Source organism: Methylorubrum thiocyanatum, assembly GCA_014138645.1.
GTDB classification, from domain to species: domain Bacteria; phylum Pseudomonadota; class Alphaproteobacteria; order Rhizobiales; family Beijerinckiaceae; genus Methylobacterium; species Methylobacterium thiocyanatum.
In genome coordinates this window covers 1-226808 of the sequence record JACJIB010000005.1, presented here as the reverse complement: position 1 = coordinate 226808, position 226808 = coordinate 1, and the positions used below count along the sequence as shown (strand labels likewise).

Genomic DNA, 226808 nt, shown 5'->3' with positions numbered 1-226808 from the left:
AAATCGATGAGCGAGGCGCCCTACAACCCCGTCGCCGCCGCCTTGGCCAACGCGATCCGCGACGCCACCGGCGTGCGGCTGACCGCGACGCCGTTCGCCCCCGACCGGATTTTTCGGAAGGTCATGGCCGCGCAGAAGAGCCAGGAACGGGAAGCGGTGGACGCATGACGGCGGCACCGGCCCGGATCCGGGCGATCCGCGGACAGGCGGTGAGCCTGACCGGCAACCCCTTCCTGAGCGAGGGCTGCCTTCAGCACGTGGCCGACGCCCTGATCCTGATCGAGGACGGGCGTATTACCGCCTTCGGCGACTTTTCGGACTTGTCGGACAGGATCCCGGCGGGCGTGGAGGTCGTCGCCTACGAAAACGCCCTGATCCTGCCCGGCCTGATCGACACTCACGTCCATTATCCGCAGCTGCAGATGATCGCCTCCTACGGCGAGCAACTGCTGGCCTGGCTCGAGAAATACACCTTCCCCGCCGAGTTGCAGTTCGCCGACCAGGCCCATGCCGAGCGAGTGGCCAAGCTGTTCTTCCGCGAGATCCTGGGGGCGGGCACCACCACGGCGGTGGTCTACTGCACCGTCCATCCCGGCTCGGTCGAGGCGTTCTTCGCCGAGTCGGCCCGCTTCAACACTCGGATGATCGCCGGCAAGGTCCTGATGGACCGCAACGCCCCGGCCGGGCTCCTCGACACGGCGCAGCGCGGCAACGACGAGAGCCGCGCCCTGATCGAACGCTGGCACGGGCGCGGGCGCCAGCATTACTGCGTCACGCCGCGCTTCGCCCCCTCCTGCACGCAAGCCCAGCTCGATGCCGCCGGCACCCTGATGCGGGAGCACGACGCGCTCTTCCTCCAGACCCATCTGTGCGAGAACACCGACGAGATCGCCTGGGTGCGCGAACTGTTTCCCGATCGGGCGAGCTACCTCGACGTCTACGTCCAGTCCGGTCTCGTCGGCCCGCGCACGGTGCTCGGCCACGCGGTCCACATGTCGGAGGAGGATTTCTGCACCTGCCACGCGCGGGGCGCGGCGATCGCCCATTGCCCGACCTCGAACGGCTTTCTCGGCAGCGGCCTGTTCCGGCTGTTCGACGCGCTGGATCCGCGCCGGCCGGTGCGGGTCGGGCTCGGCACCGATGTCGGCGCCGGCACGACCCTGTCGCTGCTGAAGACGCTCGGCGAATCCTACAAGGTCGCGGCGTTGCGCGGGACCAAGCTCGACGCCGTGCGGGCGTTCTGGCTCGCGACGCTCGGCGGGGCGGAAGCGCTGCGGCTGGACGACCGGATCGGGCGGATCGCGCCGGGGCACGATGCGGATCTCTGCGTCCTCGACCTCGCGGCGACGCCGCTCCTGGGCTTCCGCACCGGCACCTGCTCCAGCATCGAGGAGTTGCTGTTCGTGCTGATGACGCTCGGCGACCACCGCACGGTGCGCGCGACCTGGGTCGCGGGCGAGGCCGTCTACGACAACCGGCGCGCGGGCGATCCGCTCGTCTATCCGGGGACGGACGGGGCCGTGGGCGCGGGCGCCTGAACCACTTCGACCGTCAAGCCGCCCGCGCGGCCGCCTCGCGCTCCGCCTGCTCGACGAAGCGGCGGATGAGCCAGCGCCCGGCCGGCCCCGGGGGATGGTCGGTGCGGTAGATCATCGTGAGCGGCAGCCGACGGCGCCGGACCTCCGGCAGGCTCAGCTCGACGAGGCGGCCCGCGGCGATGTCCGCCTCGACCATGTGCGCGGGCATGCTGCCCCAGCCGATTCCGGCGAGCAGCAGGGTGTGCTTGGTGCTGAGGTCCGACAGCCGCCACGTACGGTTGGCGACCACGCCGAACTCCTGGTCCTGCGACAGCGGCGAGCGGTCGGTGATGACGAGCTGGACATGCTCGCGCGCCGCCCCCGGCACCAGACCGTCCGCCCCGGCAAGCGGATGGTTCGGCGCGGCGACGGGCAGCATCTCGACCTCGCCCACGGAGATCAGTTCGAGCGGGTCGCTGTCGCGGGTCCACAACTCCACGGCGATCCCGAGATCGGCCCGGCCATCCGTAATGAGTTGCTGGGCCGCCCCGAGCGCCTCGACGTTGAGGCGCAGGGTGACGGTCGGGAAGGTGGACTGGAACGCGGTGAGCGCATCGACGAGCCGGTCTCCGGGCATCAGCACGCTCGACACGAAGCCGAGTTCGGCCTCCAGTCCGCCGAGCAGGCCGCTCACCTTGGCCCGCAGCGTGTCGATGCCGTGGGCGACGGTGCGGGCCTCCGCCAGCACGGCCCGGCCGCCTTCGGTGAGCTGGGGCCGGCGCGTCGCCTCGCGATCGAACAGGGCCAATCCAAGCTGAAGCTCCAGATTGGCGATCGTGTAGCTGATGACGGAGGTCGCGCGGTTGAGCCGGCGCCCGGCCGCGGCGAAGCTGCCGGTCTCGACCACGGTGAGGAACACCCGGAGCTGGTCGAGTGTCGGCGTCCCCGGTCCCTGCATGCGCTCTGCCCCCTCCGGCGCCCCGCCGCCGCGGCGAAAGCTCCGACAAGCAAGCGCGAAGCCGCGGCCGAACGCGGCGAAGCCGGCCCTCGAAAAAAGGGCCGGCTTCGGGCAGCGCCGATTCTGGATCGCTCCTGCGCCGGGTCTCCCGGCGATCGGGCGTTTCGCCCGAGGAGGCTCTTCAGCGCGCGTGATGCGTCCGCCGCACCGAGCCGGTGGTCAGGTTGGCGTCCGCCGGCAGGGTGCCGAGGCGGGCATCGCGCGCCGTGGGGCGCAACACGGCGCCGGCATCGTCGCTGAGGCTGCCCGGGGCGGCAGCGGTGGGGATACCGGCCGGGGCGTTGTAGCTCTGGGCCGAAGCGGCGGTGGTGAGGGCGAGGGCGAGAACGGAAGCGGTGAGGATGCGGGACATGGGACACTCCATCGGTGGGTCGCGGTGACGGCCGGTTCGTCCGTCATCTGATGGAGCGAAGATGGACCCGCATGAGCTTTCCGAAAACTGGAATAAGATCGAACGAAACGTTCGATAAAATCGAAAAGCTGGAGATGAGCGTCCGGCCGGGGATGCCATGAAAAAGGGCCGGCCGCGTCGATGCGCGACCGGCCCTTCGGACCGTCGAAACGGAGGCCGTCAGACCGTCGAGAGGCGTCAGTGCCCGCGAACGGCCTGGCTGCCGCGGACGGTGGAGCCGGTGGTGTAGACGCCATCAACGGACACGGTGCCGTGGCGGCCGTCACGGTCGAGGTAGCGCTCGACATTGCCCGGACCGGCGATGCCGACGAGGCCGCCCGGGGCGGTGACGGCGGGGATGCCGGCCGGGGCGTTGTAGCTCTGGGCCGAGGCGGCGGTGCTGAGGGCGAGGCCGAGGACCGCGCCGGCAACGATGCGTGAGATCATGTCGTCAATCTCCGAGACTGGCTTCGGCGTCGCGTTCAAACCCAGCGACGTCGGATGTCCCACAAACTGAGCATCGATGCCTTGTAAAACAACACGAACTGCTTTGGGCCTGTGCACATAGATACGGCACAGCCGAGATGCGGCTGCGGGGCCGCTCAGAGCCCGAACCTAAAAACATCAATTATCACTGGATATTAGCGGAAATTTGCAGGTTTTTTCGACAGAGTGGAGTCTCTGGCACGCCTCTTTCGCGGCGCGTGCTCTTGCGCACCCATCACCCCATCCCGAGGCCGCCTACCAGGGGGCGGCCTCGCCGCTCAGGGCTTCATAGGCTGGCCGACGCGCCGCGATCGCCCGGCCCGCGACCACGACGATTCGATCCGCATGCGGCCGCGCGACGACCTCGTTGAGGCTGCGCGCCGGCAGGAGAATCAGGTCGGCGGGGGCGCCCTCGCGGATCGTGCCGGCATGGGGAAGCCCCATCATCGCCCCCGGCACAGGCCCGGCGAGCGCGGGCGCCCCGGCCAGCGGGTGATCGAGATGGAGGATGCGCACCGACGCCCGGAACGTGTCGAGCATGTCGTGGTCGCCATAGGCGTAGAACGCATCGCGGCAATTGTCGCCCGCGACCATCACGGGCACGCCGGCCGCCATCAGTTCCTGGACCGGGGCGACGCCGCGCCAGCGCGGGGTGCGCCCCCGCTGCCGATCCTGGAGGTACATGTTGACCGTCGGCAGCGTCACGATGCGGATCCCCGCCTGCGCCACCCGCGCGATCGTGTCTGACGCCTGCGCGTCGGGCTGGAGCGCGAGACTGCAGCAATGCCCGCAGGTGACGCGGCCCTCGTAGCCGTGGCGCAGGGTCGCCCGCGCGACCGCGTCGAGGGACGCCGCGGCGGGATCGCCGGTCTCGTCGACATGGAGGTCCACATCGAGGTTGCGCTCCCGGGCGAGGCGGAACAGACGGTCGAGCAGGGCGTCGATCTCGGCCAGCGCCCCGCCGTGCAGACCGCCGGTCGGCCGGGTCACGCCGCCGATCAGCCCGTCCGACTCCGCGATCAGGTCGGCGAGACGGCGCCCGTACGCGGTGGCGTAGGCATCGATCGGGGTCAGGCCGACGCCCTGGAGCGCGATCCGCCCGGCCCAGGCCGCCCGCATCTCCCGGAACACCGCCCAGGTCGTCGCGGCCTGGTCGCGCAGCGCCCCCTCCCCTGCGCTGTCCTGGCTGTCGAGATGGGTGCGGATCGCGCCGGTGCCGTGGGCGAAGGCGCAGGCGAGACCGTAGGCCATGCGGCGGCGCAGATCCTCCGCATCCCAGTGGCGGGTGCGATCCGCCGTGGTGGCGTCGCGGGCGCCGGGGAAGTCGCCGTCCGGATTGGGCGTGCGGGCGACCGTATGGCCCTTGTCGAGATGGGTGTGCGCATCGACGAGGCGCGGCCAGGCCTGCCGCCCGGCAAGATCGGCGGCCGGCAACGTGTCCGGCGAGGCCCCCGCCGGCAGGAGGCCGGCGATGACGCCGTCCGCAACGACGATGTCGATGAGCGCGCAAGCATCCCCGTCGAGGATCGCGCCGGCGGGTACGCCGCCCGTCAGGAAGGCTCCGGGCACGCGCGCGTTGCGCAGGCGGTAGGCGCGGGCCTCGGGCAGGAACGAGGGTTCGGACATGGTTCAGCCCTTCGAAGGACGATCGGAGGAAGGCCCGGCCTGCAGGCTCAGTCCGGAACGCTCTGGCGCTCGAACTCCGCCTGGATCCGCACGGCGAGGAGGTGGGCGGGCCCGTCGAGGGCCGAGCGGGCGCGCTGCATCAGCGACGCCCGCTGGATGATCGCGCTGGCGTCGGACAGGGGCGTGAAGGCGAGGAGGCCGCGGCGGATCTCCTCGCCGACATCCGAGAGGTTGACGAAGGTGATGTGCGGGGCCGTCTGGGCGAGGCGCTTCATCAGCTCGATCGAGTTCGTCTCGACCACGGGGGTGAAGCTCGTGCCCTCGGGCACGAGGAGTTCGAGCACGTCGCGCAGGGTCATCGAGTGGTCGGCGACGACGAGGGGATATTCGAGACAGTCGGCCATCCGCACCTGATAGCGGCCGTTGAGGGGATGGTCGGGCGCCATCACCGCGCCGAGCCGGTGCTCGAACTCGGCGATGCAGCGCATGCGCGGGTCGGGCGGGAGCCGATAGGCCAAGGCGAGGTCGGCCTCGCCCGCGAGCAGGGCGGCGGCGATCTGGTCGACCGGCAGGACCAGAACCTTGACGACGATGCGGGGATGGGTCTCGCGGAAGGTGCCGATCACCCCTGGCAGCACCCCGGCGGCGATGCTCGCCATCGTCGCCACCGTCACCTCGCCGCGGGTCAGGCCCTTGAGCGAGGCGACCTGCGCCAGCATGCGCTCGTGGCCGTTCAGCGTGTCGCGCACGTGCCGCACCAGCACCTCGCCCGCCGCGGTGAGGCGCAGGCCCCGCGGCAGCCGCTCGAACAGCGGCGTGCCCATCTCCTCCTCGAGCGAGAGGATCTGGCGGTTCACGGCACTCGACGCGACGTTCAGGCGCGTCGCCGCCCGACGGATGGAGCCGCTGCGAGCCACCTCGTCGAGGTAGCCCAGCAGCCGATGATGCAGCATGGGAGTCGCGGTCTCCACCCCTGGGCCATCGCGCGCGCCCGGCGCGATGCGTCGCCGGCCTTGTGCAGGGAGCTTGCCAACTCCCCTCGTCAGCCCGCGTGCCGCCCACCTGCGGAGCGCACCCCGGGTAGGCCGGGACGCGGCGGCGCCGAAGGCTTCACCAAGCGCACAACCATACGGCAGCGCGCGCATTCTGCGAGCGCTGCGCACGGAAAACGATGCTTTTCGCGCAGCACTGCATCCGTTTCTCTGACACCGCACAACCCGAACGGATCCGGCGCGGCATGGTCCATGCCTCGGGACCGAACAGGAATCGCGGCGGGGGACCATCACCGATGCGGTCGATCCGATTCGATACGGGGGCCTCCACCCTTCTGGCGGCGACCCTGGCGCTGGCGATGGCCGGGCCTGCGCGGGCCGCGGACAAGATCGTCTTCCTGACGAGTTGGTACGCCCAGGCCGAACACGGCGGCTTCTATCAGGCCAAGGCCACCGGCCTCTACGAGAAGGCCGGGCTCGACGTCGAGATCCGCATGGGCGGGCCGCAGGTCAACGGCATGCAGCTCCTGCTCGCGGGCGAGGCCGACGCGATCATGGGCTACGACATCCAGGTGCTTCAGGCGGTCGAGAAGGGCCTGCCCGCCGTCACCGTGGCGGCCTCGTTCCAGTACGACCTCCAGGGGATGATGACCCACGACGACGTGACCTCGCTCGCGGGCGTCAAGGACAAGACGATCCTCGTCTCCTCGGCCGGCATGACGGCGTGGTGGCCCTGGCTGAAGAAGAAATACGCGCTCTCGGACGGTCAGGTGAGGGCCTACACCTTCAACCTGCAGCCCTTCTTCGCCGACAAGACCGTCGTGCAGCAGGCCTATCCCTCCTCGGAGCCGTTCCAGGCGCAGGAGAAGGGCGTCCCCGTCAACTTCTTCCTCTTCGCCAAGGACGGCTACCCGCCCTACGGGACCACGATCGTGACGACGCGCAAGCTGGCCGAGGGCAAGCCGGAGGCGATGCGCAAGTTCGTGGCCGCCTCCATGGAGGGCTGGAAGAGCTACATGGCGAACCCGGCCCCCGCCAACGCCCTGATCAAGGCGGCCAACCCGAAGATGAGCGACAACCAGATCGCCTTCGGCATCGCGCGGATGAAGGCGCTCAAGGTGCTCGGCGGCGAGGAGAACGTCGCCATCGGCACGATGACGGAGGCGCGCTGGAAGGCGTCCTACGACTACCTCGTCGAGGCCGGGCTGCTCAAAGCCTCCACGGACTGGAAGCGGGCCTTCACCCTCGATTTCATGCCCGTCCTCTCAGCGAAGGCTGAGTGAGCCACATGATGGCAGCCCTCGCACAGACGGCCTATCCGCGGGCGGCGCAGGCCGAGGCGGCCCCTCCGGCGCCGGAACGGGTGATGACCACGCGGCCCGCCGCGAACGCGGCGCCGGCCATCGAGATCCTCTCGGCCGAGAAGGTGTTCGCCGACGGCACCCGCGGGCTCGCCCCCGTTGACCTGACGGTGCGCGAGGGCGAGTTCCTGTCGCTGATCGGCCCCTCGGGCTGCGGCAAGAGCACCCTGCTCTCGCTCGTGGCCAATCTCAGCGAGCCCAGCGACGGGCGCCTGCTGTGGTGGCGCGGCGGGTTCGACGGCGTCGGTGCGGAGGGCCGGCGGATGTCGGTGGTGTTCCAGGACGCCACCTTGATGCCGTGGCTGCGCATCGCCAGCAACGTGCGCCTTCCGCTCGATCTGGCCGGCTTGCCGAAAGCGCAGGCTGCACCCCGCGTCCAGGCCGCGCTCGATCTCGTCGGTCTCGGCGAGAAGGGCCGGAGCTATCCGCGCCAGCTCTCCGGCGGCATGCGGATGCGCGCGGCCATTGCCCGCGGCCTCGTCACCGAGCCGAACCTCCTGCTCATGGACGAGCCCTTCGGCGCGCTCGACGAATTCACCCGCAACAAGCTCGATGCCGACCTCGTGGACCTGTGGTGGCGGCGCTCGCTCACCGTGCTGTTCGTGACCCACTCGATCTACGAGGCGGTGTTCCTCTCCACCCGCATCGTCGTGATGGCGGCCCGTCCCGGTCGCCTCTTCGCCGAGCTCAGCATCGACGAGCCGCATCCCCGCGGCGACGCGTTCCGGCGCTCCCCGCGCTTCGCCGAATACTGCCAGCGCCTCTCGGCGCTGCTGACCGAGGCGTCGCTGGCGAGCGATCCCGCCACCGCGGAGGCGCGGGCATGAAGCGGCCGCTGATCCAGGATCCTCGCGTCCAGGCGGCGCTGCCGCCCCTCCTCGTCGGGATCCTCGTGCTGGGCCTGTGGGAGGCCGCCTGCCGCGGCTTCGCCATCCCCGATTACCTGTTCCCGGCGCCGTCCGTGATCGCCGCCTCGCTCGTCCAGAACGGACCGGACCTGCTGCGGGCCCTGTGGAGCACGCTGCGGGTGACGCTGATCGCCTTCGCGCTCTCGACCGTGCTCGGCACGCTCGTCGCCTTCCTGTTCGTGCAGAGCCGCTTCATCGAGCGCGGCTTCTTCCCCTACGCGGTGATGCTGCAGGTGACGCCCGTGGTGGCGGTGGCCCCGCTCATCATCATCCTCGTGCGCGACACCCAGGTCGCGCTCGTCATCTGCGCCACGATCATCGCGATCTTCCCCGTGATCTCGAACACCACGGTCGGCCTGCGCAGCGTCGATCCGGGATTGTCCAACCTGATGCGGGTCTACCGCGCGAGCCGGATGCAGACGCTCCTGCGCCTGCGCATCCCGAGTGCGCTCGGCTACTTCTTCGCGGGGCTGCGCATCTCCTCGGGGCTCGCCCTGATCGGCGCGGTGGTGGCGGAGTTCGTCGCCGGCACCGGAGGCCGCAGCGCGGGCCTTGCCTACGAGATCCTTCAGGCCGGCTTCCAGCTCGACATCCCGCGGATGTTCGCCGCGCTCTCGCTGATCACGCTCGCCGGCATCCTGCTGTTCCTCGCCATGAGCGGCCTGAGCCGCCTCGCGCTCGGCTCCTGGGGCGATCCCGAGCGCGCCTGACCCACCCCGATCCCCTTGAAACCATGCCGGAGGGCTTCACGCCGGGCATCACCACGGAGAGCTTCCATGCTGACGACCCGACAGAAGCTGTGGCGCCACTACTGGTACGCGACGCTGCGCCTGTCCGACCTCGCGGACGGTCCCAAGCCTTTCACGCTGATGGGCGAGCGGATCGTGCTGTTCCTCGACGGCGAGGGCGAGCCCGCCGCGATGATGGACCGCTGCTGCCACCGCACCGCCCGGCTCTCCAAGGGCTGGTGTGAGGACGGCCTGATCGTGTGCGGCTATCACGGCTGGGCCTATGACCGGCACGGCGCGCTTGCCCGCATCCCGCAATTCAGCCCGGAGCAGGTCGTGCCGCGGCTCGCGGTGAAGAGCTACCACTGCACCGCGAAGTACGGCTACGCCTGGGTCTGCCTGGAGGAGCCCTACGCGGCGATCCCCGAGATCCCCGAGGACACGATGCCCGGCTACCGGCGCATCCAGCAATTCCACGACGTGTGGAAGACCTCGCCCCTGCGCCTGATGGAGAATTCCTTCGACAACGCGCACTTCGCCTTCGTGCACCAGAACACGTTCGGGCAGATCAGCCAGCCGATCCCGGAAAAGTACGAGATCATCGAGACCGAGGACGGCTTCGAGGCGGAGACGATCATCACCATCGCCAACCCGCCGATGGCCCACCGCATCACCGGCACCACCGAGCCGACCACCCGGCGCCACATGCGCAACAAGTGGTTCATGCCGTTCTGCCGCCGGCTCGACATCGAGTATCCGTCGGGCCTGCGGCACATCATCTTCAACTCGGCGACGCCCATCGACGACGGCACGATCCGGCTCGCGCAGATCCTCTACCGCAACGACCGCGAGGAGGATTGCTCGACGGACGCGCTGATCGCCTGGGACGCGGTGATCGTCGAGGAGGATCGCGACATCCTCGAATCGACCGACCCGGACGCCACGGTCGACATGAGCCGCAAGGTCGAGAGCCACATGCCCTCCGACCGTCCCGGCATGATCATGCGCCGCCGCCTGCTGGCAGCCCTGCAGGCGCACGGCGAGGAGGAGGTGTCCGAGGCGGTGCCGGCGGTCTCGGTGCCCGTGGCCCCGACGCTGATGCCGCACGAGAGGGTCGCATGATGGTTCGTCTCGCCGCATTCCTCGCGATGCTCGCCGCCCTCGCGGCCTCGCCGGCGCTCGCCCTCGACAAGGTCTCGTTCGGCCTCAACTGGGTGCCGGAGGCCGAGCATTGCGGCTTCTTCCAGGCCAGGGCGACGGGCCTCTACGAGCGGGCCGGGCTCGATGTCGAGCTGAGACCGGGCAACCCCAACGTCAACATGCCGCTGCTCGTCGCCTCGGGCGAACTCGACATGGGCATGGGGTCGAGCTTCACCACGCTCAACCTCGTCGCCAAGGGCATCAAGGCGCGCACCGTGGCGGCCTTCTTCCAGAAGGACCCGCAGACGCTGGTGGCCCATGCCGGCCAGGGCGTCGCCCGGCTGGAGGACCTGAAGGGCCGGCCGATCATGGTCGGCGGCTTCTCGCGCAACGAGTTCTGGCAGTTCCTCAAGGCACGCTACGGCTTCACCGACGACCAGCTCCGGCCGTTCGCCTATTCCGCCGCTCCCTTCCTTGCCGACAAGCGGGCGGTGCAGCAGGGCTACATCACCGAGGACGCGGCCCTGCTCGGCAAGGCGCTGCCCGAGCCGCCGGTCTCGATCCTGCTGGCCGATTACGGCTACGACAACTACGCCACCTCGATCTTCGCCACCGACGCCTTCATCGCCGCCAAGCCGAAGCTCGTCCGGGCCTTCGTCGAGGCGAGCCGGAAGGGCTGGGAGGCCTGCATGGCCGGCGATTACGAGCCCGCCATGCGGGCGGTGCTCGCCCTGGTTCCGACCGGCGGCGAAGAGCTGTTCCGCTTCAAGATGGACCAGATGAAGCGGCGCGGCCTCGTCGAGGGCGGCGACGCGGCCCGGCTCGGCCTGGGCGCGATGACGGAGGCGCGCTGGCGCTCGTTCTTCGAGGTCATGACCCAGGCCGGCCTCTACCCGGCCTCGCTCGACGTCCGCCAAGCCTACACGCTCGACTTCCTCGCCCAACCCTGACGGAGCGCATCCATGCGGCAGGCGGATCTTCCGATCGTCGACATCGCCCCGTTCATCCACGGCGATGCCGCCGCGCGGGCGGGTGTCGGGCGCGCCTTCGGGCATGCCCTCGAGACGACGGGCTTCGCCGTCGTCGTCGGCCACGGCATCCCCGAGCGTCTGGCGAACGACGTCTACGACACGATGAAGCGCTACTTCGCGCAGCCGCTCTCCGTGAAGAGCCGCGACGCGGCGCCGGAGAAGACCAAGGGCCGGGGCTACCTGCCGGTCGGCATCGAGAGCGTCGCCCGGACGCTTCAGGGCGAGACGCCGCCCGACCTGTGCGAGGCGCTGGTCTTCAACGCGCCGCACCGCGAGGGAGCCGCGGCGCGCCCCAACATCTGGCCCGCCGAGCCGCCCGAATTGCGCGGCCTCGTCGAGGCGTGGCGCGACGCGATCCTGCGGCTCACCGGGCAGCTCACCGAATTGTCGGCGCTCGCCCTCGACCTGCCGCAGGACTACTTCGCGCCCTGGTTCGCGGATCCGGCGCTGACCTTGCGCTTCGTCCACTATCCCGACCAGGCCGAGCCGCCGATGCCGGGGCAGCTCCGCTACGGCGTGCACCACGATTACGGCGGTCTGACGATCCTGCGGCAGGATGCGGCGCCGGGCGGCCTCCAAGTCGCCGACCGCGACGGCACCTGGTTCGAGGCCGGGGTGGTGCCGGATTCCTTCGTCATCAATGTCGGCGACCTCCTGGCCCGCTGGACCAACGAGCGCTGGCGCTCGACCCTGCACCGGGTGTCGAACCCCGACCGTGGGCTGACCGGCTCGTCCGCGCGGCTTTCGATGGTGGCCTTCACCGCCCCCAACGAAGGCTCCGAGGTCGCCTGCCTGCCGAGCTGCTGCGACGCCGCCAACCCGCCGCGCTACGAGCCGGTCAAGGCGGGCGAATACATCCTCTCGAAGCTGCGGGCTTCGATGGACCTGACGGCGCGGGCCTGAGATGGCGGCCCATCCCTCCCCCGACGCCCTCGCCGCGCTCAAGGCGGACCTGTCCGGCCGCGTCGTCCTGGTCGAGGAGCCGGCGCGGGTGCGCAAGCGCTCGCGCGACTTCTTCTGGTACTCCCCCGTTCTCGACGCCGAACTGAAGGGCCTGTCCGGCGACCTCGTCGCCGAGCCGGCGAGCGAGGCAGAAGTGATCGCGGTCGCCGCGGCCTGCGCCCGGCACCGGGTGCCGCTCACCGTCCGCGGCGGCGGCACCGGCAATTACGGGCAGGCGGTGCCGCTGCACGGGGGCGTGGTGCTCGACGTCTCCGGGCTCGACCGGGTCGAGTGGCAGCGCGACGGCGCGGTGCGCACCGGCCCCGGCCTCCGCATGAACCGCCTCGACGCCCTCCTCGCCGAGGGCGGCGAGGAGATCCGGATGCATCCCTCGACCAAGCGCACGGCGAGCATCGGCGGCTTCGTCGCCGGCGGTTCGGGCGGGATCGGCTCGGTGAATTACGGCCAGTTGCGCGAGCGCGGCAACATCCGCGCCGCCCGCGTGGTGACGCTGGAGCCGGAACCGCGGGTGCTCGAACTGACCGGCGACGCGGTCAACGGCGTGGCCCACGCCTACGGCACCACCGGCATCGTCACCGCTTTGGAGATGCCGCTGGCGCCGGTCCATCCCTGGATCGACGTCATCGTCGCCTTCGACGACTTTCTGACGGCCGCCGAGGTCGGGCTGGCGGTCGGCCGCGATCCTGCCATCACCAAGAAGCTCATCACGCCGATCGCTTGGCCGCTGCCGCAATGGTTCACGCCGCTGCGGGCGCAGTGCCCGCCGGGGCAGGCGATCCTGATCGCGATGGTGTCGGAGGCGAGCTTGCCCGCCTTCCGGGCGCGGGCGGCGCGCGCGGGCGGCACGATCACCCTGGAGACGCCGCTCGACGATTCACCGGGCCACACGCCGCTCTACGAGTATAGCTGGAACCACACCACGTTGCAGGTGCTCAAGACTGACCGGAGCTGGACCTATCTCCAGAGTCTCCACCCGGCCGACGGGCTGATGGAGAGCGTCGCCGAGATGGCGGCCTTGTTTCCCGACGAGATCGTGCCGCATCTCGAACTCATCGAGTTCGCCGGCCGGCTCACCTATGCCGGCATCCCGCTGCTGAAGTTCACCGACGCGGAGCGGCTGAACCACATCATCGAGGCGCACGAGGCGCGCGGCGTCTCGATCGCCAACCCGCACGTCTACACCCTGGAGGACGGCACCCGGCACAAGCGGGCGGAGACCGATCAGCTCGGCTTCAAGCGGCTCACCGATCCGATGGGCCTGATGAACCCGGGAAAGATGCGGACCTTCACGCCCGCCGCACAGGGGGCCTGACCGCCGTGGCCCGCATCCTCTACCTCTACTGCCACCCGCTTCCGGAGAGCTTTCACGGGGCGATCCGCGCGGCTGCCCTCGATGGGCTGGCGCGGGCCGGGCACGAGATCGACCTGCTCGACCTCTACGCCGAGGGCTTCGATCCGGTCCTGACCGCGGAGGGGCGGCGCCACTACCACGACGTGACGGTGAACCAGCGCGGGCTGGAGGATTACGTCGCGCGGCTGCGTGCGGCGCAGATGCTGGTGGTGCAGTTTCCGACCTGGTGCTTCGGACCGCCCGCCATGCTCAAGGGCTTCATCGACCGGCTGATGATGCCGGGCGTCGCCTTCGACCTCTCCGATCCGCGGCACGTCCGGCCGACCCTCGACTCGCTGGAACGGATCGTTGGCGTCGTCACCTACGGCCGCCCGCGCTGGATGGCGCTGGCGATGCAGGATCCGCCCCGCCGGATGGTGACGCGCTACCTCCGCTGGTTCGCCGCGCGCCGGGCCCGCGCCGAGTATCTCGCGCTCTACCACCTGAACGTCGCCCCCGAGGCCCGCCGCCGCGCCTTCATCGAGCGGGTGCGCACCCGGATGGAGCGGCTGTGAGGCCGACGATCACCCGCCTCCCCTGACCGGAGCCCCGCCATGCTGATGCATCGTCTCCTCACGCTCGGCGCCGAGCGCCATCCCGACCGGCCCGCCTTCCACTGGGTCGATCGCGACCGCGGCCTGACCTATGCCGGTGCGGTCGATGCCATGGAGCGCATGGCCGGCGCCCTGCACGATGCGGGCGTGGGCCGGGGCGAGCGCGTCACGATCTTCGCCCATAACGGGCTCGACTACATCGTGGCGATGCTGGGAGCCTGGCGGATCGGCGCCATCGCCGCCCTGGTGAACGTGAAATTCGCCGACGAACTCACCGATTACTTCGCCGACCACACGCCGAGCGCGGTGGTCTACACCCACGACATGGAGGCGCAGGTCGCCGCGGCCTGCGCCGCCACCGGCACGGTGCGCGCCCGCCTCTGCATGGATGGTGCGCAGGACGGCGCGCTCTCCCTGCCGGTGATGCTGGCGGCCGGCCTGCCGGCGCCGCCCGATCCCGGCGACGAGACCGCCATCGCCCATCTCTCCTATACCTCCGGCACTACGGGCAAGCCGAAGGGCGCCTGCCTGCGCCACGAGCCGACCGTCCGGGCCGCCCGCTGCATCGGCGAGCGGCTGCGGCTGCGGCCCGGCGACGTCTCGTTCGGTCCCTCGGCGCTCTCCAGCTCCTACCAGCTCGTCGCCAACCTGCTGCCGCCGCTCGCCGTCGGGGCCGCGATCAACGTGATGCGCTTCTGGACGCGGGAGGGCGGCTACGATGCACTCACCGCCCGCGGGGCGACCAGCCTCGTTGCCAACCCACCGATCCTCGACGACGTGCTGCAGGAGGCCCGCCGACGGGGCGGTCCCCCGCCGTCGCTGCGCCTGGGCATCTCCGGCGGCGGGCCGGTGCCGCCGACGCTCAAGGCGGCGTGGCGGGACGAACTCGGCCTGCCGCTGGTCGAGAGCTACGGCCAGAGCGAACTCGGCGGCTTCGTCGGCCTCGGCTACCCGGAACTGGAACCGGACGACGCCCGGCTCGGGCGGGTCGGGCCGCCGCTGCCCGACAAGGAGGTGTTCATCCTCGGGCCCGACGACCGGGTGCTGCCGCCGGGCGAGATCGGCGAGATCGCGCTGACGGGCGGGTTCATGGCCGGCTACTGGGGCAAGCCGGACAAGACCGCGGCGGCCACCCGCGGCGGCTACCTGCGTACCGGCGATCTCGGGCTCCTCGATGCCGAAGGCTGCGTGACCCTGCGCAGCCGCCGGGCGGAACTCGTCGAGGTGGCCGGGCGCCTCTGGTATCCGCGCGACGTCGAGGAGGCGCTCTCGGCGCAGCCCAACGTGGCCCAGGCGGCCCTGGTCGGCGTCCCCGACCCGGCGCTCGGCCAGCGGCCGGTGGCCTTCGCCCAGGCCCAGCCCGGCGCCGTGCTCGATGCGGCGGCGCTGAAGGCCGCGATCACCGGCCGGGTCGCCTACGACCTCGACCCACTCGTCCTTGTCGTCGTACCCGAGATGCCGATGACGCCGACCGGTAAGATCGCCAAGGCCGATCTCGCCCGCTCCGACCTCGCGCGGAAGGCCGCCGAGAGCGCCGCGAAGAGCGCGGCGGCGTGATGCGCCCCGCCTCGCGCTGGTGGTGGGACCTGACCACGGAGGCGTTCTCGCGCCTCGACTGGGACTCGCTCGTGGCGATCCTGCCCGTGGCGGCGGTCGAGCAGCACGGGCCGCATCTGCCGGTGCGGGTCGATGCGGCGATCAATGCCGGCATCCTCGCCCGCGCCGTGGCCCTGATGCCCGACGACCTGCCGGCGCTGGTCCTGCCGATGCTGCCGGTCGGCAAGTCGAACGAGCACCACGCCTTCCCCGGCACGCTCAGCCTCTCCCACGAGACCCTGGCGCGCCTGTGGATCGAGACCGCCGAGAGCGTGCACCGCGCCGGCTGCCGCCGCCTGCTCATCCTCAACAGCCATGGCGGGCAGCCGCAGGTGATGGAGATCGTCACCCGTGAACTGCGCGTGCGGCTCGGCATGCTCGCCGTCGGCTGTGGCTGGGGCGGGGTGACGGCGATGGACGACCTGTTCTCGGAGGCCGAGCGGCGCCACGGCATCCACGGCGGCGAGATCGAGACCAGCCTGATGCTGGCGCTCCACCCCCACCTCGTGCGGATGGAGCGGGCGGACGACTTCGTGCCGCTCACGGTCGCGCTGGAGCGGGCGGGCGGCCTGCTGACCGCGGAGGGGCGGGTCGGCTTCGGCTGGATGGCGCAGGATCTCCACCCCGCCGGCGTCAGCGGCAACGCGGCGGCGGCGGATGCCCGGCGCGGGGCCGAACTGGTGGAGCGCGCCGCCGCGGGCGTGGTGCGCCTTGTGCGCGAGATCGCGGATTTCCCGCTCGAACGACTGCGTTCGGAAACGGCCTTCGATGCCCGCTGAGCCCCTCCTGCCGGTTGCCGAGCCCGCCACCGCGACGCTGGCCCTTCCCGACGGGGTCAGCCTCGCCGCCGATGTCTGGCGCCCGGCCGGCCCCGGCCGCCATCCCGTCCTCCTCATGCGCCAGCCCTACGGCCGCGCCATCGCCTCGACCCTGACCCTGGCCCACCCCGCTTGGTACGCCGCCCGCGGCTACATCGTCGTGGTTCAGGACGTGCGCGGCCGCGGCGGCAGCGGCGGCGCGTTCCGCCTGTTCGAGCACGAGGCCGAGGACGGCGCGGCGACCCTGGCCTGGGCGGCGGATCTGCCGGGATCGGACGGCCGGGTCGCGACCTACGGCTTCAGCTATCAGGCGGTGACGCAGTTCCTGGCGCTGGCCGGGGCGCTGCGCGCGGGCACCAAGCGACCCGACGCGATCGTGCCCGCGATGGGCGGCTGGAGCCTGCGCGACGACTGGGCCTATACCGGCGGCGCCTTCGGCCTTGCCGGCAATATCGGCTGGGCCTGCCAGATGGGCGCCGAACGCGCCCGGCTCCGGGGCGACGCCGCCGCCTTCGCGGCGCTCGCCGCGGCGGCGCGCGGCACGCCCTGGAGCGGACCGGTCGCCGCCCGGCCCGAGGCGCTCGCGGCGCACGCCGCCGACCACCATTATTTCGACTGGCTCGACGACGATCCGGCCCACTGGGACCGGATCGCCCCGGCCCGCCGCCTCGCCGGAAGCGACCTCGCCGTGCCGGGCCTGCATGTCGGCGGCTGGCAGGATTTCCTGCTCGACGGCACGCTCGGCGCCTACGAGGCCTTCCGCGCCGGGCCGGCGCCGCAGCGTCTGCTGATCGGGCCCTGGACGCACGCGCCCTGGGGCCGCCGGGCCGGTAGCCTGGATCTCGGACCGGAGGCGGTCACGCCGGTCGATGCCGCGACGGTCGCCTTCCTCGATCACGTGCTGCGCGAGCGGGAGGATCCGGGTCCGCCCGTCCGGCTCTTCGACGTCGGGACGCGTGGGTGGGCCGGCTTCTCCGCTTGGCCGGCCCCCGAACCGACGGCGCTGTATCTCGCCTCCGACGGCCTCGCCGCGACCGCTGCCGGCGGCCGCCTCGTGGCGGCGCCGGGGGACGCCGGCGAGGATCGCGTCGTGCACGATCCCTGGCGCCCTGCGCCGGTCGTCGGCGGCCCCTGGGGGACGCCGCCGGGCTATCAGGACCGCGCCGCCCTGGACGACCGCAGCGACGTCGCGGTCTATGACGGCCCGGTCATCGCCGCGCCCCTCCAACTCGCCGGCCGCGTGGCGGCGGAGGTGTTCGTCGAGACCGCGGCGGCGAGCCACGACCTGCACGCCACGCTCTCCCTCGTGGAGCCGGACGGGCGCGCCGTCACTCTCACCGCCGGCCATCTCCGGGTGGCCGATACCGCGGCCGATGCAGCGGCCCCCCGGCGCATCGCCATGCGGGGCCTGTGCTGCACGCTCCGGCCCGGGCAGCGCCTGCGCCTGTCGCTCCAGGCCGCCGCCTGGCCGGCCTTCGCCGTCAATCCGGGAACCGGGAGCCGTCCGGAGGCGACCGCGGCAATGCAGGCGCAGGTGATCGGCCTCGCCCTGCGCCACGGTGCCGAGCGGCCGTCACGGCTGCTGCTGCCGGTGCTCGGGGGAGCCGCCTGATCGATCCCGGCGGCACAACCCTTGCTGACACCGAAAGTGCAAACGGTGGCCGCGACGGCCCCGCGGGAGCCTCCACAATGCGCGTGAAACGGGCCTTTCTCGGCCTCAGCCTACCCCTCTTCGTTTGGTTCGTCGCAGCCTTCTGCCTCGGCAGCGGCGTCGCCACGGCCCCCGGGGCCCGTGCGCAGGGCACGGTGACGCCGCCGGCCGGCCAATCGCGCGTCACCGCCCCGGGCGGGCGGCGCGGCAAGGCCGCCCGCTCCCACCGGAAGCGTCATCGGTGAGGCGCGACCCAGGATCCCTGCCGCCCGGCGACATCGCGCGCCCCCTCCTCCGCAACCGGAAAGTCCGTCACATGCGTACCATCACGACAGCCACGCTCGCCCTGGGCGTTCTCGCGGGCCTGGGCGGTGCCGCCTTGGCCCAAGGATCGACCGGCGCCCCGGCCGGCAGCCCGGGGGCGACCGCGCCGGGCGGCACGGAAGGGGCGGCCGCCCTCCCGAACGAGCGCGAAGCGATCCGCTCGGGCGACGCCATCCCGGCACCGCCCGGCACCGGCGTACCGGTGGAGACGGCCCCGCCCCCGGCCGAGGAGCGCCGCCTGCCGCCCCCGCCGCGTCCCTGACCGGCATCGAAACGAAAAGAGGCGCCGCCGGATCGCTCCGGCGGCGCCTTCCTTTTCAGCGGGCCCGACCCTACTGCGTCAGCCGGTCGTCGATCCCTTTCACGTACCAGTTCATGCCGAGGATCATCGGATCGGGGGCCTGCTCGCCCTCCTTCACCGCGACCGAGCCGTCCTGCTTGAGCACCGGCCCCTGGAACGGGTGGATCTTGCCCTCGACGATCCCCTTCTTGGTCTCCTCGGCCAGTGCCTTCACGTCGTCGGGCATGTTGGTGAAGGGCGCCAGCACGACCATGCCGTCCTTGATGCCGCCCCAGGTGTCATGGCTCTTCCACGTGCCGTCGAGGACGGCCTTGGCCTCTTGGATCACGTAGCCGTTCCAGTCGTCGACGATCGAGGTCAGCTGCGCCTTCGGGGCGAAGCGGTACTGGTCGGAGGACTGCCCGAAGGCGAGCTTGCCCGCCTTCTCGGCCTCCTGCAGCGGCGCGGCGGAATCGGTGTGCTGGGTGAGGATGTCGGCGCCCTGGGCCAGGAGCGCCTTGGCCGCCTCCGCCTCCTTGCCGGGGTCGAACCACGTGTTCACCCAGACGATCTTGATCTTGATGTCCGGGTTGACCGACTGCGCGCCGAGCATGAAGGCGTTGATGCCGCTCACGACTTCGGGGATCGGGAAGGAGGCGATGTAGCCGACGGTACCCGACTTCGACAGCTTGCCGGCAATCTTCCCGCAGATGTAGCGGCCCTCGTAGAAGCGGGCCGAATAGGTGGAGAGGTTGTCGGCGCGCTTGTAGCCGGTGGCGTGCTCGAACTTCACCTTGGGGAACTTCTTGGCGACCTTCAGGGTCGGCTCCATGAAGCCGAAGGAGGTCGTGAAGATCAGGCCGGCGCCCGAACGGGCGAGCTTCTCGATCGAGCGCTCGCTGTCGGCCTCGGGCACGTTCTCGAGGAAGGTCGTCTCGACCTTGTCGGGCAGCGCCTCGGCCAGCGCCTTGCGGCTGAGGTCGTGCTGGTAGGAATAGCCGTAATCGGCGACCGGGCCGACATAGACGAAGCCCACCTTGAGCTTGTCCGCCGCCCGTGCCGGAGCCGCCGCGACGGCCGCGCACAGCAGTGCTCCGGCCACACGCGTGACGATGCTGCCCATCATGATTGTCTGCCCCTTTTCGACGGCGTTGTCCGCCGCGGCTTGCCGGCGCCGCGCATGGACGCCCGGGGGAGTGTCAGAGCAAGACCAGGGCCAGGATCGGCCGAGGGGGCGGGATGCGCGCCTCCCTATTCCCGCATCGCGCAAAAGATGTCGCGCAGTGACGCGCCGCGCAGCGACAGTTTCGGCACGGCGGGCGGCGGGATCTCGCAAAGGTCGCGCGCATCACCAGCCCGGGCGCTTCGAAACGGCGCCGACGGTGCGTCGGCATCGGCCTGCCGATCCCGGCGGCACCGTGCGCAGCGCAGTGAAGCGCCGTGGTCCGTGCCAGAGTTCGCGGATCCTCCCGACGAGGAAGGATTCGAGTTGAGCGGACCGAACGGTCTGACCCGATCCAGCGTTAAGGATCCCCCAGGTCTGAGGATCCGAGGATTGATCGATGTGGAGCTGGCGGATCATGGATCGGGCGCCCCGCGATGGCCGCTGGATCATCGCCATCAACCGGCGCGAGCCGGACCGTCGAGCCGTCATTCGCTGGGATCCGGGCAGTTCCGATGACCGCGAGCCCTGGCGGGTCGCTTCGTGCGACCATGGCTACGCGTCGGACGCTTTCACGGACTGGATGCCCTTTCCCCCTTGGCCAGCCGAAGAAGCCGGCGCGGGCGAGGGCGAGACTCCGGCCGCGCTCGGCGGTCAGACGTTGCCGAACGGGTTGTGAGGCCTCGAAGGCGAAGCCCTACGCCCATGCGCCCGCCGCCTCCGCGGTCGATCCGGTCCCGTGGTCACCGGTTCGTCGAACGAAGGCGCGCCGGATCAACGCCGAGAGACGCGGGCCTGCTGCGATCGGGTCGGATACGGCGCCAGGGCAGGACCGGAGGCAGCTTCATCCGCCGCGCCGCCGTCGGGACGACCGCGTCGGCGGGATTTGGCTGAGCTCGCTTCGGGGCCGACAGCGTCAACGGCGGGGCGTTCCCGGCTCGGCTCTGAAGATGCCGCGGCTGGCTTTCGATCCGAACGGGAACGCGCGTCTGCCGATCCGAGCGAGGGGCGAGGCCGCGCGGCCAGTCAGCTTCGTATAGTGACCACGCAAATACAGGTATGTTCTCGCAGGCATTCGCTTGAGCAGGCGAGAGCGTCTCGCGAGGAGGAGCGTGAAGAAGGTCGGTGCGTTGTAGCGGATGTAGCGTGGAAGGTTCTCGAACCATTCCGCACTCAGGCGCGCATCGCGCTGCACGCGGGCAAGGGCGCGGTGGCGTCGACGCTCGAACGCGTAGAGGGCGCCGGGAAGGCTGTCGTGCTCGCTCAAGGCCGCGGCGAGCGCGATCGCGTCGTCGATGGCGAGACGCGTTCCCGAACCGATCGTGAAATGCGTCGTATGCGCGGCGTCGCCGATCAGCACCAGATTGTCCGCGTGCCAGGTTCGGTTGACCAAGGTGCGGAAGCTCAACCATGGCAGTCTGTTGTCATGGCCGTCGCGGCTGATCAGTTCGTGACCGTCGAGATGCTTGGCAAAGATGCTTTCCAGCGTCCGCAACTCGGCATCCGCGCGCATCGTGCCAAGACCGAGCCCCTCCCACGTCTCCGGCGCGCATTCCACGATGAATGTACTCACGCCCTCCTTGAAGGAGTAGGCGTGAAACCAGACCCATCCGGCGCTGGTCGGAACGAAACCGAAAGTGAAGGAAGGAAATCGCTGTGTCGTTGCGAGCCAGATGTATTTGTTGCGGCCGGCTTCGATCTGCGGCCGGAACCGATCCGCGCGGTGCCGACGCAACTGGCTCGCGACACCGTCTGCCGCCACGATGAGGTCGGCGTCGGCGACCTGACTCAGTTCGCTGATCTCGCTCTCGAACCGTACGTCGACGCCGAGTGCGCGCGCCCGCTCGATCAGGATCTGCAGGAGGCGACGACGGCATATGCCGTAGCCCCCGCCTCCGTTGTGGAGCGGCGGTTGCCCCTCGACGTCGACCACTTGCCCGGACCAGGGAACCGCCTCATCCGCGATCGCCTGCGCGCTGTCCGGATCGTTGTTCCGCAGGGTGGCAAGAAGATCGTCCCAGAAGACGACACCCCACCCATGTGTCGTTCCCGCCGGGTTCCGCTCGTGGACGACGATCTCATGGTTCGGGTTGCGCCGCTTCATCACGATCGCGAAATACAATCCGGCAGGTCCCGCACCGACACATGAGATCCTCATCAAGACTCTCCCCTTAGTCTGACGCCTCATGCATCCGACCTGAGATCAATCCACCGCTTCAGGACTTTGCATGAGTTGCGTCATGCCCCCGCGACATCGGCGACGATACCTAAGCGCAGGACAAAGACCGGTCGCCTTTCGAAGGATGCGGGCATGGCGATGAGCATCCCGCGTGACGGTTCAGCCGTGACAACGCAACGAAAGCCGGCCGTGAAACCTTGAGGTGAACCACCAGCGGGCGCAACGTCGATTGTGGAGGGTGGTCGTAACCCCAAAGAACCGCACCGGCCGCTTCGTCTACCCCGATGGGCCTGACACTCCCGCCGCAGCCCGATGGGGCGTCGGAGCCGCCTCCGGCCGGACGTCGGACCTGCAATCGTCGGTCGATGTCCGCTCCGGGGCGCGGCCGCCCGCGCCAGATCGCCCCTACGAACCCGGCGCCTCTCGGTCTTTGCTTCGACGCGCCTTCTTCCGACGAACCGGCGACCACTTCGTCGGAATGCGCTCTAATGGTGCCCGGCCATGTGGCGGCCGATCACGCCGGCCTCCGCCGCGGCGGCCGGGGTCTCGTAGACGAGGCGCCCGTCCGACATCACGACGATGCGGTCCGACAGTTCCAGGATCTCGTCCAGATCCTCGCTGATCAGCAGCACGGCTGCGCCGGCATTCCGCGCGGCGACGATGCGCGAGCGGATCTCGGCGACCGCCGCGAAATCGAGGCCGAAGCAGGGATTGACGACGATCAGGAGATCGACCGGATCGGTGAGTTCGCGCGCCAGCACGGCGCGCTGGACGTTGCCGCCCGAGAGCGTGGCGATCGGCGCCTCCGAGGAGGCGGTCTTCACCTTGAAGCGGGCGATCAGGTCCTTCGCCCGCCGGCTCATGGCGCGCCGATCGAGCCAGAGGGTCGGCGGACCGGCGGGATCGTCGCCGCGCCGGTCGAAGGCGCGGAAGGCGAGGTTCTCGGCCACCGACATCCGCGGTGCGCAGGCGTTGCGCAGGGGTTCTTCCGGGATGAAGCGCACCCGGTGGCGGCGGCTCTCGGCCCGCGTGCCGCGATAGGGCTCGCCCTGCACCGCAACGCGCCCGCCCGTCGCGCGGATCTGGCCGCCGAGCACGTCGGCGAGTTCCTTCTGCCCGTTGCCGGAGACCCCGGCGATGCCGACGATCTCGTGGGCGCGCACGCGCAGATCCGCGACATCGATCCGCCGCAGGCCGGAGACGTCGGTGGCGGTCAGGCCATCCACCCGCAGGATCTCGCGCGCCGGGTCGGGCTCGCCGATCCGCGCGGCGATCGTGCGGACGGTGCGCTCGCCCACCATCATCGCCGCCATGTCGTCCCGCGACAGCGCGCCGACCGCGCCGCCGCCGACGAGCCGGCCGCGGCGCAGGACGCTGAGGCTGCGGGCGAAGGCTTCGACCTCGCGGAACTTGTGGCTGATCATCAGCACCGTGAGCGCGCCCGCATCCGCCATGCCGCGCAGCAGGCCCAGCACCTCCTCGGCCTCGGCCGGCGTCAGCACCGAGGTGGGCTCGTCGAGGATCAGGAAGCGGGCCTTGAGGTAGAGCTGCTTGACGATTTCGAGCTTCTGCTTCTCGCCCGCCGCGAGTTCCGCCACCGGCCGGTCGAGGTTCAGCTGGAACGGCATCCGCGCCATGAAGTCGGCGAGCGCCGCGCGCTCGGCCGTCCAGTCGAGGATCGCGGGCGCGTCGGCCCGGCCGATGACGAGGTTCTCGGCGCCGGTCAGCGAAGGCACCAGGGTGAAGTGCTGGTAGACCATGCCGAGGCCGCGCGCCTGCGCGCCCTTCGGCCCGGTGATCTCGGCCTCGCGACCGTCGATGAGGACGGAGCCGGCGGTGGGCGCGTAGAAGCCCATCACGCATTTCACGAAGGTCGACTTGCCCGCCCCGTTCTCGCCGAGCAGGGCGTGGAAGCCGCCGGCCTCGATCTTCATCGAGACGTCGTCGAGGGCGGTGAAGCCGCCGAAGCGCTTCGTCATGCCGACGGTCTCGACGGCAAGGGCCCCGGAGTTCGCGCCGGCCGGGACGGGGTTTGCGGAAGCCGCCATGGTGGTCTCAGCCCATCGCTGCGAGGATCGCGTCGGCCGAGGCGACCGCGCCGAACACGCCGCCCTGCATCGTGACCATCTTCAGCGCCGCCTCGTGGTTGCCGCGGTCGGTGGCGGCGGTGCCGTCGGACACGATCACGCATTCGAAGCCGCGGTCGTTGGCCTCGCGCATCGTGGTGTGGACGCAGACATCCGTGGTGATGCCGGTCAGGATCAGGTTGCGGATGCCCCGCGTCGTCAGGATGAGTTCGAGATCGGTGGCGCAGAACGAGCCCTTGCCCGGCTTGTCGATCACCGGCTCGTCCGGCAGCGGCGCCAGTTCCGGAATGATCTCCCAGCCCGGCTCGCCCCGCACCAGCACCCGCCCGCAGGGTCCGGGATCGCCGATCCCCGCCCCGATCCGGCGCGAGCGCCAGCGCTTGTTGGCGGGAAGGTCGGCAAGGTCCGGCCGGTGGCCCTCGCGGGTGTGGATCACGTGGTAGCCATGCTCCCGCGCGGCGGCGAGAAGCCGCCTGATCGGCTCGATCGGCGCGCGGGTCAGGGCGAGGTCGTAGCCCATGGCATCGACGTAGCCGCCCCGGCCGCAGAAGTCGGTCTGCATGTCGATGATGACGAGCGCCGTGGTCTTCGGGTCGAGCGAGCCGTCATAGGGCCAGGGATAGGGCTCGGCGGCGACGAAGCGCCCCCCCTCGGAGGACCCGGCGGAGGGGAAGGGGATGACGCTCATGCGGCCTCCGGTCGGTGGTTTGTCAGACAATTTTGTTGTAACAATCTTGTCGTGACGATCCGATTCGAATGGGATCCGGCCAAGGCCGCCTCGAACCTGCGCAAGCATGGTGTCAGCTTCGAGACGGCCGTCCGCGTCTTCACCGATCCGTTCCTGCTCGCGAGTCCTGAGCGGGTGGAGGGCGGAGAGGTCCGTTGGCAGGCCCTCGGCTCCATCGGTGGTTTTGAGGTGCTGCTGGTCGTCCACACGATCCGTGAGAGTGACGAGGATGGCGCAGAAATCGAGATCATTCGCATCATCTCGGCCCGTAGAGCCGACCGTCCCGAGAGACGACGCTACGAGCGGGAATCTCGTTCGTTTTGACATCGATCTGGCGAACTCTCCGCCTCTGACCGAGGCGCAGAAGGCCGAACTCGAAGCGCTCGCGGCCATGCCCGACGAGGCGATCGATTATGGCGACATCCCGCCCCTTACTGAGGAGTTCTGGGCCAACGCCGTGCGCGGAAAATACTACCGGCCGACCAAGACTTCGACGACGGTTCGCATCGATTCCGACGTGCTGGCGTGGCTGCGCGGACAGGGCCGCGGCTACCAGACGCGCATCAACGCGATCCTGCGCCGCGAGATGCTCGCGGCGCTGAAGAAGCAGAGGTGAGGCCCGCCTCACTCCGCCGCCTCCCGCACCGCCGGCACTTGGCCCTCGCCGTAGCTCCGGGTCGGGGCGGGAAAGCCGCAACTCGTCCCGTCGGTCACCTTCACCGTGTCCTCCCACGGCACGCGGTAACGGCCCGCGGCGAGGTCGTGCATGTAGGTGTAGGGGCAGTCGCCCGCGCCCCCCTTCACCGCCGTGTAGCCGCGGTGGCCGAGCTGGTAGATGTTGTTCTCGACGCCCCAATGCGCCCGCGCCTCGCGCACGAGATCCGGCCGCACCTCGGCGGTGATGATCTCGTCGACGCGCCCCGTTGTGCCGTGGGCGAGCACCGCGCCGTCGAAGTTGACGATCATGCCCTCGCCCATCGAGTCGAAGGTGCCGTCCGAGCCGCATAGGCAGACATTGGCGGTCACCATCAGGTTGCAGAAGGCGTTCGACTGATTGGTGAAGCGCCAGGATTCGCGGATCGGCGCGGTGTAGCCGGCCGTGCGGATCATGATCTCGGCGCCCTTGTAGGCGCATTCGCGCGCCATCTCCGGGAACATGCCGTCGTGGCAGATGATGAGGCCGAGCTTGGCTCCCTTCGGGCCCTCGATCACCGGGATGCCGAGGTCGCCGGGCTCCCACGGCTCGACCGGGACCCAAGGGTGCATCTTGCGGTAATAGAGCTTGAGGTCGCCGGTATCGTCGATGATGAGGCCGGAATTGAACGGATTGCCGTTCGGGTTGGCCTCCATGATCGAGAAGCAGCCCCAGATCCGGTTGTCGCGGCAGGCCTGTTTGAACGCCGCGACCTCGGGGCCGTCGAGGGTGCACAGGATCTCGGGACGGGTGTCCATCGACAGGCCGTGCAGGGCGTATTCGGGAAAGACGACCAGATCCATGCTCGCCATGTTGGCGCGCGCCTTGGCGACCAGGGCGACGATGCGCTCGGCCTGCGCGGTCACGTCGGCCCGCGTGGCGATGGTCGGCAGTTGCAGTTGGACGAGGCCGATGACGACGCCGTTCGGGGATTTGTTCAGTCCACCGAGACCATTCATGAGGTGACCTTACTTGAGGGACAATTCGCCCGGCGCGCCGGTCAGCGCCCGGTCCGGCGAGGAGGTGGCGATCAGAAGCGCCAGGGTGAGGACGTAGGGGGCGGCGTAGAACAGGTAGTAGCCCTGCGAGATGCCGACCGATTGTAGCGCCGGTCCGAGCGCCCCGGCCCCCCCGAACAGCAGGGCCGCCCCGAAGCAGGCGAGCGGATTCCAGCGGGCGAAGATGACGAGCGCCACAGCCATCAGGCCCTGTCCGGACGAGATGCCCTCGTTCCACGAGCCGGGATAGTAGAGCGAGAGATAGGCGCCGCCGATCCCGGCGAGCACGCCGCCGACGGCGGTCGCGAGCAGCCGCACGCGGTCGACGTCGTAGCCCATGGCGCGCGCCGCATCCGCGCTGTCGCCGACCACGCGCACGATCAGGCCGGCCTTGGTGTTGCGGAACGCCCACCACAGGAACAGCGCCAGCGCGGCGCCGGCCAGGAACAGCACGTTGACCCGGAGCGCCGCCTGGACCTGCGGCAGGTCCGACCAGAAGCCGAAGGGGATCGCCGGCAGCGGCGGGGCCGAGGGCTGGATGAAGGGCTTTCCGAGGAAGAAGGCGAGGCCTGAGCCGAACAGCATCAGCGCGATGCCGATCGCCACGTCGTTGACCCGGGGAAAGCGGCAGATGAAGCCGTGCAGCCCGCCGAAGGCGCCGCCGGCCAGTCCGGCGACGGCCACGCCTGCCCAGGGACTGCCCGTCAGCACGGCGGTGGCGTAGGCCGCCATCGCGCCGAAGACGAGGGTGCCCTCCAACCCGAGATTGATCCGCCCCGAGCGCTCGGTGATGGTCTCGCCGAGGCTCACGAACAGGAACGGCGTCGAGACGCGGATCGCTCCGCCGACCACGGCGAGCAGAACGGTCGTCAGGCCGAGATCGTCGCTCATCCGGTGCGCCCCAACATCGCCGTCACGCGACCGCCCCGCGCTTCTCGGCCCAGAGATGCGGGCTGAACAGCTTGAAGCGCCCGTAGAGCGTCTCGCTGACGAGCACGACGAGGAACAGCAGACCTTCGAGCACGAGCACCGTGGCGTCGGGCAACTGCATCCGGCGCTGGATCAGGCCGCTCGACGCCTCGATGCCGCCGAGCAGGAAGGCCACCGGCAGGATCGCCAGGGGATTTTGACGGGCGAGGAAGGCGACGAGGATGCCGGTATAGCCGAAGCCCGCATTGAGCGAGGCGTTGGCGTTGCCGTGCACCGCCGCGACCTCGAAGAAGCCGGCAAGCGCGGCGCAGGCGCCGCCGAGCGCCGTGAAGCTCACGACGAGACGCCCGACCGGCAGGCCCTGGATCTGCGCCGCCCGCAGGTTGCCCCCGGCGATGCGGGCGGCGAAGCCGATCGTCGTCCGCTCCGTCAGCGCGTAGGCGGCCAAGCAGGCGAGAACGCCGATGCCGAGCCCCCAATGGACATCCAGGCCCGGCAGGGGGCCGACCATGAACGCCTCGCCGATCGGCCGGGTGGAGGGCTTGTTGAGGCTTTCCGGATCGCGCAACAGGCCCTCGATCAGGTGGTTCGAGAGCGCGAGCGCGATATAGGACATCAGCAGGCTGGCGATGGTTTCGTTGACCCCGCGATAGGCGCGCAGCGCGCCGACGGCGCCGATCCAGGCCGCTCCGGTCGCGGCGGCGGCGAGCGCCATCAGCGGCACGGCGAGCGGCGGGGGAAAGCCCTGGAGCGGCTGCGCCGCCGCCGCCGCGGCCACACCGCCGAGGACGATCGCGCCCTCGCCGCCGATCACCACGAGGCCGAGACGGGCCGGCAACGCGACGCAGAGCGCGGCGAACAGGAGGGGCGCGGCGCGCTGCAGACTGTTCTGGAGGGAGAAGGACGAGCCGAAACCGCCGCGCCAGACGAGATCGAGGAAGGCGAGCGGGCTTTTTCCCAGGGCGAGCAGGAAGAGGGAGAAGATCAGGAAGCCGGCGATCACGGCCCCGACCGGAATCGCGACGCCCTCGGCGCGGCGTGCGAGCCATGCCCGGATCTGGAGCGAGACCGGGGGCTGGTCCGGGCTGCTCTCGGTCAGCGGCAGGCTGGGGGCGGTGGTGTCAGCGGCCATGGGTGAGATCCATGGGGTCGGAGCGAAGGGGTCGGGTCTTCTTCCGCGAAACCGCAGAAACCATGCCAAGCCCTCCTGAGCCGTCCGGCCGGCGGACCGATCAGGCCGAGCCCTTCACGCCCTCGACGAGGTAGTTGGTCTTCTCGAGCGCGGCCGCGTTCTCGGCCAACGCCGTGCCGGCCCCGGCGATCTCGTTGCCCTTGTTGTCCTTGAGCGGCCCCTTGATGATGGCGAAGCCGCCCTTCATCATCTCGGCCTTGACGGCGTCGGCCTGCTTACGGGCTTCCTCGGAGACCGCGGGGCCGTAGGGGCTCATCTTCACGAAGCCGTCCGGCAGGCCGCCGCGCACGAAGTTCGGCGGCGCCTTGCCCGCCTGCATGTCGGCGACGAAGCCCTTGTAGATCGAGGCCCAGTTCCACTCCGCGCCGGTGAGGTACTTGTCCTTGGCCAGAGCCGACTGGTCGGCGTGGTAGCCGCAGACGAAGGCCCCGCGCCGCGCGGCGGTCTCGACCACGACCTTAGGGCTGTCGACGTGGCAGGTGATCACGTCGGCGCCGCCGTCGATCAGCGCGTTGGTCGCCTCCGCCTCTTTGACGGCCAGCGACCACTCGCCGGTGAAGATCACCTGAACCGTGATCGACGGATCGACGCTGCGCGCACCGAGCAGGAAGCCGTTGATGTTGTTGAGAACCTGAGGGATCGGCTTGGCGGCGACGAACCCGAGCCGCTTCGACTTCGAGGCGTGGGCGGCGACGATGCCGTTCAGGTACTGCCCCTGGGCGATGTAGCCGAAATACGAACCGGCGTTCTTCGGGTTCGCCTCGGTCCAGAGGCCGCCGCAATGGCGGAACTGCACCTTCGGGTTCTTCTTGGCCTCGATGAGGACGTGCGGATCGAAGTAGCCGAAGGAGGTCGGGAAGACGAGGGTCGCACCGTCCAGGTTGATCATGCTCTCCATGGTCTTCTGGACGTCGGTGGTCTCGCGGACGTTCTCCTCCTCGACCACCTGAACGCCGGGGATCGCCTTGAGGGCGGCGGCGCCTTGAGCATGGGCTTGGTTGTAGCCGTAATCGTCCTTCGGCCCGACATAGATGAAGCCGACGGTGAGCGGGCCGGCGGCCCGGGCGCGGCCGAAGGGCAGCGCACCGAGCGAGAGGGCGGCCGCACCGCCGAGCAGATGTCTGCGGGAGAAAGAATGGGCTGACACGAGGCGAAATCCGTCTTTCCGGGCCGGCGGCACAAGCTTGGCAAGCATTGACCCTGTTCCGGACGGAGAAAAGAGCAAAGTTTCAGCACCAGAATTGCCTGCGGCCGGCAGGGAAAATTAGAACCTTGCCGACGAGGCGCCTAAAATACCATCCGCATATGCATGCTTTCGCGCCACTCCTCCCCGGAGGCCCCGATCCTCAGCGGCTCGGAGCGAAGACGCGGCCGAGGGCCGCCGGTGCCAGCGAGCCGCCCCGGCGCCGGCCGAGCGACAGCAGGACGAGGGCCAGGATGGTGGCGAGGTAGGGCACCGCCGAGAGCAGCTGGCCCGGCAGGCCGAGACCCGCGGCCTGGGCGTGGAGCTGGAGCACGGTCGCCCCGCCGAAGAGCAGTGCCCCCGCGGCCACCCGGAGCGGCTGCCAGGAGGCGAAGACCACGAGCGCGAGCGCGATCCAGCCGCGTCCGGCGGTCATCGCCGGTGCCCAGAACGGCGTGTAGGCCAGCGACAGGTATGCCCCGGCCAGCCCCGCGCAGGCGCCGCCGAACAGCACGGCGAGGAAGCGGACCTTGCGCACCTTGAGCCCGAGGGCGTGGGTCGCGGTGTGATCGTCGCCGATGGCGCGCAGGGTCAATCCGGCGCGGGTGCGCCAGAGGAACCACCACACCCCCGCGACGAGGAGGAGGGCCGCGTAGACGAAGGCGTCGTGTCCGAACAGCAGCCGGCCGATCCCGGGCAGGTCGGTGAGGCCGGGCAGGTGAAGATGGGGGGCGGGATCGCGCTTCATCCCGACATAGCCGGCGCCGACGAGGCCGGAGAGCCCCAGCCCGAGGATCGTCAGCGCCAGTCCCGAGGCGACTTGGTTCGCCGCCAGACCCACCGTGAGGATGCCGAACAAGGCGGCGAGCAGCAGACCCGCGCCGGCCCCGCCGAGGGCGCCGAGCGCGGTCGATCCGGTCTGGGAGGCGACGGCGAAGCCGGCGGCCGCGCCGAGCACCATCATGCCCTCGACGCCGAGATTCAGCACGCCGGCGCGCTCCACGACGAGTTCGCCGATACCGGCCAGGATCAGCGGGGTGGCCGCCGTCAGCACCGTGACGAGCACCATCTGGACGATGTCGAGGGTCATGGCGTCACCCTTGTCCGACCCTTGCGCCCGCGCCGCCCGGTACGATCCGGACGTGGTAGCGCGTGAGCACGTCGGCCCCGAGCACGAGGCCGAGCAGCAGCCCCTGGAAGGCGCGGGTCAGGTCGAGCGGCAGCTTCAAGTCGATCTGAGCCCCCTCGCCGCCGATCGTCGTCAGGGCGATGACGAGGGCCGCCACCAGGATGCCGGGCGGGCTGAGGCGCCCGAGGAAGGCGACGATGATCGCGGTGAAGCCGTAGCCCGGCGAGATCTCCGGCTGGAGCTGGCCGATCCGTCCGCCCACCTCGCAGATGCCGGCCAAGCCCGCCGCGCCGCCGGAGATCGCGAAGACCGAGAGCGTCAGGCGCGCATCCGAGAAGCCGGCGAAGCGCGCCGCCCGCGGGCTCGCGCCGACGGCGCGCACCTCGAAGCCGAACAGGGTCCGCGCCAGGACCAGAGCCGCCAGCACGATGGCCAGAAGCCCGATCAGCACGCCCGCATGGAGCGACTCGCCCTCCATCAGCAGGGGCAGCCGGGCGGCGTCCTCGAAGCTGACGCTCTGGGGGAAGTTGTAGCCCTGCGGATCGCGCAAGGGGCCGCGCACCATGTAGTCGAGCAGCAATTGCGCGACGTAGACGAGCATCAGGCTGGTCAGGATCTCCGAGACCCCGAGCCTGACCCGCAGCAGCGCCGGGATCATCGCGTAGGCGATGCCGGCGAGCGTGCCGGCGAGCAGCATCGCGGGCAGGATCCAGACGGTGGGCCCCTGGAAACCGTGGGCGGCGACGGCGACCCAGCCGCCGGCGAGGCCGCCGGCCACGTACTGGCCCTCCGCGCCGATGTTCCACAGGTTGGCGCGGTAGCAGAAGGCGAGCCCGGTCGCGATCAGGGCGAGCGGCGCGGCCTTGAGTGCGACCTCCTGCAGCGACCAGACCTCGCTCAAGGGCGCGACGAAGTAGGTGACGAAGGCCTGTTCCGGCGGGACGCCGAGGGCCGCCACCGCGATCCCGCCGAGCAGGACCGCGGCGAGGAAGGCGAGCGCGGGCGCGAGCAGGTCGAGCCAGGGCGACCGGTGCGCGCGGGGGAGGAGATCAAGGCGCATCGCGCATCCCGTTCATTCCTGGCTGACGTCTCACGCTCGCGGGGCGGATCAGGGCGGGTTCAGGACACGGGCGCAACGACACGGGCCGCAGGCGCCACCGGCGTCTCGCCGGTCGGCGGTTCCGGCTCGCCCGCCCCGCCCATCAGCAGTCCCAGGGCCGCGCGGCTGGTCGCAGCGGTCCGGACCGGCTGCGAGAGCGCGCCGGCATGCAGGACAGCGATGGAATCCGCGATCTCGAACAGCTCGTCGAGATCCTGGCTGATCACGACCACCGCGGCACCGCGGCCGGCCAGATCGAGCACCGCCTGCCGGATATGGGCGGCGGCGGCGGCGTCGACGCCCCAGGTCGGCTGGTTGATGACGAGGATGCCCGGCTCGGCCAGGATCTCGCGCCCGACCACGAATTTCTGCAGGTTGCCGCCTGAGAGCGTGCCGGCCGCCGGGTCCGGGCCGGCGCCGCGGACGTCGAAGGCGTCGATCACCCGCCGGGCGAGCGCCCGCGCCGCCCCGAGCCGCAGCAGGCCCAGCCGCGTGAGCGGCGCGGTGGCGTGGCGGGAGAGCAGCGCGTTCTCCGACAGGGTCATGGACGGGACGGCGGCGTGGCCGTTGCGCTCCTCGGGCACGAAGGCGGCTCCGAGCCGGCGCCGGGCATTGATGCCGAGATGGCCCGCCGCCCGGCCGTCGAGGCGCAGTGCCCCGGCCGCCGGGGCCCGGCTCTCGCCCGACAGGGCGTCGAACAGCTCCGCCTGCCCGTTGCCGGCGATCCCGGCGATGCCGAGGATCTCCCCGCCCGCGACGGAGAGCACGATGTCCCGCAGCGGCGTCCCGTGCAGGCCGGGCGCGGGCAGCGACAGGCCGTCGAGCACGAGGCGCTCGGCGCAGGTCCCGCGGGCCGCCTTCGGCCGGACCTCGCTCACCCCCGTGCCGACCATCATCGCCGCGAGCGAGCGGGCGGTCTCCGCCTGCGGATTGCAGGTGCCGACGACCCGGCCGCCCCGCAGGATCGTGGCCCGGGTGCAGAGGCGGCGCACCTCGTCGAGCCGGTGGGAGATGTAGAGCAGGGCGCGGCCCTCGCTGCGCAGGCGCTCCAGCACCGAGAACAGCACCTCCGCCTCCCCCGGCGTCAGCACCGAGGTCGGCTCGTCGAGGATCACGAGTTTCGGGTTCTGGAGCAGGCAGCGCACGATCTCGATGCGCTGACGCTCGCCCGCCGAGAGCGACCAGACCGGCCGCGCGGGATCGAGATGCAGGCCGTAATCCTTGCCCAGCCGGGCGATCCGCTCCGCCAGCGCCCGGCCCGTCAGCGCCGCGGGCATGACGAGGGCGATGTTCTCGGCGACCGTCAGGTTCTCGCACAGCGAGAAGTGCTGGAACACCATGCCGATGCCGAGCGCCCGCGCGGCCTCGGGGTTGGCCAGCCGCACGATGTCGCCCTGATGCGTGACGACGCCCTCCGTCGGCTCCAGGAGGCCGTAGAGGATCTTCATCAGGGTCGATTTGCCGGCGCCGTTCTCGCCCAGCAGGGCGTGGATCTCGCCGGCGCGGATCTCCAGATCGACCCCGTCATTGGCGGTGAAGGCGCCGAAGCGCTTGACGATGCCGTAGGCTCCGAAGAGCGGGGTCGGACCCTCCCGGGGAGCCGGCACAGCGGATGCGGCCCCCATCACGCCGTTCCGAATAGGTGGCGCGCGAGCCGCGAATGCTCCTCGCGCAGGCGCCCGGTCTCGATGCCGAGCGGCTCCCCGTCGATCACCCGCCATGCGCCCGCGACCATCACCCGGTCCGCCCGGTGCGCGCCGCACAGCACCAAAGCCGCGAGCGGATCGTGGGCACCGGAGAAGCGCAGTTCGTCGAGGGTGAACAGCGCCAGATCCGCCTCGCGGCCGGGCGCGATCCGGCCGATATCGTCGCGCCCGAGGCAGGCGGCCGAGCCTTCTGTGGCCCAGCGCAGGGCGTCGAGATGGGTTACCGCCTCGGCGCCGTAGGTCAGGCGGTTGATCATCAGGGCGTGGCGCACGCCCTCCATCAGGTTCGAGCTGTCGCTCGACGCCGAGCCGTCGACGCCGAGGCCGACGGGAGAGCCCGCCGCCTCCAGTTCGCAGGTCCGGCACTGGCCGGAGGCCAGCACCATGTTCGAGGCCGGGCAGTGGCACACGCCGACGCCCGCCGCACCCAGGCGCCGCACCTCGTCGTCGTTGAAGTGGATGCCGTGGGCGAGCCAGGCCCGCCGCGTCATCCAGCCGACCTCTTCGAGATAGTCCACCGGGCGCTGCCCGAACGCCTCCAGGCAATAGGCGTTCTCGTCGAGCGTCTCGCCGAGATGGGTGTGCAGGCGGCAATCGAAGCGCTCGGCCAGCCCCGCGCTCTCGCGCATCAGCCGCTTGGTGACGGCAAAGGGCGAGCAGGGGGCGAGCCCGATCTGCACCATCGCCCCGGGCGCGGGATCGTGGAACAGCCGCAGCACCCGTTCGCTGTCGGTCAGGATGGCGTCGTCGTCCTGCACCAAAGTCTCGGGCGGCAGGCCGCCGTCCTTCTCCGACAGGCTCATCGAGCCGCGGGTCACGACGGCGCGGATGCCGAGGGAGCGCGCCTCCTCGACCTGGATGTCGACGGCGTTCTCGAGGCCCTTCGGAAACAGGTAGTGGTGGTCGCCCGCCGTGGTGCAGCCGGAGAGCAGCAATTCGGTGTAGGCGAGCCGGGTCGCCAGCCGGAAGGCGTCCGGCGTCAGCCTCGGCCAGATTCCGTAGAGCGCCATCAGCCAGGGGAAGAGCGGCTTGTTGATCGCCGCCGGATGGGCGCGGGTGAGCGTCTGGAAGAAGTGGTGATGCGTGTTGACGAGGCCGGGGATGACGACGTGGCGCGAGGCGTCGAACGTCGCGTCGACCGGGCGCGCGGGCCGGGCGCCCGCGGCCACCACCTCGGCGATGCGGCTGCCCTCCACCACGAGCCCGCCGCCGGCCCCGTCGGCCAGGATCGCCAGCGGATCGCGGAGCCAGAGACGGCGGGGGCGGGCGCTCGATTCCATCATCCGGCTTCGCGTTTCCTGTCGGGGATCAGAAGATGTGGAAGGCGACGCCCGCGAGGAAGCTCTTTTCCTCGGTGCCCTTGAAGGTCGCCGTCTCCTGGTTGCCGAACTTGTTCAGCCAGTACTGGAAACCGATGAAGACATCGACCTTGTTGGGCTGATCGTAGACGAGCTTGCCGAGATCGAGCACGAGGTTGGTGCGCGACAGGAATTCCAGCCCGCGCGGCGGATTGAACGCGAAGGCGGCGGGATTGTTGCTGATGCCGCGGCCCTTGGGCAGGACGATGTTGTTGAAGCCCGCCAGCGTCAGCGGCAGACCGGTGAAGGTCAACGGCAGGCTGTAGACGATCTCGAATTCGGGGACCGTGTTGAAGCTCTGGTCGCGGTCGGGCTGCGTGTTGAAGCCGTTGCGGTTCCATTCCTTGTAGGCGTGGACCGACAGGTTCAGGAAGCCGGCCGGCACGTCGAAGGCGAAGTTCAGGCCGCCGACGACGTCGCGCTTCTTCGAGCCGAAGGGGTCGTTCTGCGAATTGGCGTCGAAGCCGAAGGAGAGCGAGACTTCCTTGACGATGCCCGGAAAGGCGAAGGCCTTGGTGCCGGTCAGGGCGTTGAGGCTGAGCGTGCCGCGGTAGAGGCCGTAGGCTTCGGTGTTGCCGTAATCGTAGGTCAGCGGCACGCCGCCGGGCGTGTTGGTCGTGCCGGCCGGGAATTGCGACCCGGATTGCAGGATGTCGAGGGAGAAGAAGTTCGTGCCGTAGGCCCAGGCATCCGCGTGCGAGATGTTGAGGATGTGCTTGGGCGCCTCGCGCGAGCGGAAGCTGCCGTCGGGCCGCTGGATCTGGATGCCGGGCGTGACGGTCGGGAACTGGTAGCGATAGCTGATCTGCGTATCCGCGAAGAGGAAGAACGGCACTTCCTTGGGGACCTCCGCCTCGGGGGCCTTCTTATCCCTGAGATCCGCCGCAGCCGCCGTACCGACCGTAATTAATGACAGCGCAACCGCCGCAAGCCCCCGGACCGACATTCTTGTTCTCCCCAACCTTTCCGTGTGGCCCGATGGCAGCAACGGAGGTGCCAACACAGAGCAGGCGGGGTCCTGCGGCGCATGCACGGCAGCACAAGTCACAAATCCGCAACAGGTTTCGCGTGCTGCCGGGCGCGATCGTCCGTGCAGGGCTCGATCGGACCGCCCCGACGACCGACCGAATTGAGAGGACGCGCCCTCCCCGCGACGGGGCGAGCCACGAAAACGCTTCCGGGCCGCCCGCCTCCTGTTCATCCTGCGCACGGAATGGACGTGATGCCGACAGGACCCCGGAGCGGAAGACATTTGCGAGCACGGCCGTCCGCGTCGGGCGCCGCCGATGCCCTCGAGACCGGGCCGGAGGCATGTCACCGCCGGATCCACAGGCCGGCGCCAGCCTGGCGACACTTCGGGCATCGGCCAGCATGAACGGGCACGATTTTTGAGGGAGCGCCTTCATCATCGCTGCGGCCTGGACGCTCTTCCGGGCTCCGGCCCCTGCGTGCTCGCTCCGAGGTAGCCCATGCCCGCCCCGCAGCCCCTTCTCGACGCCGAACCTGCGCCCCTGCCGTTCGATCCGGCGAGGACGGCCCTCGTCGTCATCGACATGCAGCGCGACTTCCTCGAACCCGGCGGCTTCGGCGAGAGCCTGGGCAACGACGTCTCGCTGCTCGCCGCCGCGGTGCCGCCCGCCCGCGCCCTTCTCGCCGCCGCGCGCGCGGCCGGCCTCCTCGTGGTCCATACCCGCGAGGGACACGCGCCCGATCTCTCCGACGCCCCACAGGCCAAGCTGGAGCGCGGCGCGCCGACGGCGCGCATCGGCGCACCGGGTCCGATGGGCCGCATCCTGATCCGCGGCGAGCCCGGCCACGACATCGTCCCCGAACTCGCCCCCCTCGACGGCGAGCCGGTGATCGACAAGCCGGGCAAGGGTGCCTTCTACGCGACCGGGCTCGCGGCCCTGCTGGAGGCCCGCGCCATCGGGACCCTGATCGTCTGCGGCGTGACGACGGAGGTCTGCGTGCACACCACCGTGCGCGAGGCCAACGACCGCGGCTACCGCTGCGTCGTCGTCGCCGATGCCTGCGGCTCGTACATCCCGGCCTTCCACGAGGCGGGCCTTGCCATGATCAAGGCCCAGGGCGGCATCTTCGGCTGGGTCTCGCAATCCACCGCGGTGATCGCCGCCCTGGGCGAAAGGTAAGGCGCTCCTGAACGGCGGACCGCGCCGCGGGCCGTGGCGCGGCCATTGCACCAGACCGGCCGCGAAGTGCCCGATCCCATGGGGAGCCGATGACCGATCACGCCGCGGACACGCCGATGCCCGATCTCGATGCCTACGCCGCGGCGGCGGCGGCCCTGCTGGGCCTCACCCTCGATCCGGCCTGGACCGGACCGGTCGTCGCCAACCTGCGGGTGCTCCACGCGGCGGCGGCCCTCGTCGGCGGATTCCCGCTGCCCGACACCGCCGAGGCGGCCCCGGTCTACACGGCGTGAGTGCGACGACGGATTGGAGCCTCGCTCCGGCCTCCGAGATCGCCGGGGCGGTGTCGGCGGGGACTGTGGCGGCCCGCGAGGTGGTCGCCGCCGCGCTCGACCGCATCGCCCGCCTCGATCCGGCGGTGAACAGCTTCACCGACCGCTTGGTCGAGCGCGCCACCGCCCGCGCCGCCTCCCTTGATGCCGCGCGGGCGCGGGGTGATGCGCTCGGCCCCCTGGCCGGGGTGCCGTTCGCGGTCAAGAACCTGTTCGACGTCGCCGGGCTTCCGACGCGGGCGGGTTCGCGGATCAACCGCGAGCGGGCGGCGGCCACCCGCGACGCCGCCCTGATCGAGCGGCTGGAGGCGGCGGGCGCCGTCCTGGTCGGGACGCTCGGCATGGGCGAGTACGCCTTCGACTTCACCGGTGAGAACATCCACGACGGCAACACCCGCAACCCGCATGCGCGGGGCCACATGTCCGGCGGCTCATCCGGCGGCTCGGGCGCGGCGGTGGCGGCGGGTCTGGTGCCGATCGCTCTGGCCTCGGACACCAACGGCTCGATCCGCGTGCCCGCCGCCTTCTGCGGCTGCTTCGGGCTCAAGCCCACCTACGGGCGGCTCAGCCGGGCCGGAAGCTTTCCCTTCGTCGGCAGCCTCGACCATCTCGGCCCGATGGCGCGTTCGAGCCGCGATCTCGCCCTCGCCTACGACGCCATGCAGGGGCCCGACCCCGAGGATCCCGCCCTCGCGCCGCGCCCGGCCGAGCCCGCGGCTCCGGACCTCGACCGGGGCGTCGCGGACCTGCGCATCGCCGTGGCCGGAGAGTACTTCGCGCGAGGAGGCGATCCGGAGGCCTTCGCCGCCGTCGCGCACGTCGCCCGCGCGCTCGGCGCGCACCGCAGCGTCGCGATCCCGGAGGTGGCCCGGGCACGGGCGGCGGCCTACCTGATCACCGCGGCCGAGGGCGCCGCCCTGCATCTCGACCGGTTGCGCAGCCGGGCCGGCGACTTCGATCCGGCGGTGCGCGACCGGCTGATCGCCGGGGCGATGCTGCCCGCCCCCTTCGTCGAGCAGGCGCAGCGTTTCCGGCGCTGGTATCGCGACGCCGTGCTGGCGCTGTTCCGCGAGGTCGACGTGATCCTCGCGCCGAGTACGCCGGTCCGGGCTCTGCGCGCCGGCCAAACCACCTTTGTGCTGGACGGCGTCGAACTCCCGGTGCGGCCCAATATCGGCGTGTTCACGCAGCCGATCTCCTTCATCGGCCTGCCTGTCGCCGCGGTGCCGGTCTGGCTCGACGGCGGCCTGCCGCTCGGCGTGCAGGTCATCGCCGCGCCCTGGAACGAGGCGCTCTGCCTGCGGGTGGCGCGGCACCTCGAACGCGAGGGCGCGGTCCGGGCGCCGGTCGCGACCTTGGACGAGACGCGATGGTCATCGACGATCCCGCGGTGAAGGCCGAGGTCGAGCGGGTCTTCGCGACCTACGAGGCGGCGCTCGTGAGCAACGACGTCGCGACGCTCGAACGGCTGTTCCACGACGATCCCCGCACGATCCGCTACGGCGCGGCGGAGAACCTCTACGGCATGGACGCGATCCGCGCCTTCCGCCGGGCGCGGCCGGCGCAGGGCCTCGCCCGCGCGCTTGAGGGCACCGTCATCACCACCTTCGGCCGCGACTGCGCCGTGGCGATGACGCTGTTCCGGCGCGAGGGCGCCCCCGGCCGCGTCGGACGTCAGAGCCAGACTTGGCTGCGCTTCCCCGACGGCTGGAAGGTGGTGGCGGCCCATGTCAGCGTCATCGACGACGCCCCCGACGAGGGCGCGAGCCGCCCCTGACGCGCCCGCCCGGATGGCACGGGCCGGCCGCCGTTTCAGACCGCCCGATCCCTGCCGGCGACAGGCGGCTCGGCCCCTGCCGGGGCGACGTCAATGGGCCTGGGCGACCTCGGCCTGACGGATCGCCGCCTCGCGGGAGGCCGCGCGGTCGCCGAACCCGTTGAAGAACAGGTTCAGTCCCACCGCCGAGATCGCGGCGAGCAGGATGCCCGATTCCAGCAGGGGATGCAGCGCGTGCGGCATCTGCTTGAAGAAGTTCGGCGCGACGAGCGGGATCATGCCGAAGCCGACCGAGACCGCGACGACGAACAGGTTGTTGCGGTTGCGCGCGAAATCGACGCCGCCGAGGATGCGCGTGCCGGTGGCGCCGACCATGCCGAACATCACGAGGCCGGCCCCGCCGAGCACGCATTGCGGCACGGCCTCGACCAGGGCCGCGAGCTTCGGGACGAGCCCGAGGCCGAGCATGATGAAGCCCGCGGCCACCGTCACCCAGCGCGAGCGGACGCCGGTGACGCCGACGAGTCCGATATTCTGCGAGAACGAGGTGTAGGGAAACGTGTTGAAGACGCCGCCGATGACGGTGCCGAGCCCGTCCGCGCGCAGCCCCCGGGTCAGCCGCGTCTCGTCGACCGGGTCGGCGGTGATCTGCGACAGCGCCAGGAACATGCCGGTGGACTCGATCATCACGACGATCATCACGAGGCACAGGGTGACGATCGAGACCGGATCGAAGGTCGGCCAGCCGAAGGCGAAGGGGCGCACGATGTCGAACCAGGGCGCCGCAGCGACGCGGTCGAGCTCCACCAGCCCGGCCAAGCCGGCCAGGACCATGCCGAGCGCGATCCCGATCAGCACCGAGGCCGAGGCGACGAAGCCGGTGGCGTAGCGGGTGATGGCGAGGATCGCGCAGAGCACGAAGGCCGCGATGCCGAGATAGAGGGGCGCACCGTAGTTCGGGTTGCCGACGCCGCCGGCGGCCCAGTTCACGCCGACGCGCATCAGCGAGATGCCGATGACGAGGATGATGGTGCCGGTCACGACCGGCGGGAACAGCGGCAGGAGGCGTCCGATCAGCGGGGCCGCCAGGAGGCCGAACAGACCGGAGGCGATGACGGCGCCGTAGATGCCGGTGAGGCCGATCGCCGGGTTCACCCCCATGGAGAGCATCGGGCCGACGGCCGCGAAGGTCACGCCCATCATCACCGGCATACGGATGCCAATGCCGGGCAGGCCCCAGCTCTGGATCAGCGTGACGATGCCGCAGGCGAACAGATCGGCGCTGACCAGCATGGCGACCTGCTCGGGCGGCAGTTTGAGCGCCCGGCCGATGATGAGCGGGATCGCCACGGCGCCCGCATACATCACGAGCACGTGCTGCAGCCCGAGAAGGCCGAGGGCCGCGCGGGGAACCCGTCCCTCGGGCTCGGGCGGCCGACGCTCGATCTCGGCCGCACCGGCCGGCGGGGAAGACGCCATCGACACCATAGGGGACCTGCTCCGAACGTGCGCGCACGCTCCTCCGCCGGGGGAGGCGCGGGATGCCGGTTGCTGAGCAGGTCACGTGCCAGTCCCGGGCCGACCACCGCCTGATGCGTTCGGATTAAGTGAGGACAGGCCCTCCCCTTCCGACCGAGACAGGCATGGGCGCGGTCCCTGTCATCGAGCAACGACAGCGCCAGCCTCACGCGACCGGGTCGGAGACGGCTAAGAACGCCTAACAGAACAGGCACGGATCGCCTGGGCGTGCGTGGGTTGGGATGGCTCGACCGCTTCTGCCCGCCGATCTCTGGCGTGAGATCGCTCCGCTTCTGCCGACGCCTCAGCCTCGTCCGAAGGGCGGCCGGCCTTCGATCGACAATCGGGCGGCGCTGACCGGCATCCTGTTCGTGCTGCGGTCCGGCCTGCCCTGGGAGATGCTGCCGGCCGAGATGGGCTGCGGCTGCGAGATGAGTTGCTGGCGCCGCCTGCGCGATTGGCAGGCCGCCGGCGTGTGGGCACGGCTGCATCAGGTGCTGCTGAAGCGGATGCACGCGGCCGGCGAGATCGACTGGGGTCGTGCGAGCCGGGACAGTGCCTCTGTCCCGGCCAAGAAGGGGGCCTGCCCCTCGGCCTGTCCCCGAGCGAGGCTCCGTCGATCAGGCGACGGACGTTGACGACGAACCGGTTCGAGCCGAGGCGCGGCTCATCGGCCTTCGGGAGGCGCAGCGGGTCGGGCTGTGGGCCGGGCTGCGGATCCGTGAGATCGGCTGCCCGCACCCGGGCCGCGGCGGGTTCACGGCGCGTGCGGGCGACCCGGTCGCGACAGGACCGGGACCGGATCGGACGCGGGTGAGGAACGGGGCGCAAAGGCGGCCGGATCCACCGCCGCAGCGCAACGGTCGCGCGGGTGACGAAGGCCGCGGAGGCCGACGCCACCGGGGCGACCGCGCGAGGCTCAGTTGGTCTTCGGGTCGGTCACGGTGAAGGCGAGCGTCGCGCCGTAGCTGTCCGCATCGGCGAGCGTCGGCGTCTGCGAGGGGGTGACCCGGTGGCTGACGCCGAGCACCTGCGGACCCGCTCGGCGCAGCGGCACCACCGCCACGCCCTCCGCATCCGTCGTCGCCCGGGCCTGATCCGCCTCGCTCTTGAAGGTCACGCCGTCGGTGGCCACCACGCCCGCCCCGCCGAGCGGACGGCCCTCGAACAGCACCCGCACCCGGATCTGGCCCGCGGCCGCCGACGGCGCCTCCAGCGGGACGATCTCCAGCGGCTGGCCGACGACCTTGTCCCACGGCGCCGTCGGACCGGAGACGGCCTTGGCGAACTTGACCGACCACAGGCTCTTGTCGGCCTGCGGCAGCATCCGCTTGCTGGCGTTGCGGTAGCTGCCGTCGGGCAGGCGCACCCAGTAGCCGTTGTCGTAGGCCGCCGCGAACAGCGCATCGCCCTGATGCGCGGCCCTCAGGGCCGGTGCCGGGCCGGCGTCCAGCTTCGCCTTCAGCACCACCGCGCCGGCGGGCTCGTAGGCGGTCAGGCTCATCAGCTTGCCCGCGCTCGGCAGTTCCGGCTCGTGCGGGTGGCCGTAGAGGATCTGCACGCCGCTGCCCGTGGGATCGAGCCAGAGGTCGTGGGCGCCGGCCGGCGCGGCGAGGGCGAGGAAGGCGGCGAAGAGGGCGGTGCGTCTCATCGTGCGGGTACTCTCGTGGTGAAGCCGTCGGTGATGCCGGAAGGCCGCGTCGGGGGCGGCGACGCCGTCCGATGCCGGGCCCCAGGCCTCTTGATCGGCATCAGATCGCATGGCGTCGGTATGCACAAGCCGCGCCATTTGCATACCGGCCTCGCCGCGCAACCGCGCGCGGCACGATGGGTCATCGGGCACGGACGGCTTCGATCCGAGACCCGCCGCGCTCGGCCGAGCCTCGGGTCGGGCCGTTCATCCGCGGGATCGGGCCTGCCTTCAGGCGGCCTCGTCGCGCGGCTCCTGCATGGAGGCGAGGGGCGCTTCCAGGCGGCAGACGAGGCCCGTCGGCGCGTAGGTGAGCTTGACCTCGCCGCCGACCTCGGCGGCGAAGCTGCGCTCGATCAGGCGCGAGCCGAAGCCGCGGCGCGAGGGCTGGGTCAGGATCGGCGGACCACCCTGCTCCGACCATGTCAGGCAGAAGCGGGGCACGTCGCCCTCGTGGACGACGTGCCAGCGCAGGTCGATACTGCCCGCCTCGTTGGAAAGCGCGCCGTACTTGGCCGCGTTGGTCGCAAGTTCGTGCAGAGCCAGTGCGAGCGAGAGCGCCGCCTTGGCCCCGAGGAGCACGGCCGGTCCGCTCGCCCGGATGCGCGCCGTGGTGGCGCCGCGATGGACGGCCAGCGCCCCCTCCACGACTTCGAGGACGGGCGCCTCGGTCCAGCTCGACCGGGTGAGGATGTCGTGCGCCCGCCCGAGCGAGATCAGCCGCGCGGCAAACGCCTCGCGGGCCGCTTCCGGGTCCAGCGCATTGCGAAACGTCTGGCTGGCGATCGCCTGGACGAGGGCGAGCGTGTTCTTGACCCGGTGCTGCAGTTCGCCCGTGAGCAGGCGCTGATGCTCCTCGGCCCGCTTGCGCTCGCTGATGTCGAGCATGGCCCCGATCATCCGCACGGCCGCACCTTGCCCGTCGCGGATGACGTAGCCCCGGTCGAGGATGTCGGCATAGCGGCCGTCGGCGCGCCGGAAACGGTACTCGTCGCTCCAGGCGGTGCCGGTCCCGTCGATGACCGCGTGGATCGAAGCATCGATCCGCCCCCGGTCATCGGGATGGATATGGGCGATCCACCAGTCGCCGGTCGGCTCGACCGATTCCGGCGCGTAGCCGTAGGCGGCCGTGAGCGCCTCGTTCCACAGGACGTGGTTCGTCGCGAGGTTCCAGTCCCAGATCGCGTCGTTGGTGGCCCGCGCCGCGAGGCGGTAGCGCTCCTCGGTCTCGCGCAGGATCTGCTCGGCGCGCCGGCTCTGCGTGACGTCGCGCGCGGTGCCGATGAAGCGCACGGCGCGGCCGCCGGCGACGAAGGCCTGTCCCTTCGCGGCCACCCAGCGCTCGACGCCGTCCGCCAGCCCGACGGTGCGGTAGGCGATGTCGTAGGTGCCGCTGCCGGCCGGGTCGAGCGCGGCCTTGACCGCCGCATCGACCCAGGTCCGGTCGTCCGGGTGGAGACCGGCCAGGAACACATCGTAGCTGACCGGCGCCTCCGGCGGCAGGCCGAACAGGGCACGGGTTCGGACATCCCATTCGAGCCTGTCAGTGACGAGGTCGTAGTCGAAGATGCCGGTGCCCGTCGCCTCGACGGCCAGATGCAACTGCTCCCGCGCCTTGCGCAGATCCTCCTCGGCCTGACGCCGGTCGTGGATGTCGCTGTTGCTGCCGAGCCAGCCGACCACCGTGCCGCTCGCGTCCTTCAGCGGCTCGGCGCGGATCAGGAACCAGCGGTAGCGCCCGTCGTGGCGGCGCAGGCGCGCCTCGGTGTCGTAGACGATCTCGTGGACCCGCGCCGTCTCCCAGGCCACGAGCAGGCCGGGCAGGTCGTCCGGATGGATCACCTCGCCCCATCCAAGGGGCAGTGCCTGTTCCGGGGTCTGGCCGGTATAGGCGTACCAGCGGTCGTTCAGGTAGCTGAGGCTGCCGTCCGGATTGCCGAACCAGATGATGGCGGGCGCCAGTTCGGTGAGCGCCTCGAAGCGCTCCTCGGCCACCTTGCGCTCGTGGATGTCGAGGGTGGTGCCGATCCAGCTCGTGAGCCGACCCGCCTCGTCGCGCACGGGCCGGGCCCGCGATAGGAACCAGCGGTACTGCCCGTCGCCGCGGCGAAGCGGGAACTCGACCTCGTAGGCGCCCAGGCTCCGTGCCGCCGCGAGCCACGTGTCGCGGACGCGCTCGCGGTGGTCGGGATGGATCACCCCCATCCAGCTCGCCTCGCCGGTCTCGCCGGCGGGCAGGCCCGTATAGTCGTACCAATAGGCGTTGCAGTAGGTGATGTTGCCGGCCTCGTCGCCGAACCAGACCACCTGCGGACTGACCTCGACCAGGGAGCGGTAGCGCATCTCGCTCTCCCGCAGGGCCGCCTCGGACGCGCGCGACGCCGTGCGGTCGCGCAGGATCTTGAGGTAGCCCATCAGCGCGCCGTCTTCGGCGGTCAGCGGCATCATCTCGCCCGACGCCCAGAAGCGGGTTCCGTCCCGGCGCAGGTGCCAGCGCTCGTTCGGGGCGCTGCCATTCTCCCGGGCCAGACGCATCTCGACCTCGGGCCGGCCGCCGGCCCGATCCTCCGGCGTGAAGAAGGCGTCGATCGCCCGCCCCAGCATCTCGGCCTCGCTCCAGCCGAGGATACGCTCGGCGCCTGCGTTCCAGCGGGTGACGCGGCCCTGGGGATCGGTCGCCACGATCGCGTAATCGGTGGCGCTGTCGAGGATGCGCTCGTGCAGCAGGCGCTGCTCCGCCTGCTCCCGAACGGCGCGCCGCAATTCCATCTGCGCCATGGCCTGGCGGGCGAGCCGCGCCAGGCCGCGGCGCTGCCGCTCCGAGAGCTGGCGCGCGCGGGTGTCGAGAACGCAGACGGTCCCGATCGCCTGCCCCTCGGCGGTCCTCAGCAGGGCGCCGGCATAGAAGCGCAGGCCGGCGGCGCCGTGGACGAGGGGATTGCCGGCAAACCGCGGGTCGCTCGCGGCATCAGGCACGTAGAGGAAGTCGTCGTGCAGGAGGGCCTGCCGGCAGAAGGAGGTCTCCAGCGGCGTCTCGCGCACGCCGAGGCCGACCTCCGCCTTGAAGAACTGCCGCCCGTCGCCGACGAGGTTGACGACCGCGATCGGCGTCTCGCACAGCTCGGCGGCGGCCTCCGCGATCTCGTCGAAGTCCTGCTCGCGCGGCGTATCGAGCAACCCGTAGCGGTCCAAGGCGCGCAGGCGCGCCGCCTCTCGCTCGCTCGTCGTGGCGGGGTTCATTGTTCAGACAGGCTTGGGAGAACCAGAATGTTCCACCATGGCGATAGGGCAGAGGCGAAAGTGAGGCCGGTCGGATAGAGCTTCAAGGCCCACCCGCGACCTCAGCGAACGGCAACCGGCGGCCGTTCCCCCGGTTACAGTCCGTGGAACCTTGAAACGTGGCAGACCGAGAGACGTGGCGAATCGAATGCCCGCCCGCGACGAACCGACAGATGACACAGCCGCCACGCTTGATCGGCCCTCCCGGGGCTTGATGCGTTCGGCCGTCGCCTCCAGAGGAGCGGCGGGCAGACGAGCGGCGGGCCGGTCCGCGCGCGGAGACGACCGAGTGCCGGACGCCGCAGATCATGGATGACGCCTTCTCGTTCCTGCCGCCCGGAGGGCAGACCGGCGCCGAGATCCGCGCCCGCGACTGGTCGGGGACCTCCGTCGGGCCGCCGGAGCGCTGGCCGCAATCGCTGCGCAGCGCGCTCTCCCTGATGCTGTCCTGTCCCACGGCGATGTTCCTCGCCTGGGGCCCGGACCTGCTCTGCTTCTACAACGATGCCTATCGGCCGATCCTCGGCTACCGGCTGCCCACCGCCCTGGGGCACCCCTTCCGCGAGGTCTGGGCGAGCATCTGGGACGAGATCGGCCCGCTGGTGGACGCCACCCTCGCAGGGCAGAGCCAGACCCTCACCGACGTCATGCTCGACCTCTCGCGCGAGGGTCGGCCCGAGCAGGGCTGGTGGTCCTTCACCTACTCGCCCGCCTACGACGAGGCCGGCGCCATCAGCGGCCTGTTCTGCGTCACGGCGGAGACCACGGCCCGCGTCCTCGGCGAACGGCGCTTGCGGGAGAGCGAGGACCATTTCCGGCACACGGTCGAGCTCAATCCGCAGGTGCCCTGGACCTGCGACCCGGACGGCAACATCATCTCCTACTCGAACCGCTGGCTCGAACTGACCGGGCAGGCGCCCGGCGAGCCGGACGGGTCCGGCTGGGCCAAGTCGCTCCATCCCGACGACGTGCCCTGGACCATGACCGTGTTCGCGAGCTGCCTCGCCTCGGGCGAACCGGTGGACGTGAACTACCGCATCCGCATCGCGCATACCGGGGAGTATCGCTGGATGCGCGCCCGCGCCCGGGCGCGGCGCAACGAGGGCGGCGCGATCATCCGCTGGTACGGCGTCGTCGAGGACATCCACGACCGCAAGCTCGCCGAGGACCGGCTGCAGGAGATGAACGCGACGCTGGAGCGGCGCGTGGCGGATGCCCTCGCCCAGCGCAAGCTCTGGGCCGACGTGTTCGAGACCACCGACGCGCTCGTGGCCGCGCTCGACCCCGATTACCGCGTGCTCGCCGTGAACCGCGCCTATGCGGACGAGTTCGAGAGCATCTACGGCGTGCCGATCGCGGCCGGCGACAACCTGCTCGACCGGCTCGAGGCCCTTCCCGATCACCGCGAGGCGGCGCGGGCGGTCTGGTCGCGGGCCCTGGGGGGCGAGGAATTCACCCTGGTCGAGACGTTCGGCGACCCGGAGCGGAAGCGCCCGGCCTACGAGCTGCGGTTCACGACGCTGCGGGACGCGGAGGGCCGCCGGATCGGCGCGTTCCAGTACGCCCAGGACGTCACCGAGCGGCTGCGCAGCCAGGAGCAGCTCGCCCGGGCCGAGGAGGCGCTCCGCCACGCCCAGAAGATGGAGGCGGTGGGCCAGTTGACCGGCGGCGTGGCGCACGACTTCAACAATCTCCTGACCATCATCCGTTCCTCGGTCGAGTTCCTGCGCCGGCCGAACCTCCCGGAGGAACGGCGCAGCCGCTACCTGGAGGCGGTCTCGGACACCGTCGACCGCGCCGCCCGGCTGACGAGCCAGCTCCTGTCCTTCGCCCGCCGCCAGCCCCTCAAGCCGGAGGTGTTCGACCTCGGCGAGCGGCTCCGGGGCGTGGCCGACATGCTCAACGCGGTCACGGGCGCGCGCATCCGCATCGTCGCGGAATTGCCGGACACGCCCTGCCACGTGCGGGTCGATCCGAGCCAGTTCGAGACGGCGCTGGTCAATCTCGCCGTCAATGCCCGCGACGCGGTGGAGGGCGAGGGCACGCTGACCCTCCGGCTCACCTGCGGGGCGGCGATGCCCTCGATCCGCGGCCATGCCGGCGCCGCCGGGCCCTTCGCCGCGATCTCGGTCGCGGACGACGGTTCCGGCATCGCGCCGGAGCACCTGAGCCGCATCTTCGAGCCCTTCTACACCACGAAGGAGGTGGGCAAGGGGACGGGGCTGGGCCTGAGCCAGGTCATCGGCTTCGCCAAGCAGTCGGGGGGAGACATCGACGTGGCGAGCAGGGTGGGCCGCGGCACCACCTTCACGCTCTACCTCCCCCATGTCGATCCGCCGGAACCCGAGACCCGGCCGGAGGACGAGGCGAGCGAGGCTCCGGTCGAGGAGCGGGCGCTCTGCGTGCTCGTGGTCGAGGACAACCTCGATGTCGGGCGCTTCTGCACGCAGCTTCTGGAGGATCTCGGCCACTCGATCGTCTGGGCCCACAACGCCGAGGCGGCCCTGGCCGAGTTCGAGCGGGTGCCGTTCCGGTTCGACGCGGTCTTCTCCGACGTGGTGATGCCGGGGATGGGCGGGGTCGAGCTCGCGCGGCGGCTCAAGGCCGACCACCCGAACCTGCCGGTCATCCTGACCACCGGCTACAGTGACGTGCTGGCCCAGGACGATGCGCACGGCTTCGAACTCGTCCGCAAGCCCTACTCGGCCGAGCAGGTCGCGCGGGCCTTGCGCACCGTCCTGACCCGGCGGCGGCCCTCGGCCTCCATCCGCCGTGCTCCGGGCCTGTGAGGTTCTCCGACCGTCCTGCCAAGCTGCGCGCGGCAGCGGCCCGTTCGCCTCACGTCCCGGGCTCGGCCCGAACTCCGCTCCGGTTTTACCCCCGGCCGACCACGATCTCGCCCCAGAATCGCCGAGCGCCGCCGCGCAGATGGTTAACGAAAAGTTGACCGGCCGCGGAGGGGCACCTCGCATCGCGCCGGCGAGCGGTTCAGGGCCGGGGCGTGGGCCGCTCCGGGGCGGGCATTCGGGCGGCGCAGCATGGCACATCCTCTTCTCTCATGGGCTCTGCCCGCGACCGCCTATCTGAGCGCGGCGCTGATCCTGGCCTCCTCAGCGCCGTTCGGGCCGGCCGGCCTGCCGCCGCGGCAGGCGGCCGTGACGCCGGTCGCGGTCGAGCCGGTGCAGGAGGCAAACTTGGGGGCAGACTTGGGCGCAGACCTCGAGGCTGCCCCGGAAGCCGACCCGGAGGCTGTGGCCGGGATCGCGGAGCGGACACCCGAGCCTGCACCGGAGCCGGGCGAGCCGACGACGGCAGCGCTGGCCGCGTGGACGCCCTTGGCTCTGCCCGCGCCCGCCGAGGCGCGCTTCGGCATGGCGACCCTGTTCTGGCTTCCGGACGAAGCGCCGTCGACGGCGATGGCGCAGCTCGTGCCCCTGCCCGTGCGGCGGCCGGCCGAGCTGACGCGCCTCGGCGCGGCGGAGTCGCTGCGCAGGGCCGAACGGCTGGCCGCGCGCCGGTCGTCGATGGCGGCGGTGGCACCGGCCGAGAGGGAGGACACCCGCACCTTCTTCGAGAAGCTGCTCGGCGTCGAGAAGCCCGCCGCGCCGGCGCCCGCCCTGGCCTACGCGGCGCTGGAGAACGGCGCCGCCGAGTCGGCCGCGCGCCGGCCGCTCACCGCGCCTGCCCCAGCCCTGCCGCCGGCCGGTGACGGCGGGATCGCCGTCTACGACATCAGCGCCCAGAGCGTCGTCCTGCCGAGCGGCGAGCGGCTGGAGGCGCATTCCGGCCTCGGCGAGAGCATGGACGACCCGCGCTACGTCCATCTCAAGATGCGCGGCGCGACGCCGCCGGGCACCTACGACCTGACCGAGCGCGAGGCACCGTTCCACGGGGTCCGGGCCCTGCGCCTCGCCCCGGTCGGGGGCAGCGAGGCGATCCACGGCCGCGTCGGCCTGCTCGCCCACACCTATCTGCTGGGCCCGAGCGGCGCCTCGAACGGCTGCATCTCGTTCAAGGATTACGACCGGTTCCTGCAAGCCTACCTGCGGGGTGAGATCCGGCGCGTCGTCGTCGTCGCCGGCCGCGGGCGTGATATGGCTCCGCTGCTCGCCTCCCGATAAGCCCGTCCCGACGCTGCTTCTGCTTTCTTTCCGAGAAAAATAAATTCTCTTTACGCTCGATTCTGGCCTGATCCTCGCATAAGAGATCGAGGGGCGGCCCCGAACTCCTTCGCGGTTCGGCGGTCCGACGCAATCTCTCCGCCGAACGAGCGGGACGTCGTGTGCATCGGAGTCGTGGCGTATGCGTGTGATCCAACGCGTCCTGGGCAACCGGTCCGAGGCCGCAATGGCGAAACGCCTGCATCACCTCGAACATCACGGCGCGGTGGACGTCCTGCGGGTGGCGAGCGCCGACATCGCGCGGCGCCGCCTCAGGGCGACGACGCAAGGGGGCGAAGAGGTCGCCCTGGCCCTGCCGCGGGATCAGATCCTGTTCGACGGCGCCGTGCTCGTCCTCGAGGATCATCACGCGCTGATCGCCCGCGTCGGCGCCGAGCGCTGGCTGCGGCTGGTGCCCGCCTCGATCCCCGACGCGCTCGAACTCGGCTATCACGCCGGCAACCTGCACTGGCGGGTGCGCTTCGACGGCGGGGCGATCCTCGTCGCGCTGGAGGGGCCGGCGGAGGATTACCTCGTCCGCCTCGGCGCCCTGGTGACGGAGGGGCGCGTCGCCCACTCCGTCGATGCCGCCGAGGCGGGCTGATCGCCTTGCTCGCCGCCCTCACCGCGCTGCAACAGGCCGACACCGCCTTCCCGAGCGGCAGCTTCGCCTTTTCCAACGGCCTCGAAGGGCTGATCGCGGAACATCCCGCCTTCGACGAGGCCGCACTCGCCCGCACCCTCGCGGCCGCCCTCCGCTTCCGCTGGGCCGGCACGGACCGGGTCGCGCTGATCCTCGCCCACCGCGCAGGTCCCGCCATCGAGCGCCTCGCAGCCATCGACGCGGCGGTCGAGGCCGCCTCCCTGTCCGAGCCGATGCGCGTGGGCAGCCGCCGCAACGGCGCCTCGCTGCTCGCCTCGCATGCCCGCCTCGGCACGCCGGGTGCCGCCGAGCTGCGCGCGGCCGTGCGCGCGGGTCGAATCCTCGGGCACCTGCCCACCGTGCAGGGCGCCCTGTGGACGGGGCTCGGCCTCGACGAGCCCACCGCGTCGTCCGTCTCCGGCTATCTCTTCGCCAGCGGCCTGACCTCGGCCGCGGTGCGGCTCGGCGCCATCGGCGCGATCGAGGCGCAGCGCAGTTTGAGCGGCGCGCTGCCGCTGATCGCGGCGCTTCTGGAACACCCCGTCGCCGAGCCGGAGGGCGAGATCGTGCTCACCGGCTTCACCCCGCTGATCGAGATCGCCGCGATGCGCCAGGCCCAGGCCGAGCTGCGCCTGTTCGCGAACTGAGAGGAGCCGCCCGATGCTGCTGACGCCGACCGAGATGGAACGGCTCACGATCTTCACCGCCGCCGAACTCGCCCGCAAGCGGCGGGCACGGGGTCTGAAGCTCAACTACCCCGAGGCGGTGGCGATCATCACCGACGAGATCCTGGAGGGCGCCCGCGACGGGCGCTCGGTCGCCGACCTGATCGGCTGGGGCTCGACCATCCTCACCACCGGCGACGTGATGCCGGGCGTGGCCGCGATGATGCCGATCCTGCAGGTCGAGTGCGTCTTCCCCGACGGCACCAAGCTCGTCACCGTGCACGAGCCGATCCGGCCCGCGGAAGGGGCGGAGCCCGACACGCTGGAGCCCGGCGCGATCCTGCCGGCGGAGGGCGAGATCGAACTCGCCGCCGGGCGCCCGCGGGTCACGGTCGAGGTCGTCAATACCGGCGACCGGCCGGTGCAGATCGGCTCGCACTACCACTTCTTCGAGGTCAACCGGGCGCTCGATTTCGACCGCGCCAAGGCGCTGGGCTTCCGCCTCGACATCCCGGCGGGCACGGCGGTGCGGTTCGAACCGGGCCAGCGCAAGAGCGTGACGCTCACGGGCTTCGGCGGCGCCCGGGAACTCACCGGCCTCAACAACCTGACGCAGGGCAAGCTCGATTCCGACGCCGCCCGCGCCGACGCGCTGGCCCGCGCCAGGGCCCGCGGCTTCAAGGGCGCCTGAGGGAGACGCAACAGACATGGTCACGATTCCCCGGCGCGACTACGCCGCCCTCTACGGCCCCACCACCGGCGACGGCGTGCGGCTCGCCGATACCTCCCTCGTGGCGGTGGTCGAGCACGACCACGCGATCTACGGCGACGAGTGCCTGCACGGCGGCGGCAAGACTCTTCGGGATGGCATCGGGCTCGCGCCCGGCGTCACGGCGGCCGAAGGCGCCCTCGACTTCCTCCTATGCAACGTCCTCGTCATCGATCCCGTCATCGGCATCGTGAAGGGCGATCTCGGCATCAAGGACGGGCGCATCGTGGGCCTCGGCAAGGCCGGCAACCCGGCGATCATGGACGGCGTCGATCCGCGCCTGATCGTGTCGGCCGGCACCACGGTGCGCGACTGCGAGGGGCTGATCGCGACGCCCGGCGCCATCGACGTCCACGTCCACTTCGATTCCGCCGGCCTGCCCGACCACGCCATCGCCTCGGGCATCACGACGCTGCTCGGCGGCTCGCTCGGGCCGATCACCGTGGGCATCGATTCCGGCGGGCCGTTCAACACGGGAAAAATGCTCCAGGCGGCGGAAGCCTGGCCCGTCAATTTCGGGTTTCTGGGACGGGGCAACACCCACAAGCCGGCGGCCTTGAAGGAACAGCTCGAGACCGGTGTGCTGGGCCTGAAGATCCACGAGGATTGGGGGGCGATGCCGGCGGCGATCGATTCCTGCTTAGGCTTTGCCGACGAGCACGACTTCCAGGTCCAGCTCCACACCGACACGCTCAACGAATCCGGCTTCGTGGAGGACACGCTGGCGGCGATCGGCGGACGCACGATCCACATGTACCACACGGAAGGCGCCGGCGGCGGGCACGCACCCGACATCATCCGCGTGGCGGGGCTGCCCCATTGCCTGCCCTCCTCGACGAACCCGACCAACCCCTACACGGTCAACACGTTCGACGAACACCTCGACATGACGATGGTGTGCCACCACCTCAATCCGGCGCTGCCGGAGGACGTGGCGTTTGCCGAGAGCCGCATCCGCGCCCAGACCATCGCGGCCGAGGACGTGCTGCACGACATCGGCGCGATCTCGATGCTCGGCTCCGACAGCCAGGGCATGGGCCGCATCCACGAGGTGATCTGCCGGACATGGCAGCTCGCCTCCAAGATGAAGGACCAGCGCGGCGCCCTGCCGGAGGAGCGGCCGGGCTTCGGCGACAACGCCCGGATCAAGCGCTACATCGCCAAATACACCATCAACGCCGCGCGCACCTTCGGCATCCACGAGCACATCGGCTCGCTGGAGCCCGGCAAGATGGCCGACATCGTGATCTGGCGCCCGGCCTTCTTCGGCATCAAGCCGGAACTGGTGATCAAGGGCGGCTTCATCGCCTGGGGCGCCATGGGCGATTCCGCCGCCTCCCTGATGACCTGCGAGCCGATGCTGATGCGCCCGCAATGGGGCGCCTTCGGGCTCGCCAAGCAGGGCCTGTCGGCCTGCTTCGTCCACCCGCTCGCCATCGAGGGCGGGCTGCGCGAGAGCCTGGGTCTGCGCAAAAGCCTGCTGCCGGCCCGCGGCACCCGCACGCTGACCAAGGCCGACATGCTCTGGAACGACGCCTGCCCGGATATCCGGGTCGATCCGCAGACCTTCGAGGTCTTCGTGGACGGCCAGCTCGCCACCTGCGAGCCCGCGACCGTCCTGCCGCTCGCCCAACGGTACATGCTGCGATGAGTGCGTCCGCTCTCCCCTCCCCTGCCCTCCCTGAGACCGTCACCGCCGCCCGCATCGGCATCGGCGGCCCGGTCGGCTCCGGCAAGACGGCGCTGATCGAGCGGCTGATCCCGGCGCTTCAGGCCCGGGGCGTCGATCTCGCGGTCGTCACCAACGACCTCGTCACCAAGGAGGACGCCGAGCGCCTGCGCCGCTCCGGGCTGATCGACCCGGCCCGGGTCGAGGCGGTGGAAGCCGGCGCCTGCCCGCACACCGTCATCCGCGAAGACCCGACCCTCAACATCGCGGCGGGCGACGATCTGGAGGCGAAGTTTCCCGGCCTCCAGCTCCTGATCTTCGAATCGGGGGGCGACAACCTCGCCTCGACCTTCTCGCTCGATCTGGTCGATTGGTGGATCTTCGTCATCGACGTGGCGGGCGGCGACGACATCCCGCGAAAGCGCGGACCCGGCGTGCTGCGCTGCGACCTCCTCGTCATCAACAAGGTCGATCTCGCGCCCCATGTCGGCGTCGATCTCCCCGGCATGCTGGCCGAGGCCGCGCGGGTGCGGGGCGCGAAGCCCGTGGCCGCCACCAATGCCCGCTCCGGCGAGGGCGTCGAGGCGGTGGCCGACGCAATCTGCCGCGCCGTGCTGTTCGCACCCTGATGGCCCTGTCGCTGGACGACCTTCCCGAAAAACCCGCCCCGGCAGAGCCCGTCTCCGCTCCGGTCGGACGCCGGGTGCAGGCTTCCCTCGTCTTCGCCCGCGGCGGCGGCACCACCGTGCTGTCGCGGCAGGTCGTGCCCTACCCGTTCCACATCACCCGCGCCTTCCGGATGCATCCGGAGAGCCCGGACCTCGCCACGCTCTACCTGCAATCGGCCTCCGGCGGCCTCTACGCCGCCGACCACCTCACCCTCGACATCGCCGCGCGCCCCGGCGCGCGGGTCCATGTCACGACCCAGGCCGGCACCGTCGTGCATCGCGGCGGCCCCGAGCCCACGCGCCAGGACACGCGGCTGGCCATCGCGGCCGATGCCTTCCTCGCGCTCAATCCCGATCCGCTGATCCTGTTTCCCGGCGCCCATCTCGCCGTCTCCACCGACATCACCGCCGAGCCGGGCGCCCGCGCCATCGTCACCGAGAGCGTGGCCTGCCACGATCCCATCGGCCAGGACCGGCCGTTCGACCGGCTCGACCTCGGCCTGACGATCCGGACGCCCGAGGGCCGCGCTCTGGTGCGGGAGCGCAGCCGGATCGACGGGTCGGCCTTCGTAGGCCCGGCCTCGCCGATGGGCGGCCACCGCGCCTACGGCACGATGGTCGTCCTCGGCGCCCCCGAGGATGCGCGGCTCGCCGGCCCTCTCCTGCGGCAGGCCTCGGACACGGCCGGCTGCCTGACCGGCGTGAGTGTGCTGCCCAACGGGGCGGGCCTCGGCTTGCGCCTGCTCGCCCCGGACGGCGGCACCCTCTCGGCCGGCATGGAGGCGGTGTTCCGGATCGTGTTCGAAGCCCTGAGCGGATGTGGCCCAGGCCGGCGTCGCAAGTAGATATGATTCATATACGACCAGCCGGGGAGCACATCGCAAGAAATATGGGCAGAGCGCCCAGCAATTACTCTTGATGCAACTCGATTTCCTGAGACGAAATACCGGCCGGGGCACCGGCCTCGTCTGGCTGCCCGATGGCGTCATTCGAACCGGTCTGCCGGATGACGTTCGAAGGATTTCGAGACAACATGCGCTCGCGTGACCGAAACGATAGCCACTTCCATCTCCGCCGCCGCCTTCTCCTCGGGCTCGCCGCCTCTCCGCTTCTGGGCGCCCTGCCCGGCCGCGCCTTCGCGCAGGCCGGCGCGGGCGCGCTCGCCGTGACCGATAAGGAGGTGAGCGTCGGAATCCTCCACTCGATCAGCGGCACCATGGCGATGTCGGAGACGGGTGCGACCCAGGGTGAGAGGCTGGCCATCGAGCAGATCAACGCGGGCGGCGGCATCCTCGGCCGCCAGATCAAGATCATCCAGGAGGACGGGGCCTCCGATTGGCCGACCTTCGCCGAGAAGGCGCGCAAGCTGGTCGTCAACGACCATTGCGCCGCGGTGTTCGGCTGCGTGACCTCCGCCTCGCGCAAGGCGGTGCTTCCGGTGTTCGAGCAGTATAACGGCCTGCTCTACTATCCGACCTATTACGAGGGTCTGGAGCAGTCCAAGAACGTGATCTACACCGGCCAGGAGGCGACCCAGCAGACGCTGGTGGCCCTCGACTGGGTGACGAAGGAGAAGGGTGCGAAGACCTTCTTCATGGTCGGATCGGACTACATCTGGCCGCGCACGACCAACAAGATCGCCACGAAGCACATCGCCAACATGACCAAGGGCAGCATCGTCGGCGAGGAGTACTTCCCCCTCGGCCACACGCAGTTCAACTCGGTCATCAACAAGATCAAGCTGAAGAAGCCGGACGTGATCTTCGCCACCGTCGTCGGCGGTTCGAACGTGGCGTTCTACAAGCAGATCAAGGCGGCGGGCATCGACCTCAAGAAGCAGACGCTGATCACGGTCTCCGTCACTGAGGACGACGTGGACGGCATCGGCGGTGAGAACATCGCCGACGCCTATTCCTGCATGAAGTACTTCCAGTCGATCAAGACGCCGGCCAACGAGAAATTCGTCGCCGACTTCAAGAAGCGCTGGGGCGACAAGACCGTCATCGGCGACGTGACCCAGGCCGCCTATCTGAGCCCGTTCCTATGGAAGACGGCGGTGGAGAAGGCCGGCACCTTCGAGGTCGACAAGGTGATCGCGGCATCCCCCGGCATCGAGATGAAGGATGCGCCGGAGGGCTACGTGAAGATCCACGAGAACCATCACCTCTGGGCGAAGACCCGCGTGGCGCGGGCACGGGCGGACGGCCAGTTCGACGTGGTCTACGAAAGCCCCGAGCTGATCGAGCCCGATCCGTTCCCGAAGGGCTACCAGTAGGCCGCCGTGCCCCCTCTCCCCGCCTGCGGGGAGAGGGGAGCGGCTGAACCGGATCACCCGTCCGGGGAAGCGATCTCAAAGATAGCTCAGCCCCGGCCACCGGCTGCGCCGCTTCAGGCGCACCATCCCGAGACAGGCCGGATAGAGGGCGAGCGCGAAGGCCGCCGCGATGGGCCAGATCTGCCACGGCGCACCGGCCTCGACCCGGCCGGATGCGCCGGTAAGGCCGAGGGCGGCGAGGCCGTCGTGGCTCAGGCGCAGGGCCCAGAGATGGGCGAGGTAGAAGAACAGCGGCGCCCCGCCGAAGACGGTGAGCCAGCGCAGGTGCCGCTCCGGCAGGCGCTCGAACAGGGCGAGCAGCAGCAGGCCGGGTCCGAGGGTCGCGAGCAGGAAGTCGGCCGAGGGCGGGTATTTGGTGAGGTTGATGAAGGACAGAACCCCCGCAACCCCGTCCTTGCCCGCCTGCCAGGGGCTCGGATCGTCGTAGCCGTTCAGGCCGCGCAGGATCAGGAACGCCGTCAGGCTCGCAAGCCCGAGGGCAAGGAGGCGTCGGCGGCGCCGGACCGGATCGACCCCGGAGGCATAGAGCGGCCCGAGCGCGTAGCCCGCGGCGATGACGCCGATCCACGGCAGCACCGGATAGGAGGTGCGCGCCGCGCCCCAGGGCAGCGGGATCATCCCGCGCTGGTGCAGCACCGCCCACAGGGCGTAGCCCGGCTGATCGGGCGTCAGCACGATCCCGTCGAGGGTGTTGTGGCCGAGCATGATCGCCAGGCCTGCGCCGATCAGCGCCGGGCGCGGCAGCCAGAGCAGGGCGGCGAGCGCCAGCATGCTGACCCCGATCGCCCAGATCACCTGAAGGTAGAGGATCGGCGGCAGCAGGCTGCGGGTCCAGGCGAGGTTCACGAGCGTCACTTCGAGGACGATCAGGAACAGCCCGCGCTTGAGGAGGAAGGCGGAGGTCGCCGCCCGGCTGCCGTGCTTCTGGCCGTAGAGGCTCGCCGAAAGCCCCGTCAGCAACAGGAAGACCGGGGCGCAGAGATGCGAGGCGGCCCGCGTCAGGAACAGGTCCGGCGGCGTTGCCGCGAGGTTCACCGGGTCGCTCACCTGGGCGTGCAGGTAGAAGAACTCGCGCACGTGATCGACCAGCATCAGGAGCATCACGAGCCCGCGCAGGGCATCGATGGCGCCGATGCGGGTGCGCGGGGCGGCAGCCGTTGTGATGTCCGGCCGAAGCCGCATCAGAACCGCACCGTCAGCGTGCCGGTGAAGCGGCGCGGCGAGCCGGGATACACCCGGAAGCGGTTGAGCGAACTCTCGTAATACTCGGTGTCGAACACGTTCTCGACGTTCAGCCCGAAGCGGAAGTTCTCGTAGCGGTAATAGGCCAGCGCATCGACGGCGATGTAGGCCGGCAGCGAGAAGCTGTTGACCGCATCCGCCGGCCGCTCGCCGACGCCGCGCACGCCGCCGCCGAGCCCGAGCCCCTTCCACGGCCCGGCCTGCACCTCGTGGACCGCGAGCAGGCTGCCGGAATGGCGCGGCACGTTGATGAGCGGCGTGCCCACCGGCAGCACGTTGTCCTTGGTGATCGTTGCCTCGGCGAACACGTAGCCCGCCAGGAGCTTGATCTCCGGCGTGATCTGGCCGGCGGCGGTCAGCTCGATGCCCTGGCTCCGGACCCCGCCCGCAGCCAGCGAGAAGGCACTGTTGTTGGGGTCGGGCGTCAGCACGTTCTCCCGGTCGACCAGGAAGGCCGTGCCGGTGAGCGCCAGCGCGCCGCCGTAGAGGTCGAGCTTGGCCCCGACCTCGTAGCCGATGCCGGTCTCGGGCGCGAACGGGCCGTCGCGGGCCACGGCCGCCGCGTCGGGGCCGATATTCGGCCGGAAGCTCGTGCCGACATTGGTGAAGAGCGCGAGTTCCGGCGTCGGCTGGTAGACGAGGCCCGCCCGCGGTGTCGCGGCGAAATAGGTCTGATCGACCTGGGAGCGCGGAATGCGTTCGCGGAAGGATTGTTCGAAGAAGTCGAAGCGCACCCCCACCAGCGCCTTCCATTCCGGGCTGAGGCTGATCTGGTCCTGGGCGTAGAGGGCCGTGTTGGTGATCCGCTCGAGGTTGTTGCGCGGGATGGTGATCGGCGGCAGCGGCTGGCCGTAGCGCGGATCGTAGATGTCGATGGCGTAGGGGCTCGTGCGGAAGTTCGAGCGGTTGTAGACGACCCGGCTGTCGGTGCTCTCGCGCTCGAAGCCGAGCAGCATGGTGTGACCGATCCCGGCGGTGTCGAAGCGCCCGACCACCTCCGCCTGGCCGATCGCCACGTCCCAGCGATAGTCGCGGATGTTGCGGTCGCGCGAGACGGTGCGGTTGTCGGCGGCGATGGCGCGGATCTCGGCGGATTCGCCCTCCAGCGTGCCCGTATTGAAGTGGGTGGCGAGCCGCATCTGCCAGTCGGCGTTGAAGCGGTGATCGACCCGCACCTGCATGGTGTTGTTGGTCTGGTAGGTGCTCTGGCCCGGCTCGCCGAGGAAGCGCGAGATCGGCAGGAGCCCGAGCCGCCCGTTGAGGGCGATGACGCCGCGATCGAACACGATCCGATTGCGCAGGAACTCGGTCTCGACCGTGATCCGCGTATCCGGCGTGATCTGCCAGCTCAGGACCGGGGCCACCAGCAGCCGGTCGCCGTCCACGAAATCGCGAAAGCTGCCCTGGCGGCCGGCGGCGAGATTGAAGCGGTAGAGGAGCGTGCCCTCCTCGTTCAGCGCGCCGCCGGAATCGACCGTGCCGCGGAACTGCCCGAACGAGCCCCACAGCCCGCCCATCTCGACGAAGCGTTCCGCGGTCGGCTGCTTGGTGATGATGTTGACGAGCCCACCCGGATCGCTGCGCCCGAACAGGCCGCCGCCGGGGCCTTTCAGCACCTCGATCCGCTCGACGTTCTGCGTGTCCGGTGGGGGCGGCGTGCCCCGGTTCAAGGGAAAGCCGTTCTTGTAGATCTCGGAGGTGGTGACGCCGCGGATGGCGTAGCTGAACACCGAGAGGCCACCGAAATTGTTCTGCTGCGCCACACCCGGCGTGTAGTTGAAGACGCGGTCCACACGGGTGGCGGCGAGATCCGTGATGACCTCGCGCGGCGCTACGGTGACGATCTGGGGCACGTCGCGCTGGGGCGTGTCCGTCCGCGTCGCGCTCACCGCGCGCTCGGCGCGATAGCCCGGCGTCGGTCCGATCAGGCCGATCGTGCCGGCCGCCGCCGTCCGGCCATCCGGCACACCGTTGCCGACACCCTGGCCGCGGCCCTCTCCCTCGACCGCCAGTTCCTCCAGGGTGACCGATTCCTGCGCCCGCGCCTCCGGGCCGGGCAGGCCGGCGCAGAGCAGCGCGGCCAGCATCCAGCGCGGATGCCGGGCCGGCTTCATCGCGTCGTTGGCGTTCTGGCTCGTCCGAACTCTCACAGGGCGCGCTCTGGCTGTATCGGACGCGCGCCCGAGCGGAGGCCCGCGGCGAGCGCGCAAGAGGACGCACTCGCGCGATCAGGCACGCCGCCGGAGCACCCCGCCCGGGGGACATCGTCGTGCCAAGGCAGGTCTCCTGGCTCGCGGGTCAGCACCTCCGTCTCGGCCTTCCCGGTGCGTGGCACCAGTGACCCTCAATGACGGAGGCTCGCCGCTCACAGTTGCGGGGGCAGCTTCGGCTTCGCCCGCATGGGCTTACCGAATTCCCTCTTGGCCCCCGGACATGCCTCCGGAGGAACCTTGGCCGCAGCAACTTCGCTGCGATGCGGCACGCGGTCAACCTGCGAGCGCATGAAATGTAACAACATCACACAGCCTGTGGCCCGACGGGCACAACGGTCCGATGGCAAGCCTTGGGGTCGCGTGACCGCGCCGAGCCTTCGACATCGGCCTCAAGCGTTTTTCATCGAAGGCGATCGCGCTTTAGGCAAGATTAACCAAGATCCCGTTCAATGAGGAAAGGCTTAAGGTTGATCATTCCCTAATCGGCAAAGCCATCTCGATCGTCATTCTGGCACAGATAGCCAGGGATGACGGCGGGAGGCCGTGTGGGATCCGCGTTGTCGAGTACCGCCCGCATGGACATCGCCGAGCTCGTCCAGAGTCGCTCCGCCCGGCCCGTCGTCCGCCGTCGGCGCGGGCCGCCGCTCGCGGCCCTCGCGCTCACCGCCCTCGGAGGGCTCGCGCTCGCCGGGATGCTGCAACCGGAGGAGAGCCCCACCCCCGCCCCGGCGCCGTCCGCACGGATCGCGAGCGAGGCCGAGGCGCCGGAGACCGGGCAGGCCGTCCCGAACGCGCTGGCCTGGATGCTCGATCCGGCTCCCGTCCTCGACACGGCGTCCCGCGGCTTCGTCCGGCAGGCCCCCCAGGTCTCCGCCTTCCGGGCGCCGCCCGCGCCGGAGCGGGTCGCACAGATTCCAGTCGCGCAGAAGCCGGTCACGCAAGAGGCCGCCCCGACCCTCGCCGCCTTGCCCGTGCCGGCGGCCGACGCGGCGCTCTCCGTCAAGCCGTCCGCACCGGCCGCCCGCGTCGCGCTCACCGTGCCGTTGCCGGTGCGCCGCCCGGACGCGTTCCGCTACGAGCCGCGGATGCAGACCGCCCGTGCCGCGACCGGCCGGATCGCCACGGCGTCCACCGCCCGCGCCTCCGCCGAGCCGACCCGCAGCGTGTTCAGCGCGGCGGTCACCGACAACCGCAACTTTTTCGAGAAGATGTTCGACCTGCCCGGCTCCGGGCCGTCGCAGCCGGCCTCCTCCGAGCCGGCGATGGCCTATGCCGGCCTCGACAGCGGCGCGGTGGATTCGGCCGCCCGGCGGCGCGTCGTGCCCGGCCCGGTCTCCGAGCCGGGGGTCGCCGTCTACGACATCAGCGCCGCCACCGTGACCCTGCCGAGCGGCGAGGTGCTGGAGGCCCATTCCGGCCTCGGCGTCGCCCAGGACAACCCGGACTACGTCCATGTCCGGATGCGCGGCGCCACCCCGCCGGGGGTCTACGACCTGCGCGAGCGCGAGGCCCTGTTCCACGGCGTGCGGGCGATCCGCCTCACTCCGGTCGGCGGCTCCGCCGCCATCCACGGCCGCGACGGGATCCTCGCCCACACCTACATGCTGGGCCCGAGCGGCGCCTCCAACGGCTGCGTCGTGTTCCGGAACTACACCCGCTTCCTCCAGGCCTACCTGCGCGGCGAGGTCCGGCGCCTCGTCGTGGTGCCCGGCACCGCCCCCGGCGTCTTCGCCAGCCGGCGCGGGGCCCCGTCGCGGCGCTCGGCGTCCGCGGCGAATTAAGGGATCCCGAAGGGACCATCCCTTTGGCGGGGCGCCGGGGTGGAACCCCGGCACCCCTTCAACCAGGGCTCTGCCCTGGACCCGCGAAAGGACCCGTCCTTTCGAAACCTTCGGCTTCGGTCGGCGTGAGCCCGTCAGCCCTTGGCGACGGGCTTGATCTTGAGCTGGTCGATCGCCCAGCGCCACGTCCCGTCGGATTGCCGCCGGGCCGATTCCACCGAGATCGCCCCGTTCGGCAACCGGGCGAAGGTGAGCGCAAGGTCGCCGTTGCGGATCGCCGGCAGCGTCTCGGGCTCGGGGAAGTCCGACTTGCGGGCGAGCAGATCGGTGTAGAAGCGGCGGATCTCGTCGTGGCCGGTCGCCACGATCTCGCCCGCGGCGACCACGGCCTGGGGCTCGTAGAGGGCGACCAGTCCCTCGGCGTCGCCGGCATTGGCGCGCTCGTGGAACAGCCGGGCGAGATCTTCAGGCTCCCGCGCCACGTCCCGGTGCGTCTCGCTCATCGCTCGTTCCTCCCTGTCTGCTTCACGCGTCTCTATTTCAGGCGATTGCCCCGCCCGTCCCGCACCGCGACCGCCACCGGAACCCCGGCCTTGACGCTCTCGGACACGGTGCAGAACTGCTCGAACTGCGCGAGCACCCGGTCGATCCGGTCCATCGATTCGGCCGATGCGCCGAGCGCGATGTCGACCTCGATTCCGACGAGGCGCAGGCGGCCTTCCGCGTTGCGGGCCACGCGCCCGATCGCCTCCGCGCTCACGCCGCCCCCCTCCTGCCGGTACTTGCCCAGCGCGAAGGCGAGGCTCGCGCACAGGCAGTTGCTCACGGCGGCGATCAGCACCTGCTCCGGCGAGGGACCGGTACCGCCGCCGATCGGCTCCGGCTCGTCCGTCAGCAGCGGCACGAAGGCCTCGCCGAACTCGATCCGGAAGGCATAGGCCTCAATCTGCCGGATCGTGATGCTGTGCTTGCCCGACATCGCGGCCTCCTCGCCTCCCTGACAACCGCCCCGACGCGATCCCGTTCGGGCCGCGCGGTGCGCCTTGACCTGCCATTCGTATCTGGTATACCAGATGCCAATCGATGAGCCACCGGAAAGAGCGGCCTCGATCCGGACAGTCAGATCCGGGAAGCCAAGGAGGCAACGCCTGCCATGACCCTACGCGGCATCCTCGACGGACATCACGCCTTTCCGCTCGCGATGCGGCCCTAGGGCTCGGACGGCGGCAGAAAGGGAGGCGGCGGATGGCCCAATCGCAGACCTTCGACATATCCGGGCTCGTCGCGGCGATCGGCGACGGCGTGGTGATCTCCGACGCGGATGGACGGATCGTCACGTGGAATCCGGCCGCGGAGCGGATCTTCGGCTTCTCGGAGGCCGAGGCGCTGGGCGAGACCCTCGATCTCATCACCCCGGAGCGTCATCGCCGACGCCACTGGGACGGCTACGCCAAGACGATGCGCACGGGCGAGACCCGCTACGGCACGTCGCTGCTCAAGGTGCCCGCCCTGCACAAGGACGGACGGGCGCTCTCCATCGCCTTCACCGTCGCGCTGCTGCACGGGGCCGACGGTGAGGTCACCGGCATCGCCGCGGTGATCCGCGACGAGACCGAGCGCTTCCAAGAGGAGCGCTCTCTGCGCCGCCGCGTGGCGGAGCTGGAAGAGGCCCTGGGCACACTCGTCTGTGCCTGAGACGCGAAATCCAAGCCGTTCAGCAAGATTGCTGAAGTTTATATTGTCCGATTTTCCAACAACGACTGCTCACAACGAAGTCGAAAGAGGGAGAAAACCGAGATGACCCAGCCGCTCGACGGGATCAGAATCATCGATTTCACCCACGTCCAGGCCGGCCCCGCCTGCACGCAGCTCCTCGCGTGGTTCGGGGCGGACGTGATCAAGGTCGAGCGTCCGGGCTCCGGCGACGTGACGCGCAACCAGCTCCGCCACGTCGAGGACGCGGATGCGCTCTACTTCACGATGCTCAACTCCAACAAGCGTTCGCTGACGCTGGACACCAAGACCCCGCAGGGCAAGGAAGTCCTCGAAAAGCTTATCCGTGAATCCGACGTGATGGTCGAGAATTTCGGTCCCGGCGCCCTCGACCGCATGGGCTTCACCTGGGAGCACATCCAGTCCCTCAATCCGGGCATGATCCTCGCCTCGGTGAAGGGCTTCTCCGACGGCCACCACTACGAGGACCTGAAGGTCTACGAGAACGTGGCGCAGTGCGCGGGCGGTGCCGCCTCGACCACCGGCTTCTGGGACGGCCCCCCCACCGTGTCGGCCGCGGCGCTGGGCGATTCCAACACCGGCATGCACCTGGCCATCGGCATCCTCACGGCGCTCCACCAGAAGAACAAGACCGGCAAGGGCCAGAAGGTCGCCGTGTCGATGCAGGACTCGGTGATCAATCTCTGCCGCGTGAAGCTGCGCGACCAGCAGCGCCTCGACGCCATCGGCTACCTTGAGGAGTATCCGCAGTACCCGCACGGCGAATTCACCGACGTGGTGCCGCGCGGCGGCAACGCGGGCGGCGGCGGCCAGCCGGGCTGGGTGCTCAAGTGCAAGGGCTGGCAGACCGACCCGAACGCCTACATTTACTTCACGATCCAGGGTCACGCCTGGGCCCCGATCTGCAAGGCCCTCAACAAGCCCGAGTGGATCGACGATCCGGCCTACAACACCCCCCGCGCCCGCCAGGACAAGATCTTCGAGATCTTCGCCTTCATCGAGGATTGGCTGGCCGACAAGACCAAGTTCGAGGCGGTCGACATCCTGCGCAAGTTCGACATCCCCTGCTCGCCGGTCCTCTCCATGAAGGAGATCGCCGCCGATCCGTCGCTGCGCGCCAGCGGCACCATCGTCGAGGTGCCGCATCCGAAGCTCGGCTCGTACCTGACCGTCGGAAGCCCGATCAAGTTCTCGGACATGAAGGTCGACATCAAGGCTTCGCCGCTCCTGGGCGAGCACACCGACGAAGTTCTCGCCGGCCTCGGCTACAGCCCTGAGCAGATCGCCGCGATGCACGAGGCACGCGCGGTCTGACGGATGAACGCGGCAGCCCGGTCTCCGGGCTGCCGGCACGGAATGGCCGAACCCCTTCGGCCATGTATCTCCCGGGACGGGGCATCGCCCCGGGAGCGCTTGACCGGGCATGGTGCCCGGGTTTTTTCCTCCTCCGATGACTTTCCCGGGCCGACCCCGTCGGTCCGGTTTTTCCGTCTCGCGGGACCCGTTCGCGCCCTCCCGGACGCCCGCTCCCCTCGCCTCGAACCTGCGGTGCCCTGCCGGTGATGCGACTGGTGATGTCCTTCCTGCGCCGTCTCCTGCCGGAACACGCGCCCGTCAGCCCGCGCGAGCGGGTGCGCGCCGCCTGCGGAGCGCTGGCCGGCCTCCTCGGAACCGGGCTCGTGGCCCGCGCGGCCCTCGGCACGGGGGTCGAACTGCCGGCCCTGATCGCGCCGATGGGCGCCTCCGCGGTCCTGCTCTTCGCCGTCCCGTCGAGCCCGCTGGCCCAGCCCTGGTCGATCCTCGGCGGCAACCTCGTGGCCTCGGTGGTCGGCGTCACCGCCGGCCTGTTCATCCACGATCCCCTGGTGGCCGCGGCGCTCGCCGGCGCCGGCGCCATCGCGGTGATGATGGCGTTGCGCTGCCTGCATCCGCCCAGCGGCGCCGTGGCGCTGACCGCCGTGCTGGGCGGGCCGGCGATCCACGATCTCGGCTACGGCTTCGTGCTGTGGCCGGTGGGCGCGAACACGATCCTGATCCTCGGCATCGCGCTCCTGTTCAACAATCTCACCGGCCGCTCCTACCCGCATGTCGCGCATGCCGCGCCCGCCGCCCCGACCCCGGAGGGCCGCTTCGGCCTCAGCTCGGCCGACATCGACGCGGCGCTCGAAGATTACGATCAGGTGCTGGATATCGGCCGCGGCGACCTCGAAGCGCTGCTGCGGCGTGCCCAGCTCAGCGCCGTCATGCGCCGCTCCGGGCCGGCGACCTGCGCCTCGATCCTCACCCGCGACGTCGTCGGCATCGCTCCCGAGGCGCCCCTGCGGGAGGCGCTCGCCCTCCTGCGGCGCCATCACATCAAGATGCTGCCCGTCACCGACGAGAGCGCGCGGGTGATCGGCGTCCTCACCCAGACCGACCTGATGGACAAGGCGGAGTGGGATGGGCGCGGCCCCCGCCTCGGCCTTGCCCGGCGCTGGCAACTGACGCTGGGCCGGGGCCGCGCCCCGCATGGCTGCGCCGCCGACGTGATGACCACCGAGGTCGAGAGCCTGCGGCCGGAGATGTCGCTCGCTCAGGTCGCGGCGCGGATGGCTCAGAGCGGCCACCACCACCTGCCCGTGGTCGGGCCGGAGGGACGGCTGATGGGCGTCGTCTCGCAGAGCGACCTCGTGGCCGCCCTGCTGACCGAGGCCGCCACCCGCGACGCGGGCAACCGCGACACCGCGCCCGAGCGCGCGGAGCGCCTGCCTGCGGGCCTCGCCGCCGGGATCGCCTGAGGCTGACGCTCACGCATCGTCCCGACGGCCGGACGGTGACTGTTCGGGCGGGTGGCTCCGGTCAGGCGAAGAAATCGCCCAGGAAGAAATCGACGGCCTGGGCCACCACGTCCGGATTGTAGGCGTGCGGGCCGTCATACTCGACATAGGTCAGGTCGTAGCCCGCCCCCTTCAGCAGCCGGGCATGGGTGCGGGCGCTGCGGTCGATCCCGATCTGCTCGTCGCGGGTTCCGTGCGAGAGGAAGATCTTGGGCGCGCCCGCCTGCACCTGCACCGACATGAAGCCGGCCGAGGACACGATCAGGTGGCTGACCCGGTCGCCGTTGGTGAGCCCGAGCGACAGGGCGTAGCTGCCGCCATCCGAGTGCCCCGCGAAGGCGAGGTGCCGCGGGTCGATCAGGAAGCGGTCGGCGACCTCCGCCAGGGCCTGATCGAGCCGCTCCCGGTCCGGCCCGTTGCCGACGATGACGAGATCCCAGGTCGGATAGAGCGATTGTGGCGCGAGCAGCAGGAAGCCGCGTGCCTTCGCATGCCCCTCCAGCATCGGCAGGATCTTCTCCGCATGCCCGCCGCCGCCGTGGAACAGCACGACCAGCGGGGTCGGCAGGCGCGGATCGACATGGTCGGGCACGCAGAGAATGGCGTCGCGGGTCTCGAACAGCCCGAGCGCGTGGCGGCCCGGCGGCAGCGCCGGCTTCGTCGGCAGCCGCGGCAGGAAGGCGAGCCGGCCGGCGAGGCGGGGATCGAGGGGAGCGGTGGGGTCGATCGCGGAGGAGGCCATGGGAGATCCTTTTGATGGAACCCAGCCCAGGCCCGTCATGCCGAGGTGCCCGCGCCAGCGGGCCTCGAAGCACGGCTGATCGGTTTTCCGGGACGCCCCGGCTCGGGTGTCTCGGAGCAGCCTTCCTGCGTGCTTCGAGGCTCCGCTTGGCGTCGCACCTCAGCATGAGGACCGAGGGCGCTTGCCAGACAAAAAAGGATCGCGGCGCCCTCGGGCACCGCGATCCGGTTCAGGCGTCGGCTGGGGCCAAGCGGCCTTCGCCTCACTTCTTCTTTTTCAGCGTGCTCTGCGGGTTGAGGCTGCCGATATTGCCGCTCTCGCTGCCGGCGGCGGGGTCGATCACCGCGTTGATGAGGGTCGGCTTGCCGGAATCCATCGCCGCATCGACCGCCCGCTTCAGCTCGTCCGGCGTGGTGACGTTCACGCCGACGCCGCCGAAGGCCTCCATCATCTTGTCGTAGCGGCTATCCTTCACGAAGACCGTGGTGCCGGGGTCGCGCCCGGTCGGGTCGGTGTCGGTGCCGCGGTAGATGCCGTTGTTGTTGAAGATCACGATGCAGACCGGCAGGTCGTAGCGGCAGATGGTCTCCACCTCCATGCCGGAGAAGCCGAAGGCCGAGTCGCCCTCGACCGCCAGAACCGGCTTGCCGGTCTCGACGGCGGCCGCGACGGCGAAGCCCATGCCGATGCCCATCACGCCCCAGGTGCCGACGTCCAGGCGCTTGCGCGGCTGGTACATGTCGATGATGCCGCGGGCGAGATCGAGGGTGTTGGCGCCCTCGTTGACGAGGATCGCGTCGGGCCGCTCCTTGATGACGGTCCGCAGGGCGCCCAGCGCCGAGTGGAAGCACATCGGCGAGGTGTTCTTCATCAGCTTCGGGGCCATCTTGGCGATATTGGCCTCGCGCTTCGTGCGGATGGTCTGGAGCCAGTTCTCAGGCGCGCCCTTCCAGTCCTTGCGGATCCCTTCCAGCAGCGCCTCGACGCAGGAGCCGATGTCGCCCACCAGCGGGGCGGCGATCTCGACGTTCGAGTCCATCTCCCGCGGCTCGATGTCGATCTGGATGAAGCGCTTGGAGCCCGGCTCGCCCCAGGTCTTGCCCTTGCCGTGGGACAGCAGCCAGTTGAGGCGGGCGCCGACCAGCACGACGACATCGGAATCCTTGAGCGCGGTGGAGCGCGCCGCGCCGGCCGAGAGCGGGTGGGTGTCGGGCAGGAGGCCCTTGGCCATGCTCATCGGCACGTAGGGGATGCCGCTCTCCTCGACGAGCGCGCGGACCGCCTCGTCGGCCTGGGCGTAGGCGGCGCCCTTGCCGAGGATGATCAGCGGACGCTCGGCCCCCTTCAGCAGATCGAGGGCGCGGGCGACGGAGGCCGGAGCCGGGATCTGGGCCGGAGCCGGATCGATCACCTTCACCAGCGAGCGTGCGCCGAGATCGGCGTCGATGACCTGCGAGAACAGCTTGGCGGGCAGGTCGAGATAGACGCCGCCGGGCCGGCCGGAGACGGCGGCGCGGATCGCACGGGCCACGCCGATCCCGATATCGGCGGCGTGCAGGACGCGGAAGGCGGCCTTGCACAGCGGCTTGGCGATGGCGAGCTGGTCCATCTCCTCGTAGTCGCCCTGCTGCAGATCGACGATCTCGCGCTCGGACGAGCCGGAGATCAGGATCATCGGGAAGCAGTTGGTGGTGGCGTTCGCCAGCGCCGTCAGGCCGTTGAGGAAGCCCGGCGCCGAGACGGTGAGGCAGATGCCCGGCTTCTTGGTGAGGAAGCCGGCGATCGCCGCCGCGTTGCCCGCGTTCTGCTCGTGGCGGAAGGAGACGACCCGCAGGCCCTCGGCCTGGGCCAGACGGCCGAGATCGGTGATCGGGATGCCCGGCACGTTGTAGATCGTCTCGATGCCGTTGAGCTTGAGCGCGTCGATGACGAGGTGGAAGCCGTCGGTCAGCTCCGCCTCCTCGTGGGGCACGGCGCCCGCGGTGATCGCGTCGATGTTCTGGGCCTGGACGGTCATGCGGCGTTCTCCCTCTCGGTGCGGATGCTGTTGTCGGGCGCGGGACCCGATGGCGTCGGGGCCGGGCGCGTTTCGCGTCTCTCACGGCGCCTTCCGGCGCGCACGGGCCGTTCGGGGAACGGCCGGTCTTGCTGCGACGGATCTGGCATACCAAATACCAAATAGGCGGTCAAACGGAACTGGCACTTTTCTTCCGGCACGTCGCGAGCGTCGCGGTGCCGGTTCCGGAAGGACGATGAGGGACGGCGTGCGCCCGCTTCGTCCTCGACGATCGTGCGGCGGGATCGCTTCGCGCCGATCGATGCCGGCCGTCGGCGATAGGGTTCGGCAAACAGGCTCTCCACGAAGAAACGCGCCGGGCGTCATCCGCCGCGGCGCGTTTCTCGTCAGTCAGAACCGTGGGCCGCCCGCCCCCCTCAGGCGAGCTTGACCGACCGCGCCTCGGCCGCCTCGGCGATCTCGGCTTCCGACGCGAGATAGCGCCGCCGCATCGGCTTCAGCACGAACACCGCGAGCGCGGCGGCCAGGATGTTCAGCCCGATGATGAGGCCGAACACGGCCGACCAGCCGTAGCTCGCCGACAACACGCTGGCGAAGGGGACGAGGAAGGCCGCCGTACCCTTGGCAGTGTAGAGCAGGCCGGCATTGCTGGCCGCGTACTTCGAGCCGAAGGTATCGCCGCAGGTCGCCGGGAACAGCGAGTAGATCTCGCCGAACACCCCGAAATACATCGCCGTGCACAGCACGAAGACGATCGGGTTGCGTCCGTAGCCCAGCAGCAGGATGCAGGCGGTGGCGGCGATGACGAAGGCGATGAACATCGTGTTCTCGCGGCCGATATTGTCGGAGACCCAGCCGAAGAACGGCCGGCCGAACCCATCGAAGATCCGGTCGAGCGAGATCGCGAGGGTCAGCGCCGCCATTTGCAGGCCGAACAGGCTCATCGGCACGTCGGCGACCTTGAAGTCGTGGGCGATCGGGGCGATCTGCGCTGCCGCCATCAGGCCGCCAGAGGCGACCATCACGAACATCGCGTACATCGTCCAGAACACGGGCGTGCGCACCGCCTCCTTCGGGCTGCGGTCGATCTTGGTCTGGGGCAGGCGCAGGTTCTTGCGCCGGATCGGCACCGCCACGGAAGGCTTGCGCAGCAGGAACGACAGCAGGAGGACGACGGCGCCCTGGCCGAGCCCGAACACGAGGAAGGCCTTCTGATAGCCGCTCGCGGCGATCATGTTGGCGATCGGGATCACGGTGATCGCCGCGCCCGCGCCGAAGCCCGCCGCGGTCGCGCCCGCCGCGAGGCCGCGCCGGTCGGGGAACCACTTGAGGGCGTTGCCGACGCAGGTGCCGTAGACCGATCCCGCACCGATGCCGCCGATCACCGCCGCGGCGTAGAGCAGGAAGAGCGAGTCGGCGTAGGCATTGAGCGTCCAGGACAGGGCGATCATGACCCCGCCGAAACCGACCACGATGCTCGGGCCGTAGCGGTCGACGAACCACGTCTCGATCGGCACGAGCCAGGTTTCGGTGGCGACGAAGATCGTGAAGGCGAACTGGATCGCCGTTCGCCCCCATTGGTGCTGCGCGTCGATCGGATCGACGAACAGGGTCCAGCCGTACTGGAGGTTGGCGATCATGGCCATGCAGAGCACGCCGAAGGCGAGTTGCCACCACTTGGCGGAAGGCGCATCGGAAGGTGCCTCGCGATGCGCGTGTTGCTCTGCCGGTTGGTGAACCATCCGGGATCTCCCTAAAGCGTTTCTCGTGCTCCCCTGGCGCCACATCATGCACAATGATGCTAGGCATACAATATACCAGAGTGACAAAGATCCTCGGGTGCGGCTGCGGCAACCCGGCACACCGGCCGTAAGATGCCTCGACACGCATCGTTCGAAGCGACGTGCGGGGGCCTGCTGCAGACGCGACGACGCGCGCCGGGCGGTCTGGCCCGGCGCGCGCCGTCAATGGTTCGAAAGGCCGGCCGGCGGGGCCGGCCGGAGACGAGGCTCAGTGCGCCGCGGCGGGCTTCGGCTTGGTCTCGAGAGGCGCCGCGGCCCGCGTATAGGCGTGCCGCATCGGCTTGAGGACGAAGAGCGCCATGAAGGCCGCGATGATGTTGAGCGCGGCGGCCGCCAGGAACACCGCGTGCCAGCTTCCCGTCATCGTGGTAAGGATGCTGGTATAGGGCACGATCAGCGCCGCCGTGCCCTTGGCGGTGTAGAGCAGACCGGCATTGGTGGCCGCATACTTCGAGCCGAAGGTGTCGCCGCAGGTCGCCGGGAACAGCGAGTAGATCTCGCCCCAGGCAAAGAACACGAGTCCGGTCAGGATCACGAACATGATCGGGTCGTGGCCGAACTGGCTCAGGAGGTAGATGCCCACACCCTCGATGCCGAAGGAAAGGAACATCGTGTTCTCGCGGCCGATATGGTCGGAGATCCAGCCGAAGAGCGGGCGGGTCACGCCGTTGAGCACCCGGTCGATGGTCGCGGCGAAGGTCAGCGCCGGCAGGGTGATGCCAAACAGGCTCACAGGCACGTCGGCGATGTGAAAGTCCTTGGCGATGGGGCCGAGCTGGGCGGTCGCCATCAGGCCGCCGGCGGCCATCATCACGAACATCGCGTACATCACCCAGAAGATCGGGGTGCGCACCATCTCGCCGGGGGTGAAGTCACGCTTGCTCTGGCTGACGCGGGCGATCTCGGGCACCTGCCCCTTCTTCGGCGCCACCAGGAACAGGGCGATCAGCATCACCACCAGGCCCTGGCCGAGGCCGAACCAGAGGAAGGCCGACTCGTAGCTGTAATGGTGGATCACCGCCTGGATCGGCACCACGGTGAGCGCGGAGCCCGCACCGAAGCCCATGGCGGTGAGGCCGGCGGCGAGGCCGCGCCGGTCGGGGAACCATTTCAGCGAGTTGCCGACACAGGTGCCGTAGACCGCGCCCGCGCCGGTGCCGCCGATGATGGCGCCGAGATAGAGCAGGGTCAGCGAGTCGGCATAGGCGTTGACGACCCAGGCGAGGCCGCACATCAGGCCGCCGGCCAGCGTCACGACCCGCGGGCCGTACTTGTCGACGAACCAGCCCTCGATCGGCACCAGCCAGGTCTCGGTGACGACGAAGAGGGTGAAGGCGACCTGGATCGCGGCGCGGTCCCAGCCGTGCCGTTCCTGGATCGGATTGACGAAGAAGGTCCAGCCGTACTGCATGTTGGCGATCATGCACATGCAGACGATGCCGAAGATCAGTTGCAGCCACCGGTTCGTCGGCGGGGGTACAGGGGTCGCTCCGGGGTGGGCGATCGAAGGATCGGTGGTCGAAGGTTGGGTCATGGACGCATCTCCAGTGAATGCTCGATTTTTCCGAGCTTTTTGGTCGTGGTCTCAGGTCGTCAACGAGGTAAAAAATTGAATATAATCGGGCACTTAATCACGTTGAGAGAATTGCTTTGGTGATGAAATCGGCCGATCGAAGTCTCTAGAGCAACGGACGGCATCCCCGCCGCTCGGAGCTGTCTCTCTCGGAGCGATGTCGGCGACACGGAGGACGGGCGGGCTTGAGGCCGGCCCGGATCGTGAGCGAGGCGGGCCGCGGATCGTCCGCCCAGGCCCATGGCTGTTTGAAGACCGGCGGATCGATCTTGCCGATGGCGCGCGGACCACGGCACCATAATTCAAAATGCGGCATTGACAATAGGTATGTTGTATACCAGCCTGATCTCCAAGGCGGCCCCGGCTGAGAGGCATGCCGATGGAGGAGCGCCGTGTTTGGAACGATGCGCCGTGAGCCGGACGCCTCGCGCGTCCGCACCATTCACAGAGACCGGTCGGTGGCCGAGGCGGCGCAGCTCCTCGCCCAGCCGGGAACCGGCGCTCTCGTCGTCGTCGAGGGCGACGCCGATGCGACCGTGACCGGCCTCCTCACCCAGCGCGACATCTTCCGCGCCGTGGCGACCGAGGGGCCGGACGTCTACAATCGCAGCGTCTGGCTCATCACCGACCACGACTTTCCCGCCGTCGAGATCGGCACCTCGCCGCAGGACTGCCTGAAGACCTTCTGCGAGCGGAAGGTCGATCACATCGCCCTGATGGAATCCTGCCGCATCAGCGCGATCCTGAGCATCTGGGATTGCGCCGGAGAAGCGCGGGCGGCCGCGAGCCCGCAGGCCTTGCCACATACGTGAAGGCGCGCGGCCCCGCTTCGGGGCCATCGTCGGCCCTCGCGACGCGCGAAGGTCCTGGGCCGCCTCCAGCGGGAGCGGACACAGTGCACCGGGCGTTGTGCGAGGAAGATCCGGAAACGGTCGGAAGACAACTCCGAAAAAAGGCTCCGCCATGGAACATCCGAACAAGCATCTGACCGTCGTCGAGTGCCCGATCGTCTTCCCCGGCGAGAACGAATTCGGCACCTCCAGCATCGACATGCTGCCCCGCCTCGGCATCGCCGGCGGGCTGGAAAGCCGCCACATCCGGGTGCTGGACGAGCGCATCATCGCGGTGTGCATCTGGCGCAGCTCGTTCTGCGCCAAGCTGTTCTTCGACGCCGCTTGGCACGAGCGGGCGGCGACGCTGTGGGGCGAGGCCTACCAGATCCGGTTCGAGGCGATCGAGAACGCCTCGGCCGCCTGATCGGTGCCTGACGGGGCGGGCGCGATGGACACCGCCGCGCCGCCTCCCGCCGGGATCGCCTCGGCCGAACCGCTCTCCGCTGCGGCGGAGCCGTCCTTCCACGCCTGGAATCCCGGCCTCGAGCCGGGCCTGCCGCGGGCCATGCGCCCGCTCGCGACAGTGTTCCGGCCCGAGAACGTCTCCCTCAGTCTCCCCGAGATCCTCGAACTGTCCGATCTCAGCGGCCTGCCCGCGACGCAGCTCGCCCCGTTCCGGCCCGAGCGGCTCGCGGTGCATGAGGTGTTGATCCGGGTGATGGCCGACATCTCGGTCCCCGTGGGCGAGGTCTATGCCGATCTCGGCCTGAACTTCCGGCGCATCGTCTCGACGCTGCTGCGCGAGGGCGTGACGCACCGCCTCGACGCGGTCGCGGCCACGCTCGACGCCGTCCGCGCCGAGGCCGACGCGGCGTTGGAGCGCGAGCTGTCGGCCCTGTTCGAGGAGGCGTCCGCGGAAGCACCCGCTCCGTCCCCCGGCTGGGCCGGGTGGCTGCGCAGCCTTGCCCCGGGCGCGCGCGCCGCCTCTTCTCCCGCGTCTTCCCCCTCCCCTCCCCCCGCAGCGGACGGGCAGGCCCGGATCCTCGCGCGCCTCGACGCTCGCTGCGCCGCGGGTCACGAGGCCGACAGCCTGGAATGCGCCGTGCGCGAAGCGCTGCGCACGGTGTTCGGCCACGTCATCGCCCGCCAGGGCATGCTGATCCGCGACCGCGCGCTGCTGCGGCGGCTCGCCGGCATCCTCGTGACCAACCGCTGCGGCAGCGACCGGATCGGCGCGCTGATCGCGCCCTGGATCGAGGCGGTGGCGGAAGCCCAGGGCTATCATCGGCCCAGCCCCAAGGCGCAGCCGGTCGTGATGACCGTCAAGGGCGCCTCGGCCTCGGGAAAAAGCACGATCAGACCCTATCAGCGCGACCTCGCTGGACAGATCGGCGCGGCGTGGGCGGACTTTGCCGTCATCACCCCCGATGTCTGGCGCAAGTTCCTGCTCGATTACGACAGCCTGGGCGAGGCCCGCCGCTATGCCGGGCCGCTGACCGGTCACGAGGTCGAGATCGTCGATGCCAAGCTCGACCGCTACATCACGCGCAAAGCGGCGCAGGGCCGCCTTTCGCACCTGCTGATCGACCGTTTCCGCTTCGACAGCTTCTCGACGGAGGCCGGCAGCGACGGCGCCGGCCAGTTGCTGACCCGGTTCGGCCACCGGGTCTACCTGCAATTCATGGTCACCCCGCCGGAGGAGACCGTGGAACGGGCCTGGAAGCGGGGCGAGGAGTTCGGGCGCTACAAGGCGGTGGAGGATCTGCTCGCGCACAATGTCGAGGCCTATACCGGCATGCCGCGGCTGTTCTTCACCTGGGCGCTGCGGCAGGACCGGCCGGTCGCCTACGAGTTCCTCGACAACAGCGTGCCCAAGGGTGCGCGCCCGCGTACCATCGCCTTCGGCACCAACGACGCGATGACGATTCTCGATGCGAGCGCCCTGCTGGCGATCGAGCGCTACCGGCGGATCGACATCCGCGCCCGCGCGGCGAGCGAGGTCTATCGTGGCGTCACCGATGCGCCCGAGGCGGAGGCGCGCTTCCTGCGCGAGGCATTGCGGCGGCTGTCCGTGGTGCGCTTCGCCGAGCGGGAGACCGGGCGGGTCTTCGCGCGGTTCGAGCACGGCCGTCTGGTCGGCCTCGACGCGGCGGGTCTCGCCGCCGCCTGCCGGGACACCGGGACCGCGCGGGCGCTCGCCGCGGCGGGGCTGCCGGAGCGGGCCGACGGCGTTCCGCCGCTGGAAGAGGTGTTGCGTCCGGTCGAGACGTCGACGCTCGGCGCGTGGGGTCCAGCGGCGGATCGCACGGTCTCCTGACCGCACGCCTGTCGCGTCGCAACATCAACCGAGGCTTGTAACAGCGTCGCCGCCTGTCAGGATTGCCGGCTCACCCCGGCGCGCGCACAGACACGGAGCGGCATCACATGCGCGTGACGCATGTCCGCATCTGGTATTTTGTACTTCATATTCCAAAAAGTACGGACTATCTCGAGCTCATCGCACCGCAACATCCGTCCGCATACCCGGAGACCATCATGCTCGCCACTTGGCTCGCCGTTCTCCTGTTCCTATGCGCCCTCCAGGCGCTGTTCGTCGTCAAGCTGGCCGACCGCCTGACCGTGTCGGACGCCACGCAGGACGCTCCGACCGCCCGCGGCAGAGAAGCGGCCGAGACCGCCGAGCGTTACGCCCGCGCCGCCTGAATCGCGGCTGAGGTTTCGCGGAGAGCGGGGCTCGACGCACTCAGCCAATCGGGCATGACCGCACCGATGGGATAGGCCGCAATGCGCGGCTCCGTCGGCGTCGCGTCGAGGAAAGTCTGCAGCTCGGCCTCGGAGTAATGTCCGAAGGCCTCCACCAGATCGGCCAGAGCGTGGTCGAAAGCGGTCTGCGCCATCACCCTATCCTCCGGTTGCCGGCTCGTGGACGTATCGTCCGCCGTGCCGAAGCGCGAATGCCCTTTGGTATCTGGCATACCAACGAGCCGGAAATCAAGTTCAGAACGTCATGCGCTCGGAAAAATAATGCCCCGCGCTACTCCGCGGCGATCCGGTGGACAGCGCCGACCGCGCCCGAACCGAGGATGTCGCCGATCTCGGTATCGGAGCAGCCCAGCACCTCGCGCAGGATCTCGTCGGTATGCTCGCCGAGCAGCGGCGCGCGCGTGACCTCGGTCGGGCTCGCCGAGAGTTTGATCGGGTTCCCCACCGTCAGGTAGGCGCCACGGGTCGGGTGCTCGACCTCGACCACCGTGCCGTTCGCCCGCAGCATCGGATCCTCGGCGATCTCCCGCATCGACAGGATAGGCCCGCACGGGATCTCGTAGGCGTTGAGGATGTCCATCGCCTCGAACTTGTCGTGCTTCATCGTCCAGGCTTCGATCCGCGTGAAGATCTCGTTGAGATGCGGCAGGCGGGCCTTGGGCGTGGCGTAGGCCGGATCGGTCTTCCAATCGGGCTCGCCGATGATGTCGCAGATCGGGCCCCAGACCGCCCCTTGCGTGATGAAGTAGATGTAGGCGTTGGGATCCTGCTCCCAGCCCTTGCACTTGAGGATGCGGCCCGGCTGGCCGCCGCCGGAATCGTTGCCCGCCCGCGGCACCGCCTCGCCGAAGGGCACGCCCTCGCCATACTGGCTGTATTCCATTAGCGGACCGTGGGCGAGGCGCTGCTGGTCGCGCAGCTTCACCCGGCAGAGATTGAGCACCCCGTCCTGCATGGCGCAATCGACGCGCTGGCCCTGCCCGGTCTGGGTGCGCTGGTAAAGGGCGGTGACGATGCCGAGCGCCAGATGCAGGCCGGTGCCGGAATCGCCGATCTGTGCGCCGGAGACCATCGGCACGCCGTCGCGCCAGCCGGTGGTGGAGGCCGCCCCGCCGACGCATTGGGCGACGTTCTCGTAGACCTTGCAATCCTGGTAACGGCCGGGCCCGAACCCCTTCACCGAAGCCAGGATCAGCCCCGGATTGGCGGCCTGAAGCTTCTCCCAGGTCAGCCCCATCCGATCAAGCGCGCCGGGCGCGAAGTTCTCGACCAGCACGTCGCACTCGGCGATGAGCCGCCACAGGATGGCGCTGCCCTTCGGGTTCTTGGCGTCGAGCGTGATCGAGCGCTTGTTGTGGTTCAGCATCGTGAAATAGAGGCTGTCCACGCCGGGAAGGTCCTGCAATTGCTGGCGCGTGGCGTCGCCCGCGCCCGGCCGCTCGACCTTGATCACGTCGGCGCCGAACCACGCCAGCAATTGCGTGCAGGTCGGCCCCGACTGGACGTGAGTGAAGTCGAGGATGCGGACACCCTCGAGTGCCTTGCCCGATGCCTTGCTCATCGCAGGTCTCCTCCCCAGGAGAATGGCGTGTTGTCCGAGCGCTCCCGCGGCCGATGGCGTCGGCCCGAACGCCCTGTTGAGAAGCCGCTCCGGTCTTGAACAGGGCGCACACCGGGCTCATCCAAGGAAGGCTGCCCTGCGCCCAGCGAATGCCGGTCCTCTCGACTTCAAGGTTTCTTTCTGGCATACCAGATGCCAGACGTCAACGTTTTCGGGTTTCCGGCTCAAGATCCGCACGGGCTCGTGAGCAGAATCCGGAGGCATAAGCCCGGCGCATGGGTGCGGCCGGCTTGTCTTCCCAGAGGCGAGGCGCCATGCTCGAACGGCTCGATGCTCCATCCCCGGACCCACATTCCCATCGGCATCAAGGTCGATCCGCAGCGATGGAAAATTTCTCGATCAAGCCGATCGTTCCGGCGACGAGTCTTCGGACGCTCGCCTACGAGGCGCTGAAATCCGCCATCACCAACATGGACATCTACGGCCAGTCCGGGGATGTCCGGCTCGATGAGCGCGGCCTGTCGCAAACGCTCGGCGTGAGCCGCACGCCGATCCGCGAGGCACTGACGGTGCTGGAGCAGGAAGGCTTCGTGCGCAACGAGCCCCGGCGCGGCGTGTTCGTCGTCAAGAAGACGAAGCGCGAGATCGTCGGCATGATCCAGGCCTGGGCGGCGCTGGAGAGCATGGCGGCGCGGCTGGCCTGCACCGCCGCCTCCGACGAGGATCTGGCCTGCCTGCGCCGCTCCTTCCCCGAGTTCTTCGACGGCAAGCCCTACGAGCATCTCGGCGAATACTCGGAAGCCAATATCCGCTTCCACCAGAAGATCATCTCGCTCGGCCACAGCGAGGTGATCAAGGACCTGACCAGCAACCTGCTGATGCACGTGCGCGGCATCCGCAACACGGCGCTCCGTCAGGGTGACCGCGCCTCGAAATCGATCGAGGAGCACGTGCAGATCATCGAGGCGCTCGAGGCCCGCGACGCCGAGCGCGCCGAACGCCTCGTGCGCGATCACGGCCTCGGGCTCGCCGACCACGTCCAGCGCTACGGCGACCACCTCGACTGATCGCCGCCAACGGCCGCCCGTCCCGTGACGGGCCTGAGAACAGCGTCCCGAAGGCCTCGCCCTGGATACCGGATCCGGGACGAGGCCTTCGTCTTTTGTGCGGCACGTTCTCCTGAGAACCGGAAGCGGCCTGCCGGGATGAGGCTCTACCCTCCCGGGATCGCCAGCGGATTCTCGGTCAGAGCCGTCCGGTCCGGAGTGTCCGGGGCCGGCTTGCCGAGGAAGGCGTCCCAGATCCGTCGGACGAAGGCCGGATCGAGATCACGGACGATCAGCACCAGCCGCGAGCGGTGATCCGCATCGGGCCAAGCCGGCAGCGTCACCGGCGCGTGGACGACGTGCTGCACCCCGTGCACCACCACCGGATGCGCGGGGTCGTCGGCGAGCGCCACGAGGCCCTTGAGGCGCAGCAGCTTCGGCCCGTGCGCCGAGCGCAGGAGATCGAGGAACATCTCGAAGGCCGGGCGCGGCACGGGCTCGTCGCTGGTGAGATGGAAGGCGCGGATCGCCGCGTCGTGCCGGTTCACGTCGTGATGATGGTGGCCGTGGTGATGGCCGTGGTCATGGGCATGGTGATCATGTTCGTGCGCCTCGGCGCCGAGCCAGGCCCGCACGTCCTCGCCCTTGCTCGCTCCCCGGCCATCGAGGCCGAACAGGCCGCCGAGGAGGCGCTCGGCCGGCACGTCGGGGCCGTGGATCCGCGCGCCCGGATTGAGCGCCGTGAGCCGCCGGGTGAGCGCGTCCGCCTCGGCGCCAGGGAGGTCGGCCTTGGTCACGACGAGATGGTCGGCCACCGCCGCCTGCCGTAGGGCCTCGGGATGCGCGTCGAGAGTGCCGCCGCCGTTGACCGCATCGACCACGGTGACCACTCCCTGCAACTGGAAGCGGATCGCCAGATAGGGATGGTAGATCAGCGCGTGGAGGATCGGCGCCGGATCGGCAAGGCCGGTGGTCTCGATCACGACCCGGCGGAACGGGTTGATGCGGCCGTTGTCGCGGCGGCGCAGCAGGTCTTCGAGCGTCGAGATCAGGTCGCCGCGCACGGTGCAGCACAGGCAGCCCGCACCCAGCAGGATCATCCCCTCGTCTACCGTCTCGATCAGCAGGTGATCGAGCCCGACCTCGCCGAACTCGTTGACGATCACCACCGTGTCGGCGAGCGCCGGATCGCCGAGCAGGCGGTTGAGCAGCGTGGTCTTGCCCGCGCCAAGGAAGCCCGTGAGCACGGTGAGCGGGATCGGCTCGGGGCGGCCGGGTCGTTCGGAGTGGGACATCGTGGGACGGCTTTCGAAGTCTGATCGCCGGACATCCCCTCTCCCGCTGCGCGGGGAAAGGCCGGCCTGCCCCTGTCGTGCGGGCCGGGAGCGGAGCCGCAGCGAAGGAGCGGCTCAGGATGAGTCTCCTCCTGATACGCCCCCAATTCGGCTACTGCCCGCCCCGCGTCAGGCCCCGGCACGGGGCATGACGCCCCCTTGCCGCAGGCGGGGAGAGGGTCGCGGCAGATGTCGCAGCCTGTGTCTCGGCGCTGATATGACGATGCCGGGCGCCCGGGAAAACCCCTTACGACTCGTCGTTCTTCGCCTTCTTGTCCGCTTTCTTGGCGGCGGGCTTGGCCTCGGGCTTGGTCTCGGGTTTCTTGGCCGCCGGCTTGTGCGCCGGCTTCGCGGCGGGCTTGGCCGCAGCCTTCGGGGCGGCTTCGACCGAGGTGTAGGCGCTGGTCGCCGCCGGCACGCCCTTGTCGGCACCCTTGTCCTTGGCCGCCGTCTTCGCGGCGGGCTTCGGTGCCGTCACCGCGGCAGCCCGGGCCTTGGCGGCCTTTTCCGAGGCGGCCTGGCGGGCCGCATCCTTGGCCGCCTTGGCCTCGGCGCGCTTGCGCTGGGCCGCTTCGAGCGCGGCCTGCTTGGCCGCCTGCTTGGCGGCCTGCGCCTCTTGCTCCTCGCGGGCCAGCGCCATGGCGCCTTCCGTCGGGCTGCTGCCGATCCAGACCGGGATCGGCTGCAGCGGCCCCCGCGGCGGCAGGGTGCGGCCGCGGACATTGGCATTGCCGAGTGCGGCGAAGGCGAGATTGGTGGCATCCGGCGTCGCCGAGCCGAGGAGCTGCGTCGTGGCGCTGTCGGCACCGGGGCCGCTCGCGGTCAGGGCGCCGGGGCCCTCGTCCACCGGCATCGGCTTGCGCTTGTCGCAGATGTAGGGCCGCATGTCCGGCGGGGCGGCGACGTTCGACGGCGGCAGCGATTCCAGCGTCGGCGCGGTCCAGCCCGCCGACTGGCCGAAGCCGTAATCGAACAGGTCGGCGGCCTTGATGTCGCGCTCGCGGGCGCTCGGCTGGCCCATCACCACGGCGATGATCCGCCGACCCCCGCGGGTCGCGGTCGCCACCACGTTGAAGCCGCCCGAGCAGATGAAGCCGGTCTTCATGCCGTCGGCACCGGGATAGCGCCCGAGCAGGCCGTTGTGGTTGGCCATCACCGACTTGCCGAACTGGATCGCCGAGATCGAGAACAGGGCCTGCTGGTTGGGGAAGTCGCGCATCAGCGCCCGCGCCAGGATCGCCATGTCGCGGGCGCTCGTCCATTGCCGCGGCTCGGGCAGGCCGTTGGGGTTGTACCAGCGGCTCTCGCGCATGCCGATCCGGTGCGCGGTCTCGTTCATCATGTCGGCGAAGCCCTCGACGGAGCCGCCGAGCCCCTCGCCGATCGCCCAGGACACGTCGTTGGCCGACTTGACCATGATGATCTTGAGGGCGTTGTCGAGGGTGATCTGAGTGCCCGGCTTGAAGCCCATCTTCGAGGGCGGCTCGGCGGCGGCCGCCGGGGACACCGTGAGCAGCGTGTCGAGGGAGACCTTGCCCTGCCGCACCATGTCGAGGGCGACGTAGGTGGTCATCAGCTTGGTGATCGAGGCCGGATACCAGGGATCGGTCGCGCCCTGGCTGTAGAGCACCTTGCCGGATTCCGCGTCGACGACGAGGATCGGCGCGGTCACCGCCGCGGCCGCCCCGGCCATCAGGCCGAGGGCGGCGAGCGAACCGATCAGCCGTCCCCAAACACGCTTCACCATCGGGCCAATCTCGAAAGGGTGTGAGGGCGCGGGACGCCGCGGATCAGGAATGTCGTTGCCGTGGCCGGACGGTCCGTCAACGAAGCACCGGCCGGTTCGATCGTGGATCCTGCGTCATCAACGTGCCCTCCGTGGCGAGAGCATGGCAGAGGCGACGGGATCGGCGCTGCGACGGGAGGTTGCTCCCGGATAATCGCCCGCATTGGCGCTTCCGGACACATCGGGGTAAAGGCAAGGCACGGTACGCGAAACGAAATTCGATGTCCTACGCGGTCAAGGAACTCTTCCACACCCTTCAGGGCGAGGGCGCCCAGGCCGGGCGCGCGGCTGTGTTCTGCCGGTTTTCCGGCTGCAATCTCTGGTCGGGCCGCGAGGAGGACCGGGCGGAGGCCGCCTGCCGTTTCTGCGACACCGACTTCATCGGGATGGACGGCGAGGGCGGCGGGCGTTTTTCCGATGCCGAGGCGCTCGCCGAAGCGATCGCGGCGACCTGGGGCGGCGGCAAGGCCAACCGCTACGTCGTCTTCACCGGCGGCGAGCCGTTGCTCCAACTCGACGAGGCCCTGATCGCCGCCGTGCATGCCCGCGGCTTCGAGGTGGCGGTGGAAACCAACGGGACGCTTCCCGCCCCGCCCGGCATCGACTGGATCTGCGTGAGCCCCAAGGCCGGCAACCCGCTGGCCCAGACCTCCGGCGACGAGCTGAAGCTGGTCTTTCCCCAGGCCGAGGCCCTTCCCGAGCGTTTTGCGGACCTGCCCTTCCGGCACCGCTTCCTTCAGCCGATGGACGGGCCGGAGGCCGCCGCCAACACCGCCGCGGCGGTGGCCTATTGCCGCTCGGATGCCCGCTGGCGCCTCTCGCTCCAGACGCACAAGATCATCGGGATTCCATGATCCTGTCGCGCGAGCGTGCATTTTGCCCGCGGCGATGACATATCCGGCTCCGAGCCCCCCTTGCCGATCGTTTCGAGAGAGGTCCGCGTCCCGCGGACAATCGTCCATCCCATGAAGATCACCCAGGCCTTCACCTTCGAGGCGGCCCACCGCCTGCCGAACGTGCCCGAGACCCACCGCTGCCACCGCATGCACGGGCATTCCTACCGCGTGGAGCTGACGGTGGCGGGCGCGGTCGATCCGACCACGGGCTGGGTCGTCGATTTCTACGACATCGAGAGCGCCTTCGCGCCGCTGCTGGAGCAGCTCGACCACCATTGCCTCAACGAGATCGAGGGGCTCGAAAACCCCACCGCCGAACATATCGCGGCCTGGATCTGGCATCGCGCCAAGCCGGCGATCCCGGGGCTCGCGAGCGTGCGGATCTTCGAGACGCCCTATTCCTGGGCCGAGTACGAGGGCGCGTGACGATGGCGGGCGAGGCGGCGGAGGCGGGTGCGCTGGTGCTGTTCTCCGGCGGCCAGGATTCGGCGACCTGCCTCGCCTGGGCGCTCGACCGCTTCCCGCATGTGGAGACGCTCGGCTTCGATTACGGCCAGCGCCACCGGGTCGAGCTCGACCGGCGCGAGGCCCTGCGGCGGGGCGTGACCGCCCTCGATCCGGGCTGGCGCCGCCGGCTCGGGGAGGACCACACGCTGTCCCTGGCGGCCCTCGGCGCGATCTCCGACACGGCGCTGACCCGCGACAGCGCCATCGCCTTCGCCCGGGACGGGCTGCCCAACACCTTCGTGCCGGGGCGCAACCTCGCCTTCCTCACCTTCGCCGCCGCGCTCGCCTATCGCAGGGGCCTGCGCCACATCGTCGGCGGCATGTGCGAGACCGACTTTTCCGGCTATCCCGATTGCCGCGACGACACGATCAAGGCGCTGCAGGTCGCGCTCAACCTCGGGATGGAGCGCCGCTTCGTGCTGCACACGCCCCTGATGTGGATTGACAAGGCGCAGACCTGGGCGCTCGCGGAGGCGTTGGGCGGGCGGCCCCTCGTCGATCTGATCGTCGAGGAGAGCCACACCTGCTATCTCGGCGACCGGGGCGAGCGCCACGACTGGGGCTATGGCTGCGGCACCTGCCCGGCCTGCGACCTGCGCGCCAAGGGATTTGCACGCTATCTCGCCGCGAGAGCCGACTAGGACGAGAACCGATCAGGAGGAGCCATGCGCGCCGATGCCTTCCTCGAGGCCGTGAAGGGCCTGCCCGTCGCCCCGCTCGCCACCCTCGTGCCGGACGGGGGCGGCCTCGTCGTGGCCGCGCCGCATCCGGACGACGAGAGCCTCGGCTGCGGCGGACTGATCGTGCAGGCGCTTGCGGAGGGCCGCGCCGTGCGCGTCGTCATCGTCAGCGACGGCTGCGGCTCGCACCCGAACTCCAAAGCCTATCCCCACGACCGCCTGCGGGATCTTCGCGAATCCGAGACCGTGCGGGCCATGGCCGAACTCGGGCTCGGCGCCGAGCATGTCCATTTCCTGCGCCTGCCCGACGGCGGCGTGCCGAGCGAGGGCCCGCAGGCCGAGGCGGCGGCCGACGCGATCGCCGACATCGCCCGCGCGGCCGGGGCGAGCGCCCTGTTCGTGACGTGGCGGCACGATCCGCATTGCGACCACACCGCCTCGGCGGCCATCGTCGATCTCGCCCGCGCCCGGCTCCCCGGCATCGCGGCCTATGCCTACCCGGTCTGGGGCTGGACCCTGCCGCCGGAGCGCGAGGTCGGACCGGCGCCGGAGGGGTTTCGCCTCTCCGTGGAGGGCGAGCGCGCGGCCAAGCGCCGGGCGGTGGAGGCCCATGCCTCGCAGGTCTCCGGCCTGATCGAGGACGATCCCTCCGGCTTCCAGTTGGAGCCGGCGATGATCGACCGGCTCTGCAGCCCGCACGAATGGTACATCGCCCTGCGCTGAGGTCGCTTCGTCGGCCTCTTCGTCGGCCCCTTCATCCGGGTTTCAGGTTCAGGCTGTCAGGACGGGCATGACCTTCAAGCCTGGCCCGGACCGGAAACCCCCGTGAGCACCACCAGCGTCGTCACGCTCAACAAGGGGCGCGACGCCCACCTTGCGCGCCTGATCGAGGGGCTCGCCCGCGCGGCTGCCGCCGGCGAAGGCCCGGCCGAATGCGTCGTGGTCGAGATGGGGCCCGCCCCCGAACCGCTGCCGGAGACGCCGTTCCCGCTGCGGCGGGTCGATTTCCCGAGCGCCGGCCTGCCGCTCGCCGCCGCGCGCAATGCCGGTCGGGCGGCGGCCGCCGGCGACGTCCTCGTCTTCCTCGACGTCGATTGCATCCCCTCCGCCGGCCTCGTCCCGGCGCTGTCCGCGGCGGCGGCGGCGCACGATGCCCTGGTCTGCGGGCCGATCCGCTATCTGCCCGCGGGCGCGGTACGGGATGGCTGGCAGGAGGCGGATCTGCTGCGGGCCGGCCTCCTCCACCCGGCCCGGGATTTTCCGGCGAGCGGCGTGCGCGAGACGACGAATCCCGGTCTGTTCTGGTCGCTCGCCTTCGCGGTGCGGGCTGCGACCTACGACCGGCTCGGCGGCTTCGACGAGGGCTATGACGGCTACGGCGCCGAGGACACCGACCTCGCCTTCCGTGCCGCAGAGATCGGCGTGCCGGTGCTGCTGGCGGGTGCGCCGCCGGCCTTCCACCAGCACCACCTCTCCTGCGACCCGCCGCTCCAGCACTTCGTCGACATCGTCCGCAACGCCCGCCGCTTCCGCGCCCGGCACGGGCTCTGGCCGATGGACGGCTGGCTCGACGCCTTCGCCCGGCTCGGCCTGATCGACGCGAACCGCGAGCCCGACATCACCCTGCTGCGCGGCCCGAGCCCGGACGAGATCGCCGCCGCCCGCGTGCCGCCGGACCGGCCGTTCTGACGCAAGGCCCCCAGGGCCATCAGCCCTTCGAGGGCGGATCGCTCGCCTCGCGCTTCCCCGTTCCCTCGCGGCCCGGATCGGGCCGCGGTGAGGCTCCGCCCGTGAGGCTTCGGTGGCTCGGGCTGCGGTCGCCGGCCTCCGCGTGGTCGGGGCTGCTCAGGCTCGGAGCACCGGGGCGGCCGGCCACGCTCTCACCGGCGAACCCCTGCGCCCGGTCTTCGCCCTCTCGTGCCATGTCGTCATCTCCGCGATGGTTCGGCTCCGCGGCGAAACCGGCGCGGACGGGCGATGGTTCAAGCCGGGGCCATGACCGGGAATCGGATCGGTTCTGCGTAGACGAGACCTCATCCCAAGGCTGTTTGGCATGAGCGCTCCGTCCCACGCAGATCAAGGCCGTACCCTGATCAACATTGATGCGTCTTACGTGCATGAATGCCGCCCACAAGGCCGCGCTTATGCCCCACGATATCCTTGCTCCGCGGCGCGATGACCCGGCCTGTGCCGGAAAAGTTTTCGGCCCTCGATGCGAACTCTTCAAGATGCGGCTGGTTTTCCGGACATCTCACGCCGCCTGAGTCTTCAGGAGTTTCGATGACCACCAAGCCCCCACCCGTTCCGCCGGCCAACCGCTCCGACAAGGGCCCGGGAAGCGCGCCCGAGACCGCCACCGCCCAGGGCCGGTCCTCCTCCCAGACCAAGGACCCGGACAAGATCGGCCAAGCCGGCAACTCGAAGGTCAACACCACCCATCAGGGCTACCAGCAGGATCGCTGAATGAGCACATCCGCGAAGCACCCCAGCACCAACCGCCATCATGGCGGGCCGGGCAGCAGCCATCAGGACCGCTCGAAGCCTTTCGTCGAGCCCGATCACGGGCCGACCCCCGGTAGCCCGACGAACCATTCCAAGTCGGGCGTCTCCGGCGGTGGCGGTGAGCGCGACGCGCATCACACCCACAGCAGCACGGGCCGCGCCCCCGACCGCACCGACCGCTCCCACTGAGCACGGCCTCCGGGCCGAGCCGAGATCGAGCGGCCCGCGCCGCTCTCCGTCAGGAGGACAGCCATGGACGACACAGGAAACGAGGGCCGTAAGGCCGGTTCCGAGCACGAATCCCTGCGCGACTTCAATGCCTACGCCGACCGCAACGGGCAGGATTTCGGCCAGGACAGCCCCCTCGACGTCGCCCGCCCCGCCGACCTCCAGCGCGCCTTGCAGGAGGATCCGAGTTGGCAAGCCCAGACGGCGCGCACCGCCTCCGGCTTCGACCGCCGCGATTCCATCGCCGGCGGCAGCGTCGAGTCGGTCGAGGCCACCGAGGCGGAGACTCCGCCGGAGAACCTGCGCCGCATCAGCGATCCGAGCTTCAAGCCCGAGCGCTGAGGGCCGAGCCCGCAAAGAGAGACCGCGATGAACGGACGAAGGCTCGCCGCCACAATGCTCGGGGTCGCGGTCCTGGCGCCTCTGCCGGTCGCCGCTCAGGAGACGGGCGGCGGCGCGGGACGCGCCGGCAGCTTCGGCAATGCCGGCGTCAACGACCAGACCGGTACGGCCAAGAGCACCAACCCCAATCCGGGCAGCGGCGGCATCACGCGCGACGGCGCCGGCGTGCTGTCCGACAAGCCGCGCACGCACGGCGCGTCGGGTCCCGGAACCACGGGCCGGGAGACCGCCCCGGGCACGACGAACGAGCAGCGATAGGGGGTGCATGGCGGACGTCGCCCGCCGGATCGGGGTTAGGAAAGCCGGTCGAAGAGGGAAGATCGAAAGCGGGTTAGCCTTTCTGCTCCGCCAGAACATGCGCCACGATTGCGTTCGCATGCCCATGCCCCAGTCCATGCTCGGCCTTGAGCATCGCCACCAGTTCCATGTGCTTTGCCGGCAGTTTGCTCCGCACGATCTGCTGCCAATCGCCGATCGGCCTTCCGTACTTCTTTTCTATGGATGGGAAGTATGAGGCTGGACCCTTGATCGACTCGTCAGGCACCGCGACACAAGCCTCATGTGACGTTGAATAGTGGCAATCTGCCCGTCGAATGCCTGCATCGCAACGGCTGTTTACAAGTCGATTCGGTTCAGGCCTCAAGGTTCAGGCGGGCACGGATGGGGCTCCTCGCTGGTCGCGATGACCGCGTGTCCCCCTTCAAGGCTCGCGTTCCGAAGGGGTGCAACCCGCATCCCGACACAGAGCCTCGATCGCCGCCGCCGTGCGCGTCAGCGCATCGGGCTCGGCAAGGCGCCGGACGACGTCCGGATCGAGGGCGAGGCCGCGGGTGACGAGGTCGGCCCAGGCGCCCGTCTCCGGCCAGCCGCGATGCACCACCGCTGCGCCGAGCCGCTCCAGCGCCTGCGCCTTGGCCTCCTGCTCGTCATAGGCGCGGGGCTCGGGCAGGCACAGGAAGCGCTTGCCGAGGGCCGCCACCGCGGTGACGAGCCCGTCGCCCGCGCCCCCGACCACGAGGGCGGCGGGGGCGAGGTGCGGGCGCACATCCGTGACCCATCCATGCAGGTGGAGGTTTTGCGGGGCCGAGCCCGTTCCGACGACCGGGCCGAGCACATGCCACGCACGGTCCGGCACGGCTCCGGCGGCCTCGATCAGGGCGTCCAGGCGCCCGCCCTCGCCGCCGCGGCCGAACACCACGACGATGCGCCCATCCTCCTCCGGCGCCGCCCGCGCGGGCGCCCCCCCGAGGAAGCCGCCATAGAGGGTCTTTTCGCGCACCCAATCCGGCACGTCGCCGCCGTCCAGGGCTTCGGGGAAGGGGGCGAGCAGGCGCGAGGCGGCGCGGAACGCCTCTAAATGCGGCCGGTCGGTGCGGGTGCCGGACAAGCGCACCACGAGGCTCGGCACCGACAGCAGCCGGGCGAGCAGCGCCACCTCCGCCGAGACGTCAACGACGATCAGCGCCGGGTCGTTCTGCGCCGCCCAGGCGGCGATCCGCCCCATCCGCGCGCGGATGCCAGGATGGTTGAGCGGCACGTAGTGGAAGCATTCGGGGCGCTGCCCCGCACCGTCCCGCCCGTCGAAGCTGCGGTCGAGGCGGTCGTCGGGTAGGTCGAGAACGGGCCCCGGGGCGCCCGTGGTGTCGAGGCCGGCGAAGCTGCCCATCAGCGTGCAGGGCCGCCCCAGCGTCTCGAGGGCCCGCGACAGCGCGATCGCCCGCTGCAGATGCCCGGCCCCCTGATGATGGACGTAGTAGCCGAGCGGACGCGTCATGCACGCTCCGAAACGAGGCGGTGGGCGGCGGGGCGCATCTCAGGCCGCCCGGTCGCGCCGCAGGGCGGCGGCACGGTGTTCGAGCGCCGCCAACGCCTCGTCGAGGCCGCATTCCGGGGCGGCGCCGTCCCGCGCCTCCAGGCGGGCATGGGCGCGCTCGACGAAGGCGATGTCGTTGGGGCAGGCCGCGACGTCGATGGCGGCGAGGTCGTCGGCATCGAGCCCGAGCCCCCGCAGCACGGCGGGGTCGGCGCCCTCGCGATAGGCCCGGCGCAGGGCCGCCCGGCGCAGGATGACGGTTTCCCAATGCGCGGCCACCGGCAGGCGGTAGGCCTCGCCGTCGCGCACGACGCGGGCGCGGCGCAGCATCTCGGTGGCCATGCCGCCCTCGGCCCTTCCGGCGGTGCGGGCGGAGACGCGCACCGCCACGTCGGGGCAGTGGCGCAGGCGCCCGCCCGCCCGCTGCACGGCGGCGACGAGGGCGTTGTCCTCGCCGCGGGGCAGGACCGGCAGGCCGCCCACCGCGCGGTAGAGCGAGGCCCGCAGGGCAAGGCTGCCGCCGGTATGGTCGCCGTGGCGCGGCGCGGGATCATGGGGCGGCGGATCGAGGGCATCCTCGAGGGCGCGCACGCCCGACCAGTAGCGCTCGACCCGCGCGTGGAAGGCCGCGAGCGCGGGATCCGCCGCCCCCTCGTCGTCGATCACGAGGCGGCCACCGACGATCTCGGCCCTCTCCAGCGCGCGCAGGTTCGCTGCGACCCATCCGGGGGCGAGCCGCGCATCGGCATCGGTGGTGAGCAGCACGCCGTCCGGTGCGCCCTCGTCCTCCAGCCACGCGGCACCCGCATCGAGGGCGCGGCGCCGGGCGGTGCCGACATGGGCCTCGTCTGCGGCAAACGTCGCCTCGATCAGGCGCAGCGCCAGGCTGGCGAGCGCGCCCGAAGCGTCGAGGGCACGCACCGCCTCGGCCGTGCCGTCGGTGCAGTTGTTGACGACGACGACGACCCTGAGGGGCGCATCCGCCGCGTATCCGTGCTGCGCGGCGAGCGCCCGCAGCAGGCGCGGCAGGCGCTCGGCCTCGTTGCGGGCCGGGATGCAGACGACCGCCGGGCTGTTCGGATCGGATTTCGGCGCGGAGGTCGGGGTCGCCGTCGTCATGGCGTCAGGCCGCCGGGCGTTCGAAGACGGCGGCGCGGGAGCGGTTGGCGGGCGCGCCGGCCAGCACCTCGCGGTAGAGTTCCTCGTATCCGTCGGTCATCACCTGGGCGTCGTAGAGCGTCTCGGCCCGGCGGCGGCAGGCGCGGCGGTCGAGCCCGACGGCACGCTGGATCGCGCGGGCGAGCGCCGCCACGTCGTCGGCCGGGGCGAGTGCGCCGGAATGGCGATCGAGGATGTCGGGGATCGCGCCGCGGCCGAAGGCGGCGACCGGCGTGCCGCAGGCGAGCGCCTCGGCGACGACGAGACCGAACGGCTCCTCCCAGCGCGGCGAGACGATGGCCGCCCGCGCGCCGCCGAGCTGGCGCGCCAGCTCGCGATGGGAGAGATGACCGACATAGGTCACGTCCTCCCCGAGCCGGGGGGCGATCCACTCGTTCCAGTAGCGCGGGTTCGGCTGCGGACCGGCGAAGCGCAGGCGCATCCCGGCCCGGCGCGCCGCGTCGATGGCCAGATGCGTGCCCTTCTCCGGCACGATCCGCCCGCTCCAGAACACGTAGTCGGCCGGGTCCGCCGCCGGGCTGAAGGCGAAGGTCGAGAGGTCGATGCCGTTGCCGATGATGCGGGCATCCGGAACGAGGCTCTGCCATTCCTGCGCCAGCGAGGGCGAGACGGCGGCGAAGATCATGCCGGGCTTGGCCGCCCGCACGCCCTCGGCCAGGGACTCGAAGGGCGGGGTGTGGAGCGCGGTCGTCATCGGCACGGCGAGCGTGTTGCTCGCGCGCAGGGGCAGGTCGTGCAGGCTGTTGTTGTGCACGATGTCGAAGCCGCCGCGGGCGACCGCCTCCATGATGCGCTCATAGGCCACGAGCTCGGCCCGCTCGATCCGCTCGCAGGCCACCGGATCGCCCAGAGCGTCGCCGGTGGGCGGGCAGACGGGGTCGGGCACCAGCGCCGGATCGGAGCCTTCGGAAGCGAAGAGGGTGACCCGGTGGCCCCGCGCCCGCAGCGCGCCGGCCAAGTGATGCGTGTGCATCTCCAGGCCGCCCAGATAGGGCTGTCCGATCGGGAACTTGAGATGTGCGATGACGGCGATCTTCAAGGGCGTTGTCCGACGTCGGCGGCGCGGTGGACTCCGGAAGAAGTCCAATGGCCAGGCTTGAACCTGCACCATCGCTCAGGCTCTAGGAACGCCCGATGAACGAACCCTTCAGGAAAGGGCGGGCTAAAGGAATAAAAGTGACGCAGGCGGCCACGAAGCCCCGGCTGCCGATCGGAGCCAGGACCAGGGCTAGGTATGGCGCGGCGAGCCGGGGCGCGCCTTCCCGAAAAGGCCGCACAGCCTCGCAGGCTGATCGAGAGAGAGCTACTCGTCCTCGCCGAACTTGTCGGCGAGCAGCGCCGCGATCGCGTCGAGGGCATCGCCCGCGTCATCGCCCACGGCGACCACGGCGATGGTGGTGCCCTTGGCCGCCCCCAGGGTCAGCAGGCCCATGATCGAGCGCCCGCCGACGGTCTCGCCGGCGCGGGTCACGGTGACGGCGGCGGAAAAGCGCTCCACCGTCTGCACGAACTTCGCCGAGGCGCGGGCGTGCAGGCCACGGCGGTTGATGATCGGCAGGATCCGGACGAGGCCGCCCTCGGGCACCTCCGGCTGCGGCTCGACCTCGCCGTCCACGCTCTCGCTCATCGCCTCCGGCACTCCCTCCCCGCCGCCTCCTGCGGACCGGCAACGCGTCGGCGTGCCGTTTCCGGGTGCGGGACGACGTGGTTAAGCCGGGAGCGGGGCGAAGAAAAGGCCGTGCGGCGGGGAGATCGGGCGACTTGCCCGGCTACTTGCCCGCAAGAACCCGCGAGGCGACGTTGATGTACTTGCGGCCCGCCTCCTGCGCGTGGAGGACGGCGTCGCCGAGACTCTCGGCCTCGCGGACGCTGGCGAGCTTGATCAGCATCGGCAGATTGATTCCGGCGACCACCTCGACCTGGCCGCCGTTCATACACGACAGGGCGAGGTTCGACGGGGTGCCGCCGAACATGTCGGTAAGAACCACGACGCCCTGACCGGAATTGACCCGGCCGACGGCGGACATGATGTCGCCGCGGCGCAGCTCCATGTCGTCCTCCGGGCCGATCGTGATCGTCTCGACCTGCCGTTGGGGGCCGACGACATGCTCCAGGGCGGCCTTGAACTCGGTCGCCAACAGCCCGTGGGTGACGAGCACCATTCCAATCATCGAAGCGTGTTCCAACGCCCTGTGAGCGGAGACGCCATCTTGTGCAGCGCAAGGTGAAGCGCAAGCGGGTCGCGTCGTTTTGCGCGACACGACGGCCTCACCATGACATGGCCGCGGCAACCGCGCTACACATCGCGGGCGCCACCGGGCACGAGAGCGGCCGGGTGCGTCCGCATTGCCACGCCGGCCTGTAGCGCCTCCCGAATCAGGTATTCGCGGGGATGACGCGGTTCAAGGACGAGGCGCGGGAGTGCGACGCCGAGGATCAGGGCCGTCGCGGGCGCCTCGGGCAAGTCGTCAGGCATGCGCTCGGCCGGCGCCGACAGATCGACCACGAGGCGCAGCACCGCGGCCGGTGCGTGCGCCGCGAGACGGCGGATGCCGAGACCGCGGATCTCGATCAGCCCGGCGAGCGCCGGGTGGGGCCGGGCCACGAGGCGGCCGTGATGCGCCTCCAGCCGGATGCGGTCGTCGCCGACGAGGCGGGCATGGCGCCCCTCCAGGAAGGAGCGGTCGAGGAGCGCAAGGCAGAGCGCGGACTTGCCCGATCCGGACGGCCCGCGGATCAGCACCCCGGCCTCGTCGAGGAGCACGCAGCTCGCGTGCACCGTCTCTCCAAACCGCGCGTCCGCAGGCGCACCCGCCCCGCTCATGCGGCGAGGTCGTCCTCGCCGTAGCGGTCCGCCCGGGGGGCCACGGGCAGGCGGACGATGAAGCGGGCGCCGCGCACCGTCGGCTGTCCCTCCTCGTCGGCCGGGCCGGGGCGGTTCTCGGCGCGGATCGTGCCGTGATGGGCCTGGATGATCTGCCGTGAGATCGACAGGCCAAGGCCGGAATTCTGGCCGAAGCCCTGTTCCGGCCGGTCGGTATAGAAGCGCTCGAAGATCCGTTCGAGCGCGTGCTCGGGAATGCCCGGCCCCTCGTCCTCGACCACGAACTCGACCTCGTTCTTCAGGCGGCGCAGGGCCACCCGCACCTTGGCGCCGGGCGGCGAGAACGAGCGGGCGTTGTCGAGCAGGTTGTTGACGACCTGCCCGAGCCGGCTGTCGTGGCCGATGATGCGGAACGGGTCCTCGATCTCGGCGCCCGGCCGCTCGATGTCGAACTGGATCAGCGCCGCCTTTCCGCGCCGCCGCTCGTTGGCGACCGAGGTCACGGTGGTGAGGAGCTTGCCGAGATCAACCCGGCGCGCCTCGGCGCGGGCGAGTTCGGCATCGAGGCGGGAAGCGTCGGAGATGTCGGAGATCAGCCGGTCGAGGCGCTTCACGTCGTGCTGGATGATCTGCAGGAGCCGGCCGCGCGACTCGTCGGTCTTGGCCAGCGGCAGGGTCTCGACCGCGCTGCGCAGGGAGGTGAGCGGGTTCTTCAATTCGTGGCTGACATCCGCCGCGAAGCTCTCGATGGCGTCGAGCCGGCGGTAGAGCGCCTGGGTCATGTCGCGCAGCGCGCCGGAGAGATGGCCGATCTCGTCGGTGCGGTTGGTGAAGTCCGGGATCTCCTGGCGCGACTTGATGCCCCGGCGCACCCGCTCGGCGGCATCGGCCAGCCGCCGCACCGGCCCGGCGATGGCGCCCGCGAGCAGGATCGACAGGACCAGCATCACGGCGGCCGCGACGAGGAACACCTGGAGCAGGCCGAAGCGCTCGGAGGCGATCACCCGGTCGATGTCGCCGCCCTGCGTCGAGACCATCAGCACGCCGCGCACCGAGCCGGCCCGCTGGATCGGCACCGCCACCGAGACGATGGTCTCGCCGCGCTCGTTGCGGCGGGAGATGGTGCCGCGCGAGCCCTTCAAGGCCGCTTGCACCTCGCGGAAGGCACGCCCGTCCTGCGGACCCGCCTCCTCCTGGGCCGAGCGCTCGCTGACGACGAGGCCGAGGATGCGATTGCCGACGAAGTCCCAGATCCGCTCCAGGACGTTGGGCTTGGGCGGCTTCACCGCGGCGTCGCTGCGGGCGATGTCGCCGCGGGCGTAGAGCGAGCGGGTGTCGAACAGCAGGCTGCCTTCGCGGTCGTAGACCCGGGCGCGGTTGCCCGTCGGCGTCACGAGGCGGCGCAGGAGGGGGGCGACCTTCTCGGGGTTGAGCGAGAAGGCGAGCGAGGCGGGATCGTCCTCGAAGTCGCGGCCCTCGCCGGCCTGCTGCTGCAGCAGCTTGTCCGGATCGACCCGGATCGTGTCGGTGTCGACGGAGGCCTGCGCCGCGATGGCGCCGGCGATGATGTCGCCCTGGATCAGCAGGCTCTGCACGCGCGCCTGGATCAGCCCCTGGCGGAACTGGTTCAGGTAGAGGAAGCCGAACAGCAGGACGATGAGCCCGACGAGGTTGAGCACCACGATGCGGCGCGTCAGGCTCGACGAGGCGCGCTGGCCGACCGCGTTCCAGAGATCGCGCGGCCAAGTCAGCGGCGGGCGGGTGAGGGAGCCGACAAGCCGCGCGAGGACGCCGCGGGGAGCGCGGGTCTCATCGGAATCGGGCTGGCGGGACAGGGGGGCGAGCATCGACGGACGGGACCGCGGGAAAATCGCCTCAGCCCTCCTTGAAGCGGTAGCCGACGCCGTAGAGCGTCTCGATCATGTCGAAGCTCTGGTCCGTCACCTTGAACTTCTTGCGCAGCCGCTTGATGTGGCTGTCGATGGTGCGGTCGTCGACATAGACCTGATCGTCGTAGGCCGCGTCCATCAGGGCGTTGCGGCTCTTCACGACGCCGGGGCGCTGGGCCAGCGCCTGGAGGATCAGGAACTCGGTGACGGTGAGCGTCACCGGCTCGCCCTTCCAGGTGCAGGTGTGGCGCTCGGGGTCCATCATCAGCTGGCCGCGCTCGAGCGAGCGGGCGGCCGCATCCGCCTCCCGGGCGGCGGCGCCGGGCGTGGCGTCCTTCGGGGCGAAGCGGCGCAGCACCGCCTTGACCCGCTCCACCAGCAGGCGCTGCGAGAACGGCTTATGGATGAAGTCGTCCGCGCCCATCTTGAGGCCGAACAATTCGTCGATCTCCTCGTCCTTCGAGGTGAGGAAGATCACGGGAAGGTCCGATTTCTGCCGCAGGCGTCTGAGAAGCTCCATCCCGTCCATGCGCGGCATCTTGATGTCGAAGATGGCGAGATCGGGGGGCGAGTGACGCAACCCGTCGAGCGCCGAGGCGCCGTCGGTGTAGGTCTGAATGCGGTAGCCCTCGGTCTCCAGCGCGATCGAGACGGAGGTCAGGATGTTGCGGTCGTCATCGACGAGGGCGATCGTGGGCATGCAGTTTCCCTGACTTGACGCGGCGCGCGCGCCGCCCCGGGCGCGTCCTTGGCGGGCCCGCAACGGGGGTGCACGGCCGCCGCAAACCGGGGCCGCCCTCCGTCGCGGCGGGTCTCGTCCTTTACGACCATCGTTCGAAAAAAGCGAGCGGCAGTCTAAGCTTGGCCGTATCACGGCGCATGGCGAGGCGCCTGCAACGGCGCTTTTGAGGCTGCAGCTTCGGCAATCGCCTCGCTCCTCATGCCGAGGTGCCGAGCCAAGGCTCGGCCTCGAAGCACGCCTGAACGGCCGGTCCCACGGCACCCTTGCGCCAGACGAAGCGTCGGGCCGTGCTTCGAGGCGCGCTCTCGCGGGCGCCTCGGCATGAGGAGGGTCGTGGATGCCAGAGCCGGTCGGTTGAAACGGCTGTCGGGGCGAGCGGAGAGGACAACGCGCCGCGCCCACCCATGCCCCCCATCATGCAGCCAACTCTTCTGCACGCCCCCCGCGCCGCGCTATGCTTCTCCCGAAATCCGGGGAGGAACGCTTTCATGGCCAACGACGCGATGCCGCCCGCGCAGCAACGGCGCGGACCGGCCGAACCGCTGCCCGCCTCGGAGGCGCCGTTCGACGCGATCGGGCTTGCCCGGCACCTGCTGCGCAGCGTGCGCTCCGGGGCGCTCGCCACCATCGACGCCATCGACGGCACACCCTTCGCCTCCCTCGTCACCCTGGCCACCGACAGCGACGGCACGCCCCTGATGCTGCTCTCGCGGCTCTCGGCGCATACGCGCAACCTGGACAAGGATCCGCGCGCCTCGCTGCTGTTCTCGGTCGGCGGCAAGGGCGACCCGCTCGTCCATCCGCGCCTGACCGTGACGGGCCGCGCGGCGCGCTCCGAAGAGCCGCGCATCCGCGAGCGCTTCCTGGCGCGCCACCCGAAGGCCAAGCTCTACGCCGACTTCCCCGATTTCGGCTTCTTCACCCTCGCGCCCGCGGCCGGCCACCTCAACGGGGGCTTTGCCAAGGCGGCGACGCTGACGAGCGCGGAACTCCTGCTCGACCTCACCGGGGCCGAGGCTCTGGTGGCGGGCGAGCGCGGCGCGGTCGAGCACATGAACGCGGATCACGCCGACGCGCTCGCCCTCTACGCCGCGGGGGCCGGCGAGCCCGGCACCGGCTGGCGCCTCACCGGGCTCGACCCGGAAGGGCTCGACCTGATGGCCGGCGAGCGCACGGCGCGGGTGCTCTATCCCGAGCCGGTGCGCGACATGGGGAGCTTGCGCAAGAGCCTCGTGGCGATGGCGGCCGCGGCGCGGGCGGGGTCCGGAACGGACGCTCCGCCCCCTCATCCGGAGGCCTGAGGCCTCCATCTTGCCGGGAACCGCGCAATCCGCGGCCTCCGCCCGCCTTGGCGCGCGTGCCCGCCGCTGCTATTCCCGGCCCGGCCAATCCCGACAGACCTGCCGTGCGCCGCGCCAGCCCGCAACGGGTTCGCCGTGCCGGAGACCCTGATGACCACGCGCACCATCGACAACATCCGCAACTTCTCCATCGTCGCGCATATCGACCACGGCAAGTCGACGCTTGCCGACCGGCTGATCCAGCAGACCGGCACCGTGGCGCTGCGCGACATGAGCGAGCAGATGCTCGACTCGATGGACATCGAGCGCGAGCGCGGCATCACCATCAAGGCCAACACCGTCCGCCTCGAATACAAGGCGGAGGACGGCCAGGATTACGTCCTCAACCTGATGGACACGCCCGGCCACGTCGACTTCGCCTACGAGGTGTCGCGCTCGCTCGCGGCCTGCGAGGGCTCGCTGCTGGTGGTCGATGCCTCGCAGGGCGTCGAGGCGCAGACGCTCGCCAACGTCTATCAGGCGCTCGACGCCAACCACGAGATCGTGCCCGTCCTCAACAAGGTCGATCTGCCGGCTGCCGAGCCCGACCGGGTGAAGGAGCAGATCGAGGAGGTGATCGGCCTCGACGCCTCCGAGGCGGTGCCGATCTCGGCCAAGACCGGCCTTAACATCGAGGCGGTGCTGGAAGCCATCGTCAAGCGCCTGCCCCCGCCCAAGGGCGACCGCGAGGCGCCGCTCAAGGCGCTCCTCGTCGATTCCTGGTACGACGTCTATCTCGGCGTCGTCGTGCTGGTGCGCATCGTCGATGGCGTGCTCAAGAAGGGCATGACCATCCGCATGATGGGCGCCGATGCGGCCTACGGCGTCGACCGCATCGGCGTGTTCCGCCCGAAGATGGCCGATATCGGCGAGCTCGGGCCCGGCGAGGTCGGCTTCTTCACCGGCTCGATCAAGGAGGTGGCCGACACCCGCGTCGGCGACACCATCACCGAGGACAAGCGCCAGACCACGCAGATGCTGCCGGGCTTCAAGGAGGTCCAGGCGGTGGTGTTCTGCGGCCTGTTCCCCGTGGACGCCGCCGACTTCGAGAACCTGCGCGGCGCCATGGGCAAGCTGCGCCTCAACGATGCGAGCTTCTCCTACGAGATGGAGACCTCGGCCGCGCTGGGCTTCGGCTTCCGCTGCGGCTTCCTCGGGCTCCTCCACCTCGAGATCATCCAGGAGCGCCTGGAGCGCGAGTTCAATCTCGACCTGATCTCGACCGCGCCGTCGGTCGTCTACCGACTGATGATGCGCGACGGCGAGCTCAAGGAGCTGCACAACCCGGCCGACATGCCGGACCCGATGAAGATCGAGACCGTCGAGGAGCCGTGGATCCGCGCCACGATCCTCACGCCCGACGATTATCTCGGCGGCGTCTTGAAGCTGTGCCAGGACCGGCGCGGCATCCAGATCGACCTCAACTACGTCGGCAAGCGGGCCATGGTCGTCTACGACCTGCCGCTCAACGAGGTGGTGTTCGATTTCTACGACCGGCTGAAGTCGATCTCGAAGGGCTACGCCTCCTTCGACTACCACGTCTCCGACTATCGCGAGGGCGACCTCGTGAAGATGTCGATCCTGGTCAACGCCGAGCCGGTGGACGCGCTGTCCATGCTCGTCCACCGCACCCGCGCCGAGAGCCGCGGCCGGGCGATGTGCGAGAAGCTGAAGGACCTGATCCCGCGTCACCTGTTCCAGATCCCGGTCCAGGCGGCGATCGGCGGCAAGATCATCGCCCGCGAGACCATCCGGGCTTTGTCCAAGGACGTGACCGCCAAGTGCTACGGCGGCGACATCTCGCGCAAGCGCAAGCTGCTGGACAAGCAGAAGGAAGGCAAGAAGCGCATGCGCCAGTTCGGCCGCGTGGAGATCCCGCAGGAGGCGTTCATCGCCGCGCTGAAGATGGACGACTGACGAAGGCGTTTCACGCTCGCGGCGCGTTTGCCGCACCGGCGTTACGAAGGTGCGGCACGAACAACGCTCGAAAAAAATCCCGCTGCCGGTTTCAAACCGGCGCCCATATTTCATTTGTAAGAAACCGATCCCGTCATACCCCGGTCAAGCCGCCACGGTAACGGCGTAATTCGGGAGCTTCGGTTGCGCGCAAGCGAAAGCCGAATCAACCGGCACGCTGTGCGCCGATCCGTTGAAGCGCGGCGCTGGGTCGAATCGGGACAAAAACGCGATGGGCGGGGCGCACGAGGATAATCTGACGCCGCGGACGATGCGTCTGCGCACACAACTCCTCGTCGCCTGCGTGCTGGGGGCGGGGGCAGCCGCCGCCCTGTGGTACGGGCGCCCGAAGGAGGTCGATGCCGCCGTGCCGACGCCGGCCGCGGTGACCGCCGTCGCACCGGGTGCGGGGTCGGGACGCTTCGTGCTCACCGACAGCCAGCTCGCCACCGTCACCACCGTGCCGGTCGAGCAGCGCCTGTTCTACGAGGACATCGCCACCGAGGGGAAGATCAGCGTCGACGAGTACCGCGCGACGCCCGTCTTCTCGCCCTATGCGGGCCGGGTCATCACCATCTTCGCCCGCTCCGGCGAGCAGGTCCGCCAGGGCGACAAGCTGTTCTCGCTCCAGGCCAACGAGATGGTCCAGGCGCAGAACGACTTCCTCGCGGCGCTGAACGTGCTCAACAAGTCGCGCTCGCAGCTCTCCTACGCCACCAACAACGAGAAGCGCCTGCACGACCTCTACGATTCCCGCGTCACCACGCTGAAGGAATTGCAGACGGCGCAGAACGACCTCGCCACCGCGCAGAATGACGCCAAGACGGCGGAGGTCGGCCTGGAGGCGGTGCGCAACCGCCTCCGCATCCTCGGCCTCAAGGACGGGGACATGACCGCGCTCCAGACCAAGGGTGCGATCAACCCCGAGACGACGATCTACGCGCCGCTCTCCGGCACCGTGATCCAGCGCAAGATCGGCCCGGGCCAGTACATCAACACCGGCGGCGGCGACCCCTCCTACGTCATCGGCGATCTCGGCCGGATCTGGATCGTGGCGCAGTTGCGCGAGACCGATGCGGCCAAGGTCGATCTCGGCGAGCGCATCCGCTTCCGGACCCTCGCCTATCCGAACCAGACCTTCGAGAGCCGCATCAACTACATCGGCGCCTCGGTCGATCCGGCCACGCGCCGCATCGTCGTGCGGGCGGAGGTCGATAATTCCAAGGGCCTCCTGAAGCCCGAGATGTATGCCAGCGTCCACATCATCAACGAGCGCGAGACCGTCTCCCGCGCGGTGCCGCGGCAGGCGGTGATCTTCGAGGGCGACAAGGCGCGGGTCTGGGTGCTCGGCGCCGGCAACACCGTGGAGAGCCGCCCGGTCAAGACCGGTTTCCTCGACGGCAACGACATCGAGGTCACGGAAGGTCTGTCGGTCGGCGAGCGGGTGATCTCGAAGGGCGCCCTGTTCATCGACGGCATGACCGACCAGCCGGGCTGAGAGAGAGCCCAGCCGCCCGACCCTTCAGCGAAAACACCAAGCATTCCGAGCCGGGGCCGTCCCCGGCCGCGCCCGACGGCGCGAGGCTGGAACCGACCTCATGAACGGCATCGTCGCGCTCGCGCTCCGGCAGCGCCCCCTCGTCATCCTCGCCTTCGTGCTGTTCGTGGTGGGGGGCCTGGCCGCCTTCCAGAACCTCAACATCGAGGCCTATCCCGACCCGACCCCGCCCATGGTCGATGTCGTCACGCAGACCGACGGCCTCTCGGCGGAAGAGATCGAGCGCTACGTCACGATCCCGATCGAGCGCATCACCTCGGGGATGCCGAACCTGCGCCAAGTGCGCACGATCTCGCTCTACGGCCTGTCCGACGTGAAGCTGCAGTTCGGCTTCGAGTTCGACTACCTCCAGGCCGAGCAGCAGGTGCTGAACCGCCTCCAGCAGCTCGATCCGCTGCCGGCGGGTGCCAAGCCCACCATCTCGCCGATCAGCCCGATCGGCGAGATCTTCCGCTACAAGCTCACGGCGCCTGCCGGCTACAGCGTGCTCGACCTGCGCACGCTCCAGGAATGGGTGCTGAAGAAGCGCTTCCGCGCGGTGCCGGGCGTGATCGATGCCATCGGCTGGGGCGGCAAGACCAAGACCATCGAGCTCTCGGTCGATCTCGACCGGCTGATGGCCTACGGCCTGACCCTCTCGAACGTGGTCAAGACCCTCAACGACAGCAACCTCAATGTCGGCGGCAACCGCGTCGCCATCGGCGGCCAGTCGGCGGTGGTGCGCGCGGTCGGCCTGATCCGCGACGTGGACGACATCAACGGCACGGTGCTGACCCAGGTCGGCGGCGCGCCGGTGCTGGTGAAGGACATTGCCACCGTCACCATCGGCCACCAGCCGCGGCTCGGCATCGCCGGGATGAACGACGAGGACGACATCGTCCAGGGCATCGTCCTCATGCGCCGCGGCGAGAAGAGCACGCCGTCCATCGAAGCCGTGAAGGCAGAGGTCGCCAAGATCGAGGCCGCCGGCATCCTGCCGCCGGGGGTGAAGATCGAGCGCATCTACGACCGCGCCGACCTGATCGCGGTGACGACCCACACCGTGCTGCACAACATGGTGGTCGGCATCCTCTTGATCCTCGCGATCCAGTGGCTGTTCCTCGGCAATCTCCGCTCGGCGCTCATCGTCGTGGCGACGATCCCCTTCGCCCTGTTCTTCGCCGTCGTCATCCTCGTGGCGCGCGACGAATCCGCCAACCTGCTCTCGGTCGGCGCGCTCGATTTCGGCCTCATCGTCGACGGCACCGTGATCATGGTCGAGGCGATCTTCCGCCGCCTCTCCGGCCACGGCATTCCGGGCTACCCGCCGCCGGGGCTCGACGCGAAATCCGGGCGCATCGCGCTCGCAGCCGGTGACGTCAGCCGCTCGATCTTCTTCGCGGCGGCGATCATCGTCACCGGCTTCCTGCCGCTGTTCACGCTCACCGGCGTCGAGGGCCACATCTTCGGGCCGATGGCGACGACCTACGCCTACGCCCTGCTCGGCGGCCTGATCGCCACCTTCACGGTCACGCCCGCGCTCGCCGCCTACCTTCTGCCCGCCCATATCGAGGAGAAGGAGACGATCCTGGTCCGCATCCTTGACCGGCTCTACCGCCCGGCGGTGCGCGCGGCGCTCGGCGCCCGGCTCGTCACGGTGGCCTGCGTTGCGCTGATCGCCGTCGGCGTCGGCCTGGCCGCGCGCAATCTCGGCTCGGAGTTCCTGCCGAAGCTTGAGGAGGGCAACCTCTGGGTTCGCGCCACCATGCCGGCGACGATCTCGCTGCGGGAGAGCAACGGCTACGTCAACGAGATGCGCAAGATCATCGCCCAGATCCCGGAGGTCGAGCGCGTGGTCTCGCAGCACGGGCGCCCCGACGACGGCACCGACGCGGCCGGCTTCTTCAACGCCGAGTTCTTCGCGCCGATGAAGCCGCTGGACCAGTGGCGCCCCGGCATCGACAAGGAGGCGCTCACGGAGGAGATGCTGCACAAGCTCCAGGCGGCCTTCCCCGGCGTCGATTTCAACCTGTCGCAGTACCTTCAGGACAACGTCGCCGAGGCGGTCTCCGGCATCAAGGGCGAGAACTCGTTCAAGATCTTCGGGCCCGATCTGCAGACCCTCACCGACACGGCCAAGCAGGTGCAGCGGGTTCTCGGGACGATCCACGGCGTCGAGGATCTCGCGGTGTTCCAGTCGCTCGGCCAGCCGACGATCGAGATCGACGTCGATCGGGTGCGCGCCGCCCGCTACGGCCTGACGCCGGGCGACATCAACACCACGGTGCGCACCGCCATCGGCGGCGACTCGGCCGGCGACCTCTACGATCCCGGTTCCGAGCGGCACTACCCGATCATGGTGCGGCTGCAGCCGCAGTTCCGCCAGAGCATCGAGGCGATCGCCAACCTGCGCATCGCCGGCCAGAGCCCGGCCAACGGCGCCCCCGTGCAGTTTCCCTTGAGCGCGGTGGCGCGGGTCGAACTCGTCTCCGGGCCGGCCTACATCTACCGCGAGGCGCAGGAGCGCTACCTGCCGGTGAAGTTCTCCGTGCGCGGACGCGATCTCGGCAGCACCATCGAGGAGGCGCGCGCCCGCGTCGCCAACGAGGTGAAGCTGCCGCCGGGCTACCGGCTGGAGCTGGTGGGCGAGTTCAACAACATGAAGGGCGCGATCGCCCGCCTCTCCGTGACCGTGCCGATCGCGGTGGGCATCATCGCGATCCTGCTGTTCATGAACTTCTCGTCCGTGATCGACTCGCTGCTGGCGCTCAGCGTGATCCCGATGGCGATGGCCGGCGGCATCCTGGCGCTGTCGCTCACCGGCACCTCGTTCAGCGTCTCGGCGGCGATCGGCTTCATCGCGCTGCTCGGCATTGCGGTGATGGACGGCATCATCGTGCTGTCCTTCTACAACGACCTCCTGGCCGCGGGCGTCGCGCGCGTGCCGGCGATGCTGCGCACCTGCTACACCCAGATGCGCCCGGTGGTGATGACCTGCGTGGTGGCCGGTGTCGGGCTGCTGCCCGCAGCCTTCTCCACCGGCGTCGGCTCGCAGGTGCAGAAGCCGCTGGCGCTGGTGGTGGTGGGCGGCATGGCGCTCGCGCCCTTCCTGATCCTGCTGGTGCTGCCGGTGCTGATCCTCACCTTCTCGCGCCGCAAGCCCGCCGTGCATTCGGAGGCCTCGGACCGGGTCGCGGCGGCGCAGGGGCATACCCACGCCGGGGCGCATTGAGGGGACGGATCGAAACCGAGGCTCCGCAAGACTACCCCAGGCGTCCATCGAGGTGCTTGCTCAGTCGCTTTGATGTACGTACGATAAATCGTGCCGATCACCTTCGATGCCGCCAAGAGTGAGTGGAACCGCCAAGAACGCGGCATGCCTTTCACCATGGCGGAGCGGTTCGACTTCGACACCGCTCTCGTGCGTGAGGATGTCCGCGAGACCTATGCGGAACCGCGCTTCCAGGCACTCGGCAAGATCGGACGCGAGGTCGTCTTTCTCGTCTTCTCGCCGACCGAGGATGGCTTTCGAGTCATCTCTCTGCGCAAGGCGACAAAACAGGAGCGCAGCGTATGGCTCGCAAGGCATCCGTGACGATCGAGGACGATACGGCTGAGTTGACCGAAGTGCAGCTCGCCGAGATGCGTCCGGCCCGTGCAGTTCTGACCCCGCAGCAGTTCGAGGCCGTCGCATCCGTGCGGCGCGGGCGCCCGAAATCGCAGGCGCCCAAGGTGCCGGTGACGATCCGCCTCGATGCCGATGTGGTCGAGACCTACAAGGCGACGGGCGACGGCTGGCAGACCCGCATGAACGAGTGCCTCAGCCGAGGCGCGCAGGAGCTTCGCGCGTTGCCGAAAACTCACCCGAGAGACCGCGGCAAGAAACCGAGTGTCGGTCTGAGTGGCAAGGCGAAGGCAGGATAACGCGCCAGCGGGCACTGGATCACAAGTCCTCACCCCCGCCGCGTCGAGCCCCGCAGCACCGCGCGCCCGCTCAGCGTCACCTTGCGCACCGGCTGGCCCGGATGCTCGATGCGCTCGAACAGGAGGCGCATCGCCTGGGCGCCGATCTCGGCCACCGGCTGCTCGATCACGGTGAGACCGGGCTCGACCAGATCGGTCCAGGGTTCGTTGTCGAAACCCGCGAGCGCGAGATCCTTCGGCACGGCGAGCCCAAGGGTTCGCGTCGCCCGCACCGCCCCCATCAGCATCAGGCCGTTCGACAGGATCAGGGCCTCGGGCCGATCGGGCTGTGACAGCCAGCGCGTGGCCTCCGTCTCCGCCGCGGTCGCATTCGGCGCCACGGAGCGGGCGAGCGGCGCGAGGTCGTAGCGGGCCATCGCCGCGGCGTAGCCGGCCTGACGCTCCCGCGCGGTCGAACTGGTGGAGCCGAACAGGCCGCCGATCCGCTTGAACCCTTGCGCGACGAGGTGATCGACCAGGGACGCGGCGGCCGCCGCGTTGTCGAGCACCACGCTGTCATGGGCGCCGGGCAGCCCGGAGCGGTCGATGAACACCGTGGGGAAAGATAGGCTGTCGGCTCGGAGCCCGTCCGCCGTCACCTTGGTGGGCGCGAAAATCACGCCGGTGACGCGCTCCTCCTCCATCAGGCGCAGATACATCGCCTCGCGGGCCGGGTCCTCGTCGGTGTTGCACAGGATCACCCGCATCCCGGCGGCGTAGGCGGCATCCTCCACCGCCCGGCTCACCGCCGTGAAGAACGGGTTGCGGATGTCGGCCACGATCAGGCCGATGGTCTGCGCCGCCTTCGAGCGCAGGCGCCGGGCCGAGAGGTTCGGCCGGTAGCCGGTGGCGCGCACCGCCGCCTCGACCTGCTCGCGCACGGCGTCGCTCACCGGCCCACGCCCGAGCGCCCGCGACACCGTTGCCGTCGAGACCCCCGCCACGCGGGCCACGTCGCGGATTCCGACGCTCATCGGATAGGAAACGTTTTCATCGGCATGGAACGGTTTTGCCACTGCGCGGGCATGGCTGCAAGCGCCTCGCTTGCACTTTGTTGCAGGCCGCTGCTTGACACAAGTTGTGAAAACGTTTTCATTGAACACAACAGGTCGGGCCAGAGAAGGCCGAAGAGACCGCCGCACCCGGCCGAACAACCCGGGGCGTCCCCTAGGTCGAGGAGAGCACGCCATGCTCGCGCTGACGCCGACATTTTCGCCCCAACGCACCGGACCGCGGCTGCTGGTCCGCCTCGGCGCCGCCCCCGTGAGCAAGGAGGCCGCGATCCGCGAGGCCGCCGGCCTGCTCACCGCCGCCGGCTGCATCGACGGCGCCTATGGCGAGAGCATGCTGCGCCGCGAGGGCGTGGCGAACACCTATCTCGGTCACGGCGTCGTCATTCCCCACGGCATGGTCGACGACCGGCATCTGGTGCGCGAGAGCGGGCTCGCGGTGCTGCAGATCCCCGGCGGCATCGAATGGCACGACGGCCAGACCGCCCATCTCGTGGTCGCCATCGCCGCGCAATCGGACACGCACATCACCGTTCTGCGCCGCCTCACCCGCCTGATCCAGGACGAGGCGCGCCTCGAACAGCTCCGCACCACGGGCCGCGAGGCGGACATCGCCGCGGCGCTCACCGAGGACAAGGCCGCACCGGCCGCGTCGGGCCCGGCGACCGACCTGCGCCAGCGCTTCGACTGGACCGTCGATTACCCGACCGGCCTGCATGCGCGCCCGGCCTCGCACTGGGTCGAGACCGCTCGCGCGCTGCCCGCCCGCATCCAGGTGCGCCACGGCGATGGGGTGGCCGATGCCAAGAACCTGATCGCCCTTTTGCAGCTGGGCCTGCGCTGCGGCGACGAGGTGACGATCTCCGCCGAGGGCGACGACGAGGCCGGCGCACTCGCCAAGATGTGTGCCGCGGTGACGTCCTTAAGCGCCGGCGAGAAGGCCGCCGCCCAGCGCGCCGCGGAGGCCGCGGCCAAGGCCGCCGCCCCGGTGGCCGGCTGGAACCCGGCCGACGCGCCGCGGGCGATGGCCGGCATCGGCGCCAGCCCCGGCCTCGCCATCGGCCCGGTGCACGTGCTGGCAGCCTCCGAGGTCGCGGTGCCCGACGAGCCCGAGCCGCTGACCTCCGGCGCCGACCGGCTGCACCGGGCGCTCGCGACGACGGGCGGCCAGCTCAAGGCGCTCGCCGACGACACCGAGCGGCGCCTCGGCAAGGCCGATGCCGGCATTTTTTCCGCGCAAGCCGATTTGATCAAGGACACCGACCTGATCACGCTGGCCTGCCAGCTCATGGTCGAGGGCCACGGCGTGGCCTTCGCCTGGAATGCCGCCGTGGAGCGGATGGCGGGCCAGCTCTCGGCGCTCGGCAATCCGGTACTTGCGGCGCGCGCCGCCGACCTGCGGGATGTCGGCCGCCGGGTTCTGGCGCAGATCGACCCGGCCCTGAAGAGCGGCCACGATCTGCCGGACGTGCCCTGCATCCTGGTGGCCCCCGACCTCGCCCCCTCCGACACCGCCGGCCTCGATCCGGCCCGCGTGATCGGGCTCGTCACCGCGCAAGGCGGGCCGACCTCGCACACCGCGATCCTGGCGCGCACACTCGGCATTCCGGCCGTCGTCGCGGGCGGCCCCGGCCTGCTCGCACTCGCCAACCACGCGACGGCGATTCTCGACGGCACCACCGGCCGCCTCTACCTCGACCCCAGCGAGGCCGACATCGCTTCGGCGCGGGCGTGGCAGGCCCGCCAGCGCGAACAGGCCGAAGCCGAGGCGCGGGAGCGGGCGATGCCGGCGCAGACCCGCGACGGCCACCGCATCGCCATCGGCGCCAACGTCAACAACCCGGAACAGGTGCCCCTCGCCCTGGATCAGGGCGCGGAAGGCGTCGGCCTGATGCGCACCGAGTTCCTGTTCCTGGAGCGGGGCGACACGCCGAGCGAGGACGACCAGTACGCGACCTATTCCGCGATGCTGAAGGCGCTGGCGGGCCGTCCGCTCATCGTGCGCACCCTCGACATCGGCGGCGACAAGCAGGTCGCCCATCTCCACCTGCCGAAAGAGGAAAACCCCTTTCTCGGCGTGCGCGGCGCGCGCCTGCTGCTGCGCCGGCCCGACCTGATGGCGCCGCAACTGCGCGCCCTCTACCGGGCGGCCAAGGACCACGTGCGGGCCGACGCGCCGAGGGGCAAGGACGCACCGCTCTCGATCATGATGCCGATGATCACCTCGGTCCCCGAGGTGCTGAGGCTTCGGGAGATCTGTGAGGAGATTCGCACAGAAGTCGGTGCGCCGGAGGTGCCGCTCGGCATCATGATCGAGGTGCCGGCCGCCGCGGTGCAGGCCGACGTGCTGGCCCGGCACTGCGACTTCTTCTCGATCGGCACCAACGACCTCACCCAGTACACGCTCGCCATCGACCGCCAGAACACCGAACTCGCGCCGGAGGCCGACTCGCTCCACCCGGCGGTGCTGCGGCTGATCCGGCTCACCTGCGAGGGCGCCGCCCGGCACGGGCGCTTCGTCGGCGTCTGCGGCGGCATCGCGGGCGATCCGTTCGGCGCCTGCCTGCTCGCGGGACTCGGCGTCCACGAACTGTCGATGACGCCCCGCGACCTGCCCGGCGTGAAGGCGCGGCTGCGGGCCTGCGACATGACGGAGCTGAAGGCGCTCGCGGGACAAGCCTGCGCGCAGGAGGACGCGGCCGCCGTCCGCGCCCTCGACAAAGCCGCGCCCGGAGCCTGAGCGATGCGTCTCGTCACCCTCACCCTCAACCCGGCGATCGACCAGACCGTCACCCTCGACGCGCTCACGCCCGGCAGCGTTCACCGCGCCCGCTCGGTCTGGTCGGATGCCGGCGGCAAGGGCGTCAACGTCGCCTGCTGCCTCGCCGATTGGGGTTTGGCGATCGCCGCCACCGGCGTGCTCGGCCAGGACAACGCCGCCCCCTTCGCGCAGCTTCTGGCGGCCAAGAGCATCGACGACCGCTTCGTCTGGATCCCCGGCGAGACGCGCACCAACCTCAAGCTGCTCGATGCATCGGGCGGCGATACCACCGACATCAACCTGCCCGGGCTCGAATTCGGCCCGTCCACCGTCGAGGCGGTGCGCGCCGTGCTCGCCGACCTCACCGGCCCCGGCAGCCTCGCGGTGCTCGCCGGCAGCCTGCCGCGTTCTCTCGGCCCCGACATCTATGCCCGCCTCACCGCCGAGCTGAAGCGGCGCGGCGCCCGCGTCGTCCTCGACGCCTCCGGCCCGGCGCTGGCCGCCGCCCTCGCGGCGGGGCGCGACAGCCTGCCCGACGCGATCAAGCCGAACCGGCACGAGCTGGAGGAATGGGCCGGGCGCCCGCTTCCCACGCTCGCGGACGTGCTCGACGCCGCCCACCATCTTCAGCGCAGCGGCATCGCCCTGGTCTGCGTCTCGCTGGGTGCCGAGGGCGCGCTGTTCGTCTCGTCGGAGGGCGCGTTGCGGGCGCTGCCGCCGCCGACGCGGGTGGCGAGCACGGTGGGTGCGGGCGACGCCCTCGTCGCCGGCCTCGTCGCCGGACTGCATGACGGCCTGCCCCTGCCCGACCTCGCCCGCCGGGCGCTGGCCTTCGCCGCAGGCAAGCTCAGCCGCACGGGGGCGAACCTGCCGCCGCGGGCGGAGGTGGAGGCGATCGCCGCCGACATCCAGGTCGAGCGGCTCGGCTGAAAACCCCTCCCTCAGCGGGCGAGAGACCAACGGCGGACGGCCGAACCAAAGCGCCAAGAAACCAAACCGCCAAGAAACCAAACCGCCAAGAAACCGGAGGAGGAAACCCATGGCACAGCTTCTGGCCGTGGTGGGAGGCGGAGACCTCTCCACCCACGCCGTCCTCGCCGCCGAGGCCCTGCGCAAGGCGGCCGGGCGGCGCAACACCCCGATCACCCTCGAACTCCGCGGCAAGGGTGCCAGCGGCAACCCGCTCTCCGACGCGGCCATCGCCGAGGCGCGAGCCGTTCTGCTCGTCGGCGAGGGCGATCTCGGCGAGGCCCGCTTCGGGGCGCTGCACCGGGCCCGCGCGGCGATCGAGGACGTGCTCACCGACGTCAACGCCGTGTTCGACCGCCTCCGCGCCGGGACGGAGGCCCCCTCCCCCGCCGCGAGCGCGGCGACAGCCCCGAAAAAAATCGTGGCGATCACGTCCTGCCCCACCGGCATCGCCCACACCTTCATGGCGGCGGAGGGCATCCAGGCCGCGGCCCAGGCACTCGGCCACGCGATCCGCGTCGAGACGCAAGGATCGGTCGGCGCCCGCGACGCGCTGACCGCGCCGGAGATCGCCGCGGCCGATATCGTGCTGATCGCCGCCGATACCGGGGTCGACCGGGCACGCTTTGCCGGCAAACGGGTCTACGCCACCAACACCAAGGCGGCGATCCGCGACGGCAAGGGTTTGATCGCCACCGCGCTCGCCGAAGCGCAGATGCAGCCAGCCGGCGGCACCGAGGCGACGGCGGACGGCCCCGCCCGCCCGGCGGCGGCCGAGAGGCAAGCCGGCGCCTACAAGCACCTGATGACCGGCGTGTCCTTCATGCTGCCCTTCGTGGTGGCGGGCGGCCTGCTGATCGCGCTGGCCTTCGCGTTCGGCGGCATCGATGCGATGAAGCCGGAGAATGCCGGCACGCTGGGCTACGCGCTGGGTGAGATCGGTGCCAAGGCGGCCTTCGCCCTGATCGTGCCGGCGCTCGCCGGCTACATCGCCTATTCCATCGCCGACCGGCCCGGCATCGCGCCCGGCATGATCGGCGGCATGCTGGCGGCGAACCTCCAGGCGGGTTTTCTCGGCGGCATCGCGGCGGGCTTCATCGCCGGCTACACCACGCGCTTCCTCGCCCGGCACATCCGCCTGCACAAGAATCTGGAGGGCCTGAAGCCCGTCCTGATCCTGCCGCTTCTCGCCACCACGGTCACCGGCCTGCTGATGGTCTACGTCGTCGGCGTGCCCGTGGCCGCCGTGCTCGCCGCGCTCACAGAGTGGCTCAAGGACATGCAGGGGGCGAGCGCCCTCGTGCTCGGCCTCGTGCTCGGCGGGATGATGGCGGTCGATATGGGCGGGCCGATCAACAAGGCGGCCTACGCCTCCGCCGCCGCACTGCTCTCCTCGGGCGTCGATGCGCCGATGGCGGCGGTGATGCTCGGCGGCATGACGCCCCCGCTCGGCATCGCGCTCGCCACCCGCCTGTTCCCGTCCCGCTTCACCGCGCCGGAACGCGAGGCCGGCGGCGCCGCGGCCGTGCTCGGGGCGGCCTTCATCACCGAGGGCGCGATCCCCTTCGCCGCCGCCGACCCGCTGCGGGTGATCCCCTCCATGGTCGCGGGCTCGGCCGTCGCGGGTGCCATCGCCCTGACCTCGGGCGTGACCCTCAAGGTGCCCCATGGCGGCCTGTTCGTGCTGCCGATCCCGAACGCCGTCACCAACGTGACGGGTGCCCTGATCGCGCTCGCCGCCGGCACCCTCGTGACGGGACTTCTGGTCGGCCTCCTCAAGAAGCGGGCCGCCTGAGCGGACGGACGGCGCCGGACCAACCGGCGCCGCCGCCCCGCGGGCAGCGGACGCATCCGTTGGCCGCTCGAAATTGCAACTTAAAGTAAGATATTGCCCGAGCTGCGTCCCGAAACGGGTGTCACACAACAGAACCGGGCCATCATCGGAGGGGGGACGACATGAACGCTGGGAAGGCAGCATGGGCCGCGCTCGGCCTCTGCACCGCACTCGGGATCGGCGCGACATCGGCCGAAGCGCAGGACGCGCCCGCGCCGCCGGGCCTCGCGCAGGTGGCGAACGGCGCCCCCGCCCTCGTCCGGCGCCCGGCCCTGCGCCGGGTCGCGCGGCGGGCGCCGCGTCCCCGCCCTTTCGGCAATGACGGCAGCGCCGCGGCGGCCGCCGACGTGCTCGGCCAGACCGCGACGCCCCCCGCCCTGTCGCCGGGAACGTTCGATCTCGGCAACGGCCTCTCGCTCCTCCTGAACTATACGGGACAGGCGGCGGCCAACCCGATCGGCGGCATCCGCCAGGGCTCGGCTTACGCCGGGCAGCTCTTCTTCGGCATCGACGGCGACCTGCAGCGGCTCGCCGGGATCGAGGGCGGCTCGTTCCACGTCGCGGTCACGAATCGCCACGGCCGCAACCTCGCCGACGACCGCATCGGCAACAACACGAGCGTGCAGGAGATTTTCGGCGGCGGCCAGACCACGCGGCTGACGCTGCTCTCCTATCAGCAGAAGCTGTTCGACAACCGCCTCGACATCGAGGTCGGACGCTTGGTGGCCAACATCAACTTCCTCAACTCGCCGATCTACTGCAACTTCCAGACGAACTCCGCCTGCGGCAACCCGACCTTCGTCTTCAAGACCTCGAACTTCACCTTCTGGCCGGTGGCGAGCTGGGGCGGCCACGCCAAGGCATGGCTGACCGATCGGGTGTTCTTCCATGTCGGCGCCTACGAGGTGAACCCGCTGCACCAGCAGCCCGGCGACAACGGCCTCGACTTCTCGACCAAGGGTGCGACGGGCGCGATCGTGCCGTTCGAACTCGGCTACTCGACGACGTTTGCCAACGACGAACTGCCCCGCAACTACGGCATCGGCGGCTGGATCGACCGCTCCGACTACACGGACCCCGTGCTCGATGCGGCGGGCGGGCGTCGGGTGCTCACCGGCCTGTCGCCGGCCACGCGGTTCGGGCGCTCGGGCGTCTATGCCCGCTTCGACCAGATGGTCTGGCGCCCGGACCCGAAGGGCATCCAGGGCCTGACCCTGTTCGGGGTCGCCATGGCGGGCACCGGGGGCCGGCTGGTCGAGGATTACTTCCTCGAGATCGGCGCGCTCCAGACCGGCACCTTCGCCGGCCGCCCCTACGACACGGTGGGCTTCGTCATCAACACGCAGGCCTTCAGCCCGCTGGCGCTCGGCAACATCGAGGCGGCGCAGGCCTCGCTCGGCCTGTTCCGCGCCATCCCGAGGCAGCAGATCATGATGGAGCTGAATTACGGCATCCAGGTCTCGCCCGCGATCCGGCTGACGCCGAACCTGCAATACATCGTCAACCCCGACCAGACCCGATTTCCGTTCTACCCGAAGAACATCCCCGACGCCTTCGTCGTCGGCGCCAAGCTCTCGGTGGACCTGTTCACGCTGGCCGGCCTCGCCAAGGGGCCGGGGAGCCCGTGAGGGCTCTCGGTCATTGTTCAGTCGCGCATTCTTTCGACGAACCGGCAACCACTTCGTCGGAATGCGCTCTAAGAAAAAGCGGCGCGCCTTTAGGGCGCGCCGGCTGAGGTGACTCGCGGTCTCAGGAACGAGTCGCAGTAGAATATGCAATATACCACGCCCTGTCTGTGGCCTTCCGGAGACAGCCCCCCCTTTGCTCACAGCCTTGTGAGAAGCGGGCGACGCCGATGGCGGGTTCAGCGCTTCGCCAGGGCGTCGGCGAAGGCGACGATGCGGTTGCGGGCGTAGGTCGGCACGCCGGCGCTGATCGAGGTGCCGGTGTTGAACGAGGAATTGCCCATCAGGACCTGCACTGGCAGCAGGTTCTTGAGCACCGGCACGCGGGCATATTCCTGCTTGCGCTCCAGCACGTCGGCCTTGATGGCGAGCGCCATGTAGGTCGTCACCACGGTCCGGTTCGGATCGTCGGGCGCCGGCTGCATCACCGCCAGGAACTTGCCGAAGCGCAGGATCTGGTTGACCCAGAAGATCGTCTGTTCGAGCCCGCCGGCGACGGGGGTGTCGATCTTCGTGAGCGCGGCGAGGCCCGCGGCCTCGGCCGGCGGCAGCACCCGCAACTCGCTCTGGAACGAGACGAACTCGGCGACCTTCTTCGAGGTGCCGAGTTCGAGCTTGTTGGCGAGCTTGACGCCGAGCGGCAGCTTGCCTTCGAGATCGTAGCGTGACTCGATGCAGACGCCGCCCGCGCCGCACCAGGGCCGATCGGGGCGCTTCGCGAAGGCGGCGGCCGGATCCTTGGTCGGTGTCGCCTCGGCCGGCTCCAGCCGCTTGTGGCGGATCACCGGGTCCATCTTGGCCAGGAAGTCGAGATTGGCGAAGGCCGCGAGATCGATGGCGGAAGGCGGCTTGGCAACGACGAAGCGGCCTTCCGCGACGTAGACCTTCAGGGCCTCGTGGCGCTGCTTGGCGACGCCGTTCACCGTCTGGGTGTAGTCGGGCTCGGTGTAGCCCGGCCAGGGACTCAGCGCCGCGGCCTCCTGCGGCCGGGCCTTGCGCCACGCCTCGAAGGCGATCAGGCCGCTCTCCGGGTTGGTCGAGGCGGCCTCGCGATGGTCGCTGAACAGCACCGTGCCGGGCTTGAGGGTCGCGGCATCGGCGGGCTGGAGGGCCGGCACGTCCTTGACCCGGTCGGAGACCAGGGCGGCGGGTTTCGGGAGATCTTTGGCCGCTTCCTGCGCGCGGGCCGGCACGGCCAGCGCGAGCGCGACGAGGAGGGCGGCCGGAAACTGCCTGGGCAAAGCGGACCTCGGGAGAGACGATGAGGCGGGAGAGACGGTGAGACGGTGTCGAAGAGGGCGGCGTCAGTAGCCGGGATCGTCGCCGAACAGGTAGTCGGGATCGCGGCGGCGCTGGCGGGCGCGGGCGCCGCCGTCATCGTCGAAGGGCGAGCCGAACGGCACCGGATTGACCTGCCCGTAGCGGTCGCGGCCGGGCCAAGCCTGCGGCTCCTCCCTGCGGTCGCGGCGCAGGCCCCAGGGGTCGTCCGTCTCGGCACTGCGCCGCTGCGCGAAGGGGTCTTCGGTGGGCCGGCGCCCACCCGGCAGGTTGCCGAAGAGGTCGCCCGCGACATCCGCTCCGTCCTCGGCATTGCCGTAATCGCCGTCCTCGGCATCGGGCCGCATGGCGTAGAGCGTGTCGCGCGGCACCAGCGCGTATTGGGTGTCGGCGACCTGCCCCCCCTTGAGGCGGAAATGCTCGATGACGCCGCCGCCGGCCACGCGCTGGCCGCTCCGCGGCTCGATCGGCAGGTCGGCGATGAGCGCCTTCGCCTCGGGCGAGGGCGGCGCCAGCGGCGTGCGCGCCACGCCGTTGGCCCAGGCCGCCTGGAAGATCGCCCGCGCAATCGGCACCGAGACGTGGCCGCCGGTCTGGCCGCGGCCGAGGGTGCGGCGCACGCCGTCGGCGTTGTCGTAGCCGGCCCAGACGACGACGGTGATCTCGTTGGAGAAGCCGGCGAACCACGCGTCGTTCTCGTTCTCCGACGTACCGGTCTTGCCGGCGACGTAGGGAGAGATGCCGGAGAGCGCCGCGGCGGTGCCGTGCTGGGTCACGCCCTGGAGCATGGTCTTGAGCTGGTAGAAGGCGACCCGGTCGGCCGAGCCGATCCGCACCGGCGCCTTGCCGGGATGGCTGTAGACCGGCCGGCCGTCGCGCTCGACCGCCTCCAGGGCGTAGGCGCTCGGGCGTGCCCCCTCGTTGGCGATGGCGGCGTAGAAGCTCGCCAGATCGATCATCCGCACCGGCTGGGCGCCGAGCACGAAGGGATAGTAGCGCTCGCACTCGGCGTAGAGCTGGGCCTCCAGCGCGATGTCGCAGACCCGCTGCAGGCTGTCGGGCGCCTTTTGAGCGATGCCGCCCTGGAGCAGGCGGGCGGTGACGAGGTTCTTGGAGAATTCGAGCCCGCGCCGGATCGTCGTCGCCCCCGAGCCGCCGCCGTCGTAGTTCTTGGGCGACCAGGAATCGCCGACCCCGCCGATGGGCGGCAGGGTTACGGGTGCGTCCATCACCAGGGTGTTGGGCTGAAGCCCGGCGTTCAGCGCGGCGAGATAGGTCAGCGGCTTCAGGGTCGAGCCCGGCTGGCGCACGGTCTGCGTCACCCGGTTGAGCTGGCTCAGGGGATAGGAGAAGCCCCCGCTCATCGCCAGGATCTTGCCCGTGCGGTTCTCCAGCACGATGGCCGCACCCTGCACCGTGGGGCGCACCCGCAGGTCGGCGCGGGGGCTGCCCTTGCCCTCGCGCAGGCGCACCCGCACGGCGTCGTAGAGCTGAAGCTTTCCGCGCGCCGGGCCGGGCTCCAGGCTCGCGATGCGGCCGTCGGGCAGGCCGACCCGGGTGCCGTTCTTGCCGGTCTGGAGCACGACGGCGAGCGGCCAGCGCACGTCGTAGAGAGGCGGCCGGGCGGAGATCAGCGCGCGCTGCCAAGAGGGCTGCCTTGTGGGCTGTCTTGCGGGCTGCACCGCCGACTTGGCCGGCGCCTTCGCCGCGGCCGCCTTCCGGCTCCCCTTCTGCGCCTCGGGCGCGGGTGCCGGCTCGGCGGCGGGTTCCGGCACGGGGGCGGCGGCCTCGATCCGCTTGATCGCTTCGGACAGATTCAGCTCCGGCCCCTCGTAGCGGGCGCGGCCGGTGCCGCGCTCGTAGGTGGCGAGGCCCTCCTGCAGCGCGCCCTCCAGCGCGCTCTGCAGGCCCGCATTCACCGTGGCGCGCAGCGTGTATGAGGCGTTGGTGAGCGATTCGAGCCCGGCGAAGGTTCGCGCCTCGCGGGCGAGATGATCGACGAGGTAGAAGCCGGAATCCTGGCGCGCGGCGTCCGGCGGCTTGATGCCGAGATCCGCGGCCATCGCCGTATTCATCTCCGCCTCGGTGATGGTGCCCTCTTCCTTCATCCGGCTGAGCACGTAGGCGCGCCGTTCCCGCGCCCGCTCGGGGTACTTGTCGGGGCTGTAGTAGTTCGGCCCCTTCGGCAGGCCGGCGAGCAGGGCGGCCTCGGGCAGCGTCAGCGCGCCCACCGACTTCCCGAACCAGCTCCGCGCGGCCATCTCGATGCCGTAGGCGCCGCGGCCGAGATAGATCCCGTTGAGGTAGAGCCCCAAAATCTGCGGCTTGGTCTGGAGGCGCTCCAGCCGCGAGGCCACGATCATCTCGCGGATCTTGCGCTCGTAAGTGACGTCGTCGCCCACCGACAGGTTCTTCACCACCTGCTGCGTGATCGTCGAGCCGCCGGCCGGGCGCCCCGGCGAGGCGAGATTGCCGACGAAGGCGCGGATCACCCCGCGCTCGTCGATCCCGTGATGCTGGTAGAAGCGCTTGTCCTCGGCCGCGACGAAAGCCTTCTGCACGAGGTCGGGTACGCCGCTGATCGGCACGACGAGGCGGCGCCCATGCGTCTCGAAGGTCTCGGAATAGGGCTTGCCCGCCGCATCGAGGATCACGCTGGCGCTGGGCAGCTTGATGTCGCGCAGGGCCTCGGCCGAGGGCAGATCCTTCACGGCGTTGTTGTAGAAGGCGATCACCGCTCCCGCCTCGAAGGGCGAATTGGCCGGGTTCTCGCCCTTGCAGAACTGCTTGTAGCTCGTGTTCAGCTCGGTGAGATCGAGCCCGTGCAGGATCTTGGGCGCGTTATCGCCGGCCACCGCACTCGGATCCTCCATCGCGGTGGAGATCAGCTCGTCGAGATTGATGTCCTCGATGTCGAAGGACTTGCGCATGTGGGCGCAGCCGTCGCGCAGGATCGCCACGACCTCCGCGCCGTCCTTGGCGGGATCGAACTGGGTCCGCACCGCGTCGGGCCGCGTCGTGACCTGGGACAGGGTCAGCGCGGTCGCGAACAGCTTGATCAGGATGGCGTTCATCGAACGTGTAGGGACCCCGGGCCGGCACGCGACGGACAGCGTGTCGGCGCCGATCAAGCGGCGCACAACGCGGCTGATTTATGGACGCGCTTGCCTGAACGCCACCGGGCGGGATTGCGCCGCCGTCGGGTGTCGATGGAGGGACATCTCACGAGAAAGGGGCGACCGCTTCGCGCGATCGCCCCCGAAATCCACCCGCCCCGCGAGGATCGACGCCGATCAGCGCAGGAGCTGGAGGATGCCCTGCTGCGCCTGGTTGGCGAGCGACAGCGCCGAGATGCCGAGCGACTGGCGCGTCGACAGCGCCTGGGAATTGGCCGCCTCCTCGTTGAGGTCGGCGTTGGTCAGGTTCGACGCGCCGGTATCGAGGATGTTGACGAGCCGCTTGGTGAAGTCCTGGCGGTTCTGCACCACGGAGAGGTTCGAACCGAAGGTCGAGCTTGCCGTGCGCAGGGTGTCCGAGGCGCCGGTCAGGCTGGTCAGCGTGCCCTTGATGTCGGCGTCGAGCAGGAAGTTGCCCTGGCCGTTCACCGTCGAACCGGAATTGCCGGTGATGGGATCGAGATCGAGGCCGTCGGCCGTCAGATCCTGCCCCTGCACGTCGAGGTTGGCGGTGTCGCGTTCGTTGAAGGCGATGTGCAGCTTGTTCGAGGGATCGCCGTTGCTGATCAGGTTCACGCCGTTGAAGCTCGAATCCTTGGCGAGCTGCGTGATCTGGATCAGCAGGCTGTTGTACTGCTCGGCCAGCTTGTTGCGGGTCTCCACGCCCGAGATGGTCAGGTTGGCGCTGTTGCTCGCGGCCGTGTTGCCGGTGCCGTACTTGTTGGCCGTGTCGGTCCCGGTCCCGGCGGTGAAGCCGAGAGCCGTCTGACCGGCCGTCGATGCGAACTCGATCGCCGCGCTGGCGTTCAGCACGATCTTCTTGCCGGTCGTGTCCTTGGAGAACATCGTCGAGCCGGCCTGCGTGTTCAGCGCCGTGATCGCCGTGTCGATCGTATCGCCGGTGGCGATGGTCGCGGTCTTGCTCGTGCCGTTGACGTAGAAGGTGACGGTGGCGTTGGTCGCGGCGGTGAAGTCGTTGGCCGCGGTGCCGGTCGTCGTGATCTGCGTCGACAGCGCCTGGTTGGCGGTGGACTTCGCCGAGTCGATCAGCTTCTGGATCGAGGTGATGCCCTGGTTGGCCGCCTGGATCGTCTGGATGCCGTTGGAGATCGAGTCGAGCAGCGAGCCGAGGTCGCCCGAGCGGCTGTTGAAGGACTGCGCGGTGAAGAAGTTGACGGGGTTGTCGAGGGCCGACGAGACCTTCAGGCCCGTCGCCAGACGGTTCTGGGTGGTGGCGGTCAGCGCCGAAGTGTCCTGCAGCGAGAGCAGGTTCTGGCGCGTGGCGGCGGAGAGCGTGACGCTGGAAGACATGGGTAACAACCCCGTTCAGATCGATACCGACCCGGCATTAGGGTTAATTCACCACGCATTCGGTTGCCGTAGCGTTAACGATCCCTTCCTGAGCGCAGATTCTTCGATTTTCCAACGAGAGAGCGGCCGGGACAAGGTCCCAGCCGTCTCATTCACCAATGTTTGACGTCTCAGGCGACGGGATCAGCGCAGGAGCTGCAGGATGCTCTGCTGCGCTTGGTTCGCGAGCGACAGCGCCGAGATGCCGAGCGACTGACGGGTCGAGAGCGCCTGGGAGTTGGCCGCCTCGAGGTTGAGATCGGCGTTGGTTAGGTTTGCCGCGCCGGTATCGAGCACGTTGATCAGGTTCTTCGAGAAGGTCTGACGGTTCTGCACGACGGAGAGGTTCGAGCCGAAGGTCGAGCTCGCCGTGCGCAGGGTGTCCGAACCGGACGACAGCTTGGTCAGCGTGCCCTTGATGTCGGCGTCGAGCAGGAAGTTGCCCTTGCCGTCCGCGGTCGCACCCGAATTGCCAGTGATTGCGTCGAGGTCAAGACCATCGGAGGTCAGGTCCTGGCCCTGCACGTCGAGGTTCGAGCTGTCCTTCTCGTTGAAGGCGATGTGCAGCTTGTTCGAGGCGTCGCCGTTGCTGATCAGGTTGGTGCCGTTGAAGCTCGAATCCTTGGCGAGCTGCGTGATCTGGGTCAGCAGGCTGTTGTACTGCTCGGCCAGCTTCTTGCGGGCTTCGACACCCGAAACGGTCAGGTCCGTGCCGGCGCTGATGGTATCGTTGCTGGAACCGTACTTGTTCGCTGTCGAGGTCGAGCCGGCGGCAAAGCCCAGCGCGGTCTGATCGGCCGAAGTCTTGAACTCCACGGCAGCGCTGGCGTTCAGCACGATCTTCTTGCCGGTCGTGTCCTTCGAGAACATCGTCGAGCCGGCCTGCGTGTTGAGCTCAGTGATGGCGGCGTCGATCGTCGCAGCAGTGACGGTACCGCCGATGCTCGCAGTCTTGGCCGTGCCATTGACGTAGAAGTTGACGGTGGTGGCGCTGCTGCTGGAGGCGGTAAAATCGCTGGTCGCCGTGCCCGTGGTGGTGATCTGGGTCGACAGCGCCTGGTTGGCGGTGGACTTGGCCGAGTCGATCAGCTTCTGGATCGAGGTGATGCCCTGGTTGGCCGCCTGGATCGCCTGGATGCCGTTCGAGATGCCGTCGAGCAGGCCGCCGAGATCGGTCGAGCGGTTCGACAGGTTCTGCGCGGTGAAGAAGTTGACGGGGTTGTCGAGGGCGGAGGAAACCTTGAGGCCGGTGGCGAGGCGGTTCTGGGTGGTGGCGGTCAGGGCCGAGGTGTCCTGCAGCGAGAGCAGGTTCTGACGCGTGGCGGCCGAAAGCGTGATGCCGGAAGACATGGGGGCGATCCTTGTGGGTCTTGATGCCGCCCTTTTGGCGACACCCGGACCCTCCATCCTGCGCCTTGCCGAGAGCTTAATCCGATCGTCCGATTCCGCCGCTTTTGCCTGTCGAGCCCAAGCATCGCGCAAGGCCCTGCGATCATGGTTAAGAGAAGCTCACGACTTTTGCTTCGTTTCGCCCCTCCAAGGATTTGTTCATCATGGCACTGCGCATCGAACTGAAGCCGCAGGAGCGGCTGATCATCAATGGCGCCTTGATCCGCAACGGCGATCGCCGCTCGACCTTCGTGATCGAGAACCAGTGCAAGTTCCTGCGCGAGAGCGAGATCCTCACCGAGTCCGAAGCCGACACCGCCGCCAAGCGGCTCTGCGTCACGCTCCAGTTCATCTATCTCGCCGACAACCCGCCGGAGGCCGAGGATCTGTTCGTGCGCCAAGCGACCGAGATCATGAAGGCCTCGCCGAGCATGGGGCCCTACATCCTCGCGATCCAGGATGAGCTCTCGGCGCACCAGTATCACCGCGCGATCAAGCGCGGGCGCGAGCTGATCGCCTACGAGCGCCAGCTCCTCGACCATCTCGCGGCGCACTCCGCCGAGCCTTCGCCGCAGGGCTGAGCGGCGCCGCGCGAGCCCGGCCGTCTCAGACGATGCCGCTCTTCTCGTAGGGCCAGGGCTTGCCGAGATGGGCGGCGACCCGGGCGGCATCGGAGCCGACCGCCTCGACCGCCGCCTGCACCTGCTCGGCGGGAACCTCGAACCGCCGCGCCCAGTAGGCGCGGTCGCGCGGCGCGTCGAGAATCACTTGGGCGGGATCGCCGCTGACCGCGTGCCCCTCGTCGGACGCTTCCTGCACCATGCCCCGCTTCTCCCGATCGCGCCCGCACGCAGACGCGGGCCAATGGCAACGAAACCGGCGGGCGGGGTGGGATGGTTCCGGCAGGGCCCTTCGATTCACGCCTCGCGCGGGGCTGCGGCCGGCCGCAGGCGCGCCGGAGAGGCCGGCGCGGGCGCGATGTGGAAGGCGGCCGGGCGCCGGAACAGAAAGTCGAGGCGCGTGCCGCGCACCAGCCGCTCGAAGCCGAGCGGGACGAGAACCGCCGCCGCGGTGACGATCAGGCTCGCGAGACCGACATCGAGGGCGAGATCGGGCCGGGCCTCGTTGAACTTGACGATCACGGTGCGGGTCAGCGCCATCGGCAGGAAGAAGCCGAGATAGATTACGATCGAGCGCTCGCCGCAGGCGCGCAGGGCCGCGGTGACGGGCCCGCCCGCCCGAGTCATCAGGCTGGCGAAGGCGACGATGGCGAGCGCCCCGACGGTGCCGAGCGCGAGGCTTACCACCGGCAGGCGCGCGAGCGTCGGCGCCGCTTCGATCCCCGTCGGCGTGAACACAAACACGGCTTCCAGCACCGCCCACAGGGCAAGGCCGGCGAGTGCCAGACCCGCCCGCGCGCGCACCCCGTCGGCGAAACGGAAGATCGCCTCGGCGAAGAGGGTGCCGCCGAGGAAATAGACGTAGCGCTCGCAGAACTCGTCGAGGAGTTCGGGCAAGCCGCTCGTGGGCAGGATCTGCAGCACCGCCGCCGCGACGAGCAGCACGGCCGGCGGCACCCGGCGGTGGAGCAGCTTCGTCACCACCGAGAAGACCGCCAGCAGGTAGACGAACCACAGAGTCGAGTAGGGCACGACGAGCGCCTCGGCGAGGTGCAGGCCGAAGGCGGCGAGCTTGTCCGCCGGCCCCTCCGCCCCGGCCACGATCGCGCCGGCCTTGAACAGCGACTGGATCACCACCCACAGGGCGTAGAAATAGGCGAAGTGGACCACGCGCCGGTCGGCGAACAGGCGCCAGTCGCGGTCGATCACCCGTCCGAGGAAGAGGCCCGAGAGCAGGAAGAAGTCGGGGATCCGGAACGGTCTGGCGAATTCCACGACATCGTGCAGGACGCCCTCGCCGCCCAGGGCCTCGCCGGTGCCCAGCGTCGAATGCATCATCACGACGAGGATGATGCACAGGCCCTTGGCGACATCGACCCAGGCGAGCCGGGCGGCTTCCTCGGGAAGCGGACGGATCGGCCGGGTGGCCACACTGGGCGCTGCGTCCATGGGGATGGACCTCGTGCGGAGAGGATCGAGCCTCGAGCGTCGCATCCGAGGGTTAAGGGCGGCCCAGCGCCACGCGGCGATCTCACTGCGCGGTTAATGTCCCGCCAAGGGCCTTGCCAAGGCTCGTCGAGATCCTTGGCGGCGGCTGCCGGCTCGCGGCGGATTTTTCGAAGGGATAGCGCCGACACTCTCGGCGGACGTTCCGGCTCGAGGCCGGGAACCGATCCATACGGGAATGGCTTTGGGATCAGCTCAAGGCCGCTCCTTCGTTCCATGCCGCAAAGGAAAGTCTTCAAAGAGAAATCTTCGCCCCCCGCGCGGACAGGGTTCGCTAGCGGTGAACCAATCCTCAGAAATGGTTCTGTCTGGCGATGGCGCGCCCGACGGCCCAAAGCAGAGAATCGACCGCCAGCCGCAGCGCGGACCTCTCGTGCTCACCCACGTCGTCGACCGCGCGCCGTGCCTGAAGCGCGTAGGTTGCGAGACGCTCGAGCGGCGGTTCGTTCTTGTGCAGGGCGAAGAACGTGCGATCCTCGACCGGCCAGTTGGGCTTGCTTTCGGTCGTGTTGACGACGATGCCGCGCCCGACGACTCCTCCCGTCTGCTCATCGCGCTCGAAATGGCCCCGGGCGAGGACCCACTGCACCCCTCTCGCACCCGAGCTGACGCGGTATTCACCCACGAACACGCCGCCATGCTCGCTGACGCGATCGAGGCTGGTAAAAAACGCCTCCCGGTCGGCCGGCAGGATCGCCTCGACATAAGCCGCCAGGGGCAATCCGAGCGCGGCCTGCATCGAATCGAGATTGAACAACGCGGCCGTGACGGCGTCGGCAACGGTTCGATCATTGCCGAGGTCTGTTTCCCAAATTCCAACTTGGGAGGCAATAAGAGCGTCAGGTAATGATCCCATCCAATATCGACGTGTATCAAATGGCATACCGCGACACCCTTCGCACGTTAATCCAAGATAGTGACCAATGAAGAAACCTGCATCATTTTTCGGATGACGTTACCTGAGAGCACGGACAGTCGAGGGCCATGAGCGTATACCCTCCCCGGAATCAGGACAGGTCCGTTCCTGTGACGAAATCGAATCGCTTGCGTGAACTCGCGGATGTGCTCGGCGTTCCAGTTGCCGCATTCCGCAACTCAAAAGATTGTTACCACCTGCATGTCGATCCGGCTGGAACGCGCTGGATCTTGACACTCGATGCGCAGGGCAAACCCATCGTGCGCCGAAGCGGCGGAGATGACGGTCAGACGTCGATCGAGGAATGCGTCTTTCTGTTCATGCGCCGTGAGGAAGAAACCCCACAGCGGGACGCGCTGATCGCTCTCATCGAACGGCTTCTTACGACGCAGCTTCAAGATTGATGCGATGTTTGCTCGATCGAACCCATCGGCTGGCGGGAGCACTCGAGTAGGGCCCGCATCCGCCCTTCGCGAAGAGATCACCCGGATCTGGATCGGCGCTCGTCCGCTTCCAGGCCGATCAGTGGGATGACCGGTCGCCCCGCCGCGCGCGGGTCAGGCGGGTGGGGGCGTGGAAATCGTCGGGCTTGCCCCGCACCCATTCGAGGAAGCGGGCGATCTCGGGATCGGCACGCAGGGCCTCGACCTCGGCCAGGCGGCGAGCGATCTCGGCCTCGCTGTAGCGGGCATGGATCGCCGAGTGACAGATCTGATGGAGCCGCACCGTCGCTCCGTGGGCGCCGCCCTTCAGCTTCGGCGTGAGGTGATGCAGGCTCTGGCGCGCGTGGCGCGGGATCGGCCGCTCGCAGAGCGGGCAGACGGGAACCGTCGCCGGCTTTGGTCCGTGCGTCTCCGGATCCTCGTCCCGCCAGCGACGAGAGCGCCGCCCCACCACGCCGTATCTCCCCGTCCTGCCCCAGCCCCGGCGGGAAAACGGGTGGAAGGCTACCCGGCTCCCACCGCTGGCCGCGTCACGTGCGCCGACGCGATTCCCGTGCGCGTCTTGTTGCGGGGAAGGCTGCGGGCTACCCCTGGGCACGGGCGGCAGCACGGATGCGCGGCATGAAACGGACGACGATCGATTCCAAGCTTTCCGTGGCCGGGCAGCCGAGCCCGGCGGAGATCGCGGCGCTGGCGGATGAGGGCGTGAGCCTCCTCATCAACAACCGTCCCGACGGCGAGGAGCCGGGCCAGCCCGGTTCGGCGGCCGAGCGCGCGGCGGCGGAGGCGGCGGGCCTGCACTACCTCGACCTGCCGGTGACCGGCCCGACGATCACCCGCGCGGCGGTGGAACGCTTCCACGCGGCGGTCGAGGCGGCGCCGGGTCCGGTCGTCGCCCATTGCCGCAGCGGCACGCGCTCGCTGACGCTCTGGGCGATCGGCGAGGTGCTCGCCGGACGCATGGCGCGGAATGAGGTGGCGGCCTACGGCGCCCGCCACGGCTTCGACCTCTCCGGCGCCGAGCGCTGGCTCGACGCCAACGCCGGCTGACGGACAAGCCCGCTACGCCCCCGCCATGGTCAGGATCAGCGGCCCGTTGCGCGTGGCGACGACGGTGTGCTCGTATTGCACCGTGAGGGCGCGCGGCCGGCTGTAGAGGGTCCAGGGGTCACCGCCGTCCTCGGCGAAGTCGGCACCGAGCGACAGGAACGGCTCCACCGTCAGCACCATCCCCTCCGTCATGATCCGGCGCTCGGACGGGTCGGGCCAGGTCGCGATCTCGGTGGGCTCCTCGTGCAGCGACAGGCCGACGCCGTGGCTCGCGAGGTTGCGCACGAGGGTGTAGCCGTTCTTGCCGGCGAAGGTGCCCACGGCCCGGCCGATGCCCGAGAGCGGCTTGCCGGCGCCGACCTGACGCAGGCCGGCCCACATCGCCCGGCGCCCGTCCTTGCACAGCCGCTCGACCCGGCGCGTCACCGGCGGCACGGCGAAGGAGGCGCCCGTATCGGCGAAGTAGCCGTCCTTCTCGGCGGAGACGTCGATATTGACCAAGTCACCCGGTCCGATCCGGCGGTCGCCCGGGATGCCGTGCGCGATCTCCTCGTTGACGCTGATGCAGGTCGCCCCGGGAAAGCCGTAGACCGTCTCGGGCGCCGAACGCGCTCCGGCCGCCTCCAGGAAGGCCCGGCCGACCCCGTCGAGGTCGCGCGTGGTCATGCCGGGCTCGATGGCCCGGCCCATGACCTCCAGCGTCTCGGCGACGATGCGTCCGATCCGCTTCAGCCCCGCCAACTCGTCGTCGTTCGATACCGTCATGCCGGCGCCCTCCGCACCGCCGGAGGAGGCTCCGACCCCGCGCTTCTGCCATCTTTGCGGGGCCCGGCGAAACCGTCGAGGCGGCGCGGGCCGCGTCTCAATGCGCCGCCGGCGCGCCGCCGCCGAGCTTCACCGTCTTGAGGATGAGCGCCAGCGGCACGAGGCCGGCGGTCAGCACGGCCAGCACCCAGAACACGTCGATATAGGCCCAGTAGGCGACCTGGGTCGCGAGTTGCTGGCCGATCCAGGCGACCGCCTGGTTCTGCGCGTCGGGGCCGGCGAAGCCGTGCTGCTGGAAGTAGCGCGTCGCCTGGGACAGGGTCTGCTGGTAGGCCGGGCTCGAGGGATCGAGCGTGTCCACGAGCCGGCTCTGGTGGAACTGGCTGCGATAGGCCAGCACGTTCTGGGCGAGCGATACGCCCATCGAGCCGCCGACATTGCGCGCCACGTTGATGAGCGCCGAGGCTTGGTCGGTCTTGTCCTTCGGCAGGCCCTCGTAGGAGGCCGAGGTCACCGAGAGGAAGATCATCGGCAGGCCGATGCCGATATAGATCCGCGACCACGCGAAGAAGCCGAAGGTCGTGTCGCCGTAGAGCCGGGTCAGGTCGTAGAGGCCCAACGCCACGATGATCCCGCCCGCGGCGATCAGCCATTTCGGCTGGATGAAGGAGGAGACGCGGCCGACCACGAGCATCGAGACCACGGTCATGATGCCGCCGGGCCCGAGCACCAGCCCTGACAAGGTGGCGGTGTAGCCGTAATATTCCTGGGTGATCTGGGGGATGAACTGCGTGGTGGAGATCAGCACCGCGCCGGTGAAGAGCATCACCACGAAGCAGGCGCTGAACTGCCGCCGCTTGAGCAGCCTGAGATCGATGACCGGGTTCTTCGCGGTGAGCAGCCACGGCATCATCGCCAGGAACGAGACGACGGTGAGCACGCCGAACACGTTCATCAGGGTCGATGTGCCGAACCAATCCTTGCGCTGGCCCTCGTCGAGGATGACCTCGAGCGAGCCGAGGAAGGTCGCGACCAGAAGAAAGCCGACGAGATCGAAGCGTATCCCCTTTTCCCGCAGGGCACGCCGCTCCCGCTTGGCCGCCTCGCTGTCCTCGATCAACCAGTACATCAGCGCCAGCGCGATCACGCCGACGGGGCCGTTGATCAGGAAGCACCAGTGCCAGGAGGCGTTGTCGGAGAGCCAGCCGCCCAGCGTCGGGCCGATCACCGGCGCCACCACGATGGCGACCCCGTAGAGGGCGAAGGCTTGGCCCCGCTTCCCGGGGGGAAAGGAATCGGCCAGGATCGATTGCGCCAGGGGTGCCATGCCGCCGCCGCCGAGCCCCTGGAGCACCCGGAAGAACAGCAGCGATTCCAGGCTCCAGGCGAAGCCGCACAGGACCGACGAGAGCGTGAACAGGGCCACGCTCCACATGAAGAAGGCCTTGCGGCCGTAGCGCTTGGCGAGGAAGCTCGATGCGATCAGCGTGATCGCGTTGGCCACGAGATAGCTCGTCACCACCCAGGCGGATTCATCCGGCCCCACCGCGAGGGCGCCGGAGATGTAGCGCAGCGCGACGTTGGCGATCGTGGTGTCGAGCACCTCCATGAAGGTCGCGAGCGCCACGACGAGCGCGACGATCCAGGGATTGTGGCCTCCCGGAGCCTTCGCCTGACCGCCCGCAGTTCGGGCCGCCGAGCCGCTCACCGGACGTGGGCCCTCGGCACGACCGACATGCCGGGGCCGATCGCGACATCGCTCGGCCAGTTGTCGACCACGATCTTCACGGGAATGCGCTGCGTCACCTTCACGTAGTTTCCGGTGGCGTTCTGCGCCGGCAGCAGGCTGAAGGCGGTGCCGGAGCCCGGCTGCACCGAGGCGATCCGGCCGGTGATCCGGCGGTTCGGGTAGGCGTCGATCGTGATGTCGACGGGCTGGCCCGGCCGCATGTCGGTGATCTGCGTCTCCTTGTAGTTCGCCGTCACCCAGATCTCGTCGGGCACGAACATCGACAGGCTCTGGCCGGCCTGGGCGTATTCGCCGACGGCACCGGTGAGGCGCACCACGCGGCCGCCTTGCGCGGCCGTCACGGTGGTGTAGCCGAGGTTGAGCCGGGCTTGGTCGCGCTGCGCCTCCGCCTGCGCACGCTGCGCTTCGGCGCTGGCGCGCTGAGCCTGAAGCGAGCCGATCTGCTTCTGGGCGGCGACCACGTTCGCCTTCGCGTTCGCCAGGGAGGCCTGGCGCTGTTCCAGGGTCGAAGTCGAGGATTGCGACTGCTGGATCGTGCCGGCACCCCGCTCGGCGAGCTTCCGGTAGCGGTCGGCATCCTCCTCGGCGAAGGTCAGCGCCGCCTGCGCCGTCTCCACCTGGGCCTTGGCCGCCTCGACCTGCGCCTTCTGCGCCTCGATCTGGGCATCGACGTTACGGATCGAGGCCTGGGCCGCCTGAACCTGCGCCTCGGCCTGTTCGAGGGCGACGCGATAATCGCGCGGGTCGATCTGGAACAGCGTGTCGCCGGCCCTGACATGCTGGTTGTCGGTCACCGGCACGGCGACGACGTAGCCGCCGACCTTCGGTGCGACCGTGAAGCTGCGCGCATCCACGAAGGCGTCGTCGGTGGTCTCGTAGGGATGCAGGTTGATCAGCCAGTAGAAATAGACGGCCACACCGAGGGCCAGCACGGCGAGACCGCCGAGAACGAACCACCAGGGATGACGGCGCAGGACGCCCGGGCGTCCTGCGCCCTGCTCCTGATCCCGCTGCCCGTCATCACCGTCGGCGGCGTCGCGATCCGGGGCATCGTCCGCGCCGGGATGGGCGGTGTCTGGATGCAACCCGCCGGGAGCATCGCCGGCCTCGCGCGCCTCGGCAGCCCGCGTGGTCTCGGCGTCTGACCGGCGCGCAGGCGCGTCGGCCGGCTTAGCCTGCCGCTGATCGTCAAGCATCGGAAATGATTGCCGAAAGAGAGCCGGCCGAACAGGGCCGAGCCTCGGGTGAACCCGCCTCGATTGCCAAAGACACAAACGAGACCGAAGTTCCATCCCAAGCTCCACCTCCGACGGTTGCATCGACACGGCGCGTCAGCGGATCCCGGGAACGCGATGCGCCACGCTGCGTTGCGGCAAGGAGTGAGCGAAACTTATCCGATCTCGCCGGAGGAGTGTGAGATGGCCGGTTCGTCCGACGCGTCCGGGGCCACGACCCCGTCCGGGGTGCCCCTGACCGGGCCGGCGCGCCTCGATGCGATGAGCGCCGTGCTCGCGCGCAACTGGTGGCTGGTCGCCCTGCGCGGCCTCCTCGCCATCCTGTTCGGGGTCATCGCCTTCGTCGCGCCGGGCGCCTTCGTGCTTTCGCTGGTGCTGTTCTTCGCCGCCTACATGCTGGTCGACGGCATCTTCGGCATCGTCGCCGCGGTGCGGGCGGCGCAACGGCACGATCGCTGGGGCTTCCTGCTCCTCGAAGGCCTGCTCGACATCGTGGTCGGCGTCGCCGCCTTCCTCGTGCCGGCCGCCGCCGTCTGGGCCTTCGTGCTTCTGGTGGCGGCCTGGGCCCTGGTCTCGGGCGGGCTGATGATCGCGGCGGCCTTCCGCCTCCACCTGCATTACGGGCGCTGGTGGCTGGGCCTGGGCGGCGTGGTCTCGGTGCTGTTCGGGATCGCGCTGCTGATCAATCCCGGCATGTCGGCGCTGGTGCTGACGTGGTGGCTCGGCGCCTACGCGGTGGTCTTCGGCGTGCTGCTGCTGATCCTCGGCTTCCGCCTGCGCTCGCGCCATGCGGAGGTGGGGCGCCCCTGACGCCCCACCCCGCTCGCGCCGAAGCGGTCTCCACGCCGGCGAAGGCTTCCGGTGCTCGCCCCCGCGGTCAGCGCCCCGCCACCGGCGGGCCCGCATCGCTGTTGCGCCGGACGGTGACGCGGTTCGGAACCTGATCGTTGTCCGGGCGCCAGAGCGGCACGAGGAAGCGCAGCCACGCGCGGGTTTCCTCGCCGCCGAGATTGCGCTGGGCAATGTCGCGGGTGACGAAGGTCTGGACCGTGAACTTCTCGAAGGCGTAGCCGACCAGTGCCCCTGCCGCGACCTGTCCCACGGGCCGGTAGCCCGGCCGGTTCGTCGGCAGATCGGTCGAGCCGAAGGCGACGGCGCCGAACTGCCACTTGCCGAACCGCTTGGTCGCGGTCAGGTCGAGGTTCATGTAATCGGAATAGTGCACGCCGGTCGGCGAGTTCTCCTCCAGCATCGTCCCGTAATGGAGGTTGGCCGTCAGGTTCCAGCCGTCGCCGACATAGCTGATCGCGAAGCGCTGGGCGATCGAGGCGGAGCGAAGGGCGAACAGCGTGTCGCTCGGCCAGAAGCCGCCGAGGAAGTAACTGACGCCGAGATTGTCACCGATCTTCCAGGCGACCTGCGCCGTGGTCAGCGGCTGGGCGAGGCCCGCCTGCCATGGCCCTTCCTGCGGGCTGACCGCGTTGAACGGGAACGACTGGATCAATCGCAACTGCCCGCCCAGCACCTTCCAGGGAGTCGCCCAGAGGAAGACGACGAGGTTGTTGTTGCCCTGGTTGTCCCGCGGCAGCGTCCCGCGCTCGGCGAAGCTGGTCGTCAGGTTCATCTGGACACCCTCCGGGACCTGCCAGCCCGTCGGGAGACCGACGGTGATGCCCGGGAGCGCGGCGGAACGGGCCAGGGCCGAAGCCGGCATCCCGGCCAAACACGCACACAGCGCGACCTGCGCGTGGCGGCGCGCTTTCTGTCCAAACTGCAACTCGCTTCCCCATTGCTGATCCGCGTGAGCCGCCCGTCCTCGGCTCCGGCGTGTCTCGATCCGTGCGCCTCCTTCATGGGTGGAAAGGAAGGACGGGTACAGCCAAGCCGCGACCCATTGATTGATGGAGTCGCGGACTTGTTACATATTTCATCCAAAGCAACAGACTAAAATTATCGTCCGTCTTCTTTCTGGGGCGGGGTTAAAAGCTATTACTCAATCGTACTCGGATCAGGACTGATAGAAATGGCACACGGAATGCCCGCTTTCGGGCCGTGACATCCGGGAGACGGCCGGGTCGGGTGCCGCGGAGGCTCCCGAACCGGTCAGGCCATCATCGCCCGCGCGGTGTCGGCATCGGCGAGCGGCCGACCGAGCAGGCGGGCCCCGTCCGCGGCGCGGCGCATCTGCGCGGCGTTGCTCTCGGCCCGGCTTCCGTCGGGTGCGAGCAGGCTGTTCTCGAAGCCGACGCGCACATGGCCGCCGAGCGCCGCCGCCGCCAGGGCGCAAGCATTCTCGCGCGGGCCGAAGGCGCAGATCGACCAGAGCGGCAGGCTCTCCCCGGCCTCCGCGAGGAAGGGCAGCAGGTCGGCGGGAACGGAGACCTGACCGGGCGTGTAGCGGCCGAGCACGAAGAGCGGGAAATCCTCGCCCGCGCCGAGAACGCCGCGCGCTTTCAGCGCACGGTAACGGGTGACTTCGTCCGGCGTGTAGAGAATGATCTGGAGGAGAACGCGCTCGGCCCGCGCCCAGGCAAAGAATTGCGCCGCCGCCTCTTCCGCGCCCGCATCGGGCACGATCTCGCGCAGCGCCAGCGACACCGCCTCGGGCCGCGTCGCCCGCACCACCGCCATCTGCTCCGGGCTCTGGTAGCGCCCCGCGGCCTCCGAGGTGATCTGCACCACGAGGCGGTCGCCCACCTCCGCACGGATCGCGGCGGTGACCGCACGATACGCCTCGGCGTCGAGGAGGTGGCGGCCCGCCCGATCGCGGACATGGACGTGGATCAGGGCCGCGCCGGCTTCCGCGATCTCGGCAGCGGTGCGGGCGATCTCGGCGGCCGTGATCGGCAGGGCCGGATGGTCGGCCTTGGTGCGGGTGGCGCCGTTCGGGGCATTGGCGAGGATGAGCGGCGGCCAGCCGGCATCATGCGTCATGGACGGAAGGTCTCCGGACTTGGGGAAAAAATCAGTCGCCCGCGCTCAGGCCGAGGCGCCGCATGCGGTCGGAGAGCGTCTTGCGCGGCAGGCCGAGCGCCCGGGCGGCCTCGGCGATGCGCTGACCGGAGGCCTTCAGCGCGTCCTCGATGACGAGGCGCTCCACCCGGTCGAGCAGGGCGTCGAGCCCCGGCGCCGCCTCGGGACCGCCGGCCAGATCCGGGCTGAGGAAACCGAGCACGGCCCGCTCGGCGGCGTTCTTCAATTCGCGCACGTTGCCCGGCCAGTCGGCGAGCATCAGCGAGCGGCGCAAGGACGGCGGCACCTCGACCACCGGGCGCTGGTACTTCACCGCCGCCTGGACGAGAAAGCGCTCGAACAGCAGCGGGATGTCCTCGCGCCGTTCGCGCAGGGGCGGCAGGGTCAGGGTGACGACGTTGAGGCGGAAGAACAGGTCGCGGCGGAAGCGCCCGGCCTCGGAGAGCGCGTCGAGATCCTCCTTGGTGGCGGCGACCACCCGCAGGTCCACCGGCACGCTCGCATTGGAGCCGAGCCGCTCGACGCGCCGCTCCTGCAGCACCCGCAGCAGCTTCACCTGTAGCGCCAGCGGCATGCTCTCGACCTCGTCGAGGAACAGGGTGCCGCCGCTCGCGTGCTCGACCTTGCCGATGCGGCGCTTGCCCGCCCCGGTGAAGGCGCCGGCCTCGTGGCCGAAGATCTCGCTCTCGAACATGCTCTCGGGGATTGCGCCGCAATTGATCGCGACGAACGGCTTGTCCCGGCGGCGGCCGCCCTCGTGCAGGGCGCGGGCGACCTGCTCCTTGCCGGCCCCGGTCTCGCCGAGCACCAGCACGTCGGCGGCGGCGGAGGCGAGCGAGGCGACGTCGTCCCGCAGCCGCCGCATGGCGGGCGACTGGCCGACGAGGCAGCGCTCCACCGCGCCGCCGGGCGCGTCGCCCCGGTCGAGGGCGTGGCGCAGGCGGCGGTTCTCGGTCACCAGCGCCCGCTTCTCCAGGGCGCGGCGGACCACCTCGACGAAGGCCTCGTTGACGAAGGGCTTCTCGATGAAATGGTAGGCGCCCTCGCGCATGGCGGCGACCGCCATGGCGATGTCGCCGTGGCCGGTGACGAGCACCACCGGCAATTCGGGGTCGCGGCGGCGGATCTCGGCCAGGAGGGCGAGGCCGTCGCGGCCCGGCAGGCGCACGTCGCTGACGACGATGCCAGAGAAGTCGCGGGTGATGGCCGGGAGCGCCGCCTCGGCGCTCTCGTAGGCCTCGACCGCGAGGCCGGCGAGCTGCAGCGCCTGCTCCATGGCAAGCCGGACCATCGCCTCGTCGTCGATCAGCACGACCCGCGCAGGGGGCACGACCGGCTCGGCCTCGGGCAGTTCCGCCTCAGGAAACATGGCGCATCCTCTCCGGCCGGGGCGTATCGGCGGTCTCCTTAGCCGCCTTCCCGGCCACGTCCATCACGAGATCGAAGGCGAGCCCGCCGCCGGGCATCGGCCGAGGCTGGAGGCTCGCGCCGAACTCGCGGGCGATGGCGAGCGAGATCGGCAGGCCGAGGCCGAGCCCCTCCCCCGCCGGCTTGGTGGTGAAGAACGGCTCGAACAGGCGCGCCAGAGCCGCGCGATCGAGGCCCGGCCCGTTGTCCTCGACGCTGAGAACGACCCGCCCCTCCCCGGCCCAGGCGCGCACCGCGACCTCGGCCCCGGGGCGGCCCTTCACCGCATCAAGGGCGTTGCCGACGAGGTTGACCAGCACCTGCGACAGGCGGATCGGCTCGAACACCACCCACTGCGCCGCCGGATCGAGATCGGTCGTCACCCGCGCCCCCGCGTCGCGGATGCGGGCGGACAGGATCGCGAGGCTCTCCGAGACGGCGACGCCGACATCGACGGCGACCCGCTCCGTCCCCGAGCGGCGGGAGAAGCTGCGCAACTGCCCCGTGATCTTGCCGAGCCGGTCCACCAGAGCGACGATGCGGGTGAGGTTGGCGGCGGCCTCCGCCTCCCGCCCCTGCCGCAGGAAAGCGCCCGCGTTGTCGGCCAAGCCCCGCAGGGCGGCGAGCGGCTGGTTCAGTTCGTGGGTGATGCCCGCCGCCATCTGGCCCAGCGTCGCCATCTTGGCCGCCTGGACCAGTTCCCCTTGCGCCTCGCGCAGCTCGCCCTCGGCGCGGGTCCGCTCCTCGATCTCGCCCGCGAGCCGGAGATTGGCCGCGCTGAGGTCGGCGGTGCGATCCGCGACCGCCGCCTCCAGCGCGCGCTGCGCCGCGCGGTTCTCGCGCACGCGGCGCAGGTGCTGGCTCCCGTAGAGGCCGATCAGGCCGAGCAGTCCCAGCACTAGGATCGCGCCGATCCGGGCGCTGCGCCCGGCGATGGCCACCGGCCCCGCGTCGGCGAACAGCAGCAGCGTCCAGCCATAGGCCGGCAGGCTCGCCTCCTCGAACAGGGCGCGGGTCTGCGGCGCCGCCTCAGAGCGGCTGACCAGCGGCACGCCGCCGACGATCTCCGTGTGGCCGCGATCGATCGGAGCGTAGTCGTCGCGCCCGTACTGACGCGACCTCGCCATCCGCGCACGGGCGGCGGCATCGAGCGGCTTCGTCGCGCGGAACTTGAGACCCGGATCGGAGGCGAGGAAGACGATGCCGTTGGCATCCGCCACGAGCACCCGGTCGGTGCCCTCGCGCCAGATCGCCTCGACGGAATCGAGGCTGACCTTGGTCGCGACCACGCCGCGCACCGTGCCGTCGATGATGACCGGCGCGCTGATGAAGTAGCCGGGCACGCCGGTCAGCGTGCCGATGGCGTAGAAGCGCCCGGTGCGTCCGCCGAGCGCCTCCGTGAAGTAGGGACGATAGGAGAAGTCCTGGCCGAGATAGGTCTGGGGCGTGTCCCAGTTCGAGGCGGCGATGGTGAGCCCGGAGGGGATCAGCAGGTAGACGACGCCGGCCCCCGCGTCGCGGCTCAGCCGCTTGAGATAGGCGTTGACGGTGGCGACCTGCGACGGGTCGTCGGGCGCAGCCAGCAATCCGCGCACCCGCGGATCGAGCGCCGCCGCCGCCGGCAGGAAACCGAAGCGCTCGATGGCGCCCTCCAGGCTCTGCGCATAGATCTCCGCCCGCTGGCGGGCATCGCCCGCGAGGCTCTCCGCCACCCGCGCCTCCGCCACCTCCCCGGCCTTGAGCACGGCCAGGACGGCCGCGACCGCGAGGGCCGCGAGGATCAGGGCGCGCGCGGCGGTGGCGCGGGGGATGGGCATGGCGGTTCGCTTCGCCGGTTCGGGCCGGCGCGTCTCGGGGAGCGGTGATCGGACGTGGATCGACCTTCGTCGATCCCATCCTCCGCCCTCATCCTGAAGGCGTGAACAGGATTAACCACCGCGAGACGGGACCGCCAATCGCGTCGGCGGTCCCGTCAGGCAGCCGTCAATCCGTCGTCAGCCCCTTCATCTCCACCTGCTCGAAGCGGTGCTGCTCGGCGGTGACCAGGGCCGAAAGGTCGCGCTTGAGGGCGTTGAAGGCGGCCGAGGCGCTGTCGCGCGGGCGCGGCAGCTCGACCCGCAGGTCGCGCTTGATCGTGCCGGGGCGGTAGGTCAGCACCACGATGCGGTCGGCGAGATAGATCGATTCCTCGATCGAGTGGGTGACGAAGACGATGGTCTTGCCGGTGGCCGCCCAGATCCGCAGCAACTCGTCTTGGAGCGAGCGGCGGGTCAGGGCGTCGAGCGCTCCGAAGGGCTCGTCCATCAGCATCACCGGGCTGTCCAGTGCCAGCACGCGGGCGATCGCCACGCGCTGGCGCATGCCGCCGGACAGGTCCTTGGGGAAGCGGTCGCGGAACTCGGTGAGCTTGAGCATCTCGAGGAGGTCGGCGACCCGCGCCTCGATCGCGGCGCGGCCCAGGCCCTTGATCTCGAGACCGAAGGCGATGTTCTGCGCCACGCTCATCCAGGGGAACAAGGCGTATTCCTGGAACACCATGCCCCGGTCGGGGCCGGGCTCGGCGACCGTGCGGCCCTCCACGGTGATGCCGCCGCGGGTCGGGTGCGAGAAGCCGGCGATGGCGTTGAGCAGGGTCGACTTCCCGCAGCCGGAGGGGCCGAGCAGGCAGACGAACTCGCCGCGGTTGATGGTGAGGTCGATGTCCTTGAGGGCGACGACCTCGCCGCCGGGAACGGCGAAGACCTTGTCGACGCCCGTGATCACGATGTGAGGCGCGGCGGCGAGCGGGGCGGCGACAGGCACGGCGTCCTGCGTGACGGCGGCGATGGGATGCGGTTGCACGGACATGGTCACCCTCACGATTCCAGGCCGCGGTGCCAGCGGAGCAGGTGGTTGTTGAGGCGGCTGACGCCCATGTCGATGATGAGGCCGAGCGCGCCGATGGTCAGCATCCCGGCGATGATCTTGTCGGACCAGAAGTATTCGCGCGCCTCCAGGATGCGGAAGCCGAGGCCGTTGTTGACCGCGATCATCTCGGCCACGATCACCACGATGAAGGCGGTGCCGATGCCGATCCGCGCGCCCGAGAGGATGTAGGGGGTCGCCGCCGGCAGGATGACCCGGCGGAAGATCGTCATCCGGCTGGCGCCCAGGCTGCGGGCGGCGCGGATGTAGATCCCGTCCACGTGCCGCACGCCCGCGATGGTGTTCATCAGCACCGGGAAGAAGGCGCCGATGGCGATGAGGAACACGGCCGGCGCGTTGCCGAGCCCGAACCACAGGATCGAGAGCGGGATGTAGGCGATCGGCGGGATCGGACGGAGCACCTGCATCAACGGATTGATGTGGCGGTAGATCACGTCGCTCGTGCCCATGAACAGGCCGAGCGGCAGGGCGAGACCGGCGCCGACGAGGAAGCCGACGACGACGCGGTAGAGCGAGGCCAGCGCGTCGTGCAGCATCTCGCCGGAGAACAGCCAGAGGAACCACGAGCCCTGCGCCGGGTCGTAGGCTTCGAGCGGGGCGAGATAGGCCCACCAGCGCGCGGCCACGGCGGCGGGCGAGGGCAGCACCATCGGGTTGACGAGGCCGGCGGTGCAGGCGAGCTGCCAGATCACGAGGACGGCGAGGGGAACCGCGAAGCCCTCGGCCAGGGGTTTGAGGCGGGTGGCGTTCATGACGGCGCCCTCAGTTGGTGCCGACGGAAGCCTTGGCGGCCTCCAGCAGGTCGAGCTTCACCCAGTCGGCGGCCTTGGCGGGCTTGGACATCTTGCCGATGCCGTGCTCGGCCATGACGTCGGTGGTCTTCTGGATGTGGTCGGCGCTCATCTCCAGGGTGTAGGGCGAGTTGGCGAGCGCCTCCTGGAACTCGGCGGCGGTGACCTGCCCCTTGAACACGTCCTGGGTGACGAAGGTCTCGGCGGCCTTCGGATCGTCCATGAAGGTCTTCTGCGCTTTGACGAAGCACTCCATGAACTTCGTCGCGACGGGCTTCTTCTCGCCGTAGAACTTCTCGGTCATCACCAGCGTGCGGATCGGCGAGCCGACCGGCGTGTCGTAGGGCTTGATCACCTCGACGCCGAAGCCGCGGGCGATGGCCTGGGCCGATTGCGGCTCGGTCTGCATGATCGCATCGACCTGCTTCTGCAGCAGTGCCTGGTTCAGGTCGGGATAGCCGAGATAGATCAGGTTGACGTCGCGGCTTTTAAGGCCGTGCTTGGCCATCTCGGCCGCGAGCAGCACCTCCTGGATCGAGCCGCGGGTGACGCCGACCTTCTTCCCCTTGAGATCGGCCGCCGACTTGATGCCGGATTCGGGCGTCGCGAGCAGGCGGGCGCCGCCCTTGGCGAAGCCGCCGACGATGGTGACGGGCGCGCCGTTGCCGCGGGCCGAGATCGCGGCCTCCGAGGCGGTGGCGCCGACATCGAGTTCGCCGGCGAGCATCGCCTGCATGATGTCGGGGCCCTTGGCGAAGATCTTGAGATCGACGGCGATGCCGCAGGTCTTGGCGATCTCCTTGACGTAGGAGACGCCGGCGAAGTGGGCGAGCTTGAGGTTGCCGACGCGGACCACTTCCTGGGCGGAGAGCGGAAGCGGGGCGAGCAGCGCGGCGGTCGCGACGGCGAGCGTCGCGAGACGGCGGCCCGTGAGATGAAGGCGTCTGAGCAAGGGGGCGTCTCCCGGATGGCCCGGCTCTGCGGCCGGTGCGGATGGTCCCCTCCTCTTTGCAGAGCGCATGCCAGCCATGCCGGCAGCGCCAGCTGTCGCGCAACACCCTGTTTCGGAACGATATTTCCGGATTCGCTCAGCCTAGCGGGCCGGCGCAGGTGGCGGATTTCCGCCGCCCAGGCTGCGAAAGCGGCGGATGACCGCCACGCGCACGCGCTCGTGATGGACGAACCCTCAGGCCCATCCGTACGGGGCGCGCCGGGTCAGTCGAGCGGGACGAGGACGATGGCGTCGCCTTCGAGCCGCGCCTGGACCGACTGGCCCCAGCGGCTGCCGCCGAGGTCGTCGGCGGTCTTGTAAAGGCCGTCGATGGCAATGAGTTCCGGCTCGAACTTCCGGGCGAGGATGCGCGCGGCGGGGTCGCCCACGGCCCCGGCGATCGCCCGGCCGCGCAGGGCGCCGTAGACGTGGATCGAGCCGCCCGCGATCACCTCCGCGCCGGAGGCCACCGAGCCGAGCACGGTGACGTCGCCGTCGAGATGCTGGATCACCTGCCCCGAGCGCACCGGCGCGTCGAGGACGAAGGAGCGCGGCCGGGGCGGGCTCGCGGGCGCCACCAGCGCCGGGGCGGCCGCAGAGGCCTCGGCCGCGGGTGCCTCGGCAGGAGCGGGAGCGGCGGCGCCGGGCTCGGGCGGCGCGATGTCCTCGACCGGCTTGCCGCCCACCAGCGGCGGCGGGAAGCCCGGTCCGAGCGAGGTCGGCCCGATCCCCTCGATGCCGAGGATGGTGATCGAGCGCCGGTTCAGCTCCTCGCAGAGATGGGCGAGGTCCGAACGCTCAAAGCGCAGGCCCGTCACGTCGAGGATGATCGCCCGCACCGAGAAGAAGGCGGGCGCGCGCTGCTTCAGCGCGTCGAGTTCGGCGAGCCACTGGTCGACCGGCGGCACGGGGGCCAGCACCATCGCCAGGAAGGAGCGGCCGCGGAAGCGGATCGGGGGACGGTCGGTCACGGGCGGATTCGCGGCAGGTGGATCATTCCGGACAGCTTATGGCAGATCGCGGGCCGCTCCGCGCGGGGTCGCGGGCTCCTCAACAGCAAACGCGCCCGCCCCGCGCCTCCGACCGTCAGGCGCGCCCGCCCGGGGCTTCGACCGGCGCATCGTCGGCATCGAGCGCGCGGACGAGGTCGCGCAGGCGGTTCCTGTCGGCATCGAGGGCGAGTGCGGCCTCGGCCCGCTCCAGGGCCATGCGGGATTGTTGCCGGGCCGCCGCCGTGAGCGCGTCGTCTCCCATCCGGCTCAGGGCCGCCAGCCCCTTCTGAAGGCGCAACTGCACCTCGATCAGCCCCGCCCCGTCGCGCGCCATCAGCATGAAGGCGTCCTCGACGAGGTCGGCGGTGTCGAGGGGCGGGACGTGGACGCGGGGATATTTCGGGGCCTCGCTCTCACCGCCGCCCTCGCCCGCGTCGCAGCCGCGGGCCCAGAGGCAGAGCAGGCGGGTCGAGCGGCCCAGCACGTCGATCGCCGTGCCCGGATCGTTCGTGGCCGGGGACAGGGCGCGTGAGCCGATCTCGCTCATCACCGCGAGGCCGAAGCGCGGATCCTGATCGAAGGAACGCTCGCCGCCCACGGAGAACACGGCGCCGACGGCGCGACACAGCTCCTCGGCCTCCGCCCGTCCGGCCTCTCCGCCGGCCCTGATCCGCAGCCGTGCCAGGGGCGTGTGCGGGTAGACGAACGTCCCGGGAACCGCCGCCACGTAGACCTCCGCATCCCGCGCCTCGCAGAGCGCGGACAGGGCCGGCATGTCGATGTGCTGGACGTAGCCGATCGCCTCCGTCGTCACGGGAACGGCCGCGGCCGGGATCTGCCGCCCCGGATCGCGCAGCGGCGCGCCGCCGAGAAAGGGCTCCCGCAGCCGCGCCCGGATCGCCGCGCGGGCCGCCGCCTCGACCCGGTCGGTCGTCTGCCCGACGCGGCCGAGGCGGGTCAGGTGGTCGATCCAACGCAGCAGCGCGATCACGATCAGGGCGATGACGGCGATCGTCACCACGAACAGGATGGACCGGCCCTGCTCGCCGTAGGCGCCGGTCTTCGACACGACGAGGCCGACGATGCCGAACAGGAACGAGCCGAGGAAGGTCGAGAGGACGGTCTGGGTCAGCCGGTCCTCGATCAGCAGCGTCGTGGCGCGGGGCGTGACGTTGCTCGTGGCCGATCCGTAGGCGGAGACCATCACGTTCAGCGAGAAGGTGGTGACAGTCAGCATGCTCGAGGCGATCACGGTGAGGATGCTGTCGAGGGCGTCGGCGCTGATCGTGCCGGGGATCGTGAAGGGCAGGTGGCTGTCCACGACGGCGGCGAGGATCGCGGTCAGGATGCCCATGAGGCCGATCAAGCTGGCCCGCACCCACAGGCGGCGCGTCAGTTGCGCCATCAACCATCGCCAGCGCGGCATGTCCGATCCTTTTCCCCTGTGACGTCGGCGTCCGTCACCGCTTACCACGCGCGGGCCTCCGCCCCGGAGATCCGTGTGATGGGCGAAGGGGATGGCTTCGGCGCGCGGGCGCGGAGCGGGCCGAGGCCGCGCGATCGACGCACCGGCATCGATGCACGGACATGGCTGTCCCGCTCAGGCAAGGCGCGGTGCGCACTTGCCGGATCGGGCGACACCTTATATTGCGACGCGATACCGCCCGAATCCGTACCCTGGCGTCACGACCGTCGAAGCACGGCCCGCGACACGCCGCTTTATGGCCGGGCTCCACGTTTCCGAACGTTTTCGAGACCCTCGATGAAGCTGCGCAACATCGCCATCATCGCCCACGTCGACCACGGCAAGACGACGCTGGTCGACAAGCTGCTCCAGCAGTCCGGCACCTTCCGCGAAAACCAGCGGGTCGAGGAGCGGGCGATGGACTCGAACGACCTCGAGAAGGAGCGCGGCATCACCATCCTCGCCAAGGCGACCTCGGTCGTCTGGCAGGACACCCGCGTCAACATCGTCGACACCCCCGGCCACGCCGATTTCGGCGGCGAGGTCGAGCGCATCCTCTCGATGGTCGACGGCGTGATCGTGCTCGTCGATGCCGCGGAAGGGCCGATGCCGCAGACCAAGTTCGTGGTCGGCAAGGCGCTCAAGATCGGGCTTCGCCCGATCGTGGCCATCAACAAGGTCGACCGGCCGGACGCGCGCATCAACGAGGTCGTCAACGAGGTGTTCGACCTGTTCGCGGCGCTCGACGCCACCGACGAGCAGCTCGACTTCCCGATCCTCTACGGCTCCGGCCGCAACGGCTGGATGGCCGATTCCCCCGACGCCTCGCCGGATGTCGGCCTCGCGCCGCTGTTCGACCTCGTGCTCAAGCACGTGCCGCAGGCCCGCGTCGAGGACGGCCCGTTCCGGATGCTCGGCACGCTGCTCGAAGCCAACCCGTTCCTCGGCCGCATCATCACCGGGCGCATCGCCTCGGGCACGGTGAAGCCGAACCAATCGATCAAGGTGCTCTCGCGGGACGGCAAGGTCGTGGAGACCGGCCGCGTCTCGAAGATCCTCGCCTTCCGCGGCCTTGAGCGGGCTCCCATCGACGTCGGCGAGGCCGGCGACATCGTCTCCATCGCCGGTCTGCTCAAGGGCACCGTGGCCGACACCTTCTGTGATCCGGCCGTCAACGAGCCGATCCAGGCCCAGCCGATCGACCCGCCGACCGTCACCATGTCCTTCATCGTCAACGACTCGCCGCTGGCCGGCACCGAGGGCGACAAGGTCACGAGCCGCATGATCCGCGACCGCCTGTTCAAGGAGGCCGAGGGCAACGTCACGCTCAAGATCGAGGAAGCCGCCGATAAGGACTCGTTCTACGTCTCCGGCCGCGGCGAGCTGCAGCTCTCGATCCTGATCGAGACCATGCGCCGCGAGGGCTTCGAGATCGCCGTGTCCCGGCCACGCGTCGTCCTGGAGAAGGACGAGGCCGGCGAGATCCTGGAGCCGGTCGAGGAAGTCGTGATCGACGTCGACGAGGAATACTCGGGCGTCGTCGTGCAGAAGATGTCCGAGCGCAAGGCCGAGATGATCGAGATGCGGCCCTCGGGCGGCAACCGGCTCCGGCTCGTCTTCCACGCGCCGACCCGCGGCCTCATCGGCTACCAGGGCGAGCTGATGACCGACACCCGCGGCACCGCAATCATGAACCGCCTGTTCAAGGCCTACGAGCCCTACAAGGGCGAGATCGCCGGCCGCCGCAACGGCGTGCTGATCTCGAACGACAAGGGTGAGGCCGTGGCCTACGCCATGTGGAACCTCGAGGACCGCGGCCCGATGATGATCGAGCCCGGCGCCAAGGTGTACCAGGGCATGATCGTCGGCGAGCACAACCGCGAGAACGACCTCGAGGTGAACGTGCTCAAGGGCAAGAAGCTTACCAACATCCGCACCACCTCGAAGGACGAGGCCGTGCGCCTGACGCCGCCGATCCGGATGACGCTGGAGAAGGCGCTGGCCTGGATTCAGGACGACGAGCTGATGGAAGTCACGCCGAAGTCGATCCGCCTGCGCAAGATCCACCTCGATCCGAACGAGCGCAAGCGCTTCGAGCGTTCGAAGGAAGCGCTGACGGGCTGACCCTCGCCCCTTCGAGCAAAATCAAAAGGCCCCGATGCGGTGGACGCATCGGGGCCTTTTTCGTGGACGTTCCGTGATCCGAAGAAGGCGTGTTGGGATCGCCGGCTCCCCCTCCCCCCGCGTGCGGGGAGAGGGGATGCGCCGGGCCCGGATCGATCCCCCGGTAACCCGGCAGGGTCGTGGTCAGGCCGCCCGGATGGTCTGGAGGAAGTGGCGGACCTGTCCGTCGAGATGCTCGGACTGGCGCGACAGTTCGGAGGCCGAGGTCAGCACTTGGCTCGCCGCCGCGCCGGTCTCCTCGGCCGCCGAGGCGACGCTGGCGACATTGCCCGTCACCGCGCCGGTGCCGGCGGATGCCTCGGAGACGTTGCGCACGATCTCCTGCGTCGCCGCGCCCTGCTCCTCCACCGCCGCGGCGATGGTGCCGGCGAGCCCGTCAATCTCGCGGATGCGCGTGGCGATGTCGGCGATGGCCGTGACCGCCTGACCGGTGATGGACTGCACCTGACCGATCTGACCCGAGATCTCGTCGGTCGCCCGCGCCGTCTGGTTGGCGAGTTCCTTGACCTCGGCGGCGACCACCGCGAAGCCGCGCCCCGCCTCGCCGGCGCGGGCCGCCTCGATGGTGGCGTTGAGCGCCAGCAGGTTGGTCTGGCCGGCAATGGTGGAGATCAGGCCCACCACGTCGCCGATCTTGGCGGCGGCCGCGCTCAGATCCTGCACGAGCTGGGCGGTGCCCTCGGCCTCGACCACGGCCTTCTGTGCCAGGCTCGTCGAGCCGGTGACCTGCCGGGCGATCTCCTGCACCGAGGCGCCGAGTTCCTCGGCGGCCGCGGCGACCGTGCCGACATTGGTGGCGGCCTCTTCCGCAGCGGCGGCCGCGGCGGAGGATTGGTCGGCCGTCTGCGCGGCGGTGCCGGCCATGCTCTCGGCGGTCGCCTGCAGCTCCGTGGCGGCGGAGGACACCGCACCGACGATGCTGCTCACCGCCCGCTCGAAGTTGTCGGCCATCTCGCGCATCGCCGCCTTGCGCTGCGCCTCGGCACCGGCCCGCGCCAGCGCCGTCTCCTCTTCCAGGGCGCGGGTGCGGATCAGGTTGTCCTTGAACACCTGCACCGCGTTCGCCATGGCCCCGACCTCCTCGCGGCGCTCGCGGAAGGGGATCTCGACGCTCGCGTCTCCTTCCGCGAGGCGGCCCATCAGCGCGGTCATCCGGCGGACCGGGCGGGAGACGAAGCCGTTCAGCACCAGGATCCCGAGCCCGGCCACGACGAGGAGGGCGACGAAGCCGGCGCCGACGGCGAAGCGGGACGACGCGGCCGCGTCCTTCACGGTGGCGGCACGGACTTCCAGCAAGCTGGTCTCGGAACTCGCGATCTCGGCGGCGGCCTTGCGCACCGCGTCCATGGCGCTCTTGCCCGCACCGGACGCCTCGATCTGACGCGCCTGCGCCTGGGTCGCCTCGTTGCGCATCAGGGCGATCTCGCGCTCGGCGACGTCTCCGATCCATTGACGGGTCGCCGCATCGAGTGCGTCGAGCCGGCTCACCTGCTGCGGGTTGTCGGACACGAGGCCGCGCAGCCGCCTCAGCGTCTCGCCATAGGTCTTGGCGCCCGAATTGTACGGCTCGAGGAAAGAGGGATCGGCCGAGATCAGATAGCCGCGCAGACCGGTCTCCTGATCCACCAGGGCACCGGTGAGCCGATCGAGCTGAAGCAGAACCTCGTAGCTGTGATCGCGCCAGCGATTCGACTCCTCGATCGTGCCGAGGCTGCGCCAGCTCGTGAAGGAGGAGCCCGAGACGGCGGCGATGACGAGAGCAAAAACCAAGACAAGTTTGGCGACGACGGGAAGATTGGTTAGGGCCCGCATAGACTCGACCTAAGCAGTGAATGCGCCGCACGGCGGCCGCGCTTGCTCAATTTGATTGTCTCTCAGCCGCTAAATTCAGGTTAATCGCCGAAGGCGCGAAACAACCTCACGAGGAGCGCATGGGATGCGCCACCCCCGCGTGATTCGCGCCGATCACAGGATCCGGCGATCCCCGGGGACAGGGACCGGCTTATGGAATGTTTCCAGCGGCCCGTTTCGGACAAACGCCTGAAATGTCAGACGTTTTACGGAAGATGTCGATGCGGTGGAAACATCTTGCCCGGCAATTCTTGCCCGGTGCGCTTAAAAATTAACCCTCCGGTAACCATCCCGGCGGTCAATGGGCGCGTCGGTAAGGAAACGTCAACGCCCGTGACCAGCCCCGCTCCCACCCGCCCTTCACTGCCGCTGCGAGGCCGCGTGTTCCGCGCCGTCTCGCTGACGCCGGAAGCGCCCCTCGCCGAGTGGCTTGCCCTCCTGGACGGCGCCCTGAAGCGATCGGCCACGCTGTTCGACGACAGGGCCGTGATCCTCGACGTCGCCGGCCTCAAACCCGCGCCGTCCGAGCTGGAGAGCCTGATCGCCGAGCTGTCGGCGCGCAAGCTCCGCATCCTCGGCATCGAGGGTGCGGACGCCCCCCTGCCTTCGAACCTCCCGCCGCGGCTCGTCGCCGGGCGTCCCGCCGGCGACAGCTTCGAGGCGCCGGCGTTCGAGGAAGAGAAGCCGGGCGTGTCCTCCCTCACCATCGAGGGCTCGGTGCGCTCCGGCCAGAGCATCGTCCACCGCGAGGGGGACGTGACCGTGATGGGCTCGGTGTCCTCGGGCGCCGAGATCCTCGCGGGCGGCTCCATCCACGTCTACGGCGCCCTGCGCGGGCGGGCCATCGCGGGCGCCGCCCGCAACCCCCGCGCACGCATCTACTGCCGCAAGTTCGAGCCCGAGCTTCTCGGCATCGACCGCCTCGTCCGCACGGCCGAGGACATGGGCACTCACCTGCGCGGCCAAGCGGTCCAGATCTGGTCCGACGGCGGCGCGATCAAGATCGCAGCCTTGGGTTAAGGGGAAACGAGAATGGCCAAGGTTCTTTGTGTCACGTCCGGCAAGGGCGGCGTCGGCAAGACCACCACGACGGCAGCGCTCGGTGCGGCGCTGGCGCAGGCCGGCGAGAAGGTCTGCGTGGTCGATTTCGACGTCGGCCTGCGCAACCTCGACCTGATCATGGGCGCCGAGCGGCGCGTGGTCTACGACCTGATCAACGTCACCAACGGCGACGCCAAGCTGCCGCAGGCGCTGATCCGCGACAAGCGCCTGGAAAACCTCTCCCTGCTGCCGGCCTCCCAGACCCGCGACAAGGACGCGCTCACCGACGAGGGCGTCGAGCGGGTGATGGGCGAGCTGCGCGAGAAGTTCGACTGGATCGTCTGCGACAGCCCCGCCGGGATCGAGCGCGGCGCCCAGCTGGCCATGCGCCATGCCGACGTCGCCGTGGTCGTCACCAATCCCGAGGTCTCCTCGGTGCGCGATAGCGACCGGATCATCGGTCTCCTCGATTCCAAGACCGTGCGCGCCGAGCGCGGCGACTCGATCGAGAAGCACCTGATCCTCACCCGCTTCGACCCGGCCCGCGCCGACCGCGGCGACATGCTCAAGGTCGACGACGTGCTCGAGATCCTCTCGATCCCGTTGCTGGCCATCATCCCGGAGAGCCTCGAAGTCCTGCGCGCCTCGAACGTCGGCTGCCCGGTGACGCTCAACAACCCGCTCTGCGCGCCGTCGCGCGCCTACATCGATGCCGTGCGTCGCCTGAAGGGCGAGACCGTGCCGATGGCGATCCCCTCCGACCGCAAATCCCTGATCAACAAGCTGTTCACACGGAGGGCCGCATGAGCGTTCTGACCTTCCTCAAACCGCGCGGGTCGAGTTCCGTCGCCCGCGAGCGCCTGCAGCTGATCCTGGCACACGAGCGCGCGGAGCGTTCGGAGACGGGTCGGCCCGACCTGATCATCACCCTGCGCGAAGAGATCCTGAACGTGATCGCCAAGCACGTGACGGTCGAGCGCGACAAGGTGCAGATCAAGCTGGAGCGCGGCGAGGGCGTCTCGACGCTCGGCGTCGACATCGAATTCCCCGTCGACGCGATCTCGAAGGCCAAGCCGAAGGCCAAGCGCGCCATCGCCTGAACCGGAGTTTCGAAACATCGGCAAGCCCGCGGCATCGGATCGATGCCGCGGGCTTTTTCGTCGCCTGTTCGTGTTTTGGGGCGGCGCGCCGCGACGGTTCAGGCCGCGGCCCCCGCGACGACGGCGGCGGGCCGGCGGTCGCGGATCAGCACCAGCGCCGCCGCGGCGATCAGGCATAAGCCTCCCGCGATGAAGAAGGCCGGCAGGTAGCTCGCATAGACGGTGCGGCTGAAGCCGGCCCCGTAGGCGGCGCAGGCGGCGCCGAGCTGGTGGCCCGCGAACACCCAGCCGAACACGAGATTGGCGCGCTCGCCGAACCGGTCGGCGGTGAGCTTCACCGTCGGCGGCACGGTCGCGACCCAATCGAGGCCGTAGAACACGGCGAACAGGGAGAGGCCGTAGAAGGTGAAGTCCGAGAACGGCAGGAACAGGAGCGAGAGGCCGCGCAGGCCGTAATACCAGAACAGCAGCCAGCGGCCGTCGTAGCGGTCGGAGAGCCAGCCCGATCCGATGGTGCCGACGAGGTCGAACACGCCGATGACGGCGAGCATCCCCGCCGCCGCGACCGAGCCGATGCCGTAATCGCCGCACAGCGAGACGAAATGCGTCTGGACGAGGCCGTTGGTGCTGGCGCCGCAGACGAAGAACGTCCCGAACAGCACCCAGAACGTCACCGAGGTCGAGGCCTCGCGCAGCGCCAGCAGCGGCGAGGCGAGCATGGCCCCGAGGCTCTGGGGCGCGGGCGGCGGCGGCGCGTCAGCCGTCGCGCCGTAGGGACGCAAGCCGAGATCGGAGGGCCGGTCGCGCATCAGGGTCAGGACGGCCAGCACCGCGACCGCGAGCATGGCGAGGATCAGGGCCAGTGCCGCGCGCCAGCCGTAGCGCTCGGTGAGCGCCGCGAGCAGCGGCAGGAAGACGAGCTGGCCCGTCGCCGTGCTGGCCGAGAGCAGACCGAGCACGAGGCCGCGCCGGGCCACGAACCAGCGCGTCGCCACGGTGGCGCCGAGCACCATCGCCGTGAGTCCGGTGCCGATTCCGACGACGAACCCCCAGAGCAGCAGGAGGTGCCAGATCTCGGTCATCGCCAGCGAGCCCGCGATGCCCGCCGCGATCAGGGTCAGCGCCACGGCCGCGACACGCCGGACCCCGAAGCGGTTCATGAAGGCGGCGGCGAAGGGGCCGAGCAGGCCGAACAGGACGAGGCGCACGGCCAGCGCGGAGGAGATCTCCGCGTTCGACCATCCGAACTCCCGCGCGAACGGGGCGATCAGCACGCCGGGTGCACCGACGGCTCCGGCGGTGACCAGCATGGTCAGGAAGGTCACGGCCACGACGACCCAGCCGTAATGCGGCCGGGCGGATTCCGGGGTCGGTGCGACGGTGTGCATGGCCTCGAACTCCTCGAGAGGGACACCAGCGAAGCGGCTCTTGAATAGCGTGCAACCGACATCTAAAATAGCTCTAGCGTTCCAGCAACCTCTATTTTCGAGGGCCCTGATGGGGAGATCGAGCCGGGTTCAGGCCGGGGAGAACCGCGCCCGCATCGTGCAGGTCGCGAGCGACCTGTTTCGTGCCCGCGGCATCGAGGCGGTCGGCATCGCCGACGTGATGAAGGCGGCCGGGATGACGCAGGGCGGCTTCTACAAGCACTTCGCCAGCAAGGATGCGCTGGCGGCGGAAGCCTGCGCACTCGCCTTCGCCAGCGCCGCCGAGACTTGGCGCGATGTGGCCCGGACGGCGGCGGCGGAGGGGCGCGACGGCGCCGCCGCCATCGCCGACCACTACGCGTCGGTCCGGCCGCCGAGCCGGACCTGCCCGATGATCGCGTTCGCGGCCGATGCCGCCCGCCGCGGCAGCGGGGATCCGGTGCAGCGGGCGTTCCGCGAGGGCGTGCAGACCCTGTTCGAGACCTTCGCCGACGCCGTGCAGGGCGATCCGACGCCCGAGGCCGGGGAGCCCCTGCGGAGCCGGTTCGCCGCGATGGTCGGCTCGAACCTCCTGGCGCGCTCGGTGCAGCAGGAGGCCTGGGCCTCCCGCGCCGCGCCGCCGGCCTCGTAGGCGCCCCCCTCGTCTCCGCTCAGGCCCGGGGCGTCAGCCGGAAGGCGGGAGCGTGGTCGGGCTGGGTCGTCACCACGGCCGCCGGGAGCACCGGGCGGGCATCGGCCCGCTCGATCCGGAAATGCCCGACGATGCGGCTCAGCGCGAGCGTCGCCTCGGTGAGCGCGAAGGCCGCGCCGATGCAGACCCGCGGTCCCGCCCCGAACGGCAGGTAGGCGAAGCGCGGCACCGGCGGCGCGCCGGGCAGGAAGCGGCCGGGATCGAAGGCGTCGGGATCGCGCCAGAGCCGTCGATGCCGGTGCAGCAGCCAGGGCGAGATCGTCACGCTGTCGCCGGCCTCGACGCGCTCTCCCCCGAGCACGTCCGCATGAAGCGCGCGGCGGGCCAGCACGAAGGCGGAGGGGTAGAGCCGCAGGGTCTCCTCGATCACCGCGCGGGTGAAGGGCTTTTCCGCGCTCGCGGCCTCGGCGGCCACCGCTGCTTGCGTCGCCGGCGAGAGCGCGAGCAGGGTGCAGGCCCAGAGCAGGGTCACCGCCGTGGTCTCGTGCCCGGCCAGGATCATGGTGGCGACCTGATCGCGCAGCTCCTCGTGCGAGAAGCCCCGGCCGGTCTCCGGGTCGCGGGCGGCGCGCAAGAGGTCGAGCAGGTCGCGCGCCTCCCCCTGATGCCGCCCGTCCTGCCCCTGATCCCGATCGGCGATGACGCCATCGAGGAAGGCGACCCAGTCGCGGCGGAAGCGGGCGCGGGCCCGGTCGAGCGGCGTGGCGAAGCGCAAGGGGACGAGCAGGTCGGTCAGGTGCGGGCGCCCGAGCCGGGCGGCGTAGGCTTCGAGGAAGCCGCGCAGGCGGTCGCCGTGGTCCGCCATGCCGACGGAGAACATCGTGCGCCCGGCGATCTCCAGGGCGAGCCGCTGGAGCGCGGCGAACAGATCGACCGGCCCCCGCGCCGCCGGTCCTTCGAGGGCGGCGACCGCCTCGTCGCTGGCCGAGAGGATGTGGGGCACCAGCGTCTCCACCGCCCGCGGGGTGAAGGCGGGCGCCAGCGTCCGCCGCTGGTGGCGCCATGCCGTCCCCTCGCTGATGAGCAGGCCGTCGCCCAGCATCGGCCGCAGCATGCGGATGGTGATCGGGGTGCGCGCATAGTTGGCGGCATTGTCGACCAGCACATGCCGCACGAGATCCGGATCGCTCACGGTAAAGCGGGTGCGCCCGAACAGACGGCGGCGGCGCAAGGGGGCCTCGTAGGCGGAGGCCGGCCAGCAGTCGATGCCGTTGACCCGCATCGCCGCGATGAAGCGCAGGGTCGGCAGTTCCCGCTCCGGCGGCGCCGGCACCGGCGGCACCAGGCGCGGCACCGCGCCCGCGGGCGGAGCCTGCATGTCCATTCCTCGATCCTATGCACGCCCCGAACGGGAGCCGAACGGGTGGTCGAGACGCGTTCTAGAGCCGCTGCCGATCGCGTTGCAATCGGGAGCGGACGGGGGCCTTGGCATCGTCACGGCTCCTCCCTCTCAGGCGTTGGGGCCGTCCGGGAAACCCGTGGCCGTTCAGCCGGCACCGAGCGCGACGGCACCGTGACCGCAGCCTATCGGTCGCCTTTGCGACGGGCCGACACGTGGCCGCCGTTGAGACGGCGAAGGAAGACCTGGAGGCGGGCTTCGGCCTCCCTGACCTCGGCCAGCGCCTGATGAGTGGCGTGGATATGCGCCTCGGCGGCCTCGCCGGCCGCCTCCACATCGCCCGCCATCACGCTCTCGCAGATCGCCCGGTGCTGCGCCCGGAACCGATCGCGGGTCTCGGGCCGGGTGAACCGCCTCAAGACCGCCGAGGAGCCAGCCGCCCTCAACCGCGGGGCGCCAGCCGGATCAGGCGACCGTCCGCGTCGTCGGTGAGCACCCAGAGGGTCCCGTCCGGGGCCTGCTTGACGTCGCGGACACGCTGGTTGTGGGAGAGCAGCAGGCGTTCCTCGCCGGTCACCTTGCCGTCCACGAGGACGAGGCGCGCGAGATGCCGGCCGCCGAGGGCGGACACGAAGAGGTTGCCCTGCCATTCCGGCACGCGCTCGCCCGTGTAGAACGTGATGCCGGCCGGGGCGATGGCGGGGTCCCAGTAATAGGCCGGCTGCTCGGTGCCGGGAAACTGGGTGCGGCCGCCGCCGAGCAGGCCGCCGTCGTAGCGCTTGCCGTAGGCCACCAGGGGCCAGCCGTAATTGTGGCCGGGCTCGACGCGGTCGATCTCGTCGCCGCCTTGCGGTCCATGGTCGCTGATCCAGAGGCCGCCGGTCTTCGGGTCGAGCGTCAGGCCCTCGGGGTCGCGGTGGCCGATCGACCAGACCCGCGGCTCGGCCCCGCTGACATTGACGTAGGGGTTGTCAGGCGGGATCGACCCGTCGCGGTTGATGCGCAGGATCTTGCCCATGGGCGAGGCCGGCAGTTGCGCGGCGATGCGCGTCTCGTCGGAGATCCACTCCGAGGTGCCGAGATAGAGCGTGCCGTCATGGCCGAGGACCATGCCGCCCGCGTAATGGTTGATGCCCGTATGCGCCGGCAGGGTGAGGAGTTGGGTGATCCCTTCGATGGCGCCGTCGTCGTCGGACAGGCGGCCCCGGACCACCATCAGCGCGTGCCCCTTGGGCCGGTAGCCGACGAAGGACAGGTAGATCAGCCGGTTGGTGGCGAAATCCGGATCGACGAGCACCGCGAGCAGGCCGCAATCGCCGGCAAACAGCACCGGCGGCACGTTGCCGACGGGCGCGGAGACCTCGCCCTGTGGGGTGACGATGCGCAGGGTCCCGCTCTTCTCCGTGACGAGCATGCGTCCGTCCGGCAGAAAGGCGAGCGACCAGGGATGCGAGAGGCCGCTTGCGACGACCCTCTCCTCGATGGGCGTCGCCGTGCGCACCGCGACGGCGCGGGTCTGGCTGGGAAAGGCCGGCGGCTGGGTGGGGTTCACCGCCGGGCGCTGTTCCAGAACCTGACCCTCGGGCGGCACCTCCCGGGGCGTCGGCTGACGCTGCACCGGCGCCGTGGGCGGCAGACCGGGGAAGAGGGGGATGTCGTTCGCCTCGGTGAAGGGCTCCCGGCTCGCCTTCTCGACCACGAGGGCGGGATCGACCGGTGGGCGCTCCGACCACGGGCGGGGCTGCTGTTCGGTCTTCGGCCCCTCCGCCTTGGCTCGCTCGGCGGTCTGGACGAGCGTCGTCCCCGTGAGGAGGGCGGCGAGAATCAGGCTGGGCTTCATGGGTGCGACGTCCGATGCGTTACAGAAAGGCCGTGATGGCGGAAGCGAGCGCCGCGGCGTTCTCCTCGGGCACCCAATGGTTGGCCCGATCGATGATCCGGAAGGTCACGTCGTCGGCGACCTCGCGCATCATGCCCTCGGTCATGGGCGCGAAGGCGCTGTGCGCGCCGGCGAGCGCCAGCACCGGGACCTTCAGTTTCCCGTCCCGATCCAGATCGGCGCGGTTGCGCTCGGCATCGGCCGGGAAGGCGCGATAGACCTCGAACCCCGCCCGCATCGCGCCGGGACGCGAGAAGGCGCGCACGTAGCGCGCGACCGCCTCCAGGCCGATGGCCTCGGTGTCGAAGGCGAGATCCTGGTAGAAGCGCTCCAGGTAGAGCTGCTCGCGCCCGGCGGTGAGGAGTTCGGGCAGGTCGGGCGCCCGGTGGAACTGGAAGTGCCAGAGCCGGTCCGTATTGCGCAGGCTCTCCGCGTAGGCCGCGGTGCCCGGCAGGGGCGCCTCCATCACCACGAGACGTTCGGTCCGGGCCGGAAACCGGCGGGCGAAGGCGTAGGCCACCATCATCCCGATGTCGTGCCCGACGACCGTCACAGGCCCGGTGAGCCCGAGATGGTCGTCGAGAAGCGCGTGCAGGTCGCCGGCCATGCTGTGCTTGTCGTAGCCGCCGGGCGGCTTCGAGGAGCCGCCCGCGCCGCGATAATCGGGCAGCACGACGCGCAGACCCGCCGCGACGAGCCGGGGAACCACCCGGCGCCAGGCATAGGCCGTCTCCGGATAGCCGTGAACGAGCAGCACCGTGCGCTCGCCCGTCCCGGCGACTCCGTAGTGAATGCGGAGGCCGGGCTCGACCTCGGCGGAGCCCCATTCGATCTCGACGTCGTCCCAGGTCTCGCGCATGTCGCTCCTCCGTTCAGATCGTTGCGGGATATCGGCCTCGGGCCTTGAGGGGCGCGGCCCTTCGGCCCCGCCGCGGTCGGGAGAATCCCGCCCCGGCTTCCGCCGGAGCGGACGCGTCACCAATCCTGCTTGGTGGGATGGACGACGATGTCGTTGACCGTCACGCTCGCGGGCTGGTCGAGGGCGTAGGCCACCGCGTCGGCGATGGCTTCGGGCGGGATGGCGTCCTTGTTCAGCGCGGTCGCCGCCCTGCGTCCGTCGGCGTCGGTGACCTTGTCGGCCCAGCCCGTGTCGATCACGCCGGGGCTGACCATCGACACTTGGAGGCCGCTGCCGACGCCGACCTCCTTGCGCAGGCTCTCCGTGATGCCCCGGACGAAGAACTTGGTGGCGCTGTAGACCCCAGCGCCGTCGCCGGCATGGATGCCGGCCACCGAGCTGAGGTTCAGGATCCGCCCGGACTTCCGCTCCAGCATCGACGGCAGCACGGCCGCGATGGCGTAGAGGTAGCCGCGCAGATTGGTGTCGATCATCTTGTCCCAGTCGTCGAGCGCCGTGTCCTTCCAGGCGGAGAAGAGCATCAGCCCGGCATTGTTCACCAGGATGTCGACGGGGCCGTAGGTCTCCTCGGCCAGGGCGACCAGCGCCCTGAGATCGGCCGGCTCGGTGACGTCGGTGACCCGGTAGACGGCCGTCCCTCCGGCCTCCGCGATGTCGGAGACCAGAGCGCACAGCGTCTCCTCGTTGCGGGCGGCCAGGACGACCCTGGCGCCCGAGGCCGCGAGCCGCTTGGCGGTGGCGGCGCCGATGCCGGAGGAGGCGCCGGTGACGATCGTCACCGCATCGGTGAGATGGCTCATCGCGAGGCTCCTCAGGCCCGAAGCCTGGTCTTCTCGGCATGGCGCGCGGCCTTCACCGGCTCGGGCGTGACGCGGTTGTCGACCACCGTCTGCTTGGTCTCCTCGTCGCCGCCGACGACGTGATCGACATCGTTCATCAGCGCCTCGAAGCCCTGCCGGGCGACCTCGGTCTTGTCGTTCTTCTTGCCCTGGTCGATGGCGCTGCTCGCCATGCCGGCATTCTTGTGGAACTGGCTGTCGGTGGCGCCGGGCAGCAGCGCCGTCACGGTCACGCCGGTCCCCCGGAGTTCCTCGCGCAGGCTCTCGGCGAACATGAAGCCGAACGCCTTCGAGGGGCCGTAGACGGTCTCGTAGGGCGTCGGCAGGGTGGCCGAGACCGAGGACGTGATCAGGATGCGGCCCCGTCCCTTCGGGACCATGTGCTGCACGACCCGCTTGGCGAGATGCACGGTGCCGGTGATGTTGATGGCGATGAGCCGGAATTCGGCCTCGAGCGTGTTGTCGACGAAGGCGCCGCCCTGGCCGATGCCGACATTGAGCGCCGCGGCCTCCACCGGCCTGCCGAGTTCGGTCACGAAGGTCCAGAAGCCCTCGACCCCGTCATAGGTCGCGGCGTCGGCCTTGTGCGGGTAGGCCTCGACGCCGAGTCCGCGCAGGGCGTCGGCGGCGGAGAATACCTTGTCGCTGGACCCTGAGATGGCGACGTCGAAGCCGTTCTGGGCGAACTGCTTGGCAAGCTCGAAACCGATGCCGGACGAACCGCCGGTGACGAGGGCGAGGGGGCGTTGCGTCGTCATGATCTCACTCCTTGGATGACACGTTGGATTGCAAGTTGAGCCCGGCGCAGGCGTGCCCGCACGGAGAGATCCCTCCCGTGATCGCAGCACGCGCGCTGGTTGATTTCTGCGGCGTCGAGGACCTAACGAAGTCGAAGGCGGTTGGCTGCCTCGAATCCGTTGACCTGAAGTGCACGGCGAGTTGAGGTGCACTCACCTCGCCAGGGGCATCGGATCCCTGCGAGGGAACTTGGCGACCGCGTTCGAGGGACGCGCGGCCTGTCCTCGGGCGGCGCGTGCGGCGGCTCGGGTCCGAACCCTTTGCGATCCGTCTAAGCCGACGGGTAGGCGACGCGGTACCGGAGCGCGACGGCGCCCGCCTGACGGACCTCCGCGGAGACGAGGCTCAGCCGGACCCGATCGGCCAAGCCGTCCTCGCCGGCCTCGAACAGGGTCTGGCTTCCCGAATGGCCGCCGATGGCCGGGAACAGCACGAGGCTGATCTCATCCACCAAGCCGGCCTTCAGGAAGGCGGCGTTGGTATGGGCGCCGCCCTCCAGGATCAGCCGGCGGACGCCGAAATTCGCGGACAGGGCCTCGAGCGTTCGCCCCAGATCGATCTCCGGCTGTTCCGACACGATGTAGGAGATGCCGTCGGCGGCGAGTTCGGCGAGATGCGCGTCGGGGACGTCCCTGCCGAGAACCATGACGAGGGGCGCCCCGTAGGTCTCCGGCCCGGTCCAGTGCAGCTTGCCGTGCGGGTCGATCAGGACCGCGTATTCCTCGGCTCCCGCCCGCGCGACGTGGAGGGGCCGTTCCACCGCCGGCACGGGCTCCGGAGGGTGCGGCTGCCCCTCGGCGAATTCCGCGCCCACGGCCCGCCCGGCGATCCAGGCGTCCCCCTCCAGCGCCTCGTGCACGCGGTCGTATTCCGCGATCAGCGCCTCGGCCGGGCGCCCCGTCGACGGGCTCCAGCGGTCGACGAGGAGTTCGCCGTCGAGGGGCCCCATCATGTGACAGATCACGTAGGGCCTCATCGGTCGGCTCCCTTCGCGGCGAAGGCGTCGAACCGGGCCTTCCACTCCGGATGCCAGCGCGACAGCGCCGGACGGTTCTCGATGATGTCGCCCGCGGCCCAGGCGATGCGCCGCTCGTCCTGTGCCCGGGTGGTCTCGTTGTCGGGGCAGAGGACGTAGAAGTCGCCGGCCGCCACGCGTTCCATCATGAAGGCGACGGTCTCCTCCGGCGTCCACGCGCCCGCGGGCTTCTCCGCAATGCCGCGCGCCCGGGCGAGCCCGGTATAGACGAAGCCGGGGATGAACAGGTGCGCGGTGACCGGCGCGCCGCTTCCGCGCAGCTCGTGCGCCAGAGCCTCCGTCGCGGCCTTCACGCCCGCCTTGGAGACGTTGTAGGGCGTGTTGCCCGGCGGCGTGGTGATCCCCTGCTTCGATCCCGTGACGATGATCGCCCCCGCTCGTCCGGCGGCGATCAGGCGGGGGGCGAAGGCACGGATGCCGTGGATCACCCCCCACAGGTTGACGTCGAGGATGCGCCGCCACGTCGCCTCGTCGGCGAAGATCCGGCCGCCGGCCTCGATGCCGGCATTCAGCATCACGAGGCTCGGCGGCCCCTCCGCCGAGGCCGCCTCCGCCAGCGCCTCCATTGCGGCGCCGTCACCGACATCGGTGGGCACCGCCCGGACCGAGGCGCCGGATCGTTCGAGTTCGGACCGCGCCCGCTCCAGCGCCTCGCCGGGCAGGTCGGCCAGGACCACGCGCATGCCGCGTGCCGCGAAGGCCTGCGCGGCGGCGCGGCCGATCCCGCTCGCCGCGCCGGTGACGACGGCCGTTCCGCCGCCCGTGAAGAGATGGGTCCCGTCTGGTTCCGCCATGGTGCTTATCCTCCGAAAGACAGTCGCAGGAGTGGTGGGGGTGTCGGCCCGGAAGGGGTATCGCGGGCGTCAGGCCGGGTCGGTCCAGCGGTGGACAGGCTTGAAGCCGAGCACGCGCTTGGCCTTCGCGTTCGAGAGGATCACCTCGTTGCCGGTGAACGCCTTTTTCCGCTCGGCCTGCGGGTAGTAGCGATCGAGGAGTTCCGCGGTCGGCCTGCGCATCACCGTCTCGTCGTTGGTGATGAGGAACGCGTCCTTGCCCCGCACGTCGTAGCGGACCGCGCATTCGATGCCCTGGGCGGCGTCGCGGTTGTCGATGTAGGTCCACAGGTTCCAGAGGCGCCGGGTCGGATCGTCCTGCCAGCCCTCGAACTTGGCATATTCCTCCGGGTCCATGACGTTGGACAGCCGCAGGCAGGTGATCCGCATCTCCGGGTCGTTGAGGCAGAACTGGCGCGCCATCTCCTCGCCCAGCACCTTGGTCAGCGCGTACACGTTGTAGCCGCGCATCGGGTAATCCTCGTCCACCGGGACATAGGGGACGTCGGTCTTGTCGAAGGGCACCCCGATGCCGACCTCGCTGGCCGCCCAGACGATGTCCTTGATGCCGAGGCGCCGCGCCGCCTCGAACACGTTGTAGGTCGCCATCATGTTGAGCCGGAACTCGTCGCTGTCCGGCAGCATGCGCGGGTGCGGAATGCTGGCGAGGTGGACGACGACGTCGAAGGCTCGGGGCTCCGCACGGGCGTAGGTGTCCTCGCCGACGGACGAGAGGGCATCGAGCGTCTGACCGAAATCGGTCAGGTCCGCGACCATCGCCAGTTCGTCCGGGTCGGACGGGGCGTCGCGGTCGATCACGAAGACGTCGTAACCCTTATCCTTCAGGTAGGGCACGAGGACCTTGCCGACCTTCCCGTGGCCTCCGGTCACGGCGATGCGCTTGCTGTCTCCGGGCATGTCTCAGTCTCGGTTGTCGATGGATGCCGGCGTTCGGCCTTGCGGACAGCTAACCACGCCCGAGCGCGCTTGTGCCGCCCTGAAACTCACCGTAGCGTTCAGCAGAACTCAACACCGAAGCGGGAACGGCGATCGTGACTGGACTGACCCGGGGTGATCTGGGCGACCTCAACCTGTTCCGCGTGATCGCCCGGGCCGGCGGCTTCCGGCGCGCCGCCCTCGAACTCGACGTCTCGCCGTCCGCGCTGAGCCACGCCCTGCGGGGGCTGGAGACCCGGATCGGCGTGCGGCTGTTCAACCGGACCAACCGCGCCGTCACCCTGACGGAAGCCGGCGCCGATCTGCTCACCCGGTTGGAGGCCGGGTTCGGTGAGATCGAGGAGGGTCTGGAGGCGCTCAACCGGTACCGGGGGAAACCGGCGGGTCGTCTCAGGCTCAACGTGTTGACCGATGCCGCCCGCCTGGTGCTCGGCCCGGCCCTGTCGGGCTTCCTCGCCGCTTACCCGGACGTGCGGTTGGAGGTCGTGGTCCAGGACGACTTCGTCGACATCGTCGGGCAGGGCTTCGATGCGGGGATCCGCTTCGGAGGGCGCGTCCCCGAGGAGATGATCGCGGTTCCCATCGGGGGTGACATCCGATGGATCATGGTGGCCTCCCCGGGCTACCTCGAGAAGGCCCCTCCCCTGGAGCACCCGTCCGACTTGGCGGCCCACCGTTGCATCGGTCTGCGAATGGGCACCGGCGCGATCTACCATTGGGAAGTGGAGCGCGGGGCGGAGCATCGCGTCGTCGACGTCGCGTGGTCCGTCGTGCTGAGCGAGACGGCGCTCGCGGTGGCGATGGCCGAGACGGACGGCGGGATCACCTATTGCCAGGAGGGCTTGGTCGCACGGCAGCTGGCGGCCGGCACCCTGCGGGAAGTCCTGCCGGAATGGAGTTCCCCCGGTCCGGGCTTTCACGTCTACTATTCAAGCCGCCGCCAGGTGCCTCAAGCCCTTCGGGCGCTGATCGCCTACCTGCGTGAACACGCCGGTCCGGGGCTATCCTGAGCCCCGAGCCCTTCCAGGGAGGCCGGCTCCCGTGCGGCGCGCAACCGATCCCGCGCGGTCAGCGCCCCGCGCAGGATCGAGGCATATCCCGTGCAGCGGCAGAGATTGCCGGCGAGCGCCGCCCGGATCTCCGCCTCGTCGGCCTCCGGCGCGCGGTCGAACAGGGCGGCCAGGGCGAGGACGAAGCCCGGTGCGCAGTAGCCGCACTGGAACGCGTTCTCGTCGATGAGGGCGGCGCGCACGATGGCGACCGCCTCGCCCGCCTCGGCGTGGTCCGCGGTCAGGATCTCGGCCCCGTCCAGGCGGTAGGCCATGACGAGGCAGGCGTTGACGGGCCGCCCGTCCATCAGGACCGTGCAGGCGCCGCAGCGCCCGATCCGGCAACCGGGCTTGGCCGCCATGAGCCCGTGATCCTCGCGCAGGATGTCGAGGAGGCTGCGGGCGGGATCGCCGGGCAGGGCGCCGGGCAGGATCCCGTCTTGCCCGTTCAGGCGGAAGCGCGGCGCGCTCACGCCGCCGCTCCGTCGGAGAGCGCCTGCAGGAGAGCCTCGGGCGAGAAGGGGGCGGCGCAGGGCCAGTGGCCGATGGCGTCGGCCACCGCCGCCGCGATGGCCGGGGTCACCGCGCCGATGCCGAGTTCGCCGATTCCGCGCGGGCCGTAGGGGTCGCCCGGATCGAGCGCCTCCAGGGCGAGGATGCGGCTGCGCTCCGGCGCGTCGGCGATGGTGGGCATCAGGTAGCCGTCGAGGTTCGAGGCCGCGTAGCGTCCCGCCTCCATCGGGGCATCCTCGGTGAGGGTAAATCCGAGCCCCTGCACGCCGCCGCCCTCGATCTGGCCGAGATAGGCGGCGGTATCGAGCACCGGGCCGGCGGCGGTGTGCTGGTGGAGGTCGAGCACGCGGACCTGCCCCGTGACGCGGTCCACGGCGACGCGGGCCAGGGTCGCGCCGAAGGCGAAGAGGTAGCGGGCATTGCCCGCCACGTAGTCGGCCTTGGGAAATTCGAAGGCGGCACGCGACCGCGGCAGGGCCTCGGGGGCGAGGTCGGCGGCGAGGTCGGCGAGGCCGAGGAGCGGACGCCCGCTGTTCGAGCGCGCCTCGCGGATGCCGCCGGGGCCGAGCGCCAGATCCGCCGCCGACCGGCCGAGGCGATGCGCCGCCGCGTCGAGGAGGGCGCGGACGAAGGCGGGCGCGGCGCGCCGGGCGCCCTCCCAGACCACGAAGGTGCCGCGCGAGGCGGTGGTGGAGCCGGAATCCGGAGTGCGCCCGGTATCGCCGATGACGGGCCGGATCTCGGCGCGCGCCACCCCGAGGCGGGCGGCGACGGCGCTGCGGATCGCCGCCTGGAGCCCCTGGCCGATCTCGTCGAGGCCGTAGAGCGCCTCGATCGCACCGTCGGGGGCGAGGCGCAGTTCGACGGCGGCGCGGTCCTCCGGCAACGAGCCGAGGCCGTTGCCCTGATAGTTGAGCGCGAGGCCGACGCCGACCGCGGCCTGCGCCGGTTCGGCTCCGGCGGACCAGAGCGGGCTCGCCGCGGCGGCGTCGAGCATCTCGGCGAGGCGCTCGCTCGGTCCCACCCGCTGGCCGAAGAAGCCGGGGCTGCCCGGCGCCCGCAGGTTGCGGCGGCGCATCGCGACGGGATCGCAGCCCACGGCGTCCGCGAGGCGCCCGACCTGGCATTCGATCGCGTAGGTCATCTCGTTGGCGCCGAAGCCGCGGAACGCGCCGCAGGTGCCGTTGTTGCTCGCCACGAGCCGCGCGACCCCCGCGACGTTCGGGACGACATACGGCCCGCAGCAATGCTCCAAAGCCGTCTCGATCACTGCGGGGCTCAAGGAGGCGTAGGCGCCCCCGTCCGCGGTCAGTTCGACGGAGACGGCGAGCAGGCGGCCCTCGGCATCGCAGCCGGTGCGCATGCGGATCCGCATCGGGTTGCGCTTCACGCCCGCCGCCACCGATTCCGCCCGGCCGAGATGGAGCCGCACCGGCCGCCCGGTCCTCACCGCGAGCAGCGCGAGCGCCGGCTGCACGGTCAGTTCGTCCTTGCCGCCGAAGGCGCCCCCGGTGGGGCTGGTGACGACCCGGATCCGCGCTTCCGGCCAGCCGAGGATGCGGGCGATCTGGAGCCGGTCGCGGGCCCCGTGCTGCCCGCCGACGCGGATCGTGAGGCTGCCGTCGGCCTCGACCCTCGCCCAGCCGCCCTCGGTCTCGAGGAAGCCGTGCATCTGCCGCGGCGTCACGTAAGTGTCCTCGACCACGTGGGCGCAGGCCGCGAAGGCCGCCTCGGCATCCCCGCGGGCGACGCGGACCTCGCGGCGCAGGTTGCCCTCCGGATGCAGCGGGGGCGCGCCGGGGGCGAGCGCCGCCTCCGGGCTGTCGAGGACCGGCAGCGGCGCGTAGGCGACGCGGATCAGCGCAAGGGCGGCCTCGGCGGTGGCCTCGTCCACGGCGGCCACCGCCGCCACCGCATCGCCGACATAGCGCACGCGCTCGCCGCAGAGGGCGGGCTGGTCCTGCATCATGATCCCGTAAGCGTTGAGCCCCGGCACGTCGCGGTGGGTCAGCACGGCGGCCACTCCCGGCAGGGCCTCCGCCTCGGCGGTGTCGATCGCCAGGATGCGGGCATGCGGCCGGCCGGCGCGCAGGATGCGGCCGACGAGCATGCCCGGCTCCCGCGCGTCGGTGAGATAGGCGAGCCGGCCGTGAACCTTGTCGGCGATGTCCGGGCGCCGGTGCCATCCCGCCGGATCGGCCGCGCGCGCGACCACGCGCTCGCCCGCCGGGGCGCCTGCGCCGACGGGCCGGTGCCGGGGAAAGGTTTTGCGCGGGGCTCCCCCGGCCGGAAGGGCTTCGAACCCGCCGAGCCCGGCGACGAGGGCGTTGGCCGCCGCCAGACGCCGGTAGCGGGCGCTGCGCAGGCGATCGTCCGGCGCATCGATCTCGGCCAGGAGCGCAGCGTGGAGGCCCGCCCAGTCGACGGCGTCCCGCGACCGGCCCGCGAGGAGTGCCTCGCAACGGGGCAGACGCTGCGGGCGCACCGGGCCGCCGCCGACCGCGAGGCGGGCCGCGCCGATGATGCCGCCAGCGAGGGCGAGCAGGCCGGCCACGCCGACGACGCTCGGGCTGAAGGCCGCCCGCAGGCCCACCTTGCGCAAGGTCGCGGGCGATCCCGCCGGCTGCGGCGGGAGCGTGACGGCGAGGATGAGGCAGGCGGGGTCGGGGGCCCGCCCGAGCCAGTCGGCGAGCGCCACCCGCTCCCGGCCCGCCGCCGTCAGGATGTCGAGGGCCGCGTCGAGGGCGAGGAGGGCGGGCAGGCAGCAGCCCGTCCGTCCCGCCACGTTGCCGCCGAGGCTCGCCAGGCTGCGCACCGCTGGGGCGGCGACGGTCCGCACCGCCCGGCTCAGGAGGGGCGCGCGCCGCGCCACGGTCGGGTCCGCCTCGATCGCCGCGAGCGGGGTCGCCGCACCGATGCGCAGATCGCCGCCCGCCGCCTCGATGCCGCGCAGATCCGGCAGACCGGAGAGGTCCACGAGGAGGCCGGGACGCGGCGCGCCCGCCGCCCAGTCGAGCTGGAGCGCGGTGGCGCCGGCGGCGAACCGGGCCTCGCCGCCGTGCCGCGACAGGGCTTCGAGCGCCTCGGCGGCATCGCGCGGCCTCACGACGCGCAGGGCCGGCCCGCTCATGCCCGCGCCGTCCCGGTCGATCGCCATCCCGCGGCGTGCCCCGCATGCCGGGGCCGGGCTTCGGGGGCGCGCGTCATCCGTGCCCCACCGTGCCGAAGCGAAGCCCCTTCTCCTTGAGCCAGCGCCGGTAGACCACGGAGGACTTGTCGGCCCGCGTCGGGATCTCGTGGCGGGGCTCCAGCGGCAGCCGAAGCGGGCGCTGGTTCTCGACGATGATGCGGTCCTGCAGGAAGATCGTCTGCTCGAAGTGCAGCAGCGCCGTGTGGGTCGAGCAGGCATCCACGAGGTACATCACCGGCTGGGCCCGGCACAGCTCCTCCTCCATCGGCTGGATGAACAGGGCGATGGCGTCGAGGCGGTCCGGGGCGCTCGGGCAGACCCGGTAGAGCATCACCACGAAGGGCGAGGGCACCCGGTAGGTGAGGCGGACGAAGTCGCCTTCCGTCTCGGTCGCGGCGATGCGGGGCTGGAAGAAGCTGCAATTCGTCGCCCAGACCTCGTCCACGTCGCGGCGGATCTCGGAGGCGTAGGCCGGCACCTCGGTATGCGGCTCAGCCCCGAGGATGTCGGTGTGGACGAAGGGGAAATGGGCCATGTCGAGGAAGTTCTCGACCACGCGCGGACCGGAGGTGCGCATCTTCACCCAGCCGCAGGGAACGTGGCGGCGGTCCGCCTCGTCGGCTTCCGCGATCGCGAGCACGTCGCGGTTGGGGTGGCCCAGCGTGGTCCAGAGGCAACCGTAGCGCTCGCGCACCGGAAGCGGCGGGCCGAACCCGTCGGCGAAGCGTTCGCGCACCCGCGGCGCGCCGTCCGGCATCCGGTCGCAGACGATGTCCTGGCCGAGGAGGCGCGTGACGACGGGAGTTGCCGTCACGGCCGTCGCGGTCTCGACCGCGTACCATTCATCGAGGGCGACCCGGTCGTCGGTCTTCATCGGGAGGCTCCCCTCATCGGCCGGGCTCCGTCCATTGGACGGAGCCGGTCTCGTTCTCGGCGAGCCAGGCCGCGCGGCGCGCGAACAGGCCGGGCGCGAGGCCGCGGACGTGATCGATCAGGGCGCGCAGGTCGGCGGTCTTGAGGCGCCCGTCCTCGACCACGACCACGCCGTCGACCATGGTCAGGTCGACATCCGAGCCCCGCACCGCGTGGACGAGGTTGTGCTGGAGGTTGAACCAGGGCCCGTCGCCGAAGAGCGGCGTCATCCGCGGCGTGTCGGTGCGGATCGCGATCAGGTCGGCGCGCTTGCCCGGTTCGAGCGAGCCGATCTCATCCTCGAGCCCGAGCGCCTTGGCGCCGAGGATCGTTCCCATGCGCAGCGCCTCCCAGGAATCGAGGGCCGCCGCATCGAGGGTCTTGAGCTTGCCCAGCAGCGAGGCGGCCTTCATCTCCTCGAACAGGTCGAGGTTGTTGTTCTCCTTCTCGCCGTCGGTGCCGAGGCCGACCGCAACGCCGGCCCGCAGCATCGCCTCGACCGGCGCGATGCCGCTGGCGAGCTTCATGTTGCTGACGGGGTTGTGCGCCACCGCCACCCCGCGGGCGGCGATCAGCTCGATCTCGGCGGCATCGAGCCAGACCGCGTGGGCGATGAGCGCGTGCGGCGTCTCGAAGAAGCCGAGACGGTCGAGGGCGACCATCGCCCGACAGCCGTAGCGCCGCTCGAACTCGGCGACCTCGACCTCGGCCTCGCTGCAATGGGTGTGGAAGCCGGTGCGGTGGCGTTTCGCCATCTCGATGGCGCGGCGCTGCCCCGCCTCGTCGGCGTAGAACAGGTGCTCCAGCCCGACCCAGACGTTGATGCGCCCGTTCGCGCTGCGGTGCCGGCTCTCGATCAGCCGCTCGTTGTCGTCGAGGCGGTCGAAGTAATCGTAGTCGGGATGCGCGCCGACGTAAGGAACGCAGACGAGGCGGTTGCCGAGCGTCTCGGCGGCTCGCGCGCTTCCTTCCATGAAGCGCCACATGTCGAGCATCGTCGTGCTGCCGGAGAGAAGCCCCTCGGCGTAGCAGAGCCAGGAGGCGGCCTCCGCCTCCTCGGGGCGCAGCAGCCGGTGCATCGGGTTGATGTGCAGCCGCAGCCAATCCCAGACCGGAAGGTGCTCGGCGGTGCCGCGCAGGAAGCCCGAATGCATGTGCGCGTTGACGAGGCCCGGCATCAGCAGCCGGTCGGGCAGGCGCACGACCGGCACACCGGGATGGGCGGCGGCGATGGCCTCGCGCGGCCCGACCGCGCCGATCCGGCTCCCCTGGATCAGCACCGCGCCGTCGGTGAGGACGCGGTTGTCCGGGTCCATCGTCAGGACGAGGTCGGCGGCGAGGATGCGGTCGGCACTCATGTCGGGCTCATCCTGCGGCATTGCGGATCAGGTCGGCGGCGCGCTCGGCGATCATCACCACGGCGGCCTGCGTGTTGCCGGTCGGGATCGTCGGGATCACCGAGGCGTCGGCGAGGCGCAGGCCGGCCACGCCATGCAGGTTCAGGGCCGGATCGACCACGGCGGCCGGACCGGTGCCCATCGCGCAGGTGCCGCAGGTGTGGAAGAAGGTCGAGCAGGCCCGCGCCACGAAGGCGTCGGCCTCGGCTCGGCCGAGCCTTCGGGCCGGGGTCAGCGGCACGGCGCCGAGGTCGCGGAACGCGGCCGTGTCGGCGAGATCGAGGATCGTGTCGATGGCGCCGGCCAGCGCCGCGCGGTCGGCGGGCTCGGCCAGAAAGTTCGGCCGCAGCGTGATCGGACCGTCCGGTTCGGCGCTCTCCAGGCGCAGGCTGCCGACACTGGTCGAGCCCATCAGCCCCGGCGAGACGGCGAAGACCGGGCCGGAGAGGTCGGCGTCGGCGGCGATCTCGGGGCCGGCATGGGGGCCCTGGACCACGAAGGCGTGGAGGTCGGGCGCGCGCAGGCCCGGCCGGCTGCACCAGTTGAGCTGCGCCCCGCCGCCGTTGTCGCGCACCGGCCCCAGCGGCGCGCGGGCGGAGAAATTGATGCCCCTCAGCAGGGGATGGTCCTGAAGGTTCCGCCCGACGCCCGGCAGCGCGAGGCGCGGGGTGAGGCCGAGCCGGGCGAGATCGGCCGGATCGCCGATGCCGGAGCGCATCAGCAGCGCGGGCGTTCCGATCGCGCCGAGCGTCAGCACCACCTCGTGGCGGGCGCGCACCGCGACGACCCCGCCCGCGAGGCCGAGACGCAGGCCGGTGCAGACGGAGCCGGAGAGAAGGAGGCCGAGCACCGTCGCCCCGGTGAGGACCGTGAGGTTCGGGTCGCCCGCGAGCGGCCGGATATAGCCGTCGACCACGCTCCAGCGCCGGGCCCCGCGCTTGTTCAGGTTGGCAAGCGCCGCCCCGGCATTGTCCGGCCCGTTGGCATCGGCCAGCACCGGCATGCCGCATTCGGCCGCGGCCGCGATCAGGGCGCTCGCGACGGGATGCGGATCGTGTGACGTCTCGATGCGCAGCGGCCCGCCTGCCCCGCGCAAGGGGCTCTCGCCCCCCTCCCAATCCTCCGCCCGCTTGAAGTACGGGAGCACGGACGCGAAATCCCAGCCCGTCGCCCCGGCGGCGGCCCAGCCGTCGTAGTCGGAAGGGTGGCCCCGGTTCCACAGCATGGCGTTGATGCTGCTCGATCCGCCGAGCACCCGCCCGCGCGGGATCGCGATGGCGCGGCCGGCCACCTCGGCGGCGGGCGCGTAGGCGTAGCCCCAGTCGTAAGCGCCGCCGAGGAGCCCGACCCAGGCGCCGGCATCGGCGATGGCGGGGTCGGCGCTGTCCGACGGGCCGGCCTCCACCAGCAGGACGGAGAAGCCCGCCGCCGCGAGCCGGCCCGCGACGACGCATCCGCCGGTGCCCGCCCCGGCCACGATCACGTCGTAGGCGGTCTCCAGCGCGTCGGCGGCGTCAGCCAGCATCTTAATTGTGCTCGCTCGGGCCCATGATGGTGACGCCCTCGCTCGCCTCCACGTGGCGCACGAAGATGTACTTGTCCTCGCGCCCGTCGCTGTGCTTGCGCCGGATGCCGGGCTGGACGGTGCCGGCCACCTTGGCGACGACGAGGTAGGGGGCCTCGGCCGCGAGCCCCTCGGCGCAATGCCGCTCGAAGCCGTCGAGGTCGTGGACCGTGTAGGCGTGCGCGACGCCGGCGCCGCGGGCGATCGCCGCGAGGTCGACACGGCCCTTGGCGGTGTGGGTCGGCGGCCCGCCGATCGACTGGTAGCACTGGTTGTCCCAGACGACGACGAACAGGTTCTTCGGCTGCTCGTTGCCCAGCGTGGCGAGGATGCCGAGGTTGAACAGCAGCCCCCCGTCGGTGTCGAGCGAGACGATGCGCCGGTGCGGCAGCCCGGCGGCGAGGCCGAAGGCCTGGGGCGTGACGCAGCCGAGCTGCTGCTGGAACAGGCTGGCGGCGCGCATGTGCGGCGCCGCGTCGTACCACTCGTCCACGCTGCCCCCGAGGGACAGGATCACGAGTTCGTCCCGCAGGCGCGCCGCGAGGCGCTGCATGCAGGCGTAGCGCGTCATCGACGGGCCGGAGTCTTGGGGTTCGAAGGCTTGGGGTTCGAAGGCTTGGGGTTCGAGGCTCATCGCACGATGCTCCCGCCGAGCGCCACCGCCGCGTGGTAGTAGGAGGCGTAGGCCGAGGCGTAGGCGTCCGCGATGGCGGTCTCGATGGCCTCTTCCTCGCGCACCACCCGGTAGGGAATGCGCAGGGCCTGCAGCACCGGCTCCATGGTGATGCCGTGCGGGATCGCCCACCAATTGTTCTCGCCGAGATCGCCCCGGTAGCTCATCAGCATCACCACCGGGATGCCGGCGCCGAGCCCCATCCGGGCGAGCGGCTCGACCGAGGCGCGCAGGCCCGAATTCTCCATCACCAGCACGGCGCGCTTGCCCGAGAGGAAGACGCCGCCGCAGATCGCCGCGCCCTCGCCCTCGTTGGTGACCGGGATGGTGCGCAGGTCCGGATCCGCGTCGAGGGCCGGGTAGAGCTCCTTGAACAGGGAATCCGGCAGGTAGCAGACGATCGAGACGCCCGCCCGCTTCAGGCCGCGGATCACGGCGTCGACGGCTCCAGGCGTCATGGGGTCTCGGGCTCCATCATGGACCGCAGGATCGACGCCCGGCGCTGTCCTGAATAGCCGCCGTTTTTCGCCCGGTCCGGTGCGCCCTGCGCAACACCATCGGTCAGGCCGCGGCCAGCCCCTCGACGGCGCGGGCCAGCATCGCCGCGAGCGCCGCGCCCGCCTCCGAGAGCCGGTCGCGGTTGCGCGCCACGAGCACGAGCCGGCGCGGGCGCAGCTTCGGATCGCGCAGGGGCACGAAGACGAGGCGCCCCTCGGCGATCTCGGCCTCGACACCGAGCCGGGCCTGGAGCGAGATCCCGGCGCCCGCGCGCGCCAGCGCCACCATCGTCCCGATGGAGTTGGTGGTGACACGCCGCCCGACATGGGCGGAAGCGTCGGCCAGGGCCTCCTCGATCGCCGCGCCCAGCGTCAGGCTGGTGTCCGAGAGGATGACCGCCTCCTGCGCCAGATCGAACATCCGCAGGGCCTCGCGGCCCGCGAGCGGGTGCTCCGGACGCATCAGCGCCCCGACCGGGACCGAAGCCGCCGCGAGGCGCTGCGCCCCCCGCGGCGCGCGCAGGTCGAAGCCGAGGGCGATCTCGCACTCGCCCTCCGCGATCGCCGCGGCGGCCTCGGTCGAGCGCACCACCTGGACATCGACCGCGACGCCCGGATGCCGCTCCCAGAACGCGCCGGTCACCGCCGGGAACAGGCCGCGGGCGACGCTCTCGACGAGGGCGACGGTGACGGTGCCGCGGTGCAGGCCCTGCAACTCGCCCACCTCGGTGCAGGCCCGGCTCAGTTCGCCCAGGCTCAGCCGCGCCCGGTAGAGCAGGAGTTCGCCCGCGCTGGTCAGGCGCAGGCGCTGCCGGGCGCGCTCGAACAGCTTGGTGCCGAGATCCTCCTCGAGTTGGACGATCACGCGGCTGATCGACGAGGGCGCGACGTTGAGCGCGCGGGCGACCTGCCGGATCGAGCCGGCGCGGGCGACGAGCTGGAAATAGTGCAGCCGCGTCGAGACGAGGCCGAGGCGGTGCGGGTCCACGGGCCTTGCGTCCGGCGCTCAGTGATAGTCGGGAATGCCGGGCATGGTGCAGAAGCCCGGCAGGCCGCGGACGCGGCGGCTCCAGCGGCGCAGGCCGGGATAGGCCTCGTGGTCGATCCCGAAATCCCGGCTGAGGGCGAAGGCGGGGAACAGGGCGAGATCGGCGATGGTCGGGCCCGTCCCGGCGAACCAGTCCGCGCCCGAGACCCCGCGCAGGACGATATGGTCCTCCATGATCCGGAAGGCCGCCCGCGCCCGCCTCTCCAGATCCGGCCCGTCGCCGGGATGGTCGAACAGGGCGGCGCGCCGCGCGAGGCTGGCCGCGTGCAGTTCGCGCGTGGCGAAGGCGAGCCACATCAGGGTTTCGCCGAAGGCCGCCGGCTCCTGCGGCAGCCACGTGCCGGCGGGATCGTAGCGCCGCGCGAGGTAGGCGAGGATCGCCTCGGCCTCCCGCAGCACCGTGGCGCCATCGACGAGGATCGGGAGCGTGCCGAGGGGGTTCAGGTCGATCAAGGGGGAGCGCGTCTGCTCGGCGCCGGGGACCATGTCGACCGCCACGGTCTCGCAAGCGAGCCCCAGCGCCCCGAGCGCGAGCCGGACCTTGTAGCCGTTCTCATCGAGTTCGTAGTCGTAGAGGCGCAGGTTCACGGCACGGTTCACGGCACGGCTCCCTCGATGCTCCGGCGCAGGGCGACGCAGGCGGCGGCGAGGCGGGCGAGGTCGGCAGCCGGCGCATCGGGCGGGACCGGCACCACGATATGCGCCGCGCTCGCCTCCGCGGCGAGGGGCTGCACCGCGACGAGGACGGACGACCCGTCGAGATCGATGCGGGTCAGCCCGTCGGACCCGGCGCCGCCGAGCGCCACGGCGAGGCGCGCGGCCGGCGCGTCGAGGTAGAGGCTGCGCAGGGGCGAGACGGGGACGGCCTCGGCAGCGTCCGGCGCGGTCTCGGGGGCGTCGGCCGGCGCGCCCCAGCGGACCCAGATCAGCCCGGCGCGCTCGCGGCACGGATAGGTCCGCGTCCGGATCATCGGGCTCACGTCGAGATCCGGATGGGCCGGGATGAAGCGGCACTGGCCGGCCGCGTCGTAGCGCCAGCCGTGATAGAGGCAGGCGATGTGATCGCCGCGCACGAAGCCGAAGCTCAGGCGCATGCCGCGATGCGGGCAGCGATCCTCCCAGACATGCACGGCGCCCGCGGCGTCGCGCCAGACCACGAGTTCGTGGCCGAACAGGCGCGTGCCCGCCGAGGTCGAGGGCTCGATGTCGGCGCCCAGCGCGACCGCATACCACCCGTCCGGTTCATCCATCGTCATGCTCCCGCTCGAAGGTGGCGATCCCGGCCGAATCCGTGTCGCGCCGCTCGATCTCGTGGACGAGGCAATCCATGGGCCCGAGGCTGCAGGCCATCTCGAAGGCGTCGATGAAGTCGCGCTGGCCCGCGACGGCGACGACCATCCGGTCGGGCGCCGCCTCGCGCCAGGCCGAGTCCAGGGCCAGCAGGCGGGCGCGGTCCTCCGCGAAGGCCCGGAAGCTCTCGGGCCGGAACCGTCCGGTGAAGGTCATGACGGTCGCGCCACCCATGGCCGTGCCCTCCCGGCTCGCGATGCCTCGTTTCGCGCCACCCCGAGACCCTGCTTAAGGCGTCATCAGTTCTCCGCGCAAGTCCGCGCAAACCAAGGATCGGGCGTCCTGATGGTGTTGCGCGGAGCGCATCGGGGTGGCCGAGATTTGGCGGCTATCCGGGACAGCTCGATCCGGACACGCTTGCCTGATCCGTCGGCCGACCGAGGCATGGTTCTTGCCGCATTCCTGCCGAGTCCTTTGCCGACGCGCTCCGCAAGCCGTCCGGCGGAGCGGATTCGGTCACCCTTGCCGCCCCGGCTTCGGGCGGCGACCCGAGAGGGAGCCAGTGCCGTGAGCGATTCCGTCAGCGATGCCGCCTCGCCGAGCCGCCGCCATCTGCTCGGTCTTGGGGCCAGTCTCGGACTCGGGCTCGGTGCCGGCCTGATCCTGCCGCCCGGCCTGCGTCCGGCCCGCGCCCAGGCGCCGCTGCCCGCCATCCCTGAGAAGGATGCGGTGATCGCCTTCGGGCATGTCGGCCCGGTGACCGACGAGGGCTGGACCTGGAGCCACGACCAGGGAATGAAGGCCGTGCAGGCCGCCTTCCCGCAGGCCAAGACCCTGTTCGTCGAGTCGATCCCCTATTCCGCCGACGCCGCGCGCACCTTCCGGCAATTCGTCTCGAACGGCGCGAACCTCGTCTTCGCGACCTCGAATTACGGCGACTTCTTCTCCGACGTCGCCAAGCGCGCGAAGAAGGTCGGCTTCCTCGAATGCGACGGCCGGACCACGGCGGACAATCTCGGCTGGTACTACTTCGCCCACTGGTACCCGACCTACGTGCTCGGCGTCGCGGCCGGCCTGATGAGCAAGACGGGCAAGCTCGGCTACGTCGCCTCCTTCCCGGTGCCGTCGTGCTTCGCCTCGACCAACGCCTTCCTGATGGGCGCCCGCACGGTGAAGCCCGAGGCGAGCGTGCAGGTCATCTCGATCAATTCGTGGTTCGACCCGCAGGCCGCGACCCAGGCCGGCGTCGCGCTCGCCAACAACGGCTGCGACTTCCTCTTCGGCATCATGGACGAGGCCGGCTACCTTCAGGTGGCGCAGCAGCGCGGCCTAAAGGCGGCAATGTGGAACACCGACATGCGCCGCTTCGGCCCCGACGCCTATGTCAGCTCGATCGTAGTCGATTCGCGCAAGTTCTACGTCGATCAGGTGGGCCGGCGCATCGCCGGCACCTGGACGCCGGGCACCACGCTCCTGCCGATGGGCGGCGGCGTCGATCGCGACGCCTGGGGTCGGACCGTCCCCGAGGCGGTCGCGAGACAGGCCGACGCCGTGCGCGAAAAGATCCTCGGCGGGTACACGCCGTTCGTCGGCGAGATCCGGGACAGCAAGGGCAAGGTCCGGGTCGCGGCGGGCAAGACCATGAGCGACCTCGACCTCTACAACTGGGACTGGTCGATCGAGGGCGTGACGGGTCTCGGCGCCTGATGGGGGTGCCGCTCGCGTTCCCGCCCGGCACGGCCGCGGACGCGGCGTCCGGACGCCCGCCCGCGATCCCGCCCGGAACCCCCGCCCTCGTCGAATTGCAGGGGATCACCAAGGCGTTTCCGGGCGTGCTCGCCAACGACGCGGTCGATCTGACGGTGATGCCCGGGGAGATCCACGCGCTGCTCGGCGAGAACGGGGCCGGCAAGTCGACGCTGATGAACATCCTCACCGGCATCTACCAGCCCGATGCCGGCACGATCATCCTCGACGGCTATGCCCGCGCGCTGCCCTCGCCGCAGGCGGCGATCCGTGCCGGGATCGGTATGGTGCACCAGCACTTCAAGCTGGTGCCGGCCTTCACGGTGGCCGAGAACATCCATCTCGGCTGGTCGCGCACGCCCTGGCGCGCCTCGGCGGCGGCGCTGGAAGCGCGCACGCGGGCGCTCGCCGAGCGCTTCAACCTCGCGGTGCGGCCGGACGCGGTCGTCGGCGACCTCTCGGCCGGCGAGCAGCAGCGGGTCGAGATCCTCCGGGTTCTGGCCCGCGACACCCGTCTCCTGATCCTCGACGAGCCGACCGCCGTGCTGACGCCCGCGGAGGCGCGGGAGCTGTTTGCGGCCCTGCGGGCGTTCCGCGCCTCCGGCAACGCCGTGATCTTCATCAGCCACAAGCTCGACGAGGTCGTCGCCATCGCCGACCGGATCAGCGTGCTGCGCGGGGGCCGGAAGGTGGCGACGCGCCCCGCCGCCGGGGCGGACGAGCGCGGCCTCGCGAGCCTGATGGTCGGCCACGACATCACCCTGCGAAAAGCCCGCCCGCGGGCGGCCGGCACGCTGGTCTCGGCGGCCCCGGTGCTCGAACTCGATCGTGTCTGCGCCCGCGACGACCGCGGCCTCATGGCGCTCCGCGACGTCACGCTCGCCCTGCACGGCGGCGAGATCCTGGGCATCGCCGGCGTCGCCGGCAACGGGCAGCGCGAACTGAGCCAGGTCGTCACCGGCATGCGCCGGGTCACGCAAGGGGCGGTCCGGATCGACGGCCGGCCCGTGGCCCGGACGGATGCGGCGGCCTTCGCGGCCGCCGGCATCGGCCATATCCCGGAGGATCGCCTGCGCAGCGGCCTCGCGCCCGACCTCAGCGTCGCCGACAACGCGGTGCTGCGGGACTATGCGCGCCCGCCCGTCGGCAAGGGCGGCCTGTTCCGGCCCTGGGCGGCGGCGCGCCTCGCCCGGACCCTGGCCGCCGAAGCCGCCGTCGCGGTGCCGGATTTCGGCATGCCCGTGCGCAACCTCTCGGGCGGCAACCAGCAGCGCCTCGTCGCCCGGCGCGAGATCCGCATCGCCGAGCGGGTCCTCGTCGCCGCCTATCCGAGCCGGGGGCTCGATGTCGGCGCGATCGACACCCTGCTCTCCTACCTCGCGGAGCTGCGCGACCGTGGCAGGGCGGTGCTGCTCTTCTCCGAGGAGCTGGAGGAGATCCTCGAACTCGCCGACCGGGTGGCGGTGCTGTTCGAGGGGCGGATCATGGGGGTGATGCCCGCCGCCGCGGCGGATGTGGAGACGCTGGGACTGATGATGGGCGGTCGGGGCGCGCGCGCATGAGCTGGCGGCTCCAGAGGGTTCCGAACGTCCCGGCCGGCGCCGCCCTGGCCGGACGCCTCGGGGCGATCGTGGCGGCACTCGCCTGCGTCGCGGCGGTCCTGACGCTCGCCGGCCTCGCGCCCGGCCGCCTCGGCGCCGAGGTGATCGGTTCCGCCTTCGGATCGATCGAGGGCTTGGAGGATCTCGGGCTGCTCGTCACGCCGCTGATCCTCACCGGGATCGCGGTGGCGCTGACCCAGCGCATCGGCCTGTGGAATATCGGCGGCGAGGGCCAGTTCAACGCCGGCGCACTGGCCGCGACCGCGGTCGGCCTCCATGTCGGCGGCGACGAGATCTGGGTTCTGCCGCTGATGGCGCTCGCCGGAGCGGCGGGCGGCGCCGCCTGGATCCTGGTGCCGACCCTCGCCCGGGCCTTCGCGGGGGTGAGCGAACTCATCACCACGCTGCTCTTGAACTTCGTCGCGGCCCTTCTCGTCGCGTGGCTCTGCACCGGCCCCTGGCGCGATCCGTCGGGCCGCGCGCTGGCGACCACGGCTCGCATCCCCGCCGAGCTTCCGCCGCTGGGCGACACCCTGCACTGGGGCTTTCCCGCCGCGATCGCGGTGGCGGTCCTCGCGGCCGGCCTGCTGGCCTTCACGCGCTTCGGCTACGAGGTGCGGATCGCCGGCGCCAACCCGGGGGCGGCGCTCTATGCCGGCATCCCGGTCCGGGCGCGCATCGTCGCCGTGATGCTGCTCTCGGGCGCCGTCGCGGGGCTCGCCGGCACCATCGAACTCGCCGGCACCGTGCACCGGCTGCAGGGCGGCATCTCGAACAATTACGGCTATCTCGGCATCATGGTCGCGGTGCTCGCCCGCGGCTCCTGCCTCGGCGTGATCGCGGGCGCGGTGCTGATGGCCGCGCTCCTCAATGCCGGCATCGTGCTGCAGACCCAGGGCGTGAACACCAGCACGGTGCTCGCCATCACCGGCCTGATCCTGCTGTTCACCGCGATCGGCGACGAGGTCGTGCATTACCGGCCCGTGCGCCGGACCAGCGCCGCGGACTGAGGCGAAACCGCGTGGAGGGGCTCATTTGGATCTGATCACCGGCATCCTGTCGACGGCGCTCCTGGCGGGCGGGGTCCTCGCCCTCGCGGCGCTCGGCGAGGTGCTCGCCGAGCGCGTCGGCGTGGTCAATCTCGGGGTCGAGGGGCTGATGTCGCTGGGCGCGCTCACCGGCGTCGCCACCGTGGCCGCCGTGCCGAGCCCGACCCTCGGTTTCGCCGCGGCGCTGGCCGTCGGGTTCGCCTTCGGCTGCGTCTTCGCCGCCGCCACCGTGCTGCTGCGGGCCAACCAAGTCCTGTGCGGGCTCGCCCTCACGCTGCTCGGATCCGGGCTCGCGGCGACGCTGGGCCGCTCCTATGCCGGCGCCCCGGCCGCCGCGGTCTTCCCGCGGGTCGCGGTGCCGGGGCTCGCCGACATCCCGGTGCTCGGCCCGGCGCTGTTCTCGCAGAACGTGCTGATCTACGCGATCTACATCGTCCTGCCGGTCGGGCTGCATCTCCTGCTGTTCCGGACGCGGCACGGGCTGAACCTGCGCGCGGTCGGCGAGAACCCGGCCGCGGCGGACGCCGCCGGCATCCCGGTCGCGGCGATCCGGTTCTGGTACGTCGCCCTCGGGTCGAGCCTCGCCGGGGGCGCGGGGGCCTACCTGACGCTCGCCTTCGTGCCGTCCTGGTCGGAGGGCGTGGTCGCCGGCCGCGGCTGGATCGCGGTCGCCCTCGTCATCTTCGCCGGCTTCCGGCCGCTGACGGCGGTGGCCGCCGCGCTGCTGTTCGGCGTCATCACGGCGCTCGGCTTCGTCGGCCAGGCCCGCGGCTGGCCGGTGGCGCCCGCGATCCTCTCGATGCTGCCCTATCTCGGCACCGTCGCGTTCATCATCCTGCCGGTGGTGGCGTGGCGGCGCCTGCGCGGCTGGTTCGCGGCGCCCGCCGCCCTCGGCCTGCCCTACCACCGCGACGTGCGCTGAGGAGCGTGACCCCATGCCGACGCTGCTCCTGCGCCACATCGCCCACCTCGCCACCTTCGACGACGCGGCCCGCGAGATCACCGACGGCGCGCTCTACCTGCGCGACCACGTGATCGAGGCCGTCGGCACCGATGCCGAACTCGGCGCGCGTCCGGCCGACCGGGTGATCGACCTGTCCGGCCATCTCGTGATGCCCGGCATGGTCAACACCCACCATCACATGTACCAGAACCTGACCCGGGTGATGGTCCAGGACGAGCCGCTCTTCACGTGGCTGTCCACGCTCTACCCGATCTGGGCGCGCCTCGACGACGCGGCGATCCACGTCTCCGCCCGGGTGGCGATGGCCGAGCTGATCGCCTCGGGCTGCACCACGAGTTCGGACCACCTCTACATCCGGCCCAACGACGTCACGCTCGATTCCACGATCGCGGCGGCGCAAGGCATCGGCCTGCGCTTCCACGCGGCGCGCGGGGCGATGTCGCGCGGGCAGAGCCAGGGCGGGCTGCCTCCCGATTCCTGCGTCGAGCGCGAGGCGGACATCCTCAAGGATGCCGAGCGGCTGATCCACGCCCACCACGACCCGGCCCGGCACGCGATGACCCGCATCGTGCTGGCCCCCTGCTCGCCCTTCTCGGTGACGCCGGGCCTGATGCGGGAGGCGGCCGCGCTCGCCCGTGCCCACGGCGTCCACCTCCACACCCATCTCGCCGAGGATCTCGACGAGGAGGTCTGGTGCCGCGACGCCTACGGAATGCGCCCGGCCGCCTTCGCGGAATCGGTGGGCTGGACCGGCCCGGACGTGTGGTTCGCCCACGCGATCTTCCTCGATTCGAACGAGATCCGGCGCTTTGCCGAAACCGGGACCGGCATGACGCATTGCCCCTCGGCCAACATGCGCTGCGGCCAGGGCATCGCCAAGATCCGCGAGATGCTCGATGCCGGAATGACCTGCGGGCTCGGGGTCGACGGCTCCGCCTCGAACGACACCTCGAACCTCTTCCTCGAAGCCCGGCTGGCGCAGCTGCTCCAGCGGGTGGCCCCGGCCCGCTACGGCTCGGAAGCCCCCGGCGGCCGCGGCGGGTTCGGCGGCACGCCGGGCGCCCTGTCGGCGCGGGAAGCGCTGACCATGGCCACCCGCGGCGGTGCGAAGCTGCTCGGCCGGGACGACATCGGCCACCTCGCCCCCGGCATGAGCGCGGATGTCATCGCGGTGAAGCTCGACCAGCTCGGCCTCTCCGGCACGCAGCGCGATCCGCTGGCCGCGATGGTGATGTGCGGGCCGTTCCGGGTCTCGCACAGCATCATTCACGGACGCCCGATCATCGCCGACGGCGCCTTCTGCGATCTCGACCTCGACGCGCTGCTCGCCGAGCACGCCGCCACGATGGCCCGGATCTGGCAATGAGCTGGCAGTGAGCCGGCCGCGCCTTCGGCGGCGCGGCGCCTCGAGAGGAGCCTTGCGATGGATCTCGAACCTGCGATCCGGGACGAATGGTACGTCGTCGGGGCGACGGCAGCCTGCCGCGAGGCCCCCTTGCGGACACGCCTCCTCGGCACCGACATCGTCGTCTCCGGGGGCGATCCGGTCTCGGCGCGCACGGCGTCCGGGCGGGACCTGCCGGTGCGCCTGCGCTACGGCTGCGTCTGGGTCAGCCTGGGCGCCCCGGAGGCAGAGCCGCCCGCCATTCCCGAGGCCGACGAGGACGACCGGCGCCACGTGCTCTGCGGCGCCGTCGGCCTGCGCGCCTCCGGGCTCAGAATTGTCGAGAACTTCCTCGACATGGCCCATTTCCCCTTCGTCCACACCGACATCCTCGGCGCCGAGCCGCACACCGAGGTGATGCACTACACCACCGAGATCCGCCGCGACGTCGATGAGGTCTGGGCCACCAATTGCCGCTTCTTCCAACCGCAGGCGGCGCTCTCGGCCAAGGGCGGGATCGAGACGCAGTACCAGTACCGCGTCGCCACGCCTCATGTGACCATGCTGTACAAGACCTGCCCCAATGCGGCGAACCGATGGGACGTGATCTGCCTGTTCGTTCAGCCCCTCGATCCCGACCGCTGCCGGGCTCATCCGGTGATGTTCCTGATCGACGACGCCTCCCGCCTCACCGATCTCGTGGCGTTCCAGCAGGTGATCTTCCTTCAGGACCGCATCATCCTGGAGAACCAGCGGCCGGTGCTGCTGCCGCTCGAACCGCGCGCCGAGATCCCGACCCGCGCCGACTCGTCCTCGGTGGCCTACCGGCGCTGGCTCAAAGAGAAAGGCGTCCGCTACGGCACCACGATCGGAGAGAGCAGTGCGGCCGCATGAACAGGGCCGAGGCGGGCTTCGACCGGCAAGAGCATCATCCCGAAAGAACGAACGGATCGTGCGCCGGATCTCTATTTGCCCCCGCGCTGGCGTATGACGTCGATGACCGTCCCGTCACGATATTCCACGACGGCCACGATCCGCGCCTGAGGGTCGATCCGAGGGCGCGCCGTGGCCTGCGTCTGTCTCGATGCGAGATCGCGCAGTCGCGTGATCTCGACGAGGGGCATCCCGGCCGCGGCGAGGCGTTCACGCAGGTCGGCACGCCGCGGATTGACCGCGACACCAGCCTCCGTGACGACGACGTCGATCGTCTCGCCGGGGGTCGTCACGCATTCGACGGCATCGACGATCTTGGGCGCGCCGCCCGCGGCGAGCCGGGTCGTCACGAGGGCGAGCTTGGCGCCCGCGGCCGTGTCGGCGTGCCCGCCGGAGCCGCCGATGATCGTGCCGCCGTTCACGGCGGTGACGTTGACGTTGAAGCTGATATCGACCTCCGCCGCGCCCATCACCATGCAATCGAGATGGTTGACGAGGGCGCCCTTGGAAGCGGGGTTGGCGTACAGTGAGGCCGACATCGCCATGTGGCCTCTGTCCTCCCGGTAGGACGCGACGGCCGAGAGGTCGAAGCACTGCACGTCGAACAGCGTGCGGAACAATCCCTGCCGGAACATCGCGACGATGCCTGCATGCACGCCGCCCGCCGCGAAGCTGCCGGTCACGCCCTTGTCGCGCATGATGACGGCGACGTCCTGGGCGACGGCGAGGGAGATGCCGCCCGCTCCGGTCTGGAACGAGAAGCCGTCGACGAGGAGGCCCGCGGCGTCGATGACCCTCGCGGCCAGCACCGCGATGGCGAGCCCGACGGGATCCTCGGTGACACGGGTCGTGCCCGACACGATCTTGGAGGCATCCCCGATCGAGTCCACCGGGACGACGTAGTCCACGAGATCCTGCGCGATGTCGATGGAGGTCAGGGGATGCGGTGAGAGCGTGTCGGTGATCGCCACGACCCGATCCGCGTGGCGGGCATCGACCATCGGGTAGCCCAGGGGTCCGCAGGCAGAGGGCCCGTCGATGCCGTTGAGGTTGCCGTAGACGTCCGCGGCCGGCGCCGCGACGAACGCGACGTCGATGGTGAGTTCGCCGGCCTCGATCGCGCGGGCGCGGCCGCCATGGGTCTGCAGCACCGCGGGGTTCGGGAGCGCGCCCGCCGTGATCGCCTCGGCCACCGGACCGGTGATGTAGTTCGACACGATTCCCGTCACGACCCCGCTGCGGATATGCGCGACGAGCGGCGCATGAACGGGAAACAGCGAACTCGCGGCGACGCGGATATCGCGCAGGCCGAGGGCCGCGATCTCATGCATCACCGCACGCAGCACGTCGTCGCCGTTGCGCAGGTGATGGTGGAAGGAGACCGTGGCGCCGTCCTTCAGCCCGCAGGCGAGGATCGCCTCCCGGATCGAGGGCAGAACCTTGCTCTGACCGGGCCGCTGGCTCCGGATACGGGCGCCGGTCCGGACCGCATCGAGCGGTGCCGCGAAGGCGGTGGTGAAGGGTCTGACCTCACCGTAGCCCTCGATAAAGGACGGAATTGCCATCCGGTGCCCAGCCCCTCGCCCATCTCCAGCGGGAGAAGTGATGCCGACACAGCGGACCCCCGTCCAATATACAGGGGCCCTCCATCCGATAGCCGCAGCTTATGCGCTGCACGCATTCTGCTCGACCGGCGCGTGATCGCGCTTCGCCTCATCGAGGCAGCGGATGAAGTTCCGCACCGACGCGGTCATGAGCAGGTCCGGCCCCTGCACGAGGGAGAGCGACGCGACCGTGCCCGGCGTCGACAGTTCGACGTACGAGACGCTTGGGGCTTGGAGCAGCCGCATCGAAGCAGGCACGAGGGCGACGCCGACGCCCGCCGCGACGAGATTGACCGTCGAGGCCATCTGTGGCGCCTCCTGAACGATGCGGGGACTGAAGCCGGCCCGACCGCAGGCCGCGACGATGGCGTCGTAGAGGAGGCGTCCGTTCGCCCGCGGGTACAGGATGAACGGGTCCGCCGCGAGGCTGGCAAGGTCGATGCGCCCGGATCCGGCCAGACGATGCTTGGCCGGAAGCGCGGCCCAGAGCGATTCTTCCGGCAGGGCGATCCGGCGCAGGCCGTCCGTCTCGTCGTCCGCGGCGCGACCGAAGGCGAGTTGGATGCGTCCCTCGCGCAGGGATCGCAGCAGCATCGACGTGACCTGCTCCTGCAGGTCCAGTTCCACCTCCGGATAGGCGTCACGGAAGCGGCCGATGGTACCCGACACGACCGGATTGAACGAGGCCGAGCCGGTGAACCCGATGCGCAACTGCCCCAATTCGCCCTTGGCCGCGCGCCGGACCGCGGCGGTGCCCTCGTCGGCGGCCGCGAGGGCGGCCCGGGCATAGGGCAGAAGGGCGCGCCCAGCCTCCGTCAGTTCGACCCCGCGGGTCAGCCGATGAAACAGCTGCGTCCCGAACTCCTCCTCCAACTGCCGGATCTGCTGACTGAGGGCCGGCTGGGCGATCCCGAGCCGTTGGGCGGCGCGTGTGAAGTGAAGCTCCTCGGCGACGGCCAAGGCATAGCGAAAGTGCCGAAGCTCCATAAGCACCATGCATCGGTTTAGGGCATTCGCCTTATTAGACCTTATCGGTCACCAAAGCTATCCTCGCGATCGGCTAGGGCGGTCTTGCCGCTCGCGGAATGGGTTGTCGGCGGCGCGTTCGGAAGCATCGGTCCTCATCCCGAACGGCAGCGACCGATTTCGGGGGGAGACGATGCCGAAACGAAGATCTGGCACATCGCCCCGGCTTCGATCCGGGGCGATGTGCCAGATCTTTCTTACGTCCGCGCCAGGCAACCTGTGATGACTGTTTGGGCTGGAAGGAACAATCCTTGATGTCGCGATCCTGCAACTTCATTGATGGTCAGTGGACCGCGTCGGAGGGCGACGCCACGCTGAACGTGTACGAGCCCGCGACCGGCCGGGTGATCGGAACCATCGCCGACAGCACCGCCGCCGACGTGGACCGCGCCGTCCGCGCGGCCCGCGAGGCGTTCGACCAGGGGGCCTGGGGCAAAACCTCGGCGCTCGACCGCAGCCGCCTGCTGCTGCGCCTCGGCACGCTCATCCTGCGCGACGTCGAGCGGCTCGCGCAGATCGAGGCGCGCGACACTGGAAAGCCCGCGAGCGTCGCTCGGGCCGACATCGTGGCGCTCGCCCGCTACTTCGAGTTCTACGGCGCCGCCGCCGACAAGCTGCACGGCGAGACCATCCCCTACCTCGACGGGTACTTCGTCACCGTCACGCACGAGCCGCACGGCGTCACCGGTCACATCCTGCCCTGGAACTATCCGGCGCAGATGTTCGGACGAACGCTCGCGCCCGCGCTCGCGGTCGGCAATGCCACGGTGCTCAAGCCGGCGGAGGATGCCTGCGCGACGGCGCTCGCCCTTGTCGATCTCCTGGAGGAAGCGGGTTTTCCGAGAGGTGCCGTGAACATCGTGACGGGCCGCGGGGCGGTGGCGGGCGCCGCGCTCGCCGCGCATCCCGGCGTCGATTTCGTGTCCTTCACCGGCTCGCCGGAGGTCGGGCAGATCATCCAGAAGCTCTGTGCCGACCACTTCATCACCTGCACGCTCGAACTCGGGGGCAAGTCGCCCCAGATCGTGTTCGCGGATGCCGACCTCGATGCGGCGATCCCGGTGATCGTCAAGGCGATCATCCAGAACAGCGGCCAGACCTGCTCGGCGGGCAGCCGCATCCTGATCGAGCGCAGCGCCTACGACGAGGTCATCGGCCGGCTCCGGCAGGCCTTCGGCAAGGTCCGGGTCGGCGCGCCCGAGATGGATCTCGATTGCGGCCCGATCATCACCGCCAAGCAGCAGGCCCGCGTCCAGGGCTTCATCGACCGTGCGATCGCGGACGGCGTTCCCGTCCTCGCGCAGGGCGTGATCGCCGAGGAGGCGCCCGCGGACGGCTTCTACGTGCGCCCGACCCTGTTCGGGCCGACCCCGCGCGACAACCTCATCGCCCGCGAAGAGGTGTTCGGCCCCGTCCTCGTGGCCCTGCCCTTCGACGACGAGGCGGATGCGGTGGCGCTCGCCAACGGCACCGATTACGGCCTCGTCGCCGCGGTCTGGACCCGCGACGGCGCGCGCCAGATGCGCCTCGCCAAGCGTGTCCGCACCGGCCAGATGTTCGTCAACTGTTACGGGGCCGGAGCGGGCATCGAGCTGCCGTTCGGCGGCTCGGGCAAGAGCGGCCACGGGCGCGAGAAGGGTTTTGCCGCCCTGCACGACTTCAGCAAGACGAAGACGACCGTGTTCAATCACGGTTGAGACGCAAGAAGAAAATGGGTGAGGACGTCACATGAAGCTTCTGAACAAGATTGCCATCGTCACGGGCGCGGCGAGCGGCTTCGGTGAGGCGATCGCTCACCGCTTCGTCGAGAACGGTGCTCGCGTCGCCATCGCCGATCTCAACGCCGACAAGGCCGCCGCCGTCGCGCGCGCGCTGGGCGAGGACAAGGCGATCGCCGTGCGGACCGACGTCTCGTCACGGCCCGACATCGAACGGCTGATCGCCGAGGTCACCGGCAGGTTCGGGACGCCCGACATCATCGTCAACAATGCGGGCTTCACGCACAAGAACCGCCCGCTGCTCGAGGTCGACGAGGCGACCTTCGACCGCGTCTTCAGCGTCAACGTCAAGTCGATCTACCACATGGTCCATGCGGCCGTGCCGGCGATGCGCGACAACGGCGGCGGGGTCATCCTCAATGTCGGCTCGGTCGCCGGCATCCGTCCGCGGCCGGGGCTGACGTGGTACAACGGCTCCAAGGGCGCCGCGAACATGCTCTCGAAGTCGCTCGCGGTCGAACTCGCGCCCTGGAACATCCGGGTCAACGCCATCTGCCCGGTCATGGGCGTCACCGGCATGCTGGAGGACTTCATGGGCATGCCGGACACGCCGGAGAACCGCGCCAAGTTCCTCAGCAGCATCCCGCTCGGCCGCCTGTGCGAGGCCGACGACGTCGCTCAGGCCGCCCTGTATCTCGCCGCGGCCGACTTCATCACGGGCGTCGAACTGCCCGTGGACGGTGGGCGGACGGTGTGAGGCGCAAGACCGGCGGCGGGATTGTCCCGCCGCCGCTCGGGAACGCCCCATCGCGACAGGCACGGCGCCCCTTACGAGGCGGCACGCCCGAGCCCGGCGCGGGCGGCCCCTTCAGGTGAGACGCGGATTCCGGAGCCCCATCCATGCCTGTGATCAAGGCCAAGGATCTGACCGACAGCGTGGCCGACGCGCTGCAATACATCAGCTACTATCATCCGCTCGACTACATCCAGGCGCTGGCCGAGGCCTATGGGCGCGAGGAGGCGCCGGCCGCCCGGGACGCCATCGCGCAGATCCTCACCAACAGCCGGATGTCGGCCGAAGGCCACCGCCCCGTCTGCCAGGATACCGGCATCGTCACGGTGTTCGTGAAGTGGGGGCAGGGCTGCACGCTGGATTCGGACCTGAGCCTTCAGGCGGTGATCGACGAGGGCGTGCGCCGCGCCTATCTCGACCCGTCGAACCCGTTGCGGGCGTCGATCGTCTCCGATCCGGCCTTCACGCGGAAGAACACCCGCGACAACACCCCGAGCGTCCTCCACGTCGAGATGGTGCCGGGCGACACGGTCGAGGTGACCGTCGCGGCGAAGGGTGGCGGCTCGGAGAACAAGGCCAAGTTCAAGATGCTCAACCCGTCCGACTCGCTGGTCGATTGGGTGCTGGAGACCGTGCCGACCATGGGCGCCGGCTGGTGCCCGCCCGGGATGCTGGGGATCGGCATCGGCGGGACGGCGGAAAAGGCCATGGTGATGGCCAAGGAATCGCTCATGGCGCCGATCGACATGGCGCAGCTCAAGGCGCGCGGACCGGCCAACGACATCGAGGCGCTGCGCATCGATCTGCACGACCGGGTCAACGCCCTCGGCATCGGGGCGCAGGGGCTCGGCGGCCTCACGACGGTGCTCGACGTCAAGATCCTCGACTGGCCGACGCATGCGGCCTCGAAGCCCGTGGCGATGATCCCGAACTGCGCGGCGACGCGCCACGCGCATGTCGTGCTCGACGGCTCCGGACCGGCCTTCCTGCCGGCCCCCGACCTCGCCGCCTGGCCCGCCGTCGAATGGGCGCCCGACGCGCAGGCCCGCCGCGTCGATCTCGACAGGCTGACGCCGGCCGAGGTCGAGTCCTGGAAGGCGGGCGACCGGCTGCTCCTGTCCGGCCGCATGCTCACGGGCCGGGACGCGGCGCACAAGCGCATCCAGGACATGCTCGCCCGCGGAGAGCCGCTGCCGGTCTCGTTCGACAACCGCGTCATCTACTATGTCGGGCCGGTCGATCCGGTCGGCGGCGAGGCCGTGGGCCCGGCCGGGCCCACGACCGCGACCCGCATGGACAAGTTCACCGACACGATGCTCGGCCTCGGCCTGCTGGCGATGATCGGCAAGGCGGAGCGCGGCGAGGCGGCGGTCGCGGCGATCAAGGCGCACCGGCGCGCCTATCTCAGCGCGGTGGGCGGGGCCGCCTACCTCGTCTCGCGGGCGATCCGCTCGAGCCGCGTCCTCGCCTTCGCCGATCTCGGCATGGAGGCGATCTACGAGTTCGAGGTCAAGGACATGCCGGTGACCGTGGCGGTGACGGCGCAAGGGGACAACGTCCACGCCTCGGGGCCAAGCGCTTGGCGCCAGCCGGTCTTCGTGTCGTCGCGCACGGTCTGACCGCAGCACGCGGATGAGCGGATGGGCCCGAGGCCGGCGGTCCCGCCCGTCCATAAGCCGCGTGTATGGATCCGGGCCGGGTTGATTATTCGACGCAGGAAGAAAAGACGATTAGGGCAAGGTTCCAAGAGGCGTTCGCCAGCTTTTTAGAAGAGGTGAGGCTGGAACAGGACCCCGACACGTCCTTCCGGGGCCGATCTCCGGGGCGCAGCATGAGACTCTCGCTCCGATCAGATGAAAAAGCCGCAATCCGGACGTCGTCGCGATCATCCCGCGGTGCCCTGCTTCATCCTGTGAGAGTGATCATGAGCGCGATACCGTCCTCACCGGCCGAGACCGGGCTCTTCTTCCCTCGCGATGAAGACACGCGCTGGACTCGTCTCCAGGCCTTTGCCGTCGGCACATGCTTCGTCTTGAACATGCTGGACGGGATGGACATCCTCATGATGTCCTATCTGGCTCCCGCCATCACGAGCGATTGGAATATCGGTGTCGCCGCGCTCGGCGTGGTCTTCAGCGCTGCGCTCGCCGGCATGATGGTCGGCGCGCTGGTGCTCGCACCGCTCGCCGATCAGTTCGGCCGCCGCCCGGTCATCCTGTGGTCCGTCGCCCTCATGGGCGTCTCGATGATCGGCTGCGGCTTCGCGCCCGGCATCACGACCCTGATCATCCTGCGCTTCATCGTGGGACTCGGCATCGGTGCGATCCTGGCCAGCATGGCGGCCATCACGTCCGAGTATGCGCCGGCCCGCCATCGGGTCGTCTCGGTGGCGCTGCTCCAGGCCGGCTATCCCATCGGGGCGATGCTCGCGGGGCTCGCCGTCAACGCCCTGCTGCCGGATCTCGGCTGGCGTGTGCTGATGAGCGCGGCGGGCGTCGCGACCCTGATCCTGCTCCCGTTTGCCGCCATGCTTCTCCCGGAATCCCTGGAATTCCTCGAGAAGCGCCAGCCGCGTCAGGCGCTCGCGCGCATCAACGCCATACGCCGGAAAATGGGCCGCCCTCCGCTGCCGACCCTGTCGGAGGCCGGTGAACGCAAGCCGGTCAGCCTCAACCTCCTGTTCGATGACGGGCGGTGGAAGCAGACGATCCTTCTCTGGTCGGCCTTCTTCTGCTGTTACATGACCTTGTATTTCGCCATCGCCTGGATTCCCCGCCTCGCCATCGAGGCCGGCTTGGATCGCAGCCAAGCCATCGTGGCGGGCACGGTGTACAATCTGGGGGCCTTCTCCGGCGGCCTCGCCCTGTGCTGGCTGTTGTTCAAGTTCGATGTCCGGCGCCTCGTGCTGCTGATGATGCTCGGGGGCTCCGCGTCGCTGATGGCCTTCGCCGCGCCGATGTCGGTCACCCTGACCCTGGTGGTCGCCTTCTGCATCGGCTTCACGGTCCAGGGCGGCTTCAACGGCCTGTACCCTCTCGTCGCCGGCGCCTACCCGGCTCAGGTGCGCAGCACCGGGATCGGCTGGTGCATCGGGATCGGACGATCGGGGGCGGTGATCGGCCCGCTGATCGCCGGCTGGCTGCTGGCGGCCCAGCAACCCCTCTCCGTCGTGTTCCTCGTCTTCACCGTCCCGCTGATCTCCGTCGGCCTGCTCGTCATGGCGGTGACGCTGCGGTCGCCGGAGCCGCCCCAGCCGTGAGCGGTGGGGAGGGGGAATCCCTCCCCTGAGGGACGCATCATGTCCGGCCGGACGGCCGGGATCACGCGCCAGCGTTCATCGACCCCTGATCGAGAGGCGGACGGGCCATGAAACTTCGGACTCTTCTCTTCTGCCCCGCGGATGCGGAACGCAAAATCGCCCGGGCCCTCGGATCCTCCGCGGACGTCGTCATCCTCGATCTGGAGGACAGCGTCGCCGCGCGCACGAAAGAGGCGGCGCGATCGACCGCGGCGCAGGTCCTTGCCGGCGCGGCCGGCTGGTCGAACATCGTGGTCCGGATCAATCCGCAGGGCACGCCCTGGTACCTCGATGACCTGGCGACCCTGGTGCCGCAGAAGCCCGCGGCGATCGTTCTGCCGAAATGCAGCGCGCCCGAAGATTTGCAGCGGCTCGACCACCATCTCGAGGTTCTGGAACATGCCAACGGATTGCCGCCCGGCATGATCGGCATCCTGCCGCTGGTGACCGAGTCGGCCACCGCGCTGCAAAGCCTGAATTACGGCTATGCGACGTCGCGGCTGCGCGCGCTTCTCTTCGGCGCCGAGGACTTGGCCGTCGATTTCGGGATCGCGCCGCGGAGCGAGGACGGGGCGCTGGCAGCCCCTCTCGCCGCCGCCCGAGCGATACTGCTGGTGGCCGCCGCGCAGGCTCAAGTGCCAGCGATCGACACGCCCTGGCCCAATCCGCATCCGTCACCGGCCTTCGACGCGGAGGTCGCGGCCGCCGTCCGGGATGGATTTGCGGGTAAGCTGTGCATCCACCCGAACCAGCTCGAAACCGTCGCGACGGCTTTCACGCCGTCGCCTGAACGGGTCCGGTGGGCCCAATCCGTCTACAAGCTCTTCATGGACAATCCCGGATCGGGCGTCATGGTCCTGGACGGCGAGATGATCGACCGGCCGCATATGCGCCTGGCCGAGCGCATCCTCGATGCAGCGGCCGATGCCTCTCCGTAGGTCATCGCATTTTTCCGAGTCATCGCACGTGCCGAGATGTCTCGCGAAGACTCGGACGACGACACCGGACTGACATCAGGGGGTTCGACGTCGAGCCATCCCGCGTGATGGCCAATGGCCCCGTCGCGCCCCTCAGTCGCGGCCCATCTGCCCATCCCTGACGTGCCGGAGCACGAGGTCGACGAAGTTGCGCAGGGGGCTGGCCGCGTCGGATTGCAGGCTGACGAGGCTGAGAGCCGCCCTGGGGCCTGGGCCGGCGATCTCCCGGAAATGGACGCCCCGTGCCTGGATCTGGCTCATGGAGGCGGGCACGATGGAGACGCCGACGCCGGCCGCGACGAGGTTGATCGTGGTGGCCATCTGCGGCCCCTCTTGCGCGATGCGCGGCTGGAAACCTGCCTGCTCACAGGCCTGAATGATGGCGTCATGCAGGGCGCGGCCGTTTCGGCGCGGGTAGAGCACGAACGTCTCATCGCAGAGCGCCGAGAGAGGGATTCGGGACTGAGCCGCGCAGCGATGCCCGGACGGCAGCGCGACCAGCATCGGCTCCTTGAACAGAAGGTGGCACTCGAGCGATCGCGCCTCGCCGCTGGTCGGACGCATGAAGGCCGCATCCAGCCGGCTGCTGTTCAGAGCCTGCAGCAACTGCGTGGTGGTGTCTTCGATCAGGTTGATGCCGACATCTGGATAAGCGATTCCGAAGTCGCGGATGATCGCGGACACGAAGGGATGGAACGCCGCGGAGGAGGTGAAGCCCACCCGCAAGGTGCCGGTTTCACCCCGCGAGGCGCGCCGCGCATTCTCGAGCGCCCGGTCCGACAACGAGAGGATCTCCTGGGCATCCCGCAGGAACCGCTTGCCCGCCTCGGTCAACGAGACCCCCCGGGGGGGACGGTAGAACAACGGCGTTCCGATCTCCCGTTCGAGTTGCTGGATCTGCTGGCTCAGCGGTGGCTGGCCGATCCCGAGGCGCGCGGCGGCGCGCGTGAAGTTCAACTCCTCCGCGACGGCCGAGAAGTAGCGAAGATGCCGGAGTTCCATATTTTTTTCCTATGGCTCCATATGTTCAGTATTATTGACACATATGGTCTCCGCGTTCAATCTTCATAGGCCAATCAAGCCATCCTCTCTCGACAGAGGAAAGCACGCGCATCTACAGTCGAATTTTCTGTTTATTGCGCATCTCAGGTTCGATTCGGCCCGAAAAAGAAGAAATGCCCGCGACATCTATGCCTGCGTTCGACAGAGCATATTCGGGCGGAGGGGAGAGGGTTTCCATGGCAACGGCCGGAATCGACTTCGCGTCGTCCTATCGTCTTTCCATCGGTGGAGAGCTCGTCGAAGCCGCCGAGTCCTTCGACGTCTACAACCCCGCCACGGGCGCGGTCCTGGCGAAGGCGCCGGCCGGAACCGTCGATCAGCTCGACACCGCCGTGGCTGCGGCGAAGGCGGCCTTTCCCGGCTGGTCGCGCCTCTCCTGGGACGAGCGCGAGGGCTACCTGACACGCTTTGCCGACGCACTTCAGGCCCAGAGCGAGGAACTGACGACGCTTCTCACCCTCGAACAGGGCAAGCCTCGGCATTCCATGGCCAAAGGCGAGGTCGAGGCCGCCATCTACTGGGTGCGGGAAGTCGCCAAGCGCCGGCTGCCGCGGGAGATCATCGAGGAGACCGAGCAGCACGTCGTCGAGACGCGATCGACGCCGCTCGGGGTGGTGGCGGCGATCACACCGTGGAACTTTCCCGTTCTGCTCGGCCTGTGGAAGATCGCGCCGTGCCTCATCACGGGCAACACCATGGTGATGAAGCCGTCGCCGTATACGCCGCTCTGCACCCTGCGGTTCGGCGAGATCGCGCAGGGGATCCTGCCGAAAGGCGTTCTGAACATCGTCTCAGGCGGCAATGAGCTCGGCCAGCACCTGACCGCGCACCCCGACATCGCCAAGGTCAGCTTCACCGGTTCGACCGCCACCGGCAAGCGGGTCATGGAAAGCGGTGCGGTCAACCTGAAGCGCGTGACCCTGGAACTCGGTGGCAACGATCCGGCGATCGTGCTTCCGGACGCCGATTACAAGGATCTGATTCCGAAGCTGTTCTGGGCCGCCTTCGGGAATTCCGGCCAGTGGTGCATCGCGATCAAGCGGCTCTACGTCCATTCCGACATTCACGCCGCGTTCGTGAAAGAGTTCGTTGCCTATGCCCGCGACCGGAAGGTCGGGGACGGCATGGATCCGGACACCGATCTCGGGCCGATTCAGAACCGGATGCAGTTCGACAAGCTCAAGAACCTCTTCGCCGATATCGCGGCGAACGGTTACGCCGTTCCGCTCGGCGGCACGATCGACGAGAGCCGGGCCGGCAACTTCGTTCCGGTGACGATCGTCGACAATCCGCCCGAACAGAGCCGGATCGTCCAGGAGGAGCCGTTCGGCCCCGTGCTGCCGATCATCGCCTACGACGACATCGAGGATGTGATCGCCCGCGCCAACCAGACGCCGTTCGGCCTCGCGGCCTCGGTCTGGGGACGGGACAAGGCCAAGGCCTACGAGATCGCAAGCCGCCTCGAGGCCGGAACGGTGTGGGTCAACGAGATCCATATCCACGGCATCGACATCCCGTTCGGCGGCCACAAGCAATCCGGCCTCGGCGTCGAGAACGGCCGGGAGGGATTGTCGGAATACACCAATACCAAGGTTGTCATGACCGCCCGATAGCAGGGCGCCGATCACGGCACGTCGCGCACAGTCTTCGGAATGACGACCGCGTCGGTCGACCTGAGGCTGTAAAGCTCGGTTGGAAGTCATCGGCGCGAGCCGCGCCTCCCAATCGACGCGCCCGCTTTCGGACGCAGTGAGGCCGAAAGCGGCGCAAGCGCGCTTCGACGGGGCCCATGCCGATTCCCGGACAGGACGGAATTGGCCCGCTCCGGACCGGAAGCCCGTCTCCGGACACGTCGCCGCTGCCCGCATGGGAGCGATGCATGCGGCTGTCCGCACGGGCGGCCCAATCAACACAACAAAAAATCAAAAACGGAAATGGTGAGGAGATGACGATGACCAAGAACTCCAAGACAGGGCCTGTCGATCGCTTTCTGTCGGAATACAAAGCGGGACATCTCGACCGACGCGCCTTCATCCAGTCCGCGATGTCGGTTGGATTGACGGCTGCCGTCGCACAATCCCTGTCCCTGGCCGCATCGGGGCATGCCTTCGCCAAGACGACCCGGGAGGTGGAGCCCGACTCCGAGGCCTACGACTACATCGTGGTCGGCGCGGGGTCCTCCGGCGGGACCTTCGCGGGCACCCTCGCGATGCAGAGCGATGCCCGTATCCTCGTCCTCGAAGCGGGCGGCGTCGATTCGGCCCCGGAGATTCACAACCCGCGGGATTGGGCCCTGACGCTCGACAAGCGGTATGTGCGGCACTTCAAGACTGTCCCGCAGAAGAATGTCGGCGGTCGCGTCATCGACTGGCCCCGCGCGGAAGTCCTCGGCGGCTGCAGCAGCATCAACGCGATGATCTACTGCCGCGGCAACAAGGCCGATTACGAGTCCTGGGCCGCCGCCGGCAACAAGGACTGGGACTACGCATCCGTCCTGAAGGATTACAAGGCGCTCGAGGATTGGCAGGGCGGCGCCAACGCCTATCGCGGCACCGGCGGTCCGCTCCACGTGACCCAGCCGGCCCCCGGCCGGCGGAGCGCGGGCGGCGCCATGTTCATCGAAGGCGCCGAGTCGCTCGGCTACAAGGAAACGCCCGACTTCAACGGCGCGCAGTTCGAAGGTCCGGCCTGGGTCAACTTCACGATCTATGACGGCAAGCGGCAATCGACGGCCGTCGCGTTCCTGAAGCCCGCCATGGAGACGCGCAAGAACCTGACGGTCCTGACCGAGGCGCCGGTGACACGGCTCATCGTCGAGGGCGGCCGCTGCACCGGCGTGGAGTACCTGCACGCCGGAAAGCCGGTGAAGGTGAAGGCCAACAGCGAAGTCATCGTCACGGCCGGTGCGGTCGCGACCCCGTGGCTGATGATGCTGTCCGGTCTCGGTCCGGCCGCCGACCTGCGCAAGCTGGGAATTCCCGTCGTCGCGGATCTGCCGGGCGTCGGCCAGAACCTCCAGGATCACGTCCTGGGCGCGGGCGTCAACTACGAGGCGAAGGCTCCCCTTGCGCCGTCGTTCTACAATGCCTCCGAAGTCTACATGTGGTCGAAGTCCGACAGTTCATTGAAGCATCCGGACATCGCCACGCTTTATCTCGATATCCCGTTCGCGACGCCGGACCTGCCGTTCACCGTCAAGAACGGCTACTCGATCCTGTGCGGCGTGATGCAGCCCCAGTCGCGCGGCAGCATCCGGCTCGCCTCGGCCGATCCGCGCGTCGACCCGCTGATCGATCCCAACTACCTGGGCACCGATCAGGATTTCAAGGCGCTCAAGGCCGGGATGGATCTGGCGCGTGAGATCGGCGCGAGCGCGGCGTTCTCAAGTCTCCGCAGCAGGGAGATCCTGCCGGGACCGGCTGCCGACAAGGCGGCCTATCAAGACTTCCTGCGGCGCTCCGTCTGGACCTACTTCCATCCGACCAGCACCTGCCGGATGGGCACGGATGACATGGCCGTCGTGGACGAGACGCTGCGCGTGAAGGGCGTGAAGGGCCTGCGCATCGCCGACGTTTCGGTTCTTCCGCACATCACGACGGGCAACACCAACGCCCCCGCGATCCTGGTCGGCTGGCGCGCGGCGAAACTCCTGAGACAGCAGGGCTAAGTCACGTCCGCTTCCGCCGGGTGATCGCGGCGTCGCGATCTCCGGCGGAGCACATGCACTCAAGAAGACGTATGGATGCGAGGGGCTATGTTCAACCGGATCACTGACCTCTTCAGGTCAACGTGCCGACATCTGCTGTCGCGCGGCGCTGCGGCGACCTACGCCGCAGCCTCCATCATGCTGGCGGCCAGCCCGGCTTCCGCCATCGATGTCGATCCGGGCGATTACACGGCGCTTCCTCCGGGAACCAGCGCGTTCCTCCTGTACGGGCAGTACGCGCAGCGCAACTCCATCAATGTCCTCGGGACCGGAACGATCGGGCAGGGCTACGAACTCGATTCCGCCGTCGGAATCGCGCGCTTCGTGCACTGGATCGAGATTGCGGGGATCGTGGTCGATCCGCAGATCCTCATCCCGGTCGGGTCTCTCTACAACGGCCGGCTCGCGGGCTCCCGCGTTCCGTCCTCGACCGGATTGGCCAACCCGATCGTGGCTGCGACCGCTTGGCTGATCAACAAGCCCGATCCCGTCTACGCGACCTATTTCGGCATCACGCCGTTCTTCACCATCCCGATCGGAAAGTTCGATCCGAATGCCGCCTTGAACATCGGGAGCGATACCTTCCAGGCGACCTTGCAGGCCGGCTACATCCAGGGCTTCGCGCCCAAGTTCCACTTCGAATTCTACGGCGACGCGACGTTCTCGACGGATTCGCGTGTCGGCGGCCCGGTGCGGCAGTCCCTGCAGCAGGATCCCAGCTTTCAGCTGCAGTCCTACCTGCGCTACGAAGTTGCGGATGGAATCTTCCTGACCGCCGGCCACTCGTACACGTTCGGCGGCGACCAGTACCTCGGCGGAATCCGCAACGGCCTGAGAACGGAAGGCCATCAGGTCCGCGGCATCGTTCAGGCCTTTCTCGATCCGACAACGCAGATCCAAGTGGGTCTCTTCCACGATTTCGGTGTCAGGGGCGGTTTCGCTCAAGATGTCGGCGTGAGAGTTCGCTACCTGAAAATCTTTGCAGCCAGCAACTAGAGCATCATCCCGAAAGCCGGCTTCCGGCTTTCGGAAGACGATAATGCGACAATAAGAGGTTAGGGCATCGTTCCGGATCCGATCTCCGGCACGATGCTCTCGAACCGCACCCGATCCCGCTGCAAAACGGCACGCGACCGTGTTGCGGCGGGCGGTGTGACGGGATCGATCCCTGAATGCGGGTTCGAAGCCGCGGTGTCCCGACCTGTCCTGCGCCACCGCTCGGCGCCGGCGCAAGGCCTCGGAGGACGGTCGCCAAGCAGGGCACCGCCGCCGGATGCGCCGCTAAGGCAGCGGCATCTCCGGCATCGCCTCGGCGCGGACCCGGGCAGGTTCGGCGTAGCGGCGCACCATCGCGGCGCAGAACTCCGAGAACTCCGCGCGCACCAGCGGCGCGGAGGTGTGATGCGCAGCGATGCCGCGGTGCTCGGGCGTGAAGCAGAAGGTCGCCGTCACCTGGAAGTCGGCCAGCGCCTCCATCTGCCGATCGAACCAGTCGAGGGCGTTGGGGCGGAAGCTGTCGGCCCAGGAGAGGCCGGTGCGCAGATGGGTGACGCCGAGGCGCTTCATCCAGGCGACCGCCTCGTCGAGGCGGGGATCCTCGAAGTGGAACCACTGGCACAGGCCGAAGTCCGGCGTGCAGCGGGCGAAGTCTTCGAGCGCCAGCTTGGGCGTGCCGTCCTGGCGCAGGAGCCCCATGTGGAAGTGGCGGTAATAGGAGGAGCCCTCCGCCTCCTTGTGGCGGGTGGTGGCGCCCCATTCGAGCGGCAGGTCGTAGAGGCTGTACCAGTGGATGCGGGGCGCTTGGCCCTTCAGCAGCTCCGCGGTGCGGCGGCAGCCCCAGGCCTGGACCTCCTCGGCGCCGAAGCTCGACACCCCGACCTCCGAGACCCAGACCGGCAAATGCGTGACCGCGCGGATCTCGGCGATCTTCTGGGGCCATTCGTGGATCTGCCAGAGGTTCCAGTCGAGCGGGAAGCCGTGCACCGCCACCGCGTCGAGGCCGTCGAGCACCCCTTGCGCCTGCATCCGCCGCATGAAACCGGGGTCGATCGGCGAGATGCCGCCGAGCACCTGCGGCAGGCCCGGCGCCTCCGCCCGGATCGCGCGGGAGGCGTCCTTCACCATCTCGCCGAACAGGAACCAGTCCGGGTCGATCTCGGGATCCCAGTGCGACTTGTTGTTGGGCTCGTTCCAGAGCATCACCGCTTCAAGCATCACGTCTCCCGTTGCCCATCGGGCCGCGCCGGATAGGCCGCTTCCGCTCCGTAGGGGGCCTCGACCCGCCGGCAGAGATAGACCTCCGCCTCGGGCCGGCTCTGAATCGAAAATCCGCTCGATCGCAGCATCGCCTCGATCCCGGCGCGGTTGGGGATCCACCAGTTGGTGCAATCGTGGGCGTAGGCGTGCTCGACGAAGTGCATCCGCGGGTAGCCCGGCCGCTCGAAGGCATCCATGTCGAAGAAGTCGTAATCCTGCGCCACCGGCTCGACTTGGGCTGTGCCGCGCAGCATCGACTGGAACACGAGGAGGTCGTCGGCCACGTGCTCGTGGATCAGGTCGAGGGCGAGCAGGGGGTGGCGCAGGTGGTAGAACACCCCCATGAAGATCACCACGTCGAAGCGCTCACCGAGACGGCCGACGTCGTAGACCGAGAGATTGCGGAACTCGATGTCGTGGCCCAGCCGCTCGGCGACGAAGCGGCCTTGCGCGAGGTAGCGCTCGTCGGAATCGAGGCCGAGCACGCGGGCGGCGCCGCGGCGCTTCATCTCGACGCTGTAGAAGCCGGCATTGCAGCCGATATCGAGCACCGACTTGCCGGTGAGGTCGGCGGGCAGGTCGTGGGCGAAGCGGCGGAACTTGAAGCCCGGATAATCGCCGAGGAAATGGTTCGGCGCGGTCCAGCCCCCCTCCCCCAGATCGATGTTGTGGAACCACGGCCCGAGGGCCTCCGCCTGCCGGCGCAAGTCTTCCTGCCTGGACAACTCGGCCTGACTCATCCCGCCAACCGCTCGTTGATGGACACGACCCGTCCGCCACCGGGCCAGAGTTCGAGTTCGCTGCAGGAGGCCGGGGCGACGACGATGCGGTCGTAGGCGTCGAGCGGCAGCCCGAGCACGCCGAGAAGCGCGGCGCGGATCGGGTCGCCATGGCTCACGAGGATCACGGGCGGCCCCTCCTCCGCCGCGAGCCGATCGAGCAGGCCGGCGACCCGCGCCTGTACCGCCGCCATGCTCTCGCCGCCGGGCGGGCGGGCCGCGCCGCGCTGTTTATTCCAGGCGGTCCAGGCGAGGTCGCCGTCGAGTTCGGAGAAGGCTTTGCCGGTCCAGTCGCCGAAGGCGATCTCGTCGAGTTCCTCCGCCAGTTCGGCGCCGACGCCGAGGGCCTCGGCCAGGGGCGCGGCGGTCTCGCGCGTGCGCGGCTGCGGGCTCGACAGCAGGCGTACCGTCTCACCCGCCAATTCGCCCGCGAAGCGCCGGGCGAGCGCCCCGGCGACGGCGTGCGCCTCCGCCCGACCGGCCTCGCTCAGGGACACCCCGGGCATGCGCCCGCACAGGATGCGCCCGAGCCGGTCGTGGCTGCCGTGGCGCAGGAACAGGACGCGCCTCATGCGGGCTCGCCGGCGGCGAAACGCAGGGTGCGCGCATGCGCCTCGGCGTCGGTGTACTGCACCGGGGGCGACTTCATGAACCACGCCGACGGTCCGTCGAGCGCCCCGCCCAGCCCGCGGTCGAGGGCGATCCGGGCGCAGCGCACCGCATCGACGACGATCCCGGCCGAGTTCGGCGAATCCCAGACTTCGAGCTTCAGCTCCATGTTGAGCGGCACGCCGCCGAAGCCGGTCCCTTCGAGGCGGATATGCGCCCATTTGCGGTCTTCGAGCCAGGGCACGTGATCGCTCGGGCCGACATGGACGTTGCCGGGCGCGAGCGGCGCATCGAGCTGGCTCGTCACGGCGCGGGTCTTCGACAGCTTCTTCGATTCGAGCCGCTCGCGCTCCAGCATGTTGAGGAAGTCGGCATTGCCGCCGAAATTGAGCTGATAGGTCCGCTCCAGTCTGACCCCGCGCTCGCGGAGCAGGTTCGCCAGCACCCGGTGGACGATGGTGGCGCCGACCTGGCTCTTGATGTCGTCGCCGACGATGGGCAGGCCGCGCTCCTCGAAGCGCGCCCGCCACGCGGCATCGGAGGCGATGAAGACCGGAATGCAGTTGACGAAGGCGCAGCCGGCATCGAGAGCGCAGCGGGCGTAGAACTCGGTCGCCCGCTGCGAGCCGACCGGCAGGTAGTTCACCAGCACCTGCGTGCGGCTGCGCTTCAGCGCCTCGACCACGTCGGCGACGGGCTCGGGCGATTCCTCGATGATCCCCTGCAGGTAGCGGCCGATGCCGTCGAAGGTCGGGCCGCGCTGCACGATGACGCCGCTCGGCGGCGCGGCGGCGAAGACGTGGGTGTTGTTCGGAGGCGCGAGGATCGCCTCCGCCACGTCCTGCCCGACTTTTCCCGCCGACACGTCGAAGGCGCTGGCGAGTTCGATGTCGCCGATCCGGTAACCGCCGAGTTCGGGCGAGATCAGCCCCGGCACCGCCTCGTCCGCGGCCACGTCGCGGTAATGGTGCAGGCCCTGCACGAAGGCGGAGGCGCAGTTGCCGACGCCCACCAGCCCGACGCGGATCGGTTCGGCGCTTGCGGCTGCCATCACGTCGGCCCTCGAGCGAGGTCGCCGACCGCCGGCTCGGCCGGCTGGAACGGGCGGCTTCCGACGAAGCGCCCGAGGCCCGGCACCGCCGCCGGCTCGGGCGGGCGGATCTCCTTGGCGAACCACGCGATGGTCGCCTCCAGCCCCTGTTCGAGCGGCACCTGCGGCGCCCAGCCGAGCAGGTCGCGGGCGCGGGTGATGTCGGGGCGGCGGCGCTGCGGGTCGTCCACGGGGAGCGGGCGGCGCACCACCGCCGAGCGGGTGCCGGTCATCCGGGTGACGAGGTCGACCAGCTCCGCCACCGTCATCTCGCGCGGGTTGCCGAGATTGACCGGCCCGCCGGGCGAGGTCTCGCGGTCCATCAGCCGCATCAGCCCGTCGACGAGGTCGGCGGCGTAGCAGAACGAGCGGGTCTGCTCGCCGTTGCCGTAGACGGTGATCGGCTCGCCCGCGAGCGCCTGGCAGACGACGTTGGACACCACGCGCCCGTCATCGGCCCGCATGCGGGGGCCGTAGGTGTTGAAGATGCGCGCCACGCGCACGTCGAGCCGGTGCACCCGCTCGAAATCGAAGACCAGGGTCTCGGCCGAGCGCTTGCCCTCGTCGTAGCAGGCGCGCGGCCCCGTGGGATTGACGTTGCCCCAGTAGGATTCGGTCTGCGGATGCACCTCCGGATCGCCGTAGACCTCGCTGGTGGAGGCCTGGAGGAAGCGCGCGCCGTCGGCCCGCGCCCGCTCCAGCAGGTGGTGGGTGCCGACGACGCTCGTCATCATCGTGTGCATCGGGTCCGCCTGGTAGTGCGGCGGCGAGGCGGCGCAGGCGAGATTGAAGATGCGGTCGAAGCGCGGCAGCACCGGCAGCGGCCCGGTGACATCCGCCTCGACGAGTTCGAAGCGCGGTTCGCGGGCGAGATGAGCGAGGTTGTCGCGCCGCCCGGTCAGGAAACTGTCGAGGGCGACGACGCGGGCGCCCCGCGCCAGCAACGCATCGACGAGGTGCGAACCGATGAAGCCCGCGCCTCCGGCCACGAGCACGTGCCGGCCGTCCTGATCGGTCCCTCGGTCTTCCGTCTGGTCGCCCAATGCGCGTCCCCCCATGGACTCAACTCCTTCGGCCTGGATCATCGTCCCGAAGCGTGGCCTTCGGCCCTCGGAAGAAGATGGTGTGAAAACAGAAACTTAAAGCACTTCGAGATCGCGTTCGGGCGCGCGATCGGGAGCGGCGGCACCAGAGCGCCGCGCGGCGGCCTCGCGCAGATAGGATTCGAGTTCCTCGGCACGATGGGCGGCCGAGTGGCGGGCGAGCACGGTTTCGCGAGCGGTCGCGCCGATCCGGCGCCGTTCCGCCTCCGAAATCTCGCGCAGGATGGCGAGCACCGCCTTGGGGCCGTCGGGGCAGAGGATTTCCCGGCCCGGGGCGAGGATCGCGTCGAGCCCGTCCCAGCGGTCGCTGATCAGTGGCGTGCCGGTGCTCGCCGCCTCGAACAGGCGCACGCTGGGACTCCAGCCGGCGGCGATCATGTCGGCGCGGGTGACGTTCAGGGTGTAGCGGCTCGACGCGTAGAAGTCGGGATGGGCATCCGGCGGCAGGTGGTCGATGCGGACGACGTTCGCCGGCCAGTCGATCCCGGCCGGATATTGCGGGCCGGCCACCGCGAAGCGCAGCTCCGGCGCGCGCCGGGCCGGCTCGATCAGCAGGCGCTCCAGGGTCGGTTGCCGGTCGGGGCTGTAGGTGCCGAGATAGCTCAGGTCGTAGACCGGTGCCCGGTCGAGGACCGGATAGGCCTGCGGATCGACGGAGCAGTACAGCGCGCGGGCGGCCGGGGAGCCGTAGGACCGTTCCAGGCGCTCCAGCGTCGGGCCGCCGGTGAAGGACAGATACAGGTCGTAATCGCGGATCTGCGCCCGGCCGAGATAGACGCACGTGCCGGCCTCCAGCGCCGCCAGCGTCACCGGCGTGTCGATGTCGTAGAAGGCGCGCACGCCCCGCGCCCAGGCGAGCGCGCGGTTTCCCACCGCAACGCCGTCCGGCACGTAGGAGCCGACGATGACGGCATCCGCCGCCGCGATGACCGTGCGCTGCGCCTGCAGCTCGGCAAGGTCCGAATAGAGGACGAGCCGGCAAAAATCCGGATCGGGCAGGTCGCGGTGGGCGGCGTACCAGGGCACGTCGCGCTCCAGAAACGTCACGTCGTGGCCGCGGGCGGCCAACGCCTTGAGCAGGGCGCGGTAGGTGGTGGCGTGGCCGTTGCCCCAGGACGAGGACAGGCTGAGGCCCAGCACCACGAGGCGGAGCGGTCTGTCCGTCATGCGACGCTCCGCTCGGTCAGGCGGCTCTCGCGCTTGCGCGAAGCCTCGTCGCGGAAGATCGCATCGACCTGCGCACCGCGCCGGGCATAGGTGTGCTCGGACAGGATGCGGCGGCGGGCGGCCTCGCCGACGGCACGGGCGCGCTCGGGCGTCAGCGCCGCGACGTGCTCGGCGACGTCGCGCCCGTCGCGGGCGACCAGCACCTCCTCGCCCTCCTTGAGGAACAGGTCGAGCCCGACCCAGGCATCGGTGATGAGGCAGCCGCCGGCGCCCGCCGCCTCGAACACGCGGGTGGCCGGCGAGTAGCCCACCGCCGCCATGCTCTCGCGGGCGATGTTGAGCACCGCGAGCGGCGAGACGTTGAAGGCGTTGTGGTCGCGGGTCGAGACGTGGCCGAGATGGCGCACGTTGAGCGGCAGGCCGCGGCTCTCCCAGCCGCTGCCGCCGAGGAGGAATGTCCGCTCCGGAAGGCGCGCCGCCGCGACGAGGAAGAAGGTCTGGACCCGCTCCTCGCGGTCCGGCAGGCGGTTGCCGAGGAAGGCGAGGTCTGCCGTAAAGCGCGGGTCCGGTGGGACGGGGTGATGCGTCTCCGGGTCGAGCGCGTTGTAGACCGGAATGCAGGCCCGCGCCCCGAACCCCTCATAGGCCGAGACCACCGGCGGGCCGCCGCCATAGGTGAGGACGAGGTCGAGATCGGGCATCGCCCGGTGCAGGGCATGGCCCGGATTGCCCCGCATCTCGGCCAGCGTCGCCGGGGCATCGACGTCCCAGAAGATGCGGATCGCCTCGGGCCGCGCGGTGGTGGTGACGCCCTCCAGCAATTCGTCGTCGAACACGCCGACGCCGCTCGCCTTGACGACGATGTCGGCCTCAGCCGCCTCCGCCACGACGGCGCGCATCGCCTCGTGCGTCGCCGGATAGACCCGCACCTGCGCCCAATCCGGCGGGTCGATGTCGCGGTGGCTCTGCCGGTCGAAGGCGTCGGGCTCGTAGAAGGTCACGTGGTAGCCGCGCCCGGCGAGGTCGCGCAGCAGGCCGCGGTAATAGGTGGCGGCGCCGTTCCAGTAGGAGGACAGCAGCGAGGAACCGTAGAACGCGATGCGTTTCATGCGCGCCTCCAGGTGAGGGGGGCTGCGGCGGGTGCGGCGAGAGAGGCCGCGATGGTCAGAAGTTCATCGGCGCGGTGCCGGCAGGTGTGGCGGGCGCGGATCGTGGCGTGGCCGTGGGCCGCGAGCGACCGGCGCAGATCCGGGTCATGGGCCAGTGCCCGCAGGTGGCGCTCCATCTCCGCGCCGTTCCGGGCGACGAGGTAGTCCGCGCCCGGCGTGAACAGCCCCTCCGCATCCTCCCAGGGCGCGGTGGCCAGCGGAATGCGGCAGGCCAAAGCCTCGAACACGCGGATCGTCGGGATGCCGGGCAGCGCCTCGACGTAGAAGCGACGCGGCACGTGGACCGTGGCCAGCGCCCGGGCGAACAGCGCGGGCGCGACGGCGTTCGGCGCCCAGCCGTGATAGCGCGCTCTGTGGCGCGCGAGCGTCGCCAACGCGTCCTCGGGATAGCGCACGCCGTAGATGTCGAGGGTCAGACCCGCGGCTTCGGCCGGGCGGAACAGGAAGGTTTCGAGTTCACGGGTGCGCTCGCCGTCGCCCCAATTGCCGATCCAGACGAGGCCGGCGCGCTCCGTCTCCTCCGCCGGCGGCTGGAACAGCCTCGTATCGGCGGCCTCGTGCCAGATGAAGGTCCGGCCGTCCCAGCCTCGCGCCCGGTAGACGCGCGCCAATGCCTCGCCGAAGGCCAGCACGCCGTCGTAGCCGGAGAGGTCGAAGGCCGCCATCTCCTCGGGTGCGCTGACCGCGCGGTGATGGGTGTCGTGGAACAGCAGCGTGCCGAGGCGTCCCGCTTTGCGGGCACGGCCGAGGCCGGCGATCAGGTCGGGCGCGTTCCACTCGTGAGCGATGACGAGGTCGGCGCCGTGCGCCCGCTCGACCGCTTCCTCCGTCCGCGCATAGGTCTGCGAGGACAGCTCGGGATAGGCCGCGCGATAGGCGTCGAGCCCGGCCGGTCCGCGGTCGCGCAGCAGGTTGTCGAGGCTCCAGGCGCCTTCGGGCTCGTAGGCCTCGACGGCGTGGTCCTCGGCGATGAGTTCACGCAGGACGCCGCGCAGGAAATGGGCGTTGCCGTGGTTCCAGCACGAGGCCAGGGAGTGGGTGAAATAGACGATCCTCATGCCGCGGCCCCTGAAAGAGGCTTGGCGAGCGTGCGGCTGCGGGTCTCGCCCAGAAGATGGCTGAACACGGCGAGCACGCCGTCGGCCATGGCATCGGCGCCGTAGCGGGCGGCCCGCGCCCGGGCCGCCTCGGCGAGGAAAGCCCGCCGGTCGGGATCGGCGAGAAGGCTTCGGACCGCCTCGGCCGCCGCGGCATCGTCGTCGGGCGCGACGAACAGGGCGGCGCCCTCCCACAACTCCAGAAAACTCGGGATGTCGGAGAGGACCAGGGCGCAGCCCGCACCCGCCGCCTCCAGCACCGCGAGCCCGAACGGCTCGTAGCGGGCGAGCGAGACGAAGACCGGGCGCTGTGCGAGTTCGCGCTCCATCCGCGCCGTATCGAGGCGGCCGAGTCCGCGCAGCTGTTTGCCGGCGAAGCGCTCGCCGTTCGGCCCCTCGACCGGCCCGGCGGCCAGCAGCGGCACGTCGAGGCGCGCGGCCAGCCGGTCGAGGGCGGCGGCGTTCTTAGCGCGGTCCCACAGCCGGCCGGCCGTGAAGGCATGGGTGGCGGGTTGGGCGGCCGGCTCCGCCTCGGGCAGCGCCTCGCGCCACCGGCGCCCGTTATGCACCACCTCCGGCGCGCGGCTGAGGCCGTAGGCCGCCCGCGTCGCCTCGGCGAAGGCGCGGGTCGGGGCGAGCAGGCGGTCGGCGGCGCGGCAGCCTTCCGCCGCCAAGCGCGCGCGCCACGCCAGATCGTCCGGCAGCGGGCCTTCACCGACGGCCGCCCACCACGTCGCGACGCAGGAATGGCACACCGCCACGACCGGCCCGTCGAAGGCGGCCAGCGCCAGGGCCGGGGCGTGAAGATGGACGAGATCCGCGCCGGTCTCGCGGGCGAGGCGGGCGAGTGCGGCGGCAGCTCCCGTGACCGCGTCGGGCCGCTCGGCGGTCCAGTCGAGGGGCAGGCCGGTCGGCAGGATGCGGGCGCCGCTGGCGGCCTCGGCCTCGGCCAGAGCCGCGGCGGAGGGCGCCGGCCCCATCAGCGCGACCGTCACCGTCAGCCCGCGCTGCCGCAGACCGGTGGCGAGTTCGAGGCTGTACTGCCAGACCCCGCCCAGCGCGTCGGCGGTCATCAGGATATGGGCCGGGGGATGTCTCACCGGCATCCGCAGCCCGCCTCCAGCTCGGCCAGCGGCAGAGGGCGCTCTTCCTGGATGTCGCTGAAGCGCTCGAACTGTGCGAGGTAATGGGCGTGGGCCCGCTCCCAGGCGCCGTCGTCGGGCTCGCCCCAGAGCCGGCGGTAATCGGGCGAACTCGGATAGGGGTAGAGCGGCACCGGATCGTTGGCCCAGACGCCCTCGCCGCGCAGGCGGTCGCGCCAGGCGGCGACGAGATCGGGGTCGTCGCCGGCCACCGCGATCAGGTTCGCCTGGACGAAGGGCACCGAGCGGCGGGCGTAGATCAGGCGCTCGGCGAGGTCGTCGGTGGAGGCGCGGCACCGTTTGTCGAGGGCGGCGCGGCCCTCCTCGGTCAGGCTCTCGACCCCGGCCTCGATCGAGACGCAGCCCGCCGCGCCCAGCAGGTCGAGCATGTCGGGCTTCCACAGGTCGATCCGGGTCTGGACGCCGAACTGGACGCGCCGGTCCACCAGCGCTTCGAGCAGCGGCTTTTGCGGCAGGAAGATCTCGTCGACGAAGTAGAGGTAGGTCGCGCCCTGCGCGATCAGACCGTCGATCTCGTCCAGCACGTGCCCGAGGTCGCGGCGGCGATACGCGTCGCGAAAATCGATCTTCGCGCAGAAGCTGCAGGTATAGGGGCAGCCGCGGGAGGCCTCGACCTCGGCGCCGGGCCCGACGGGGGCGGTGTCGAAGCGGTGGTGATGATGGTGGTGGCGGGCGATCCAGGCGTCCGGCCAGCGCAGCGCCGGCAGGTCGGTGAAGCGGCCGGCATGGGGCGGGCCGGTGACGACCGTCCCGTCTCCCTCGCGATAGGCGAGCGCGGGCAGCGTGCGCGGATCCTCCGCATCGGCGAGCCGGGCGACGATCTCCTCGCACTCGCCGCGCACGACGACGTCGCAGCCGAGTTTTTCCAGGGTCGGGCGCGGCGTCGCCGAGCCGTGCGGGCCGACGGCGACGGTGCGCCCGCCGCGGTCCCCGAGGGCGTCGAGGAAGAGGCGGGGCACCCGCAGCTCCGGCGGGGCGCAGCGCCAGAACAGGTAGGTCGGTGCGGTGGTGACGACCGTCATGCCGGGAGCGAAGGCGGCGACGCGGTCAGCGGCTTCCTGCGTCGTCAGCCCTTCGAGGTGGGCGTCGACGATCAGCGTCTCGTGGCCGGCGGCCCGGAGCAGGGCGGCCGCGTAACCGAGTTCGAGCGGCAGGTGCGGTTCGCGGCAGCCGAAATAGATGCTGTTGCGGAAATCCCAGGGCGGATTGACCAGTGCGACCCTCATAGAGCGATCTCCGGCTGACGCCGCGAAGCCGGCTCGGCGGCGGCGCGCGGCTCTCCGGCCTCTCCGGTCCTTTCGGCGAGCCACCCGGCGAGCTGCGCCACGCCCTCGCGCCACGGCAGCGGCCGCTCGAGGCCGAGCGCCTCGATGGCGCGGCTCGGATCGGAGACGTAGTAGCGCTGGTCGCCCGGCCGCCACGGGCCGGTCTCGATGGTGATGTCCCGGCCGAGCAACTGCCCGGCATGGGCGATCAGCCCGCGCAGGGACACCGCGTTGGCCGGCCCCCCGCCGAGGTTGAACGCCCGGCCGGCGACCCGGTCGATCCGCGCCAGCGCCGCGCGGTAGGCGGCGACGCAGTCATCGACGTGGAGGATGTCGCGCACCTGCCGCCCGTCGCCGTAGAAGGTGATGGGTTCGCCCTTGAGCGCCCGGATCAGGAAATGGGCGACCCAGCCCTGGTCCTCGTTGCCCATCTGCCGCGGACCGTAGATGCAGCTCATCCGCATCACGACGGTCGGCAGGCCGTAGGTCCGCGCGTAGTCGAGCACGTAGGCGTCGGCCGCGCCCTTGGAGCAACCGTAGGGGGTGTGGAAGTCGAGGGGGCGGTCCTCACCGATGCCGCGCTCGCGCAGGCGCGGATCCTCCGGCAGGTAGGCCTCGCCCGCGAGGCTGAGGGACACGTCGGGCAGGCCGCCATACACCTTGTTGGTCGAGGCGAAGAGCAGCGGCACCGCCTCGCCCCGCGCGCGCAGCGCCTCCAGCAGGTTGAGCGTGCCGCCGAGATTGACTTCCATGTCGTCGCGCGGCGCGGTGAGGCTCGTCGTCACCGCCACCTGGGCGGCGAAGTGGAACACGGCGCCGACGTCCCGGGCGGCGCGGGCGAGTTCGTCGCGGTCGCGGATATCGGCGATCACCGGCACGATCCGGTCCCCGTGCCGCTCGGAGAGCCAGGCGAGGTTGCGCTCGACGCCCGCGCGCGCCAGCGCGTCGTAGACGATGACGGTGCGCCCCTCGGCGGCGAGCCGGTCGGCGAGGTTGGCGCCGACGAAGCCGGCGCCGCCGGTGATGAGGATCGGGCGGCTGTCCGGGGCCGGGCCTGGGCCGGCGGCGCTCACGCGACGAGCCCCCGCGCTTCGAGTTCGCGCCGCGCCTCGGCGACGCGGTCCTCGGCCTGCTGCTCGGCGACCCAGGCGGCGAGTTCGGCCAGGCCGTCCGCGAAGTCGCGCTTGGGCGCATAGCCGAGTTCGCGGGTGATTTTTCCGATATCGGCGATGCAGTGACGGATGTCGCCGAGGCGGGCCTGACCGGTGGCCTGAGGGGCGATGTCCTCGCGGCCCATGGCGCGGGCGAGCAGCTGCGCCACCTCGTTCACCGTACGGTCCTGGCCGGAGCCGACATTGTAGACCTGTCCTACGGCGGCCGGATGTTCGAGCGCCAGCACGAAGGCCTGGGCCACGTCCTCGACATGGACGAAGTCGCGCCGTTGCTCGCCGTCCTCGAAAATCATCGGCGGCTGGCCGTTGAGGAGCCGCGCGGCGAAGATCGCCAGCACGCCGGTATAGGGGTTCGAGAGCGCTTGGCCGGGGCCGTAGGCGTTCCACAGCCGCAGCGCCACGCCCTCCATGCCGTAGGCCGGGGCCAGCGTCAGCGTCAGGCGCTCCTGCATGTATTTCGTCAGCGCGTAGACCGAGGCGAGCGCCGGGCGCTTGGTCTCCGGCGTCGGCACCGGCCGCAGCGGCTGCCCGTCGGGGCCGGGCGGGTCCCAGGGCTCGCCGGGCTTGCGGGGTTTGCGCACCGCATCCTCGACGGTGGTGCCGTCCCCCGCGCGGTAGAGGCCCTCGCCGTAGATGCTCATGGAGGAGGCGACGACGACGCGCTTGACCGGCGCCTCGATCAGCGCCTGGAACAGGGTCGCGGTGCCGCAATCGTTGACCGAGACGTAGCGCTCGACCGCGTACATGCTCTGGCCGACGCCGACTTCTGCTGCGAGGTGAACCACATGGGTCGCCCCGGCCAGCGCCCGCGCCACCGCCTCGCCGTCCCGGACGTCGCCGGCCACGAACTCCACCGCGGGATCGAGGCCTTCGGGGACGGCGCGGGCGCCGTGCACCTGCTCGATCAGGCTGTCGAGAACCCGGACGCGATAGCTGCGGGCCAGCAGCGCGCTCGCGAGATGCCGGCCGATGAAACCGGCACCTCCCGTGATGAGGACGAGATCTCTCATGGGCAGTCGAGCAGCTCCGTGGATTGCTGCAAAACAACAAATATCTAGGCAGTCGAGACGCGGGATCCCGACCCTAACCTATGATGCAATCAGGAGAAATCTCATCGAATACCCCCGTTCAGGCCCGGTTGCTAGGATATCCCTGGTCGAGGATCTTTGTTCCTCGATTTTAATCCGCCCGCGCGAAGCCATTTGTGCGGGGGCCTGATCGTGCAGGGGACCCGTGTCGGCACCCGTGGCATCGGAGACCGGCCACGAGCGCCGCCCGGGTCGGAGACGCTCCGCGGCATCCGGGGTCCGGTCTTCGAGCAGGGCCAGGACGTTCCCGGCGGTCCGCACAGCCGATCACACCTTACGGCCACACTCTTGCGGCCGCATTTGGCCCCGGCCCGCTTCAGATCCGTCGCGACCGGTCCCGCCGGGCGAGGGCCGCACAGGCCGCCGTCGCGCCCCAGGCTTCGTCGGGATCGTCGTCGGCCACCTCGTCCGCGCTCACCGGAACGGCTTCGAGCAACGGGACGGATCCGAACGGCAGACCGTCGATGACCGCGCCGTCCGCCGCTCCGGTGAGGATCATCTGTGCGAACGGGGCGCATTCGGCGGGGAGGCGGCTGAACAGGATCGCGCCGTGCCGGGCGACGGTGTCCGCCACGCGGTACCCGTCGGCGATTTGGTCACCGAGGCTGATCAGGATGTTGGTCCAGAGGCGCACCCGTTCCGCCTCCGCTTCCTCTCCGTGCCCCTCCGGCAGCCGCAGGGCGACTTCGCAGTCGACGCCGTTCTCCCGGTCGGGGATTCCGGCCCAGGGCGTGGACAAGCCGTCGGTGGCAAGCACCACCCCGTCCGCTGCCGCGGAGCGCGGGCGCAGCATCAGGATGCGCCGATGCGGGCCGAACCACAGGGTCTGGCCGTAGACGTTGGCCTGGAGCGTCTGCGCGGTGTAGCCGGGCAGGAGCGTCCCGCGCGCCTCCCAGAACCGGCGGCGGGCGGCGGCGGCCGCCTCGTAGGCCGGGTCGTCGGGCCCGCGCGGGACGATGGCGGGATCGAACGCGGTCTCGACCCGGACCCGGCCCGGCCGCCCGAGGAGCGAGAGGGGAAAGCGGTCCGCCGTCCAGCGGACCTCGACCCGGTTGAAGGCGGGACCGCCCGCGGCGGCGAGGCGATCCACCGCCGCGCCGACGGCGTCGAAGGCGCGGCGGGGCTCTTCATCGACGTAATGGCCCCCGGCATCGGTGTAGCCGCCCGAGATCTGCGCATGGCCCGCCTGCACCGTCGTGGCGCTCCAGGCCCCGGCGACGGCCCCCGCCGGGGCGCGCCCGAGGCTGGCGCGAAGGTCGCGCTCCGCATCCGCGATGACGTAGGCGGTCCCGTCCATGCCGGATGGCTCCCTCGTTCGGCCCCTCCGGCCCGGCGCCGCGGGTTGTGCCAAGCTCCGTCCCGGCGCGCCGGAGCCTGCTTCGGTTCGGCGGCCCGCCGTTATAAACCATTGGCTGCGGCAAAGTCGAAGGCGGCATCGCGGAACGGGATGAAAATCCAGTCCCGCACGTAGCACAAACCACCCCGATCCACGCCTCAAGACTTCAACAAAGGTTCGGAACTTCTTTTTTCGACAGACGTCAACGCTCGTTGTCGCAGAAGAGAGCTTCCGATTTGGCCGATTCCCCCTCGATCCGCATCCTCGATCCGTCCCGTTGCCATCTCGGCGAGGGGCCGAGCTACGATCCGGCGACCGACACCGCATGGTGGGTCGATATCCTGGAGAACCGCCTGTTCGAGTTGCCGCTGCGCGAGGGCGCCGGCCCGGCCAAGGTCCACGCCCTGCCGTTCATGGCGAGCGACGTCGCGGCGATCGATGCCGAGCGGCATCTGCTCTCGGCCGAGGACGGGCTCTATCTCCGCACGATCCGCGACGGGCGCCTGAGCCTGTTCTGCCCGCTGGAGGCGGGAGATGCCGGCACCCGCTCCAACGACGGGCGGGTGCATCCGAGCGGCGCGCTCTGGATCAGCACCATGGGCCGGGACGCCGAGCCGGGCCGCGGCGCGATCTACCACGTGGCCGGCACGCGGGTGACGCGGCTGTTCTCCGGGCTCACGATTCCCAACGGCATCGCCTTCTCCCCCGACGGGGCGACCGGCTACTTCGTCGATACCAACGAGGGCGTGCTGCGCCGCGTGGCCCTCGACCCCACCACCGGCCTGCCGGTGGCCGAGCCCGAGACGCATTACGATCACAGCGGCGGCGAGGGCGGGATCGACGGCGCGGCGGTGGATGCCGAGGGGCTGATCTGGACCGCCCGCTTCGGCGGCGCCTGCCTCGACGCCTACAGCCCCGCGGGCGAGCGGGTGCGCAGCGTCCCCGTCCCGGTGCGCCAGCCGACCTGCCCGACCTTCGCCGGCCGCGGCCTCGACCATCTCCTCGTCACCGCCGCCTACGAGGGCATGGACGCGGCCGAGCGCGCGGCCGACCCCGAGCACGGCCGCACCCTGCTCGTCGCCCTCGGGACCCGCGGCCTGCTGGAACCGGCCTTCCGCCTCGACGCCTGAGCGCCCGCCCCATCCCGAAGCCGGGCGGCCGGAGCGCCGCGCCCCAGGAACGACCATGCCCGAGACGATGCAAGAAATGATGCGCGAGACGATGTCCGAGACGATGTCCGAGCCGCAGACCCGCCCCTATCAGCCGATCGAAGCCTACGCGCTCCTCAGCAATTGCGAGGGCTGCGCGCTGGTGGCGCGCGACGGGGGGATCGACTGGGCCTGCCTGGAGCGCTTCGATTCCGACCCGTCCTTCTCGCGCCTGCTCGACCGGACACGCGGCGGCCATTTCACGATCCGGCCGACCGAGCGCTTCGAGACCACGCGGCAATACCTGAGCCGCAGCAACATCCTCGAGACCACCTTCACCACGCAGAGCGGCTTCGTCACGCTGCACGACTTCATGGTCGGGCCGGAGGGCGGGCAGCGGCGGCCGCTGCTGGTGCGCCTCGTCGCCAGCGTCTCGGGCTGCGTCCCGATGATCGCCGAGTACCGCCCGCTCGCGGGCTTCGCCGAGGACGCCGCGCCGCTCGGCATCGAGGGCCGCCGCGTCACCGCGCCGGGCTGCCCCGGCCTCGTCGCGGAGGCCGACTTCGCCGCGGAGGGCGGGCTCGCCATCGCCCGCTTCACCCTGGAGGGCGGGCAGACCCGCGGCTTCGCACTCTATGCCGGCACCCCGCCCGAGACCTGCCCGGACGCCCGCCTCCTGATGGAGGAGACGCGCCGGGCCTGGGTGCTGTGGACCGAGGGCGCGGCCTATGTCGGGCCGCTGGCGGACGAACTGATGCGCTCGGCCCTGGTGCTCAAGGGCCTGACCTATCAGCCCACCGGGGCGATGGTCGCCGCCGCCACCACCTCGCTGCCCGAGGAGATCGGCGGCATCCGCAACTGGGATTACCGCTTCTGCTGGATCCGCGACGCCTGCCTGTCCTTCTACGTGCTCAAGAAGTTCGGGATGACCCGAGAGGCCGAATCCTTCTTCGGCTTCGTCACGGAGCTGTGCGAGCGGGAGGAGAGCCGGCTGAAGCCGCTCTACAGTATCTCCGGCGACGCCGATCTCGAGGAGATCCGGGTCGATCACTTCGAGGGCTGGCGCGGCAGCGCCCCCGTGCGCCACGGCAACGAGGCCGCCGAGCAGCACCAGGCCGACGCCTACGGGCAGGTGCTCGATCTGCTCTACCTCTACGAGCGCTTAGGCGGCACCATGCCGGAGGCGATGCGGGAGCACGGTGCGCGGCTCGCCGACATCTCGGCGGCGCATTGGCACGAGCCCGATGCCGGATTGTGGGAGCCGCGCAAGCCCGAGCAACGCTACCTGCATGCGGCGATCATGAACTGGGTCGCCCTCGACCGGGCGATCTGCCTGTTCGGCGAGCGGGCGGAGTGGTGCCGCGAGCGCGACCGGATCGTGGCTCACGTCAACGGCGAGGGCCTCCACCGCGACGGCTACTACCCGCAATATCTCGGCGGCGACGACGTCGACGCCGCCCTGCTGATCGCGCCGATGGTCGGCTTTCCCGTGGACGAGGCGGCCTTCGCCCGCACCGTGGATGCCGTGATCGAACGGCTCGGCCACGGCCCCCTCGTCTACCGCTACAGGAACGACGACGGGCTGCCCGGCCACGAGGGCACCTTCCTGCTCTGTGCCTTCTGGCTCGTGGACGCCCTGCTCTGGCTCGGGCGCGAGGAGGAGGCGCGCACCCGCTTCCAGGCCCTGCGCGCCCTGCAGAACGATGTCGGCCTCTATGCCGAGGAGATCGCCGAGGACGACACCTTCCTCGGGAACTTTCCGCAGGCTTTCAGCCATCTCGGCTTCATCCACAGCGCGCTGATGCTCGACCTCTACGAGCATGGCGGCCGATCCGCGGTGCAGGGCACCTACGCCGACCGCTCGCTGCGCGAGACGAAGACGCGCCGGGCGCCCACCATCGCGGGCGCCGAGGCGGGAGAGTGAGGACCGGGATGACGCGCATCGGCTATCACGCCTCGCACGAGCAGCACGCTCCCTCCGCCCTGCTGCGCCACGTCCAGGCGGCGCAGGCGGCGGGGTTTGCCTGCGCCATGTCCTCGGAGCACTTCAAGCCGTGGAGCGGGGCGCAGGGCCATTCCGGCCATGCCTGGTCCTGGCTGGGCGCCGCGATGGCGGCAACGAACCTCCCGTTCGGCATCATCACCGCGCCGGGCTACCGGCACCATCCGGCGGTGCTGGCGCAATCGGCGGCGACGCTGGCCGAGATGTTTCCCGAGCGCCTATGGCTGGCGCTCGGCAGCGGGCAGCGCCTCAACGAGGACATCACCGGCCTGCCCTGGCCGGAGAAGGCCGAGCGCAACGCCCGGCTCGCCGAGTGCGCCGCCATCATCCGCGCGCTGCTCGCGGGTGAGAGCGTGACCCATCGCGGCCGCGTCACGGTGATCGACGCGCGGCTCTACTCGCGGCCGCAGACCGCCCCGCTCCTGATCGGCGCCGCCGCCACCGCGGCGACCGCCCGCGCCGTCGGCGCCTGGGCGGACGGCCTCGTCACCGTCGGAATCGAGCCGGAGAAGCTGCGCCCGGTGATCGACGCCTTCCGCGAGGGCGGCGGTGCGGACAAACCGGTCTTCCTCCAGACCAAGGTCTGCTGGGATCCCGATCCCGCCCGAGCGCTGGCGGAGGCCCACGCGCAATGGGCGAGCAACGCCATCGAGGGCGAGGTAAACTGGGAGCTGCGCCGGCCGGAGGATTTCGAGACCGCCGCCCGCTTCGTCCGCCCGGAGGACATGCATGCCTGCGTGCGGATCTCGCACGATCTCGGGCAGCACGCCGCCTGGCTCGCAGAGCTGGCCGAGATGGGATGCGCCGAGATCATCGTGCATCAGGTCGGCGCGAGCCAGGAGGCCTTCATCGAGAGCTTCGGGCAAAGGGTGCTGCCCCGGCTCGGCGGCTGACGCGCCCGCCGGGATCGCCTCTCAGCGGTTGGAGAAGCGGGGCGGGCGCTTCTCGACGAAGGCGGCCATGCCCTCCTTCTGGTCCTCGGTGGCGAACATCGCGTGGAAGACGCGCCGCTCGAAGCGCACGCCCTCGGTGAGCGTCGTCTCGTAGGCGCGGTTGACCGCCTCCTTGGTCATCATGGCGATGGGCAGGGACATCGCCGCGATGGTCTCGGCCGCCTTCATCGCCTCGGCGGCGAGTTCGGCCGCCGGCACCACCCGCGAGACGAGGCCGGCGCGCTCGGCCTCGGCCGCATCCATGGTCCGGCCGGTCAGGCACATCTCCATCGCCTTCGACTTGCCGACGAAGCGGGTCAGCCGCTGGCTGCCGCCGATGCCGGGCATGATGCCGAGCTTGATCTCCGGCTGGCCGAACTGCGCCGTGTCGGCGGCGAGGATGAAGTCGCACATCATGGCGAGTTCGCAGCCGCCGCCGAGGGCGAAGCCGGCCACCGCGGCGACGACCGGGGTGCGCAACGCCGTGAAGCGCTCCCAGTCGGCGAAGCGGTCGCCCGCGAACATGTCGGCGTAGGAGGCCGCCTGCATCTCCTTGACGTCGGCGCCCGCGGCGAAGGCGCGCTCGGAGCCGGTGACGACGATGCAGCCGATCCCCGGATCGGCGTCGGCCCGCGTCGCGGCGTCGATCAGCTCGGCGGTGAGCTGCCGGTTGATGGCGTTGAGCGCCTTCGGCCGGTTCAGGGTGATGAGGAGGACGCGTCCGCGCGTCTCGGTGAGGATCGTCTCGTAGCTCATCGGCTGTCGTCTCCTGTCGTGGGGCCCCGGAACAGATCGGTGATCGCGGCGTCGCCGCCGCCCGCCCCCGGGCCCCGAACCGAGCGTAGAGCCCCAAGGCCTCGGCTCCCAGCGGGCTTCCGGCAGCGTCGCCGCCCGGCGGCCTGACCGAGGCGCCGATCCTTCAGCCTCAGGCGCGCAGCGAAGCCCGACGGGTCGACCTCGACAAGCGGGTCGCGCGCGGGAGGACCGTGTTTCTCGGACGCCGCTGCGGGGGGGGCGGCTCAGCCGCGGGCGCGAAACAGGATGCCAGCGAAGCGTCCGCGGCTGCCGGCGCCGAACACGCTCTCGATCACGGACCAACTCGAGGGGCTGAGACCGTGGTCGCTGCGGAGGCGGCGCGGGTCCGCCCGTTCGAGCCGGTCCATCTCGCCGGAGCACTTCTGGAGCGCGAGCCCCGCCTTGGCGGTCATCGGAACGGAACGCTGCGAGTGGGTCGCGTCCAGCTCGAAGCGCAGGCAGGCGGCGAGATCGTCCTTCAGGTTGTCGAAGGGGGCAGCCTCGGCAGGCGAAGCCAGGAGAGAGGCCCCGAGCAGGAGGGCGGCACGCACGGACATCACGACGCTCCGGTCACGATCAACTGACGACGACAACGCGCCGGCCGCCGATTCGGCGCATGAGGGCGATCCGGATCGGTCCGACCGCCACAGGACCGTGCGCGACCCTGCGCGGCAGCCGGTCCCCCGGCAGGCCGAGGCCCGGCTTTGGCAGGCAATTGCGGAGCGATGCCGCGTAGAAAAATGAAGCGATCACGCCGCCTCAAGGATCCATGGCGGCCGATCGAGCGTTTTCGCGGTCAAATCTCAAGGTCTACATCATAGATGTCTGGGCGAATTGCCTGAACCGCCAAAGCGTCAAGGCGCTTTTTCAGGAAAATTGGGCATGTTTTGGAACAATCGCTTCGTCCGCATCCTTGTCGGACTGGCCCTTCTAGCCACAGCGATCATCGTGATGATGCCGGGGTTTACCGGCTATACTAGCCTCGATGGCACCGTGAACGCGCGCTTCGCCGTGCTGTCGGCTCCGATCGAGGGTGTCGTGTCCGAGACCCCGCCCAAGGTCGGGACCGCCCTGCCGGAAGACACCGAGATCTTCCAGATCACGAACGATCGCATCGCCCGCACGGCGGAGGCGCAGCTCGATGCCGATCTCGGCGCCGCGCGCGAGCGCCTGAAGGCACTGGAGGCGCAGAGTGGCCAGCTCACGGCTCTCAAGAAGGAGCTCGCCACGCGGCTCGGCGACTACCAGAAGGCGAGCCTGCAAAGCATCCAGCAGGAGATCATCATCCGCCAGCAACGGATCAGCACGGCCCAGGCCAACCGCGTCTCCGCGGAGGCCGATCTCAGCCGCAAGCAGACGCTCGGCGCGACGGGCGTGGTCGCCAACAGCTCGGTCGAGGCGGCAAGGGCCGCAGCCGTCTCCTCCGGCAACGAAGGCACGATCGCCAAAGCCGAACTCGACCGGCTCAACCAGCAGCTCGACGCGTTGAAGCGCGGCACCTTCGTGGGCGAAGGTCGCAACGATGTCCCGTACTCGCAGCAGCGCGGGGACGAGGTCACGATCCAGCTCGCCAATGTCGAGGCCCAGGCCAAGATCGAACGCGCCCGTGTCCAGCTCTTGGAAAAACAGCTTTTCATCGAGCGCGCCCGAAACGATCGGCTGTCGAACGCCTCGGTCAGGCTCCCGTTTCGGGGCGTGATCTGGCGCAACAACGTCGTCGGCGGCTCGAACGTGGTGGTCGGCAACGAACTGATCCGCCTGCTCGACTGCCGGGACCTCTTCGTCGACATCCTGCTCGACGAGGTCGATTACGATCAGATCAAGCCGGGCGATCCCGCGGACGTGCGGCTCCTCGGAACCTCGGACGTGATCGCCGGACGCGTGAACTCCGTACGGGGCGCGAGCGCGGCGGTGGAGGAGGTGACGCTCGCGGCCATCCCGCCGAAGAGCCGGGGCAAGAATGCCCGCATCCGGCTGATCCTCGATCAGAATGCGATGCAAACCGACTACGAGAACTTCTGCCATGTGGGCCGCACCGTGCAAGTCCGGTTCGCACGCTCTGCAGCAACCCTGCCGCTCGTCAACTGGGTGAAGAGCCTGTGGTTCAGTATCTCATAGAGCTGGAGCTCGCCCCCCTCGCGCCGACCTTCCTCGTCGGAGCTTTTTTCTACATCTTCGCGACGAACTGGCCGCGGCAGAAGACCTGGGCGCGCAGCATCACCTGCGCCTTCGTTCTCGCGGTGGCCGTGCGCTACCTGGTCTGGCGCTTCCTCTACACCGTGCTGCCGCATCCGGCGGACGGAAGCTTTGCCTTCATCTGGACCTGGACGGTCTTCTTCGTGGAACTCGGCGCCTTCGCCGACATCCTGCTCTTCCTCGTCGTGATGAGCCGCTCGGTCGATCGGAGCAGCGAGGCGAGCCGGTTGGAGCGGACCTTCTTCGCGCGCCCGAAAGCGGAGCTGCCGACGGTCGACGTCTTCATTCCGACCTACAACGAGCCGCTCGACGTGCTGGAGCGGACCATCGTCGGGGCCCTGGCGCTCGACTACCCGCGGGACAAGTTCAAGGTCTACGTCCTCGACGACAAGCGGCGCGACTGGCTGAAGGCGTATTGCGAGGAGAAGGGTGCGATCCACGTCACCCGGCCGGACAATTCCCACGCCAAGGCCGGCAACATGAATAACGGCCTCAAAGTCTCCTCGGGCGAATTCATCGCGATCTTCGATGCCGACTTCGTGCCCTACCGCAATTTCCTGCGCCGCACGCTGCCCTTCTTCACCGACCCGACGATCGGCATCGTGCAGACGCCGCAGCACTTCTTCAACAAGGATCCGGTCCAGTCGAACCTCTCGCTCGAAAAGGTCTGGCCGGACGAGCAGCGGCTGTTCTTCGACGAGATGGCCGCGAGCCGCGATGCCTGGGACGTGAGCTTCTGCTGCGGCTCCTGCTCGATCGCCCGCCGCGCGGCGCTCGATGTGATCGGGGGCTTCCCCCACGATTCGATCACCGAGGATCTGCTCACGACGCTTGCCATGCTCAACAAGGGGTACAAGACCCGTTACCTGAACGAGCGCCTGTCGATGGGCCTCGCGGCGGAGAACCTGAAGGGCTACTTCGTCCAGCGGGGCCGCTGGTGCCGTGGCGGAATCCAGACGATCTACCTGCATAACGGGCCGCTGCGCGGGCCGGGCCTGAGCCTGTTCCAGCGGGTGATGTTCCTGCCCCTGTCGTGGCTGATGCAGTACACGACGCGGTTCGTGATCCTCGTGGTGCCGGCCGTCTATCTCTGGACCGGCGCGGCGCCGCTCTACTTCACCGGGACGCAGGACATCGTCACGTATCAGTTGCCCGTGCTCGCGGCCTACTTCCTGCTGATGGGCTGGCTGACGCCGACGCGCTACCTGCCGCTGGTGTCGAGCGCGGTGGGCACCTTCGCGACCTTCCGCATGCTGCCCGTGGTGGTCTCCAGCGTGATCAAACCGTTCGGCGTGCCCTTCCGCGTGACGCCCAAGGGCAGCGGCAACGAGGAGAACGCCTTCGATGCCTACACCTTCTTCTCGATCGCCTTCTGGATCGCCGTCACGGTGCTGGGCCTCGTCATCAACATCGTGCCGGAATGGTCGCGCATCGGCGAGGGCGAATTCTCGATCGTCTCGGCCTACTGGGCCGCCCTCAACGTCCTCGTCCTGATGGTGGCGGCCCTGATCTGTTTCGAGAAATCGCGCCCGCTGCTCGACAGCTTCGCAACCGACGAGCCGGCCCGCGTCGTGACGGCGAACCGGGCCGTGGACGCGCGGATCGTCAGCCTGTCGCTCGATCGGGGCGTCGCGTCCTTCGCGGCGGATCCCGGCCTGCGTCCCGGCGAACGGATCTGGATCGAGATGGAGCGCTTCCCGCACATCGAAGGAACGGTCGAGGGCCTGACGCCCGGCCGGCGTCGCGGGCCGACCTGCCTCCGCTTCTCCTACACGCTCGAGGGCGACTGCCGCGACGCGATGATCGTCCGGCTCTATACGGGCCAGTACTCGCAGGACATCCGCGACATCGACAAGTCGGCCGTCGTCGGGGGCCTGTGGCACCGGCTTTTCGGCCGCGGCGGGAGCTATGATCCGGCCTGATCCAGTGTCTGCCTGATCGAAGCCGAAACCGGATCAGCAAGCCCGCGCGCCGCTCGAGCGAAGCCCCAATCCGCCGTCCCGAGGGAGCGATCGGATGGGCTCCGAGCCGATTGTCCTCGGACGGCCGCCCCGCCCCGACCACCTTTCACACGGCCGGACGGACCGGGCTTCGGCTCGACCCGTCGGCAGGAGTCCCGACCTCCGGCCCTCGCCGGAACAGGAACACCTGACGCCCCTCCCCCGGAAGTGCCGCGGCGCCCTGGCGGCCGCAGATCCAGTCGCGCACCATCGCCGCGGCGGCCGGCGAGACGGCGGGCTTCCACAGCCAGATGTCGCGGGCCTCGTCGATCCCGTGCTCGCCAAACAGGGCGGCGAGCGCATCCTCGGACACGCCCACCGACCACGCGGAGAAGTCGGCGCCGAACTCCTTCACGTAGCTGATGAACTCGAACTTGATCTGCTGCACGCTGTAGGCGGTCATCGAAGCCCCCTCACGCGGGGATCGGCGCGATGCGGCCCGGTGCGGTCCGGCGCGCCTGCGCCCGGGCGGCGCCCTCGCGCTTCTCGTCGGCCGACATCTCCTTGATCACCTCCTCCAGGGCGTTGAGCGCCGTGCCGACGCCGTGCCCGGCGGCGAGCGAGAGCCAGGCGAAGGCCTCGACCCGGTCGCGCTCCACGCCGATCCCGTGGGCGTAGAGATGGCCGAGCCGGGCCTGGGACGGGTAGTGCCCGGCCTCGGCCGCGCTGCGGTAGAGATCGGCGGCGCGGGCGGGGTCGGCGGGGAGCCCGTCGCCCTTCGCCAGCAGGGTGGCGAGGTTGTAGGCGGCCATCACGTCGCCGCTGGCGGCGGCCCGCTCCAGCCAGCGCGCGCCCTCGGCCCGATCCTGCGCCACGCCCTGGCCCATGGCCAGCATCGCCCCGACATTGGTCGCGGCCGGGCCGTGGCCCTGCTCGGCGGCGCGGCGATACCATGCGAAGGCCTGCGTCAGCGAGGCGGGCACGCCGGTCCCACCGGCATGGAGTGCGCCGAGCCACGCCTGCGCCTCCGCATCGCCCGCCTCGGCAAGCGGCTGGAACACGGCAAGCGCCCGGTCGTAGGCGCGGGCCTGGAACGCGGCGACGCCCTCAGTAAGGGTGGGCACGGGGGCGAGAGGCTGGACGGCAAGTGACTTGGCGGCAAGGCTCATCGACATCTCCCAAGAAGGTCAGCAGCCGCGGCCCTGGGCCGTGGCGTAGAGGGGTTGGGTGTCCGTGGCGGCGGGCCGCGCCCGCACGCGGGCGGCGAGGTTTGCCTGGAGCCAGAGACCGGCGGCGTTGGTCGGAACGGCTTCGTCGGCGTCCGGGCGGCTGAGCGCCGCCTGCGCAGCGACGGCCGGCGCCATCCGGGCGGCGATCTCGGCGAGCCACGCGTCCCACGAGGCTTCGAGCAAAGAGACTTCAAGATCGGGCGTCGCCCGTCCCTGCGGACCGAGCAGCCCGATCCGCAGCAACGTCTGGCCGAGAGCCGTCGGCTGCAGCATCACGGCGCAGGTCTCGCCCCGCGCCTCGATCAGGACGAGGTTGGGGAAGTGGAGGGCAAGGGACGCGGCCTCACCGGTCGCGAGCCGCCCCGTCAGGTGCAGGCTCTCCGGCGCTTGCGCGAAGCGATCGCCCTCGGCCAGCGCCTGCGCCGCGAGCTTCCAGTTGGCGGCGTATTCCGCCCGCCGGGTCTCGCCGGCGAGCGCCACCAAGCCTTCGGGCGCGGCCTCGGGCGGGGCCGCCTCGGGATCGAGATTGATCCGCACCATCGGCCCCCAGGCGCGGACGGCGACCGGCAGCAGCCGCTCCGGGCGCAGGCCCAGATACTGGTGCATCGCCGGCGTCGGGCCCTCGAGGCCGGCCGGCAGCACGGCCCCGTCGCGGCTGTAACCGCAAGCGGTGAAGGAGCAGCGGGTCTTGGTGCCGGTGCGGCATTGCAGCGGCACCGCGCGGCAGCCGCCGTGCTGGGCCTTGTTGAAGCGTCCGACGAGGCCGCCCTCGGCCGTGCGCTGAACGTGGAGGCCGTGATGGCCGGCGGTGAAGGGCAGGAGGTCGTCGGTCGCCGGAATCTCGGCGCCGAGGCCGATGGCGAGCCAGGAACGGGTCCAGACCGCGTCGTCCTCCAGTTCCGCGAAGGCGAGCGCCCGGTAGGCGGCCGGCGGCAGCAGGCGCGGCGCCCTCGGGTCGAGGCTGTCGGCGAAGAAGGCCGGATCGGCGAGGTCGAGCCCCTCGGCGTGGTGGCCGAGATCGGGGCGGTCCGGCACGAAGCCGGCCGTGGCGGCGGCGAGGGACATGCGCTCCTCTCACTTTCGAGCCGGGAAAGGGTCCGGCGGCAGCGTTCATCGGGGGCTGACGGGCGCTGCCACCGGGGCTCCGCCCGAGGAAGGCGAGGACGGAGCGTCGAGAGGTCCCCGCCGTGACGGGGACCGTTTTCTTGCGGGCGTCAGGCGGGCAGCGGCTCGCCGCGCTCCTTGCGGCTGCGGTGCTCCATCGGGGTCGGGTCGTAATCGGCCCGGCCGCGGTGCTTGATCGCGCTCGCGGGCGGGGCCGGCAGGGGCCCGTCCATCGAGAAGCGGTCGAGCACGTTCTTGGTGAGCCGCGAGATGTTGTTGTCGCAGTTGTTCCACGGCAGCGAGCCGCAATAGGCGATTGACGAGAAGGCGAAGCAGGCGCCGCCGTTCGGGGTCTCGTGATAGGCGATGTCGCCGCGCACCCGGGGGTGGGTGGTGCCGTCGAGCCCCTGCTGGTTGAAGCCGAAATCTTCCATGACGAGGAGGTAGGCCTCCGTGTGCCGCCCGGCCGAGGTCGCCACCGTCAGGGTGTGCGGGGGCGAGCCCAGCATGGTGTCGACGATGTCGAGTTCGAGACCCGCCGCGCCGCCGCCGACGAGGCCGAAATTGCCGAGTTTTTCGTCGTAATCGATGCCCTCGAAGGCCCACGACACGCGGGTATCGAGGCTATCGGGTGTGCGCGAAAAATAGCTCGAGACATCGAAGCCTTCGGACGACATGCCGACGCCGGCCACCGAGTGCAGGTAGCGCCCGCGGAAACGCCACATCCCGCCGAGTTCGCCCGTGCCCTGGTGGTAGTACTCGCCCGGATCGGCCCGCCAGGTGCGGATACCGGATTCGCAGCGGCGCATCTCGGTGACGACGCCGCGGCCCTTGTCCTCGTAGCCGGGATGGTACGAGTGGACCCAGTACCACGCGTCGGCGCCCATATACATCAGGCGACCGCCGCGCTGGGTGTAGTTGTGGAGCGCATCGAGCTGGGTGCCGGAATTGTGCTCCGGGTGCGAGCCGGTGATGATGACGTTGTAGTTCTCGATGCGCGCCAGCCCGTCGTAGGTGATGTCCTCGTCGGTGAAGACGTCGTACTCGTAGCCCATCGTCTCCAGCCAGTAGATCAGGTGGAGATCGGCCGGGTATTGCCACGGCGCCTGGGCGAGGAAGTGGTCGTATTTCGGCCGGATCGACAGGATCGGCCGCAGGCGCGACGAGATCGAGATGCCGGTGCCGTCAGTGTGGGTGTCGTAGATCGAGCCGCCGTATTCGCGGTGCTCGGACAGGAACATGTTCTGCTGCTGCATGATCGGCACGCGGTAGACGAACAGTTCAGCCCCGCCCGCGTTGCAGGCCACGTGCTCGTTGGCATAGGCCATGTAGCTGATGGTCGGCACCATCACCGCGATCTTGGCGGTTTCCTGGCCGATGCGCGGCACCACCCAGAACGGGATGAATTCCTCGTCGCCCTCAGCCGTCGTCAGCTTGGCGGCATAGAACCGGCTCTTCACGCCGGTCTCCGGCACGCTCCAGGCGAAGTCGGCGCTCCAGCGGGCATCGTCGACGTCGTCGTCGTGGAAGCTGATGGCGCCGTATTCCTGCGGCGCGTGCTTCCAGTCGAAGTTCTGGCCCGACCAGTTATAGCCGGTCATGCCGCGGTTGGGGCAGTTCACCAGCGTCGCGTCGAAGCGATACGGCCCTTCGTCCTTGCAGGTGAGGGTGTCGATGCCGACCGAAAAATTCCAGGCGGCGACAATGCACTCGGAAAGCTTGCCGGTCGGGCCGGCATTGCGCCGCTCGGTCAGGCCCGGCTGGGCGCCGGCCTTCATCATCTCGATCTCGGCGCGCGAGAGCGCCCGGTTGCAGATCCGCGGACTGTCGATCTTGCCGTTATACTTGCCGGCAAAGACCACACCGGCCGGCTTCGAGGAGGCGGCGAGCGGATCCTCGGGCGCCAGCCGCTCGACATAGGCGCCGAGCGCGACGGGTACGGGGGCGTGGGCGATCGCGACCTTCAGGCTCGCCTCGACCGGCGCGATCTCGGGATCGAGGGCGTAGACCACCTGCGGCTCGTGGATCAGCGTGACGAGGCCGGTGGCGGCGTCGAAGGTCGCGGCGCAGAAATGCCAGGCATGGTCGCGGATCGGCACGCCGGTGGTGATCCGGTGCTCGTTGATGCGCAGTTCGAGGCAGCCCTCCTCGTTGATGAAGAGGCCGTAGCCGCACTCGTTCGACCATTTGGTCACCAGCCCTTGCGGGCCGTGCTTCCAGTAGCGCGGATGGGTTTTCGGCGCGGTCGGCCAGATCCAGCACTGGAGCGTGAAGCTCTCGACGTGGAAGGGCTTGGCGTCCGGCACGTAGGCGTAGGAGCCGCCGTGGATGATCTGCTTCTTGCCGGCATAGGTGCCGTTGACCGCCGCATCGACCGGCTTGTCGATGTAGCCGGGGCCGCGCGGGTTGGTGTCACCGTTGATCATCTGCACGATCTCGACCTTGTACTCGGACGGACCGTCGCAATTGACGTAGAACTGGATCGTATCGCCGGGATGGACGCCGAACTTGTCGGCGTAACCGGTCAGCCTCATGGTGGTCATCGGGTCAATCCTTTGGGGAGCGTCTTTGGTCCACGCCCGAGAATGCGCTTGCTTGCACGCGGGGCGCCGGGAGGCACCTCACGGCCTCCCGCTGATCGACGTGTCTTGAGAACAATCGGCCGTCTCAGGTGATCGGCCAGTTGTCGTCCTTGCGCTTCCAGCCCTCGTGGTAGTCTTCCGGGAAGCCGTAGCTGTCGGAGAGCTCGTCGAGGCGCATCAGGAAGATGTCGTGCTGGATCTCCTGTTCGTCGGTGTAGACTTTGTCGCCGACGAATTCGGGGGGTACGCCGCGGATGCCGGAGAGCCGGGCGATGCGCCACTCGGCATCGACCTTGGTGCAGATCACGATCAGCTTGCCCTTGGGGCTCTCGCCGCGCATGCGCAGCAGCACCCGCTTGAGCACCGGGTCGGCATGGACGCCGCCGGTGACGACCGTGGTGTCGCCGGGGGTCTCGCACAGCAGCACCGAGTTGCCGGCCACCCCCTTCATCGACTCCATGCAGGCCTTGTGCGCCTCGATCAGGCGCTGGCGCTCGGGCGTGCCCTTCTTCGGGATCGGTTCCATCGTCGTCGCTCCTCGTGATTCCGGCCGCGCCGTTGCGGTCGGATAGGGGTGCAGGCTGGCACGCCGCCGGTGCGATCCGGCGGGCAGCCCGTGCCGGCGGAGCCGCGATGCTCCGCTGAGAAGTTGAGATACGGGCAAATCAGCCCATAGTATTCGAAATCATGATTTCGAATACATCGCTCTTCTTGACCACTCGAACTTACGACTGTTCCAACCTTTCGGTCAAGCCAAGTTTTCTTGTGAGGAAACGTTTTTTACGCCGAGCTTGAAGGTTTCATTCGCCAGCCAAGCGATCAGCGGTGCAGCCTCTCAACAGAGACCCGCACCGCGGATCGCCTCACCGCGTCAGGGCACGGTCAGATCGTCATGTGCCGTTCGATCAGTTCGTCGGTCATCTCACTGATCGGCCCGCGGGCGACGATGCGGCCGTTCTCCATCATCAGGAAGGCGTCGCCGAGCTTGCGCGCGACCTTGATGTGCTGCTCGGTGAGGATCAGCGTGATGCCGAATTCCTTGTTGAGCCGCCCCAGCGTCTGGCCGATTTCGGCGACGATGTTGGGCTGGATGCCCTCGGTCGGCTCGTCGAGGAGCAGGATGCGCGGATTGGTGGCGAGCGCCCGCGCGATGGCGAGCTGCTGCTGCTGGCCGCCCGAGAGCAGGCCGGCCTTCCGGTGCAGGTTCTGCGCGAGGTAGGGGAACAGGGTGAGGCAGAGCTCCGGCACGTCCTGGCGCCCGTCGGTGCGGGCGAAGGTGCCGAGCAGGATGTTCTCCTTCACCGTGAAGTGCGGCAGGATCTGGCGCCCCTGCGGGATGTAGCCGAGGCCGTATTTGGCCCGCACATGGGTCGGCGCCTTGCCGACGGACGCGCCGTCGATCCGGATCTCGCCGGAGGTGCGGTCGGTCAGGCCCATGATGGTGCGCAGGAGCGTGGTCTTGCCCACCCCGTTGCGCCCGAGCACGCACAGGCACTGCCCCTCGGGCAGCCCGAGGCCGATCTCCTTCAGGATCGGCGTCTTGCCGTAATAGGAGGTCACGCGGTCGAGATCGAGCAGCATCGTCAGACCTCCGGCTCGCCGAGATAGACCTCACGCACCCGCGGGTCGTTCTCGATGTCGCTGAGCTTTCCCTGCGCCAGGAAGGCGCCCATGTGCATCACCGTCACCACGTCGGCGATCTGCCGGACGAAGCCCATGTCGTGCTCGACCACGATCAGGGTGTTGGTGCGCTTGAGTTCGTTGAGGAAGACGATGGTCTTCTCGATCTCGGATTCGGTCATGCCCGCGACCGGCTCGTCGAGGAGCAGGATCGCCGGGTTCTGCATCAGCACCATGCCGATCTCGAGCCACTGCGTCTCGCCGTGGGAGAGGAAGCCGGCCTCGACGTCGAGCCGGTCCTTGAGGCCGGTGAGGGTGGCGACCTCGTCGAGCTTGGCCGAGAAGCCCGCCGGGCGCCGCCGCAGCATGTTGCGGAACGGGTTGACCTCGCGGGAATAGGCCACCTCGAAGTTCTGGCGCACGCTCAACTCGCGGAACACCGCCGGCACCTGGAATTTGCGCCCGATGCCGCGCTGGGCGATCTCGTGCTCGCTCAAACTCGTGATGTCGTCGCCGCGCAGGACGATGGAGCCGGAGGTCGGTTTCTGGCGCCCGGTGATGAGGTCCATGGTGGTGGTCTTGCCGGCCCCGTTGGGGCCGACGAGGCAGCACAGGGTCAGTTCGGTCACGTCGAGGCTGAAGCCGTTGATGACCTTGGTGCCGCCGAAGCTCTTGTGCAGGTCGCGGATTTCGAGAACGCCCATCATCCCCTCCCTTACTCGCCCGCCGCCGGGGCGCCGGTGATCGCGTGCGGCAGGTCGGGCCGGGCGTGCTTGCCGGGCTGGCGCGCGAGCGCGCCGAGCACCTTCTCGAGAAGGCCCGCCAAGCCCTTGGGCAGGAAGCGCACGACCACGATGAAGAAGGCGCCGAGGACGAGCAGCCAGGTCGCGAGGAACTGGTCGCCGAGATAACTCTGGCCGCCCTGGATCAGGAAGGCGCCGAGGATCGCGCCGAGAAGCGACAGGCGCCCGCCGATCCCGGCCCAGATCACCATGCCGATGCTGAAGGTGGTGTCGAGCTGGGCCGGCGAGACGTACTGGATCAGCATCACCCAGAGGCAGCCGGCGAGCGCGGCGATGAAGCCGGAGATCGCGTAGATGCAGGTCTCGTAGAGGGCGACGTTGTAGCCGAGGAAGCGCACCCGCTCGGGGTCGCCGCGCAGCGCCTGGATGACGAGGCCGAACTTGCTCTGCGTCAGCAGCTTGGCGCCGACCGTGACGGCGATGAGCAGCCCGCAGACGATCCAGTAGGCGGTCGGGCCGTAGGGGTCGATGTCGGTGCCGAAGAGGCTCAGCGGTGAAGGCGGCGAGATGCCGTTGGCGCCGTTGGTGTAGGGCTGCATGTCGAGGATCAGCGTGGCGAAGGCCGAGAGCATCGCCAGCGACATGATCGCGAAGAACGGCCCCGAGACCCGGGCGCGGAACATCAGCGTGCCGAACACGACGTAGAACAGCGTCGGCACGATCAGCGCCAGCAGGATGCCGCCGCCGGTGCTCCAGAACGGCTGCCAGAACCAGGGCAGGTGCTCCAGGCTGTTGTTGAGCATGAAGGGCGGGATCGGGTTCGAGTCCGGATCCTGCGACTGCATCTGCATGGTCATGGCCATGCCGTAGGCGGCGAGCCCGAAGGCGATGCCCTGGCCCAGATTGAGGATGCCGCCGAAGCCCCAGCACAGGCTGATCGACAGGGCGAGCATCCCGTAGATGCCGTAGACGGCGAACTGGTTGAGCAGGAAGCCGTCGGAGACGAAGGCCGGGATCCCGGCGATGGCGACGAAGAACAGTCCGTAGACCGCCCATTGCGCCGTCTTGCTGTGGTAGAGATTGCGCGTCGTCATCTGCGGGTGAGACTCTTCATGACGGGCGGAAGGAAGGAGGAGGCCGGACGGCCTCCGGGAGAGGCTTGTCGTCGGCGGCTCATCGGCGCCCCTTGGCGACGGCGAACAGGCCGCGCGGGCGGAAGCGCAGGAACACGACGATCAGCACGTAGAGGAGGAAGCGCGCGAAGGTGTCGTTGGTGACGAAGGCGAAGACCGACTGGAGTTCGCCCGTCAGCCCCGCCGCCGCGACGCTGCCCATCAGCGTGCCGCCGCCGACCACCACCACGAGGAAGGCCTGCACCACGTAGGCCGTGCCCATGGTCGGCAGCACGATCGCGAGCACGCCGAACAGCGAGCCGGCCACACCGGCAAGTCCCGCCCCCAGCGCGAAGGTCGTCATGTAGACCCGGTCGGCGTTGATGCCGAAGGAGGCGGCCATCTCCTTGTTCTGCATCACCGCGCGCACCTGCATGCCGAAGCGGGTGCGGTAGAACAGCCAGGCGGTGGCCGCGACGATGAGCGCGGTGATGCCCAAGACCACGAGGCGGAACACCGACAGGCTGGCAAAGCCGACCTCGACGTTGCTCTGGAAGATCTCCGGCACGGCGATGTATTTCGGGTCCGAGCCGAAGATCAGCCGCACGCCCTGCATCAGCACCAGCGACACGCCCCAGGTGGCCAGAAGCGTGTCGAGCGGGCGGTTGTAGAGATAGCGGATCAGCCCGCGCTCGATCACAAGCCCCACCAGCGCCACCACGACGAAGGAGGCGGGCAGGCAGAGCAGGAACGGCAGGCCGAGGGACGATTGCAGGGCGTAGGAGGTGTAGGCGCCCAGCATGATGAACTCGCCATGGGCCATGTTGATGACCCCGACCGTGCCGTAGATGATCGTGAGACCGATCGCGGCGATGAGCCAGATGCTGGCGATGCTCAGGCCCAGCACCAGGGCGTTGGCGAACGGAGCGATGTCGAGGGACGTCACGGGACCTCCGTGAATGCGAAGGCCCGGCCGCGGGACACCGCGGCCGGAGCGGTTGCGCGGGAAAGCGTCAGATGACGTTCTTGCGGACCTTGCCGTCCGGGGCGACGAGGCCGTTGGCCATGCATTTTCCGGCATTCGGATAGATCGAGTACGGATCGGGCGCGACGTGTTCCTTGGCTTCCGAGACGATCTTGAAGCTGCCGTCCGCCTGGCACTGGCCGATCTTGGGCTTGAGCCAGGAGTTGAAGTTGTCGCCGTCGATCCAGATCAGGCCTTCCGGCGAGATGTTGTCCTCCACCCGCACGCCGCCGCTGACGTCGCGGATCATGCGCGAGGTGACCTCCTCGATGTTGCCGGTCTTCTTGATCGCGGCCTCGAGCCCGGCCTTGAACACGTAGGCCGAGAGATAGGTCTCCTCCATGTTGTAGTGGGTGGAGCCGTTCTTGCCGTACTTGCTCTTGAGGAAGCTCTCGACGAACTTCTGGTTGGTCGGGTTGTCGAGCGACTGGAAGTAGGGCGCCGAGAGGAAGTGGCCGGCGCCGAACTCGGCGCCCATCGCCTTGGTCTCGATCTCACCGGTGGTGAGCGAGGCGATCGGCATGGAATCGACCTTGAAGCCCTCCTGCTTGAACTGCTTGTGGAAGGCGATGTCGGAGGCGCCGACCACCGTCGAGAAGATGAAGTTCGGCTTGGCGTCGCGGATCTTGCCGAGCACGGGGCCGAACTCGGAGCTGCCGAGGGGGATGTATTCCTCGCCGAGCAGCTCGCCGCCGGCCTCCTGCAGCCAGATCTTGGCGTTCTTGTTCGACTCCTTCGGCCAGACGTAGTTCGAGCCGACGAAGAAGACCTTCTTGCCGAAGTTCTTGACCATGTACGGGATCAGATCCTTCGAGTGCTGGTTGGCCAGCGGACCCGTGCAGATCGTGTTCTGGGTGCATTCCGCACCCTCGTAGCAGGTCGGATAGTAGAGCAGGCTGTTCTGCGACATCACCACCGGCAGGATCGCCTTGCGGCTCGCCGAGGTGTAGCAGCCGAACAGCGCGATCACCTTCTCGCGGATGATGAGTTCCTTGGCCTTCTCCGAGTAGACGTTGAAGTCCGACTTGGCATCGACGATCACCGGCTGGATCGGATGACCGGCGATGCCGCCGTTCTTGTTGATCTCGTCGATGGCGTACTGCATCACGAGGGTGGAATCTTCCTCCGGCACCGCGAGCTGGCCGGTGAGGGAGAACAGCAGGCCGACCTTGATCGGCTCTCCCTTCTTGAGCGTCGCACCCCACGCCTCGCGGGCCGTCGGCAGCCAGAGATGCGGTCCGGCGATCGCCGCCGCGGCGAGCGAAGACTGCTTTAAGAGCTTGCGACGTGTGAGGTCCATGTCGATCCCCTTATGTGCTGTGCAATTGCCTGATTTTTGAGCGGATACTGGCTCTCTGCTCAAGAAGTAAATCTTGTTTCTTGCAAGGAAACGCTACGGCGCTCTTTTGCGGTGCGTCAAGAGCCCATTTCCCCTGACGACACTTTTTTTCTTTCTGGCAATGACGGCGGAGCGCATCCTTCGCTCCAGGCCGCATCGTTGCCCGCTTGCAAGCCCGATGCCGCAAAATCCAAAAACCCCAAATTCGGAGTTGACCGTATGTCAACTCTAGTGCCAGCCTAATAGAGCAGGGACTATGTGATCAAAAATTACGCAAAAGCGCGGGCTTTGATCACATTGCAAAATAATCGAACCGGTCTGCGGCCTAAGCCAGCATCTGCCGAAAGTTCGGGCAAAAGCCAGAAACCGGTCATCGGCCCTCGCACGGGATTTGCGAAACGTGCGGAGGCCTCACGGTCTCGAGGAAGCTGCCGATTGTGCGTCGCACAACCGGACGTTTCCGAGATCAGTCAAGTCTTGATCGCAACGGGTAAAGTAAGGGGATGACGTGATGTGCGGCGGTGAATACGGGAAGGGACCGGGGGCGACCCGCTCGGGACGGCGGGGACGGCATCGGGGCTGGGCAGCCGGCGCGCTGGCGGGCGCCCTGGTGCTCGGCGCATCCGGGGGCGCTTCGGCGCAGCAGCCCTCACCGGTGGGGCAGTTCAACGATCAGACGCAGCCGCGCACCGATCCCAACATCGCCGCCAAGCCCGCCGATCCCGTCCGCACCGGACCACTCGCCCCCTGGGCCACCGACATGGCCGCGCGCGGGCTCACCTTCGACATCAACATCTACAACTTCTACCAGGCCAACCCCTCGGCCGGACTGCGCACCGGCGAGCAGTCCAACTCCACCTACTTCGTCCTCTCCATGACCGCCGACATGCAGCGGCTCGCCGGCATTGCTGGCGGCACCATCAAGTTCACCCAGACCTTCTTCGGCAACGTCCGCAACCTCAACATGGCCGCCGATATCGGCGACACCACGGTCGGCTACCAGCC

General features: G+C 70.0%; 204 protein-coding genes, 2 pseudogenes and 1 riboswitch (1 of these 207 running past the window's edge). Of the genes and pseudogenes, 91 read left to right on the top strand and 115 right to left on the bottom strand.

From position 1 onward, the window contains the following. Nucleotides 1-168: the final stretch of a molybdopterin-dependent oxidoreductase gene (locus HNR51_RS15435; RefSeq protein ID WP_182555506.1), read on the top strand. Its footprint begins 2619 nt before the window's first position; 168 of the gene's 2787 nt are visible here — the last part of the coding sequence; the start codon falls outside the window, past its left edge; its stop codon occupies nt 166-168. Further along, nucleotides 165-1538, top strand: a complete 1374-nt coding sequence (gene guaD / locus HNR51_RS15430; protein WP_182555505.1) for a guanine deaminase — start codon at nt 165-167, stop codon at nt 1536-1538. Before HNR51_RS15435 ends, guaD begins: the two co-directional genes overlap by 4 nt. Nucleotides 1539-1551: 13 nt before the next feature. Here the strand turns inward: guaD and HNR51_RS15425 are convergent, their stop codons facing one another. From HNR51_RS15425 to HNR51_RS15405, 5 genes are all read right to left on the bottom strand, one after another. Beyond that, on the bottom strand, nt 1552-2475 hold the full coding sequence (locus HNR51_RS15425) for a LysR family transcriptional regulator (protein ID WP_182555504.1): 924 nt from the start codon (nt 2473-2475) through the stop codon (nt 1552-1554). A 181-nt stretch (nt 2476-2656) separates the two neighbouring features. Then, nucleotides 2657-2887 (bottom strand): hypothetical protein, encoded by a 231-nt coding sequence (locus tag HNR51_RS15420; RefSeq protein WP_012453014.1) that lies wholly within the window; start codon nt 2885-2887, stop codon nt 2657-2659. A gap of 237 nt (nt 2888-3124) precedes the next feature. Beyond that, entirely contained in the window at nt 3125-3373 is a 249-nt protein-coding gene (locus HNR51_RS15415; RefSeq protein WP_182555503.1) for a hypothetical protein, read from the bottom strand. Between the two features lie 294 nt (nt 3374-3667). Continuing rightward, nucleotides 3668-5038 (bottom strand): cytosine deaminase, encoded by a 1371-nt coding sequence (locus tag HNR51_RS15410; RefSeq protein WP_182555502.1) that lies wholly within the window; start codon nt 5036-5038, stop codon nt 3668-3670. Between the two features lie 47 nt (nt 5039-5085). Next, entirely contained in the window at nt 5086-5991 is a 906-nt protein-coding gene (locus HNR51_RS15405; RefSeq protein WP_182555501.1) for a LysR family transcriptional regulator, read from the bottom strand. Nucleotides 5992-6326: 335 nt separating this feature from the next. On the opposite strand from HNR51_RS15405, the gene HNR51_RS15400 reads away from it, so the two are divergent. The 13 genes from HNR51_RS15400 (at nt 6327) to HNR51_RS15340 (ending at nt 18756) form a co-directional block, all read left to right on the top strand. Then, a complete protein-coding gene (locus HNR51_RS15400; protein ID WP_182555500.1) occupies nt 6327-7313 on the top strand; it encodes an ABC transporter substrate-binding protein in 987 nt (328 codons plus the stop codon). Nucleotides 7314-7318: 5 nt separating this feature from the next. Next, nucleotides 7319-8218: an ABC transporter ATP-binding protein gene (locus HNR51_RS15395; RefSeq protein WP_182555499.1), complete on the top strand. Its 900-nt coding sequence runs from the start codon at nt 7319-7321 to the stop codon at nt 8216-8218. After that, nucleotides 8215-9009, top strand: a complete 795-nt coding sequence (locus HNR51_RS15390) for an ABC transporter permease (RefSeq protein WP_012453020.1) — start codon at nt 8215-8217, stop codon at nt 9007-9009. Before HNR51_RS15395 ends, HNR51_RS15390 begins: the two co-directional genes overlap by 4 nt. 66 nt (nt 9010-9075) lie before the next feature. Next, a complete protein-coding gene (locus HNR51_RS15385) occupies nt 9076-10149 on the top strand; it encodes an aromatic ring-hydroxylating dioxygenase subunit alpha (RefSeq protein ID WP_182555498.1) in 1074 nt (357 codons plus the stop codon). Then, entirely contained in the window at nt 10149-11117 is a 969-nt protein-coding gene (locus HNR51_RS15380; protein WP_182555671.1) for an ABC transporter substrate-binding protein, read from the top strand. The genes HNR51_RS15385 and HNR51_RS15380 overlap by 1 nt, the downstream gene beginning before the upstream one ends. A gap of 12 nt (nt 11118-11129) precedes the next feature. After that, entirely contained in the window at nt 11130-12101 is a 972-nt protein-coding gene (locus tag HNR51_RS15375) for an isopenicillin N synthase family dioxygenase (RefSeq protein WP_182555497.1), read from the top strand. 1 nt (nt 12102) lies between these two features. Beyond that, entirely contained in the window at nt 12103-13473 is a 1371-nt protein-coding gene (locus tag HNR51_RS15370) for an FAD-binding oxidoreductase (protein WP_012453024.1), read from the top strand. Between the two features lie 5 nt (nt 13474-13478). Then, nucleotides 13479-14066 (top strand): NAD(P)H-dependent oxidoreductase, encoded by a 588-nt coding sequence (locus HNR51_RS15365; RefSeq protein WP_141950668.1) that lies wholly within the window; start codon nt 13479-13481, stop codon nt 14064-14066. A gap of 39 nt (nt 14067-14105) precedes the next feature. Further along, nucleotides 14106-15662: a class I adenylate-forming enzyme family protein gene (locus HNR51_RS15360; protein WP_141950669.1), complete on the top strand. Its 1557-nt coding sequence runs from the start codon at nt 14106-14108 to the stop codon at nt 15660-15662. Then, nucleotides 15662-16480 carry a creatininase family protein gene (locus HNR51_RS15355; RefSeq protein ID WP_141954726.1) on the top strand — a complete coding sequence of 273 codons (819 nt, stop codon included), beginning with the start codon at nt 15662-15664 and terminating at the stop codon, nt 16478-16480. Before HNR51_RS15360 ends, HNR51_RS15355 begins: the two co-directional genes overlap by 1 nt. Next, entirely contained in the window at nt 16470-18131 is a 1662-nt protein-coding gene (locus HNR51_RS15350) for a CocE/NonD family hydrolase (protein ID WP_182555496.1), read from the top strand. Before HNR51_RS15355 ends, HNR51_RS15350 begins: the two co-directional genes overlap by 11 nt. A 77-nt stretch (nt 18132-18208) precedes the next feature. After that, nucleotides 18209-18415 (top strand): hypothetical protein, encoded by a 207-nt coding sequence (locus HNR51_RS15345; RefSeq protein ID WP_141950671.1) that lies wholly within the window; start codon nt 18209-18211, stop codon nt 18413-18415. Nucleotides 18416-18486: 71 nt separating this feature from the next. Then, on the top strand, nt 18487-18756 hold the full coding sequence (locus tag HNR51_RS15340; RefSeq protein ID WP_012453030.1) for a hypothetical protein: 270 nt from the start codon (nt 18487-18489) through the stop codon (nt 18754-18756). Between the two features lie 70 nt (nt 18757-18826). Here HNR51_RS15340 and HNR51_RS15335 read toward each other — a convergent pair whose 3' ends face one another. Further along, nucleotides 18827-19900 (bottom strand): BMP family ABC transporter substrate-binding protein, encoded by a 1074-nt coding sequence (locus tag HNR51_RS15335; protein WP_152276148.1) that lies wholly within the window; start codon nt 19898-19900, stop codon nt 18827-18829. A gap of 436 nt (nt 19901-20336) precedes the next feature. Here HNR51_RS15335 and HNR51_RS15330 point away from each other — a divergent pair, with 436 nt between their 5' ends. Then, nucleotides 20337-20615 (top strand): hypothetical protein, encoded by a 279-nt coding sequence (locus tag HNR51_RS15330; protein ID WP_182555495.1) that lies wholly within the window; start codon nt 20337-20339, stop codon nt 20613-20615. A 237-nt stretch (nt 20616-20852) separates the two neighbouring features. Here the strand turns inward: HNR51_RS15330 and HNR51_RS15325 are convergent, their stop codons facing one another. The 3 genes from HNR51_RS15325 to biuH all read right to left on the bottom strand — a co-directional run bounded on the left by HNR51_RS15325 (nt 20853) and on the right by biuH (nt 24890). After that, nucleotides 20853-22058: an FAD-dependent monooxygenase gene (locus HNR51_RS15325; protein WP_239681413.1), complete on the bottom strand. Its 1206-nt coding sequence runs from the start codon at nt 22056-22058 to the stop codon at nt 20853-20855. A 542-nt stretch (nt 22059-22600) separates the two neighbouring features. Then, a complete protein-coding gene (locus tag HNR51_RS15320; protein ID WP_182555493.1) occupies nt 22601-24163 on the bottom strand; it encodes an ABC transporter ATP-binding protein in 1563 nt (520 codons plus the stop codon). Between the two features lie 7 nt (nt 24164-24170). Further along, on the bottom strand, nt 24171-24890 hold the full coding sequence (gene biuH / locus HNR51_RS15315) for a biuret amidohydrolase (RefSeq protein ID WP_182555492.1): 720 nt from the start codon (nt 24888-24890) through the stop codon (nt 24171-24173). Nucleotides 24891-24941: 51 nt separating this feature from the next. Between biuH and HNR51_RS15310 the strand changes: the two genes are divergently transcribed. Together HNR51_RS15310 and HNR51_RS26740 are read left to right on the top strand one after the other, a co-directional pair. Further along, on the top strand, nt 24942-25253 hold the full coding sequence (locus tag HNR51_RS15310) for a BrnT family toxin (protein ID WP_182555491.1): 312 nt from the start codon (nt 24942-24944) through the stop codon (nt 25251-25253). 67 nt (nt 25254-25320) lie between these two features. Beyond that, a complete protein-coding gene (locus HNR51_RS26740) occupies nt 25321-25545 on the top strand; it encodes a BrnA antitoxin family protein (RefSeq protein WP_239681412.1) in 225 nt (74 codons plus the stop codon). A gap of 8 nt (nt 25546-25553) precedes the next feature. On the opposite strand, the gene HNR51_RS15300 is transcribed toward HNR51_RS26740, so the two are convergent. From HNR51_RS15300 to HNR51_RS15260, 9 genes are all read right to left on the bottom strand, one after another. Next, nucleotides 25554-26582, bottom strand: coding sequence for a formamidase (locus HNR51_RS15300; RefSeq protein ID WP_152276157.1), 1029 nt, complete (start codon nt 26580-26582; stop codon nt 25554-25556). Between the two features lie 9 nt (nt 26583-26591). Further along, nucleotides 26592-27512, bottom strand: a complete 921-nt coding sequence (locus tag HNR51_RS15295; RefSeq protein WP_182555489.1) for an ABC transporter permease — start codon at nt 27510-27512, stop codon at nt 26592-26594. A 22-nt stretch (nt 27513-27534) separates the two neighbouring features. Then, nucleotides 27535-28683 carry an ABC transporter permease gene (locus tag HNR51_RS15290; RefSeq protein WP_182555488.1) on the bottom strand — a complete coding sequence of 383 codons (1149 nt, stop codon included), beginning with the start codon at nt 28681-28683 and terminating at the stop codon, nt 27535-27537. A gap of 100 nt (nt 28684-28783) precedes the next feature. After that, nucleotides 28784-29938: a BMP family ABC transporter substrate-binding protein gene (locus HNR51_RS15285; protein WP_012453040.1), complete on the bottom strand. Its 1155-nt coding sequence runs from the start codon at nt 29936-29938 to the stop codon at nt 28784-28786. A gap of 151 nt (nt 29939-30089) precedes the next feature. Further along, nucleotides 30090-31016, bottom strand: coding sequence for an ABC transporter permease (locus tag HNR51_RS15280; RefSeq protein WP_012453041.1), 927 nt, complete (start codon nt 31014-31016; stop codon nt 30090-30092). Between the two features lie 4 nt (nt 31017-31020). Then, nucleotides 31021-32115, bottom strand: a complete 1095-nt coding sequence (locus HNR51_RS15275) for an ABC transporter permease (protein WP_182555487.1) — start codon at nt 32113-32115, stop codon at nt 31021-31023. 59 nt (nt 32116-32174) lie between these two features. Further along, a complete protein-coding gene (locus tag HNR51_RS15270; protein WP_182555486.1) occupies nt 32175-33779 on the bottom strand; it encodes an ABC transporter ATP-binding protein in 1605 nt (534 codons plus the stop codon). After that, a complete protein-coding gene (locus HNR51_RS15265) occupies nt 33779-35143 on the bottom strand; it encodes an 8-oxoguanine deaminase (RefSeq protein WP_182555485.1) in 1365 nt (454 codons plus the stop codon). The genes HNR51_RS15270 and HNR51_RS15265 overlap by 1 nt, the downstream gene beginning before the upstream one ends. A gap of 25 nt (nt 35144-35168) precedes the next feature. Then, nucleotides 35169-36164, bottom strand: a complete 996-nt coding sequence (locus HNR51_RS15260) for a hypothetical protein (protein ID WP_182555484.1) — start codon at nt 36162-36164, stop codon at nt 35169-35171. Between the two features lie 523 nt (nt 36165-36687). Between HNR51_RS15260 and HNR51_RS15255 the strand changes: the two genes are divergently transcribed. The 4 genes from HNR51_RS15255 to hpxZ all read left to right on the top strand — a co-directional run bounded on the left by HNR51_RS15255 (nt 36688) and on the right by hpxZ (nt 39477). Then, nucleotides 36688-37368 (top strand): cysteine hydrolase family protein, encoded by a 681-nt coding sequence (locus HNR51_RS15255; protein ID WP_182555483.1) that lies wholly within the window; start codon nt 36688-36690, stop codon nt 37366-37368. An 89-nt stretch (nt 37369-37457) separates the two neighbouring features. Next, nucleotides 37458-37661 (top strand): DUF4089 domain-containing protein, encoded by a 204-nt coding sequence (locus HNR51_RS15250; RefSeq protein ID WP_012453047.1) that lies wholly within the window; start codon nt 37458-37460, stop codon nt 37659-37661. After that, a complete protein-coding gene (locus tag HNR51_RS15245) occupies nt 37658-39094 on the top strand; it encodes an AtzE family amidohydrolase (RefSeq protein ID WP_182555482.1) in 1437 nt (478 codons plus the stop codon). Before HNR51_RS15250 ends, HNR51_RS15245 begins: the two co-directional genes overlap by 4 nt. After that, nucleotides 39070-39477 (top strand): oxalurate catabolism protein HpxZ, encoded by a 408-nt coding sequence (gene hpxZ / locus HNR51_RS15240; RefSeq protein ID WP_182555481.1) that lies wholly within the window; start codon nt 39070-39072, stop codon nt 39475-39477. Before HNR51_RS15245 ends, hpxZ begins: the two co-directional genes overlap by 25 nt. Before the next feature lie 90 nt (nt 39478-39567). Here hpxZ and HNR51_RS15235 read toward each other — a convergent pair whose 3' ends face one another. Next, nucleotides 39568-40965 carry a nucleobase:cation symporter-2 family protein gene (locus HNR51_RS15235; RefSeq protein ID WP_012453050.1) on the bottom strand — a complete coding sequence of 466 codons (1398 nt, stop codon included), beginning with the start codon at nt 40963-40965 and terminating at the stop codon, nt 39568-39570. Nucleotides 40966-41237: 272 nt separating this feature from the next. Between HNR51_RS15235 and HNR51_RS15230 the strand changes: the two are divergent. Then, nucleotides 41238-41582, top strand: a pseudogene (locus HNR51_RS15230) (transposase); the annotation flags it as partial. A 332-nt stretch (nt 41583-41914) separates the two neighbouring features. Here HNR51_RS15230 and HNR51_RS15225 read toward each other — a convergent pair. Together HNR51_RS15225 and HNR51_RS15220 are read right to left on the bottom strand one after the other, a co-directional pair. Continuing rightward, the gene (locus HNR51_RS15225) at nt 41915-42646 is read right to left on the bottom strand and encodes a DUF4198 domain-containing protein (protein WP_182555480.1); all 732 of its coding nucleotides are present in this window, start codon (nt 42644-42646) and stop codon (nt 41915-41917) included. Nucleotides 42647-42916: 270 nt separating this feature from the next. Beyond that, on the bottom strand, nt 42917-45925 hold the full coding sequence (locus HNR51_RS15220; protein WP_182555479.1) for a PAS domain S-box protein: 3009 nt from the start codon (nt 45923-45925) through the stop codon (nt 42917-42919). Nucleotides 45926-46272: 347 nt separating this feature from the next. Between HNR51_RS15220 and HNR51_RS15215 the strand changes: the two genes are divergently transcribed. The 9 genes from HNR51_RS15215 (at nt 46273) to urtA (ending at nt 56813) form a co-directional block, all read left to right on the top strand. Beyond that, nucleotides 46273-48753 (top strand): PAS domain-containing protein, encoded by a 2481-nt coding sequence (locus tag HNR51_RS15215; RefSeq protein WP_182555478.1) that lies wholly within the window; start codon nt 46273-46275, stop codon nt 48751-48753. A 249-nt stretch (nt 48754-49002) separates the two neighbouring features. Continuing rightward, nucleotides 49003-50085, top strand: a complete 1083-nt coding sequence (locus tag HNR51_RS15210; RefSeq protein WP_182555477.1) for a DUF2778 domain-containing protein — start codon at nt 49003-49005, stop codon at nt 50083-50085. A 181-nt stretch (nt 50086-50266) separates the two neighbouring features. Then, nucleotides 50267-50728 carry an urease accessory protein UreE gene (gene ureE, locus HNR51_RS15205; RefSeq protein ID WP_182555476.1) on the top strand — a complete coding sequence of 154 codons (462 nt, stop codon included), beginning with the start codon at nt 50267-50269 and terminating at the stop codon, nt 50726-50728. 5 nt (nt 50729-50733) lie between these two features. Continuing rightward, nucleotides 50734-51414, top strand: coding sequence for an urease accessory protein UreF (locus tag HNR51_RS15200; protein ID WP_012453056.1), 681 nt, complete (start codon nt 50734-50736; stop codon nt 51412-51414). Nucleotides 51415-51427: 13 nt separating this feature from the next. Further along, nucleotides 51428-52123, top strand: coding sequence for an urease subunit beta (locus tag HNR51_RS15195; RefSeq protein WP_012453057.1), 696 nt, complete (start codon nt 51428-51430; stop codon nt 52121-52123). A gap of 16 nt (nt 52124-52139) precedes the next feature. Next, complete coding sequence (gene ureC / locus HNR51_RS15190; RefSeq protein ID WP_182555475.1) at nt 52140-53852, top strand: urease subunit alpha; 1713 nt, start codon at nt 52140-52142, stop codon at nt 53850-53852. Further along, a complete protein-coding gene (ureG, locus tag HNR51_RS15185; RefSeq protein WP_182555474.1) occupies nt 53849-54499 on the top strand; it encodes an urease accessory protein UreG in 651 nt (216 codons plus the stop codon). The genes ureC and ureG overlap by 4 nt, the downstream gene beginning before the upstream one ends. After that, complete coding sequence (locus tag HNR51_RS15180; RefSeq protein WP_182555473.1) at nt 54499-55383, top strand: urease accessory protein UreD; 885 nt, start codon at nt 54499-54501, stop codon at nt 55381-55383. The genes ureG and HNR51_RS15180 overlap by 1 nt, the downstream gene beginning before the upstream one ends. A gap of 188 nt (nt 55384-55571) precedes the next feature. After that, complete coding sequence (gene urtA / locus HNR51_RS15175; protein WP_182555472.1) at nt 55572-56813, top strand: urea ABC transporter substrate-binding protein; 1242 nt, start codon at nt 55572-55574, stop codon at nt 56811-56813. A gap of 75 nt (nt 56814-56888) precedes the next feature. On the opposite strand, the gene HNR51_RS15170 is transcribed toward urtA, so the two are convergent. Next, nucleotides 56889-58055: an acetyltransferase domain-containing protein gene (locus HNR51_RS15170; protein ID WP_182555471.1), complete on the bottom strand. Its 1167-nt coding sequence runs from the start codon at nt 58053-58055 to the stop codon at nt 56889-56891. Further along, nucleotides 58055-60265, bottom strand: coding sequence for a TonB-dependent siderophore receptor (locus HNR51_RS15165; protein ID WP_182555470.1), 2211 nt, complete (start codon nt 60263-60265; stop codon nt 58055-58057). The genes HNR51_RS15170 and HNR51_RS15165 overlap by 1 nt, the downstream gene beginning before the upstream one ends. A 109-nt stretch (nt 60266-60374) precedes the next feature. Next, nucleotides 60375-60583, bottom strand: a riboswitch (cobalamin riboswitch). A 320-nt stretch (nt 60584-60903) separates the two neighbouring features. Here HNR51_RS15165 and HNR51_RS15160 point away from each other — a divergent pair. Then, on the top strand, nt 60904-62109 hold the full coding sequence (locus HNR51_RS15160) for a DUF2778 domain-containing protein (RefSeq protein WP_182555469.1): 1206 nt from the start codon (nt 60904-60906) through the stop codon (nt 62107-62109). Nucleotides 62110-62243: 134 nt separating this feature from the next. On the opposite strand, the gene HNR51_RS15155 is transcribed toward HNR51_RS15160, so the two are convergent. Then, nucleotides 62244-62612, bottom strand: coding sequence for a YybH family protein (locus HNR51_RS15155; RefSeq protein WP_141950704.1), 369 nt, complete (start codon nt 62610-62612; stop codon nt 62244-62246). A 32-nt stretch (nt 62613-62644) separates the two neighbouring features. Further along, nucleotides 62645-63088 (bottom strand): OsmC family protein, encoded by a 444-nt coding sequence (locus HNR51_RS15150; protein WP_141950705.1) that lies wholly within the window; start codon nt 63086-63088, stop codon nt 62645-62647. A 266-nt stretch (nt 63089-63354) separates the two neighbouring features. On the opposite strand from HNR51_RS15150, the gene HNR51_RS15145 reads away from it, so the two are divergent. The 3 genes from HNR51_RS15145 (at nt 63355) to HNR51_RS15135 (ending at nt 66620) form a co-directional block, all read left to right on the top strand. Further along, nucleotides 63355-63804 (top strand): PAS domain-containing protein, encoded by a 450-nt coding sequence (locus HNR51_RS15145; protein WP_012453067.1) that lies wholly within the window; start codon nt 63355-63357, stop codon nt 63802-63804. 102 nt (nt 63805-63906) lie between these two features. Next, nucleotides 63907-65157 (top strand): formyl-CoA transferase, encoded by a 1251-nt coding sequence (gene frc, locus HNR51_RS15140; protein ID WP_141950706.1) that lies wholly within the window; start codon nt 63907-63909, stop codon nt 65155-65157. A 248-nt stretch (nt 65158-65405) separates the two neighbouring features. After that, nucleotides 65406-66620, top strand: coding sequence for an HPP family protein (locus tag HNR51_RS15135; protein WP_182555670.1), 1215 nt, complete (start codon nt 65406-65408; stop codon nt 66618-66620). Between the two features lie 61 nt (nt 66621-66681). Here the strand turns inward: HNR51_RS15135 and HNR51_RS15130 are convergent, their stop codons facing one another. From HNR51_RS15130 to oxlT (HNR51_RS15110), 5 genes are all read right to left on the bottom strand, one after another. Then, nucleotides 66682-67401, bottom strand: a complete 720-nt coding sequence (locus HNR51_RS15130; protein ID WP_012453070.1) for an alpha/beta hydrolase — start codon at nt 67399-67401, stop codon at nt 66682-66684. A 262-nt stretch (nt 67402-67663) separates the two neighbouring features. After that, nucleotides 67664-69418 (bottom strand): oxalyl-CoA decarboxylase, encoded by a 1755-nt coding sequence (gene oxc / locus HNR51_RS15125; protein ID WP_182555468.1) that lies wholly within the window; start codon nt 69416-69418, stop codon nt 67664-67666. Further along, complete coding sequence (locus HNR51_RS15120; RefSeq protein ID WP_182555467.1) at nt 69415-69762, bottom strand: hypothetical protein; 348 nt, start codon at nt 69760-69762, stop codon at nt 69415-69417. The genes oxc and HNR51_RS15120 overlap by 4 nt, the downstream gene beginning before the upstream one ends. 72 nt (nt 69763-69834) lie before the next feature. Further along, nucleotides 69835-71160, bottom strand: coding sequence for an oxalate/formate MFS antiporter (gene oxlT / locus HNR51_RS15115; protein WP_182555466.1), 1326 nt, complete (start codon nt 71158-71160; stop codon nt 69835-69837). A gap of 268 nt (nt 71161-71428) precedes the next feature. Next, nucleotides 71429-72754: an oxalate/formate MFS antiporter gene (oxlT, locus tag HNR51_RS15110; protein ID WP_283215078.1), complete on the bottom strand. Its 1326-nt coding sequence runs from the start codon at nt 72752-72754 to the stop codon at nt 71429-71431. Between the two features lie 431 nt (nt 72755-73185). Between oxlT (HNR51_RS15110) and HNR51_RS15105 the strand changes: the two genes are divergently transcribed. From HNR51_RS15105 to HNR51_RS15090, 4 genes are all read left to right on the top strand, one after another. Next, on the top strand, nt 73186-73605 hold the full coding sequence (locus HNR51_RS15105; protein ID WP_012453074.1) for a CBS domain-containing protein: 420 nt from the start codon (nt 73186-73188) through the stop codon (nt 73603-73605). A 151-nt stretch (nt 73606-73756) separates the two neighbouring features. Further along, nucleotides 73757-74050, top strand: a complete 294-nt coding sequence (locus tag HNR51_RS15100) for a hypothetical protein (protein ID WP_012453075.1) — start codon at nt 73757-73759, stop codon at nt 74048-74050. A 24-nt stretch (nt 74051-74074) separates the two neighbouring features. Next, the gene (locus tag HNR51_RS15095) at nt 74075-75943 is read left to right on the top strand and encodes a DEAD/DEAH box helicase family protein (RefSeq protein ID WP_182555465.1); all 1869 of its coding nucleotides are present in this window, start codon (nt 74075-74077) and stop codon (nt 75941-75943) included. A gap of 107 nt (nt 75944-76050) precedes the next feature. Then, entirely contained in the window at nt 76051-76329 is a 279-nt protein-coding gene (locus HNR51_RS15090; RefSeq protein ID WP_182555682.1) for a hypothetical protein, read from the top strand. Here the strand turns inward: HNR51_RS15090 and HNR51_RS15085 are convergent. Both HNR51_RS15085 and frc (HNR51_RS15080) read right to left on the bottom strand, forming a co-directional pair. Next, nucleotides 76311-76523, bottom strand: a complete 213-nt coding sequence (locus HNR51_RS15085) for a hypothetical protein (protein ID WP_063986975.1) — start codon at nt 76521-76523, stop codon at nt 76311-76313. The genes HNR51_RS15090 and HNR51_RS15085 overlap by 19 nt on opposite strands. Before the next feature lie 137 nt (nt 76524-76660). After that, nucleotides 76661-77950: a formyl-CoA transferase gene (frc, locus tag HNR51_RS15080; protein WP_182555464.1), complete on the bottom strand. Its 1290-nt coding sequence runs from the start codon at nt 77948-77950 to the stop codon at nt 76661-76663. A 383-nt stretch (nt 77951-78333) separates the two neighbouring features. Between frc (HNR51_RS15080) and HNR51_RS15075 the strand changes: the two genes are divergently transcribed. Next, the gene (locus tag HNR51_RS15075; RefSeq protein ID WP_012453080.1) at nt 78334-79017 is read left to right on the top strand and encodes a GntR family transcriptional regulator; all 684 of its coding nucleotides are present in this window, start codon (nt 78334-78336) and stop codon (nt 79015-79017) included. 146 nt (nt 79018-79163) lie between these two features. On the opposite strand, the gene HNR51_RS15070 is transcribed toward HNR51_RS15075, so the two are convergent. Next, the gene (locus HNR51_RS15070; protein WP_182555463.1) at nt 79164-80291 is read right to left on the bottom strand and encodes a CobW family GTP-binding protein; all 1128 of its coding nucleotides are present in this window, start codon (nt 80289-80291) and stop codon (nt 79164-79166) included. A gap of 286 nt (nt 80292-80577) precedes the next feature. Next, nucleotides 80578-82077 (bottom strand): D-alanyl-D-alanine carboxypeptidase family protein, encoded by a 1500-nt coding sequence (locus HNR51_RS15065; protein WP_012453082.1) that lies wholly within the window; start codon nt 82075-82077, stop codon nt 80578-80580. A 260-nt stretch (nt 82078-82337) separates the two neighbouring features. On the opposite strand from HNR51_RS15065, the gene queE reads away from it, so the two are divergent. The 5 genes from queE to HNR51_RS15040 all read left to right on the top strand — a co-directional run bounded on the left by queE (nt 82338) and on the right by HNR51_RS15040 (nt 85888). Further along, entirely contained in the window at nt 82338-82970 is a 633-nt protein-coding gene (queE, locus tag HNR51_RS15060; protein ID WP_182555462.1) for a 7-carboxy-7-deazaguanine synthase, read from the top strand. A gap of 111 nt (nt 82971-83081) precedes the next feature. Continuing rightward, nucleotides 83082-83438, top strand: a complete 357-nt coding sequence (gene queD / locus HNR51_RS15055; protein WP_182555461.1) for a 6-carboxytetrahydropterin synthase QueD — start codon at nt 83082-83084, stop codon at nt 83436-83438. 2 nt (nt 83439-83440) lie between these two features. Then, nucleotides 83441-84160, top strand: coding sequence for a 7-cyano-7-deazaguanine synthase QueC (gene queC / locus HNR51_RS15050; protein ID WP_182555668.1), 720 nt, complete (start codon nt 83441-83443; stop codon nt 84158-84160). A 24-nt stretch (nt 84161-84184) separates the two neighbouring features. Beyond that, nucleotides 84185-84922 (top strand): PIG-L deacetylase family protein, encoded by a 738-nt coding sequence (locus HNR51_RS15045; RefSeq protein WP_182555460.1) that lies wholly within the window; start codon nt 84185-84187, stop codon nt 84920-84922. 102 nt (nt 84923-85024) lie between these two features. Continuing rightward, on the top strand, nt 85025-85888 hold the full coding sequence (locus HNR51_RS15040) for a glycosyltransferase family 2 protein (RefSeq protein ID WP_182555459.1): 864 nt from the start codon (nt 85025-85027) through the stop codon (nt 85886-85888). Between the two features lie 19 nt (nt 85889-85907). Here HNR51_RS15040 and HNR51_RS15035 read toward each other — a convergent pair whose 3' ends face one another. Next, nucleotides 85908-86123 (bottom strand): hypothetical protein, encoded by a 216-nt coding sequence (locus HNR51_RS15035; RefSeq protein ID WP_182555458.1) that lies wholly within the window; start codon nt 86121-86123, stop codon nt 85908-85910. A 356-nt stretch (nt 86124-86479) separates the two neighbouring features. Here HNR51_RS15035 and HNR51_RS15030 point away from each other — a divergent pair, with 356 nt between their 5' ends. The 4 genes from HNR51_RS15030 to HNR51_RS15015 all read left to right on the top strand — a co-directional run bounded on the left by HNR51_RS15030 (nt 86480) and on the right by HNR51_RS15015 (nt 87589). Next, complete coding sequence (locus tag HNR51_RS15030) at nt 86480-86662, top strand: hypothetical protein (RefSeq protein WP_012453089.1); 183 nt, start codon at nt 86480-86482, stop codon at nt 86660-86662. After that, nucleotides 86663-86890: a hypothetical protein gene (locus HNR51_RS15025; RefSeq protein ID WP_012453090.1), complete on the top strand. Its 228-nt coding sequence runs from the start codon at nt 86663-86665 to the stop codon at nt 86888-86890. A gap of 63 nt (nt 86891-86953) precedes the next feature. Beyond that, nucleotides 86954-87271: a hypothetical protein gene (locus HNR51_RS15020; protein ID WP_012453091.1), complete on the top strand. Its 318-nt coding sequence runs from the start codon at nt 86954-86956 to the stop codon at nt 87269-87271. A gap of 27 nt (nt 87272-87298) precedes the next feature. Next, nucleotides 87299-87589, top strand: a complete 291-nt coding sequence (locus HNR51_RS15015) for a hypothetical protein (RefSeq protein WP_182555457.1) — start codon at nt 87299-87301, stop codon at nt 87587-87589. A 73-nt stretch (nt 87590-87662) separates the two neighbouring features. On the opposite strand, the gene HNR51_RS15010 is transcribed toward HNR51_RS15015, so the two are convergent. The 9 genes from HNR51_RS15010 to HNR51_RS14970 all read right to left on the bottom strand — a co-directional run bounded on the left by HNR51_RS15010 (nt 87663) and on the right by HNR51_RS14970 (nt 95736). Next, nucleotides 87663-87875: a DUF4287 domain-containing protein gene (locus HNR51_RS15010; RefSeq protein ID WP_012453093.1), complete on the bottom strand. Its 213-nt coding sequence runs from the start codon at nt 87873-87875 to the stop codon at nt 87663-87665. A gap of 156 nt (nt 87876-88031) precedes the next feature. Then, a complete protein-coding gene (locus tag HNR51_RS15005; RefSeq protein WP_182555456.1) occupies nt 88032-89105 on the bottom strand; it encodes a glycosyltransferase family protein in 1074 nt (357 codons plus the stop codon). A 39-nt stretch (nt 89106-89144) separates the two neighbouring features. Then, a complete protein-coding gene (locus HNR51_RS15000; RefSeq protein WP_182555455.1) occupies nt 89145-90263 on the bottom strand; it encodes a glycosyltransferase family 2 protein in 1119 nt (372 codons plus the stop codon). 4 nt (nt 90264-90267) lie between these two features. Next, nucleotides 90268-91362: a glycosyltransferase family 4 protein gene (locus tag HNR51_RS14995; protein WP_182555454.1), complete on the bottom strand. Its 1095-nt coding sequence runs from the start codon at nt 91360-91362 to the stop codon at nt 90268-90270. Nucleotides 91363-91626: 264 nt separating this feature from the next. After that, on the bottom strand, nt 91627-91950 hold the full coding sequence (locus HNR51_RS14990; protein WP_012453097.1) for an HPr family phosphocarrier protein: 324 nt from the start codon (nt 91948-91950) through the stop codon (nt 91627-91629). Nucleotides 91951-92092: 142 nt separating this feature from the next. Next, nucleotides 92093-92494, bottom strand: coding sequence for a PTS sugar transporter subunit IIA (locus HNR51_RS14985; protein WP_012453098.1), 402 nt, complete (start codon nt 92492-92494; stop codon nt 92093-92095). Between the two features lie 125 nt (nt 92495-92619). Next, complete coding sequence (locus HNR51_RS14980) at nt 92620-93147, bottom strand: HPr kinase/phosphorylase (protein WP_182555453.1); 528 nt, start codon at nt 93145-93147, stop codon at nt 92620-92622. Then, nucleotides 93144-94994, bottom strand: a complete 1851-nt coding sequence (locus tag HNR51_RS14975; RefSeq protein ID WP_012453100.1) for a sensor histidine kinase — start codon at nt 94992-94994, stop codon at nt 93144-93146. The genes HNR51_RS14980 and HNR51_RS14975 overlap by 4 nt, the downstream gene beginning before the upstream one ends. A gap of 28 nt (nt 94995-95022) precedes the next feature. Further along, nucleotides 95023-95736, bottom strand: a complete 714-nt coding sequence (locus HNR51_RS14970; RefSeq protein WP_003606011.1) for a response regulator transcription factor — start codon at nt 95734-95736, stop codon at nt 95023-95025. A gap of 530 nt (nt 95737-96266) precedes the next feature. Between HNR51_RS14970 and HNR51_RS14965 the strand changes: the two genes are divergently transcribed. The 6 genes from HNR51_RS14965 to HNR51_RS14940 all read left to right on the top strand — a co-directional run bounded on the left by HNR51_RS14965 (nt 96267) and on the right by HNR51_RS14940 (nt 104535). Then, complete coding sequence (locus HNR51_RS14965; protein WP_182555452.1) at nt 96267-97079, top strand: HugZ family pyridoxamine 5'-phosphate oxidase; 813 nt, start codon at nt 96267-96269, stop codon at nt 97077-97079. Nucleotides 97080-97229: 150 nt separating this feature from the next. Next, entirely contained in the window at nt 97230-99035 is a 1806-nt protein-coding gene (gene lepA / locus HNR51_RS14960) for a translation elongation factor 4 (RefSeq protein WP_012453102.1), read from the top strand. Between the two features lie 310 nt (nt 99036-99345). Then, nucleotides 99346-100572 carry an efflux RND transporter periplasmic adaptor subunit gene (locus HNR51_RS14955; RefSeq protein ID WP_239681631.1) on the top strand — a complete coding sequence of 409 codons (1227 nt, stop codon included), beginning with the start codon at nt 99346-99348 and terminating at the stop codon, nt 100570-100572. Nucleotides 100573-100672: 100 nt separating this feature from the next. After that, nucleotides 100673-103843, top strand: a complete 3171-nt coding sequence (locus tag HNR51_RS14950) for an efflux RND transporter permease subunit (protein WP_182555451.1) — start codon at nt 100673-100675, stop codon at nt 103841-103843. A gap of 90 nt (nt 103844-103933) precedes the next feature. Beyond that, the gene (locus HNR51_RS14945; protein WP_012453105.1) at nt 103934-104206 is read left to right on the top strand and encodes a BrnT family toxin; all 273 of its coding nucleotides are present in this window, start codon (nt 103934-103936) and stop codon (nt 104204-104206) included. Next, nucleotides 104203-104535 carry a BrnA antitoxin family protein gene (locus tag HNR51_RS14940; RefSeq protein ID WP_239681632.1) on the top strand — a complete coding sequence of 111 codons (333 nt, stop codon included), beginning with the start codon at nt 104203-104205 and terminating at the stop codon, nt 104533-104535. Before HNR51_RS14945 ends, HNR51_RS14940 begins: the two co-directional genes overlap by 4 nt. A gap of 29 nt (nt 104536-104564) precedes the next feature. Here the strand turns inward: HNR51_RS14940 and HNR51_RS14935 are convergent, their stop codons facing one another. Next, nucleotides 104565-105548 (bottom strand): LacI family DNA-binding transcriptional regulator, encoded by a 984-nt coding sequence (locus HNR51_RS14935; protein ID WP_141950728.1) that lies wholly within the window; start codon nt 105546-105548, stop codon nt 104565-104567. 214 nt (nt 105549-105762) lie between these two features. Here HNR51_RS14935 and ptsP point away from each other — a divergent pair, with 214 nt between their 5' ends. From ptsP to HNR51_RS14915, 4 genes are all read left to right on the top strand, one after another. After that, nucleotides 105763-108324 (top strand): phosphoenolpyruvate--protein phosphotransferase, encoded by a 2562-nt coding sequence (gene ptsP, locus HNR51_RS14930; protein ID WP_182555449.1) that lies wholly within the window; start codon nt 105763-105765, stop codon nt 108322-108324. Between the two features lie 3 nt (nt 108325-108327). Next, on the top strand, nt 108328-109275 hold the full coding sequence (gene pfkB, locus HNR51_RS14925) for a 1-phosphofructokinase (RefSeq protein ID WP_182555448.1): 948 nt from the start codon (nt 108328-108330) through the stop codon (nt 109273-109275). A 109-nt stretch (nt 109276-109384) separates the two neighbouring features. Further along, nucleotides 109385-111109, top strand: a complete 1725-nt coding sequence (locus HNR51_RS14920; protein WP_182555447.1) for a fructose-specific PTS transporter subunit EIIC — start codon at nt 109385-109387, stop codon at nt 111107-111109. Nucleotides 111110-111270: 161 nt separating this feature from the next. Continuing rightward, nucleotides 111271-112776, top strand: coding sequence for a carbohydrate porin (locus HNR51_RS14915; protein WP_182555446.1), 1506 nt, complete (start codon nt 111271-111273; stop codon nt 112774-112776). A gap of 236 nt (nt 112777-113012) precedes the next feature. Here the strand turns inward: HNR51_RS14915 and HNR51_RS14910 are convergent, their stop codons facing one another. From HNR51_RS14910 to HNR51_RS14895, 4 genes are all read right to left on the bottom strand, one after another. Beyond that, on the bottom strand, nt 113013-114074 hold the full coding sequence (locus tag HNR51_RS14910; RefSeq protein WP_012453112.1) for a hypothetical protein: 1062 nt from the start codon (nt 114072-114074) through the stop codon (nt 113013-113015). A gap of 63 nt (nt 114075-114137) precedes the next feature. After that, nucleotides 114138-117185 carry a penicillin-binding protein 1A gene (locus HNR51_RS14905; RefSeq protein ID WP_182555445.1) on the bottom strand — a complete coding sequence of 1016 codons (3048 nt, stop codon included), beginning with the start codon at nt 117183-117185 and terminating at the stop codon, nt 114138-114140. 219 nt (nt 117186-117404) lie between these two features. After that, nucleotides 117405-118598, bottom strand: coding sequence for a flagellin N-terminal helical domain-containing protein (locus HNR51_RS14900; RefSeq protein WP_182555444.1), 1194 nt, complete (start codon nt 118596-118598; stop codon nt 117405-117407). A 183-nt stretch (nt 118599-118781) separates the two neighbouring features. Continuing rightward, the gene (locus HNR51_RS14895) at nt 118782-119987 is read right to left on the bottom strand and encodes a flagellin N-terminal helical domain-containing protein (RefSeq protein WP_182555443.1); all 1206 of its coding nucleotides are present in this window, start codon (nt 119985-119987) and stop codon (nt 118782-118784) included. Nucleotides 119988-120190: 203 nt separating this feature from the next. On the opposite strand from HNR51_RS14895, the gene HNR51_RS14890 reads away from it, so the two are divergent. Further along, nucleotides 120191-120607: a flagellar biosynthesis repressor FlbT gene (locus HNR51_RS14890; protein ID WP_182555442.1), complete on the top strand. Its 417-nt coding sequence runs from the start codon at nt 120191-120193 to the stop codon at nt 120605-120607. Nucleotides 120608-120632: 25 nt separating this feature from the next. Here HNR51_RS14890 and HNR51_RS14885 read toward each other — a convergent pair whose 3' ends face one another. The 3 genes from HNR51_RS14885 to HNR51_RS14875 form a co-directional block, all read right to left on the bottom strand. Continuing rightward, the gene (locus tag HNR51_RS14885; protein WP_012453117.1) at nt 120633-120848 is read right to left on the bottom strand and encodes a DUF3606 domain-containing protein; all 216 of its coding nucleotides are present in this window, start codon (nt 120846-120848) and stop codon (nt 120633-120635) included. A gap of 95 nt (nt 120849-120943) precedes the next feature. Beyond that, nucleotides 120944-122095: an acyltransferase family protein gene (locus HNR51_RS14880; RefSeq protein ID WP_182555441.1), complete on the bottom strand. Its 1152-nt coding sequence runs from the start codon at nt 122093-122095 to the stop codon at nt 120944-120946. A 349-nt stretch (nt 122096-122444) separates the two neighbouring features. Continuing rightward, on the bottom strand, nt 122445-123008 hold the full coding sequence (locus HNR51_RS14875) for a PAS domain-containing protein (RefSeq protein ID WP_182555440.1): 564 nt from the start codon (nt 123006-123008) through the stop codon (nt 122445-122447). Nucleotides 123009-123196: 188 nt separating this feature from the next. Here HNR51_RS14875 and HNR51_RS14870 point away from each other — a divergent pair, with 188 nt between their 5' ends. Next, the gene (locus tag HNR51_RS14870; RefSeq protein WP_182555439.1) at nt 123197-123472 is read left to right on the top strand and encodes a hypothetical protein; all 276 of its coding nucleotides are present in this window, start codon (nt 123197-123199) and stop codon (nt 123470-123472) included. A 118-nt stretch (nt 123473-123590) separates the two neighbouring features. Here the strand turns inward: HNR51_RS14870 and HNR51_RS14865 are convergent, their stop codons facing one another. Next, nucleotides 123591-123965: a restriction endonuclease gene (locus tag HNR51_RS14865; RefSeq protein WP_012453120.1), complete on the bottom strand. Its 375-nt coding sequence runs from the start codon at nt 123963-123965 to the stop codon at nt 123591-123593. A gap of 167 nt (nt 123966-124132) precedes the next feature. Between HNR51_RS14865 and HNR51_RS14860 the strand changes: the two genes are divergently transcribed. After that, nucleotides 124133-124561, top strand: a complete 429-nt coding sequence (locus tag HNR51_RS14860; RefSeq protein ID WP_182555438.1) for a protein tyrosine phosphatase family protein — start codon at nt 124133-124135, stop codon at nt 124559-124561. Between the two features lie 12 nt (nt 124562-124573). Here HNR51_RS14860 and map read toward each other — a convergent pair whose 3' ends face one another. The 3 genes from map to HNR51_RS14845 all read right to left on the bottom strand — a co-directional run bounded on the left by map (nt 124574) and on the right by HNR51_RS14845 (nt 127993). After that, nucleotides 124574-125326 (bottom strand): type I methionyl aminopeptidase, encoded by a 753-nt coding sequence (map, locus tag HNR51_RS14855; protein ID WP_012453122.1) that lies wholly within the window; start codon nt 125324-125326, stop codon nt 124574-124576. A 97-nt stretch (nt 125327-125423) separates the two neighbouring features. Next, nucleotides 125424-127034 carry a DHA2 family efflux MFS transporter permease subunit gene (locus HNR51_RS14850; RefSeq protein ID WP_182555437.1) on the bottom strand — a complete coding sequence of 537 codons (1611 nt, stop codon included), beginning with the start codon at nt 127032-127034 and terminating at the stop codon, nt 125424-125426. After that, nucleotides 127031-127993: an HlyD family secretion protein gene (locus tag HNR51_RS14845; protein ID WP_436629353.1), complete on the bottom strand. Its 963-nt coding sequence runs from the start codon at nt 127991-127993 to the stop codon at nt 127031-127033. The genes HNR51_RS14850 and HNR51_RS14845 overlap by 4 nt, the downstream gene beginning before the upstream one ends. Nucleotides 127994-128038: 45 nt before the next feature. Here HNR51_RS14845 and HNR51_RS27015 point away from each other — a divergent pair, with 45 nt between their 5' ends. Both HNR51_RS27015 and HNR51_RS14835 read left to right on the top strand, forming a co-directional pair. After that, nucleotides 128039-128221 (top strand): hypothetical protein, encoded by a 183-nt coding sequence (locus HNR51_RS27015; protein ID WP_182555435.1) that lies wholly within the window; start codon nt 128039-128041, stop codon nt 128219-128221. A 273-nt stretch (nt 128222-128494) separates the two neighbouring features. After that, nucleotides 128495-129121, top strand: coding sequence for an HdeD family acid-resistance protein (locus HNR51_RS14835; protein WP_182555434.1), 627 nt, complete (start codon nt 128495-128497; stop codon nt 129119-129121). 67 nt (nt 129122-129188) lie between these two features. Here the strand turns inward: HNR51_RS14835 and HNR51_RS14830 are convergent, their stop codons facing one another. The 9 genes from HNR51_RS14830 to HNR51_RS14790 all read right to left on the bottom strand — a co-directional run bounded on the left by HNR51_RS14830 (nt 129189) and on the right by HNR51_RS14790 (nt 139816). Then, the gene (locus tag HNR51_RS14830) at nt 129189-130088 is read right to left on the bottom strand and encodes a transporter (protein ID WP_182555433.1); all 900 of its coding nucleotides are present in this window, start codon (nt 130086-130088) and stop codon (nt 129189-129191) included. Between the two features lie 326 nt (nt 130089-130414). Further along, entirely contained in the window at nt 130415-131245 is an 831-nt protein-coding gene (locus HNR51_RS14825) for a beta-keto acid cleavage family enzyme (protein ID WP_182555432.1), read from the bottom strand. 31 nt (nt 131246-131276) lie between these two features. Further along, nucleotides 131277-132653, bottom strand: coding sequence for a sigma-54-dependent transcriptional regulator (locus HNR51_RS14820; protein ID WP_182555431.1), 1377 nt, complete (start codon nt 132651-132653; stop codon nt 131277-131279). Next, nucleotides 132643-134508, bottom strand: a complete 1866-nt coding sequence (locus HNR51_RS14815) for a sensor histidine kinase (RefSeq protein WP_182555430.1) — start codon at nt 134506-134508, stop codon at nt 132643-132645. Before HNR51_RS14815 ends, HNR51_RS14820 begins: the two co-directional genes overlap by 11 nt. 166 nt (nt 134509-134674) lie before the next feature. Further along, nucleotides 134675-135538: an ABC transporter ATP-binding protein gene (locus HNR51_RS14810; RefSeq protein ID WP_141950752.1), complete on the bottom strand. Its 864-nt coding sequence runs from the start codon at nt 135536-135538 to the stop codon at nt 134675-134677. An 8-nt stretch (nt 135539-135546) separates the two neighbouring features. Continuing rightward, nucleotides 135547-136368, bottom strand: a complete 822-nt coding sequence (locus tag HNR51_RS14805; protein WP_012453132.1) for an ABC transporter permease — start codon at nt 136366-136368, stop codon at nt 135547-135549. A 10-nt stretch (nt 136369-136378) separates the two neighbouring features. Next, nucleotides 136379-137359 (bottom strand): ABC transporter substrate-binding protein, encoded by a 981-nt coding sequence (locus HNR51_RS14800; protein ID WP_182555429.1) that lies wholly within the window; start codon nt 137357-137359, stop codon nt 136379-136381. A gap of 263 nt (nt 137360-137622) precedes the next feature. Then, the gene (minC, locus tag HNR51_RS14795) at nt 137623-138369 is read right to left on the bottom strand and encodes a septum site-determining protein MinC (protein ID WP_182555428.1); all 747 of its coding nucleotides are present in this window, start codon (nt 138367-138369) and stop codon (nt 137623-137625) included. 115 nt (nt 138370-138484) lie between these two features. Continuing rightward, nucleotides 138485-139816: a DUF2254 domain-containing protein gene (locus HNR51_RS14790; RefSeq protein WP_182555427.1), complete on the bottom strand. Its 1332-nt coding sequence runs from the start codon at nt 139814-139816 to the stop codon at nt 138485-138487. Between the two features lie 336 nt (nt 139817-140152). Here HNR51_RS14790 and typA point away from each other — a divergent pair, with 336 nt between their 5' ends. Then, the gene (typA, locus tag HNR51_RS14785; protein ID WP_012453136.1) at nt 140153-141979 is read left to right on the top strand and encodes a translational GTPase TypA; all 1827 of its coding nucleotides are present in this window, start codon (nt 140153-140155) and stop codon (nt 141977-141979) included. 183 nt (nt 141980-142162) lie between these two features. On the opposite strand, the gene HNR51_RS14780 is transcribed toward typA, so the two are convergent. Continuing rightward, entirely contained in the window at nt 142163-143851 is a 1689-nt protein-coding gene (locus tag HNR51_RS14780) for a CHASE3 domain-containing protein (protein ID WP_182555426.1), read from the bottom strand. 420 nt (nt 143852-144271) lie between these two features. Between HNR51_RS14780 and minC (HNR51_RS14775) the strand changes: the two genes are divergently transcribed. From minC (HNR51_RS14775) to minE, 3 genes are read left to right on the top strand one after another with little or no spacing between them, the layout of a single operon-like run. Beyond that, nucleotides 144272-144910 (top strand): septum site-determining protein MinC, encoded by a 639-nt coding sequence (gene minC / locus HNR51_RS14775; protein ID WP_012453138.1) that lies wholly within the window; start codon nt 144272-144274, stop codon nt 144908-144910. A gap of 12 nt (nt 144911-144922) precedes the next feature. Further along, nucleotides 144923-145738, top strand: coding sequence for a septum site-determining protein MinD (gene minD / locus HNR51_RS14770; RefSeq protein WP_012453139.1), 816 nt, complete (start codon nt 144923-144925; stop codon nt 145736-145738). Continuing rightward, nucleotides 145735-146031 (top strand): cell division topological specificity factor MinE, encoded by a 297-nt coding sequence (gene minE, locus HNR51_RS14765; protein ID WP_012453140.1) that lies wholly within the window; start codon nt 145735-145737, stop codon nt 146029-146031. Before minD ends, minE begins: the two co-directional genes overlap by 4 nt. Before the next feature lie 98 nt (nt 146032-146129). Here the strand turns inward: minE and HNR51_RS14760 are convergent, their stop codons facing one another. Then, a complete protein-coding gene (locus HNR51_RS14760; protein ID WP_182555425.1) occupies nt 146130-147419 on the bottom strand; it encodes an MFS transporter in 1290 nt (429 codons plus the stop codon). Nucleotides 147420-147528: 109 nt separating this feature from the next. Between HNR51_RS14760 and HNR51_RS14755 the strand changes: the two genes are divergently transcribed. After that, a complete protein-coding gene (locus HNR51_RS14755; RefSeq protein ID WP_012453142.1) occupies nt 147529-148089 on the top strand; it encodes a TetR/AcrR family transcriptional regulator in 561 nt (186 codons plus the stop codon). 19 nt (nt 148090-148108) lie between these two features. On the opposite strand, the gene HNR51_RS14750 is transcribed toward HNR51_RS14755, so the two are convergent. The 9 genes from HNR51_RS14750 to HNR51_RS14710 all read right to left on the bottom strand — a co-directional run bounded on the left by HNR51_RS14750 (nt 148109) and on the right by HNR51_RS14710 (nt 156710). Further along, nucleotides 148109-149473 (bottom strand): cytochrome P450, encoded by a 1365-nt coding sequence (locus HNR51_RS14750; RefSeq protein WP_182555424.1) that lies wholly within the window; start codon nt 149471-149473, stop codon nt 148109-148111. Between the two features lie 200 nt (nt 149474-149673). Then, complete coding sequence (locus HNR51_RS14745) at nt 149674-149907, bottom strand: FCD domain-containing protein (protein ID WP_182555423.1); 234 nt, start codon at nt 149905-149907, stop codon at nt 149674-149676. A gap of 23 nt (nt 149908-149930) precedes the next feature. Further along, a complete protein-coding gene (locus tag HNR51_RS14740) occupies nt 149931-151328 on the bottom strand; it encodes a PQQ-dependent sugar dehydrogenase (protein ID WP_182555422.1) in 1398 nt (465 codons plus the stop codon). A gap of 19 nt (nt 151329-151347) precedes the next feature. Further along, nucleotides 151348-152226, bottom strand: coding sequence for an alpha/beta fold hydrolase (locus tag HNR51_RS14735; RefSeq protein ID WP_182555421.1), 879 nt, complete (start codon nt 152224-152226; stop codon nt 151348-151350). Between the two features lie 116 nt (nt 152227-152342). Then, nucleotides 152343-153086: an SDR family oxidoreductase gene (locus tag HNR51_RS14730; RefSeq protein ID WP_182555420.1), complete on the bottom strand. Its 744-nt coding sequence runs from the start codon at nt 153084-153086 to the stop codon at nt 152343-152345. 11 nt (nt 153087-153097) lie between these two features. After that, nucleotides 153098-153883 carry an SDR family NAD(P)-dependent oxidoreductase gene (locus tag HNR51_RS14725; protein WP_012453147.1) on the bottom strand — a complete coding sequence of 262 codons (786 nt, stop codon included), beginning with the start codon at nt 153881-153883 and terminating at the stop codon, nt 153098-153100. Between the two features lie 311 nt (nt 153884-154194). Beyond that, complete coding sequence (locus HNR51_RS14720; RefSeq protein ID WP_182555419.1) at nt 154195-154899, bottom strand: dihydrofolate reductase family protein; 705 nt, start codon at nt 154897-154899, stop codon at nt 154195-154197. Next, nucleotides 154896-155753, bottom strand: coding sequence for an SDR family NAD(P)-dependent oxidoreductase (locus HNR51_RS14715; protein ID WP_182555418.1), 858 nt, complete (start codon nt 155751-155753; stop codon nt 154896-154898). Before HNR51_RS14715 ends, HNR51_RS14720 begins: the two co-directional genes overlap by 4 nt. A 69-nt stretch (nt 155754-155822) precedes the next feature. Then, nucleotides 155823-156710: an NAD-dependent epimerase/dehydratase family protein gene (locus HNR51_RS14710; protein ID WP_182555417.1), complete on the bottom strand. Its 888-nt coding sequence runs from the start codon at nt 156708-156710 to the stop codon at nt 155823-155825. Between the two features lie 134 nt (nt 156711-156844). Between HNR51_RS14710 and HNR51_RS14705 the strand changes: the two genes are divergently transcribed. Next, nucleotides 156845-157759: a LysR family transcriptional regulator gene (locus HNR51_RS14705; RefSeq protein WP_182555416.1), complete on the top strand. Its 915-nt coding sequence runs from the start codon at nt 156845-156847 to the stop codon at nt 157757-157759. Here HNR51_RS14705 and HNR51_RS14700 read toward each other — a convergent pair. From HNR51_RS14700 to HNR51_RS14650, 11 genes are all read right to left on the bottom strand, one after another. Further along, the gene (locus HNR51_RS14700) at nt 157723-158271 is read right to left on the bottom strand and encodes a (2Fe-2S)-binding protein (protein ID WP_182555415.1); all 549 of its coding nucleotides are present in this window, start codon (nt 158269-158271) and stop codon (nt 157723-157725) included. The two genes, HNR51_RS14705 and HNR51_RS14700, sit on opposite strands and share 37 nt — an antisense overlap. Next, complete coding sequence (locus HNR51_RS14695; RefSeq protein WP_239681634.1) at nt 158268-161468, bottom strand: molybdopterin cofactor-binding domain-containing protein; 3201 nt, start codon at nt 161466-161468, stop codon at nt 158268-158270. The genes HNR51_RS14700 and HNR51_RS14695 overlap by 4 nt, the downstream gene beginning before the upstream one ends. A 46-nt stretch (nt 161469-161514) precedes the next feature. After that, on the bottom strand, nt 161515-162375 hold the full coding sequence (locus tag HNR51_RS14690) for an aromatic ring-hydroxylating oxygenase subunit alpha (protein WP_182555414.1): 861 nt from the start codon (nt 162373-162375) through the stop codon (nt 161515-161517). A 13-nt stretch (nt 162376-162388) separates the two neighbouring features. Beyond that, nucleotides 162389-163771, bottom strand: a complete 1383-nt coding sequence (locus tag HNR51_RS14685) for an amidohydrolase family protein (protein WP_182555413.1) — start codon at nt 163769-163771, stop codon at nt 162389-162391. Nucleotides 163772-163778: 7 nt separating this feature from the next. Further along, nucleotides 163779-165335, bottom strand: coding sequence for a GMC family oxidoreductase (locus HNR51_RS14680; RefSeq protein WP_182555412.1), 1557 nt, complete (start codon nt 165333-165335; stop codon nt 163779-163781). Between the two features lies 1 nt (nt 165336). Continuing rightward, nucleotides 165337-166008 carry a thiamine pyrophosphate-dependent enzyme gene (locus tag HNR51_RS14675; protein WP_012453157.1) on the bottom strand — a complete coding sequence of 224 codons (672 nt, stop codon included), beginning with the start codon at nt 166006-166008 and terminating at the stop codon, nt 165337-165339. Next, nucleotides 166005-166505, bottom strand: a complete 501-nt coding sequence (locus HNR51_RS14670; protein ID WP_012453158.1) for a thiamine pyrophosphate-binding protein — start codon at nt 166503-166505, stop codon at nt 166005-166007. Before HNR51_RS14670 ends, HNR51_RS14675 begins: the two co-directional genes overlap by 4 nt. 103 nt (nt 166506-166608) lie before the next feature. After that, on the bottom strand, nt 166609-167532 hold the full coding sequence (locus HNR51_RS14665) for a LysR family transcriptional regulator (RefSeq protein ID WP_012453159.1): 924 nt from the start codon (nt 167530-167532) through the stop codon (nt 166609-166611). An 18-nt stretch (nt 167533-167550) separates the two neighbouring features. Then, nucleotides 167551-168192 (bottom strand): glutathione S-transferase family protein, encoded by a 642-nt coding sequence (locus tag HNR51_RS14660; RefSeq protein ID WP_182555411.1) that lies wholly within the window; start codon nt 168190-168192, stop codon nt 167551-167553. Further along, entirely contained in the window at nt 168189-168842 is a 654-nt protein-coding gene (locus tag HNR51_RS14655; RefSeq protein ID WP_182555410.1) for a Rieske 2Fe-2S domain-containing protein, read from the bottom strand. The genes HNR51_RS14660 and HNR51_RS14655 overlap by 4 nt, the downstream gene beginning before the upstream one ends. Further along, nucleotides 168835-169116, bottom strand: coding sequence for a hypothetical protein (locus HNR51_RS14650; RefSeq protein ID WP_012453162.1), 282 nt, complete (start codon nt 169114-169116; stop codon nt 168835-168837). The genes HNR51_RS14655 and HNR51_RS14650 overlap by 8 nt, the downstream gene beginning before the upstream one ends. Before the next feature lie 333 nt (nt 169117-169449). Between HNR51_RS14650 and HNR51_RS14645 the strand changes: the two genes are divergently transcribed. Genes HNR51_RS14645 through HNR51_RS14620 form a run of 6 tightly spaced genes read left to right on the top strand, consistent with a single transcriptional unit; the run spans nt 169450 to nt 176520 of the window. After that, nucleotides 169450-170589 carry a BMP family ABC transporter substrate-binding protein gene (locus HNR51_RS14645; RefSeq protein WP_012453163.1) on the top strand — a complete coding sequence of 380 codons (1140 nt, stop codon included), beginning with the start codon at nt 169450-169452 and terminating at the stop codon, nt 170587-170589. Further along, nucleotides 170589-172190 carry an ABC transporter ATP-binding protein gene (locus tag HNR51_RS14640; RefSeq protein ID WP_182555409.1) on the top strand — a complete coding sequence of 534 codons (1602 nt, stop codon included), beginning with the start codon at nt 170589-170591 and terminating at the stop codon, nt 172188-172190. The genes HNR51_RS14645 and HNR51_RS14640 overlap by 1 nt, the downstream gene beginning before the upstream one ends. Beyond that, a complete protein-coding gene (locus tag HNR51_RS14635; protein ID WP_182555408.1) occupies nt 172187-173239 on the top strand; it encodes an ABC transporter permease in 1053 nt (350 codons plus the stop codon). Before HNR51_RS14640 ends, HNR51_RS14635 begins: the two co-directional genes overlap by 4 nt. A gap of 25 nt (nt 173240-173264) precedes the next feature. Then, nucleotides 173265-174200 carry an ABC transporter permease gene (locus HNR51_RS14630; protein ID WP_012453166.1) on the top strand — a complete coding sequence of 312 codons (936 nt, stop codon included), beginning with the start codon at nt 173265-173267 and terminating at the stop codon, nt 174198-174200. A 13-nt stretch (nt 174201-174213) separates the two neighbouring features. Further along, complete coding sequence (locus HNR51_RS14625; RefSeq protein WP_182555407.1) at nt 174214-175608, top strand: 8-oxoguanine deaminase; 1395 nt, start codon at nt 174214-174216, stop codon at nt 175606-175608. Nucleotides 175609-175665: 57 nt separating this feature from the next. Continuing rightward, nucleotides 175666-176520 carry an aromatic ring-hydroxylating oxygenase subunit alpha gene (locus tag HNR51_RS14620; protein WP_182555406.1) on the top strand — a complete coding sequence of 285 codons (855 nt, stop codon included), beginning with the start codon at nt 175666-175668 and terminating at the stop codon, nt 176518-176520. Nucleotides 176521-176591: 71 nt separating this feature from the next. On the opposite strand, the gene citF is transcribed toward HNR51_RS14620, so the two are convergent. Then, nucleotides 176592-178124, bottom strand: coding sequence for a citrate lyase subunit alpha (gene citF, locus HNR51_RS14615; RefSeq protein ID WP_182555405.1), 1533 nt, complete (start codon nt 178122-178124; stop codon nt 176592-176594). A 99-nt stretch (nt 178125-178223) separates the two neighbouring features. After that, entirely contained in the window at nt 178224-179150 is a 927-nt protein-coding gene (locus HNR51_RS14610) for a LysR family transcriptional regulator (protein ID WP_182555404.1), read from the bottom strand. Nucleotides 179151-179443: 293 nt separating this feature from the next. Here HNR51_RS14610 and HNR51_RS14605 point away from each other — a divergent pair, with 293 nt between their 5' ends. The 5 genes from HNR51_RS14605 (at nt 179444) to HNR51_RS14585 (ending at nt 185936) form a co-directional block, all read left to right on the top strand. Beyond that, nucleotides 179444-180886: an aldehyde dehydrogenase family protein gene (locus tag HNR51_RS14605; RefSeq protein ID WP_182555403.1), complete on the top strand. Its 1443-nt coding sequence runs from the start codon at nt 179444-179446 to the stop codon at nt 180884-180886. A 31-nt stretch (nt 180887-180917) separates the two neighbouring features. Continuing rightward, nucleotides 180918-181664 (top strand): SDR family oxidoreductase, encoded by a 747-nt coding sequence (locus tag HNR51_RS14600; RefSeq protein WP_012453172.1) that lies wholly within the window; start codon nt 180918-180920, stop codon nt 181662-181664. 143 nt (nt 181665-181807) lie between these two features. Then, nucleotides 181808-183319 (top strand): fumarate hydratase, encoded by a 1512-nt coding sequence (locus HNR51_RS14595; RefSeq protein WP_182555402.1) that lies wholly within the window; start codon nt 181808-181810, stop codon nt 183317-183319. A 65-nt stretch (nt 183320-183384) separates the two neighbouring features. Beyond that, nucleotides 183385-184959, top strand: coding sequence for an MFS transporter (locus HNR51_RS14590; protein ID WP_366932671.1), 1575 nt, complete (start codon nt 183385-183387; stop codon nt 184957-184959). A 107-nt stretch (nt 184960-185066) separates the two neighbouring features. Further along, on the top strand, nt 185067-185936 hold the full coding sequence (locus HNR51_RS14585) for an HpcH/HpaI aldolase/citrate lyase family protein (protein ID WP_182555400.1): 870 nt from the start codon (nt 185067-185069) through the stop codon (nt 185934-185936). A 132-nt stretch (nt 185937-186068) separates the two neighbouring features. Here the strand turns inward: HNR51_RS14585 and HNR51_RS14580 are convergent, their stop codons facing one another. Then, complete coding sequence (locus HNR51_RS14580; RefSeq protein ID WP_182555399.1) at nt 186069-186977, bottom strand: LysR family transcriptional regulator; 909 nt, start codon at nt 186975-186977, stop codon at nt 186069-186071. Nucleotides 186978-187213: 236 nt separating this feature from the next. On the opposite strand from HNR51_RS14580, the gene HNR51_RS14575 reads away from it, so the two are divergent. The 3 genes from HNR51_RS14575 to HNR51_RS14565 all read left to right on the top strand — a co-directional run bounded on the left by HNR51_RS14575 (nt 187214) and on the right by HNR51_RS14565 (nt 191739). Then, complete coding sequence (locus tag HNR51_RS14575) at nt 187214-188650, top strand: aldehyde dehydrogenase family protein (protein WP_141954740.1); 1437 nt, start codon at nt 187214-187216, stop codon at nt 188648-188650. 338 nt (nt 188651-188988) lie between these two features. Then, entirely contained in the window at nt 188989-190704 is a 1716-nt protein-coding gene (locus HNR51_RS14570) for a GMC family oxidoreductase (protein WP_182555398.1), read from the top strand. An 87-nt stretch (nt 190705-190791) separates the two neighbouring features. Further along, complete coding sequence (locus HNR51_RS14565) at nt 190792-191739, top strand: transporter (protein ID WP_012453179.1); 948 nt, start codon at nt 190792-190794, stop codon at nt 191737-191739. A 285-nt stretch (nt 191740-192024) separates the two neighbouring features. On the opposite strand, the gene HNR51_RS14560 is transcribed toward HNR51_RS14565, so the two are convergent. From HNR51_RS14560 to HNR51_RS14500, 13 genes are all read right to left on the bottom strand, one after another. Then, nucleotides 192025-192957: a glycoside hydrolase 5 family protein gene (locus HNR51_RS14560; RefSeq protein WP_012453180.1), complete on the bottom strand. Its 933-nt coding sequence runs from the start codon at nt 192955-192957 to the stop codon at nt 192025-192027. Beyond that, the gene (locus HNR51_RS14555; protein ID WP_182555397.1) at nt 192957-193739 is read right to left on the bottom strand and encodes a TIGR04290 family methyltransferase; all 783 of its coding nucleotides are present in this window, start codon (nt 193737-193739) and stop codon (nt 192957-192959) included. The genes HNR51_RS14560 and HNR51_RS14555 overlap by 1 nt, the downstream gene beginning before the upstream one ends. After that, a complete protein-coding gene (locus HNR51_RS14550) occupies nt 193736-194350 on the bottom strand; it encodes a histidine phosphatase family protein (protein WP_182555396.1) in 615 nt (204 codons plus the stop codon). The genes HNR51_RS14555 and HNR51_RS14550 overlap by 4 nt, the downstream gene beginning before the upstream one ends. Beyond that, the gene (locus HNR51_RS14545; protein ID WP_182555395.1) at nt 194347-195438 is read right to left on the bottom strand and encodes an inositol-3-phosphate synthase; all 1092 of its coding nucleotides are present in this window, start codon (nt 195436-195438) and stop codon (nt 194347-194349) included. The genes HNR51_RS14550 and HNR51_RS14545 overlap by 4 nt, the downstream gene beginning before the upstream one ends. Further along, a complete protein-coding gene (locus tag HNR51_RS14540) occupies nt 195438-196535 on the bottom strand; it encodes a UDP-glucuronic acid decarboxylase family protein (protein WP_182555394.1) in 1098 nt (365 codons plus the stop codon). Before HNR51_RS14540 ends, HNR51_RS14545 begins: the two co-directional genes overlap by 1 nt. Nucleotides 196536-196616: 81 nt before the next feature. Continuing rightward, entirely contained in the window at nt 196617-197747 is a 1131-nt protein-coding gene (locus HNR51_RS14535) for a CgeB family protein (RefSeq protein ID WP_182555393.1), read from the bottom strand. Beyond that, entirely contained in the window at nt 197744-198856 is a 1113-nt protein-coding gene (locus tag HNR51_RS14530; RefSeq protein ID WP_182555392.1) for a CgeB family protein, read from the bottom strand. The genes HNR51_RS14535 and HNR51_RS14530 overlap by 4 nt, the downstream gene beginning before the upstream one ends. Beyond that, on the bottom strand, nt 198853-199974 hold the full coding sequence (locus tag HNR51_RS14525) for a CgeB family protein (protein WP_182555391.1): 1122 nt from the start codon (nt 199972-199974) through the stop codon (nt 198853-198855). The genes HNR51_RS14530 and HNR51_RS14525 overlap by 4 nt, the downstream gene beginning before the upstream one ends. Beyond that, nucleotides 199971-201119 carry a glycosyltransferase family 4 protein gene (locus HNR51_RS14520; protein WP_182555390.1) on the bottom strand — a complete coding sequence of 383 codons (1149 nt, stop codon included), beginning with the start codon at nt 201117-201119 and terminating at the stop codon, nt 199971-199973. Before HNR51_RS14520 ends, HNR51_RS14525 begins: the two co-directional genes overlap by 4 nt. Further along, a complete protein-coding gene (locus tag HNR51_RS14515; RefSeq protein WP_182555389.1) occupies nt 201110-202402 on the bottom strand; it encodes a TIGR04295 family B12-binding domain-containing radical SAM protein in 1293 nt (430 codons plus the stop codon). The genes HNR51_RS14520 and HNR51_RS14515 overlap by 10 nt, the downstream gene beginning before the upstream one ends. Beyond that, nucleotides 202399-203514, bottom strand: a complete 1116-nt coding sequence (locus HNR51_RS14510) for an SDR family NAD(P)-dependent oxidoreductase (protein ID WP_182555388.1) — start codon at nt 203512-203514, stop codon at nt 202399-202401. Before HNR51_RS14510 ends, HNR51_RS14515 begins: the two co-directional genes overlap by 4 nt. Beyond that, nucleotides 203511-204623, bottom strand: coding sequence for an NAD-dependent epimerase/dehydratase family protein (locus tag HNR51_RS14505; RefSeq protein ID WP_182555387.1), 1113 nt, complete (start codon nt 204621-204623; stop codon nt 203511-203513). Before HNR51_RS14505 ends, HNR51_RS14510 begins: the two co-directional genes overlap by 4 nt. A gap of 394 nt (nt 204624-205017) precedes the next feature. After that, the gene (locus HNR51_RS14500) at nt 205018-205998 is read right to left on the bottom strand and encodes a hypothetical protein (RefSeq protein ID WP_182555386.1); all 981 of its coding nucleotides are present in this window, start codon (nt 205996-205998) and stop codon (nt 205018-205020) included. Between the two features lie 275 nt (nt 205999-206273). Between HNR51_RS14500 and HNR51_RS14495 the strand changes: the two genes are divergently transcribed. From HNR51_RS14495 to HNR51_RS14485, 3 genes are all read left to right on the top strand, one after another. Continuing rightward, a complete protein-coding gene (locus HNR51_RS14495) occupies nt 206274-207167 on the top strand; it encodes an SMP-30/gluconolactonase/LRE family protein (RefSeq protein ID WP_182555385.1) in 894 nt (297 codons plus the stop codon). A 91-nt stretch (nt 207168-207258) separates the two neighbouring features. After that, nucleotides 207259-209109, top strand: a complete 1851-nt coding sequence (locus HNR51_RS14490; RefSeq protein WP_182555666.1) for a glycoside hydrolase family 15 protein — start codon at nt 207259-207261, stop codon at nt 209107-209109. An 8-nt stretch (nt 209110-209117) separates the two neighbouring features. Continuing rightward, entirely contained in the window at nt 209118-210080 is a 963-nt protein-coding gene (locus HNR51_RS14485; RefSeq protein ID WP_012453195.1) for a TIGR03885 family FMN-dependent LLM class oxidoreductase, read from the top strand. Nucleotides 210081-210101: 21 nt separating this feature from the next. Here the strand turns inward: HNR51_RS14485 and HNR51_RS14480 are convergent, their stop codons facing one another. Together HNR51_RS14480 and HNR51_RS14475 are read right to left on the bottom strand one after the other, a co-directional pair. Next, nucleotides 210102-210875, bottom strand: coding sequence for an enoyl-CoA hydratase (locus tag HNR51_RS14480; RefSeq protein WP_182555384.1), 774 nt, complete (start codon nt 210873-210875; stop codon nt 210102-210104). A gap of 263 nt (nt 210876-211138) precedes the next feature. After that, entirely contained in the window at nt 211139-211471 is a 333-nt protein-coding gene (locus HNR51_RS14475) for a hypothetical protein (RefSeq protein WP_182555383.1), read from the bottom strand. A 325-nt stretch (nt 211472-211796) separates the two neighbouring features. On the opposite strand from HNR51_RS14475, the gene HNR51_RS14470 reads away from it, so the two are divergent. Both HNR51_RS14470 and HNR51_RS14465 read left to right on the top strand, forming a co-directional pair. Beyond that, nucleotides 211797-213032: an HlyD family secretion protein gene (locus HNR51_RS14470; protein WP_182555382.1), complete on the top strand. Its 1236-nt coding sequence runs from the start codon at nt 211797-211799 to the stop codon at nt 213030-213032. Further along, a complete protein-coding gene (locus tag HNR51_RS14465) occupies nt 213014-215032 on the top strand; it encodes a glycosyltransferase family 2 protein (RefSeq protein WP_182555381.1) in 2019 nt (672 codons plus the stop codon). Before HNR51_RS14470 ends, HNR51_RS14465 begins: the two co-directional genes overlap by 19 nt. Before the next feature lie 145 nt (nt 215033-215177). Here HNR51_RS14465 and HNR51_RS14460 read toward each other — a convergent pair whose 3' ends face one another. From HNR51_RS14460 to HNR51_RS14415, 10 genes are all read right to left on the bottom strand, one after another. Continuing rightward, a complete protein-coding gene (locus HNR51_RS14460; protein ID WP_182555380.1) occupies nt 215178-215513 on the bottom strand; it encodes a hypothetical protein in 336 nt (111 codons plus the stop codon). A 10-nt stretch (nt 215514-215523) separates the two neighbouring features. Next, nucleotides 215524-216219: a tetratricopeptide repeat protein gene (locus HNR51_RS14455; RefSeq protein ID WP_239681617.1), complete on the bottom strand. Its 696-nt coding sequence runs from the start codon at nt 216217-216219 to the stop codon at nt 215524-215526. Nucleotides 216220-216237: 18 nt separating this feature from the next. After that, the gene (locus HNR51_RS14450; protein WP_182555378.1) at nt 216238-217344 is read right to left on the bottom strand and encodes a Rieske (2Fe-2S) protein; all 1107 of its coding nucleotides are present in this window, start codon (nt 217342-217344) and stop codon (nt 216238-216240) included. A gap of 149 nt (nt 217345-217493) precedes the next feature. Continuing rightward, entirely contained in the window at nt 217494-219926 is a 2433-nt protein-coding gene (locus HNR51_RS14445) for a N,N-dimethylformamidase beta subunit family domain-containing protein (RefSeq protein WP_182555377.1), read from the bottom strand. Nucleotides 219927-220050: 124 nt separating this feature from the next. Beyond that, nucleotides 220051-220491: a N,N-dimethylformamidase alpha subunit family protein gene (locus HNR51_RS14440; RefSeq protein ID WP_182555376.1), complete on the bottom strand. Its 441-nt coding sequence runs from the start codon at nt 220489-220491 to the stop codon at nt 220051-220053. Nucleotides 220492-220847: 356 nt separating this feature from the next. Beyond that, nucleotides 220848-221546 carry an urea ABC transporter ATP-binding subunit UrtE gene (urtE, locus tag HNR51_RS14435; protein WP_141950806.1) on the bottom strand — a complete coding sequence of 233 codons (699 nt, stop codon included), beginning with the start codon at nt 221544-221546 and terminating at the stop codon, nt 220848-220850. A 2-nt stretch (nt 221547-221548) separates the two neighbouring features. After that, nucleotides 221549-222289 (bottom strand): urea ABC transporter ATP-binding protein UrtD, encoded by a 741-nt coding sequence (urtD, locus tag HNR51_RS14430; RefSeq protein ID WP_012453206.1) that lies wholly within the window; start codon nt 222287-222289, stop codon nt 221549-221551. An 11-nt stretch (nt 222290-222300) separates the two neighbouring features. Further along, on the bottom strand, nt 222301-223422 hold the full coding sequence (urtC, locus tag HNR51_RS14425; RefSeq protein WP_012453207.1) for an urea ABC transporter permease subunit UrtC: 1122 nt from the start codon (nt 223420-223422) through the stop codon (nt 222301-222303). 79 nt (nt 223423-223501) lie between these two features. After that, entirely contained in the window at nt 223502-224386 is an 885-nt protein-coding gene (urtB, locus tag HNR51_RS14420) for an urea ABC transporter permease subunit UrtB (RefSeq protein ID WP_012453208.1), read from the bottom strand. Between the two features lie 67 nt (nt 224387-224453). Further along, nucleotides 224454-225764: a transporter substrate-binding domain-containing protein gene (locus HNR51_RS14415; protein ID WP_182555375.1), complete on the bottom strand. Its 1311-nt coding sequence runs from the start codon at nt 225762-225764 to the stop codon at nt 224454-224456. A 550-nt stretch (nt 225765-226314) separates the two neighbouring features. Between HNR51_RS14415 and HNR51_RS14410 the strand changes: the two are divergent. After that, nucleotides 226315-226808, top strand: a pseudogene (locus HNR51_RS14410) (carbohydrate porin); the annotation flags it as partial.

What these genes read in the sequence shown, in the direction of transcription:
- guaD (WP_182555505.1), top strand. Translation starts at nt 165, where the DNA reads ATGACGGCGGCACCGGCCCGGATCCGGGCGATCCGCGGACAGGCGGTG.
- HNR51_RS15425 (WP_182555504.1), bottom strand. Translation starts at nt 2,475, where the DNA reads ATGCAGGGACCGGGGACGCCGACACTCGACCAGCTCCGGGTGTTCCTC.
- HNR51_RS15420 (WP_012453014.1), bottom strand. Translation starts at nt 2,887, where the DNA reads ATGTCCCGCATCCTCACCGCTTCCGTTCTCGCCCTCGCCCTCACCACC.
- HNR51_RS15415 (WP_182555503.1), bottom strand. Translation starts at nt 3,373, where the DNA reads ATGATCTCACGCATCGTTGCCGGCGCGGTCCTCGGCCTCGCCCTCAGC.
- HNR51_RS15410 (WP_182555502.1), bottom strand. Translation starts at nt 5,038, where the DNA reads ATGTCCGAACCCTCGTTCCTGCCCGAGGCCCGCGCCTACCGCCTGCGC.
- HNR51_RS15405 (WP_182555501.1), bottom strand. Translation starts at nt 5,991, where the DNA reads ATGCTGCATCATCGGCTGCTGGGCTACCTCGACGAGGTGGCTCGCAGC.
- HNR51_RS15400 (WP_182555500.1), top strand. Translation starts at nt 6,327, where the DNA reads ATGCGGTCGATCCGATTCGATACGGGGGCCTCCACCCTTCTGGCGGCG.
- HNR51_RS15395 (WP_182555499.1), top strand. Translation starts at nt 7,319, where the DNA reads ATGATGGCAGCCCTCGCACAGACGGCCTATCCGCGGGCGGCGCAGGCC.
- HNR51_RS15390 (WP_012453020.1), top strand. Translation starts at nt 8,215, where the DNA reads ATGAAGCGGCCGCTGATCCAGGATCCTCGCGTCCAGGCGGCGCTGCCG.
- HNR51_RS15385 (WP_182555498.1), top strand. Translation starts at nt 9,076, where the DNA reads ATGCTGACGACCCGACAGAAGCTGTGGCGCCACTACTGGTACGCGACG.
- HNR51_RS15380 (WP_182555671.1), top strand. Translation starts at nt 10,149, where the DNA reads ATGGTTCGTCTCGCCGCATTCCTCGCGATGCTCGCCGCCCTCGCGGCC.
- HNR51_RS15375 (WP_182555497.1), top strand. Translation starts at nt 11,130, where the DNA reads ATGCGGCAGGCGGATCTTCCGATCGTCGACATCGCCCCGTTCATCCAC.
- HNR51_RS15370 (WP_012453024.1), top strand. Translation starts at nt 12,103, where the DNA reads ATGGCGGCCCATCCCTCCCCCGACGCCCTCGCCGCGCTCAAGGCGGAC.
- HNR51_RS15360 (WP_141950669.1), top strand. Translation starts at nt 14,106, where the DNA reads ATGCTGATGCATCGTCTCCTCACGCTCGGCGCCGAGCGCCATCCCGAC.
- HNR51_RS15355 (WP_141954726.1), top strand. Translation starts at nt 15,662, where the DNA reads ATGCGCCCCGCCTCGCGCTGGTGGTGGGACCTGACCACGGAGGCGTTC.
- HNR51_RS15350 (WP_182555496.1), top strand. Translation starts at nt 16,470, where the DNA reads ATGCCCGCTGAGCCCCTCCTGCCGGTTGCCGAGCCCGCCACCGCGACG.
- HNR51_RS15345 (WP_141950671.1), top strand. Translation starts at nt 18,209, where the DNA reads ATGCGCGTGAAACGGGCCTTTCTCGGCCTCAGCCTACCCCTCTTCGTT.
- HNR51_RS15340 (WP_012453030.1), top strand. Translation starts at nt 18,487, where the DNA reads ATGCGTACCATCACGACAGCCACGCTCGCCCTGGGCGTTCTCGCGGGC.
- HNR51_RS15335 (WP_152276148.1), bottom strand. Translation starts at nt 19,900, where the DNA reads ATGATGGGCAGCATCGTCACGCGTGTGGCCGGAGCACTGCTGTGCGCG.
- HNR51_RS15330 (WP_182555495.1), top strand. Translation starts at nt 20,337, where the DNA reads ATGTGGAGCTGGCGGATCATGGATCGGGCGCCCCGCGATGGCCGCTGG.
- HNR51_RS15320 (WP_182555493.1), bottom strand. Translation starts at nt 24,163, where the DNA reads ATGGCGGCTTCCGCAAACCCCGTCCCGGCCGGCGCGAACTCCGGGGCC.
- biuH (WP_182555492.1), bottom strand. Translation starts at nt 24,890, where the DNA reads ATGAGCGTCATCCCCTTCCCCTCCGCCGGGTCCTCCGAGGGGGGGCGC.
- HNR51_RS26740 (WP_239681412.1), top strand. Translation starts at nt 25,321, where the DNA reads ATGCCCGACGAGGCGATCGATTATGGCGACATCCCGCCCCTTACTGAG.
- HNR51_RS15300 (WP_152276157.1), bottom strand. Translation starts at nt 26,582, where the DNA reads ATGAATGGTCTCGGTGGACTGAACAAATCCCCGAACGGCGTCGTCATC.
- HNR51_RS15295 (WP_182555489.1), bottom strand. Translation starts at nt 27,512, where the DNA reads ATGAGCGACGATCTCGGCCTGACGACCGTTCTGCTCGCCGTGGTCGGC.
- HNR51_RS15290 (WP_182555488.1), bottom strand. Translation starts at nt 28,683, where the DNA reads ATGGCCGCTGACACCACCGCCCCCAGCCTGCCGCTGACCGAGAGCAGC.
- HNR51_RS15285 (WP_012453040.1), bottom strand. Translation starts at nt 29,938, where the DNA reads ATGCTTGCCAAGCTTGTGCCGCCGGCCCGGAAAGACGGATTTCGCCTC.
- HNR51_RS15280 (WP_012453041.1), bottom strand. Translation starts at nt 31,016, where the DNA reads ATGACCCTCGACATCGTCCAGATGGTGCTCGTCACGGTGCTGACGGCG.
- HNR51_RS15275 (WP_182555487.1), bottom strand. Translation starts at nt 32,115, where the DNA reads ATGCGCCTTGATCTCCTCCCCCGCGCGCACCGGTCGCCCTGGCTCGAC.
- HNR51_RS15270 (WP_182555486.1), bottom strand. Translation starts at nt 33,779, where the DNA reads ATGGGGGCCGCATCCGCTGTGCCGGCTCCCCGGGAGGGTCCGACCCCG.
- HNR51_RS15265 (WP_182555485.1), bottom strand. Translation starts at nt 35,143, where the DNA reads ATGATGGAATCGAGCGCCCGCCCCCGCCGTCTCTGGCTCCGCGATCCG.
- HNR51_RS15260 (WP_182555484.1), bottom strand. Translation starts at nt 36,164, where the DNA reads ATGTCGGTCCGGGGGCTTGCGGCGGTTGCGCTGTCATTAATTACGGTC.
- HNR51_RS15255 (WP_182555483.1), top strand. Translation starts at nt 36,688, where the DNA reads ATGCCCGCCCCGCAGCCCCTTCTCGACGCCGAACCTGCGCCCCTGCCG.
- HNR51_RS15250 (WP_012453047.1), top strand. Translation starts at nt 37,458, where the DNA reads ATGACCGATCACGCCGCGGACACGCCGATGCCCGATCTCGATGCCTAC.
- hpxZ (WP_182555481.1), top strand. Translation starts at nt 39,070, where the DNA reads ATGGTCATCGACGATCCCGCGGTGAAGGCCGAGGTCGAGCGGGTCTTC.
- HNR51_RS15235 (WP_012453050.1), bottom strand. Translation starts at nt 40,965, where the DNA reads ATGGTGTCGATGGCGTCTTCCCCGCCGGCCGGTGCGGCCGAGATCGAG.
- HNR51_RS15225 (WP_182555480.1), bottom strand. Translation starts at nt 42,646, where the DNA reads ATGAGACGCACCGCCCTCTTCGCCGCCTTCCTCGCCCTCGCCGCGCCG.
- HNR51_RS15220 (WP_182555479.1), bottom strand. Translation starts at nt 45,925, where the DNA reads ATGAACCCCGCCACGACGAGCGAGCGAGAGGCGGCGCGCCTGCGCGCC.
- HNR51_RS15215 (WP_182555478.1), top strand. Translation starts at nt 46,273, where the DNA reads ATGGATGACGCCTTCTCGTTCCTGCCGCCCGGAGGGCAGACCGGCGCC.
- HNR51_RS15210 (WP_182555477.1), top strand. Translation starts at nt 49,003, where the DNA reads ATGGCACATCCTCTTCTCTCATGGGCTCTGCCCGCGACCGCCTATCTG.
- ureE (WP_182555476.1), top strand. Translation starts at nt 50,267, where the DNA reads ATGCGTGTGATCCAACGCGTCCTGGGCAACCGGTCCGAGGCCGCAATG.
- HNR51_RS15195 (WP_012453057.1), top strand. Translation starts at nt 51,428, where the DNA reads ATGCTGCTGACGCCGACCGAGATGGAACGGCTCACGATCTTCACCGCC.
- ureC (WP_182555475.1), top strand. Translation starts at nt 52,140, where the DNA reads ATGGTCACGATTCCCCGGCGCGACTACGCCGCCCTCTACGGCCCCACC.
- ureG (WP_182555474.1), top strand. Translation starts at nt 53,849, where the DNA reads ATGAGTGCGTCCGCTCTCCCCTCCCCTGCCCTCCCTGAGACCGTCACC.
- HNR51_RS15180 (WP_182555473.1), top strand. Translation starts at nt 54,499, where the DNA reads ATGGCCCTGTCGCTGGACGACCTTCCCGAAAAACCCGCCCCGGCAGAG.
- urtA (WP_182555472.1), top strand. Translation starts at nt 55,572, where the DNA reads ATGCGCTCGCGTGACCGAAACGATAGCCACTTCCATCTCCGCCGCCGC.
- HNR51_RS15170 (WP_182555471.1), bottom strand. Translation starts at nt 58,055, where the DNA reads ATGCGGCTTCGGCCGGACATCACAACGGCTGCCGCCCCGCGCACCCGC.
- HNR51_RS15160 (WP_182555469.1), top strand. Translation starts at nt 60,904, where the DNA reads ATGGACATCGCCGAGCTCGTCCAGAGTCGCTCCGCCCGGCCCGTCGTC.
- HNR51_RS15155 (WP_141950704.1), bottom strand. Translation starts at nt 62,612, where the DNA reads ATGAGCGAGACGCACCGGGACGTGGCGCGGGAGCCTGAAGATCTCGCC.
- HNR51_RS15150 (WP_141950705.1), bottom strand. Translation starts at nt 63,088, where the DNA reads ATGTCGGGCAAGCACAGCATCACGATCCGGCAGATTGAGGCCTATGCC.
- HNR51_RS15145 (WP_012453067.1), top strand. Translation starts at nt 63,355, where the DNA reads ATGGCCCAATCGCAGACCTTCGACATATCCGGGCTCGTCGCGGCGATC.
- frc (WP_141950706.1), top strand. Translation starts at nt 63,907, where the DNA reads ATGACCCAGCCGCTCGACGGGATCAGAATCATCGATTTCACCCACGTC.
- HNR51_RS15135 (WP_182555670.1), top strand. Translation starts at nt 65,406, where the DNA reads ATGCGACTGGTGATGTCCTTCCTGCGCCGTCTCCTGCCGGAACACGCG.
- HNR51_RS15130 (WP_012453070.1), bottom strand. Translation starts at nt 67,401, where the DNA reads ATGGCCTCCTCCGCGATCGACCCCACCGCTCCCCTCGATCCCCGCCTC.
- oxc (WP_182555468.1), bottom strand. Translation starts at nt 69,418, where the DNA reads ATGACCGTCCAGGCCCAGAACATCGACGCGATCACCGCGGGCGCCGTG.
- oxlT (WP_182555466.1), bottom strand. Translation starts at nt 71,160, where the DNA reads ATGGTTCACCAACCGGCAGAGCAACACGCGCATCGCGAGGCACCTTCC.
- oxlT (WP_283215078.1), bottom strand. Translation starts at nt 72,754, where the DNA reads ATGACCCAACCTTCGACCACCGATCCTTCGATCGCCCACCCCGGAGCG.
- HNR51_RS15100 (WP_012453075.1), top strand. Translation starts at nt 73,757, where the DNA reads ATGGAACATCCGAACAAGCATCTGACCGTCGTCGAGTGCCCGATCGTC.
- HNR51_RS15095 (WP_182555465.1), top strand. Translation starts at nt 74,075, where the DNA reads ATGGACACCGCCGCGCCGCCTCCCGCCGGGATCGCCTCGGCCGAACCG.
- HNR51_RS15090 (WP_182555682.1), top strand. Translation starts at nt 76,051, where the DNA reads ATGCGCGTGACGCATGTCCGCATCTGGTATTTTGTACTTCATATTCCA.
- HNR51_RS15085 (WP_063986975.1), bottom strand. Translation starts at nt 76,523, where the DNA reads ATGGCGCAGACCGCTTTCGACCACGCTCTGGCCGATCTGGTGGAGGCC.
- frc (WP_182555464.1), bottom strand. Translation starts at nt 77,950, where the DNA reads ATGAGCAAGGCATCGGGCAAGGCACTCGAGGGTGTCCGCATCCTCGAC.
- HNR51_RS15075 (WP_012453080.1), top strand. Translation starts at nt 78,334, where the DNA reads ATGGAAAATTTCTCGATCAAGCCGATCGTTCCGGCGACGAGTCTTCGG.
- HNR51_RS15070 (WP_182555463.1), bottom strand. Translation starts at nt 80,291, where the DNA reads ATGTCCCACTCCGAACGACCCGGCCGCCCCGAGCCGATCCCGCTCACC.
- HNR51_RS15065 (WP_012453082.1), bottom strand. Translation starts at nt 82,077, where the DNA reads ATGGTGAAGCGTGTTTGGGGACGGCTGATCGGTTCGCTCGCCGCCCTC.
- queE (WP_182555462.1), top strand. Translation starts at nt 82,338, where the DNA reads ATGTCCTACGCGGTCAAGGAACTCTTCCACACCCTTCAGGGCGAGGGC.
- queD (WP_182555461.1), top strand. Translation starts at nt 83,082, where the DNA reads ATGAAGATCACCCAGGCCTTCACCTTCGAGGCGGCCCACCGCCTGCCG.
- queC (WP_182555668.1), top strand. Translation starts at nt 83,441, where the DNA reads ATGGCGGGCGAGGCGGCGGAGGCGGGTGCGCTGGTGCTGTTCTCCGGC.
- HNR51_RS15045 (WP_182555460.1), top strand. Translation starts at nt 84,185, where the DNA reads ATGCGCGCCGATGCCTTCCTCGAGGCCGTGAAGGGCCTGCCCGTCGCC.
- HNR51_RS15035 (WP_182555458.1), bottom strand. Translation starts at nt 86,123, where the DNA reads ATGGCACGAGAGGGCGAAGACCGGGCGCAGGGGTTCGCCGGTGAGAGC.
- HNR51_RS15030 (WP_012453089.1), top strand. Translation starts at nt 86,480, where the DNA reads ATGACCACCAAGCCCCCACCCGTTCCGCCGGCCAACCGCTCCGACAAG.
- HNR51_RS15025 (WP_012453090.1), top strand. Translation starts at nt 86,663, where the DNA reads ATGAGCACATCCGCGAAGCACCCCAGCACCAACCGCCATCATGGCGGG.
- HNR51_RS15020 (WP_012453091.1), top strand. Translation starts at nt 86,954, where the DNA reads ATGGACGACACAGGAAACGAGGGCCGTAAGGCCGGTTCCGAGCACGAA.
- HNR51_RS15015 (WP_182555457.1), top strand. Translation starts at nt 87,299, where the DNA reads ATGAACGGACGAAGGCTCGCCGCCACAATGCTCGGGGTCGCGGTCCTG.
- HNR51_RS15005 (WP_182555456.1), bottom strand. Translation starts at nt 89,105, where the DNA reads ATGACGCGTCCGCTCGGCTACTACGTCCATCATCAGGGGGCCGGGCAT.
- HNR51_RS15000 (WP_182555455.1), bottom strand. Translation starts at nt 90,263, where the DNA reads ATGACGACGGCGACCCCGACCTCCGCGCCGAAATCCGATCCGAACAGC.
- HNR51_RS14990 (WP_012453097.1), bottom strand. Translation starts at nt 91,950, where the DNA reads ATGAGCGAGAGCGTGGACGGCGAGGTCGAGCCGCAGCCGGAGGTGCCC.
- HNR51_RS14985 (WP_012453098.1), bottom strand. Translation starts at nt 92,494, where the DNA reads ATGATTGGAATGGTGCTCGTCACCCACGGGCTGTTGGCGACCGAGTTC.
- HNR51_RS14980 (WP_182555453.1), bottom strand. Translation starts at nt 93,147, where the DNA reads ATGAGCGGGGCGGGTGCGCCTGCGGACGCGCGGTTTGGAGAGACGGTG.
- HNR51_RS14975 (WP_012453100.1), bottom strand. Translation starts at nt 94,994, where the DNA reads ATGCTCGCCCCCCTGTCCCGCCAGCCCGATTCCGATGAGACCCGCGCT.
- HNR51_RS14970 (WP_003606011.1), bottom strand. Translation starts at nt 95,736, where the DNA reads ATGCCCACGATCGCCCTCGTCGATGACGACCGCAACATCCTGACCTCC.
- HNR51_RS14965 (WP_182555452.1), top strand. Translation starts at nt 96,267, where the DNA reads ATGGCCAACGACGCGATGCCGCCCGCGCAGCAACGGCGCGGACCGGCC.
- lepA (WP_012453102.1), top strand. Translation starts at nt 97,230, where the DNA reads ATGACCACGCGCACCATCGACAACATCCGCAACTTCTCCATCGTCGCG.
- HNR51_RS14955 (WP_239681631.1), top strand. Translation starts at nt 99,346, where the DNA reads ATGCGTCTGCGCACACAACTCCTCGTCGCCTGCGTGCTGGGGGCGGGG.
- HNR51_RS14950 (WP_182555451.1), top strand. Translation starts at nt 100,673, where the DNA reads ATGAACGGCATCGTCGCGCTCGCGCTCCGGCAGCGCCCCCTCGTCATC.
- HNR51_RS14935 (WP_141950728.1), bottom strand. Translation starts at nt 105,548, where the DNA reads ATGAGCGTCGGAATCCGCGACGTGGCCCGCGTGGCGGGGGTCTCGACG.
- ptsP (WP_182555449.1), top strand. Translation starts at nt 105,763, where the DNA reads ATGCTCGCGCTGACGCCGACATTTTCGCCCCAACGCACCGGACCGCGG.
- pfkB (WP_182555448.1), top strand. Translation starts at nt 108,328, where the DNA reads ATGCGTCTCGTCACCCTCACCCTCAACCCGGCGATCGACCAGACCGTC.
- HNR51_RS14920 (WP_182555447.1), top strand. Translation starts at nt 109,385, where the DNA reads ATGGCACAGCTTCTGGCCGTGGTGGGAGGCGGAGACCTCTCCACCCAC.
- HNR51_RS14915 (WP_182555446.1), top strand. Translation starts at nt 111,271, where the DNA reads ATGAACGCTGGGAAGGCAGCATGGGCCGCGCTCGGCCTCTGCACCGCA.
- HNR51_RS14905 (WP_182555445.1), bottom strand. Translation starts at nt 117,185, where the DNA reads ATGAACGCCATCCTGATCAAGCTGTTCGCGACCGCGCTGACCCTGTCC.
- HNR51_RS14900 (WP_182555444.1), bottom strand. Translation starts at nt 118,598, where the DNA reads ATGTCTTCCAGCGTCACGCTCTCCGCCGCCACGCGCCAGAACCTGCTC.
- HNR51_RS14895 (WP_182555443.1), bottom strand. Translation starts at nt 119,987, where the DNA reads ATGTCTTCCGGCATCACGCTTTCGGCCGCCACGCGTCAGAACCTGCTC.
- HNR51_RS14890 (WP_182555442.1), top strand. Translation starts at nt 120,191, where the DNA reads ATGGCACTGCGCATCGAACTGAAGCCGCAGGAGCGGCTGATCATCAAT.
- HNR51_RS14885 (WP_012453117.1), bottom strand. Translation starts at nt 120,848, where the DNA reads ATGGTGCAGGAAGCGTCCGACGAGGGGCACGCGGTCAGCGGCGATCCC.
- HNR51_RS14880 (WP_182555441.1), bottom strand. Translation starts at nt 122,095, where the DNA reads ATGGACGCAGCGCCCAGTGTGGCCACCCGGCCGATCCGTCCGCTTCCC.
- HNR51_RS14875 (WP_182555440.1), bottom strand. Translation starts at nt 123,008, where the DNA reads ATGGGATCATTACCTGACGCTCTTATTGCCTCCCAAGTTGGAATTTGG.
- HNR51_RS14860 (WP_182555438.1), top strand. Translation starts at nt 124,133, where the DNA reads ATGAAACGGACGACGATCGATTCCAAGCTTTCCGTGGCCGGGCAGCCG.
- map (WP_012453122.1), bottom strand. Translation starts at nt 125,326, where the DNA reads ATGACGGTATCGAACGACGACGAGTTGGCGGGGCTGAAGCGGATCGGA.
- HNR51_RS27015 (WP_182555435.1), top strand. Translation starts at nt 128,039, where the DNA reads ATGACGGCGCAGGACGCCCGGGCGTCCTGCGCCCTGCTCCTGATCCCG.
- HNR51_RS14835 (WP_182555434.1), top strand. Translation starts at nt 128,495, where the DNA reads ATGGCCGGTTCGTCCGACGCGTCCGGGGCCACGACCCCGTCCGGGGTG.
- HNR51_RS14825 (WP_182555432.1), bottom strand. Translation starts at nt 131,245, where the DNA reads ATGACGCATGATGCCGGCTGGCCGCCGCTCATCCTCGCCAATGCCCCG.
- HNR51_RS14820 (WP_182555431.1), bottom strand. Translation starts at nt 132,653, where the DNA reads ATGTTTCCTGAGGCGGAACTGCCCGAGGCCGAGCCGGTCGTGCCCCCT.
- HNR51_RS14815 (WP_182555430.1), bottom strand. Translation starts at nt 134,508, where the DNA reads ATGCCCATCCCCCGCGCCACCGCCGCGCGCGCCCTGATCCTCGCGGCC.
- HNR51_RS14810 (WP_141950752.1), bottom strand. Translation starts at nt 135,538, where the DNA reads ATGTCCGTGCAACCGCATCCCATCGCCGCCGTCACGCAGGACGCCGTG.
- HNR51_RS14805 (WP_012453132.1), bottom strand. Translation starts at nt 136,368, where the DNA reads ATGAACGCCACCCGCCTCAAACCCCTGGCCGAGGGCTTCGCGGTTCCC.
- HNR51_RS14790 (WP_182555427.1), bottom strand. Translation starts at nt 139,816, where the DNA reads ATGCCGCGCTGGCGATGGTTGATGGCGCAACTGACGCGCCGCCTGTGG.
- typA (WP_012453136.1), top strand. Translation starts at nt 140,153, where the DNA reads ATGAAGCTGCGCAACATCGCCATCATCGCCCACGTCGACCACGGCAAG.
- HNR51_RS14780 (WP_182555426.1), bottom strand. Translation starts at nt 143,851, where the DNA reads ATGCGGGCCCTAACCAATCTTCCCGTCGTCGCCAAACTTGTCTTGGTT.
- minD (WP_012453139.1), top strand. Translation starts at nt 144,923, where the DNA reads ATGGCCAAGGTTCTTTGTGTCACGTCCGGCAAGGGCGGCGTCGGCAAG.
- minE (WP_012453140.1), top strand. Translation starts at nt 145,735, where the DNA reads ATGAGCGTTCTGACCTTCCTCAAACCGCGCGGGTCGAGTTCCGTCGCC.
- HNR51_RS14760 (WP_182555425.1), bottom strand. Translation starts at nt 147,419, where the DNA reads ATGCACACCGTCGCACCGACCCCGGAATCCGCCCGGCCGCATTACGGC.
- HNR51_RS14755 (WP_012453142.1), top strand. Translation starts at nt 147,529, where the DNA reads ATGGGGAGATCGAGCCGGGTTCAGGCCGGGGAGAACCGCGCCCGCATC.
- HNR51_RS14750 (WP_182555424.1), bottom strand. Translation starts at nt 149,473, where the DNA reads ATGGACATGCAGGCTCCGCCCGCGGGCGCGGTGCCGCGCCTGGTGCCG.
- HNR51_RS14740 (WP_182555422.1), bottom strand. Translation starts at nt 151,328, where the DNA reads ATGAAGCCCAGCCTGATTCTCGCCGCCCTCCTCACGGGGACGACGCTC.
- HNR51_RS14735 (WP_182555421.1), bottom strand. Translation starts at nt 152,226, where the DNA reads ATGCGCGAGACCTGGGACGACGTCGAGATCGAATGGGGCTCCGCCGAG.
- HNR51_RS14730 (WP_182555420.1), bottom strand. Translation starts at nt 153,086, where the DNA reads ATGAGCCATCTCACCGATGCGGTGACGATCGTCACCGGCGCCTCCTCC.
- HNR51_RS14725 (WP_012453147.1), bottom strand. Translation starts at nt 153,883, where the DNA reads ATGACGACGCAACGCCCCCTCGCCCTCGTCACCGGCGGTTCGTCCGGC.
- HNR51_RS14720 (WP_182555419.1), bottom strand. Translation starts at nt 154,899, where the DNA reads ATGAGGCCCTACGTGATCTGTCACATGATGGGGCCCCTCGACGGCGAA.
- HNR51_RS14715 (WP_182555418.1), bottom strand. Translation starts at nt 155,753, where the DNA reads ATGGCGGAACCAGACGGGACCCATCTCTTCACGGGCGGCGGAACGGCC.
- HNR51_RS14710 (WP_182555417.1), bottom strand. Translation starts at nt 156,710, where the DNA reads ATGCCCGGAGACAGCAAGCGCATCGCCGTGACCGGAGGCCACGGGAAG.
- HNR51_RS14695 (WP_239681634.1), bottom strand. Translation starts at nt 161,468, where the DNA reads ATGGCGATCGACCGGGACGGCGCGGGCATGAGCGGGCCGGCCCTGCGC.
- HNR51_RS14690 (WP_182555414.1), bottom strand. Translation starts at nt 162,375, where the DNA reads ATGAAGACCGACGACCGGGTCGCCCTCGATGAATGGTACGCGGTCGAG.
- HNR51_RS14685 (WP_182555413.1), bottom strand. Translation starts at nt 163,771, where the DNA reads ATGAGTGCCGACCGCATCCTCGCCGCCGACCTCGTCCTGACGATGGAC.
- HNR51_RS14680 (WP_182555412.1), bottom strand. Translation starts at nt 165,335, where the DNA reads ATGCTGGCTGACGCCGCCGACGCGCTGGAGACCGCCTACGACGTGATC.
- HNR51_RS14675 (WP_012453157.1), bottom strand. Translation starts at nt 166,008, where the DNA reads ATGAGCCTCGAACCCCAAGCCTTCGAACCCCAAGCCTTCGAACCCCAA.
- HNR51_RS14670 (WP_012453158.1), bottom strand. Translation starts at nt 166,505, where the DNA reads ATGACGCCTGGAGCCGTCGACGCCGTGATCCGCGGCCTGAAGCGGGCG.
- HNR51_RS14655 (WP_182555410.1), bottom strand. Translation starts at nt 168,842, where the DNA reads ATGGATGAACCGGACGGGTGGTATGCGGTCGCGCTGGGCGCCGACATC.
- HNR51_RS14650 (WP_012453162.1), bottom strand. Translation starts at nt 169,116, where the DNA reads ATGGGTGGCGCGACCGTCATGACCTTCACCGGACGGTTCCGGCCCGAG.
- HNR51_RS14640 (WP_182555409.1), top strand. Translation starts at nt 170,589, where the DNA reads ATGGGGGTGCCGCTCGCGTTCCCGCCCGGCACGGCCGCGGACGCGGCG.
- HNR51_RS14635 (WP_182555408.1), top strand. Translation starts at nt 172,187, where the DNA reads ATGAGCTGGCGGCTCCAGAGGGTTCCGAACGTCCCGGCCGGCGCCGCC.
- HNR51_RS14625 (WP_182555407.1), top strand. Translation starts at nt 174,214, where the DNA reads ATGCCGACGCTGCTCCTGCGCCACATCGCCCACCTCGCCACCTTCGAC.
- HNR51_RS14620 (WP_182555406.1), top strand. Translation starts at nt 175,666, where the DNA reads ATGGATCTCGAACCTGCGATCCGGGACGAATGGTACGTCGTCGGGGCG.
- citF (WP_182555405.1), bottom strand. Translation starts at nt 178,124, where the DNA reads ATGGCAATTCCGTCCTTTATCGAGGGCTACGGTGAGGTCAGACCCTTC.
- HNR51_RS14610 (WP_182555404.1), bottom strand. Translation starts at nt 179,150, where the DNA reads ATGGAGCTTCGGCACTTTCGCTATGCCTTGGCCGTCGCCGAGGAGCTT.
- HNR51_RS14605 (WP_182555403.1), top strand. Translation starts at nt 179,444, where the DNA reads ATGTCGCGATCCTGCAACTTCATTGATGGTCAGTGGACCGCGTCGGAG.
- HNR51_RS14600 (WP_012453172.1), top strand. Translation starts at nt 180,918, where the DNA reads ATGAAGCTTCTGAACAAGATTGCCATCGTCACGGGCGCGGCGAGCGGC.
- HNR51_RS14595 (WP_182555402.1), top strand. Translation starts at nt 181,808, where the DNA reads ATGCCTGTGATCAAGGCCAAGGATCTGACCGACAGCGTGGCCGACGCG.
- HNR51_RS14590 (WP_366932671.1), top strand. Translation starts at nt 183,385, where the DNA reads ATGGATCCGGGCCGGGTTGATTATTCGACGCAGGAAGAAAAGACGATT.
- HNR51_RS14585 (WP_182555400.1), top strand. Translation starts at nt 185,067, where the DNA reads ATGAAACTTCGGACTCTTCTCTTCTGCCCCGCGGATGCGGAACGCAAA.
- HNR51_RS14580 (WP_182555399.1), bottom strand. Translation starts at nt 186,977, where the DNA reads ATGGAACTCCGGCATCTTCGCTACTTCTCGGCCGTCGCGGAGGAGTTG.
- HNR51_RS14575 (WP_141954740.1), top strand. Translation starts at nt 187,214, where the DNA reads ATGGCAACGGCCGGAATCGACTTCGCGTCGTCCTATCGTCTTTCCATC.
- HNR51_RS14570 (WP_182555398.1), top strand. Translation starts at nt 188,989, where the DNA reads ATGACCAAGAACTCCAAGACAGGGCCTGTCGATCGCTTTCTGTCGGAA.
- HNR51_RS14565 (WP_012453179.1), top strand. Translation starts at nt 190,792, where the DNA reads ATGTTCAACCGGATCACTGACCTCTTCAGGTCAACGTGCCGACATCTG.
- HNR51_RS14560 (WP_012453180.1), bottom strand. Translation starts at nt 192,957, where the DNA reads ATGCTTGAAGCGGTGATGCTCTGGAACGAGCCCAACAACAAGTCGCAC.
- HNR51_RS14555 (WP_182555397.1), bottom strand. Translation starts at nt 193,739, where the DNA reads ATGAGTCAGGCCGAGTTGTCCAGGCAGGAAGACTTGCGCCGGCAGGCG.
- HNR51_RS14550 (WP_182555396.1), bottom strand. Translation starts at nt 194,350, where the DNA reads ATGAGGCGCGTCCTGTTCCTGCGCCACGGCAGCCACGACCGGCTCGGG.
- HNR51_RS14545 (WP_182555395.1), bottom strand. Translation starts at nt 195,438, where the DNA reads ATGGCAGCCGCAAGCGCCGAACCGATCCGCGTCGGGCTGGTGGGCGTC.
- HNR51_RS14540 (WP_182555394.1), bottom strand. Translation starts at nt 196,535, where the DNA reads ATGGGGGGACGCGCATTGGGCGACCAGACGGAAGACCGAGGGACCGAT.
- HNR51_RS14535 (WP_182555393.1), bottom strand. Translation starts at nt 197,747, where the DNA reads ATGACGGACAGACCGCTCCGCCTCGTGGTGCTGGGCCTCAGCCTGTCC.
- HNR51_RS14530 (WP_182555392.1), bottom strand. Translation starts at nt 198,856, where the DNA reads ATGAAACGCATCGCGTTCTACGGTTCCTCGCTGCTGTCCTCCTACTGG.
- HNR51_RS14525 (WP_182555391.1), bottom strand. Translation starts at nt 199,974, where the DNA reads ATGAGGATCGTCTATTTCACCCACTCCCTGGCCTCGTGCTGGAACCAC.
- HNR51_RS14520 (WP_182555390.1), bottom strand. Translation starts at nt 201,119, where the DNA reads ATGCCGGTGAGACATCCCCCGGCCCATATCCTGATGACCGCCGACGCG.
- HNR51_RS14515 (WP_182555389.1), bottom strand. Translation starts at nt 202,402, where the DNA reads ATGAGGGTCGCACTGGTCAATCCGCCCTGGGATTTCCGCAACAGCATC.
- HNR51_RS14505 (WP_182555387.1), bottom strand. Translation starts at nt 204,623, where the DNA reads ATGAGAGATCTCGTCCTCATCACGGGAGGTGCCGGTTTCATCGGCCGG.
- HNR51_RS14500 (WP_182555386.1), bottom strand. Translation starts at nt 205,998, where the DNA reads ATGGACGGGACCGCCTACGTCATCGCGGATGCGGAGCGCGACCTTCGC.
- HNR51_RS14490 (WP_182555666.1), top strand. Translation starts at nt 207,259, where the DNA reads ATGTCCGAGACGATGTCCGAGCCGCAGACCCGCCCCTATCAGCCGATC.
- HNR51_RS14485 (WP_012453195.1), top strand. Translation starts at nt 209,118, where the DNA reads ATGACGCGCATCGGCTATCACGCCTCGCACGAGCAGCACGCTCCCTCC.
- HNR51_RS14480 (WP_182555384.1), bottom strand. Translation starts at nt 210,875, where the DNA reads ATGAGCTACGAGACGATCCTCACCGAGACGCGCGGACGCGTCCTCCTC.
- HNR51_RS14475 (WP_182555383.1), bottom strand. Translation starts at nt 211,471, where the DNA reads ATGTCCGTGCGTGCCGCCCTCCTGCTCGGGGCCTCTCTCCTGGCTTCG.
- HNR51_RS14470 (WP_182555382.1), top strand. Translation starts at nt 211,797, where the DNA reads ATGTTTTGGAACAATCGCTTCGTCCGCATCCTTGTCGGACTGGCCCTT.
- HNR51_RS14460 (WP_182555380.1), bottom strand. Translation starts at nt 215,513, where the DNA reads ATGACCGCCTACAGCGTGCAGCAGATCAAGTTCGAGTTCATCAGCTAC.
- HNR51_RS14455 (WP_239681617.1), bottom strand. Translation starts at nt 216,219, where the DNA reads ATGAGCCTTGCCGCCAAGTCACTTGCCGTCCAGCCTCTCGCCCCCGTG.
- HNR51_RS14450 (WP_182555378.1), bottom strand. Translation starts at nt 217,344, where the DNA reads ATGTCCCTCGCCGCCGCCACGGCCGGCTTCGTGCCGGACCGCCCCGAT.
- HNR51_RS14445 (WP_182555377.1), bottom strand. Translation starts at nt 219,926, where the DNA reads ATGACCACCATGAGGCTGACCGGTTACGCCGACAAGTTCGGCGTCCAT.
- HNR51_RS14440 (WP_182555376.1), bottom strand. Translation starts at nt 220,491, where the DNA reads ATGGAACCGATCCCGAAGAAGGGCACGCCCGAGCGCCAGCGCCTGATC.
- urtE (WP_141950806.1), bottom strand. Translation starts at nt 221,546, where the DNA reads ATGCTGCTCGATCTCGACCGCGTGACCTCCTATTACGGCAAGACGCCG.
- urtD (WP_012453206.1), bottom strand. Translation starts at nt 222,289, where the DNA reads ATGGGCGTTCTCGAAATCCGCGACCTGCACAAGAGCTTCGGCGGCACC.
- urtC (WP_012453207.1), bottom strand. Translation starts at nt 223,422, where the DNA reads ATGACGACGCGCAATCTCTACCACAGCAAGACGGCGCAATGGGCGGTC.
- HNR51_RS14415 (WP_182555375.1), bottom strand. Translation starts at nt 225,764, where the DNA reads ATGGACCTCACACGTCGCAAGCTCTTAAAGCAGTCTTCGCTCGCCGCG.